We start from the raw sequence: 230,686 nt of genomic DNA, 5'->3' as shown, positions 1-230,686 counted from the left end.
GCGCACCAGGGCCGAGCGCTCCCGGGCGAAGGCGTCGAGGTAGCCGTTGCCGAACGCGTAGTCGGTCTGGCCGACATTGCCCGTCACCGCGGCCACCGAGGAGAAGAGCACGAAGAGGTCGAGCGGCAGATCGGCGGTCGCCCGGTCGAGGGCCCGGACCCCGGCGATCTTCGGAGTGAGCACGGCGGCGATGTCGCCGGGCTGCTTGCGGCTGAGGAACGCGTCGCGGAGAACCCCCGCGGCGTGCAGGACGCCGTGCAGCGCCCCCTCGGTGCGCACGATGTCCGCCACCAGCTCCGCGACGGCGTCCTGGTCGGACACGTCGCACCTGCGATAGGTGATCGGGCCGCCCGCGGTGGGCCGCTGCGCCGGGTCGAGGTCCTCCGGCCGGCGCCGGCCGCAGAGCACCACGCGGGCGCCGTGGCGGTCGGCGAGATGCTGGGCCAGGGCCCGGCCGATACCGCCGGCGCCGCCGGTGACGAGGTAGACCCCGCCGCTGCGGAAGGCACTGCCCGGCCGGCCGGCGCCCGCCCCGGGCGCCGGGGCCCAGGCGACGCCGCGGCGCGCGCCGGCCCGGCGGTCCACCAGCGTGTCGCCCGGCCGGTCGGCGGCGGTCAGCTCCTCGCGGACCACCGCCGCGGCGGCGGCGCCCGCGTCGGTGACCAGGACGGCGCGGCCCCCGACCCGCGGGTTCTCGGCCCGCAGGCAGCGGACGAAGGCCCCGGCGCCGGCGGCGAGCGCCACGTCGTCGGTGACGAGCAGGACGGTGCACCGGCGGTCGCGGGCGCCGGTGGTGAGCGCCCGGGCCACCGCGCCGAGGGCGGCTTCCAGCGTCCCGGGCTCCGGGCCGGTCAGACGCACCACCACGGCCTCGGCCGGGCCGGACCCGGCTTGCGGGAGCGCGGCGGCCAGGTCACCGATCGGGTCGTGGACGACCAGGGGCGGGGTCTGCGGCACGCCGGCCGGCACGGGCAGGTCCACCGTGGCCGGCGCCAGCACGTCCACGGCGTCCAGGGCGGGCAGGCCGGCTTCCGCCGGCGGGCGGACGTCGTGCCGGTCGGTGGCGAAGGGGTAGCCGGGCAGGGCCACCCGGCGCGCCGGACCGCCGGGCACCGCGGCCTCCGGATCCAGGGCGGCGCCGGCGGTGTAGGCGGTGGCCAGATCGGCGAGCTCCGCCGGGCCCGGCGGCACCGGCTCGCCCGCGAGCGCGGCGAGCAGCTGCCGGCGGCCCGCGACCACGTACGCCTCACGGTGTTCGTGATGGTCCCGCGCGGCGGCCAGGGTGTAGGCGACGTCGGCGGTGGACGCCGCCGTGCCCGGTCCGGTCAGCCAGCGGGCCAGCTCGGCGCGGGCGGCGGCGAGCCGTTGCGGGGTACGGGCGGAGAGCGCCACCACCACCGGCCGGTCCGGGGCGACCGCCGGTTCCCGCTCGGGCGCCTGTTCCACGACGAGGTGGGCATTGGTGCCGCTGAACCCGAACGCGCTCACCGCGGCCCGGCGGGGGCGTCCGGCGTCCGGCACCGCAAGGCGCCGGGTGGCCAGGGTGAAGGGGCCCTCGGCGAACGGCACGCGCGGGTTCGGCTCGTCGTGGTGCAGGGTCGGCGGCACCGTGCCGCTGCGCACCACGCCGACCGCCTTGAGCAGGCCGGTCAGTCCCGCGGCGGCGGAGGTGTGGCCGGTGTTCGACTTGACCGAGCCGACCGGGACGCTGCCGCCGGGCAGCCCGGCCGGGGCGAACACCCGGTTCAGCGCGTCGATCTCGATCGGGTCGCCCAGCGGGGTGCCGGTGCCGTGGCACTCGACGTAGTCGATGGTGGCCGGGTCGATGCCGAAGCGCTCGTACACCCCGGCGATCAGGTCGGCCTGCGAGCGGCCGCTCGGCGCGGTGATCCCGTTGGTGCGGCCGTCGGCGTTGATGCCGCTGGCCCGGATGACGGCGTGGACCGGGTCGCCGTCGGCAAGGGCGCGGTCCAGCGGCTTGAGGACCGCCACGACGCAGCCCTCGCCCGGGACGATGCCGTCCGCGCCCGCGGCGAACGGGCGCTCCCGGCCGGTCGGCGACAGCATGCCCGCGCCGCTCATGTACACGTACGGCAGCTCGGTGCAGTAGAGCGTGACGCCGCCGACCACCATGAGGTCCGCCTCCCCGAGCCACAGCGACTGGCAGGCGAGGTGCAGCGCCACGAGCGACGAGGAACAGGCCGTGTCCACCGTGGCCGTCGGCCCGCGCAGGTCCAGCTCGTACGCCAGCCGCGCGGCCAGCATCGAGTTGGAGTTGCCCTGCATCACCTGCGGAAGCCGGGCGTGCGGGCTGTGCCGTTCGATGCGGTGCTCGTAGTCGTTGAGCATCACCCCGGCGTAGACGCCGCACCGGGAGCCGGCCAGGGCTCCCGGGCGCAGGCCGGCGTTCTCCAGGGCACGCCAGGACTCCTGCAGGAAGAGCCGCGCCTGCGGGTCCATCAACTCCGCCTCGCGCGGCGTCAGCCGGAAGAAGTCGGCGTCGAAGGCGTCCGCGTCCCGGATGAACGCGCCCCAGCGTGAGCGGCTGGCTCCCGTCGCGGCGGGATCCGGGTCGAAGTGCTCGTCGACCGCCCAGCGCTCCGGCGGCACCTCGGTGACCAGGTCGGCGCCGTCCAGCAGCAGCGACCAGAACTCGTCGGCGTCCCGGGCGCCGGGCAGGCGGGCGCTCAGACCCACCACCGCGATCGGCCCGGGCCCCTCCGGCGCGGGCGGCGCGGGTGCGGGGGCCGGCTCCGCGGCGGTGTGCGGTGTGCGGCGCAGCTCGGCCGCGGCCTCCACCACGTCCAGCTCGCCGCGCCCGAGCCGGGTCAGAATCTCTCGTGCGTCCATGGGTCCTCGCCTCATCGGGTGCCGCCGTACGCGGCGGCGATCCGGTCGTGTACCTCGGGCAGGCGGAAGGAGATCCGGTGCATCGCCACCTCGCGATCGATGGCCCGTCCGGTGCGCTCCAGCAGCGGGTCCGCCAGCTCCCGCTTGAGCAGTTCCAGTGAGCTGCGCGGCGCCTCGGCGACCGCGGCGGCCAGGTCGCGGGCGTGGCCGGGGACCGCGTCGTGGCGTACCACCGGCAGCGGCACGCCGCGTGCCCGCAGCTCCGCGCCGCGGTAGCCCCGGGCGGTCCAGAGCATCTCCTGTCCCAGCGCCGCGCCGAACCGGGCCGGGACGACGTGGGTGGCGCCCATGCCCGGCGTGAAGCCGTACCGCATGAAGTTGGTGGTGTAGAGCGAGCGCTCGGAGAGCACGACCAGGTCCGCGTAGAGCGCCAGGACCAGTCCGCCGCCGATCGCGTGACCCTGCACGGCGGCGACCACCGGCAGCGGGCACCGCGCGAAGACGCGGAAGAAGTCGTCGGTGTCGAAGGTGCCGTCACCGCGGGCGAAGCGCAGCAGCTCGTCGCGGGAACCGCCACCGCAGAACAGCTCCGGCAGGCCCTCCACCAGCACCACCCGGGCCTGCGGACCGGCCGCCGCGGCCTCCACCGCCCGGACGAGCTGCGCGCACAACGCCGCCCCGAAGGTGTTGCGGTTGCCGCGGTCGGCCATGGTGACCACCGCGACGGCACCCTCCCGGCGCAGGTGCACGACCTCGGCGCTCACGCCGTCACCGCCTGGCGCAGCACCGCGATGCGCTGCCGGACCTCCGGTGCCGCCAGCCGCTCCGCGAACGCCCGCCCGGCGGTGCGGCCCAGCTCGGCGGGCCAGCCGAAGGCCGCCTCGCGGTAGCGCTTGAGCGCGGCCACCGCCGGGCGCTCCAGCCGGCGCAGCTCGACCAGCAGCGGACGCAGCAGCTGCGCCGCCGAGGCGCCGGCACGGTCGGCGAGGCCGGCCTCGAGGGCCTCGGCCGCGGTCCAGGTCCGGGCGGTCAGGGTCGCGGCGAAGGCACGCTGTTCGCCGGTACGCCGGGCCACGAACGGCAGCGCCATCGCGGGCAGCAGCCCGAACAGGGCCTCGGTGAGCCGGAACGTCGCGGCGTCGCCGGCGAGCACCAGGTCGCACGCGGCGGCGAGCCCGACCCCGCCGGCGGTGGCCGCCCCGTCGACCACGGCCACGGTGACCAGCTCGGAGGTCGACAGCGACCGCAGGAGCGTCCAGTACGGCACGTCGTCCGCCACCGCCGCGGGATCCACGGGGGCGGCGAGGTCCATCCCGGCGCAGAAGTCCGGCCCCTCGGCGCTGAGCACCAGCACCCGGCAGCCGGGATCGGCCTCGGCGTCCCGGACGGCCGCCAGCAGCCCGGTGAGCAGCTCCGCGTCGATGACGTTGCGCCGCCCGGGACGGTCGAGCACCACCTCGCGGTATCCCGGACCCGATCGCACGGCGGGCATCAGTGTGCCCCGCCGAGCCAGACGTACTCCCGGTGGTGGCCGCGGACCTCGTGCAGCACCAGGCGCGAGCGCCGGGCCAGCTGCCGCTTGACGATCTGCGGGAACCGGTCGAGGTCCATGGTGAAGTCCGGGGTGCCGAAGGTCAGCTCGGCGGTGGCCGCGAGCAGTTCGTCGTACTCGTCCATCGCCAGCCGGTAGCGGTCGGCGAGCGCCGCCTCGACGCCCATCGCCCGGGTGGCCCGCTGCGAGGCGGGTGTGACCACGGCGCTGTAGAACTCCGACGAGCAGCCGGAGCCGTAGGAGAAGACCCCGACCCGGCGCGGGCCGTCGAGCGGGGCATGGTCCAGCGTGCTGAGCAGGGAGAGGAACACCGTGCCGGCGTAGACGTTGCCGACCTCGCTCGGATAGCGCAGCGACGGGCCGAGCCGCCGGGCGAAGTCGGCCTCCAGCTCGGCGGGACCCATCCGCTTCGCCCGGCGCAGCACCGTACGGTGAGCGCCCTTGACCATGCCGGGGAACGGGGTGTGCATGGCCAGCAGGTCGAAGGTGTCGACGAGGTCGGCGCCTTCGACCTTGCGGGCATAGTCGGCGAAGGCCGCGCCGAGGCACTCGATGTAGGTGAGCAGCGACAGGTCCGCGTCGCCGGCCTCCTCGGTCGGGGTGGGCCGGCAGGTGTCCATCACCTCGAAGCTGTGGAACCCGTTGGCGCCCGGGTCCAGCGCCGCCACGACCGGGTCGTCGCCGATCAGCATGGCCACCGCGCCGGCTCCCTGGCTCGGCTCCACGTAGGTGAAGGGCACCGGGCGCGCGACGTCGCTGGCGATCACCAGCGCGCGGGTGCCCTCGTACGGGCTCGCGGCGACCACGCCCGCGGCCAGCTGCATCGCGGCCGTGGCGCTGTAGCAGGCCTGCTTGGTCTCGACGAGCCGGCAGCTGCGCGGCAGGCCGAGCTGGTCGTGCACGTACGTGGCCAGCGACTTGCCGAAGTCGAGCCCCGACTCGGTGCCCACGACGAGCAGCTCGATGCCGGCCCGCTGCTCCTCGGTGAGCGCGTCCACGAGCGGCTTCGCCGCGTTGACCGCGAACGACACCGCGTCCTCGCAGTGCAGCGCCACGCTCTTGCGCCGCATCATCAGGTTGTCCAGGCGGCTGTCGTCCAGGCGCCGGGCCCGGAACAGCTCGGGTACGTCGACGAAGGTCTCGCCGAGGTAGGCGTTGATGGCTTCGATGCCGACAGGCTTCATGAGGACTCCTCGGGTCGTACGGCCCGGACCACGAGCGAACCGTTGATGCCGCCGAACGCGAAGCTGGTGGACAGCGCCGTCCGCAGCGGTCCGGTCAGCGCGGTGCCGCCGACGAAGGCCAGGTGGCGGTCGATGGGGTCGTCGAGATTGGGGTTGGGATGGCAGGCGCCGGCTCGCAGCTGGGCGACGGTGGCGACCAGCTCGACCAGGCCCGCCGCGGACAGGCAGTGCCCGACGAGCGGCTTGGTGGAGTTGACCAGCGGACTGCGCCGGCCGAAGACGGTGCGCAGCGACCGCGCCTCGGTCTCGTCGCCCAGCACCGAGCCGGTGCCGTGGGTGTTCACGTAGTCGATGTCGTCCGGCGCGGCCCCGGCGGCGGCCAGGGCGGCACGGATGGCGGCCACCTGGCCGGCGCTGTCCGGCTCGGTGCCGCGGCGGGCGTCGAGGGCCTGCCCGTGCCCGGCCAGCTCGGCGAGGACCGGGGCGCCGCGCCGGTGCGCCGCGTCGGCGCGTTCCAGCAGTACGGCGGCCGCCGCCTGACCGTAGACGAAGCCGCGGCGGCGGCTGTCGAAGGGCCGGCACGCCCGCGGCGCCTGCCCCGGCTGCTCGACGGTGGCCATCGCCCCGGTACGCCGGAACGCCTCGCGCTCCACCGGGGACAGTTCGGCCATCGGCGCCACCACCAGGCACTCGTCGAGCCAGCCGGACTGCACGAGGCGGGCGGCCTGGATCACCGCGAGGGTCCCGGCGGCCGAGCCGGCGCCGACCGTCCAGCCCTCGCCGCGGATGCCGGTGAGCTCGCTGACCACGCCCACGACGTCGGCGTCGAGGTGGGTCAGCGCGTACGAGGCGCGCAGCCGGCCGGGGTGCCGCTGGTACTCCAGCACGGTGCGGGCCTGGTGGTCGAGGGCGAGGTTGGCGCCGGCGACCAGCAGCCCGGTCCGCGCACCGGGCGTGAACCCGGCACGGCGCACCGCGTCCAGCGCCACGCACGCCGCCGTCTGCGCCGGGCGGGTGGCCCGGCCGGCGACGCGCACGAGCCGCCCGGCGGTCTCCGCGTCCCCGGCCAGGTGACGTTCGCTCCAGCGGGCCAGCGTGAACGTGTCGAGGAGCGCGGCGGGCGACTCGCCGGGCCCGTGCCGCACCCCGGTCCGCCCGGCCAGCAGCGCCGCGGTGAACCCGTCGAGGTCCTCCGCGATGCTGCTGAGCACGGTGGCCGCGGTGAGCACCACGGCGGCGCGGGTCACGTGTGCTCCCGCAGCACGCCGACCAGCGACCGCAGGTCGTTCACCCCGGCCAGGGCGGCGGTGGGCACCCGCACCCCCAGCTCGTCCTGGACGCCGATCACGACGTCCATGCGGTCGAGGGAGTTGGCGCCGAGGTCGCGCATGGCCCGGTCGGGGCGTACGGCGTCCGGGTCGACGCCGGGCAGCACGTCGAGGACGTGGCGGCGGACGACCTCGAAGATCTCGTCGTCGGTCATCGGATCTCCTTGGTGGTGGCTTGCAGCAGGCCGAGCGCCTGGTCCACGGATAGCGACCCGTCGCGGACGGCGGCCAGCACGGCGTCCGTCCCGGAGGGTGCGCCCGGCGAGCCGGCGGTGAGCCCGCCGAGGTGCGCGGCCAGGTCGGCGATGGTGGGGTGGTCGTAGAGGACGCCGGCCTTGACGTCCAGGCCGTACTCGTGGTTGATGCCGGTCACCAGCTCGACGCCGAGGATGGAGTCCAGGCCGAGCTCGTGGAAGGAGGTGTGGTCGTCCAGCTCGCCGGGCTGCAGGAAGAGCACCTCGGCGATCCTGGTGCGCAGCCGCCGGCGGATCTCCGCACCGTCGCTCCCGCCACCCGCCGCCGCCCGCTCCGCGGCTGCCGGCGTCTGGACGACGGGCGCCGGAGCCGCGGCTGCCGGAGCCGCGGGTGCCGCGGCGGCGGACAGGAGGCCGCGGACGTGGTTCGCGAGGTCGGCCGGGGTGGGGTGGTCGTAGAGCGCGGTCGCCTTGACCGAGATGCCGAGCCGGTCGTTGAGCGCGCGGACGAACTCCACGCCGAGGATCGAGTCGACGCCCAGGTCCTGGAAGGACGAGCGGATGTCGAGCGCGCCCGGTTCCAGGTACAGCACCTCGGCGAGCCGCTCGGCCACCGCCGCCTCGACGTCCGGTCCGGCGGCCACCGGCGCCGGCCGCGAGGACGGGGCGGGCCCCGCCGGCTCCGGCCGGGCGGGCCCCGGTGTGGCGGCCGGGGCCCCGATGGTGGGACCGGTGCGGGTGAGCGGCGCAAGCACTACCTTCTGCTGCCGCGACATGGTTTCCCCTTTCACAGTGATGGGACGGCGAAGACTCAGGGCCGGGACGGCGGGCACCGGCTCTTCCGCGGCCGGGGCCGGGCGGCCGAAGTCGCGCTCTTCCGCGGCCGGGGCCGGGCGGCCGAAGTCGCGCTCTTCCGCGGCCGGGGCCGGGCGGCCGAAGTCGCGCAGGGACGGCCGCGGTGGCGGGTCGAGCGCGTCGCGCTGCGCGTCGAGGTGCTCGATCTGGTTGTCGTACCAGCAGCGGATCGCCTCGAACGGGTAGTGCGGCAACGGGATGCGCCGGCCCCGGTCCCCGGCGCCGCAGGCGGCGAGCCGGTCGCACCGGCCGCCGGCCTCCCAGTCCGCCGTGCCGGCGGTGCCGGGCCGCTCGCCGCGGGCCACCCGGTCCAGACCCGCGAGCAACTCCTCCAGCGACGACGCCTCGAGGGCGCACCGCTGCGCCAGCTCGGCCCGGCCCACCGCGAACGTGTACGCCACGTCGGCGAGCGCCGGCCGCTCCCGGGCGAGGTGCTCGCGCAGCCGCTCGGCGTACGCCCGCAACGCCGCATCGGTGCGCGCGGAGAGGAAGACGACGACCGGCTCGCCGCTGTCCGGCGCCCGGGGAGGCGCCGGCGGGGGCTGCGCCACGATGATGTGGGCGTTGGCGCCACCCGCCCCGAAGGAGCTGATGCCGGCCCGCAGCGGGCCGCCGTCGCGCGAGTGCCAGGGCGCGACCTCGCGCTGCACCACGAACGGCGTGGCGGCGAAGTCGATCTCCGGGTTGGGCGGGTCCGCGTGCAGCGACGGGACCAAGGTGCGGTGCCGCAGTTGCAGGAGCACCTTGTGCAGCGCGACCACGCCCGCCGCGGACTCCAGGTGGCCCAGGTTCGACTTGACCGAGCCGATCGGGACCGGGCCGGTGCCGGGGTCGCCGGCGCGGCGGAAGGCGGAGGTGAGGCCGCGCACCTCGATCGGGTCGCCGAGAGCGGTGCCCGTGCCGTGCGCCTCCACGTAGTCGATCGCGTCCGCGCCGAGGCCGGCCTCCTGCAGCGCCTTGCCGACCAGGTCGGCCTGGGCGCGCGGGTTGGGCACGGTGTAGCCGTTGGTCCGGCCGCCGTGGTTGGCTGCCGTGGCCAGGATGACGCCGTGGATGTGGTCACCGTCGGCGAGCGCCGCCTCCAGCGGCTTCAGCAGCACCGTGCCGACGCCCTCCCCGGGGACGTACCCGTCGCCGCCCGCGCCGAAGCTGCGGCACCGCCCGTCGGACGAGGCGAATCTGCCCTGGCCGAGCATGAAGTACTTGTTGGGATGGATGAGCACGTTGACGCCGCCGGCGATGGCGACCTGGCAGCTGCCCGAGCGCAGCGACTCGCAGGCCATGTGGACCGCGGTCAGTGCGGAGGAGCAGGCGGTGTCGACGGCGACGCTGGGCCCCTGGAAGTCGAAGAAGTACGACACCCGGTTCGCGATCGACCAGTACGAGCTGTTGGCCAGGACCGGATTGCCACGCAGCCGCTCCTCGGCCTCGTGCAGCTGGTACTCGCCGTACATCACGCCGACGAACACCCCGACGTCGCGCCGGCGCAGCGGGTCGTCGGTGGTGACCAGGGCGTCGGGGCGGTAGCCGGCGTCCTCGAGCACCGACCAGCAGCTCTGCAGCATCAGGCGGGCCTGCGGGTCGGTGACCCCGGCCTCTCGCGGGGACATGTGGAACAGCGGCGCGTCGAAGTCGGCGACGCCGTCCAGGAAGGAGCCCCATTTGGTGTGCGTACGGTCGACCCGGTTGCGGTCGGCGTCGTACAGCGCGGCGGCGTCCCAGCGGTCGGCGGGCACCTCGGTCACGAGATCGCCGCCGGCGGCGAGCGTCTGCCAGAACTCGTGCGCGTCGGCGCCGCCCGGATAGCGACCGGCCATGCCGATGATGGCGATCGCCCCCTCGGCCCGGCCGGGCCCGGCCGCACCGGCCGCAGCCGCCTGCCCGGCCGGCACGGGGTCGATGACGTCCACGACGGTTTCTCGTGCGGCGGGCGCGGGCTCCGTGGGGGCCTGCGCCGCCGCATCGCCGGCCGGCGCGGCGCTCGCCGGCAGCAGGTCCGCACACCGCTGCGGGCAGTCCTGCAGGAGGTGGTCGGTCAGTTCGGCCACGGTCTGGCACTCGAACAGCAGCGTCTTGGGTTGCCGGCCGAAGTCGGCACGGAGCATCTCGACGATCCGGATGACCAGCAGCGAGTCGATGCCGAGGTCGTCGAAGTGGCGGTCGGCGTCGATGGCGTCCGCCGGGTTCCCGGTCGCCTCGGCAAGGATCTCGGTGACGCGGTCGCAGACCGCGGCCCGGACGTCCGCGCCGGGTTCCCCGCTCGCAGGAGGCTCCCCGGGCGGTTGCGGTGCGTCGCCACCCAGGATCGGGAACGCCTCCTCCATCCGGGTACGGTCGCCGGCCAGCAGCACCGGGTCCGCGGGCACGTCCGGGGCCGTGAGCAGGACCTCCAGGGCGGCCATGCCGTCCGCCGTGGACAACGGCCGCATGCCCGCCCCCGCCAGCACCTCCTCGACGGCGTCCCCGGAGCCCATGGCGCCCTGCGCCCAGTACGGCCAGGCGACGGAGAGGGTGCGCCCGGCGCGGCGGCCGGCGCGCTCGACGGCGAACGCGTCCACGGCCGCGTTGGCGAACGCGTAGTCGGCCTGCCCCGCGCTGCCGAGCGCGGCGGACACCGACGAGAAGACGACGAAGTGGTCGAGCTGCCAGTCCGCGGTCGCCGCGTCCAGTGCGGCGGCGCCGAGCAGCTTGGGGTCGAGGACCTGGGCGGCGGACTCCGGGGTCTTGCGGATCAGGAAGGAGTCGCGCAGGACGCCGGCGCAGTGCAGGACGCCGCGTACCGGCCGCTGTCCGGCGGCGAACTCGCGCACGGCGGTGGCGTCGGTGCAGTCGAGGCAGTGGTACTCCACGGTGCCGCCCAGCGAGGACAGCCGTTGCAGCGCCGCGGCGCGGTCCCCCGTCGCGGGCGAGCGGCCGGTGAGGATCACGTGGGCGCCGTAGCGCTCCAGCAGGTGGGCGGCCAGGTGCTCGGCGAGGCGGCCCATGCCGTTGATCCAGTACCGGCCGCCGGGGACGAAGGCGGCGCCGGCGCCGGGGACGGGCGCGATCCGGGCCAGGCCGGTGGCCCGGCCACCGACGAGGTGACGGCTCGGCGGGAGGGCACCGGCCGCGGTGCGTACCGCGCCGGCCCATCCGGCCTCGGTGGCCTCGACCGCGACGAGCGCGAAGCGCGGGTTCTCCTGGGCCAGGCTGCGACCCACGGCGGCGGCGCCGCGACCGGCGGCGCACCCGGGCGGGTACGGCACGACGATCCGGGCGCCGGTGCGCGACAGCGGCCGCAGCAGCCCGCGGAGCATGGCGATCAGCCGCAGCCCCTGCTCGCGGCTGTCGCCGGCGGGCATCGGCCAGACCACGAGCGGCGGCTCGGCCGGCACCGACTCGGGCACCTCGCGGAGCACCCCGGGCAGGCCCAGCGCGGCGGCCTGCGCATCGGTGCCCTCCAGCAGGATCACCGGCCCGGCGGGGAGCGCGCCGGATGCGACCTGCCGCGTGGTCGGCGCGTACGCGTGCAGGCCCTCGGGCCATGGCGATCCCGCCACGGGCGCGGCAGGCGCGGGGGCGGTGGGGCGCAGGGTGAGGCCGGTGAGGCGCAGGACCACGGCGCCGTCGTCGTCGGTGGCGGTGAGGTCGAACTTGCGCACCCGCCGGCCGCTGCCGGCCGTGGCGGTCGGGCGCGCCTGCACGTGGATACGCTCGGGCAGCGCGGCGGCGGCCTCCAGGCGCTCGATCGCGAAGGGGATGTAGGTTTCCCCGCCGAGGGTGTCGGCGCCGAGACAGCCGAGCACGGTCTGCAGCACGCCGTCCAGCAGGTAGGGCGACACCCGGTGCCCGTCCCTCGCGGCGGCGGTCACCGTCGCCACGGCGCCGTCGGGGCCGGCGTGCAGCTCGTCGACGACCTGGAAGGCCGGGCCGTACTCCACGCCGTTGCCGGCGAACCGGCCGTACACCTCCGCGGCCGGGACCCGCGCGGTGCCCTCGGCGGAGACGGGCAGGCCGTCGGGCCCGGCGCCGGTGAGCACCTCGCCCTCGGCGTGCACGGTACGGACGCCGTCGACGTCCGAGACGATGCGGACCGTACGGCGGTCGGCGTCGAGCTCCGCCGTCAGCCGGGTGCGGGCGGCGACGCGCACGGGCCGGTGGAAGGTCACGCCGGTGAGCCCGGCGAGCGGTACGCCCAGGGCCTGCTGCCCCGCGGCCAGCGCCATGTCCAGCTGGGCCGCGGCGGGAAGGATCGCCTCGCCGGCCACCACGTGGTCGGCGACCAGCGGCTCGTCCGGTTCGAGGAACCGCTCGAACGCGATGCCGTCCACGGTCGACACGTTGCGGTCGAGCAGGGCCGCCAGCCGCTCGGGTGCCGCGTCCGGCCCGGCCGGACGCGGGAACTCGCGGCGTTCGTACGGATATCCGGGAAGCCTCAGCCGCCGCGCACCGGGTGCCGCCGGCGGCAGTGCGCCGCTGCCGCCGACCCAGGCGCGGGCGGCCGCCTCCGGGCTCTCGACGGCCGGGACCGGGGTGTCGCGGCGTTGTCCGGCGGCCAGGCTGCCGCGCATGCCGGAACCGTCACGCAGCCCGGCGATCGCGGCGCTCAGGTCGTCGGCGACCACGGCCAGGCGCTCGCGCTCGTGGCTGCGACCGTGGGTCAGCGTCGCCACCACGTCGCGCAACGCGGGAGGATCGCCCCCGGCGAGCGCCGCGTCGAGGGCGTCGGCGAGTTGCCCGGCGGCGGCGTCCAGCGCGGCCGGGGTGTGCGCGGAGACCGCCACGACCAGCCGCTCCCGCGGCGCGGGCACCGGCGCGGCCGCGGCCGGCGCCTGTTCCAGCACGACGTGGGCGTTGGTCCCGCCGATGCCGAAGGAGCTGACCGCCGCCCGGCGGGGCCCCTGCGGCACCGGCCAGGCCGGCCCGGCGGGACCGATCCGCAGCCCGGAGCCGTCGATCGGGATGCGCCGGTTCGGCACGGCGAGGTACGCCGTCGCGGGCACGGTGCCGTGTTCGAGGGCGAGGACGGCGGCGATGAAGCCGGCCACCCCGGCGGCGGTGTTCGTGTGCCCGACGAGGTGCTTGACCGAGCCCAGCACGCAGGGTTCGGCCCGGCCGCTGACGGCGCCGTACACCTGGGCCAGGGCGGAGAACTCGACCGGGTCGCCGAGGTGGGTGCCGGTGCCGTGGGTCTCCACGTAGCCGACCGACGCCGCGGGTACGCCGCCGAGCGCGAGGGCCTCCCGGATCGCCGCCTCCTGCCCGTGCGGCGACGGCGCGTGATAGTCCATCTTGCGGTCGCCGTCGTTGTTGACGGCGCTGCCGCGGATCACCGCCCGGATCGGGTCGCCGTCGGCCAGCGCGTCCGCCAGCCGGCGCAGGACCACGACGCCGACGCCGTTGCCGAAGACCGTGCCGTCGGCGGCGTCGTCGAAGGGCCGGCAGCCGCCGGTCGGCGACAGGATCATGTCGGGCCCGGCCAGGTAACCGGCCTGCGGGAAGTGCAGCGAGACGCCGCCGGCCACGGCGATGTCGCACTCCTCGCCGAGCAGGCTCTCGACCGCCAGGTGGATGCCGACCAGCGAGCTGGAGCAGGCGGTCTGCACGGTCAGGCTGGGTCCGGTCAGGCCGAGTTTGTACGACACCCGGGTCGCCGCGAAGTCCTTGTCGGTCGAGGAGAACCGCATCATGCCGGCCGCGTCCAGCTCGGTGATGCGTACCGGGGGGTTGACGGGCTGGCCGACGGAGAGGAACACCCCGGTGGGGCGGTCGCCGCCGCGCGGGTCGAGGGCGGCGTCCTCCAGCGCGTGCCGGCTCGTCTCCAGCAGCAGCCGCTGTTGCGGGTCGAGCCACGCGGCGTGCTGCGGGCTGTAGCCGAAGACGGCGGCGTCGAAGGCCTCGGCGCCGGCGAGCACGCTGCCGTAGGGCACGAACCCGCTGCGCCGTAGGGTCCGTTCGTCGTGTCCCAGCGCGACCAGCTCGGCCGGCTCGTAGCGGCGGATGCCGCTGTGGCCGCTGCGCCACAGGTCCCACAGGGCCCCGGCGGAGTCCGCGGGCCCGAACCGGCAGGCCAGTCCGACGACGGCGACGGCGTGGGGGTCGAGGGCGGTGGTGTCGGTGCTCATCCGGCGTCTCCATGTCGAAGGGCTCTGCGCAGCGCACGCCGTGACCGGGGCGCGGCGGGGGCGGCGGCGGGGGCGGCGGGGGCGGCGGGCGGCTGCATCCGGGCGTTGATCAGCTCCGCCTGGTCGGCGATGGTGGGGCGGGCGAACAGGTCCGCCACCTCGAGCCGGCTGTCCGGGAACAGCGGGGCGAGCCGGGCGTACAGGTGGCCCAGCAGCAACGAGTTGCCGCCGGCCTCGAAGAAGGTGCGGTCGCCGGCCGGCACCCCGCCGAGCACGTCGGCCCAGGCGCGGGCGACCGCCTCGGTCACCGAGCGGGCCGCCGTTGCCCGGTGCGGGGCGGGCTCGGGTGTGGCGGGCTGCGGCGCATCGCCGGCGACCGTGCCGGCCAGGGCCCGGCGGTCCACCTTGCCGCTGCTGGTCATCGGCAGCTCGGTCACCGTGCGGGCATGGTCCGGGACCATCCAGGGCGGCAGCCGCCGGGCGGCCAGGTCCCGCAGCTCGCCGAGGTCCGGCGCGGTGGCTCCGGGCCGAGGCAGCACGACCGCGGTGAGCCGGGCGTGCGCCCCCTCGCCGGTCAGCAGCACCACCGCCCGGGCCACCGCCGGATGCCCGGCCAGGACCGACTCGATCTCACCCAGCTCCACCCGGTGACCCCGGATCTTGACCTGGTCGTCGATGCGGCCCAGGAACAGCAGGCGTCCCGCGTCGTCGCGGCGGACCAGGTCTCCGGTACGGAAGTAGCGGCCACCCGCGTCCGGGTCGAGGGGGTGGGCGGCGAAGCGGCGGGCGGTCAGCTCGGGCTGGCGCCAGTACCCGGCCGCCACCGCGGGCCCACCGATCCACAGCTCGCCGTCGGGTGCGACGACCAGGTCAGTGGCGCCGATCGGGCCGCCGAGGTGGACCGGTTCACCGGCGCGCAGCAGGCCCATGGTGGACCAGATGGTGGCCTCGGTGGGGCCGTACACGTTCCAGAGGCGGCCGGTCCGCTCGCGCAGGGCGGCCGCCAGCGGGTCGGGCAGCGGCTCGCCGCCGCACAGTGCGGTGAGCCCGGGGCGTCCCGCCCAGCCGCCGTCCAGCAGCAGCTGCCAGCCGGAGGGCGTGGCCTGCATGACGGTGATGCGCTGCTCGTCGAGGGTCCGGGCGAGCCGGCGCGCGTCGAGCACGACGTCCCGGGTCGCCACCACCACGGTGCCGCCGGTGAGCAGTGGCAGGAACAGCTCCAGCACCGAGATGTCGAAGCCCACGGTGGTCACGGCCAGCAGCCGGTCCGTGGCGCCGAGGTCCGCGGCCGCGGCGATCGCGTCGAGGGTGTGCACGACGTGGGAGTGCGCGACGCCGACGCCCTTGGGTCTGCCGGTGCTGCCGGAGGTGAACATGAGATAGGCGAGGTCGTCCGGGCGTGGCCCCGGGGCCGCGCCGTCCGCCTCGGGCATCGCGGCCGGATCCAGGGTGCGCACGTCGTCCGGCAGCAGCGCGGTGAGCTCGGGCGAGGCCACCGCGAGCCGGCATCCGGCGCCTTCGAGGATCAGCGCCAGCCGCTGCGGCGGATAGGCCGGGTCGAGCGGCACGTACGGGCATCCGGCGCCGAGGACGCCGAGCAGAACGGCCGGCAGGGTGGCATCGCGCGGCAGCAGCACGGCGACCGGCTCGCCCGGCTCGGCGGCGGCGGCCACCGCGGCGGTGACGCGGCCGGCGATCCGGCCCAGCTCGTCGTAGCTGAGCGTCCGGGTCGCGTCCTGCGCCGCCACCGCGCCGGGGTGCCGGGCGATGCGGTGCCGGATGCGGCTCACCAGAGTGGCCGCGCCGGGGTCGAGCAGCGTGCCCAGCTCGGCGCGGGGGTCGCGGGCGAGCTCGCCGATCATCCGACGTACGTCGTCGACCAGCGCGTCCACGTCGGCGGCGCCCAGCGCGCCCGTACGGTGGGCGGCCAGCACCGCCATGCCGTCGCCGGAGGCGGTGACCTCCAGGCCGAGGTCGAAGTGCCCCTGCTGGCCCCGCTGGTGCAGCAGCGTGCCGAGGATCCCGGGGCGGCTCTCGCCACGCTGCCAGTTCTGGAAGGCGAACAGCAGCCTCGGCGCCTCGGCGCAGTGCCGCAGGATCCGCGGGTACGGCAGGTCGACGTGCTCCAGCGCACCACGTACCTCGTCGCGCAGGATCGCCAGCCAGTCCGGCACGGTCCGGGCGGCGTCCACGTCGACGCGGACCGGCACCGGGTTGACGAAGCAGCCGACCGTGCCGTCGTACTCGGGGCCGGGCCGGCCGTAGGTGGGCACCGCGACGGTGAAGGCGCGGTGGCCGCTGCGCCGGGCGACGGCGAGGGCGAACGCGGCCAGCAGCACCACGAAGGGCGTCACCGCGGCCTCGCGGGCCACCGCCGTGGCGGCCTCGGTCAGCTGGGTGGGGAACCGGTGGTGGCGCTGGCCCCCGGCCGGGTCGTCGCTGTGGGCGAACAGGGTCGGCGCGGGCGCGCCGGCGAGCCGGTCGGACCAGTAGGCCTCGCAGGCGTCCAGCCGGCCCGCGGGCACGTCGCGCTCGGCGCTCAGGGCCGCGCCGAACGGGGGCACCGCCGGCAGCCGCTCCCCGGCGTACAGGGCGGCGAGGTCGTCGCGCACCAGCTCGGCGGAGCGCCCGTCCACGACCAGGTGGTGGGTGACGAGCTGCAGTACGGGCGGCTCGTCGTCGCCCTGCCAGAGGATCGCCCGCAGCGGGGGCTCGGCGTCGAGCCGGAACCGCCGGTCGGCCTCGCGGCGTACCAGCTCGGCCACGGGCTCGTGCACCCTGCGGACGGTCAGTGCGGGCGGCCGGTCCGAGGGGGTGAGGCGCACCTCGCCGGCGTCGGCGGTGAGCTGCGAGGCCAGCACGGGATGGCGCTGCACCAGGGCGGTGACGGCGGCGGCGAGCGCATCCCGGTCCACATCGGAGGGCAGCCGCCACGCCTGGGAGATGTTGTACGGCGCGGCCGCGGTCGTCGCCTGGTCGGCGAGCCAGATCCCGAAGAGCCGTTCCGGCAGCCGGTCGTCGACGCCGGTGTCCGCGGTGGGAGCGGCCGGAGCCGGTGCCGGGGTGGCGGCGAGCAGTCCGCCGATCCGGTCGGCGCGCTCGGCCTCGATCGTCCGGGCCAGATCGGCCAGCGTGGCGCAGTCCATGAGGGTACCCATCGGCAGGCGCCCGATCTCCGCCTCGAGGCCCCGGTTGAGCCGCATGAGCGCCACCGAGTCGACGCCGTACTCGATCAGGTCACGGTCCGGTGCGATCCCGGCCGGGTCGATGCCGACCGCCTCGGCGACATGCCGCCGCAACCAGTCGATCAGCGGCGCCGAGGTGCCGGGCGCGGCGGGCGCGGCGGGCGCGGCGGGCGCGGCGGGCGCGGCGGGCGCGGCGGGCGCGGCGGGCGCGGCGGGCGCGGCGGGCGCGGCGGGCGCGGCGGGCGCGGCGGGCGCGGCGGGCGCCGGTGCGGCCGTGGCTGTGGCCGTGGCTGTGGCTGTGGCTGTGGCGACCGTGGGTACCGCGGCCTCCCAGCGCCGGCGGTCTCCGTGCACCAGGGCCAGGTACGCCGGCCCGTCGTCTGCGGCGCACTCCCGCCACAGCAGCTCGGCGGCGTACGCGGACGGCATCGGGGTGAGCCCGAGGGTCTCGGCGAGGTAGGCCAGCGACGCCTCGTCGGGCAGCATGCCCGCGTCGGCCAGGACGGGCAGGCCCGCGGAGAACGTGCGGCCGCGGCGCTCCCCGCGGGCGACGGCGGCCGCCCGGGCGGCGGCGAAGCCGTCCAGGAAGCCGTTGGCGAACGCGTAGTCCGACTGGCCCTGGTTGCCCGCGGCGGCGGCCAGCGACGAGGCGAGCACGAAGAAGTCGAGGCGGTGCCCGGCGAACGCCTCGTCCACCGTCACGGCGCCGAGGATCTTCGCGGCGCACACGGCGCGGATGTTCTCGTCGCGCTTGCCGCGCAGGAAGCCGTCGCGCAGGACCCCGGCGAGGTACACGATGCCGGTGACCGTGGGCTCGGCGGCGGCCAGGTCCCCGACCTGGGCCGGGTCGGTCACGTCGCACCTGCGGTAGCGGATCTGCGCCTGCGGTGCGGCGGCGCGCAACTCGGCGAGCACCGGCTCGGCGGCCGGGGACCGCCCGGCCAGGACCAGGGTGGCGCGGGGGCAGCGGCGCAGCAGATCCGCGGCGACCGCCCGGCCGAGTCCGCCGAGCCCGCCGAGGAGCAGGTAGCAGCCGTCGGCGGCGAGCTCCGGCGCGGCCGGCGCGGGGTCCCGGCGCACCAGCACGGCGCGCTCGCGGCGGCCGCGGTCCAGGCGCAGCCACGATCCGCTGGTGAACCCGGGGTCGCCGGTGAGGGCGTCCGGCACCGCCCGGGGGTCGGCCAGCGCGGCGCGGGCGACGGTCACCAGCCGGATGCCCAGCCGGGCCGTCTCCCCCGCGGCCGTACGGACCAGCCCGTGCAGGGCGTGCAGGAACGGCGAGGGGTCGCCGTCGGCGGCGGTGAGCACGTGCACCCGGGTGCCGTCGAGCTCACGGTCGCGGATGAGGTCGCGCAGGTGCCGGAACGGTGCGAGCGCCGGGAAGTCGTCGTAGTGGGCGCCGGGGCGCACACCGTACCCGTCGTCGTGACCGGTCAGGTCGACGATCACCTCGCTCGCGGGCCCGGGGTTCGCGCCGGCCGCGTCGGCGACCGCACCGCGGCCGAGGACGCGGACCCGCGGCACCGGGTGACCGCCGCCGTCCGCGGGCTCCCATCCGTGCCGGTAGGCGGCGACCGGCGGGGCCGCGACCGGGGTGGTCCCGCCGGAGGCCGAGACGGTGAAGCCCTCGGCGACCGCGGCCACCTCTCCGCCGGCGGTCACCACGGTCAGGTCGAACGTGACCGGCCCGGTACGCCGCACCCGCAGCCACCCCTCGGATCCGGCGGGCCGGTGCACGGTGAGCCGGTCGATACCCAGCGGCCGGTACCGGCGCCCGGGTGCGGCGCTCACCAGGGTCCACGCGGCGACCTGGCAGGCGGCGTCGAGCACGGCCGGGTGCAGCACCTGCCGTCCGTCGGCGTCCTCGCCGGGCGCGAGGGCGAACCGGGCGACGACCTCGGTGCCGTCGTCGCGGACCGACCGGACGGTACGGTACGTGCGGCCGTAGGCGAAGCCCGCGGCCGAGAACGCGGCGTAGAACTCGTCCGCGCCGACGCCTCCGTCGGGGTCGAGCGGCCCCGGGGCGGGAACCGCGCCGCGGCGTGCGGTGACGAGCCCCTCGGCGACCGTCCGCTCGCCGGCCCGCGTCCGGAAGCCGCCGTCGCGCAGCTCGACGCGGACGGTGAGCGGCGCGCCGGTGGCCGCCTCGGGCCAGGTCAGAGCCTCCAGGGCGACGTCGTACGGCGAGCGCCCGGCCGCGAGCAGCGCCTCGTAGACCAGCTCCGGGTGGAGGGCACCGGGCAGGGTCGGTGCGGAGTCCACGACGTGGTCGCTCAGCAGCGCGGAGGCGCCGGTCAGGGTCAGCTCGGCGTGCCGTTCCCGCGGCGCGTCGACGACCCCGAGCAGGGGCAGCCCCGCGGTACGCCCCGCGATGGCCGGTGCACTGTGGTCGAACGACGTGGTCGGCAGGGGCACCCGGCGTCCCTTCGGGGGCGGGACGTCGGGGGCGCCCGTCCGTACGCCCGGGTGGTCCTCGCCGCGGGCCAGCGCGGCGAAGGCGGCGGCCAGCTCGGCGCGCGTGCTCCCGGACACGACGGCGGCGCAGGGGAACCGCTCGCGCCCGGCGTCCATGGTGTACGCTAGGTCGCTCAGCCGGTCGGGGAACCGCACGAGCGCCTGCCGCGGAGCGTCGTCGGCGGCCAGCCGGGCCAGCCGTCCGGCAAGCTCCGCCAGCCGCCCGGGGTCCGGCGCGCAGACGGGCACGGCGACCGGCCCGTCCTCACCGGCCCGCCGCGCTGCCGGGTGTTCCTCGAGGATCACGTGCGCGTTGGTGCCGCCGGCGCCGAAGGAGCTGACCGCGGCGCGACGCGGTCCGGCGCCGGCGGGCCAGGCGGCGGCCTCGCGCTGCAGCCGCAACGGGCTCTCGTCCAGGCGCAGCTTCGGGTTCACCCGGTCCACGTGCAGCGTGGGAACGAGGGTGGCGTGGTGCAGTTGCAGGATCGCCTTGGTGAGCCCGGCGACGCCGGCCGCCGCCTCGCCGTGGCCGATGTTGGACTTGACGGATCCCAGGCTCACACCCTCGGCGCCGTCGAGGGCCAGGGTGAGGGCGCGCAGCTCGATGGGGTCGCCGAGCTCGGTGCCGGTGCCGTGGGCCTCGACCGCGCCCACCGTGTGCGGGGCGACGCCGGCGCGTCGCAGGACGGCGGAGATCAGCTCGGCCTGCGCCACCGGGTTGGGCACGGTGTATCCGCCGGTGCCGCCGCCGTGGTTGACGGCGGTGCCGCGGATGACGGCGTACACCGTGTCGCCGTCCGCCTCGGCGTCGGCGAGTCGCTTGAGCACCAGCGCGCCGGCGCCCTCGCCGGGCACGAAGCCGTCACCGCCGGCGCCGAACGCCCGGGTGGCGTCCCCGTGCGACGGCATGCCGAGCGCGCAGAGCCCGGCGAAGCGGTCGGGGTGCAGGTAGAGGTTGACACCGCCGGCGAGGGCGAGGTCCACCTCGCGGGCCGCGAGCGCCTGGGCGGCCAGGTGCACCGCCGTGAGCGAGCTGGAGCACATGGTGTCCACGGCCAGGCTGGGCCCGCGCAGGTCGAAGGCGTGCGAGACGCGGTTGGCGACCGAGGCGAGGGCGGTGACGGCGTACTCCGGGTTGTCCGCACCGGCCCGGCGCCGGTCGCGGCCGGCGAGCAGGCCGCTGGTGCCGGTGACGCCGGCGTAGATGCCGACCGGTCGCCCGGCCAGGGAACGCCGCGCATAGCCCGCGGTCTCGAACGCCGTCCACGCGGTCTCCAGGAAGACCCGCTCCTGGGGGTCCATCGCGGCGGCCTCGCGGGGCGCGATGCGGAACAGGGCGGCGTCGAAGCCGTCGTGGTCGTCGAGGAAATGCCCCCAGCGGGCGTAGCCGCCGCCGACGGTGCGGGCGGTGCGCCAGTCCCAGCGCTCGGCGGGGACCTCGCGGGCGGTCGAACGTCCGGCGCGCAGCAGCTCCCAGAAGGAGTCGACGTCCGGGGCGCCGGGATAGCGCCCGGCCAGGCCGACGACGGCGATCGGCGTCGCCGCGCCCGGCTCCGCGCCGGCCACCACGGGCCGCAGTTCCCCGGCGGACACCGGCGCCGTCACCGGCGCGGCGGGCGGCGTCGCGGCGACGACGGACGCGGGGAGTACGGGCGCGGGGACGACGGGCGCGGGGACGACGGGCGCGGGGACGACGGGCGCGGGGACGACCGGGGTCGAGGGAACCAGGGTGGCGAGGTGGCCGGCCAGCGCGTCGAGGGTCCGGTGCTCGAAGAGGACGGTCGAGGCGAGATCGGCGCCGAAGCGCCGGGACACCGCGTCCACGAGCTCGTTGTTGAGCAGCGAGTCGATGCCCATCTCCTGCCAGGTCGCGTCGCCGGGCAGCGGGGACGAGGCTTCACCGGTGAGCTTGCGCACGATGGCCCGCAGCTCGTCGCCGATGTCCTGCGACCCCTCCCGGCCGGCAGGGCCGGTGCGCACGGCGGTCAGCACGGTGACCGCGCCGGGCGCGCCCGAGTGCGGTGCGGCGCTCATCCGCCAGCCCTGCTCGGCGAAGAGCCGTTCCCAGCGTGCCACGTCGAGCAGCGGCCCGTGCGGCAGCCGGCGCTGCGGGTCGGCGGTACGCCACCACCCGTCGGTGATGCCGAAGACGATCGTGTAGACGGCGGCCGGGACCACCATCTCGCCGAGCACCAGGCTCCCGCCCGGGGCGAGCAGCGTGCCCAGGTGCCGCAGCGTCGTGGCGAGGTCCGTGGTGGCGTGCACGACGTTGCTCGCGAGGACGAGGTCGAACGAACCGGGTGTGAAGCCCTGCTCCGCCGGGTCGCGTTCGACGTCCAGGATGGCGGTGCGGATCGCGTCGCCGAAGCGGCGTCGCCCCTCGTTGAGGAACGCGGGCGACAGGTCGCTGTAGACATAGTCGGTGTCCTGCGGGAGGCGGGGTCGCACGACCCGCGTGGTGCCGCCCACGCCGGCGCCGACCTCGAGGACCCGCGGCCGGCGACCGGTGCCCGCGAGCGCCGCGACGACCCGGGCGGCCTCGTCCGCCACCGCCGCGTTGGCCGGGTCGAACAGCAGGTTGCCGGAGTAGATGCGGGAGACGCCGGTGAGGTCGCCGCGCGGGAAGAGAACCTCGGTGGGGCTCTGCTCTCCGCGCAGCACCGGCCCGATCCGGTCGGCGACCCGGTCCAGCAGGTCGAGATGACCGTCCAGGTCACCGTGGTCGGCGAGCAGGTCGCGGCGCAGTGCGGCCGGATCCGCGCCGGTGGCGGCGCCGGCGAGCAGGTCGAGCAGCGCCGCGACGAGGCGGTGGTGTGCCGGTACGGCCCGCAGCCGCTCCACCGCGGCGCCGAGCGACACCCCGGCGTCGGTGAGGCCGAGCTCACCCAGCTTCCGTCCGATCAGGGCGGTGGCGTAGCGCTCCAGCCGCCGGGCCGCGGCCGCGGCCGGACCGCCGGGCGCACCGGGGCCGAGACCGGCCTGCGGGCTGGCCGTCTCGTCCGGCGCGCCGGGGGCGAGAGCGGCCCGCGGGCCGGCCGTCTCGTCCGGCGCGCCGGAGGCGAGAGCGGCCCGCGGGGCGCCCGGATCGCCGGGGGCGAGGTGCGCCCGCAGCGCTTCGGGGTCGCCGGCGAGGACGGCCACCTGCGCGTCGTCGCCGGTCAGCGCGGCTTCCAGGGCGGCGATGCCGACCTGCGGCGAGAACGGGGCCAGCCCCGGATAGCTGCGCAGCACGTGCCGGCTGTACCGGCGGGCGAGCCCGGTGTCCTGCCACAGCCCCCAACCGACGGTGCGGACCGGTCCGGGCCGGCCGTCGGTGGCGGCGGCGAAGAAGTCGAGGAAGCTGTTGGCGGCGGCGTAGTTGAGCCCGCCCTCGCTGCCGAACAGGCCGGCGATGGAGGACGACAGCAGCAGCGGTACGCCGTCGAGCCGCCGGTGCAGCTCCAGCACCGCGGTGACCTTGGTGGCCAGGACGGCGTCCAGGTCGGCGGGCGTCAGCTCGCCGATGCGGGCGGCGCTGACCGACCCGACGGTGTGCAGCACGGCGTCCGGCTCGCCGAGACGCGACCGGCAGTACGCCAGGACGTCGGCCACGTCCGCGGCGCGGCTCAGGTCGGCCTGCCGGTACTCGGCCCGGCCGCCGGCCGCCGTGACGTCCGCCAGCAGCCGGTCCGTGTGGTCTCCGGCGGGTGACCGGCCGACCAGCAGCAGCCGGGCGCCGTACCGGGTCGCGAGGTGCCGGGCGGTCGCGCTGCCGATGCCGCCGGTCCCGCCCAGGATGACGTAGGTGCCGCCGGGGCGCAGGCCCGCATGCCCGGCGCCGGGCCGCTTCCGCTGCCACACCTGCTGCCAGCGCTGCTGGTGGCGCAGCGCCACCAGGGGTGCGTCCGGGCCGCACGGCTCGCACGCCACCGGGGCCGGGTCGGCGTCGGTGCCGGCCAGGTCGAGGGCGCACACCGTGACGGCGGGCAGTTCGCGGGGGATGCTCCGGACGGCGCCGAGCAACGCGCCCTGCAACGCCGCGCCGGGCCGGGGCGCACCGCCGAGGGGTGCGGCGAGCCCGGTGGTGACCAGGCGGACGGTCGCGGGGACGGCCGTGTCGGCCAGCACCTCGGCGACCGTCAGCACGGCGATCAGCCAGGTACGCAGCGCCTGGACGCCGGTCTCGTCGGCACGCCACCGCGCGCCGCCGACCAGCAGGTGCACGTCCAGCGGCCCGGTGCCCTCGCCGGCGGCGGCGCGCAGGCGCCGGTGCAGCTCGGGGTCGGCGGCGTCGATGCCGTCTGCCGCGGCGAGTCCGGCGGTGCCGGAGTCGTGCACCACGACGGTGCGCCGGCCGGGTTCGGGAGCGCCCGCGGCCGGCAGGGGCACCCACTGCGGCGTGAGAAGGAACGCGGGCGCCGGGTCGGCGTCGTCGCCGGACGGCACGGCCCGCAGCCGCAGTCCCCGGATCCGGACCACGCCGGGCACGACGACGTCGACGGTGGCGTGGCCGGTGCCCGACTCCACGCGGGACACCTGCACGGCGGCCCGCCGGGGCACCTCGCCGGTCCAGTCCAGCTCGTCGATGCCGGCCGCGACGAGCGTCGCGGAGGTGTCGAGGACCGCGTGCGAGGCCTGCAACACGGCGTCGAGCCAGGCGACGCGCCGGGTCCGCGGATCGGGGTGCGCCGGGGGAACCACGACGCCCGCGGCACGGTCACCGGCACGGCGCAGCTCGTGCACGACCCGGTACACCGGCCCCACGTCGATGCCGCGCCCGCTCAGCAACAGCGGCAGATCGACCGGCTCGCCACCGGTCGTCCCGGGGCCGTCGCCGCCGGGCTCCTCCGCGGCGGCGGTGGCGGCGGCCGTGGCGGTGACACACGGCTCGCCGGCGGCCAGCACGGTACGCCCGGCCGCGTCCGCCTCCACGCGCAGCGTGTCGCCGTCGCCGGCGTCGACCGGGCGCAGGAAGCGAACCTGGCGCAGATGCAGCGGTCCCCCGGTACCGAGGCTGTCGAGGAGCGCGGCGCCGGGCAGGACCGCCCGCCCCCGCACGGTGTGCCGGGCCAGCGGTCCGTCCGGGTCGAACGGGCCGTCACCGGGAGCCGCGGCGCCGACGGCCATCGCCGCAGGATCGCCGGAGAGCCAGTACGGCCGGCGGCGGAACTCGAACGGCGGCCGCGACGCCCGGCCCGGGTATCCCTCGGGTGCCTCCTGCACCACCGCGTGGGCGTTGGAGCCGCCGAATCCGAAGGCGCTGACCGCGGCGACGCGCGGCCGGCCCGGCGTGGCGGGCCACGGGGTGGCGCCGGTCGGCACGGCGACCGGCGTACCGGCCAGGTCGATGCCGGGGTTGAGCCGGTCGTGACCCACGCTGGCCGGGACGACCCCGTGCCGCAGCAGCTGGACCACCTTGATCAGGCCGATCAGCCCGGCCGCCGCCTCGAGGTGGCCGATGTTGGACTTCACCGACCCGACCCACAACCTGCCGCCGGGTCCGCCGGCGCGGGCGGGGACCTCGCCGGAGTCGGCGCCGAGCGCACCGAGCAGGCCGGCCATCTCGATCGGGTCGCCGAGCGCGGTGCCCGTGCCGTGCGCTTCGAGGTAGCCGAGGCGCTCGGGGGCCACGCCGGCACGGTGCAGGGCCCGGCGGATCAGCCGGGTCTGCGCGGCGGGGTTGGGCGCGGTGAGCGAGGCGGCACGTCCACCGTGGTTCACCGCCACCCCGCGGACGACGGCGAGGACGGGGTCGCCGTCGGCCCGGGCCTTGGACAGCGGCTTGAGCACCACCCAGCCCGCGCCCTCGCCGCGGACGAAGCCGTCGGCGTCGGCGTCGAACACCCGGCTGCGCCCGTGCGGGGACAGCATCCCGGCCTGACCGTACGCGGCGGTGTTGAACTGGTTGCTGATGAGGTTGGCGGCGCCCACGAGCGCGGTGGAGCAGTCCCCGGCACGCAGGCCGGCGATCGCGGTGGCCAGCGCGGTGAGGCCGCCGGAGCAGGCGGTGTCGAGGGTGATGCTCGGCCCGGCGAGGTCGTAGTGGAACGACACGCGGTTGGCCAGGAAGGCGGGGAACGTCCCGACGGTGGCGTAGCCGTCCGCGGTGCCGGCGGTGACGGCGAGCTCGCGGTAGTCGTATCCGCAGGCGGCGACGTAGACGCCGGTGTCCGTGCCGGCCAGCGCGGCCGGGTCGATGCCGGCGTGGTCGAGGGCGTGCCGGCTCAGCTCGAGCAGCATCCGCTGTTGCGGGTCCATCGCCGCGGCCTGCCGGGCGGTGACGCCGAAGTGGTCGGCGTCGAAGAGGTCGATGCGGTCGAGCAGCGCGGCGGTGAGCTCGGTGCCGAGGCTCGCCCGCCGGGAGGGCGGCACGGGCCCGATGCGGCACTCGCCCCGGCGCAGCAGCTCCCAGAACTCGTCCGGCCCGGACGCGCCGGGCACCAGGCAGGACATGCCGATGACCGCGATGTCCTCGTCCCCGCGGGCAGAGGCGGCGCCGTCGCTCACGGCCACGTCCGGCGCGGTTGCGGTGGCTTCGCTCACCCCCACCGGCGCGGAGCGGGACCGCAGCTCGGCCACGTGGACGGCCAGATCGCGGGGACGCGGGAAGCGCCAGAGCGCCACCACCGGCAGGGTGACACCAGCGGCCTCCCCGGCCGCGCGGGCGTAACGCACCGCCTGCGCCGACGTCAGACCCTGCTCCTGCAAGGGCAGATCCGGGTCGACCGGCCGCCGCAGCACGGCGGCCGCGACGCCGGTGAGCCGTTCGAGCAGATCCGTGGCCGCCGGGACCGGTTCCCCGGCGGGTTCCACCGGGACGGGATCCCCGGCGGACCGTGCCGGCAGGGCCGCGCGGACGGCACCGAGGAAGTCCGCCGCCTGGCGACCGTTGAGTACACAGTGGTCGAAGGCGAGCACCATCTCGCGGGACCCGTCCCGTACGCCGCCCAGGAACAGCGTGGCCGTCGCGGGCGGTACGACCACCGGCGTGGCCGAGACGACGCTCTCGTCCAGATGGGACAGGATCAGGGTGACGCTGTCGTCGGCCGCGGAGGATCCGGCGCGGGCCGCGCGGACGGCCTCCTCGTAGCCGGCCGCGAACCCCGCGGGGCTCAAGGTGTCGGCCTCCGGCACCACGGCGACGCACAGGTCCCCCTCGTCGCTGGTCACCGCGATGCCGAGGTTGACGTGCGGCAGAAGGTGCAGCCGGTCGCCGGCGATTCGCGAGCGCACCAGCGGGTGGTCGGCGGCCACCGTCGCGACGACCCGGGCGAACGTCCGGAACGGCGTGGCCGACGGGTCCAGCGCGGCAGCCTCCGCCAGCGCGTCCTCGGGCAGCGGCACGGTGACGGCGGCGGTCACGACCGTACCCGCGGAGCGGCGCATGGCGGCGTTGAGCCGCTGCTGCCGGGGACTGATCGGCGTGGACGCATCCACCGCCGCGGCCGGTACGCCGGCCTCCTCGGCCGGCGCCGCGCGGCCGTCCAGGTAGGCGGCCACGTCCTCGGGCAGGAGAACCGTTCCGGCGGCGGGGATCGCGGCGAGGTCGGCGCGCTTGAGGCCGAACTGACGGCCGAAGGCCCGGGTACGCGGCGGGATCCACGGCGGCGGCGCCTCCTGCCCGCCGGGTACGCCCACCGCCGCCTGCCCGGCGGGTACGCCCACCGCCGCCTGCCCGGCGGGTACGCCCACCGCCGCCTGCCCGGCGGGTACGCCCACCGCCGCCTGCCCGGCGGGTACGCCCACCGGCTCGAGCTCCGCGACCGGCGTGCCGACCGCGACGGTGTCGCCCTCGGCGACCAGCCACCTCCCGAGCACCCCGTCCGCCGGGGACTCGATCTCCAGCGCGGCCTTGTCGTGCTCCAGCTCGTACACGACCTCGTCCTTGGCCACGCGGTCGCCCGGCGCCCTCAGCAGGGCGGTTATCCGTACCTCGACGATGCCCTCACCGAGCCGAGGGACCACCAGCTGCGTCATCGACTCCTCATTCCGGAACTCGGCTCAGAACGCTGCGGACCGCGGCGAGCACGTCGCTCACGCCGGGCAGGACCGCGCGTTCGAGATCGGGGTGAAACGGGACGTGCACGTCGTCGCGGCTGACCAGCCGCGGCGGCGCCAGAAGCGTGTAGAAGTCGGCATCGGCGCCGACCAGGTCGCTGATCACGCCGGCGCCGAAGCTGCTCGTGCGGGCGTCCTCCTGCACCACCACGAGCCGGCCGGTACGCCGCAGCGAGGCGGCCACCGTGTCGCGGTCCCACGGCACCAGCCAGCGCAGGTCGATCACCTCGGCATCGACCCCCTCGGCGGCGAGGGCGCCGGCCGCCTCCAGGGCGAGCTCCACGCCGTTGCCCCAGGTCACGACCGTGACGTCCGCGCCGGTGCGCAGCGTGCGGGCGCCGTACGCGTCGACCGCCGCGGGCGCGGGCTCCTGCCGCCGGCGCATCAGGTGCTTGGGCAGCAGGATCAGCGTGGGATCCGCGCCGCCGGTGGCCGCCGCGAAGGCGGCCGTGGCGTCCTCCGGCGACGACGGCACGACGACCCGCAGACCGGGCAGGTGGGTGAACAGGCTCTCGTTGCTCTGGCTGTGCCAGATCCCACCGCCGGGCAGGTACGCGCCCCAGGGCGCATAGAGCACCACGGGGCACGCCCAGCCGGAGGCCGACCGCCAGCGCAGCGTGGTGAGCTGCGCGGCGATCTGGTTCCAGGCGGGGCCGGCGAAGTCGACGAACTGCAGCTCGGCGACGGGGCGCAGGCCGGCGGCGGCCAGCCCGACGGCGATGCCGACGATGGTCGCCTCGGCGAGCGGGGCGTTGACCACCCGCTCGGTGCCCAGCCCCTTGGTGAAGCCGAACACCCCGCCCTTGGGGTCCTCGACGTCCTCGCCGAACACGAGTGTGCCCGGCTCGCGGGTGAGGGCCGCGCCCAGTGCGTCGTTGACGGCCGCCACGATGGTCCCACCCCGCGGTTCCACCGGCGGCACCGGCCGTGACGGCCCGTACAGGTGGTCGGTGATCTCCTTGGGATCCGCGGCCGGCTCCTGGGCCACCCGGGCGAAGATGCGCTCGACCTCGCCGGCGATCCGCGCGGCGGCGGCGTCCCACCAGGACTGGTCGATGACGCCGTCGGCGAGGAGCTTGCGCGCGTACCCGGCGACCGGGTCGCGCAGGGCGGCCAGCTCGTCGGCCGTGCGGTAGACGCGGTGGTCGTCCGAGGAGCTGTGCGGGTCGAGGCGGTCCACCCGGCACCAGAGGACGGTGGGGCCACCGCCGCCGCGGGCCCGCTCGACGGCGGTGCGTCCGGCGGCGAGGACCGCCTCGGGGTCGGCGCCGTCGACGTCGAGGAGGTGGCCGGCGGGCAGCATGCCGAGGTCGCGTGGGGAGGTGCCGGCGGTCGGGGTGCTGATGCCGTAACCGTTGTCGGCCACCACGAGGACGAGGGGCAGGTTCTTCTGCAGGGCGAACGCGAGCGCCTCGAAGAACTCGCCCTGGCGGGTGGACGCCTCACCGAGCGAGCAGACGACGACCGCGCGGTCGCCACGGCGGGCCGCGGCCCAGGCCACCCCGGCGGCCGGCAGGCACTGGCTGGCGGTGGGGCTGGCCAGCGAGACCACGTTGCCGGCCGGGTGGCTGAAGTGGGAGGTCATGGAGCGACCGGCCGAGTGGGAGCCCGCCTTGGCCATGAGGTCCCGGGCGACGTCCTCGACCGTCATGCCGCGGGCCATGACCAGCGCCCGGTCCCGGTAGTGAGGAAAGACGTAGTCCTGCGGCTCGAGAACGTCCTCCAGCGCGGCGAATGCCTCGTGACCGGCGGAGGAAATGGCGAACCAGGCGTGGCCCTGGCGCAGCGTCAGGCCCGATCGACGGTCGCATTCACGCGACGTCATCATGCGCTCGAGCAGCTCTTTTGGCTCGCGAACGCCCGTCGTGGCGGCGCGGGGCGAGCCGATCTTCGCTTCCACGACGGCAATTTTTCGCGACCGTCGAAATCGCAACAATCCGCTCCGGGAGCCATTTCCCGCAGCGAATTCTCCCGCTCCGCGGAGGGAGGGACGCTCCCCCGGACGGCCCCGCCGCCTCCCTCGCGGGAGCGGTCAGCGGGGCCGGCTGGTCCTCGCGAGGGAGGCGGTGTCCGCCGCAGGAGCGGGAGCGGTCGCCCGGCCGTACCAGTCGGCCGCCTCTGCGACGTGGGCGGCGAAGCCCGCTCCGGCCGGCACCCCGGTCCACCGCCAGATGCGCGAGCTCTCGTAGTAGTGGTCCTCGGCGAGCAGTTCGAACTGGTGGTCCGTCAGCCCCGGCAGGGCCCGGCGGGTCAGTTCCCGGTGCCGGCGCGCGGGCAGGTCGTCGCGCGGTGCCGGGCGGCCGAGGCGCGCGCAGATGCTGGTGACCAGCGTCCGTACGGACACCGGCTCCGGATGGTTGACGTGGAAGACACCGCCGCCGGCTCCAGCGCCGGCGCCCAGGGCCAGCGCCGCGCCCACCGCGCCGAGGTCCTCGACGCGGACCAGGGAGGCGCGCGCCGCTCCGCCGTCGATCCAGGCGGGCACCCGGTCGAAGAGGCCGAGCACGGTGGGCACGAACCAGGTGTCGCCCGGGCCGTAGACGAGGTGAGGACGCAGCACGATGCCACCGGACTCGCGCACGGCGACCTCGGCGGCGGCGCGGCTGCGGCTGGTCGCCGAGACCGGCGCCATCGGCAGGTCGTCCTCGCCGGCACCGCGGTGCACCCCCGAGCCGTAGACCCCGGTGGTGCTCAGATAGACCAGCCGGCCCACCCCGGCGGCCGCGGCCCGGTGCAGCAGCGCCTCGGTGCCGCGCTCGTTGACGGCCACGCATCTGCCGGCATCGCCGCCGACCTGCGCGGCGAGATGGAGCACTGTGGACACGTCGTCGCAGGCGCCGCGCAGGGTGGCCGGGTCGGCGAGATCGCCTCGCACCTCGACCACCCCGGCGGCGACCAGTTCCGGCGGCAGGGGGCGCCGGGTCAGGACCCGGATCTCCGGGCGGCTCGCCGCGGTCAGTGCCCGGCAGCGCTCGCGCAGGACCCGCAGGACGGCGGAGCCGACGAAGCCGGTGCCGCCGGTCACCAGGATGCGGGGGCGCCCGCCGGTCGCGGGGGAAGGCATCCGCGGCGGTACCTCAGCCGCCGGTCAGCACGTCGAGCAGGCCGGTGGCCATGATGCGGCCACCCTGGACGAAGTCCGCCCGGACCGTCCTCGCGTCAGCGCCCCCCGCAAGCGATGACACGGTGACCGTGGCCGGTTCGTCCAGCTCCACATAGCGGTCGAAGGTGAACTGCGAGCGCACCGGGATCACCTCGGTGCCGCCGCAGTGCAGGATCGTCGCCTGCCGGGCGGCCTCCATCAGCACCATGCCGGGCACGTGGTCGACGAAGTGGTCGAAGAGCACGGCGTGCTCCTGGTCGACCCGCAGCTGCCAGGTGTCGCGGGTGGGGCCCGGGGTCAGCACGACGTCGTGCTCCCGGTCGCGGCCGACCAGCCCGGGCGCCACGGGCCGGGGCAGCGGCCCGGTGACGCCCGCGGCGGCGGTGGCGGAGCGCAGCCGGGCGTACGAGGCGGGCGACACGCAGCTCCAGTCGACGAAGCCGGTGCCGACCCGCTCGCAGTCGCGGTAGACGACCATGTCCATGCTCATCCCGCTGACGCCGCGCCGGGTGCGCTTGACGTCGCGGCAGGCGACGCCGAGCAGAAGGTCGACCGGCTGGCTTTCCCGGGCCAGACCGGCGGTGCTGATCTGGTAGTCCTGCCGGCGGGTCAGGAACTGCCAGTCCATCGGTACGCCGAACACCCGGTGGGCGATGGCCAGGCCGGCCTGCCGGATGCTCTCGGCCAGCAGTAGCGGGTCGTGGAACTGCCCGGAACGCAGGCGGTAGAAGCTGTGGTCGCGCGGCCACTGGGCGCCGACCTCGACGGTGCTGTCGTCGACCGGCAGCAGGTCGGTGAGGAACACCTCGGAGACCGCCCTGCGGTGCACCAGGCTGCGGGGCACGGTCTGCTCGAAATCGACACCGATCGGCTCGGTATGGACCTCAGGGCGGACCTTGACCAGCTGGCTCATGTTTCTCCCCTCGTGGACTTCCGTGCACCAAACGTACTAACCGGCCGGTATGTTTGTCGATACCGTTCGGCCGTCGGGATAGGATCTGCCGCACAGGGAACCGGAAGGATGCGAGAAGATGGCCAGGCAGGAACGAGCGGGACGAACCCGGGCGGCGATCATCGACGCCGCGGCCGAGGAATTCGACCGGCGGGGTTTCGCGGGCGCGAGCCTGTCCGACATCCTCAAGCGCGCCGCGGTGACCAAGGGCGCGCTGTACTTCCACTTCACGTCGAAGGAGGAGATCGCCCGCACGATCATCGACGAGCAGTTCAAGGTCTGGCAGCCGCTGAAGGACACCTCGGGCCTGGGCCTGCAGACGGTCATCGACATGACGCACGACCTGGGCGGCCTGCTCCAGCGCGACACCCGCGTGCGCGCCGGCATCCGGCTCGTGGTCGAGCACGGCACCTTCAACGACCCGGCGCCGGCGGCCTACCAGCAGTGGATCGCCGCCGTCGAGGAGTGCCTGGTGGCGGCCCGGGCCAAGGGCGACCTGCGGCCGGGGATGGTGTCGCTGGACGTGTCGACCTTCATCATCTCGTCGTTCACCGGCGTGCAGATCAGCTCGCAGGTGCTCACCGAGCGCGCGGACATCCAGCGGCGCATCACCAGCATGTGGGAGATCGTCCTGCCGGGCCTGGTGCCGCCGCGGCGGCTGGCGAAGTTCCGCCCCGAGGGTTCCGCCGCGACCACGACCACGGCGACCACGACCACGGCGACGGCAACCTCCGCGAGAGCAACCGCGGCGAAGGCGGCCACGGCCAGCTGAGCACGCCCGGGACGGCCCGGGCGGCGGGTCACGCGCCGGGAGGGCGCCCGTCACGCGCCGGGAGGGCGCCCGTCACGCGCCGGGAGGGCGCCCGTCACGCGCCGGCCGGCGCCGATCCGGCGGCCTCGAGGTGGCCCAGCACGCCGTCCGCGGCCACGCCGGGCAGGATCATCCGCCAGGCGCCGGCGAGGTCCCAGGCGGCACCCAGCCGCGGCTCCGCGGCGCTCACCATGGCGTCCGCGCCGATGTGCAGCGCCAGGAGAAGGGCCGCCAGCGCGTCCGGTTCGACGGCCGGGGCCAGGCAGTCCTGGGTGGATCCGCGCAGCAGGTCCGTGACGGCCTGGGCCCACTGCAGATAGAAGTCGAGGAACGGTTCACCACAGTTCCCGCACTCGCGCGCGACCCGCAGGGTGGCCCGGATGATCGGCTCGGTCCGCAAAGCGCCGGCGAGGCCGTGGCTCAGGTCCACCACGGCCTGCAACGGCGACGGCCGCCGCAGCTCGATCGCCGCGGCGTAGCCGCGCAACAGCAGCCGGCTCTCCTCGTTCAGCGCCCGGACCAGATCGATCTTCGTGGCGAAGTGGAAGTACAGCGCCCCCTTGGTCACCCCGGCGCTCCTCGCCACGCCCGCCATGTTCGTGCCCGTGTAACCGTAGCGGTCGAAGGAGTCCGCCGCGGCCCGCACGAGTCTCGTGCGTGTCTGCTGTGCGCGGTTCTGCATCGTCTCCGAGGCCCCCTAGCGGCTCGTCAGCTGGCACGTTGCAGCTCGCGGACCGGCGGGACGTCGTACGCCAGCGGCGCGTCGGCGGTGAGGATGTGCCGGTGCAGCCGGTGCAGCAGCGGCGACGGCTCGAGCCCGAGGTCGGCGACGAGGCTGGCCCGCAGCCCCCGGTACACGCCGATCGCGTCGCCACGCCGGCCGCAGCGGTGCAGGGCCACCATGAGATGCGCCGACAGCCCCTCGTTGGTGCGGTTGCGCGCCACCAGCGCGGTGAGCTCGCCGATGATCTCGTGGTGCCGTCCCATGCGCAGGTCGGCGTCGATGCGCCGGTCGAGCGTGTTGATCCGGGTCTCCTCCAGCCGGCGGCACTCCACCGCCAGCAACGCTCCCAGCTGGATGTCGGCCAGCGCCGTGCCGCGCCAGTACGCCAGCGCGTCGCGGAACAGCTGCGCGGCCCTCGGGAAGTCGCCGCGCTCGTGCGCCCGGTGCCCGACGGCCGCGAGCCGCTCGAACTCGCCGGCGTCCACCGCGGGCTGCGGGACGTGCAGCAGGTAACCGCCGGGCTGGGTGGCGATGACGTCCTTGGCGTCCAGCCCCGCGGTCGCCGGGTCGCGGCTCAGCGCCGGTGCGATGAGGTTGCGCAGCTGCAGGATGTAGGTCTGCAGCGTGGTGCTCGCCTTGCGCGGCACGGCGTCACCCCAGAGCTCCTCGAACAACGCCGGGACGGGGACCATCTCGTTGGCGTGCAGCGCGAGCATCGCGAGCACCTTGCGCGGCTTGGCGGCACTCGGCATCACGGCGGCCTGTCCGATGGTGACCTGCAACGGCCCCAGCACCCGAACGTCCATGTCTCTCCCCCATTGTCGGCCACGGTGCGTCGGCGCCGCACCGGATGAGACGACAATACAAAACCGACCACCCGGTATGTCAAGTGAAGGATCTGCATCGGACGATCACCGGGGACGCAGCAGTCCGGGTCGCAGTTCGTCGATGGCCCGGACGCCGCTGAGCGCCATCGTCAGGTCCAGGTCGGCCAGCAGGCTGCGCAGCACGTGACGCACGCCCGGCTCACCGCCGTGCGCCAGGCCGTACAGATAGGGCCGTCCGACGCAGACGGCGTCGGCGCCCAGGCACAGCGCCTTGACCATGTCCGCACCGGTGCGGATCCCGGAGTCGAACAGCACCGTGGCGCGGTCACCCACCGCGGCGGCGACGGCGGGCAGCGCGTCCAGGGCCGCCACCGCGCCATCCACCTGGCGCCCACCGTGGTTCGACACGACCACCCCGTCCACCCCGGCGGCCACCGCCTGCCGCGCGTCGTCGGCGTGCAGGACGCCCTTGAGCAGCAGCGTGCCCGCCCACTGCCGGCGCAGCCAGGCCAGCTGGTCCCAGTCCCGGTCCGTACCCGTGAACATCGCGGCCCAGCGCGCGACCGCGGCCGGCCGGTCCTGCTCGGGCGGGCGGGCGAGCCGCCTGCGGAACACCGGATCGGCCAGGGCGTTCGCGGAGCCGAGGCCGTCCGCGGCCGGCGCGTAGCCCAGGTCCAGATCGGTGGTTCTCCACCCGAAGGCCCAGTTGTCCGCCGTGACCACCAGGGTCGCGTACCCCGAGCGGCGGGCCCGGTCCAGCAGGCTCAGGCACACCTCGTCGTCGTCCGGCCAGTAGAGCTGGAACCAGCGCGGGCCGGCGGCGGCCGCCGCCACCTGCTCCAGCGGATAGGAAGCGGTGGTGCTCACGGTCATCGGCAGCCCTACCGACGCCGCGGCCCGGGCCACCGCCAGCTCGCCGTCCGGGTGCACGAGGGTCTGGACGCCGATGGGCGCCAGCACGACCGGAGCCGGCAGCGGTACGCCGAACAGACGCACTCCCAACTCCCTCTTGTGTGCCCCGCGCAGCATCCGGGGCACGATCCGGTGCCGGTCGAACGCCTCGCGGTTCGCGCGCACGGTCGCACCGGACCCGGCGCCGCCGGCCACGTAGCCGAACGGCCCGGGGGCCATGATCCGACGCGCCGACTCCTCCAGCGCGGCGCCGTCGGTGCTGCACGGCGGCGGCTCATCGCGCCCCAGGAGCTCGGATCGGTACGCGCTGAACGTCGTGTCGGTCATGGCCCCACGCTAGGCACCGAAGGGCCCGGCCGGGCGGCTCGTCAAGCGGTCCTTGACCAGGTCACGGCACGGGCGCGAGCAGCCGCCCGCCGTCGAGGGCCACCTGGGTGCCCGACCAGCGCTCGCGGAACAGCCGGTCGTGCGAGACCACCACCACGGCCCCCGGGTAGTCCGCCAGGGCCTCCTCGAGCTGCTCCACCAGCACCAGCGACAGGTGGTTGGTGGGCTCGTCGAGCAGCAGCACGTCGGCCTCCCGGACCAGCAGCCGCGCCAGCGCCAGCCGCCGGCGCTGACCCACCGACAGCACCCCCACCGGCTTGCCGAAGTCGGCGGTGCGGAACAGCCCCAGCGCCGTCAGCCGTTCCGCGTGCTCCTCGCGGGTGCCGGCACGCCCGTCGGCGAAGGCGGACAGCAGGCTCCGCCCCGGGTCGTCGTTCGGCGTCTCCTGGGGCAGATAGCCCAGGTCACCGCGGCGCCCGACCGTGCCCTCGTCCGGCGCCAGCACGCCGGCCAGCACGTCGAGCAGGGTGGACTTGCCCGCGCCGTTGGGCCCGGTGACGAGCACCCGGTCACCGGCGGCGACGCGCAGCTCCGGCACCTGCAGCCGCGCACCGACGCGCACGTCGCGCACGTCGAGAACCCAGCCCTCGCGGACGGCGGAGTCGAGCGGCGCATGCAGGCGCAACGGGTCCGGCGGGCGGGGCACCGGCTCCGCCCGCAGCCGGTCCAGACGCTCCGCGGCGCTGCGTACCCGGGTGGAGATCGACGCCTGCACGCGGCGGCCGTCGCCGTTGTACTTGCACTTGTTGTGGTCCTTGATGGCCCGTCCCGGAGCCACCCGGTACGCGGTCGTCGCACCCCATTCGGTCCAGTGCTCGATCTCCGCGACCCACTCGGCGTACGCCTGCTCCCAGCGCTGCCGTGCCGCCCGCTTCTCGGCGAGATAGCCGGCATAGCCGTTGCCGTAGCGCGCCACGCTCGCGCGGTCCCCGTCGACCTCCAGGATCGCGGTCGCGACCCGCTGCAGCAGCAACCGGTCGTGGGTGACGACCACGAGGGTGCCGCGGTGCCGGCGCAGCCGGACCTCCAGCCAGCCCAGGGCCGCCTCGTCGAGGTGGTTCGTGGGCTCGTCGAGCAGCAGCAGCTCCGGTTCCGCGGAGAGCACGCCGGCCAGCGCCAGCCGGGCCCGCTGCCCGCCGGAGAGCGTGCCCAGCCGCCGCTGCGGCGTCAGCTCGCCGATGCCGAGCAGCGACATCGTCGAGCGCACCCGCGCGTCGGCCTCGTAGCCACCGCGCAACTCGAAGGTCGTGAGCATCTCGCCGTACGCGGCCAGCGCGGCGTCGTCGGCGGTGCTCAGCTCCCGCTCCGCCATCGCGATCCGCCGCTGCAGGTCCCGCAGGTCGGCCAGCGCGGCGTCGACGGCGTCGCCGACGGTCGCGGTGTCCGGCAGGTCGAGCACCTGGCCGAGGTAGCCGATGCCCCCGTCGGCGGTGACCACCAGGTCCCCGTCGTCGGGTCGCTCCTGCCCGGCCATGAGCCGCAGCAGGGTGGACTTCCCGGCACCGTTCTCCCCCACCACGGCGACCCGTTCGCCGCTGCGCACCGAGCAGGACACCTGATCCAGCACCCGGCCGTGGACGTACGCCTTGCTCACCGCGTGCAGCGCGAGCTGAGTAGACATGACGACTCCTCTCTGGTCGGTCAGGCGCGGACGTGGCCGTCGATCAGGGCCAGCTCGGCCCCCTGCCACCCCCGGCGCAGCCAGCGGTCGTGCGAGGCGACGACGACCCCGCCCGGTGCGCTGCGCAGCGCGTCCTCCAGCTCCTCCACCAGGCGCAGCGACAGGTGGTTGGTCGGCTCGTCGAGCAGCAGCACGTCCGGCGGGCGCGCCACCAGCACCGCCAGGGCCACCCGGCGGCGCTGGCCCGTGGAGAGCTGCCCGACCGGCCGGTCCAGGTCCCGCCCGGCCAGCAGGCCGAGCCGGGACAGCGGCACCGCCGGGTCGTCGCCGGCCGCCTCGGCGTAGTACGAGCGGGCCGGCCGCTGCGGGTCGGGGAACTCCACGTCCTGTTCCAGCAGGGCGACCCGCAGTCCCGCGGACCGGTACGCCGACCCGGCGTCGGGCGCCAGCTGCCCGGCGAGCACCCGCAGCAGCGTGGACTTGCCGGCACCGTTGGGACCGGTGACCAGCAACCGCTCGCCGGTGCCCACGGTGAGGTCGTCGATCGCCAGCCGGCCGTGGACGCGGACGCCGCGCAGCGACACCGCACCCTCGTGCGTGGCGGCCCCGGTCAGCGCGGCGGTGAAGCTCAGCTGGGCCGGGGGCCGGCGGACCTGGTTGGCGGTCAGCTCGTCGAGCCGCTGCTGCGCGTTGCGGACCCGCCGGGAGATCTGCTTCTGCACCCGGCCGCCGTGCCGGTCGTACCCGATCTTGTTGTTGTCCTTGATGGTGCGGGCGTGGTTGACCTCGTGCGCCGTGGTCGCCACCGCCTGGCGCAGCTCCTTGAGCTCCTTCTGCTCGGTGGCGTACTGCTGCTCCCAGCGCACCCGTTCGAGCCGCTTGACGCCGAGGTAGTCGGAATACGTGCCGCCGTAGCGGGTGATGCCACCCCGGGACGGATCGAGGTCCACGATGTCGGTGCACACCGCGTCCAGGAAGGCGCGGTCGTGGGACGCGACCACCACGGCGCCCGGCAGGTTCGCCAGCCGCTGTTCGAGGAAGGTCACCGCCTCGTCGTCGAGATGGTTGGTCGGCTCGTCGAGCAGCATCGCCCGCGGCTGCCTGATCAGCAGCGCGGCGAGCGCGAGCCGGGTCCGCTGGCCGCCGGACAGCGAGCCGATCGGCCGGCTCATGTCCACACCCGACAGCCCGAGCCCGTCGAGGACCAGCTTCGCCCGGTGGTCGGCGTCCCACAGGTCGTGGTCCTGGGCCCACTCGAGCAGCTCGCCGTAGACGGCGAGCGCGGCCGCGTCGTCCGGCCGGTCGGCCAGCGTCTCGCCCAGCTCGTCGAGCCGGTCCCGGACCCGGTGGAACTCCGCCAGGGCGTCGTCCACCACGGCGCTGAGCGGGGCGTCGGAGGGGAACGGAAGCTCCTGCCGGAGGAACTCCGTGTCACCCGGCCGCTGGACCTCGCCGGCGTCGGGTTCCTCGGCACCGGAGAGCAGTCTGAGCAGGGTGGACTTGCCGATACCGTTCTCGCCTACCAGGCCCAGTCGCTGGCCGGGCCCGGCGGAGAGCCGGACACCGTCGAGAACGACCCGGTCGCCGTAGCTTTTCACCAGGTCGAGAGCATGCAGAACAGACACGTTTGACACGCGGACACCAATCGCCGAAGAGGAAAAGGGAATCGGCTGCCCGCCGGGGCATCACTCCACGAGAAGGCGGAGGGCCGCGGCAGCGGGCTGGGTGCGCGTCAGTAGATCACCGAGCCATACTCACATGAATCGGACGAGACGTCAACCCAGGGGATCTTGCCGGCACGGCCCGGGTACGCTCCGCGGTGTGTCAGCCTCCCTTCCGTACCACCCGGATCCGCGGCTGGGCCGCCTGAGCATGGACGCCGCCGTCGCCGCCGTGGAGGCCGCCGTCGGGGGTGACCTCGACCCCGAGCGGGAACCGGCCCGCTCGGCCGTGCCGGCCCAGGGCGGGCACCTGCTGACGATGCCGTCGGTCGGCGACCGCTACGTGGGCGTCAAGCTCGTCTCGGTCGCGTCCGGCAATCCCGCCCACGGACTGCCGCGCATTCAGGGCCTCTACATCCTGTTCGACGCCGCGACGCTCAGCCCGCTGTCCATCATGGACGGCACGCAGCTGACGGCGCTGCGCACTCCCGCGGTGTCGGCCGTCGCCGCCCGCCATCTCGCCGCCGCCGAGGCACAGCGGCTCCTGCTCTTCGGCACCGGCCCCCAGGCACACGGTCACGTCGAGGCGCTGCGGCGCGTCCTGCCGCTGACCCGGATCGAGGTGGCCGGCCGCCGGCCGGAGGCGGTCGACGCCTTCGTCGCACACTGGCGCGACCGCGGCGTCGAGATCGCTCCCGCCACCGCCGGCTCCGTGTCGCGGGCCGACGTCGTCTGCTGCTGCACCGACGCCCGCGAGCCGCTCTTCGCCGGCACCGACGTCGCCGCCCACGCACTGGTCATCGCGGTCGGCTCCCACACCCCGGACGCCCGGGAACTCGACGCCGCCCTGTTCGCCCGCGGCACGACGGTGGTCGAGTCACGCGCCACCGCGCTGCGGGAAGCGGGCGACGTCATCCAGGCCCTCGCCGAGGGGGCCGTCGAGGAGAAGGACCTCGTCACCCTCCAGCAAGTGGTACGCGGACCCGGGCGGCCGCCGGTGACCCGCCCCCGCATCTTCAAGAGCACCGGCATGGCCTGGCAGGACCTCGCCGTCGCGGTCGCCGCGTACGAGCACGAGGCATGACCGGCACCGGTCCGGCGCGCCGGGCTCAGGCCGGCTCGACCGTGGGGGCGCCGGCGGCCAGGGCGCGCCGGGCGTAGGCGCGGACGTCGGCGTCGGGGTCGGTCGAGGCGGAGCGCAGGACGGCGGTCACGTCGGCCCGGTACGCCCAGCCCGCCAGCGATCGGACGGCGGCCCGCCGCACGTCGAGGTTCGGGTCGTGGGCGGCCCCGGTCAGGGCCGGCACGGCGACGTCCGGGTCGGCGCCGCCGAGCGCCGTCGCCGCCCCCTCGCGTACCTGCCAGGACGGGTCGGCCAGCGCACCCAGCGCCACCGCGGCCAGGTCACCCGGGCAGCCGACCTGCCTCGCCGCCTGCAACGCGGCGGCCCGGACCAGCGGATCGCCGTCGGCCGAGAGCCGCTGCAGCACCGGGGTCCCGCGCGGGTCCCCGACCGTGCCGACGCCGTGCGCCACCGCGACGCGCACCTCCCGTGCCGGGTCGTCCGCCGCGCCCGCGAGCCCCGCGACGTCGTCCCGGCGCACCAGGCCGCGGACGGCCTGCAGGCGTACGCCGGCGTCGGCATCGGCGACCGCGGCGCGGAAGTCCCCGGCGCGACCGGCCCCGGTGATCCGCTGCAGCTCCACGGCCACCTGGCGCACGAGCGGGTCGGCACTGGTCCCGGCGTCCCGCAGCCGCCCGGCCAGCGCCGGCGAACCGGGCAGGACGTCCGCCAGTTCCCGCAGCCCGGCCGCCGCGGCCGCGCGGACGTCCGGGTGCGGGTCGTGCAGGGCGTCGACGAGGGCGTCGGCGACGCCCTCGGGCGCCGCCTCGGTCAAGGTGGCCACCGCGGTCCGGCGCACGTCCGGCTCGGGATCGCCGAGGAACGGCTGAAACGCCGCCAGCGTCGCCGCGCGCTCGGCCAGGGCCAGCACCGCCACGATCCGGTCGGCGGCGGGCCCGCTCGCCCGCCCGGACCGGCGGGTCCCGGCCGGACCGGATGCCGCCACCGCGAACCGGCGGGCCTCCGCCACGACGGTCTCCGCGGGCGCGTGCGGGGGCCGCAGGTCGTCCACCGGGACGAGGTACTCGTGCACCGGCCGCTTCACGAACTCCATGTCGCCGTCCGCGCGGCGCCGCAGGTTGAGGTGGTAGAACCACTCGCCGTCGTCGCGGGCGGGATGGTCGGTGCGGTCGTGGTACAGCCCCCAGCGGCTCTCGGTACGCACCAGCGACGCCCGTGCCGCCATCTCGGCGCAGTCGCGGATGAAGGTCACCTCCGCGCAGCGCATCAGCTCGTGCGGCGTACGGGCACCCATGCCGGCGATCTCGCCGGCCATGCGGCGGAACGTCTCGACCGCGATCTCCAGGTTGGCCGCGGACTTCGGCGGGGCCACGTAGTCGTTGACGAACCGGCGCAGCTTGTACTCCACCTGCGGCTGCGGCGGCCCGTCCGGGTGCCGCAGCGGACGGTAGACCAGCTCGTGCGCGTCGGCGATCTGGTCGGCGGGCAGCGGCCCGGGGACCTGCGGACGGGTGGCGGCGTGGGTGCCGGCCAGGTCGCCGAAGACGAAGGCACCGATCATGTAGTTGTGCGGCACGCAGGCGAGGTCGCCGGCGGCGTAGAGGCCGGGAACCGTCGTGGCGCCGTTCTCGTCCACCCAGACGCCGGACGCGGAGTGCCCGCCGCAGAGGCCGATCTCGGAGATGTGCATCTCCACGTCGTGGGTGCGGTAGTCGTGACCGCGTCCGGCGTGGAAGGTGCCGCGGGTCGGCCGCTCGGTGGTGTGCAGGATCGCCTCGAGCCGCCCGATCGACTCCTCCGGCAGGTGGGTCAGCTTCAGGTAGATCGGGCCGCGGTCGGACTCCAGCTCGCGGGCCACCTCGGCCATCATCTGCCCGGACCAGTAGTCGCAGTCGACGAAGCGCTCGCCGCGGTTGTTGACCTGGTAGCCGCCGAAGGGGTTCGCCACGTACGCGCACGCGGGACCGTTGTAGTCCTTGATCAACGGGTTGATCTGGAAGCACTCGATGCCGGACAGCTCGGCCCCGGCGTGGTACGCCATCGCGTAACCGTCGCCGGCGTTCGTCGGGTTCTCGTAGGTGCCGTAGAGGTAGCCGCTGGCCGGCAGCCCCAGCCGGCCGCACGCGCCGGTCGCCAGGATCACCGCGCCGGCGGCCACGGTGACGAACTCGCCGCTGCGGGTGTCGAAGCCGGCGGCGCCGACGGCGCGGCCGCCGCGGGTCAGCACCCGTACCGGCATCACCCGGTTCTCGATCTGGATCTTCTCGCGGTACTGGCGGGTGCGCAGGACCCGGTAGAGCACCTTCTTCACGTCGCGCCCCTCCGGCATGGGCAGCACGTACCGACCGGAGCGGTGCACCTGCCGCACGGCGTACTCGCCGTACTCGTCCTTCTCGAACTTGACGCCGTAGCGCTCCAGGCGCTGAACCATCGCGAAGCCCCGCGTGGCGGTCTGCAGGACCGTGCGCTGGTCGACGATGCCGTCGTTCGCGCGGGTGATCTCCCGGACATAGTCCTCGGGGGTGGCCTTGCCGGGGATGACCGCGTTGTTGACGCCGTCCATGCCCATGGCGAGGGCCCCGGAATGCCGCACGTGCGCCTTCTCCAGCAGCAGGACCCGGGCGCCGTGCTCGGCCGCCGACAGCGCGGCCATGGTTCCGGCGGTGCCGCCGCCGATGACCAGCACGTCACAGGTCAGCTCGCGGCGGTCGGTGAGGGCGGGGATCTGCATCAGTTGCTCCTGTCGTCGGCGCCGAGCGCGGCGAGGATGGTGGAGCGGGCGGCGCGCGTGACCGGGGTGCCGCGGGTGGCGAGGTCGCGCGGCTGCGGCACGTCGACGACGGTCCGCACCCCCTCGGGGCCGAGCACGGCGATCCGGTCCCCGATGACCAGCGCCTCGTCGACGTCGTGGGTGACGAACACGACGGTCGCCTCGGTGGCGCGCAGGACGTCCACGAGCAGCCGCTGCATCGCGGCGCGGGTCTGCGCGTCGAGCGCGCCGAACGGCTCGTCCATGAGGATCGCGCGAGGGCCGCCGGCGAGCGTCCGGGCGAGCTGGACCCGCTGGCGCATGCCGCCGGACAGCTGGGCCGGCAGCCGGTGCTCCTGCCCGGCCAGGCCGACCCGGGCCAGCCAGCGCTGGGCCTGCGCCCGCCGCTCGGCGCGCGGGACCTTCCGGATCGACAGCGGCAGCTCGACGTTGCGGCGCGCACTGCGCCAGGGCAGCAGGGCGTCGTCCTGGAAGACCAGCGCCCGGTCGGGCGACGGCCCGCGGATGGCGGTGCCGTCGGCGGTGAGCGTGCCGCCGGCGACCGGCTGAAGGCCCGCGAGCGTACGGAGCAGGGTGGACTTGCCGCAGCCGGAGGCGCCGACCACCACCAGGATCTCGCCCGGCGCCACCGCGAGCGTGAGGTCGCGCAGGACGGGTTCGGCGCCGTACCCGACGCTGACGTCCTCCGCCCGCAACCGCAGACCGGTGCGCGTCATCGCCCGCCCTCCGCCTGGCGGGCGGGCAACCACCGGGTCACGCGCCGGCCGAGCAGCTCCACCGCGGCGGCGGTGGTCCAGCCGAGCACGCCGATGGTGACCATGCCGACGAGGACGGCCGGATAGTCCACGATGGTGTAGGCGTGCCAGGTCCGGTATCCGACCCCGAAGTCCCCGGAGATCATCTCGGCGGAGATGACACAGATCCAGGACACCCCGATGCCGACCGACAGCCCGCCGAGGACGCCCGGCAGGGCGCCGGGCAGCACGACGCTCGACAGGACCCGCCAGCGGCCGCCGCCCATCGTCCGGACCGCGTCCTCCCACACCGTCGGCAGGGCACGCACGGCGTGCCGGGTGCTGACCAGGATCGGGAAGAACGCGGCGGTGAAGGTGATGAACACGATGCCCTGCTCGTTGCGCGGGAAGAGCAGGATCGCGATCGGGACCAGCGCGATCGCGGGAATCGGGCGGACCACCTCGAACAGCGGCTCGAGCACGTCGGACAGCAGCCAGGACCGGGCGACCGCGACACCGGCGGCCACGCCCGCCACCGCGGCGAGCGCGAAGCCGGTCAGGATGCGCACCAGGCTCTGGGCGATGTCCTGGTAGTACACCGGGTCGCGGGCGACGTGGGCGAAGTGCTCGCCCACGGCCACCGGCGTGGGGAGCCGGTCGAAGCGGACCCCGAGGGTGACGTCGGCCGTGGTGAGCCACTGCCACAACACCAGCGCGGCGACGAGCGACCCGATCCGGATGGCCCAGCGCAGCGGGTGCGCCCGCCGGGCGGCGCGCCGCGGGGACCGGACCGCGGGTTCTCCGGTACGGGCGGAGGGAGCCGCCGTGGAGACGGCGGTCACGAGGCCTGCACCGCCTCGGCGTACGGCAGCACGGTCGCCCCGGCGTGGGCCGCCACGTACCGCTGGGCCGCGGCCCTGCTGGCGAACGGCCGGAACGCGGCGCCGTCGCGGACCCAGGTGCTCCGGTCGGCGAACCAGCGGGTGCCCGTGCTGGCATCCGGCACGTAGGCGGCGCGGATCTGCTGCCCGGCGGCCCGGGCGGCCTTCACGGCGCGCAGCAGGCAGGCCGGGTCGGCCGCGGGCTGGGTACGCTCGCCCACCCACAGCTCGCCGGCCAGCGCGGGATCGGTGACGGGCCGTCGGCAGACCGGGTCGGTGCCGGTCAGGGCGGCCTTGTTGACGGTGCCCGCGGCGTCGGCGTCGTACCCGGGGCCGTAGACCTCGCGGATCAGGCTGTCGTCGACGAACGCGCCGAGGTCGATCCGCTGCAGGACCCCGATGGACTTGAGGAACGGCACGTCCTGGTCGAGCGCGGCGCGCAGGGGCGCCTTGATGGTCGGGTCGAAGGTGGCGATGCCGTTGGCGCCGTTGTAGAGGTAGACCACCTCGCTCGGCAGGCCCGTCTCCTTCGCCACGATCTCGGCGGCCTTCAGCGGTTCGCTCCAGAGCAGCCGGTTGGCGTCGAGCTGGGCGTGCAGGAAGGCCTTGACCACGTCGCGGTGGCCGGCGGCGTACTGCTCCCGGACGACGGTGCCGTGCAGCGTGGGCACCCCGAGCTCGCCGCCGTCGTAGAGCACCTCGGCGGTGCCCTGGTGCACGAGGAGTCCCGGCCAGGCGACGAACTGCGACAGTGCGGCCACGTTGCCGGACTGCAGCGCGGACGCGCCGACCGGCGGCTGCTGGTTCTCGACCTTGACGTCCGCGGCGTCCAGCCCGTTCTTGCGCAGCGCCTGGACGAGCAGGCCGTGGCCGGCCGACCCGGAACTGGCCGAGACGACCTTGCCCTTCAGGTCGGCGAGCGTACGGATCGGCGACCCCGGCGCCACCACGACCGTGTTCAGCGCGCCTCGCAGGTTGTAGCCGGTGACCGCGATCAGCTTGGTGCGCGTGGCGGCGGACTGCTGGCCGCGGGCACCGTTGATGAGCAGCGGGTAGTCGCCCATCGAGCCGATGTCGATCTTCCCGGCCATCATCTGCGCCGTGATCGGCGCGCCGGTGTCGTAGTCCTGCCACGTCACGGCGTACTTCTTGCCCGTGCTGCGGCCCAGCTCGGCGAGGCGCCGCTCGAAGAAGCCCTGGGCCCGCAGCAGCGTACCGGCGGTCACCGTGTTGATGGTCTTCGACTGGTAGCCGACCACCACGGGCTCCGCGTCGCTCTCGTGGGCCTGGCCGGCGACGGTGCAACCGGTGAGGCCGATGACCAGGGCGATCAGCAGGGAGACGGAACGTGGTCTGTTCATGGGCGACCTCATCGGATCAGGAACGGCATGTGGACCGTCACGGCGTTGCTGGGGCAGCGGGCGGCGCAGGGGCCGCAGTACCAGCATTCGTCGACGTGCATGTACGCCTTCCCGGACTCGGGGTCGATCGCGAGCGAGTCGAGTGGGCACATGTCGACGCAAAGGGTGCAGCCGTCGATGCAGAGGCTCTCGTCGATCGTCACGGGGACGTCGACCCGCTGGTTGACCAAGGGCATGGATCTCTCCTCGTCGGGGGCAGCGTGGAACGGACGCCGAGGGGCTCGGCGCCGGGCGGCAGGCGGGCGGAGTCAGCCGGCGATCATGCGGGGCAGCGGCGAGCCGCGCTGCAACTGGCCGTGCATGGTGAGCCGGTCACCGCGGAACCGGATCCACTCGAGGTCCACCGGGCGGCCGTCGGCGAGGCGGGTCAGCCGTTCCACCATGAGCAGTGCCGCGCCCGGCGGGGAGTCCAGCAGCGCCGCGGAGTGCGGGTCGGCGTTGACCGCCTCGAACGAGACGTCCGCGGTGCCGAGCGGCTGCCGGGCCAGCCGCTCGATCAGGACGAAGATGTCCTGCCCGGCGAGGTCCGCGGCGAGCAGCGGCTCACCGATGTCCCGCGGTAGGTAGGTGAGGTCCAGCGACAGGGGCGCGCCGTCGAGCCGGCGCAGCCGCTCCAGGTAGACCACGGGCTCGTCGCCGCTGACCGCGAGGCGCTGCGCCACGGCAGCGGGCGGCCGGATGAGGGCGGCGGTCCGGACGTCGTTGGTGATCTGCCCCTGGGCGTGCATCGTCTCCCCGAGGCCCATGAGGCGGTGCAGGCCGTGCGCGTACTTCTCGGTGAGCACCGTCGTGCCGACGCCCGGGCAGCGCTCGACCAGCCCTTCGCCGGCGAGCAGCGCCAGCGCCTCGCGGACCGTGTTGCGGGAGACGTCGAAGTCCCGGCAGAGCTGGGCCTCGCGGGGCAGCTGGCCGCCGGGGAACGCGCCGGCCAGCACCTGGTGCCGCAGCACGTCGGCGACCTGCCGGGCCCGGTCGGCGCGGCGCCGCCGGGCCCGCTCCAGGCTGCCGGCAGGCCCGGGGTGTGGTCCCATCGTCGTCCTCCCGTGGTCGGCGTGCGCCAAACCATATGAAACTTATGGGAGATGGGGAAGACGCCGGGGGCTGCGCCGCCAGGACGCCTCCCCAGAACCACCGCTAGCTGCGAAGACGTCCGCGAGCACGGGCATTGCGCCACCTGGGCGTTCCGCATACTGGTACGACCCTCGCCCGGGAACCACCGCAACGGGGCCGGTCGGCCCCGGTCACGCCGTGGCGACCGCGTCGACCGCCGGGACGCGCACCTGGCGGCTCGCCGTACCGAGGCCGGTGAGCAGGGTCGCGGCCGCGGCCAGGGCGACGATGCCGAGCCAGATGCCGGGGCCCTGGCCCGGCCGGACCGAGCCGGTGCGGACGGCGCTGAAGGCGACGATGCCGGCCACACCGGCGAGCGTGCCGAACAGGACTCCGGTGACCGTCATCAGCAGGCCCTCGCAGCCGACCATGGCGAGCACCTGGCCCGGCGTGGCCCCGGCGAGGCGCTGCTGTCCGAACTCGCGGCGCCGGTAGCAGGTGGCGGCGACAAGGCTGTTGATCAGCATCAGGCAGGCGAACCCGGCGATGATGCCGACCACGGTGAAGTTCAGCGTCTCGAGGTTCTTGTCCTCGACGGACCTGGTGAGCCCCGCGGCCCGGATCGCGTCGCTCTCCACGGCCTGCAGATACAGGGTGACGGTCGCCAGTCCGGTGAACACCACGAGCGGCATGAGCACCTCGGACAGCCGGGCCGTCCGCTGCCGGGTGTTCAGCACGGCCAGGTGCCCGCCCGCCCCGAAGACCCGCGACAGCAGCCGCTCGGACGGGCCGATCACCACGCGCAGCAGGTACGGCGAGAAGACCCCGAAGCCGACCGCGAGCAGGACGGCGCCGTAGGCGGGAGCGGCCATCAGCGCGCTGTCGGTCGCCTTCAGGGCGAAGGTGGCGGAGATCCCCCCTGCACCGGCGAGCAGCGCCAGGGCACCGCCGGCCAGCTCGGCGCGGCCTCTTCTGCGCATGCCCGCCGCGGCCCGGGCGGCCCGCCGCACGGCGAGGGAGGCGGCACCCACCGAGGAGAGCAGGGTCACGCCGCAGCCCACTCCGTACGCCAGCGGCCCGAAGGCGTGGGCGACACCGCCAGCGACCTGCCCGGTCTCCTGGAACCGGTCGACCAGGGCCCGCCCGGCCAGCATGGCGGGCCAGACGGCGAGCGCGGAACCGACCACGCCGACGATCGCCGCCTCTGCGACGACCATCAGCCGGATCTGCCCCGGCGTGGCGCCGGCCCGGCGCAGCAGGCCCATCTCCTCGCCACGCTGGCGGACGTTCACGGTGAGCGTCGACGCGATGGCGAAGAAGACCAGCAGCGTCCCGTACCCGCCGACCACTCCCCCGGTGAGGTGCAGCGACTCGGCGCTGGCCGGGTCCACGCCCGCACCGACGGCGGTGTCGTGCAGGGAGTTGAACAGCATGATGATCGCCGCACCGAGGAAGGCGGCGAGCAGCGTCGCCGCGAAGCGTCCGGGACGGTGCCGTACGGAGCTCAGGGCGAGGGACAACACGGGTCACACCTCCATGGCGACGTCGTGGGCGGCCACCGCGTCACCCAGGTGCGTGAGCCGCTCGGCGACGGCGTCGGCGGTGGGCCGGGGCAACTCGCCGGCGATCCGGCCGTCGGCGAGGAACAGCACGGTGTCCGCGTGCGAGGCGGCCACCGGGTCGTGGGTCACCATCACCACGGTGCGGCCGCGCACGTCGACCGCCTCCCGCAGCAGCAGCAGGATCTCCCGCGCGCTGCGGGTGTCCAGCGCGCCGGTCGGCTCGTCGGCGAAGATCACGCTCGGCTCGGTGAGCAGCGCACGGGCGATCGCGACGCGCTGGCGCTGGCCGCCGGAGAGCTGGTCCGGGCGGTTGCCGAGCCGGTTGCCCAGGCCGACCTGGCCGAGGATCTCCCGCGCCCGGGCCAGGTCGACGCGGCGACCGGCGAGCTCGAGCGGCAGCACCGTGTTCTGCAGGACGGTCAGCGCCGGCAGCAGGTTGTACTGCTGGAACACGAAGCCGATGCGCTGCCGGCGGAAGCGCGTCAGCTGAGCCTCGCTGCGACCGGCCAGCGGCTGCCCGTCGACGACGATGGTGCCGCTGTCCGGCCGGTCGAGCCCGGCGGCGCACTGCAGCAGGGTCGACTTGCCCGAGCCGGACGGCCCCATGATCGCGGTGAAGGTGCCGGCCGAGAGGCTCAACGAGACGCCGTCCAGCGCCGTGACCGTGGTGCCGGCGGCGCCGTACGTCTTGCGGACGCCCACCAACTGCAGCGCCTCGGAAACCCGCACGGGGTCTGGGTCAGGCCCTGGACCAGGCATGGCACGCCTCCTGAATCATCATTCGCCGAATTCATATTCACCGAGTGTCGGTTCAGTATGTCGACGGCGGTCGAGGCGGTCAAGCGGCTTCCACGGGCGGGCGCGGCACCGCGATGGCCGCGAGCACGACGTCGCGCGGCACGGGAACCAGGCCTTGAAGAGGACACCGCGGCTGCCCCTACGGCTCGGCGTCGATGCCGATCACCGCGTACGCCTGCACCCGGCGAGCGCCGCGGCCTGCTGCCCGGCGCAGTGCGTCATGCCGACGACCACCGCGTCGGGCCATCGGGGTGCGGCCCGGCGCCCCGGCAGGATCGGCGCCGGCGGACGTCCCCGCTCGGCCGGGGCGGACCGGACACAGTGGTGGACCGCGGCGAACCGCGGCACTCGTCACACTGCTTTGATGCCGCTGCCACCGGAGTCGACTGCGGTGCGGCGCCCGGCGGGGCCCGCCAGCCCGTAGAGCAGGAGGTCGGTGAGCGTGTCCACGACCTCGTCGTCGCTCACCTTCGGGCCCTGGGGGTCGGCCGTCAACAACGAGTAGCCCAGGGTGGACAGCATCGCGCCCATCGCCGCCGCCACCAGCTCCGGCTCGCCGGGCAGGTCACGGTTCTGCCGGCGGAGATGCTCCAGATGCTCGCAGAGCATCCGGGTGTCCTGGACGAGGCGCCGCCAGGGTTCCCCGGAACCGGGCTCGGTCGCCGCCGACGACTGGTAGAGCGCCACCATCACCGGCAGATGGTCGCGGAACACCTGCCACGCCACCGCGATGTGCGCGTGCAGCTGGTCCCGGTCGGTGAGGTCGTGGTCGGAATGATCCTCGCCGCTCATCGCCCTGCCCGCCTGCTCGCGCATCTCCCCCAACAAGGCCTGAAGCAGCTCTTCCTTGTTGGTGAAGTGGTCGTAGAACGAACCGGTCGCTCGTCCGGCGGCGGCCGCGATATCGCTGATCTTGGTGTTCAGGTATCCGCGGGTGGCGAACAGCGTGCAGGCCGCTTCCTTCAGCGCGGCCTCCGTTTCAGCCGCCCGCTGTTTGCGAATGCCCACCGTCCACCTCCTCGGGCACTCAGCATACTGAATCTCGATTCACCGTCGCGTGGGCGGACCGACGTCCCGGCCGCCTAACCCCCGCGGTGACCTCCGCCCACCCCTCCAGGTGGGCGGAGCGGCGGTCACCGTGCGGCCCGCCTGCGGAGCCGGGCCGGTGGGAGCGGCAGGGCGCGCCGGTCGACCTTGCCGTTCGCGGTCGCGGGCAGCTCGGGCAGGGCCACGTAGCGCAGCGGCACCATGTAGTCGGGCAGCTGCCCGGCCATGAAGGCGCGCAGGGCCGCTTCGGTCGTCGCCCCCGGGTCCGCGTCGCGTTCGGCCACCACGTACGCCACCAGCGTCGCGGCGGCGCCCAGGTCGTCGCGCAGCACTACGACGCTGTTGGCGACGAGCGGATGGCCGTTGAGCACGGACTCGATCTCGCCCAGCTCGACCCGCTGCCCGCGGATCTTCACCTGCGTGTCGATGCGCCCGGCGTAGTGCAGGTGTCCTTCCGGCGACCACCAGGCGAGGTCGCCGGTGCGGTACACCCGCTGCGGGCGGCCCGCGACGTCCACCTCGACGAACCGCTCCGCGGTCAGGTCCGCTCGCCCGGCGTACCCACGGGCCAGGCAGTCGCCGCCCAGGACCAGTTCCCCGCGCCGGCCCAGCGGCGCGAGCCGGCCGCGCTCGTCGAGGACGTACGCGGCGACGTTCGTGATCGGCCGGCCGATGGGCACGGTGTCGTCCGGTTCGGGGCGGCGGCACGGCCAGGCGGTCACGTCGATGGCGGCCTCGGTGGGCCCGTACAGGTTGTGCACCTCGACCTGCGGCAGGGTGGCGGTGAGCTTGTTGACCAGCTTCGGCGACAGCGCCTCCCCGCTGCAGATCACCCGGCGCAGGGCGGTGCACCGAGCCAGGCCGGCCTCCTCGACGAACAGGGCCAGCATCGACGGCACGAAGTGCAGGGTGGTCACCGCCTCGCGGGCGACGACGTCGGCGAGCTCCTGCGGGTCGCGGTGCGCCTGGGGCTCGGCCGTGACCAGCGTCGCGCCGGTCATGAACGCCCACAACAGCTCCCACACCGACACGTCGAAGGTGTACGGCGTCTTCTGCAGCACCACGTCGCCGGGGCCGATGCGGTACTCGTCCTGCATCCACACCAGCCGGTTGGCCAGCGACAGATGCGTCATCTGCACGCCCTTGGGCGCTCCGGTGGAACCCGAGGTGAAGATGACGTACGACAGACCCCGCACCACCTCCTGGGGTGCCTCGTAGTCGCGCCAGTCGAGCGGCGCGGCGCTCAGGTCCCCGCCCGAGAGCGGCCGCACGGCGACGTCCGGTTCGCCACCGCAGGTCAGCGCCTGCCGTCCCGCGTCGTCGGCCAGCACCAGCGCCGCGCCCGCCGTCCGCAGCATCCGGTCCAGCCGGGCGCGCGGATGGGACGCATCGAGCGGCAGGTACGCCCCGCCGGCCAGCAGGATGCCGAGCACGGCGACCACCATCTCCGGGCTGCGCTCGGTGCACAGCCCGACCACGGTGCCGGGTCCCACGTCCTGCGCCCGCAGCCGCCCGGCCAACGCCGCCGCCTCGTCCAGAAGCTCGCGGTAGGTCCGGTCCCGCCCGCCGCCGCGCAACGCGACGGCGTCCGGCATGAGCCGCGCCTGACGGCAGATCGTCTCGTGCACGGGTGTGCGCGGCGCGATGCCCGGCGCGGGGTTGAAGCCGAGCAGCGTCTTGCGCTCCACCGGACCGACGAGCTCGGCCTCGCGCACCGGCCGGTCCGGATGGGCGGCGAGCCAGGCGTGCAGGGTGTCCAGGCGCTCCTGCAGGTGCACGGGATCGCCGTGGTGCCGGGCGAAGCAGACCGGAGTCCCGCCCACGGCCGCCCGCGTGACGGCTTCGCCCGCCGGAGGCCCGGCGAGCACGACGTCCGCCGCGACGGTGCCCGGCGGCAGGTCGCGCGCCTGCTCGCGTACCCGGGTCAGGGTGTCGTCCGGGCCGACGCGCAGCAGGAGGCCGCCTCGCGGGCCGTGCACCGCGATCGACGTCGCGTCCGAGAGGCGGTGGCAGAGCACCGCCGCCACCGCCGCGGCCAGCTCCGGATCGTCGTGGCCGGTCATGACGTCAACAGCCCGGCGAGCGTGCGGGGCGTGGGGTCGCCGGCCAGCTCGGCCACCGGGATCTGCACCCCGAACCGGCGCCGCACCTGGGTGATCATGCGGATGAACTGCAGCGACTCACCGCCGAGCGCGAAGAAGTTGGTGTCCGGCCCGATGCCGGGGGTGCCGAGCATCCTGCTCCACAGGTCGATGATCTCTCTCACCTTCTCGTCCTCGCCGGCTTCCGCGGGTGGCGGCGCCGGTTCCGCGGGGTCCGCCGCGGGTTCCACCGGCGCGGCGTCGAGCCAGTGCCGGGTCCGGGCGAACGGGTACGTGGGCAGCGCCACCCGCCGGGCGCCGCTCTCGCCGCGCACGGCGGCCCAGTCCACCGCCACGCCGGCGGTCCACAGCCCGCCGACTCCGGCGAGCACGTCACCGGACTGCGCCCCCGGCCGGGGTTGCAGGGCGAACCCGGGCACCGACCGGCCCTGCGGCGTCTGCCGGGCCAGGCCGGTGAGCGTGGTGCCGGGCCCGACCTCGACCAGGACCGGGTCGCTCAGGCCCAGCGCGGTCAGCAGCGCGTCGTGGAAGCGCACCGGGCTGCGCAGTTGCGCGGCCCAGTAGCCCGCGGCGCGGGTTCGTCCCTTGCCGAGCAGCTCGCCGTCGAGGCTGCTGACCACCGGGATGCCGCGGGGTCGCTGGGCGATGCGGTCCGCCTCGGCGCCGAGCAGCCGGGCGGCGCCGGCCATCATCCGCGAGTGGAAGGCCCGCCGGGCGGGCAGCGCGCGGCAGGTCACGCCGGCCGCCGCCAGCCGTTCCCGCAGGACGGCGAGCTGCGCCACCGGCCCGGCCAGCACGGTGGAGCCGGGGCCGTTGTGCGCGGCCAGGTCGAGGTCGTCCAGGCCGGTCAGGTGCGCCGCGACGGTGGACGGCGCCGCGAGCACGGCCAGCATGCCGCCCTCGGGGGCGGCCTGCATCAGCGCGCCGCGGGTCGCCACCAGGCGCAGCATGTCGTCGGCCGCCAGCTCCCCGGCCAGTGCCGCGGCCGCGAACTCGCCGACCGAGTGCCCGACGAGCGCCGCCGGGCGGACGCCCCAGGAGGTCAGCAGCCGGCCGAGGGCGAGCTCGTGCAGCGCCAGCGCCGGCTGGGTGACGTCGGTGCGGTGCACGACCCCGCCGGGGTCGGCACCGACCAGCACGTCACGCAGGTCGAGCCGCAGGACCGGGGCCAGCAGGTCCGCACCGTGGTCGAGGTCGGCGCGGAACGACGGGTAGCGGTCGTAGAGGTCCCGCGACATGGCGGGGACCTCCGCGCCCTGGCCCGGGAACAGCAACACCACGCTCGGCCGGCGCACCGCCTCGCGGACCGGTGCCCGGCGCAGCCGCGCCAGCGCCGTCGGGATGTCCTGGGCCGCGACCGCGAGCCGGTACGGGAAGTGCCGCCGGTACGCCTGCGAGGTCAGCGCGACGTCACCGACGGCCAGGTCCGGCCGCTGCCGCAGGTGTTCGCTCCACTGATCGGCGGCGTCGCGGACAGCCTCCGGGCTGCGCGCGGACAGCACGATCAGCTCGGCCTGCCCACCGGTGGCGGGCGGGGCCGGCACGGCCACCGGGTCGGCCTCCTCCAGCACCACGTGGGCGTTGGTGCCGCCCAGCCCGAACGAGCTCACTCCGGCCCGCCGGGGTCCGCCGGCGCCGTCCCACCGCCGGGCCACACTGTCCACGGTGAACGGCGTCGACCCGTCGAGCAGCTCGGGACGGGCCTGCTTGAGGCCGGCCAGCGGGGGTATCTGCCGATAGTGCAGGGCCAGCGCGGCCTTGATGAGGGCGGTGACGCCGGCGGCGGCGTCGAGGTGGCCGACGTTGGCCTTGACCGACCCGAGCGAGCAGGGCCGGGCGCCGCGGCGGAACACCTCGGTCAGCGCGGAGAGCTCGATCGCGTCGCCCACCTCGGTCGCGGTGCCGTGGGCCTCGAGGTAGCCGACCGTCGCCGGGTCCACGCCCGCGGCGGCGTACGCGCGCTGCAGGACGTCGACCTGCCCGGCGATGCCGGGTGCGGTGTAGCCGACCTTCATGCCCCCGTCGTTGTTCACCGCCGACCCCTTGATCAGGGCGTACACGGTGTCGGAGTCCCGGCGGGCGTCCTCGGCGCGCTTGAGGACCACCATGGCCACGCCGTTGCCGGGGACCGTCCCGTTGGCCGAGGCGTCGAACGGCCGGCACGCGCCGTCCGGCGACATGATTCCCTTGGCCTCGTAGTGGTAGCCGGCCTGCTGCGGCACCGCCACGCAGGCCCCGCCGGCGAGCGCGACGTCCGCGTCGCCGTTGCGCAGGCTCTGGGCCGCCAGGTGGACCGCCACCAGCGACGTCGAGCAGGCGGTCTGCACCGTGACCGCGGGACCGCCCAGGTTCAGCCGGTACGCGATCTTCGTGGCCAGGTGGTCCTTCTCGTTGCCGAGCACCACCGCCAGCAGACCCTGGGTGTCGACCAGGCCCGGGCGGGCGAACACGTGGCGCAGCGCGTAGTAGTTGAACCCCGCCCCGGCGAACACGCCGACCCGGCCGAAGGGCTGGTCGGTGGCGAGTCCCGCGGACTCCAGGGCGGCCCATGCCGTCTGCATCAGCAGCCGGTGCTGGGGATCCATGATCTCGGCGTCGCGCGGCGTGATGCCGAAGAAGGCGGCGTCGAACAGCTCCGGGTCGGCCAGCACCCCCCGCGCCGGTACGTACGCCGGGTCGTCGAGCTGGTCCGGGCTCACGCCCGCGGCCAGCAGCTCGCCGCGGGTCAGCTCGCTGACGGTGATCCGCCCGGCGGCGACGTGGGACCAGAGCTCCCCGACGTCGGCGGCGCCGGGGAACCGGCCCGCCATGCCTACGATCGCGATGTCGCCGTTCATTTCGCGCCCACTCCTGTGATCTGTGCGTGCAGATGCCCGGCCAGCGTCTGGACCGTCGGGAACCGGTAGAGGTCGGTCAGCGCAACGGCCCGGCCCAGCCGCTCCTGCAGCAGCCGGCGCACGATCGCCAGCCGCAGCGAGTCCCCGCCGACGTCGAAGAACGTCTCGTCGACGTCGAAGTCGCCGGTGCCCAGCGCCTCGATCCAGGCCTCGGTCACCGTCTCCTCGAGCTCGGCCGGCGACGCGGCACCCCGCGCGGGAACCGGCGCCGGCTTCCCTTCCGGCGGGGTCTCGACCAGCGCACCCAGGGCCCGGAGGTCCACCTTGCCGTTGCGGTCGAGCGGGAACTCGGCCACGGTCACCCACTGCTGCGGCCGGGCGTACGGGGCCAGCTCGCCCTCCACGGCGCGGCGCACCTCGGCCGGGTCCACGCCGCCCGGCGCCGGCTTGAGCGCCGCGCACAGGCGCAGGCCCGTCGCCGCGTCGCCGGTGGTGAACACCACCGCGTCCTGCACCCCGGCCTGCGAGCGCAGCCTGCGCTCCACGTCGACCAGCTCCACCCGGTGCCCGGCGATCTTCACCTGGCGGTCGTTGCGGCCGAGGAAGCGCAGCTGCCCGTCCGCGCCCCAGCGCACCAGGTCCCCGGTGCGGTACAGGCGCTGCCCCAGGCCGGGGTGCCGGACGAACGACGCCTCCGTGCGTGCGGGATCGGCGAGGTAGCCGTCGGCGAGCCCGGTGCCCGCCGCCTGCAGCTCACCGATCGCACCCGGCGGGACGAGGCGCCCGGCCGGGTCGACGACGTACAGGCCGGTTCCGTGCACCGCCGCGCCGATCGGCAGCGGGTCCGGGGTCGCGTCGGCGTGCTCCATCGAGTACGTCGTGGTGAACGTGGTGTTCTCGGTGGGGCCGTAGCCGTTGGTGACCCGCAGTCCCGGGCAGGCCCGCAGCACGCGGCGGACGTGCGCCGCGGAGACCACGCCGCCGCCGGTGAACAGCTGCCGCAGCCCGACGAACGCGTCCGGGCGGTGGTCGGCGACCAGGTGGAAGACGCCCGAGGTGAGCCAGGCGTGGGTGATCCCGGCGGTGCGCAGGAACCCGGCCAGGGCGCTCGGCGTCGGCTCCCCGGGCGGGAACACCGCCACGGTGTCGCCGCCGGCCAGCGGCACCAGCAGCTCCAGCGTGGACGCGTCGAACGCCAGCGGGGACAGCCGCATCATCCGCCGGCCCGCCGGCCCGCCGGCGAACATCCGCGGGTCGTCGGCCAGGCGCAGCACCGCGCGGTGCGGCACCACCACGCCCTTGGGCACCCCGGTCGAGCCGGAGGTGAAGGAGACGTACGCGGTCCGCGCCGGGTCGGCCGGGGCCGGCTTGACCGAGCCGTCCTCCACCCGCGGCGGCGCATCGAGGTCGGCCAGGGCACAGTCGGCCGCGCCCGCGAACTCGGGGCCGGGCGCGCCGTCGCCGAGCCGGGCCCGCGGCGCGACGGCCGCGGCCACCTGCGAGCGCCACTCGGCGGTGGCCTGCCGGTCGACCGCGACGAAGTGCGCGCCCAGCCGCAGCACGCCCAGCACCGCGACGGCCTCGGCGGCCGAGCGCGGCACCTGGAGGACGACCGCGTCGCCGGCGCGGACGCCGTGCCCGTGCAGCAGCCGCGACTGCTCGACGGCGTAGTCGTGCAGCTCCCGGTAGGTCAGGGTGCGCCCGGCGTGCGCGTCGACCAGCGCGATCCGCTCGCCGGCGAGCTCCGCGTGCGCCGCGAACCGGCTCCACAGGTCGTCGGCGGTGTCGTGCTCCCCTCCCGCGCCCAGCTCCCCCAGCCGGGCGCGCTGGGCCGCCGACAGGGTGGTGACCTCGCGCAGGGCCGCGTCCGGGCGGGCGGCGAGCTCCAGCACCGCCGCCTGGAACGACTCGGCCAGTTCCCCCGCGTCGGCGGCGGTCAGCGCCGAGGTCGCGTACTCCAGCGCGAACCGCGGCCGGTCCGACCAGGACTGCAGGTAGAGCAGCGCGTCGAACACCGCGCCGTGGCAGTGTCCCTCGTGCACCCGCCAGGTCCCGTCGCCCGCGGACAGCTCGTCGGGCACCAGTTCGTGGTGGGCGGCGAAGCCGATCTGCGCGAGCGGGTTGCGGCCCGCGTCGGCGGCGACGCCCAGCCCGGAGACCACCCGGTCGAACGGCAGGTCGGCGTCCGCGACCGCCTCGGCCAGCGCCGCGGCGGTGCCCCGGACGTAGTCGCGCACGGCGAGGTCGTCGGCCGCGGCGCAGCGCACCGGCACGACCCGGGTGCACAGGCCCACGACGGCGTCCATGCCCGCCTCGAACCGGCCCGCCGCCGGCACGCCGAGCACCAGGTCGGTCAGGCCCGCGCGGCGGGCGGCGGCCAGCGCCCACGCCGCCATGGCCACCGACGTCACCGTCACCCGGCAGTGCCGGGCCAGCTCCGTGGCGGCCCGGGCCGCCGCCGCGCCGAGGCGGAACGGCAGGCGCGCGCCGCGGCCGTCGGCCTCGACGAGCGGGGGCAGGTCGGTGGGCAGGGTCACCGTGTGGGGCGCGCCGTCCAGCCGGGCCCCGACCCGGGTCAGCGCGGCGTCCAGGGCCCCGGACGCCTCGACCGCGGCGAGCCGGGTGCCGCCCCAGTCCGGCGACGGTGCGGCGGCGCCGGTCGGGAACTCTCCGGCGTACCGCCCGGTGAACTCGCGGGCGAGCACGCCGATGCTCCAGCCGTCGGCGAGCGTGTGGTGCACCAGCATGGTGAGCAGGTCCCGCCCGCCGCAGCGGGTCAGCACGAACACGACCGGCGGCTGGGCGAACGGGCGCAGCAGCTCGGCGGCGGTCCGGCCGTACAGCTGGTGCACGGTGCGGACCGCGTCGTCGCCACCGGGCAGGCTCTGGTGGAGCAGCCGCGGCTCGTACGGCGCGGGCAGCACGATCCGGGCCTGCCGCGGATCGCGGACGAACATGGTGCGCAGCGACTCGTGCCGGGTCGTCAGCTCCCGCAGCACCGACCGGGTCCGGGCGGCGTCGAGCGGCCCGGGCGCCTCCAGCGTGAACATCAGGTGGTACGGCGCGTCCCGGCCGAGCAGGTGGGCGGCCAGCATGGACCGCTGGCCCGGCAGCAGCTCCCGCTCCACCGGCCCCGGGGCGCCGGCCGGGGGCGCCGTGTCGACGTAGCCGACGGCGGTGGCCAGGGCCTGCGCCAGCGGCAGCGCCGACAGCAGCCGGGCGCTGTCCACGTGCGCGCGCAGCTCGCGCTGGCCCAGCGACACCAGCGTGATGGCCTGCAGCGAGGTGCCGCCCAGGCCGACGAACGACTCGGTGCCCGCCGCGCCCCGCAGGTGCTCGGGCGCGAGGCCCAGCACCCGCGCGGCGAGCGGCGTCCAGGCGTCGAGGTCGGGGGCGGCGGTCACACGGTCTCCTCGATCGGCTTGTCCGCCGGCACCTGGCCCGCGATGTCGCGCAGGTCGGCGAAGCGGGGGTTCTCCAGGACGTGGCCGAACATCACCGCCAGGTTGAGCTCCTGGCGGATCAGGGTGCTCAGCCGCAGCGCGCTGAGCGAGTGCCCGCCGAGGTCGAAGAAGTCGTCCTCGTCGTCGACCTCGTCGACGCCGAGCACCTCCATCCAGAGCTCTTCGAGCTGGGCCACCCAGGTCCGGTCTTGTACGTCGCTCATCAGTGGTGCCTCTCTGTGTCCAGGTGGGCCGCGGGGGCGTCCAGGTAGTGCCGGGTCGCTTCGAAGGGGTAGGTGGGGGCGGGCAGCCGGCACCGGCCGGTGTCGTGCACGGCGTCCCAGGCGCCGGCGACGCCCAGCTGCCACAGCGCGCCGACGGTGGCCAGCAGGCGGGCGTGCCGGTCGGCCGGCAGCTCGGGCCGGTCCGCGCCCAGGTGCGGGGTGACCTGCGTGCCGACCTCGATCCAGAGCACGTCGAGGTCGGCGGGCGGCGCCGCGGGCGGGCCCGGGTCGGCCGCCTGCGCCTGCCAGTACGCGGGGTCGCCGCACTCCGCGGCGGTCAGGGGCTCGCCGCCGATGTGGACGGGCAGCTCGGCGGGGCCCGGCCGGATCTCGTCCACGGCGGCGCCGCAGATCAGGTCCAGTGCGTCCGCGAGGGGCATGACGCCGGCCACGACCGCGGCGGCGAGCGCGCCGACGCCCGTGCCGGCCACGGCGCGCGGGCTCACGCCCCGGCTGCGCAGCGACTGCGCCAGGCCGGCGCAGGCCAGCAGCCGGGTGCAGCGCTCTCGGACGGCGGCGCCGAGGTCACGGTCGCGCAGCCGCGCCACGCCCTCGTCGACGATCCGGCGGTACACCGGGTCGGCGTCGTAGTTCGGCCGGTTGCCGGTCAGCTCGCCGGCCCCGGTGAGGTGGAACGCCACACCGCGCGAGCGCGCCGTCGCGTCCGTCCGCCGGACCTGCGCCGGCGAGCCGTGCGGGCCGGTCAGGAACGCGGCCCGCCAGGGCAGCTCGGCCCGGCCGGTACGCAGCGTGTACGCGACGTCGGCCAGCTCGCCGGGAACCGTCGCGGCCACGAACGCCGTGGCCCGGTCCAGGCTCCGCTGCGCCGCCGCGGTGGTCCTGGCGGAGACCAGGACCAGCTCGGTGACGTGACGGCGGGGCCGCGGCCGGGCGGACGGCGCCTCCTCCAGCACGACGTGGGCGTTGGTCCCGCCGATGCCGAAGGCGCTCACCCCCGCCCGGCGGACGCCGTCGACCGGCGTCCAGGGCCGGGACGAGGTCGGCAGCTCGAACGCCGGCCCGTCCCGCGTGATCGCCGGGTTGGGCGTGTTCAGGTGGGCGATCGGCGGGATGGTGCGGTGCCGCAGCGCGAGGACCGTCTTGACGAGACCGATGACCCCGGCGGCGGTGTCCAGGTGCCCGACGACCGACTTGACCGCGCCGAGCGCGCACGGCGCCCGGCCGGGCCGGCCGGTGCCGAACACCTGCCGCAGCGCGGCGACCTCGATCGGGTCGCCGAGCGCGGTGCCGGTGCCGTGGGTCTCGATCAGGCCGACGGTGTCCGGATCGACGCCCGCCACGCCGAGCGCGGCCGAGATCACCGCGGCCTGGCCGGTGGGGCCGGGTGCGGTGAAGCCGGCCTTGCGGGAGCCGTCGTTGTTGACCGCGGAACCGCGGATCACCGCGTGCACGGTGTCCCCGTCGCGCAGCGCGTCCTCGAGCCGCTTGAGCACCACGATGCCGGCGCCGTCGCCGGGCACGGTGCCGTCGGCGGCCGCGTCGAAGGCCCGGCACCGGCCGTCGGCGGAGAAGATCCCGCCGGGCTCGTGCACGTGGCCGCGCCGGGTCGGCGGGGCCACCGTGGCGGCCCCGGCCAGCGCGACGTCCGCGTCGTAGGTCAGCAGCGCCTGCGCCGCGGCGTGCACCGCCACCAGCGAGGTCGAGCACGCGGTCTGCACGGTCATGGCGGGACCCTGCAGGTTCAGCTTGTACGCGATCCGCGTACCCGCGAAGTCCTTGTCGCTGCCGATGATCAGTTGCAGGCCGCCGGCGGCCTCGACCGCGCGCTCGTTGGGCCACACGTTGTCGAGCAGGTAGACGTTCAGGCCGGTGCCGACGTACACCCCGATGCGGTTGCCGTCGGCGGCGACCGGCGGATAGCCGGCATGTTCCAGCGCGGCCCAGGCGCACTCCAGCAGGATCCGCTGCTGGGGGTCCATCAGCGCGCTGTCCGACGGCGAGTAGCCGAACAGCCGGTGGTCGAAGCAGCCGGCGTCGCGCAGCACCGCGCGGGCGGGCACGAAGTGCGGGTGCTCCACCAGCTCCTTGGCCACACCCCAGCCGGTGAGCTGCTCCGGCGTGAAGAAGCTGACCGCGTCGATGCCGGTCACCACGTGCCGCCAGAACAGGTCGAGGTCGCGCTCGGCGCCGGGGACCCGGATCGCCATCCCGACCACCGCCACCGCGGCGCCGTCGTCGAGCTCAGCCACGTCCGCCCCCGATCCCGCGGCGCCGGTCGGCGAGCCGGGCGCTTCCCCGGCGGCGCTGCGCGGCCTGCGGGTCGGCGACCACGGGGGTCCTCCGCTGCAGGTGGGCCGCGCAACCGGCCACGGTCCCGGCGCGGAACAGGTCCGTCACGCTGACCTCCAAGCCCTCCTCCGCCAGCCGCTGTTGCAGCACGATCAGGGCGAAGCTGTGGCCACCCAGGTCGAAGAAGTTGTCGTGCAGCCCGACGTCGGCGCGCGCGAGCACCTCGCTCCAGCAGGCGCGGATGCGCTCCTCGACGCCGGTGCCGGCGGCCACCCGCCGCCCGGCCGCGGGCACCACGGCGGTCCGCGCGGCCCGGCTCCCGGCCAGCAGACGGGCGGTGTCCACCTTGCCGTGCGCGGTCAGCGGGATCGCGTCGACCGTCAAGATCTTCGACGGCACCATGTACGCCGGCAGCGTCGACCGCACGTACCCGCGCAGCTCCCGTTCGGCGTCCGGCCCGAGCGCGCCGGCGACGAACGCGACCAGCTCGTCGTCCTCGGCGGCCACGGCGCAGGACTGCACCGACGGGTGGGCCAGGAACGCGCCCTCGACCTCGGCGCACTCGACGCGGTAGCCGCGCAGCTGCACCTGGGTGTCGTTGCGACCGAGGTAGACCAGCTCGCCGTCGGTGCCCCACTTGACCACGTCGCCGGTCTTGTACATGCGGCCCCGCCCGTACGGGTCGGGCAGGAAGCGCGCGCCGGTCAGCTCCGGGTCGTCCACGTAGCCGTGCGCGACGAGCACGCCGCCGCAGTACAGCTCGCCCGGCACATTGAGCCCGGCCGGCTGCAGGTCGTCGTCGAGCACGTAGCAGCGCCCCGACGGCAGGGGCACGCCGACGTTGCCCTCCTTGACCCGGGCCAGGCCGGCGGTGGGCGCCTGGTGGATCGTGACGTGGATGGTGCCCTCGGTGATGCCGTACATGTTGACGAACACCGCGCGCAGCCCCGGCGCGCCGGAGACCAGCGCCGCGAGCCGCGACCAGCTCAGCGCCTCGCCGCCGAGGACGACGTAGCGGATGGTGGAGACCTCGTCCGGGCCCAGCAGCCGCAGGTACGGCGGCAGCAGCCGGTAGAGCGCGCCCGGGGTCTGGAACACCACCGTGACGGCCTCCCGGCGCACCAGCGCGGCCAGCCGCTGGCGGTCCACCAGGTCGGCCTGGTCGGCGATGACCAGCCGGGCGCCGGTGGTCAGCGCGCCCCACATCTCCCACACCGAGGCGTCGAAGGAGAACGAGCTCGCGGCCAGCCAGACGTCGTCGCCGGTGACCTCCAGCCCTGCCGGGGTGGGGGTGTTCAGGGCGTTCAGGCCGCCGTGGCCGACCATGACGCCCTTGGGCACGCCGGTCGAGCCGGAGGTGTAGATGATGTACGCCTGCTCCCCCGGCCCGGGATACCGCTCGGCGACCACGGACCGGCCGTCGAGGGAGTGCGCGTCGGCGAGCCGGATGTCCCGGCCGTCGGCGAGCCGCTCGGCCAGCTCGGCCGTACCGCACTCCACCAGCATGAGTGGCGGGCGGGCGCTCGCGGTGATCAGCTCCAGCCGGTGCTGCGGGTACTCCGGGTCCAGCGGCACGTAGACGCCGCCGAGCTTCCACACGCCCAGGATCGCCGCGATGATCGCGGGTGAGCGGCGCAGCAGCAGCCCGACGCGGTCACCCGGGCGTACCCCGCGGTCGGCCAGGCCCGCCGCGATGCGCCCGGCCCACCGGTCGAGCTCGGCGTAGGTCACGTCCACGTCCCGGTGGCGCACCGCGACCGCGTCCGGGTTCCGCGCCACGTGTGCGGCGAACCGGCGCAGCACCGACGGGTGGTCGACCGGCTCCTCCGCGACGGGCGGGTTCAGGCCGACGGTCAGCCGCAGCCGCTCCGCCTCGTCCACCATGGACGGCTCGGCGCCGGGCGCGTCGACGACCGACCGCAGGAAGGTGAGGTAGTGCCGGAGCAGGGTCGCGACGGTGTCCGCGGTGAAAAGCTCCGTGCTGTACTCGGCGCGCAGGAACGGCACGCCGGTGGACACGTCGAGGGTGAGGCCGAGGTCGAACTTGGTGACGTCGATCTCGACGTCCACCTCGGTCAGCTTCAGCGCGTCGAACTCGGGAAACTCGAACGGGAAGTTCTGCACGGTCAGCGAGGTCTGGAACAGCGGCGCATGGCTGAGCTCCCGCTCACCCGCGCATGCCTGGACGATCCGCTCGAACGGCACGTCCTGGTGGGCGAACGCCGCCATACTGCTCCGGCGGGCGCGCTCCACCAGCTCGGCGAAGCCCGGCCCGCCGGACAGGTCGAGGCGGATCGGCAGGGTGTTGACCAGGCAGCCGACGATGCGTTCCTCCGCCTCGTCCATCCGGTTGGCGACGGGCACGCCGATCACCACCTCGTCCTGGCGGGCGTACCGGGACAGCACCGAGGCGTACGCCGCGAGCGCCACCGCGAACAGCGTCGCGCCGCGGGACCTGGCCCAGGCGCTCAGCCGCTCGACCAGCTCGGGATCGATCGGGTGGCGCAGCACCGCGCCCCGGGCGCTGAGCACGCCGGGCCGCGGGAAGTCGGTGGGCAGCGCCAGCCGGGGCGCGTCACGCAGGGTTGCGCGCCAGAAGTCCAGGCCGGAGCCGTCCCGCTCCCAGTCCTCGCGCTGCCGCCCGGCGTACGCGAGATAGGACTCCGCGGCCTCGGCGACCCGGTCCGGGGCGTTGTACTCGTCCGCCAGGTCCCGCAGCAGCAGGCCCACCGACCAGCCGTCGCACGCGATGTGGTGCACCAGCACGGCCAGCGTGTGCTCGTCCGGCCCCCAGGAGCGCAGGAAGGCGCGCAGCACCGGGCCGTCGTCGAGCGAGAAGGGCCGGCGGGCCTGCTCGGCGACCAGGGCGCGCAGGTACGCCTCCTGGGTGTCCCGGTCGGCCCAGTCGCCCTGCTGCACGTCGATGTCCACCAGCGGGTCGGGCGAGACCCGCTGCGTGAGCACGCCGTCGTCCAGGCTGAAGGTGGTGCGCAGCGCGTCGTGCCGGGCGACGACGCGGGTCAGCGCCCGGCTGAGCGCGCCGGGCCGCAGCGTGCCGTGCAGGTGCACCGCGAAGGCCACCACGTAGGCGGGGTTGCCGGGCTGGAGCCGGTTGAGGAAGTAGAAGCGTTCCTGAGCGAACGAAGCACGACCGGTACGAACCATGTCTGGATCCTGGCCGCCGGGACGTCCCGCCCGGCAGAGAGCACTCACCCACCCGGCCAGGGAAATCCTCCCGGTCGCGGGGCCGACACCGCGGTATCCGGGCCCGGGCACGACGCTGCCCCGGTCCGGCGGGTCGACCGCCGGACCGGGGCAGGCCCGGTGTCCCTAGTATTCGCCGCGCCCGAAGGCGGCCAGCTCCGCGGAGTGCCCCGGGTTGCTGACATAGGTCGCCCCGATCGGGGCGGTCACCCGGCACCACATGTCCAGCCGCCCGACGTCGATGCCGGCCGCGGCGGCCAGGGCGTCGCGCCGGCGCAGCATCTCCGCCCGGTCCAGGCCCTCGAGCACGTAGTCCACGGCGTCGAAGCAGGGATCGCCGGCGCAGGCCATCGGGTCGATGGCCACCAGGCCCTTGGCGCCGCCGCCGAGCACGTTGCCCAGGTGGAGGTCGCCGTGGAGCAGCACGGTGTCGCAGGGGGTCGCGAACAGCTCCTCACGCAGCCGTTTCGACTCCGTCAGCTCGGCGCCGCGCCGGGTCGCCGAGTTGAACAGCACGTCGATCCAGTCGGCGAGCTGCCTCGGCGCGCTTTCCGGATCGCCGGCCGCGTGCAGGTCGGTGAGGAAGGCGGCGTACTCGGCCGGGGACGGCGGCACGGGCATCTTCTCGACCAGCGTGCCGGGGTGGATCGCCTCCAGCAGCACCGCGCCTTTGGCGGCGGCCAGCACCGCCGGCACCCGGCCGCTGGGGGCGAACTGCCGCAGCATGTCCACCTCCTCGCGGACGGCGTAGCTGTCCGGGGACAGCTTCAGGACCGCGTCGCCCAGCGGGCCGTGGCAGGTGAGGACCACCGACGAGTTCCCGGACTTGAGCTGGTCCTTCAGGTCCAGCTCCCAGTGGGCGGCGAGCTCGTCGAGCCGCTGCGGCAGCGTGCCCACCCAGCGGTGCGCCGCCCTGCCGAACCGCGGCTCCAGCCGGCGCGCGGTCGCTTCCAGGTCCAGGGTCATGCGGCACCTACCCGCTGGCGGGTCACCGGGCCGTGGTGCGCGACCAGCGGGCCTCCCCCGGGCCGCCCCATCCTGGCCATGCGGACCACCTCGATGGCCTCGAACCGGTCGGAGACGTGCAGCTTGCCGAAGATGGTCGAGATGTGGTTGCTGACCGTCTTCGGGGAGAGGTTGAGCCGCGTCGCGATCGCCGCGTTGCGCAGGCCGGACGCGATCAGCTCCAGCACCTCCCGCTCCCGCGCCGTCAGCTCCGGGTAGAGCTGCTGGTTGCGCGGCTCGCGGCAGAGCTGCCCGATCAGCTGGTCGGCGATCGTGGGCCCGAGGATGACCTCGCCGGTGGCGACGCCCCGGATCGTCCGGACGATGCCGTCGCCCGGGCAGCTCTTGAGCACGTAGCCCCGCGCGCCGGCCCGCATGGCGGCGAAGACCGTCCCCTCGTCCTGGACGGCGGTGAAGACGAGCACCGCGGTCTTCGGCGAGATCCGGGCTATCTCCTGGAACGTCACTCCCAGCTGGACACCGGGCATGTCGACGTCGAGCACGAGCACGTCGGGGCGCAGCTCCGCCGCCGCCTTCATCGCCTCGCGTGCGGTCGCCGCCTCGGCGACCACCGTGACCTCGGCCGGGCAGAGCAGGGCGCGCAGGCCCCTGCGTACCACCGGCTGAGCGTCAGCCAGCACGACCGTCACGGCATCGGGTTGTGCCTCGTCCGTGACTCTCCCCGGGTCTCCGCTCGTCGTGTGAGCCGGTCCCGAGGCCGGGCTAACGCTGACCATTAAAAAACCTCACCCCCGTCCTCACGGCCGCGGTCCTCGCTCTGCGCCAGGCACCGCGGACCTGCCGATCTCCATCGGCGTGAACTTCTCATGATGGTCGCCAGAACAGCACAGAAACGCGGGCGGACAAACGACGCGTCAACCTTCTGACGCATTCCGACTGGTCAATGGGAGTTCGGACGAAACGCTTCGCTCGGCAGGTTAGACGACAGGTCCACAGCGGATCAATAGCGTGAACGGCCGCTTACGCAAAGGCGCACGGCAGGTGGCTGACCTGGGAATACCACAGGGTCCGCCGGATGTCCACGGTGCCCGCTCCCGGGCGACCCGGGAAGTCGTCCTGGCTGGGCGCCGCGCGACGCCCCTGTCGTACCCGGCGCCGCGGACGCGAGAATTGGCCCCGACCGCCCATCACACCAGGACGTGCAAATATGCCCTTGTCGCGATTGATAGACCTATCCACCCGTTTGGTGCCGGCCGATCCGCTGCGCAGGAAATTGATCGCGATTCGGCTCGCCGAGTCGATCGGCAAGGGAGTGTTCCTCAGCGGCAGCGTCGTCTACTTCACGCTCCGCGTCGGACTCGACGCCCGGCAGGTCGGCCTCGGGCTGTCCGCCGCGGGCCTCTCCGCCTTCCTGTCCTCCGTCGTCTTCGGCGTGATCGCCGACCGGGTGGGCGCGCGCAGGCTGCTCGTCATGCTGTTCGCGGCGCTGGCGGTGGGCTTCGGCCTCTACGCCGTGGTGGGCACCGCGCCCCAGTTCTTCGCCCTGGTGGTCGCCGTCGGCTTCCTCGAGTACGGCACCGGCCCGGCCAACGGGGCCGTCGTCGGCACCCTCGTGCCCGCGGAGGAACGGGTCAAGCTCAAGGCCATGATGCGGTCGGTGTTCAACATCGGCTTCAGCATCGGCATCGGCGTGGCCGCCGTCGCCGCGCTCAGCCAGCGGCTGCTCGTGCTGATCCCGCTCACCACCGCCGCCCTGATGGCCGGCGCCGCGGTGCTGGTGACCCGGCTGCCCGACGTGCCGGCGCGTCCGGTCCCGGTGGGCTTCAAGCGCTTCGCCGCGGTCCGCGACCCGCGGTTCCTCGCCGTCATCGCGATCTCCTCGGTGCTGGCCTCGCACGTCACCGTCATCCTGGTCACGATGCCGCTGTGGGCGCTCAACCACACGTCGCTGCCGCACTTCCTGATCCCGCTGCTGCTCGTCTTCAACACCGTGTTCGTCATCCTGTTCCAGGTGCGGGCCAGCCGGGGCGCGGACACCGTGGAAGGCGCCGGCCGGCTCGCCCGGCGCTCGGGCTACTGGCTGGCCGGCGGCTGCCTCGTCATCGCGCTGACCGCGCTCGGCGACGACAAGGTGCTGGCCTGCGTCGCGATCGTCGGCGCCGTACTGATCCTGTCCACGGCGGAGGTGATGCAGGCCGCGTCGGGCTGGGGTCTCGCGTTCGGGCTCGCTCCCGAGCACGCGCAGGGTGAATACCTGGGCGCCTTCGACCTGCACGTGATCACCCAGAACGTCGTCGGCCCGGCCGTGCTGTCCGGACTGGTGATGACCTTCGGCCTCTGGGGCTGGCTGGGCGTCGCCGCCGCCGCGCTGGTCGCGTCCGCGCTGATCATCCCGGCCGCGCGCCGCAGCCAGGTGGCCCTCGCCCCGGAACCCGCCCCAGCCGTCACCCGGTAGGCGCGGACGGCACGGCGACCGGTGCCGGCGCGACCATGCCGCCGGGGACGGCGGTGCGCATCGCCGCCCGCAGCCGGGCCGCCGCGGCCGACGTCGCGCCCAGCGCGTCCAGGGCCAGCAGCGCCGCGCCGAGCGCCGGGGGCGAGTCGGGCACGCTGACCTCCACCCGCGGGGCCTGGCGCCGTACGCCGGCCAGCACCCGCCGGTGCAGCACCGGATGCCGCGCCCGCAGGACCCCGCCGCCCAGGACGAGGGCGTGCGGCGCGTCCAGCAGCCCCAGCCGGGCCGCGGCCACCCGGTGCTGCACCACGACCTCGTGCGCCTGGCGGCGGACCAGCCCGGTCGCCACCGGGTCGCCCGTCGCCGCGACCTCGAACAGCAGCGGCGTCAGCTCCCGGACCCGGACCGCCGCCAGCTCGCCCAGGTGCAGCGCGATGCTCACCTCCTCCACGGTGGCCCGGCCGAAGTACCGGGCGACCGCCGCGGACAGGGCGGTCGGCACGCCCCGGCCGTCCTCGCCCCGGGCGGCCAGGCGCAGCGTGTGGGCCGCCAGGTCGTGGCCACCGCCCCAGTCGCCCGAAATCGGGCCCAGGGCCACGAACCGGGCCGCGCGGCCGTCCGCCGCCCGTCCCACGCAGTTGCTCCCCGCCCCGCAGACCACGGCGACCGCGTCCGGCCGCGACGTGCCCGCGCGCAGCAGCGCGAAGGTGTCGTTGTCCACGACGGTCTGCCGGGTCCACCGCCGGGCCGAGATCGCCTGCCGCAGCCGGAACACCTCGACGGGCAGGTCGGCGCCCGCCAGATAGACGGCGGCCAGGTCGATCACGGCGGCCGGCGCGACGCCCGCCTCGGCACGCACCGTACGGACCAGCTCCGCCAGCAGGTCCACCGCGCCGTCGAGGCCGAGGGTGTGCGGCGAGGTGGCCGGGCCCCGGACGAACCCCAGGATCTCGCCGTCCCCGCTGCCCAGGAGCACGTCGGTCTTGGAGTTGCCGCCGTCCACGGCCAGGTAGTACGCCGTCATCGGGCCCAGGCCAGGTGCCGGGCGCCCGCCGCGAGCAGCCGGTCGGTGAGCGCCTCGGCCCGCTCGTGCTGGGCGACGAGGGGGTGGGCGAGCAGCGCCCGGTACACCCGGGACCGGCCCCCGCGCACGGCCGCGTCGAGGGCGAGTTCCTCGTACGCCGCCACGTGGCCGATCAGTCCGGCCAGGTCCGGCGGCAGCGGGGCGACCGGCAACGGCACCGGCCCGTCGGCGCCGGCCCGGGCCGAGACCTCGACGACCGCATGGTCCGGCAGGAACGGCAGGATGCCCTCGTTGCGCAGGTTGACCGAGTGGACGCCGTCCGGGTCGAGGCCGTGCAGGGCGGCGATCAGGCCCACCGCCGCCTCCGAGTAGAACGCGCCGCCCCGCTCGCCCAGCAGGGCGGGCTTCTCGCGCAGCGCGGGGTCCCGGTACTGCTCCAGCAGGGCCGCCTCGATCTCGGCGACCCGTTCTCCGCGGGTCTGCGCGCCACGGGCCTGCTCGACGTGCCGGTCGTGGGCGTAGAAGTAGCCGAGGTAGTACGACGGCACGCAGCCGAGCGCGGTCAGCACCCCGGTCGGCAGGCCGACCTCCGCGGCCAGCTCCTCGACGTGCGCCGCGAGCAGGCCGGGGAGCCGGTCCACGCCGTCGACGTACGCGGCGCGTTCCCACGTCAGATGGTTGAGGCCGACGTGGTCGAGGACCACCGCGGCCGGGTCGACGCCGAGCATGCGGGCGAACCGGCGCTGGAAGCCGATCGCCACGTTGCACAGCCCGACCGCCCGGTGCCCCTCGTCGAGCAGCGCCCGGGTCACGATGCCGACCGGGTTGGTGAAGTCGACGATCCAGGCGCCCGGCCGGGCCCGGGCCCGGATCCGGGCGGCCACGTCCAGCACCACCGGCACCGTCCGCAGGGCCTTGGCGAGCCCGCCCGCACCGGTGGTCTCCTGGCCCACGCATCCGCACTCCAGCGGGAACGTCTCGTCGCTGATCCGCGCGGCCTGCCCGCCCACCCGCAGCTGGACGACGGCCGCGTCGGCGTCGGTCGCGCCGGCCTCCAGGTCGGTGGTCCAGCTGACCCTGCCCGGGTGGCCGTGGTGGGCGAAGATGCGGGCGGCGAACCGGCCGACGACCTCCAGCCGGTCGGCCGCCGGATCGATCAGGACCAGTTCGGACACCGTCGCACCGAGCCGGGCGAACCCGTCCACCAGCTCCGGCGTGTACGTCGAGCCACCGCCGACGACAGCGATCTTCACCCCTTGACCCCCGTGAGTGTGACGCCCTGGACGAATGCCTTCTGGGCGAGGAAGAACACGACGACGATCGGCACCATGGCCAGCACCGTGGCGGCCGTGACCAGGTTCCAGTCGACGTGATGGACACCGCGGAACGAGGCGAGCCCCAGGGACAGCGTCCAGGAGCTCTCGTTCTCGCTCGTGTAGAGCAGTGGACCGTAGTAGTCGTTCCAGGCGTAGAAGAACTGGAACAGCGCGGCCGCCGCGATGCCCGGCCGGGCCATCGGCAGCACGACCCGTAGCAGGGTGCGCCACTCGCCGCAGCCGTCCACCCGGGCCGCGTCCAGGTACTCGGACGGGATGGTGAGCAGGAACTGCCGCAGGAGGAAGATGCAGAACGCGTCGCCGAAGAGCATGGGAACGATCAGCGGCGCCAGCGAGCCGGTGAGGCCGTACCGGGCCCACATGAGATAGAGCGGGACGGTGACCACTTGCGGCGGCAGCATCATCACGCAGACGACCGCGAGGAACATCGCGTTGCGGCCGCGGAACCGCAGCTTGGCCAGGGCGTACGCCGCCGGCACGCTGGACAGCAGCATCAGTACGGTCGCCGCCGCCGCGTAGATCACGGTGTTGAGCAGGTACCGCGGCAGCGGAGTGACCTCGAAGACCCGGGCGTAGTTCTCGAAGTGCCAGCTGTTCGGCCAGTAGTCACTGGTCAGCGCCTGCTCGCTGGTCATCACGGAGAGCAGCACCAGGTAACCCACCGGGGTCAGGAACATGATCGCGAGCGCGATCGCGATGCTGTGCCGGGCGATCCAGGCGAGCCGGCGCTGCCGCCTCACCCGGCGTCCGGTCACCGGGACCGGCGCGGCGGGTGCCACCGGCGGAGCCGCGAGGGCTGTCATTGGTCCTCCCCGGAGAAGGCCCTGGAACGACGCAGCAGGACGACCGTGACCGCGAACGCCACGACGAACAGGGCGATGGCCATCGCGTTGGCGTAGCCGAGCGCGTGGTACCGGAAGCCGACCGTGTAGAGCCAGAGCGGATAGGTGAAGGTGGAGCCCTCGGGGAAGCCGAAGGACGAGGAGATGCCGCCGCCCGTCACGGCCTGCCCGCTGGCGATCGACCCGGCGACCGCGGCCTGGTCGAAGTACTGCAGGGTGAAGATGACGCCGGTGACGGCGGCGAAGAGGATCACCGGGCGGATGGCCGGCAGCGTGACGTAGCGGAACCGGTGCCAGGCGTTGGCGCCGTCCAGGTCGGCCGCCTCGTAGAGGCTGGCCGGCACGCCGAGCACCGCGGCCAGGAAGATGATCATCAGGTCGCCGATGCCCCACAGGCCGAGCAGCACCAGCGACGGCTTCGACCAGTCCGGCGAGTTGAACCAGAGCGGGCCCTCGATGCCGAGCTGGGCCAGGAAGGTGTTGACCGGCCCGGTACCCGGCTTCAGCAGGTAGACGAACGCGATGGTGGCCGCGACCGGCGGGGCCAGCGCCGGCAGGTAGAAGATCGTCCGGAAGAGGCCGGCGCCCCGCCGGAGCCGGCTGAGCAGCATCGACAGGCCGATCGCGGCGACGATGCGGACCGGGACGAAGACGGCGACCATCCAGAGGGTGTTCCGGATGGACTGCCACAGGTACGGGTCGTCGGCCATCCGCCGGTAGTTCGCCAGACCGGCCCACCGCGGCGCGGTGAGCAGGTCGAACTTGGTGAACGAGAACCAGGCGGCGCTGATCAGCGGGTACAGGAAGAACACCACGATGCCGGCCAGCGCGGGCGCCAGGAAGGACAGGGCGGTCAGGTTGCGCCGGAGCCGCATCCTCAGCCGCCCAGGTTCATCACGCTGTTGATCTGCTTGTCGGCCTCGGCGAGGCCCGCGCCGAGATCGGCGACCTTGCCGGCCTGCCAGGCGGTGGCGAAGGTGGCGAAGGTGTCCTGGTACGCCGGGCCGGACGCCGCCGGGGGCGAGGTGGACGACTGCGGGTGGGCGAAGATGTCCATGAAGGTCCGGAACTCGGGCTCCACCTGCAGCCCCGGGTCACGGGTCGCCCCGGCCGTGGTCGGGATGTTCTTCAGCGCGTTGGACAGCTTCACGATGGTCTTGTCGTCGGTGGTCAGAAACTTGATCAGCTCCCAGGCCGCCTCCGGGTTCCGGGCGTTCTTCGAGATGCCGACGATGTTGCCGGTGACGTAGCCGGCGCCGTACCGGGCCGGGTCGGTGGTGGGGATGGGCGCGACGCCGTACCGAAGGCCGGGCGCCTGGTCCCTGACGAACGCGAGCCGGTACTCGGCGTCGATGTTGATCGCCACCTGGCCCTTCTGGAACGCGTTGTCCGCGCTGAACTCGTCGCCCAGGCCGGCCCGGAACTTCTGCAGGTTGTCGTAGCCGTACCAGTCGACCAGGTCCTTCTGCCAGGTGAGCAGCGTCTTCCAGGCCGGGTCGCCGGCCACCGCCGACCTGCCGTCGGCGGTCAGCCACGTCGCCCCGACGGCCGGGGCGAGGTGCGCGGCCGCGTTCTCGTAGAAGTCGAAGAGCGGGAGGAAGCCGACCGTCTTCAGCGAGCCGTCCGGATTCTTCACGGTCAGCTTCTTGGCGGCGTCGGTGAGCTCCTCGAGGGTCTTCGGCGGTCCGGCGATGCCGGCCTTGGCGAACAGGTCCTTGTTGTAGAACATCCCGTACGCGTCGGCCAGGAACGGCATCGCGCACCGCTTGCCGGCGAACTCGGTGTACTGGCGGGTGGTGGCGTTGAGCTGGTTCAGGTCCACGTTGTCCCGCTTGACGTACGGCGACAGGTCGACCCACGCGCCGGACGAGCAGAACTTGCCGACGATGTCGGTGGAGTAGGAGAGCCCGATGTCGGGGCCGTTGCCGGCGCCGATCGCCTGGGTCATCTTCGAGTCGTCCTGGCCCGCCTTCACGGTGACCTTGATCTTCGGGTGGGTGGCCGTGAACTCCTTGACCACGGCGTCGATCGCGGCGGCCTCGCGCTCGGTGAAGAAGTGCCACAGCTCGACGGTCCCGGAGACCTCGGCGCCGGCGTCGGCGATCTTGTGTTCCTTGGCGACCGGAGTGCAGGCGGCGGTGAGCAACAGGGCCGCGGCCACGACCGCTTTTTGCGCAGCAGGTATCCGTTTGTCCATGTCGGGGGTCCTCTCGGGGGGTGGTGCCGGCGGGCGTCAGGCCTGGTGGTCGCGGATGGAGGCGATCAGCGCCTCGCGGACGGCGGTCAGGCCGGCGTCGAGGGCGCCGAGCAGGACCGCGTCGTCGGAGATGGACGTGACGGCGATGGTGCTCTCCAGCGGCGCCGCGCGGCCGACCGCGCCGGTGACCGTGGTGAGCAGGGCCGGCCCGCCGGCCTGGGCGATCGGGCCGGCGAGGACGACGAGCGGCGGGTCGAGCACGGCGATCACCGCGGCCAGGCCGACCGCGATCCGGTCGGCGAACCGGACCAGGAACTCGCCGGCCTCCGGGCCGGCCGCCGCGGTGGCGACGACCTCGAGCGGGGTACGCCCGGCCACGCCGTGGTCCCGGGCCAGGTCGAGGACGGCCGCGCCGCCGACCAGGTCCTGCAGGTCGACCTTGCGATGGGTGGAGTCGGGCGCGTACAGCGGCATGTACCCGATCTCGCCGGCGCCACCGCGCGCGCCGCGCAGCAGCGTGCCACCGATGTCGATGGCGAGGCCGAGGCCCTCCTCGCCGAGCCAGAGCAGGGCGAAGCCGTCGGCGTCGCGGCCCACCCCGCGGCGGCGCTCGGCCACGGCGGCGAGGTTGACGTCGTTGTCCACGCCGACGCCGGTGCCGAGGGCCGTGGCGATCTCCGGTACCAGGCCGGGGCGGCCGAAGCCGGGGACGTCGACGTGCCGGATCGTCCGGGTCGCGCCGTCGTACGAGCCGGCCACGCCGAGCTGCACGTGGCGCAGGCGCTCGGCCGGCACGCCGGCCCGGCGCCGCAGGTCCGCGACCACGTCGACCAGCGCGGCCTTCGGCTCGGTTTCCAGGAAGTCCACCCGGGACTCGGCGCGGGCCCGGACCTCGCCGCTCAGGTCGCACAGGGCGGCGACCACGGCGGGGGCTCCGGTGCTGCCGACGTCGCGGACGGACACCGCCGCGGCGTAGGCGGCGTCCGGGTCGGCCGAGTAGATCTCGGCGTTAGGCCCGGGCTTGCCGCTGTGGTGGCCGACCACGGTGACCAGGCCGGCGTCGGTGAGCCGGCGCAGCACCTCCGAGATGGTCGGGGTGGAGAGCGCGGTGAGCCGGCGCAGGTCGGCCCGGGTGAGCCGGCCGAGCTCGAGCAGGTGGGCGAGCGCCGCGCTCTCGTTCATCGCGCGCAGCAGCTTGGACGAGCCCGCCAGCCTCGGCACGGCGCCCCCTCGGATGATTGGCAAACAAACTAACAATTGATCCGACCGTAGGACCGCCGTCGATGCGCTGTCAAGACCTTCGTCACGGCACGTGAAGGATCGCGCGCTCGGGCGGCCGCCGGGGCCCTTCAAACCGCCAGCCATCCCTGCATATCGGACTTATCGACGGGTATTGATAAATCACTTTAACTGACCTAGCGTGACCACTCATCGCCACGACGACGGTGGACAGAAAGACCGTCGCCGATGGATACCCCTGTGCGCAGATCCCTCCATCCCCCACCCGAGGAGCGCCATGACCGTCCCCTCCACCCCCCGCAACCGCCGGCGGACCCTCGCGTACGCCCTGGGCGGCCTGCTGCTGCCCGTCGCGGGAATCGCCTACGGCCTCCCACCGGCCGGCGCCGCGACGAGCCTGGAGAACCCGGTGGCCGTCGCCGGGGCCGACCCCGGCAACCCGGCGGCCGTCGCCGGGGCCTCCGTCGGCAACCCGGCGGCCGTCGCCGGGGTCAACCTCGACAACCCGGCGAAGAAGGAGATCGCCATGCAGATCGTGTCCGCCGCCGAGAACTCGTCGCTCGACTGGCGGGACCAGTTCTCCTACATCGAGGACATCGACGACGGGCGCGGCTACACGGCCGGGATCATCGGCTTCTGCTCCGGCACCGGCGACATGCTGGAGCTGGTCGAGCGGTACACCGACGACGAGCCGGGCAACGTGCTGGCGAAATACCTGCCCGCGCTGCGCCGCGTCAACGGCACCGACTCGCACGCCGGCCTCGACCCGCACTTCCCCCGCGACTGGCGGACCGCCGCGGGCGACCCGGCCTTCCGGGACGCGCAGGAGGCCGAGCGGGACCGGGTCTACTTCAACCCCTCCGTCCGCGACGGCAAGTCGGACAAGGTCCGGGCGCTGGGCCAGTTCGCGTACTACGACGCGGCCGTCATGCACGGCTACGAGGGCATGCGCGCGATCCGCAGCCGTGCGCTGCACCGGGCCAAGCCGCCGTCCCAGGGCGGCAGCGAGACCACCTGGCTCAACGCCTTCCTGGACGAGCGGGTGATCGAGATGAAGAAGGAGGAGGCCCACTCGGACACCTCACGGGTGGACACGGCCCAGCGGGTGTTCCTGCGCAACCGCAACTTCGACCTGAACACCCCGCTGGAGTTCTCGATCTACGGCGACCACTACCGGATCGACTGACCCACTCCGTCGCCAACCTCGGCCGCGCCGTGGACCCGCCAGTCCGTCTGCGGGTCGCGGCGCGGCCGCACCGACCCGGCGCCCCGGAGGCCCCCCGAGTCCCTCTGGTTCGGCTTCGCCCCACGGGCCCCGACAGACGTGCCCGCCTGCGCTCCGCACGGCCCCGGTGAGCAGCGACGATGTCAGCGACGCCACACGGCGGCGCCGGAAGGCGGGCGGCGTCGCCGGCGTTGTCGATCGCTGTGACACTTGCCTTCGCCGTCCTCGGCGACTCCATCGCGTACGGGCAGGGCGCGTTGCGTCCCGCCGACACGATCGGCGAGCGCCTGGCCGCTGACCTGACCGCCTCCGGCACTCCCACCGAGGCCCGCGTGTTCGCCGTGCCCGGGGCCGACAGCCGGGGCCTGGCCGCCCAGGCGCACCGGGCCGCGGCATGGGCGCCGGACCTCGCGCTGATCATCATCGGCGCCAACGACCTCACCCACCTCGTCCCCGCACAGCACGCCGCCACGCTCCTCGGCGACGCCGTCCGGACCCTCACGACCGCCGGCGCCGAGGTGGTGGTGGTCCCCGCGCCGGACCTCAGCGTCGTGCCGTGGGTACCCCCGCAGATGCGGATGCTCGTCCGTACCGGCAGCACGCTGCTCCAGCAGCACCAGACCCGCGCGGCGACGGCCGCCGGCGCCCGGATCGCCGACATCGGCGCGGCCGCGTCCGCCGCGTTCGCCGCGGACCCGGCGCTGTTCAGCGCCGACCGGTTCCACCCCTCCAGCGCCGGCTACGCGCTCATCGCCGACGCGCTGGCCCCGACGCTCCGCACGGCCGCCTCGGCCCTGCGCGCCGGAGACGCACGAGCGAGCCGGGCCTAGCCACGCGGAGCCGCGCCCGGTGATCCGGGCCGCCCCGGTCGGGCGAAAGGCTTGAGTACGGCGGTCCGCTGCCGACGTACCGAGGGGAGGATGGGTGATGGCTGGACGACATGCCCGCGCAACGCGCGGTCGCCCCGCGTGGGTCGTCGCTGCCCTGCTCACCCTTCTCTACCTGGGCGGCACCGCCCTGATGCCGGTCAGCTCCGCCGCGTTCACGGCAACCACCACAGGCCCGGCCTCCACCTTCCCCGCGCGCTCCACGTTCGGTCTCACCCAGACCGCGGGATGCCTCAACGACACCGGAACCAGCGGCTGCACTGGCGCCACCGGCATCGTGGGCGGCACGAGCGTGGTGGTGAGCCCCGACGGCAAGCACGTGTACGTCGGCTCGGTGAACGGCGACAGCTCCGGCGTGGCCGCGTTCTCCCGCAACACCACCACCGGCGCCTTGACTCAGTTGGCCAGTCCCCACCGGTGCTACAGCAACGTGGACGTGACGGGCTGCACCACGGTGCAGGGGCTCCTGCTGTCGGTGTACGACCTGGCCATCAGTCCGGACGGCAGGCACGTCTATGCGGTCGCCTTCGGCTCGTCGACGCTCGTCGCCTTCTCGCGCAACGCCACCACCGGCGCGTTGACGCCGCTGAGCGGCACCGCCCGCTGCCTCTACGACAACACCGTCGCCAATCCCGGTGGGTGCACAGCCGCCCGGAAGTTCCTCAACCCCGACGGCGTCATCGTGAGCCCGGACGGTGCCTACGTGTACGTCGCCAGCCACGGATCCGACGCGCTGACCGTCTTGGCACGCAACGCGACCACCGGAGCGCTCACCCAGCCCGCCGACGCCTCCGGCTGCTACACCAACAACAGCACCGCCGGCACCTGCACGCTCGCGCGGGGGATGGACGAGCCGTACTACCTGCGTACGTCTCCGGACGGCACCACCGTGTACGTGGCGGCGTACCGGAGCAACGCCATCGCGATCTTCCAGCGCAACATGAGCACGGGCGTGCTCATGCAGCCCGCCAGCCCGAACGGCTGCGTCTACACCGGCAACGGCAACGCGAACTGCACCCTCGTGAAGGGTCTCTCCGGCGCGTACTTCGTCGGTGTCGCACCCGACGGCGCCACCGTGTACGGCGTGGGCAACACCGGCGGCACCGTCGCCGCCTTCACCCGCAACGCCACCAGCGGTCTCCTGACCCAGTTGGCCAGCCCGAACTCCTGCGTGTACGGCGGCACGATGACCGGGTGCACCACCGCCAGGGCGGTCACGAACCCGGTCGGCATCGCCTTCAGCCCCGACGGGCTGTTCGCCTTCGTGCCCGCCGCGGGCAGCGACGCCGTCGCAGTCTTCCGCCACAACAACGGCACCGGTGTCCTGACGCAGCTGTCCGGCACGAGTGGCTGTGTGGCCCTCACCACGGCCGCCGGGTGCACCGCGGTCCTCGGGATGAGCCTCGGCGGGGCCACCGGGACCGCCGGCATCGCGGTCAGTCCGGACGGCCGCGACGTCTACGTCGCAGGCGGGTCCGCCAACGGCAGCGTCGCCGTCCTCAACCTGAGCCACTGACCCCGGCGCCCGGGCGCAGCGGGCGTGTCGCAATCATCCCCGCCGGCTGCCCTGGAACGGTTTCGCACTCCGCACGGCCTCGTTCGGAACACGTCCCGAACAAGGCCGTGACCAGGTCGAACAGTGCCGCAGCCGTCCGGGACAGCCGGTTGTCCTTGTGGCTGCCCACCCCGCATCAGAAACATCGGTGGCGCTTGGCCGGCGAGCCACTCCCCGGCCGGTCAAGGGTCAACCGAGAGATCGGAAGAGAGGATGAAGATCACAATGACCAGGAACCGGAAACCGTTCAGGGCGTTCACCGTGCTCGCGATGACGCTGGGCACGCTCAGCGCCACCTCGGCCGCGCTCGCCTCCCCGGCGGCGCCGAGCCCGACCCCGCAGGAGAAGCAGGTCGGGATGTACGTGGCGGGCTTCGACCCGGACGTCGCCAAGGCCCACGGCTACAAGATCGTGACCTATGCGAACGGCGATCGGCAGTCGGTTCCGATCGATCCGACGTCGAAGCTGCCGAAGGGTCCGCTCCTGCACCGGCAGGCGCCCGCGGACGCGGCGTCGCCCCACCGTCCCGTGACGGCCAGCGCCGCGAACACCGACTACAACGAGGTCTGGGGAAACTGCGGCGTCTCGTGGATCCGCGTCACGCAGACCGGCGCTCACAAGGTCTCGATCGCCAGCGGCTACCGGAACCTTCCGGCGTCGGCCTTCTTCTGGACCTGGACCGTCACGCTCACCGACCGCAACGGCACGTCACATCAATCCCACAGCGGACCGACCTCCGGCACCTCGGCGTCGCGCACCTGGTCCAACCTGAACCAGTACGGCTGGACCCATGACTACGTCTCCGCCGGGGGCGCGACCCTCAACGACGGCACGATCTGCTTCTCCGGCCGGCCCGACGTCTCGATCAGCGGGCTCTGAGCCGTCCGGGGCCGGGGCCGTCCTCGGCGGCTCGCCACCGTCGTGGTCGGCACCTCTCTGAAGGCTAGGGTCTCTCCATGGACACAGCCTCGTGGCAGGGGCCACCCCCGGACGTCCTGGGACGGCCGGTGCCGATCCAGCGGTTCGTCGCCCGTACCCGGGGCGCGGTGATCGCCCTGCAGCACGCGGTTGCCTTTCCTCAGGGATGCATCCTCGCGCTGTCCGTGGCGGTCCGCCGGGACTCGCTGGACGACCCGGTCTGGGACAGCGTGGTCGACAGCCACCGTGGAGCCGGCCTCGGCTCCACGGTGGCCGACGGAGGCCTGAGGTTCGGCGTCCGCTTCCCGGACGGCGGGACGGCCACGACCGTCGAGCACCCCTTCCGGGCTGGGGCGCCTTCCTCCGACAGACCGCACCGACCCATGCTGGTCGAGGCCGGCAGCGAGTCCTCCGGCGACGACCGGCACTACCACGGCCATCAGCGGCTCTGGCTCTCGCCGCTGCCACCGCCGGCCTCCTTCGAGTTCGTCGCCGAGTGGCGGAACCTCGGCCTCGCCCGGACTGCGATCGCGATCGACGGCACCGCCATCGGCCAGGCGGCGACGTACGCTCTGCCGTTCTGGGACTGACGGGGCAGGACAGCCACACGCTTCGATGGTGGTGACTCCCGGACCGTGCAGGGGTGCCCAGGGCGGCGGTTCGGCCGGCCGGCCGAGTCGCCACGCCCACCGGCCACGGAACCGGCGGCCGGCGACGGCTAGACCCGCGTCCAGAGCAGTTCGCCGACCGGACGTCGTTCGCGCGACGCGGGAACCGGGCTGTCGAGGGGACCGGCGCCCGCCGGCACCCGGCCGATCGCGGACATGGTCGTGACCTCCCAGTGGGCGGGAACGCCGAACTCAGCGGCCACGCCGTCCCGGTCGAACGCGCGGAACTGGCGGACGAACAACCCGAGCGCCTGCGCCTGCAGAGTCATGTGGGCCACCGCCTGGCCCAGGTCGTAGTGCGCGAACTCCGAGTATTCCCAGTCGGTGTCCTCGACGTACCGGTGGGCCAGGTTGGCGACGAGCACGCTTGCCGAGGGCGCCCAGCGGCCGGAGCTGGCGGCGAGGTGGCGCACCAGCCGCCGGTGCGTCTCGTCGCCGCGGCGGCCGACGACGAACGCCCAGGGCTGCGAGTTCCCGGCGGACGGGGCCCACCGCGCCGCCTCCACGAGCAGCTCGACCTGGCCGGCGTCGACCTCGTGCACCGGGTCGAACGTCGTCGGGCTCCACCGCGCGGCGAGCATCGGATGCAACCCCGGTGCGATCAGGTCGTCCTGCATCCGCACAGCCTGGCACACGCGGTCCGGCCCGAGCGCCGGGGCGGCCGCCGGAGCTCACGGACTCCGTCGCGGGCCGTCGGGCATGAACCAGCAGTCCGGCATCGAGGGCGCCGGGTGGGCGGGCAGGGCGACGTGCTCGGCGGCGACGAAGCCCCAGCCGTCCCAGGCCTCGGTGCCGGGCTCGCTGCGGTCGCCCCGGGTGTAGTACCAGACCCGGGCGTCGGCCCCCGAGGTCCAGCAGGTGAACCAGCTCCGCCCGGTCTCCATGACGGCGATCTTCCGCGTCCCGCCGGGCTCGTCGTAGAGCGCGACGCCGGGGCTGTTCGGGCAGACGTAGTCGGTACGCCAGATGTGCCCGGCGCGGCGCGCATCGACGTGGCGCACTCCCGCGCGGGCCTCGCAGCGGCCCGGAGCCGGATCGGCGGCCGCCGCGCCGCCCGGTACCGGCGCCGGCTTTCCGGACAGCCCACCGTGGCGCCAGCGCGACGAGGGCGGCGACGATGCCCGCCACGGCGAGGAACGCGGCCGGCGCGAGCCACCGGCGACGACGCCGGCCGGACGTCCGGGCACCGGCGCGCCAGCCGTCGGCGGGTGCGCCGGCGTCACCGGGACCGGACTCGTCACCCGGATCGGTGCCGCCACCCGGGCCGCCGGCCGGGTCCGGCGGGCCGGGTTCGTCCGGCCGGGGATCGGTGGCGGCGATCCAGAGCCGGCGCAGTTCGGCCATCTCGGCCGCGGTGGCGCCGCATTCGCGCGCCCACAATTCGACGATGCTGAATCGGGCCGGTACGACCTCGCCCGAGGTATACCGGTGCAATGCGGATTTACTGACCGCGAGCCGTTTGGCCAACGCCTCGAAACTGCGCCCGCTGCGGCTTTTCAGTTCGCGGAGCACGGACGCCAATGTCTGCGCCGCACCGGCCCTTCCCGTCATCGCCCCCCCAGGATGCATGGCTACAGGGTAGGTCGCGCCGCCCGGGCGTCCCGCTCCCGCGCGAAGTCCCTGGTGGACGCGGCGTTTCATCCCTTCCCGTCCCGGCGCCTTCCATCGACGGCGGTGCGCCGGCAAGCTGTCGCTGGCCCTCACCGGAAATCACCACGGAGGACATAATGCGCGTACGCAGTTTCCGCTTGGTCACCGCATTCGCACTGGCGCTCGCGGGCGTCGCGGCGGCATTGCCGGCTCCCGCCCCCGGCCACGCCGCCGGCCCCCGCCCGTTGTTCCAGTTGCCGTTCACCTGCGGGCAGCAATGGACGGCGAGCACCCGCAGCGACCACATTCCCAATCCGAACAGCCTCGATCTGATGAAGGTGGGCGGCGGCAGCAACAACCAGCCGATCCTGGCCGCGGCCGGCGGCCGGGTGGTCAAGTCGGCCTACGACGACGGCGGCGGCTGGCACGTCCGCATCGACCACGGCAACGGCTGGCAGACGCGGTACCTGCACATGATCTCGGCACCGGCGGTCTCCCTCCATCAGACCGTCGTGCAGGGCCAGCTCATCGGGCGGGTGGGCAGCACGGGCGACAGCGGCGCGCCGCACCTGCACTTCGAGCAGATCCAGGACGGCACCACGGTCCGGTCCGCGTTCGACGGCCAGCTCGTCACCGTCGAGGTGGGACGTTCGCAGGTGCTCACGAGCCGCAACTGCGGCGGTGGCGGCACACCGGATCTCGGGGTGCTCGACTTCTTCCTCTCCGACGATCCGGCGTCCGGCGTGAACACCCGCCCGGTGATCCACTACGGCAACAGCCCGATGATCCCGGTGGTCGGCGACTGGAACGGCGACGGCACCGACACGGTCAGCGCGTACGACCCCACCGGCGGCCGCTTCCTGCTCAGCAACGATCCGGCCACCGGCGCGGCCCAGTACAGCTTCGCGTACGGCAACCCGGGCGCCGTCCCGCTGGTCGGCGACTGGGACGGCGACGGCAGGGACAACGTCGGCGTACGCATGGGCAACACGTTCTACCTGCGGACCAGCCCGGTGACCAGCGGGACGGAGACCACCGTGGCGGTAGCGTACGGCGATCCCGCGGACACCCCGCTGATCGGCGACTGGGACGGCGACGGGATCGGCAACCTCGGCGTCACCAAGCCCGGCTCGAACCTCTTCTACCTGCGGACCTCCGCCAACAACCAGCCCGAGGCCACCCGGACCGTCGCCTACGGCAACCCCGGGGCGCTGCCGCTGGTGGGTGACTGGGACGGCGACGGCAAGGACAACATCGGGGTCCGGATGGGCAACGGCTACTACTTCCGGACGAGCGCGGTGACCGACGGCGCGGAGGTGACCCACCACGTCGCCTACGGCAACGGCGACGGCCGGGAGATCCCGATCGTCGGGGACTGGAACGGCGACAAGCGCGACACCCAGGGCATCGTGTTCTGAGCCCGGAACGGTCCGGCCGGCTTCCCAGCCCGGGAAGCCGGCCGGTGCACACTATGGTCGTGGCGTGGAGCTGCTGCGCACGTCCCGGACCCTGCTCCGGCGCTGGCGGGAGGACGACCTTCCGGCGTACTTCGAGATCTATTCCCGGTGGGAGATCATGCGGTGGCTGGGACCCCAGCCGCGGCGCGTGGTGGCCGACCTGGAGGAGGCCCGCCAGCGGCTCGCGCGCCGGCGGGAGCGTGAGGCCGGCCTGCCGTTGCCCTACGGGTTGTGGGCGCTCGTCGTTGCGGACGCGACCGGTCGCTGGTCCGCGGATCCGGTGGGAACGGTGCTGCTGCTGCCTCTGCAGGACGCCTCGGGGACGACCGGCGAGGTGGAGATCGGCTGGAACCTGCACCCGGACCATCAGGGCCGGGGCCTGGTCACCGAGGCGGCGCGGGCGCTGCTGGGCGCCGCCGCCGAGGCGGGACTGACCAGCGTGCTGGCGGTGACCGATCCGGACAACACCGCCTCGCAGGCGGTGGCCCGGCGGCTCGGCATGCGCGACGAGGGACTCACCGACCGCTGGTTCTCCACGACGACGCGCCAGTTCCGCTGGGAGTCGAGCCGCCGGGACCGAACCGGCGCGGCGGCAGGTCCCGGCTCCTGACGGCGGCCGCCTGGCGGGCACGGCGGCCGCCGCGGCGTCGCTGTGACGTCCGCGGCGGCCCTGCTCGCCCCCCCTACCGGACCTCCACGCTCTCGAGCAGCGCGGCCCGCGGTTGCGCGACCGTCTGCCTGCTGCGCGGCGGGAGCGCCAGGTGTGCCGTTTGGCCGCCGACGGGCTGGGAAAACCCGAGATCGCGCACCGGCTGGTGCTCTCCGTGCGGACCGCCGAGAACCACCTGCAACGCTGGTACCAGAAACTCGGTGTGCGGGGGCCGGCGTGAGCTCCCCTCCGCACTCTCCTGCGCCTGAGGACGGAAGATAGGGGCATGGTGTCGCAAGGGATGACGAACGGAATCCCGCCCCGCCGCCTGCGCGCGGTCGGCATCCTGTGCGCGGCGATCATCGCCCTGTACCTCTTCGTCGTGCTGGCCCGGCCGCTGACCGACCACGGCATGATCGTCTTCGGGGACCTGTTCCTGGTGCTGGTGCCGATGTTCGCCACGGTGCTGGCGCTGCTCGGCTGGCGCCGCGCCGCGGGCACGCCGCGCTCCGGCAGCCTGCTGCTGGCGCTGGCCCTGTTCTCCTACGGCATCGGCCAGACCGCCTGGTGCTACTACGAGCTCTACGCCGGCGAGCCGCCGTTCCCGTCGCTGGCCGACGTCGGGTACGTCGCGTCGGTGCTCTTCCTGCTCGTCGGCATCGCGGTGCTCGTACCGGGGCGGCTGCGCCGGGTGCTGACCGGCCTGGACGGCGCCCTGATCGCCAGCTCGCTGCTCTACGTGAGCTGGGCGCTGGTGCTCGGCCCGATCGTCCGCGAGGGCGCCGGCAGCCCGCTCGAGTGGAGCCTGCTGCTGCTGTACCCGGTGGCCGACGTCGCCACGGTCGGCATCGCCCTGATGGTCCTGGCCCGGGCCGGGACGGCGCAGCGCGGCCCGCTGCTCACCGTGGTGCTCGGCGCCCTCGGCCTGGCCATCGCCGACAGCGTCTTCGCCTACCTGGCCCACCAGGACCAGTACCAGGCCGGTGGGCTGGCCGACCTCGGCTGGGTGGTCGGTTTCGTGCTGGTCGGCTACGGCATCTGGTGGAAAGGGCCGGAGACCGGCTGCGCAGGACCGGCGGAGGAGGCCGCGGAGCCGGCCGGTGCCCGGCTGCGCGTCGGCGGCGAGCAGGCGGAGCGCTTCTCGCTGCTGCGACTGGTCCTGCCCTACACCCCGCTCGCCGTCGGTATGGTCACGACGCTCGTGCTCACGTTGCGGGACTGGACGCTGGACCCCGTGTTGTATCTGATGGCGATGGGCGTGGTGGTGCTCGTGGTGGCCCGCCAGCTGGCGGCCATCCGGGACAATCTCAAGCTGAACCGCCGCCTCGGCAGCACCGTCGCACAGCTGCGGGAACGCGAACGACAGCTCGAGTACCTGGCCTTCCACGACCCGCTGACCGGGCTGGCCAACCGAGCGCTCTTCCATCAGCAGGCGTCGCACGCCCTCGCCCGCCAGGACCGGCGGGGCACGGCGGTGGCGGTCCTCTACATCGACCTCGACGGCTTCAAGGCCGTCAACGACCGGCTCGGGCACGCCGCCGGCGACGCCCTGCTGCTGCTCGTCGCCGAGCGGCTGCGCGGCTGTGTCCGCTCCACGGACGTCCTGGCCCGGCTCGGCGGCGACGAGTTCGCGGTGATCATGGAGCCGATCCGCGACGAGCGCGAGGCGTCGATCGTGGCCGACCGGGTGGTCCGGGTCGTCGCGGATCCGTTTCACCTCGACAACGGCGTCGCGCGGGTGACCGCCAGCGTCGGCATCGCGATCCGCGCGGTCGGCGACGGTGACGGCGACGCGTTGCTGCGCCGCGCCGACGCCGCCATGTACGCGGCCAAGGCGGGCGGCAAGAGCCGCAGCGTGCTCGCCCCGGTCTGAGGGCCTATGCCTCCGGTCCGGCCGGCGCCGTCTCCAGGGCGGCCGGCGCCGTCTCGCGTCCGGCTCGCGCCGCGGGGATGCGGCGCCGCTTCCGGGCGTACAGCTCCGCGTCGGCGTGGGCGTACAGGCTCTCGAAGTCCCGGCCGTGCACGCCCAGCCGGGCGGTGCCGATGCTCACGGCCGTACGCTCGGCCAGCGCCGCGGTCAGCCGGTCCGCGGCGGACGCCGCGTCGGTGGACGCGAGCAGGACCACGAACTCGTCGCCGCCGAGGCGGCCCACCACGTCGGACGGCGGCAGGACGGCCCGCAGCGTGCCGGCGACCCAGGCGAGCAACTCGTCACCGGCCGCGTGGCCGTACCGGTCGTTGACCTCCTTGAAGCGGTCCAGGTCGAGGATGAGCAGCGAGAAGGCGGCGTCGGCGCCGGCGGTCCGGGCGGCGAACCGCTCTTCGAAACCACGCCGGTTCAGGGTGTCCGTCAGCGCGTCCGTACGCGACAGCCGGGTCAGCCGGCGGCGCTGGCGGCCGGCCTCGGCACCCTGCAGGCCGCACGCCACGGCCAGCGCGATGCTGCCGCCGAGGTGCGTCGCCACGTGCCACGGGCTGGTGGCACCCACGAGGAATCCCACCGCGACGTAGAAGCCGGAGGTCACACCGACCAGCGGCACCCCGACGCGGGGCGGGGTGCTCAGCGCGATGAGCGGCAGCGGCGCCAGCAGCCCGACCGCCAGGGCGGTGGTCGCGCCGCCGCTGAGCGCCACGATGAACGCGGAGGTGATCAGCTCGACCAGGCCGAAGACGGCCATCCACCCGCGCAGACCGGCCGAGCGGCTCAGCCGGTCGGCGGCCGCGATGACCGCGGTCCCCAGCACGCAGCAGGTCCCGAGCAGCACGCCGATCGCGAGGCGGTGCGGGTGCCCGGCCGCGAAGAGCAGGATGTAGCCGAGGCCGACCCCGGACACCGACACGGCCAGCCGGCCGCCGTCCGCGACCGAGCGCCGGCGCCGCTCGCGCCCGGAGACCGCCGGGGTGGCGCGCCGCCCGGCCGGGACCGGTGGCCGCGCCGGCGGCGTACGGGACCCCGGCGCGGCGTGCCGGGCCAGCTTGTCGGCGTACACGCGCTCGTCGGCGAGCTGACGCAGCGCCGCGAGCGTCTCCCCGTCGTCCGGGTACGAGGCGCAGCCGAGGCTGGCGGGCGAGACCGGGTCGAGGTCGGCGCGCACGCGGTCCACCACCGACTGTGCGTCGGCGCCGTCCGCGTCGACCAGCACCGCGGCGAACTCGTCCCCGCCGATCCGGCCGACCGCGTCGCCGTCGCGGACCCGGCGGGCCAGCGCGCGCCCGGTCCAGGCCAGCAGGTCGTCGCCGCCCCGGTGGCCGTAGCGGTCGTTGACCTCCTTGAACCGGTCCAGGTCGGCCAGGAGCAGCGTGACCCGCCCGCCGCGGCCCGCGGCCGCGGTGAACTCCGCCTCCAGCCGCTCGTCGAAGCCGCGGCGGTTGAGGCAGCCGGTCAGCGCGTCGATCTGCGACACCTCGGCCAGCCGATGGCGCATCGCCGCGAGCGCCGACGTGTGCCGCATGGCGAGCCACGCCACCCCGCCGTACGTGCAGACGAAGACCCAGGCGAACCCGGGAGGCGCGGCGCTGCCCGCCACCGCCACGGTGGCGTACGCGGCGAGGCAGAGCAGCGCCATCGGGGCGAACAGACGGGCCGGCAGCACCACGGCGAAGAACGTCAGCGAGTACAGCTCCAGCGCGCCGAGCGGGCTGGTGACGCCCCCGTCCAGCAGCGCGAGCCCCGAGGTGCCGACGGTCGTGACGACCACGGCGAAGAGCTGGACCGGGACCCGCAGCCGCGAGCGGGCCAGCACCGGGGCCGCCACCAGGGGGAACAGTCCGACGGCGGCCATGGCCACGATGACCGCCAGCATGGCACCGCGGTGCCGCCCGTCCGGCGTGCCCAGGACGTAGACCGTCGCGGCCGCCGGCACCAGCAGGCTCCGCAGGGCGCTGGCACGGATCCTGCCCTGGCGTGGAGAGGCGGAACCGCTCGACGCCGAGGGCAACATGGTGGTGGGACCTGCTTTCCGGTGGGTACCGCGTCTATCGGTCGCCGCCGGACGGACTTGAGGAGAGTCAGCGGGTGTCGAGGTAGGTATAGCCCCCGTCGTGGTAGAGCAGCGGGTCGCCGTCGCCGTGCTCGCCGAGCAGCGGCTCGGCGAGGAGCACGACGTGGTCTCCGGCGACGACCCGCTCGGTCACCCGGCACAGCAGCCAGGCGAGCGCGGCGTCCAGGACCGGCACGCCGTGCGGCCCGGGCCGCCAGGCGGTCGGGGTGGCGAACCGGTCGATGCCGCTGGTCGCGAAGCGCTGGGCCACGGCGGCCTGGCCGGCGCCGAGCAGGTGCACCGCCACGTGCGCGGCACGGGCGAAGGCGGGCCAGCTCGACGAGCCGCGGTTCAGGCAGAACGACACCAGCGGCGGGTCCAGGGAGACCGACGTGAAGGAGGTGGCGGTGAACCCGGCGGGGGGCTCGCCGGGCGCGGTCACCACGGTGACGGTGCTGGCCTGGCGCCGGAGGAGTCCCCGGAACCGCACGGCGTCCAGCCCGGTCCGCTCCGGCTCGGTGGTCAGGGTCACGGTTCCTCCCGGGTCAGACGGCGGCGGGTACGCGCGCGTACGCGTTGACGGGCTGCGGCAGGCCGTAGTGCCCCCGCAGGGTGTCCGCGGTGTATGCGGTGCGGAACAGCCCGCGCCGCTGCAACTCGGGCACGACGTGGTCGACGAAGTCCTCGAGGCCGCCCGGCAGGTACGGCGGCATGACGTTGAACCCGTCCGCGGCGCCCTGCCGGAACCAGGTCTCCAGCTCGTCGGCGATCTGTTCGGGCGTACCCGCGACGACCCGGTGGCCGCGGCCGCCGCCGAGCCGGCGCAGGATCTCCCGGATGCTCAGGTCGTCCCGGCGGGCCAGGTCGACGATGAGCTTGAACCGGGACTGATGCGCCTCGACGGTGCCGGGATCGGGCAGCGCGGGCAGCGGCCCGTCGAGCGGGTACGCCGACAGGTCCCGGTCGAGGAACTGCGACAGCTGGGCGAGGGCGTGGTCGGTGACGATGAGGTCGTCGAACTCCCGTGCCAGCCGGACGGCCTCGGCCTCGGTGCCGCCGATCACCGGGACCACGCCGGGCAGGACGGCGACCTGGCCGGGGTCGCGCCCGGCGGCGGCGATGTCGCTCTTGAGCGCGGTGAAGAACTCCTGGGCCTCGGCGAGCGTCTGCTGGGCGGTGAAGACGGCCTCGGCGTAGCGGGCGGCGAACGCCCGGCCGTCGGGCGACGACCCGGCCTGCACGAGCAGCGGGCGGCCCTGCGGGGACCGGGGGCTGTTGAGCGGCCCCTGCACCGTGAAGTGGGTGCCGGAGTGCGCCACCTCGTGGATCTTGTCGGTGTCGGCGAAGATCCCGGACGCCGGATCGAGGACCAGCGCGCCGGCTTCCCAGCTGTCCCACAGCTTGAGGGCGACCTCGACGAATTCCGCGGCGCGCCCGTAGCGGGCGGCGTGCGGGGCGGCGGCGTCGCGGTTGAAGTTGCGGGCCTCCGCGTCGCTGGCCGACGTGACGATGTTCCAGCCGGCGCGGCCGCCGCTGATGTGGTCCAGCGAGGCGAAGAGCCGGGCCAGGTGGAACGGCTCGTAGTAGCTGGTCGACGCGGTGGCGATCAGGCCGATGTGGGTGGTGGCGCCGGCGATCGCGGTGAGCAGGGTGATCGGCTCGAACACGGCCTGGAGGCGGTGCCGGGCGTGCGGGCCGGCGGACAGGCCGTCGGCGAAGAACACCGAGTCGAGCAGTCCCCGCTCGGCGATCCTCGCCACGTCGACGTAGTGCCGCACGTCGGCGACCCGGCCGGCGTCGGTGCGCGGGTGGCGCCAGGCCGCCTCGTGGTGCCCGACGCCCATGAGGAAGGCGTTGAGGTGCAGTTGTCGGCTCACGGGTGGGTGTCCTTTCACGAGGTCCGCCAGGTCGAGAACCGGCGCTCGACGGCGAGCAGCAGCTGGTTCACGACGAGGCCGACGGCGGAGATGGTGATGATCCCGGCGTACATGTCGGGGATGGCGAAGTTGTACTGGGCGTAGTTGATGAGGTAGCCGAGCCCGGCCTTGGCGCCGACCATCTCGGCGGCGACGAGGATGAGGATGGAGAAGGCACCGGCGAGGCGGATGCCGGTGAAGATGGCCGGGACGGCCGCCGGCAGGACGACCTTCTGGAATATCCCGACCGGCCGGATCCCGAGCGACCGGGCCGACCTCACCAGCAGCGGGTCGACGGTACGGACGGCGCTGACGGTGTTGAGCAGGATCGGCCAGGCGCAGGCGTAGCAGATGATGGCGATCTTCGAGGTCTCGCCGAGTCCCAGGACGAGCACGAAGACGGGCAGCAAGGCCAGCGCGGCGGTGTTGCGGAACAGCTCCAGCAGGGGGTTCAGCAGGTTGGCGACCGGCCGGTACCAGCCGATCACCAGGCCGAGCGGGATGGCGGCGGCGACGGCCAGGGCGAACCCGCTCAGCGACCGGCTCAGGCTGGCCCGGAGGTGGGCCGTGAGCTCGCCGGAGCGGACCAGCTGCCACCACGCCGTGAGGACCTCGGACAGCGGCGGCAGGAACGTCCGGTCCACGACGCCGAGGCGCGGGAGCGTCTCCCAGACGGCGGCGAGGACGGCGATCGCCGCGAGGCGGCTGCCGATCGCGCCGGCCAGGCGCAGCGCGCTCACCGCCGCGGTGACCCGCGGCAGCCGCACGGCCGTCGAGGTGCTGGTCAGACTAGCCAACGGAGGCCTCCTCGGCGGTCAGTTCCTGGCGCTGCGCCCGGGTGACCTCGTCGCGCAGCAGGCTCCAGATCTCGTGCCGGTAGCGGGTGAACGCGGGGTCGGAGCGCAGGTCCTCGGTGGCCGGCCGGGCGGTCAGGGGCACCTCGACGACGGCCTTGAGCCGTCCCGGGCGCGACGTCAGCACGGCGACCCGCTGCCCGAGGTAGACGGCCTCCTCGATGCCGTGGGTGATGAAGACGACGGTCTTGCCGGTGCGTTCCCAGATGCGCAGCAGCTCGTCCTGCAACCCGTCGCGGGTCTGCGCGTCCAGGGCGGCGAAGGGCTCGTCCATCAGCAGGATCTCCGGGTCGAACGCGAGGCTGCGGGCGATGGCGACCCGCTGTTTCATGCCGCCGGAGAGCTCGTGGGGGTAGCGGTCGGCGAATCCGTCGAGCCCGACGAGGTCGAGGTGCTCGCGGGCGAGGGCCTCCCGGTCGCGCCGCGGCACGCCCTTGGCCTCGAGTCCGAACTCGACGTTGCCCTGCGCGGTCCGCCAGGGAAGCAGGGCGTACTGCTGGAACACGACGCCCCGGTCGAGTCCGGGCCCGCGCACGGGCCGGCCGTCGACCAGGACCCGGCCGGACGTCGGGGCGGTGAGCCCGCCCAGCAGGTCGAGCAGCGTCGACTTGCCGCAGCCGCTGGGACCGACGATGACCAGGAACTCGCCGGTCCGGACGTCGAGGCTGACGTCGTCGAGGGCGGTGACGGTCCGGCCCCGGGCGTGGAAGCGCTTGCCGACGTTCTCGAAGCGCACCTTGACGGTCATCGGGCCGCACCGCCCGGCGCGGCGTCGTTGAACTCGTTGGTGTAGACGTCCTTCGCGCTGACCTGCCGGCCCTTCAGCTCGCCGGTCCGCTCCAGCCAGTCGATCCAGGTGCTGAACTCCCGCTCCTCGATGACCCCGCCGGCACTGGCGACACCCCAGCTCTTCCAGTACGTCACCAGGCTGGTGTCCTCGTTGCGGCCGCGCTTGCGGATGATGTCGGCGAACCGGGCGCGGACGACGTCGCGCGGCTGCGTACGGGCCCACTCGATAGCCTTGCCGACGCCCGTGACGAAGGTCCGCATCGTCGTGGGGTTCTTCTTCAGGAAGTCGGTGCGCACCACGTAGCTGCCGGCGGTGAACTCGCCGAGCAGGCCCACGTCGGTGAACAGGGCGCGGATGCCACCGCGGTCCAGCGCCTTGTCGCGCAGCGTCTGGCTCAGCGCGGCGACGTCGATCTGCCCCTGGCGCAGCGACTGCTCGGCGTTCACCGGCGGCACGACGACGAGCTCGACCTGCTTGATCTCGGCGTCGGTCAGCCCGTTGCGGGCCAGATAGGTCTTCGTCACGGCCTCGGCGTGGGCGCCGAGCGTGTTGACGCCGATCTTCCTGCCGATCAGGTCCCGGGCGGTCCTGATCGGACCGCCGTCGAGGACGAAGAAGCCCATGTTGGTGAGCTTGTCGGAACCGTAGTAGCCGACGACGGCCTTGACGGGAGCCTTGGCGGCGGCCAGCTTGACGATGGCGCCGTTGAAGGCCCCGCCGAAGTCGGTGTCGCCGGTGGTGGCGGCCTGGATGTCCTGGGGACCGCTGATCGTGTTGCCGATCCACGAAAGCTTGACGTTGCCGAGGTAGCCGAGATCCTGGGCCAGTTCCGGGGGCGTGACCTGGCCGACCGATCCCTGGTAGCGCAGCTGCGTCACCTCCGACCCACCGGCGGCGCCGCAGCCCGAGGCCGCCGTCACCGCCGCGATCAGGGCGGCGACCGCCCACGATGCTCTGACTCGTCTCATACGGACACTCCTGGATTCGATGCACGGGTATGCCGGTGGACCGCCTGCGGCAGGCGGCATCAAGGCGTGAAGGAGTCCGACGGCTCAGCGGCGCCGTCGGCGGGACGCCGGTGACTCACCGGCTGGGGAAACGGGCGACGATGCCCGGGAGATGGGTGGCGGCTGGTGCGTCGCCGTCCCTCAACAGGCGGTGCTGCACACCCGGAGGAAATCGACGAAGCGGCGTCGGATGAGACGCGTGCTCCGGTTCATGGGAGCACCGTAACCTCCGGCGTGACTCCCGGTCAGCGCACTGTGGGCCAGATCACCCTCAATTCCCATGTGTTTAATAGGTTTGAGCGCCGCCGCGTGCCGGGAGATGTCCGAACAGCCGGAGCGGGTGGGTATTCCACCCTTTCGGCCATGGAACGGCGCTGGGGATCCGCGACGGCCAGTGACGCTGTTCGGGTCGATGTGAGCGAGCAGCGCTGGTGGTGGACGTGACGAGCTCGCCGGGCCGGCCGAGGGCGAGTCCCGCGTCGCCGCCGCCTGACCGGGCGCCCGTGACGGTCAGGCCGGGCGGGCCTCGCGGATGGCGGCGACGGCCGCTCCGGGGTCCGGCACCGTGACGGTCACCGTCCGGCCGGTACGCAGCGTCAGGCGCAGGGTCGGCCCGGAGCGCAACGTGCAGCAGGTGCGGCGAGGAGTCCACCAGAATCCGTACACGACATACCAGCCCGGAAGGTCGACGACCTCCGCGTCCGCGATCTCCTCGATGCGGTAGTGCAGCCGGGGCCAGCCGAGCACCCCGTAGCGCACCGAGACCCCGTTGGGGCCCGCCGCCGTGCGGACGCTGGTCACGGTCAGCAGGTTGAGCAGCAGGCCGGCGGCGGCGACCAGCAGCGGAACCGCCACGCCGCTCCAGTCCCCTCCCCCCGCACTGCCGAGGATCAGCAACGGCGCCAGCAGTGCGGCGCTCAGCACCACCATGGGCCAGTTCGTGACGCGGCCGGTGTAGACGGCGTGCCGGCCCGGGCCGGCGAGGGCGGGTGTGCTCACGGGTGTGTCCTTCCGGTTCTGCGTCGGTCTCGGGCCACGACGGCGGGTCAGGTCAGCTGCTCGATGAGCCGGATCAGGTCGTTGCGCCCGAGTCCGTGCTCGCGGGCGGCGGTCACCAGCGCCCGGGCCGCCTCGGCGACCGGGGCGGGCGGCGTGGCGGCGGACGCCACCCGCGCCCCACGGCCCCGGCGGAACTCGAGCACGCCCTCGTCGCGCAGCTGCCGGTAGGCCGCCAGCACCGTGTTGCGGTCGACCGACAGGGCGGCCCCGAGCTCCACCGCCGGAGGAAGCTGCTCGCCGACCTTCAGCTCACCGGACCCCACGCCCTGACGGACACAGGCGGCGATCTGGTGCTGCAACAACTCCCGCGACGAATGATCGATCACCCATCTCATAGTGCTAGCATTATTAGCACCATTACGGCCGGCGTCAACCGCGACCGGCAGTGATCACCAGACGAACTCCGGTCCCCGTGCCGTCCCGCCCGGCAGCAGCGACCGGCCGGTGTACTCCCAGCTCTCCACGACCCGGTAGCGGCGGCCACGCGGAGCGTCGAGGTCGACCGGCCCGCAGGTGTGCTTGAGCGCGAAGTCGGTGAACATCAGACCCTTGCAGACGTACGGCCCGGCGACGACGTCCTTGGTCTGCGCGTCCTCCACCGACAGGGACACGTCCGTCTGCACCCCCGGCGTCGCCTCGATGTGCCCCACCACGCGGATCGCGCTACCGACCGCGTGGCACGGCTTGGCGAGCACGGGATGACCGATGTCCCAGGTGTAGGCGTCGCCGCACTGGTACGGGCCGAAGCGGACGAGACCGTCCACCTGCCCGGGGCCGACGGAGACACCGGCATGCGCCGGACCGGCCGACACCTCGGCCTGCGCTGCGCCGGAGTCCTGCCGCCGCCCGTCCGCGGCGGACGCCGCTGCGGCCCCCGCCACCACGGGCTGGGCCGGCACCGGCCCGGGCATCCGGGACGGGCCGGCCGTCGAGCGCCCGCCCGGCGGGTTCCCGCCGGGCCCGGCCGGCGGCGCCGCGGCGGAGGAGGCCCCCGCCGCCTGCAGATACCCCGACTGCCACACGCCGTAGCCGGCGGCCGCCGAGGACAGCAGGACCACGGTGATCAGGGCCGCCAGCGCGCCCGGGCGGCGCCACCGCCAGGTGCCGGGGCGGTTGCGGGGCGCCCTCGGCCGCGGCCCGGGGTGCGCCGAGGGATGGCGGGCGGGTCGCACCGGCGGGGGTGAGAGCCGCGGCGGATCGTCCTCGCCGGCGTCCGCCCCGGCGACGGGCGCGGGCAGCGCCGGCACGTCCCCCAGGAGCCGGGCCAGGCCGGAGAGGGTGTCCGCGAGCTCGACGGCCGACGGCCGCCGGTCCTTGTCCTTGTCCATGCAGGAGCTGATCACCGACCACAGCTCCTCGGCGACCCCGGCCGGGCGTACCGGCTTGTCGTCGAGGTGGCTGCGCAGCACCGCCATCGGGTCACCGGCGTACGGGGGCCGGCCGGCCACGAGCTCGTAGAGCACCACACCCAGGGCGTACACGTCGGCCGGCGGGGTGGGCTCGCCGCCGCTGATCGTCTCGGGGGCCATGTAGTGCGGCGTTCCGATGATCGCCTGCGGGGTGGTGAGACCCGGCGCGTCCAGGATCCGGGCGATGCCGAAGTCGGTCAGCCGCACGTCCCGGCGGCCGTCGCTCTCCCGCAGCAGGATGTTGTCCGGCTTGACGTCGCGATGGACCACGCCGATCCCGTGCGCCTCGGCCAGGGCCGCCGCCACCTGGGCGAGCAGCCGCGCCGCCTCGCCGGCCGGCAGGGTGCCCTCCCGGCGCAGATGCTCCCGCAGGCTGCCGCCGGCGACGAAGTCCATGACCAGCCCGAGCGACTCGCCGGCGCTGAACAGGTCGCGCACACCGACGATGTACTCGTGGCGCAGCATCATCAGGATGGTGCGCTCCTGCACGAACCGCGTCACCAGCTTGGGCTGGCGCAGCATGCCCTCGTGCAGGAGCTTGACCGCCACGTGCTCGCCGGAGGTGCGCTCCATCCCCCGCCACACCGTGCCGGTCGCGCCGTGCCCGACGGGACAGATGAGGATGTATGAGCTGCCGACGCACCGACCGCTGAGGTCCACGGTGGCCGGCTCGTACGAGCCACGTTCGCTGGCGGGCGAATTCTGCTGCACGTGTCGTCCATTCCTGCGCGGGGAGCAGCGGCATGCGGATCCGGCGAAAGGGCGATGTTGGAGGGCGGGGTCGGGCCGGGGCAAGAAGGGGATGTCGGAACTTCCACGACGGCGCATGTGCTCCGGATGCCCGTTACTCGCCGCCGGGCCTGTCGTTACTACTAAACCGCCAGAAAACGACTTCGCGAACCCGGCTCGCGAACCTCCCGGCGCGTCGGCGGGACTCCTCAGAGGCCGGTCGGGCCGGACGGACATCGAAAACCGCCGACCGGATGCGCAGGCCGAACAGTGTTCGGCTACAGTCGCCCGCGGCGTACCGCCTTCGGCGGGTCCGCCGGGTGCCGGGACGCCGGGTACGGCGCGGGGGCCGCCGTCGTCCCGCCGCCACCGGTGCCGATGCTGCTCGACATGGGGGGTACCTCTGGTGTCAGTTGATTCCATTCAGGATCTGGCCGACCTGCTGCAGCGGCTGAAGGCGCGGACGGGCCGAAGCTACGACGCGCTGGCCCGCCGGGCGAACCTGAGCCGGTCCAGTGTGCACCGGTACTGCTCCGGGGCGGCCGTGCCGGCCGACTTCGAGAGTCTGAGCCGGCTGGCTCGGGCCTGCGGGGCAAATCGGGAGGAGCTGCTCGAACTTCACCGGCGCTGGGCGCTGGCCAGCGCCGCGCCGCGGGAGACCCCCGCGACGTCTCCCACCATTGAGGACGCGGCGGCCGCCGCGGCACCGGCGGCCGCCGGGGGCCCGTCCCCCGCTGCCGCGGGAGCGACTGCCGCCGCGGGAACGCTGGTTGCCGCTCCGGCGCCGGCAGCCGGCGACGACGAGGCCGCCGGGACGCCCGATACCGGCGACGAGGCCGCCGGGACGGCGAATGCCGGCGACGAGGGCGCCGGGACGGCGGCGCCGAGGTCCCGGCGAATTCCGCGCCGTTACCTGGTCGCGGCGATCGCGCTGGCCTTCGTCGGCGTGATGACGACGGCCGCCTTCGCGGCCAGGCACTGGCAGGAGCGCGACACCGGCGGCGCGACGGCCACCGGGAACGCGGCGGACGGGCGCCTGCTCTTCACGCCCGCCTGCGCCGACGTGGTGAGCATGGGACAGCACGACGAATGCGTCCGGGAGGTGCAGCGGCTGCTCTCCCAGGCCGGCACCACCATCCAGGTGGACGCGTCCTTCGGCCCGGAGACGCTGCGCCGGGTCACCGCCTTCCAGGTCCTCGCCGGGCTGCCGACCAAGGGGGTCGTCGACGACGCGACCAAGGAGGCGCTGTACGCCGGCCGGATCTCCCTGAAGACCTGGTCGCCCGAGCAGGTGGAGCGCCGGGTCCGGCAGGTGTTCCACGAGGAGCCGGACCTGGCCGTGCGGATCGCCCGCTGCCAGTCGTACCTCGATCCGCACTGGATCACGCCGAACACCAACGGCACCCGCAACTGGGGCGTCTTCCAGCTCGCCGACGTCGTGCTCGACCGGTACCAGGGCACGCCCCGGCAGGCGTTCGACCCGGAGTGGAACATCCAGACGGCGCATCGGCTGTATATCGACAAGCAGGGCTTCAGCAACTGGCCCGCCTGCCTGAAGGCGGCGCTGCCGAGCTGAGCGTACGGCCGGTCGCCGCGGACCCCCGGGCCCGTGGCGACCGGCCGCCCCCGATGCGGACTACGCGGTCCGCCCTACCAGCAGCTGCCACACCGTCGGCGTGACGACCCCGTCCGCGGGCAGCTGAGACTCGTTCTGGACGGCGCGGACCGCCGCCGCGGTCCGGTCACCGAAGGCGCCGTCCACCTCCAGGCCGTACCCCAGCGCATTGAGCTGGACCTGCACGGCCTTGACCGCGTCTCCGCGGTCGCCCGGCCGGACGGCGCGGATCAGCTTCGACCAGGACATCATCCCGACGATGCCGTCCGCGGTCGCTCCCTGCGCGGCCTGGAACTTCTTGACCGCCGCCTCGGTGCCGGGACCGAACTTCCCGTCCGCGTCCACCGGGTGGCCGGCGGCGGTGAGCAGGTGCTGCACGGTCCACACGTCCACCCCGGTGGCGCCGCGCTCGACCTTCGGCCAGGCGGCAGGCTGGGTCGCCGCGGTCCACCAGGTGGTCTGCCGGCGGGCGCCGGCCCAGCTGAAGCTGAAGTGGACGTGGTCGGTGTGCGGGCTGGAGCCGCTGTACTGCCGCCAGCCCTCGGCGGCCCGGTACGAGCCCCAGATCCGGCCGTTCCAGATGACGTACATCACGCCGAGCCGCCGGGCCATGGCGTGCTTGTTGCCGTGGCGGTCCGTGGCGAGCAGCCAGCCGAGGAACTCGTCGACCCGGGCGCGGTCGGCGCTGTTGCGGGCGTCGACCCGCCAGTCCCACGCGCGTCCCTCCTCGTGCTCGCTGACGTCGTCGGGCGAGCACTCGCGGACGACGCCGGAGTCGCCGGTCGCCGGGTACGTCCGCAGGACCAGCTCGCGGAAGCCGGCGACGCCCGGCTTGACGCTCGGGTCGCAGAGCTTCTGGGGGTCCTCGGCGGCGTACGGGTCGATCGCCGCGCCGAAGACGGGGGTGGTGGGCGCCGCCGCCTGCGCCGGGACGGCGGTGGCGAGCAGGGCGGCGGTCACCAGCAGGGCCGCGCCGCCCCAGCGGCGGAGGGTCGTGGAGAGGTGCACATCGGTCCTTCGGACGGTCGGTCTGGAGGGGCCCGGCGGCCGCGGGGTGAGGAGGGGGGCTACCCGCCCCGCGGCCGCCGGTGGTGGGGATGCGGCGTGGGGGGTTACCAGCCGCAGTGGATGTGGGTGCTGTGGCCGGCGTCGCCGGGGCCGAGCACCTCGGTGGCGCCGAACTGGCGGCAGGCGGCCATGAAGCCACGGTGGTCGGCGCCGCTGCCGACCCGCCGGCCGTTGACGGTGTCGACGTCGAAGGCGCGGCCCTGGTAGTGCCGGGAGGTGGAGCTGTGGTCGCCACCGGCGATCGCGGTGACCCGGTAGCTGTAGCTCTTCTCGGTGTCGAGCTTGACCATGCCGCGGAGCATGTTGATGTTGAGCGTCACGTCCTCGACGCCGACGTCGCTCCACGGGCTCGTCTTCGCCGGCCGGCCGGCCGCGGTGTCGACGATGTTGGCCCGCGCGGTGGACGCCGCGTGGCTCCGGCCGCTCACGTGCGAGTTCAGCAGCACGGTGTCCGGGTCGTCGCGCAGGTGCCTGGCGAGGTCGGCCCGGGTGCCGCCGCCACCGCCGCCGCCGTTGTTGCCGTCGCCGGCGTTGTTGACCAGGGCCTGCCAGGTGTTCGGGCCGATGATGCCGTCGGCGTCGAGGCCGGCCTTGCGCTGGAACGCCTTGGTCTCCTTCTCCGTGTCCGGCCCGAACTTGCCGTCCACGTCGACGCCGTAGCCGTTGGCCTTGAGCTGGGACTGTGCGGCCTTGACCGCGTGGCCCGAGCTGCCCTGCTGGACCTGGACGATCAGCTTGGCCCAGGTCTTCGGGCCGACGTCGCCGTCGGACACGAGCCCCTTGGCGCTCTGGAACTTCTTGACGTTGGTCTCGGTACCGGGCCCGAAGTCGCCGTCCGCGTCCGTGTCGTAGCCGTGCTGCGAGAGCAGGTACTGGATCGCCGTGACGTCCGCGCCCTTGTCGCCGCGCTTGACCGTGGGCCAGCCCTGCGCGGCGGCCGCCTGCACGGCCGCGACCTCGAAGGCCGGGGTGACGGCCTGCACGGGCGCGGTGGCGAAGAACGCCGGGGCGAGCGCCGCGAGCGTCGCCGCGGCGAGAATGCCTCGTCTCATCGCTTCTCCTGGGTGAGGGGTGGTGGTGCCGGCGCGAGCCTCAGCAGCGGTACATGGGGTTGGGGTGCGCCCGCTCGCAGTACCGGATGTGCAGGTGGTTGTCGTGGTTGTCGTACTTGGACGTCAGGCCGGCGCTGATCAGCTCGGGGTCGTTGAAGTAGATGAACTTCACGTGGCCCGGGGCGGCGGCCCGGATCTCGTTGACGAGCTTGCGGGTGGCGGCACGGTCGTACGTGGACGAACGCCAGGTGATCCGGCCGCCGGTACACTGCGCCGAGTCCGTACGGATCGGCCAGATGTCGATGTCCATGCCGCGCTCGTGGCTGGCGTGGCCGTCGATGTCGCCGCCGTGCTCGAAGCTCGCGTCGCCGACCGGGACCTTGCCGTTGCCGCCGCCGAAGTTGCGGGCGGCGGCCTCCAGCTGGGCGACCGCCGCGGCGGTACCCCAGTTCGCGGAGGCGTTGCCGTCGGGGTTCTGGTCGCACATGGTGCCGGCGAAGTTCACCTTCTCGAAGTGCCAGAGCAGCTGCTTCCAGGTGTTCGGGCCGGCGATGCCGTCGGCGCCGATGCCCGCGTGCGTCTGGAAGGCGCGGACCGCGCGGTCGGTGCCGCCGCCGAAGTCGCCGTCGACGCCCAGCCCGGCCGCCCGCTTGGCGTTCAGCAGCGTCTGGAGCGCCTTCACCGCCGGGCCCTTGTCGCCCTCGCGAACGGTCTTGACCAGCTTCGACCAGGTGTCCGGCCCGACGATGCCGTCGGCCTCCAGCCCGGCCGAGCGCTGGAAGGACTTGACGGCGTTCTGGGTGCCGGGGCCGAAGACCCCGTCGGTGTCCACGGTGGTGCCGTGGGCGGCGAGCAGGTATTGCAGGGCGACGACGTCGGTACCGCGGTTGCCGACGCTCTGCGGGTGGAAGTACGCGGCCGGGGCGGCGTACGCGGTGGTGCCGGCGCCGAGCAGCGCGGCAAGGACGACGCCGAGCATCATGACGAGCCGAGTCGGGCCGCGGCCACGAAGGACGTGGCGAGGCAGCATGAATCCTCCCGAGGATATGGATGAGGAGCGTCCGATTTGGACGTGTTGCTCAGAAGGCGATCGAGACCTTCAGCGGTGACTTCGACGCGTCGACCAGCCGGACCTTGAAGCGGGTGCCGTTCCTGACGTCCGTCGCGACGGCGACCCAGTCCTTGCCGACGCCCTGGAACGTGTCGTTGCGGTTGCACTTCTCGGTGTGGTCGACGAACACGACGCAGGCGAAGACGAAGTGGTCGCCGCCGGGGACGCGCACGTTGACGTCGTTGCACCGGTCGCTGGCCGTGTACGGCCCGAAGTTCTGCCTCGCGCTACCGGCCGTGTACGTCACGCTGACCTGCCCGCCGTAGCAGCTGGTGGCCGCGGCCGCGGGTGCCGCCGGGGCCAGCGCCACGGCCAGCGAGCCCAGCCCCAGCGCCGCGAGCGCGCCCGCCGTCTTTCGTCCCGTCACGGGAACCTCCTCATTGCGTCGCGGGTGCTTGTCCGAGCGGTCCGTGGGCGTCCGCGACGGGCGCCCATATCGACCGCGGCGAAACCGTGCCAAGCGGCGGACGGGGCACACAACGCCGCGGTCGCGCCCTGGGACGCTGGGATGGGAGGACGGCCCTGACCTGCGGCGGAGCCGGGGAGATGGGAGACCGGCCGGGACGCGCGGGGCGCCGTACCCGGCGAAGAGAGAAACGCCCCGCGCAGCCGGGGCTGCGCGGGGCGTGGGCGGGTTCGCCGTGCGGTCAGGGACAGGTGGCCCGGCTCGAGATCTTCAGCTCGACGACCGCGCCGGGGTACTCGGTGGGGTTGAGGAAGAGGTACTCGTTCGGGCGCACGCACCACACGACGCCGTCGCCGCCCATGTCGAACTTCAGCAGGGCGGTGTCGTCGTCACGCGAGTTGTAGACGGCGTACGCGCCGCGGCTGCGCGGACCGAGTTTCTGCCAGTACCCGGCGTCCTTGTAGCCGGCGGTCGGGTTGCGCTTGCGGCTGGCGTCGTCGCTGTTGCCGTAGAAGCAGACCCGGGGGTACTCGCAGCCGTAGGTGACCGCGGCGGCGGCCGGCTCGGCGGAGACGAAGGCCCCGGCCGCCATCGCGCCGGCGGCAAAGCCGGCGACGGCGAACCGCCGGAGGATCGAAGTCTTCTGCACTGTTGCTCTCCTGATCGGGCAGGTACGGATGAACAGCCGCGAGCCTGTCTGGACGACCGTGGCGCAACGACGACGCCGCCCGCACCTGGGACAGAGGGACGGCCCCTCCCCCCTTGAGCAGGCGAAACGTGCCCATCGCGGGACGCCGGATGGGATGGGGGTGCCGCCGGGGCCCGGCCGGCCTCATCCGGCAGGGGTGAGGCCGGCGGACGGCGGGGCGGCGACGCTGGTCGCCGGGCCGCCTCCGGTGGAAGGACGGTACGGCGATGACGAGAACCCTCCGGCCCGCTGCGCCCGCCCTGGTCGGCGCGGTGGGTGCACTGATCTTCTTCTGCCTGTCGGTGACGCCGTCGCTGCTGCCCCGTGGACCGGTCCTGCAGGGCATCGTCAGCGGGATCACCACGGCCCTCGGCTACGGGCTCGGCGTGCTCCTGGTCTGGCTGGCGGCGAAGCTGTCCCACCGGCCGCTGCCGGGGCCGCGGCCGGTGCACTGGCGCTGGCTGGCGATCGTCGCCGTACCCGTCGTGGGAGTCTTCCTCTTCCTGGGGTCGGTCTGGCAGCGCGAGGTACACCACCTGATGGGGATGCCGGCGCCGTCCCGGTCCGGGTTCCTCGTGGTCCTGGTCGTCGCGGCCGGGACCGCGGCCGGGCTCGTCGGTCTCATGCGGGTCCTGCGGGCCGCCGCGCGGGCGACCGGCCGGTTGCTCGGCCGGTGGATACCCGCGGCCACCGCCCGGGTGATCGCCGGACTGGCGGTGGCGCTGCTCGCGCTGGGCGTCCTCAACGGCGTGGTGATCGATGGCTTGTTCGCCGTCACGGACGCCGCGTTCCGCGACGTCAACGACGAGACCGAACCGGGCCTGGCCCCGCCGGACGATCCGCTGCGCTCCGGCGGTCCCGGTTCCGGGGTGTCGTGGGCGTCGCTGGGCAACCAGGGCCGGCAGTTCGTCGCGGGCGGTCCCGGCCCGGAGGAGCTGCGCGCCTTCGGCGGCGCCGGGGCCCGGCGTCCCGTCCGGGTGTACGCCGGGCTGGACTCCGCGCCGACCTCCCGGGAGCGAGCCCGGCTCGCCGTCCGGGAGCTGGAGCGGACCGGCGCGTTCCAGCGCAAGGCGCTGCTCGTGATCACGACCACCGGGACCGGCTGGGTGGACGAGAACGGGGTGGTGCCCCTGGAGTACATGTACCACGGCGACACCGCGATGGTGGCGCTGCAGTACTCGTACCTGCCGAGCTGGCTCTCCTTCCTGGTCGACAAGGAACGGGCCCGCGAGGCCGGACGGGACCTGTACAACCAGGTGTACGCCGTCTGGTCGAGGATGCCGACGGGTGCCCGGCCCAAGCTGCTCGTCTTCGGGGAGAGCCTGGGTTCGTTCGGCGCCGAGTCGGCGTTCGGCGGCGCCGACGACATCCGCAACCGCGTCGACGGGATGCTGCTGGTCGGACCGCCCAACCGGAACACGCTGTGGCGGGAGTACGTCGCCGGCCGCGACCCGGGCAGCACCGAGATCCTGCCCAGCTACGAGCAGGGCGCCACGATCCGGTTCGCCCGCGACCCGGCCGGCGACCTCGACCGGCCGGCCACCGCCTGGGGCACGCCGCGGGTGGTCTACCTGCAGCACCCGTCGGACCCGATCGTGTGGTGGGCGCCGCGCCTGGCCGTCAGCCGCCCCGACTGGCTGCGCGAGCCGCGCGGCGCCGACGTGTCGCCGGACGTACGCTGGTTCCCGCTCGTGACGTTCTGGCAGGTGACCGCCGACATGGCGTTCTCCACCGGGGTGCCCGCCGGCCACGGGCACAGCTACGGTACGGCCCCCGTCACGGCCTGGGCGGACATCGCGGCGCCGGACGGCTGGACGCCCCCGCGCACCGCCGACCTGACCGCCCTGCTGTCCGCCGCCGGCGAGTGAGCCCGGCTCGGGCACCGAGGGCCGTCACGGCGCGACGAAGGCGTTCACGAACGCCGGGCCGCCGAAGATGCTGTCCACGAAGAGACCGCCCACCTGGGAACCGTGCAGGGTGAACGTCATCTCCACGTAGAGCGGCACCACGGGCGCGTACTCCCGCATGATCTTCTCGTCGAGCGCCGCCCATCCGGGCCCCTGCTGCCCCGGCGGCAGGCGCAGGACCCGGTCGAACTCCGCGTTCAGGGCCGGGGCGTCGAGGTAGGACGTGCCGTTGTTGCTGCCGTCCGCCTTGATCGACCGCCCGTCGTAGAGCACCGGCAGGATGGCGCTCCCGCTGGGCCAGTCCGCGGCCCAGGACCCCGGGTACAGGTCCCAGGGGTTGTCCCGCTTCTTGGTCTCCTCCAGGAACGAGCCCGCCGGGACCATCTTCATCCGGATCCGGAAGCCGGCCCGCTCCAGGTTCCCCTTCAGGAAGGCACCCACCGTCTGGCCCTCGGCGTCGTCGGGGAAGGCGAGGACCAGCTCCGCAGACGCGCCCCCGAGCAGCTCCCGGGCCTTGCGCGGGTCGCCGCCCGGCCCCGCGGGATAGGCGTCGTAGTCGCGCCGGCCGATCGTCGCCGGCGGCATCAGCGTGGTGACCGGCCGGGCGACCACCGCCCCGCCCAGCGTCTTGACCAGGCCGTCGCGGTCGACGGCGTAGTTCAGGGCCCGGCGCACCGCGAGGTCCGTGACCCGCCGCGTGTTGATGGTCAGGGTGCTCAGCGTCGACGCCGGCGACTGCAGGGTGCGGGTGCGCAGGCCGGCGTCGCCGAGCACCCGGGCGACGAGCGAGGGCCCCACGCCGTCCCAGGACACCGCGGTCCGGTCGGCACCACGGTCGCCGATGATCCGGTTGATCTGCGTGGCCGGGTCGGGGCCGAACTCCAGGACGAACCGGTCCGGGTACTGGTGGCGGACCGGGTCCGTGGCGGGGTCCCAGTGCGGGTTGCGCTCCAGGGTGATCGAGGTGCCGGGGACCGTGCCGGTGATCCGGTACGGACCCGACGACACCGGCCGGGCGTCGTAGCCCACGCCGGTGTCCCGCGCCGCCGGCACCGGGGCGGTGGCCGGCAGCGACGCCGCGAACGGCAGGTCACAGTGCGGTGCGTCGAACGCCAGCCGCAGGGTACGCGGATCCGGCGCGCTCAGGCCGGGCGGCAGCGCGGACCGGTCGGCCGCGAAGTCGAACACGGTGTCGTACCGGGGCGTGCCGGCCAGCCACTCCTGCAGGTACGTCGGCCCGCCGGTGAGCGCCAGGTCGAACGAGCGGGCGATGCCGTACGCGATGTCCCGGGCCGTGACCACAGTGCCGTCCTCGAACCGGACGTTGCGCTTGATCCGGAACTCCCACGTCCGGCAGTCCCCGCCCACGTCGGTGCCCGGCGTCTCGGCGAGATCGCCCACCAGCCGCACCCGGCCCTGCCCGTCGTCGGCGAAGGTGGTGAGCCGCCGGGCGTAGAGCTGCGACGCGTTGAGCCCGAGGAAGGAATAGATCCGCTGAGGATCCCGGCGAGCCAGGGCGGTCTGCCGGATGACGGTGACCGTCCCGCCCGCTCGCGCGCCGGGCACCGGCGGTGCCGGGCCGGCGGACTCGGCCGGGTCGGTGGCGATGGCGCCGACCACCTGGCGGTCCGGTTGCGCCGCGGGTTCGCCGGCCCGGTCGTTGCCGGTGCACCCGCCGAGGACGGCGCCGAGCATCAGCGCCGTGAGCGCCGGGACGATGGGGTGCCGCATCTCTTCCTCCAGGTGTTCAGCGCAGCCGGACCCGTGGGTCGATCACCGCGTACAGCACGTCCACGGCGAGGTTGGCCGCGACGACGACGGCGGCCGCGAGCAGGACCGTGCCCATGACCATGGGCAGGTCGCCCTGGTTGACCGCGTCGACCGTCGTCCGGCCCAGGCCGTGCAGGCCGAACGTGGTCTCGGTGACCAGGGTGCCGCCGAGCGCGGCACCCACGTCCAGCCCGGCGACCGTGACCAGGGGCGTGATCGAGGCGCGCAGGACGTGCCGGCGGACCACCGTGCGCCGCGGCAGGCCCTTGGCCTCCGCGGTCCGCACGAAGTCCTCCGACATCGTCTCCAGCAGCTGCGCGCGGGTGAGCCGCACATAGGCGGCCGAGAACAGCAAGGCCAGCGTGCACCAGGGCAGGACCAGGGCGGTGGCCCAGGCCGCCGGGTCGTCGAGGATCGAGGTGTACTGCGGGTACGGCAGCAGCCGCAGACCGTACACGAAGGTCAGCAGCAGGACGCCGCCGAAGAGGTAGAGCGGCACCGACACCCCCGCGATGCACAGCCCGGACAGCACCCGGTCGGCCAGGGCGCCGCGGCGCAGCGCGGAGGTCATCCCGAGCCCGAGGCCGATCGTCAGCCACAGCACGGCGGCCGGGATCACGATGCTCACGGTCACCGGCAGGGTCCGCGCGACGGTCGCCGTCACCGCCTCCCCGGTGACGTACGAGTAGCCGAGGCACGGCGCCGGGCAGCTCCCGCCCTGCGCGCGCCCCAGGTCCCGGCCGGCGACCAGGCCCCGCACGTACCGCAGATACTGCACGGGTAGGGCCTCGTCGAGTCCCCACTCCGCGCGGACCCGTTCGAGCCGGGCGGTGTCGCAGTTCTTCGGGCACATCGCGGCCGCCGGGTCGCGCGGCAGCACGAAGAACATCCCGAAGGTGAGCACGCTGACCGTCGCCAGCGTGAGCACCCCGGCCAGCAGCCGGCGGAGCAGGAAGACGGCCATCACCGCGGCACCGGCCGCGACGACCGCGGATCGAGCGCGTCGCGCACCCCGTCGCTCACCAGGTTGACGGCGAGCACGAGCAGGAACAACGTCACCCCGGGAAACAGCACGTACGCGGGATCCGTCTGCAGGTAGTCGAGCCCGCGGTACAGCGTCCGACCGAAGTCGGGAGTCGGTTCGAGCATCCCCACACCGAGGAACGACAGCGCCGCCTCGCCGGCGATGTACGCGGGGACCAGCAGCGAGAACCCGACCAGAAGCGGCGCTCCCAGATGGACCAGCAGCTCGCGGACCAGAATCCGGCGGGGGCCCGCCCCACTGGCCCGGGCCGCCAGCACGAACTCGCGGTGGCGCAACGACAGCAGCTGGCCGCGAACCAGCCGGGCGGTGCCCGCCCAGCCGAACGCCGCGAACAACCCGATCAGCGACCCGGCCCGGAACCATCCCGGCACCACCTCGCGGGGGCCGTAGAAGTGCAGATCCAGGGGGCGGATCAGCGCGATGGCGCAGATCAGGAACGGCAGGGCGAGTGCGACGTCGGTGACCCAGCCCAGGACGGCGTCCACCCGGCCGCCCAGGTAACCGGCGAGGCCGCCGACCAGGCAGCCCAGCGCGGTGGCGAGCACGGCGGCCGGCACCGCGATGCCCAGGGAGGTGCGCAGGCCGAAGACGATCTGGATGAACAGGTCCCGGCCGAGCGCCGGCTCGACGCCGAACCAGTGCGCCGCCGAGACGCCGCCCGCCACGCCGTAGGGCATGCCGTACGGATCGAGCTCGCCGGTGAACGTCTCCTCAGGAGCGACGCCGTACGCGGCGGCAACCCACGGCGCGGCCGCCGCCAGAATCACGAAGAACGCACACCCCAGGCCGCCGGCCAGCATGGACCGGTCACGCCGGAGCCGGAGGACGACCAGCCGGAGCGGGGACCGGGCGGCCATCCGCTGCCCGCTGCTCTCCGCCGTCATCCCGACCTCGCATCGTCTGATGTCGATCCCGTCGAGGCTATCAAGGACGGCGCGGCCGGACCGCCCGGCCGACAGTTTCGACCCTGCTCGAATGTCTCTGGCCCGGCGCGAGCGGGGCGCCGAGGCTGGGCGGCACAGAACGCATCGAGGAAGGAGAAACCGTTGCAGCGGATCTTCACCGCGGCGGTGGCCGCCGCGGTCGTGGCGCTGCCGACGCTGACGGCCGGCGGGCCCGCCGCGGCCGGCCGGTCCCTCGCGGCGAGCGTGCCCATCGCGACCGGCGGGTTTGCAGGTGGCGGCCCCATCGCGGCCGGCGGGCTTGCGGCCGACCGGCTTGCGGCCGGGATGCTCGCGGCTGGCGGGCTCGCGGCCGACCGGCTTGCGGCCGGGACGCTCGCGGCTGGCGGGCTCGCGGCCGACCGGCTTGCGGCCGGGACGCTCGCGGCTGGCGGGCTCGCGGCCGACCGGCTTGCGGCCGGGACGCTCGCGGCTGGCGGGCCCGCGGCTGGCGGGCCCGCCGTCGGACCGAAGCCCGTGCCGCCGCCGTCCGGGTCCGGCTCCGCACCCACCACCGGAGCCGACGCGCTCCGCAACCCGTCCCGCGGCTATGTGGACGGCGTCGACGACCAGCGCGACGACTGGGGCGACGAGGCCACCCTGTCCAACCACGGCTCGTACTGGCGCAGCAACTACGCGGCGCTCTGGCAGACGATCCTCTGGGCCGACGGCCACATGAACGAGGCCGACATCGACTGCGAGTTCGGCCCGCAGACCGAGGCCAACACGCGTGCCTGGCAGGCCACCTACGGACTGCCACAGACCGGCAAGGCCGACACCGCCAGCAGAACCTTCGCCGACAACTTCATCAACTCCGATCCGCTGGGCCCGGAATACTTCCGTTACCTCGGCACCGGCGGGCGCTACATCCAGTTCCACCGCTATGGAGGCGGTGTGTCGAACCCGTACCGGTACGACGTGAACTTCTTCGGCGAGTGGCGCGGGAGCTGGTACAACAGCGTCTCGCTCTCCCGCTGCTGACGCCGCACAGGTGCGGGGGCGTGCCGGGCAGCGATGACGGGGGTATCGCTGCCCGGCACGGGCAAAGCCGGCGTTTGCGCCCGGCGCGAAGACCCGACGCCCCGACGCACCCGGCGACCCGACCGCCGCGCCGTGATCGACCTCCGCACCCCGGCGACCCGTCTCCCGCGCCCCGATCAACCGCCGCGCCCGATCAACCGCCGCGCCCGACCGACCGCCGCGCCCGACCGACCGCCGCGCCCGACCGACCGCCGGGTCCGACCGACCGCCGCGCCCCTATCACCGGCCGACCCACCGCCGTGCCTAACTGACCGCCGCGCCCAACCCACCGCCGCACCCAACGAACCGCCGCCCCGCCACGGGCGGCCGACGGCGTGACAATCGGCGGGTGTCGATCAGCGGACAGAATCCGGCGATCAGGAGCCGGGACACTGGTCCCATGGGGACACTGCACATCCACTTCACCGCCGAGGACGTCAGCCGTACCCGCCTGGCCACCGGACCGGACCCGTTGTGGGAGATCGTCTGCAGCCTGCACCGCCTGCAGACCAGACGGGGCTATGCCGACTTCGCCGACTGGCACCGGCAGGCCCGCCTCGACGTGAACCGGACCGGCCTCACCGAGACCGTCCGCCGGCGACTGCTCCCGATCGCGCCCCTGACCAGCTACTTTCCTGACTTCCTCACTCCGGGACCGGTCACCGATCCCGGTCACGGCATCGACCTGGTCCTAGCCACCGGCCGTCCACGGCTGCGCGAGGAGATAGGGAGGCTGACCGGTGGCCCCGGCACCGACGCCTGGCTCGACGACCTCGCCGCCGGGCGCACTCCCGCCCTGCACGAGCTGGGCACCTCGCTGCGCCGCTACTTCGACACGGCGATCGCCCCGTACTGGTCAGAGATCAGCGCCGCCGTCTCGGACGACCGGGCGCTGCGCGGAGCCAAGGTCCTCACCGCCGGCGCCGGGCAGCTCCTCGACGACCTCGGGCCGGACACCCGATGGGATCCGCCGGTGCTCTCCATCCACCCCTATCCGCGGGAAAGGCACTTCGAGCTCGGCGGTCGCGGAATCGTGCTGATCCCCTCGTACTTCTGCTGGCACGCCCCCATTGCCCTCGCCGACCCGGAACTGCCGCCCACCCTGGTCTACCCCGCGCGCCGGCAACGCGGCGAGCCACCACCGGTCCGGCGACGCGACCTGGGCCCGCTGATCGGCCACACCCGCCTGGCCGTCCTGCGCTCCGCGGTGCCCGGGGCCACCACCAGCGAACTGGCCCGCCGCGTCGGCATCTCCCTCGGCACCGCCAGCCACCACACCTCCGTCCTGCGCGAGTCCGGTCTGATCGAGAGCCGGCGCCACGGCAACCTCATGCTGCACCGGATCACCGAGCTGGGGGACGCCCTGCTGGACGGCACGCCGGAACACTGACCGCCAACCGTGTCGTCCAAGACCTCAGCGTCGTCAACGCTCATGGCCAGGCCGTATCGTCGACCCTGCCGGTCACCTCGCCCTGCCGCGCCACCTCGCCCTGCCGCGCCACCTCCCCCTGCCGCGCCACCTAGCCCTGCCGCGCCACCTAGCCCTGCCGCGTCACCTCCCCCTGCCGCGTCACCTCCACCTCCCCCTGCCGCGTCGTCTGGCCCGGCCCTGTCGTCCCCAGGAGTCCCGCGCCCCGGGTTGCCGAACCCCACCGGAGATCGTCCATGTCACCGTGGATACTCACCGGTCGGCACTGCCTTCCAAGGAGTCCCGCGTCCCGAGCCACGCCGGGCCCGCCGCAGACCGGCCTTGCCGTCAGGGACGCTCCTCGCCGCGGTCATGTCGTCAGATGAGCTCGGCGTCGTGGACCAGGAGGGCTATCTGGACCCGGTTGTTCAGATCGAGCTTGCTGAGCAGGCGGGAGACGTGGCCCTTCACCGTCGGCACCCCCATGCCCAGGTCGCTCCCGATCTCCGCGTTCGAGCGGCCCCGCCCGACCAGCACCGCCACCTCCCGCTCGCGGTCGGTGAGCATGGTCAGCCGCTGCCGTGCCCGGGCCCGCCGGGTGCCCGCCTCGGGATCGGCAACGTGGTCGATCAGGCAGCGGATCACCGACGGTGACAGTGTCGCCGCGCCCGAGGCGACGGCCCGCACGGCCGCCAGGATCTCCCACGGTGGGGTGTCCTTCAGAAGGAAGCCGCTCGCCCCGCCGCGCAGAGCCTCGAGCACATACTCGTCAGCGTCGAAGGTCGTCAGCACGATCACCTGAGGAGCGCCCGGACGGCTGCGGATGCGCCGGGTGGCGACCAGGCCGTCCACCCGCGGCATCCGGATGTCCATCAGGATCACGTCGGGCCAGTGCGCGGCGGCCACACGCACCGCCTCGGAGCCGTCGTCCGCCTCGGCCACCACCTCGATATCCGGCGACTCGCCGACCAGGATCCGTAACCCGGCCCGAACCAGCGGATCGTCGTCGACGATCGCCAGCCGGATAGGCCGTTGAGGAGCGTCATCCGCCACGGAGCGGCACGCGCTTACGCGCGAAGCATCGAGGACACCCTCCGGCGCAGGGCCACACGACTCTCCCGAAGAAGCAAAGAGAGCACCGCCCGGCACGGAGCCGGACGAGCCTCTCGGCGAAGCGTCGATGGCACCGTCCAGGACGGAGCCGGACGAGCCACTCGGCGGAGCACCGAGGGCACCGCCCGGCACCGAACCACACGAGCCTCCCGGCGAAGCGTCGAGGACACCGCCCGGCACCGAACTACACGAGTTCCCGGGAGAATCACCGAGAGCACGATCCGGCACGGCGCCACACCGGCGTTCCGAGAGAGCAACGAGGACGCCGTCACGCTCTGAAGCACCTGTAAGAGCGACGACGCCACTGTCCGGCGCGCCGAGGCGCGAGTCGTTCACGCGGGCCACGGTAGCTCCGCCTCCAGTCTGAATTGGCCTCTGTCCCCGCCGTAGCGCACCTGCCCGCCGGCGAGCGCCACCCGCTCCCCTATGCCCACCAGGCCGAGTCCGCCGTGCGGCGGCGGAGTGTCGCGCGCGTCGGGACACGGGTTGACGATCGTGATGCGCAGGCCGTGCCCGGCTTCGCCCGCCAGGCGCACCGACGCCGCCGGGCCCGATCCGTGTTTGCGTGCGTTGGTGAGTCCCTCCTGAACGATCCGGTACGCGGTCCGTCCCAGCACCGTCGGTGGCTCATCGGCCTCCACCGCGTTGACGAAGTCCACCGTCATCCCCGCCGCTCGTGCGCTCTTCACCAGCTCGACCATGTCGGCGAGGCCGGGCTGCGGCGGCTCTGGACGGCCGTGTGGCGAGCCCACCACCGCACGCAACTCCGTCAGGGCCTCCCGCGCGCTGGACCGGATAGCCCCGGCGGCGATCGACAACTCCTGCGGAGACACCCCGGAGCGCACCTCCAGTGCGCCCGCGTGCAGGCTGATCAGCGACATCCGGTGCGCCACCACATCGTGCATCTCCCGGGCGATCCGCGCCCGCTCGGTGAGCTTCGCCTGCTCGGCGCGCAACTGCTGCTCGGCTTCCAGGCGCGCGGCATGCTCCCGGAGCGATGCGGTGAGCCGCCGGTATGCCTGCATGAACATTCCCCAGCCGATCGCCGCCGCGGTGACCACCCCGCGCACCACGAAGTCGACCCAGATCGCGAAGCCGGGGTGGTCGTGCAGCAGGTAGTAGATTCCCGCGGTCCCCACGTTGGCCGCGCCCAGCAGCAGCAACAGCCGCGGACGGCACCGGATCGCCGCGGTGAACAGTGCCAGGGTGATCGCCCCGGTGGCAGTGACGGACAACGCGCCGAACGGCAGTAGCGCCAGTGTCAGGCCGAGCGGATGCCGGCGGCGCAGCAGCAGCGCGGCCGCGCATCCGAGCCCCAGAGCGACGTCCGCCTGCCACGGGATCAGCGCGCCGGGCCGGGTCGCGTCACCCAGAATCACCATCACCGATCCGTATGCCATGGCCAGGGCTATGGCTATGCCGTCGGCGAGCCGGTCCCTGGCTGCCGTCCCTGCGCCGGGCCGGGGCACGAGGAGATCGAACAACATGCGGGAAGCCTAGGAGGAACGTCCGGCGCGGGGGAACGTACCAAAGTAGGGTTCGCACCGATCCCTGAGAAGGCTGTGGCGACCCGCCTGCACATCGCATGCTTCCCGGCATGACCTTGCTCCGTTTCGGAACGGCGATGCTCGCCGCGGCACTGTGGGGTGTGGTGGCCGGGCTCTGGACTCCGCGCGGCCCCCTCACCACCGCGGAGGCGCTCTGGTCCATCGCGATCAGCCTGGCGGTGGGCTTTGTGGCCGGCCGGTCGGCCCGCTCACGCTGGGCGATCATCGGCGGCCCGGTGGCATACGCGGTCGCCGTCGAGCTGACCCGGCTGACCGTGACAGGGCCGTCCGTGGACGCGCCCCACCTGAGCGTCTTCGGGCTGATGGCCCTGCTCGCCGGCCGTGGCGTCCACGGCCTGCTGGCACTGCTCCCCCTTGCACTGGGCGCGGCCTACGGCCTGGGCCGCCAGGTGCGCCGAGATCACCAGGACCGTCGAGAATCTCAGCAACCTCACGACCACGAGGACCCTCACGACCACGAGGACCGTCACGACCCTCACGACCGCGAGAACCATCAGGACCGTCACGACCGCGAGAACCATCAGGACTGTCACGACCACGAGGACCGTCACGACTACGACGACCGTCAGGACCACCGAGACCGCCGGAATCGCCGGGGCCGGATACTCGTCTCCACGACCACGGCCCTCCTCGTCTTGGTCACCGCGGGCGTAGCGCTCCCGGCCCGCACCCCGCCGATCCCGGGCGGCGTCGCCGAACTCACCAGCGTCGACGCCAACGGCCACCGCCTCGGCATGTTGATCCGCGGGCAGAGCCCCGCCCTGCCGGTGCTGCTGTTCGTGCCTGGCACCCCAGGGGGTTCGGAGAAGGGTGCGGCGCGACGCCACCTCGCCGCGCTGGAGAAGCACTTCGTCGTGGTCACCCTGGACCGGCGCGGCGGCGGCTCGTCCTACGCGGCCCTCGACCCCACCTCCACCGTCACCGTCGACGACGCCGTCGCGGACATCGTCGCCGTCACCGACCACCTGCGGAACCGCTTCCGACAGCAGCGGATCTATCTGCTCGGCTTCTCCGGCGGCTCAGTGCTGGCCACCCTCGCGGCCCACCGGCACCCCGACCGCTACCACGCCTACATCGGCACGGGCCAGGCAGTCGATCTGGAGGCCAGCGATCGGATGTTCTACACCGACATCATGGCCTGGGCACGCACCACCGGACACGACGACGTGGCGGACCAGCTCACCGCACAGGGTGCGCCACCGTACGCGGACTTCTGGTCCTACGAGCCGCTCCTGCTCCACGAGAACGAGGCCTACGCCCAAGGCGAGCCGACCCTGGAAACGGACGCCAGCGAGTTCACGCTGCTGGAGAAGGCACACTCCGTCAACGCGATCATGGACACCTGGCACGTCCTCTACCCCCGCATGCAGAACACCGACCTGCGCCAGGAGGTGCCCGCGCTGCCCATCCCCGCCTACTTCGTCCAAGGCGCCCAGGAGATGCGCGGTCTGGCCGTCGTCTTCGACCAGTGGTACGCCGAGCTTCAGTCGCCGGACAAGAGACGGCAAACCATCCCGGGCGGTCACCGCGCTCTCTTCGAGCACCCGGAGGAGTTCGCCACCGCCGTGACGACGCTGCTCGCTCCCACATGAGGCGTCCGGAGCCCCGTGGAAGCCTCCGTGGCCGGAGGCGGTGCAGTGATCATCGCCTGCCACACGGCCGCCGCCGCCCATGAAAGGACTACCCGCAATGCAGGACGCGCTGGCCCTCGTGGAGCACGCCTGGATCCGCTTCCCCGGTGGGGCGCGCTGCCATCACCTACCAGATGGGCTCCCGCATGTGACCATGCTGGCTGCTGCCTGCGAACGACTACCAGGTCGACATGCTGTCAGGTGCAGCCGGAGTAGCCGCGTCCGCGGGCCACCTCGACGGCCGCGCGGACGTCGGCGATCGGGGTGTCGTGGCCCAGCACGCCGTCGATCAGGTACAGCACCTCGTCCGCCGTGAACGGCTTGGCGAGGTAGTAGTTCGCCCCGCTCTCCCGGCCGCGTGCGGCGGCGTCCGGGGCCGCGGTCAGCAGCAGCACCGGAGCCTCGGAACCCTGCTTGATCCGGATGCTGCGCAGCACCTCGTACCCGTCCAGCCGCGGCATCATGAGGTCCAGCACCACGAAGTCCGGGTGCAGGTCCTCGAACGCGCGGACGCCGTCCGCGCCGTCCACCGCGACGTGCACCTCGTGACCGTCCAGCTCCAGCACGTCGCTCAGCAACTGCCGGATCGCCGGGTCGTCATCGACCACCAGGACCTTGGCCATGCGCTCCTGTCCTTTCGTCCTTGGGAGATCCGCCCCGGTCTTGAGAGAGCGAGGAACCCCCGGGTCTTGGGAGGGAACCGGTCTTCCGGAGAGGACCGGCTCTGGATCAAATCGGCTCTGGATCAAATCGGGTCTGATAAGAAATCGGGTCTGAGGCGAGCTCGGGTCTGAGGCGAGCTCGGGTCTGAGGCGAGCTCGGGTCTGAGGCGAGCTCGGGTCTGAGGCGAGCTCGGGTCTGACAGGAACTCGGGTTCGCGGCGAACCACCTCCCGGTCAGCGGGCGAACGCATGGATCATCTGCAGCACCCCCGGTCCGAGGATCACCACGAACAGGGCCGGGAACAGACAGAACAGCACCGGAAAAAGAATCTTGATCGGCACCTTCTGGGCGATCTCCTCCGCGCGCTGGCGGCGCCGTACCCGCATCTCTCCGGCGTGCTCGCGCAGCACCCCTGCGATCGGGATGCCCAGCTCGCCGGCCTGCACGACCGCCGTCACGAACGTGCGCAGCTCCGCGACCGTGGTCCGCTCCGCCAGCGCGCGCAGCGCCGCCGCCCGCCCGACGCCCAGCTGCATCTCCTGCAGCACCCGCAGCAGCTCGCGCGCCATCGGGGTACGGCCGTGCTGCGCCACCTGCGCCATGGCGGCGTCGAACCCCAGACCCGCCTCGACGCTGATGACCAGCGTGTCGAGGACGTCCGGCATGGACAGCAGGAGTTCCTGCTGCCGCTTCAGGGCCATGTTGTAGATCAGCAGGTCCGGTCCCAGGAACCCGGCGGCCGCTCCCACGACCCCGCCGGCCACCGCTCCGCCGCCGGCGCCGAGCAGCGCGGTGAAGCCGGCGCCGACGAGCGCGCCCGCCACGAGCGTGACGCCCTTGAGCGGCACCACCCGGTGCAGGGGCAGGGACGGCGGGTTGCCGGCGTAGTCGAGGTGCCGTTGCAGGCGGGCCACGGCGCCGGACGGCGTCAGGAGCGTGCCGAGCCGGCCCAGCCGCCGGGCCAGCGGTGCACCGAGCCGCTCGGCCAGGGGCCGGTCGCGCGGGGCGACGAACGTCGCCGGGTTCGGCCGGGGGGTCGCCTCGAGGAGGCGGGCCACCGCGGCGCCGGCCGGGGCGCCGGTGAGGGCCAGCGCCAGCACGAGCACGGCGGCGGTCAGGGCAACCAGGCCGAGTCCGAGCAGGACCGAGGGCGGCACGCTACACCTCCACCTTGACGAGCTTGCGCAGCCAGAGGGCGCCGATGAGGACGCCGGTCACCGAGGCGCCCAGCATGAGCAGGCCCAGCGGCTCGGTGTAGAGCGGGCGCAGGTACTCGCGCCGGAACACGAACATCCAGGCGCCGAGCACGATCGGCATGCTGAGCAGGATGAGGGCGGACAGCCGGCCCTCCGCCGAGAGGGCGCGGACGTGCCGGTGCAGGCGGGCCCGGTCCCGCATGGTCGCGACCGCCGTCTCCAGCACCTCCGACAGGCTTCCGCCGACCTCGCGCTGGATCCGGATCGCCATGACCAGCCAGGAGAGGTCCTGGCTGGCGTTGCGCTCGGCGACCCGTTCCAGCGCCTCCTCCAGGTCTCCGCCGAGCCGGGTCTCGGCCAGCGCGCGGCCCAGCTCCCCGGCGATCGGCTCGGCACCGTCGCGGACCAGGGCGTCCAGGGACTGCGGCAGCGAGAAGCCGGACCGCAGAGAGCCGACCAGCAGTTGCAGGGCGTCGGGCAGCTGGTCGGCGAACGCGCGGGTGCGCAGCGTCGCCCGCAGCCGCAGGTACAGCCCGGATCCGCACCAACCGGCCAGCATCCCGCCCGGCATGGCGGCCCACCAGGGCAGCACGGTCAGCAGGGCCACCGCGCCGCCGACGGCGCAGCCGAGCCGGATCAGCTGCCACTCCGCCGGGCGCAGCGAGCTTCCGGCGCGGTCGAGCGCCAGCTCGAGGCGCTTGCGGCGGTCCGGTTCGCGGACGGCGCGCTCCGACGCCTCCATGACGGCGCGGACGAGGCCGTTGCCGTCGGGGGCCTCCGCCGGTGCGCCGCGGCGGACCGGGGCGAACCGGTCCAGCTCCCCCAGCCGTCGCTGGACCCGGCCGCGCGCGGCGAGGGGGCGCGCGGCCAGCAGCGTCGCGCCGAAGATCGCGACGGCCACCACCGCCAGCATGAAGCCCGGCCCGGCCGGGCGGGACGCGGGTGCCAGGACCGGCAGCGGGCCGGATCCGCCGGCCGGGTCGGCCCGGAACGTGACGGGTGCCTCGGCGGTCAGCACCAGGGTGCCGAGCCGGGCCTCGACGCGCAGCACGGTCGACCGTCCGGCCAGGTCTCCCGGTACGCCGGCGCGCACCACCACCGGCGCCGACAGGTTCTCCGCCATGCCGCGGAAGGACGCGCGGAGCGCCTTGGCGTCGCCCGCGGTGAGCACCCGGCCGCCGGTGACTCCGGTGAGGTCCGCCAGGCGGCGGCGGTCCGCGTCGGCGCCGAACGCCACCGCGTCCATCGTGGCGTCGACCCGGGCCGCGCCGGACAGCAGCCGGTCCGCGCTCAGCCGGGAGGAGGTGTCGGCGCCGTCGGACAGGACGACGATGCGGCGCTCGAGGAAGCCGTCCGCCGCGGGATTGCGCCGCGGGTCGAGCAGGTTTCCGGCGAGGCTGATGCCGTCGTAGAGCGCGGTCCGGCCGCGGGCCGCGAGTCCCTCGACGGTCCGGCCGAAGGCCGCCCGGTCGGTGGTGGGTTCCAGGGCGACGGCGGCGGCGTCGGAGACGGTGACCACGCCCAGCCGGACGTCGGCCGGCGCGGCCGCGGCGTAGTCGAGCGCCGCGGCGCGGGCGGCCACCAGCCGGGCGCCCGCCATGGATCCGCTCGTGTCGAGGACGAGCACGACCGCGCGGGCCGGGGCGCGGGCCGGCGTTCCGGCCACCGGCCGGCTTTCGGCCCCGAAGGTGACGCCGTCCGCCGTCGCGGTCCACCGCGCCCCGGCGAGGGTGGTTCCCGCCGGCAGGTCGTGACCGGAGACGAAGAACTCGACGGCGCCGGGCGACGGCTGCAGGCCGGTGAGCACGATGCCCGGCGAGCCGGGCGGGGCCGCGGCGGCGCCGCCCGCGGACAGCATTGTCGCGGCCAGTGCGAAGGCCGCGGCGACCAGGGGCCGGATCACCGGGCACCGGCCTGGAAGACGTCGACCGGGACCGTGACCCCGTGCGCGGCGAGATGGTCCAGGAAGCGGGGGCGCAGGCCGGTCGGCTGCAGCTTGCCGCGGAAGCGCCCGGCGGCGTCGGTGCCCGCCTTCAGGTCGAACAGGAACAGGTCCTGCAGGGTGATGACGCCGGACTCCATGCCGACGACCTCGGTGACGTGGGTGATCCGGCGGCTGCCGTCCTGCAGCCGGCTGACCTGGATGATGAGGTGCACGGCCGAGGCGACCTGCTCGCGAATGGCCCGGACCGGCAGGTCCATGCCGGCCATCAGGACCATCGTCTCCATCCGGGCGAGCGCGTCGCGCGGGGTGTTGGCGTGCAGCGTGGTCAGCGACCCGTCGTGGCCGGTGTTCATGGCCTGGAGCATGTCCAGCGCCGCGCCGTCGCGGACCTCGCCGACGACGATGCGGTCCGGCCGCATCCGCAGCGCGTTGCGCACCAGGTCCCGGGTGGTGACCGCGCCGCGCCCCTCCACGTTCGGCGGCCGGGACTCGAGGCGTACGACGTGCTCCTGGTGCAGTTGCAGCTCCGCGGCGTCCTCGACCGTGACGATCCGTTCCTCGGCGGGCACGAACCCGGAGAGCACGTTGAGCGTCGTGGTCTTGCCGGAGCCGGTGCCCCCGCTGACGACGATGTTGAGGTGGCCGCGGACGCAGGCCCGCAGCAGGTCGGCGGTCTGCCGGGTCAGCGTGCCGAAGGCGACGAGGTCGTCGACGGTGAACGGGTCCCGGGAGAACTTGCGGATGGTCAGCGACGAGCCGTCCAGCGCGATCGGCGGCACGACGGCGTTCACCCGGCTGCCGTCGGGCAGGCGGGCGTCGACCATCGGGCTGGCCTCGTCGACGCGGCGGCCCACCCGGGACACGATGCGGTCGATGACCCGGCGCAGGTGGGCCTCGTCGGCGAACTCGACCCCGGCGGGCTCCAGGCGGCCGCCGCGCTCGACGTAGACGCGGTGCGGGCCGTTCACCATCACCTCGTTGACCGACGGGTCGCGCAGCAGCGGCTCGATCGGCCCGTGGCCGAGGATCTCGTCGGTCACCTCGCCGGTGATCCGCGCCCGGTCCGCGCTGGTCAGCGGGGTCTCCTCGGCGGCGAGCAGCTCGGCGACGGTACGGCGTACCTGCAGCTCCAGCTCGTCGGCCGCGCCCATGTCGTCGTACAGCTTCGGGCCGAGCAGCTCGGCCAGCCGGCGCTGGATGCGCTGCCGCACGTCGCCGAGCGGGTCCGGCGCCGGACGGGCGGCACCGGCGCGGGCCGGGCCGGCCTCGGCGCGGGCCGGGTTCGCCGGCCGCCGGTCACCGCCGGCCGACGAGGCGCGCTGCCGCTGCGACAGGTGGTCGCTCAGGCCCATGTCAGCGCCTCCGGCCGAACAGCCGTGCCCGCGGGCGGCGCGCCGGGGCATCCTCCAGGGCGCCGCAGCGCGCGGCGAGCTCCCCCATCGCCCGGGCGACCGGATGGGCCGGGCGTTCCGCGGCGAGCGGGACGCCCCGGTTGACCGACAGCGGCACGTCCCGCGAGGACGGCATCAGCACCGATGTCGGCTGTCCCAGCGCCTTCTCCACGTCGGCGACGGTGAGGCCGACCTCGGAGTCGGCCCGGTTCAGCAGGATGTGCCGGCGCTCGGCCGGGTACTCGAGCATCTCGAAGGTGTTGAGGGTCAGCCGGGCGCTCTTGAGGGCGGGCAGGTCGGGGGTCACGACCAGGACGAACCAGTCGGTGCGGTCGAGGGCGGCCAGCACCTGGTCGCTGACGTACGGCGGGGTGTCCACGACGACGTAGTCGTACATCGTCGTCAGCACGCCGAGCAGTTCCGTCACCAGCTCGCGGTCCACCTGGTCGCCCTCGGCGGGGCCGGCCGGGGCCAGCAGCGCGTCGATCCCGGGACGGTAGGACGTGACGAGGGAACGTACCCCGTCCTCGTCCAGCCGGCCGGCCATCGCGACCGCGTCCGCCAGGCCCCGCTCGGGCGGCAGTTGCAGCAGGATGCCGACGTCGCCGAACTGCAGGTCCAGGTCGACCAGGCACACCCGGCGCCGGCCACCGGCGGCCAGGGTGACGGCCAGGTTGGTGGCGACCGTGCTCTTGCCGACCCCGCCCTTGCCGGCGAAGACGGTGATCACCTGGGCGCCCGTGACCGGCGCGGCCGGGCTGAGCCGGCGCGTGAGGTCGAGGGACCGCGCGCAGGCGGCGTCCACGGCGTCGCGGTCCCCGGCCGCGACGACCTCCCGGACGCCGGCGCGCATGGCCTCGGCGAGCACGTCCACCTCGACGCGGTCGCGCAGCAGCACGACGCCGAGGGAGGGCCGCTCCACGCGCTGCCGGGCGGTGAAGGCGAGAGCCTCGTCGAGCGGCACGCCGGGGCCGAGCACCACCAGCGGGGCGTCGGGGCGCTCGGCCAGCACCGCCGGCAGCTGCGACGGCTCGGCCACGGCGCAGTCGGGCTCCGCCGAGCCGGGGTAACCGGACCGGGAGGCGGGGTCACAGTAGATGGTCATCAGCGGCGCCCCGTCACGGAAAGAGAGAGTTGTTGTCGACGCCCTCGTCGGGCTGGACGGTGGCCGTGTCGTCCAGCAGCGCCAGCGACAGCACGCCGGTCAGCGAGACGTGGAGCAGCTTCTCCGCCTCCTGCTGGGTCACCGCGACGGTGACCAGCATCCCGGCGGCGGACTTCGGGCCGCTCGAGCCGGCCGGCGCGCTCGGCTGCGCCGTGGGGGCGTCGCCGGCGGTCACCGCCCCGGCGGCCCCGCGCTCCCCGACGGCGATCACCTCGACGCGGGGCAGCAGCATGCGGGTCGCCTGGTTGTACTCGTGGCCGCTGCTCAGGCCGTCGCCCGCCGGGACGCGACCGCGCCCCTCGCGCATGGTGAAGGTGGTGAAGACGGCGACCCGCGAGCCGGGGCGGACGTAGCCGGCGACCCGGGCGGCGGCGGTGACCTGCACGCTCACGGCCAGCTTGCCGTCCGGTACGGCGAGGCCGCCGGTCACCTGGCTGGGCTCGGCGAACATCCCGCGCAGCAGCAGCTGGCTGGGCAGCAGGTCGGCGGTGAGCACCAGGCCGTCGAGCCGGGCGTCCACCTCGCCGAGCGCGGTGCCGGGGACGGTGCCGGCCGGCATGGCGACCTTCTCGGTGTACCCGCCGGCGCGGATGCCGGCCGCGGTGGTGCCGGCCGGGATGCGCCGCGTGCTGACGAGCACCCAGACCGCCTCCCGGCCGGCGAGTGCCCGCTGGTCGGCGCCGCGCACGTACGCGACCACCGCCAGGCAGCCCACACCCGCCAGGACGGCCGCCACGAGGACCGCGAGAAGCCGCCGTCTCATCCCTGTACTCCCTGCTCGACTCAGCCGACGAGGTTGACGATCGCGGTGCCCAGGTCGGGCCCGCCGATCTGCGCGCCCGTGGTCCGGACCAGGCCGCGCACGAAATAGCCGTAGAGGCACCGCTCGGAGCCCCCGCACCGCCGCAGGCCGGTCAGCCAGGACGGTGCCGAGAAGCCGGAGAGCTCGTACCCGGTCAGCACGAACGACGTGAAGCCGGCCAGGTGGTAGGTGATCCCCGCCCCCTGCGACCGGACGGCGTCGTAGACCGGGATCAGCACGACGGCGGGCGTCTCCCAGGCCTGGCGCAGCGCGTCGCGGCACGGCTGCGACGCCGAGTTGCCGGTGTTGCCGCCGAAGGTGCCGTCCGTCTCGACCGTCACCGCGCAGGACCCGGACGGGTCGTCGAGCCACCCGAACCCGCCCGGCCGGTCCCAGCCGGACGGACCGGCCGGGCAGGTGCTCGCGCCGGCGCTGTCCTTGAGCCGGATGACCTGCTCCGCCTCCCGCGGTGGCAGGCCCGCCGACGGGGCCGGCCAGAACGCCGTGCCGTCGTGGGTGAGCTCGCGCCACTCGCAGATCGAGAACGTGACGGCGAAGCCCTCGGCCACCCGGGGCGGCCCCCAGGCGACCCGGGCGCAGGCGCCGACCGTCGTACCGTCGTCCTGGCCGGTCAGCGCCCGGGCGAACACGGACGGCAGCACGGTCGAGCCGTCCGGCAGCCGGGTCTGCACCCGCACCTCCGCGTACGGGACCGCGGCCGGAACCGTGCCCAGGCAGCTCGTCCGGTTGGTGGCCGGGGCCGGGCACGCGGGCAGGCCCGGCCCGGTGCCGCAGATCTCGGTCACCGTCGCGGCCGCGTCGGCGGCGTTGCCGTCCGCGTACGCTCCCGCCGTGCCGCTCTGCCCGGCGCACCCGGCGGGCGTCAGGACGCAGCCCTCGGCGACCGCCCAGGCCGCCGCGTCGGCGCCGCTCTGCAGCTGCTCCCGCTCGGCGTAGAGGCGACCGACGTCGACGACGACGGCGGCCACGCCGAGCAGGACGCCGGTCCCGAGCAGTATCGCGACGAGCGCGGTGACCGCGCCGTCGTCGCCGCGGCCCGGCCGGCGCCGGGTCGTCATCCGACGCATGGCATGACCCCTCGGGCGACGATGGTGAGGGACCCGTCCGAGCGTCCGCCGAAGAATCCCATCAGGGAGCCCAGCGGCGTCACCGGGCGGAAGGCGTGCGACACGCGGACCACGGCGTCGGCGCCGAGGTCGCCGTCGCACGCACTGATGTCCAGGGCGTCGACCGTGAGCGGTCCGGCGGCCGACGTGACGCGGGTACGCCCGTCGAACCCCAGGGCCGCCGCCCTGGCTCCCTCGCGGGCCGCCTCGGTCAGCGTGATCTGGGCGTTCAGCGCACGACCGAAGTCGATGATCCCGAAGAGCAGGAGCAGGAGCAGGGGCAGGACCAGCGCCATCTCCACGGCGGCCGCCCCCTGGTCGCCGGGGGCAGGCGTGGCGGGAGAGGTGCGCCCGCCACGCCCCAGCCGGCTCACGGCGTCGGCGCCTGCACCTGATCGGCCACGCCGCCGAACATGCCGCTGAGGTTGTCCCCGAGCAGGATCACCGCGCCGATGATGACGACCGCGATGAGAGCCACCATGAGGCCGTACTCCACGGCCGTGGCTCCCTCGTCGTCGCGGAGTTCGGGGTTGAGCAGAGCCTGGAGGAAACGAACGAGCATGAGAACTCCTTGGACGATCCGGCGTGCCACCCCCATCGCGGGGTGTTGCGCCTTGCAGTCGTCCAGGCACTCTCAGTTATGAGCTTTTTTTGAGGAATTATCCTCAGATCGAGGAAGCTGAATGCCCCCGCGGGGACCGCTACGGTGGGACCATGCCGCCGATCCGCGTCCTCCTGGTCGACGACCACGAGATGGTGCTGCACGGCGTGTCCGCCATGCTGTCCCGGTTCCCCGACCGGGTGCAGGTGATCGGGACGGCGAGCGAGCTGCCGGGCGCGGTCGGCGCGGTCACCGACGACCGGCCGGACATCGTGCTCTGCGACGTCCGGCTGCGCCGGGCCAGCGGACTGGACGTCTGCAAGGCGATCCGGGACGTCGACGCCGGGGCGAAGGTGGTCTTCCTGACCGTCTACGACGACGAGCAGTACCTCTATCAGGCGTTGCGCGCGGGTGCCTCCGGCTACCTGCTCAAGCGGGTGGACGCGCACGAGCTGGTGCGCCATCTGGAGAACGTGAGCCTCGGTGAGGTCGTCATCGATCCCAGCCTCGCCGGCCGGATCGCCAGCTCGGCCGCGCATCTGCAGAAGGGCGAGTTCTGGCCCGGCGCCCGCCTGGGCCTCACCCAGCGCGAGAGCGAGGTGCTCGCCCTGCTGGTCGGCGGCTTGTCGAACAAGGCCATAGCGGCCCGGCTGGTGGTCAGCGACGACACCGTGAAGACCCACGTGCGGGGCCTGTACCGCAAGCTGGGAGTCCGGGACCGGGGCGGCGCGGTGGCGACCGCGCTGCGCGAGGGTCTGTTCCACTGATGGATCCGGCGACTCCCGACCGGGACGCGCTCGTCGCCGCCGCCGCGCGCTGGGTGACCAGGGAGCCGGCGCTGACCGTCGTCCTCACCGAGGTCGCGCGCCTGCTCACCGAGGCGCTCGGCGCCGACGGCTGCCTGGCGTTCCTGGTCGAGAACGGCGGCGACCTGGTGCTGGCGGCGAGCCATCCGGCGCCGGTCACGGCGGGCGCGCCGCTGCGGCTGCCCGCGGGGTTCGGCATCGCCGGCCGGGTGGCGGCCGAGGGGACCCCGGTCGCCCTGGTGGACGACCACCCGCGCCACCCCCGGCACCGCGAGCTGCTCGGCCTCTCCCCCGGCCAGCCGGTGTCGCGGCTGTACGTCCCGGCGCGCCTGGCCGGTGGCCCGAGCACCGCCGTTCTGGCCCTGCACAGCCGTACCCGGCGCGAGTTCGGCCGGCTCGAGCGCGACGCCGCCCAGCGGGTCGCGGACCTCGTCGGCCTGCGCGCCTACGTCGCCGCCGCGCTGACGACGATGCGCGAGCACCGCGACGAGTGGGACGCGGTCGTCGCCAGCGCCGTCGCCGCCCAGGAGGCGGAACGCCGGCGGGTGGCCGCCGACCTGCACGACGGGGTCACCCAGGCGATCGCGAGCCTGTCCTTCCACCTGTCGGCGGCGGACGTGGCGCTCGGCGACGGGGACGTGGGGTACGTCGCCGAGCAGGTCACGGCGGCCCGGTCGCTGGCCGACCTGGCGCTCGGCGAGACGCGCAGCGCGATCACCGGGCTGCACAGCCCGGTCCTGGACGACCAGGGGCTGGCGGCCGGCCTGGCCGCCATGGCGCGCGGCGTGCGGGGCCCGCGGATCGAGGTGGACGCCACGGACTTCCCGCTGCCCGGCCATGTGAGCACCTCGTTGTTCCGCATCGCCCAGGAGTCGGTGCAGAACGTCGTCAAGCACGCCGGGGCCGGCCGGGCCGTGATCCGCCTGACCCGGCACGGGCACATGGTCATGCTCCGCATCACCGACGACGGGACGGGATTCGACGTGCCGGGCAGTCCCGGATTCGACGTGCCGGGCAGTCCCGGATCCGGCTACGGGCTGAGGACGATGGCGGAACGCGTGCACCTGCTCGGCGGCCGGCTGCGCATCGAGTCGCGGCCGGGCGCCGGGACCACGGTGGAGGTGACGGTCCCCAACGTGTGCTAGGCACGCCGGCGCCGCTCCATCAGCCGCAACACCATCGGCGTCAGGATGAGCTGCATCGCCAGCTCCATCTTCCCGCCGGGTACGACGATGATGTTCGGCCGCGACATGAACGAGTCGTGCAGCATCGCCAGCAGGTACGGGAAGTCGATGCCCTTGGGATCGGCGAAGCGGATCACGAGGAAGCTCTCGTCGGCCGTCGGGATGTAGCGGGCGATGAACGGGTTGGACGTGTCCACAGTGGGAACCCGCTGGAAGTTGATGTGCGTCCGCGAGAACTGGGGACAGATGTAGTTCAGGTAGTCCGGCATCCGGCGCAGGATCGTGTCGACGACCGCCTCGCTGCTGTAGCCACGGGCTGTCCGGTCGCGGTGCAGCTTCTGGATCCACTCGAGGTTGATGATCGGTACGACGCCCACGATCAGATCGGTGTGCCGCGCGACGTCGACCTTCTCGGTGACGGCCGCGCCGTGCAGGCCCTCGTAGAACAGCAGGTCGGTGCCGGCCGGGATGTCCTCCCACGCGGTGAAGGTGCCCGGCTCCTGCCCGTACGGCGCGGCCTCCGTCTCGTCGTGCAGGTATCTGCGGATCTTGCCGGAACCGTTCTCGCCGTAGCCGCGGAACAACTCCTCCAGGTCCTCCAGGAGGTTGGCCTCCGGGCCGAAGTGGCAGAAATGATGGTTGCCCTCGGCCCCCGCCCGGGCCATCTCGGCCTGCATCTGCGTACGGTCGAAGCGGTGGAACGAGTCACCCTCGACCACCACCGGCGTGATCTCCTCGCGACGGAAGATCTGCTGCATCGTCCTGGTGACCGACGTGGTGCCGGCGCCGGACGAGCCGGTGACGGCGACGACGGGATGTCTGACGGACAAGGCCTGACCTCTTCCGGATGCGTCACGAACGGAACAGCGAGCGGGTGTTGAACAGGGAGAAGTCGTCGTCGTGCAGGTCGACGCGGTCGCGGTGGTAACGCTCGATGCGCTCCACCTCCCGGCGCGAGCCGAAGATCAGCGGCACGCGGTCCCCGAGGCTGCCGGGCACGCAGGTCATCAGCCGCTGCCGGCCGGTGCTCGCCAGGCCGCCGGCCTGCTCGACGACGTACGCGATGGGGTTGGCCGCGTACAGCAGGCGCGGCCGGTGCGGGAGTCCCTCGCCGCTGTCGTCCGGGTCGAGGAAGACGCCGCCCCGGGTGAGGATGCGGAACGTCTCGGCGACCAGGCAGGCGACCCAGCGCATGGTGAAGTCGCGGTGGCGCGCCCCCGAGCGGCCGGCCAGGCACTCGGCGACGTAGCGCTTCACGGGCGGTTCCCAGAACCGCTCGTTCGAGGCGTTGATGGCGAACTCCTCCGTGCTCTCGGGTATCCGCATGTGTGGATGCGTGAGGATGAAGGCACCGATGTCGCGGTCCAAGGTGAAGCCGTCGACGCCGTCGCCGGTGGTGAGCACCAGCACCGTCGAGGGCCCGTAGAGGGCGAACCCGGCGCAGACCTGGGCGACGCCCTGCTGCAGGAAGTCCGCCGCGCTCGCCGGCGCGTGGGGGTGGGGACTGCGCAGGATGGAGAAGATGGTGCCCACGGGGATGCCGACGTCGACGGTGCCGGAGCCGTCGAGCGGGTCGAAGAGCAGCAGATACTTGCCCCGCCGGTAGGGCTGCGGCACGGGGTAGACGTCCCCCGTACGGTCGGAGCTCATGGCCGCCAGATGGCCGGTCCACTCCGTCTCGCCGACGATCACCTCGTTGCTGATCCCGTCCAGGTTCTTCGGGGCGCCGACCAGCGCACCCTTGTTCACCTGGTTCGCGATGATCTTCACCGCGGTGCTGATCGCGTTCAGCAGGCCGGAGAAGTCACCGGTCGAGTCGCGATGCCGGTGCTCCTGCTCGATGGTGTAACGGGTCAGCGTCTTGTGCGCCTCCGGCACGGCGGGCCCCCTCTCGGCGTTGGAGGCGACCGTAGGACGGATGACGCCGTGCGGGCCTCACCCGCACGGGGGGCCACGGGGGTGAGTGTGCCGGGCGCTCAGCCGCGGGCCGGCGCGCGCCGCGGCCGGAACGCCAGCTCGCCGGCGCCGTCCGGATCGGTGAGGTGCTCGAGGAACAGCGCCGCGGTGGCGGTGGGGCTCGCGGTGGTGACGGCGTGCCAGGGGCGGTCCAGCGGGGTGCCCCGCACCGGCACGCGTTGCAGCGACCCCTGCCGCAGGTGCTCGGTCACGGCGTCGGCGGACACCAGCGTGACGCCCAGGCCGAGGGCCGCCGAGGCCACGACGGCGCCGTGCGAGCCCAGCGCCAGGGTCGGCGGCGCCACCTGCAGCGCGTCGAGCAGCGCGAGGGTGGTGTCGCGGGTTCCCGAGCCGGGCTCGCGCAGCAGCCAGGTCACGGTGGACAGCTCCGGCACCCGGCCCGGCGCGGCCACCACGATCAGCGAGTTCGGCCGGGTCGCCCGGGTGGTCAGGCCGCGGCCCGCCCGGGGCCGGCCGCCGATGACGAGGTCGAGTTGGTGGTCGGCCAGCAGGGCGGACATCCGGTCGCGGACGCCGACGTCGAGGGTCACCTCCACCCGCGGATACCGGGCCCGGAAGGAGGCGAGCAGCCCCGGGACCAGGTATTCGCCCGCGGTCGTGACCGCGCCGAGGCGGACCCGGCCCCGCTCGGGGTCGCCGCTGCGCCGGGCGGCGTCCAGGCCCTCGTCGATGAGGCCGAGGATGCGCCGCGCGTAGCCGGCGAAGATCCGCCCGGACTCGGTGAGGCGCAGGCCGCGGCCGTGCCGCTCGAACAGCACCACGCCGGCCTCGCGGTGCAGGGCGGCCAGCGCGGCGGACACGGCCGACTCGGTCACCGACAGCCGTTCCGCCGCGGCGCGCGCCGAGCCGTGCTCGACGATCGCCAGAAAGGTCTGCAGCCGGGCCGGGGTCACGGCGCCACCATAGTCAAGCATTCGCTCATGTGTCCATGGCAAACACTCGCTAGACGGCTCAAGGCGCCGGCGGCCATTGTGGAAGGACCGAGCCCGGCCGACCGGGCCGAAGCGGAGGAGGCGACGTGACCGAGCCGGACCGATGGGACCCGGGCGTGCACAGCTACGCCAGCATGGGCTACTACGACGCCGACTACCGGCCCAAGGACACCGACGTCCTGGCCGTGTTCCGGGTGACCCCCCAGCCGGGCGTCGACCCGGTGGAGGCCGCGGCGGCGGTGGCGGGCGAGTCGTCGACGGCGACCTGGACCGTGGTGTGGACCGACCGGCTCACCACGCACACGCACTACCAGGCCAAGTGCTACCGGGTGGATCCCGTTCCCGGCCGGGAGGGCGAACACCTGGCCTACGTCGCCTACGACATCGACCTGTTCGAGGAGGGCTCGATCGCCAACCTCACCTCGTCGATCATCGGCAACGTGTTCGGGTTCAAGCCGCTGAAGGCGCTGCGCCTGGAGGACATGCGCATCCCGGTGGCGTACGTGAAGACCTTCCAGGGCCCCGCCCACGGCATCGTGATGGAGCGCGAGATCCTCAACAAGTTCGGCCGCCCGCTGCTGGGCGCGACCGTCAAGCCGAAGCTGGGCCTCTCGGCGCGCAACTACGGCCGGGTGGTCTACGAGGCCTGCCGCGGCGGCCTCGACTTCACCAAGGACGACGAGAACATCAACTCGCAGCCCTTCATGCGGTGGCGGGACCGGTTCCTCTACGCGATGGAGGGGGTGAACCGGGCGATGGCCCAGACCGGCGAGATCAAGGGTCACTACCTCAACATCACCGCCGCGACGGTCGAGGACATGTACGAGCGCGCGGAGTTCGCCAAGGAGCTGGGCAGCGTCGTCGTGATGATGGACCTGACGGTGGGCTACTCGGCGATGCAGTCGATGGCCCACTGGGCCCGCCGCAACAGCGTGCTGCTGCACCTGCATCGCGCCGGCCACAGCACCTACACCCGGCAGAAGACGCACGGGGTCAGCTTCCGGGTGATCGCCAAGTGGTCGCGGCTGATCGGCGTCGACCACGTCCACGCCGGCACGATCGTGGGCAAGCTGGAGGGCGACCCCGCCACCACCAAGGGGTTCTACGACACGCTGCGCCTGGGGCACGTCCCGGCCGAGCACGGCAACGGGATCTACTTCGACCAGGACTGGGCGAGCCTGCCCGGCGTCATGCCGGTCGCCTCGGGCGGGATCCACGCCGGGCAGATGCACCAGCTGGTCGACCTGCTCGGCGAGGACGTCATCCTGCAGTTCGGCGGCGGCACCATCGGTCACCCGCTCGGCGTGGCGGCCGGCGCCGAGGCCAACCGGGTGGCGCTGGAGGCCGTCGTCAAGGCCCGCAACGAGGGGCGCAACCTCCTCAAGGAGGGCCCGGACATCCTGCGGTCCGCCGCGCAGCGCAACCGGCCGCTGGAGGTGGCGCTCGCCACCTGGGGCGACGTCACGTTCGACTACGCCGCCACCGATGCCCCCGACGCCGTTCCCACGGCAAGCGTCTAGGAGCCGACATGTACCTGCGCCATGGAGCGTTTTCCTACCTGCCGGAGCTGACCGACGACGAGATCGCCGCGCAGGTCCGCTACGCGCTGCTGAACGGCTGGCCGATCTCGGTGGAGTACACCGACGATCCGCACCCCCGCAACGTCTACTGGGAGATGTGGGGCCTGCCGATGTTCGACCTGGCCGAACCCGACGGCGTGCTGCGCGAGATCAACGAGTGCCGGGCCACCTTCCCCGGTCACTACGTCCGGGTCCTGGCGTACGACGCGCGGCTCGGCCGGCAGACCACCGCGCTGAGCTTCGTGGTGCAGCGCCCGGCCGAGGAGCCCGGCTTCCGCCTGGACCGCACCGAGGACAGCAACCGGGTGCAGCGGTACAGCGTGCATTCCTACGCCACGGAGGCACCGGCCGGCGCCCGCTACGGCCGCGGCGGAGACGGGTCGCGGTGAGCGCCTCCGCAACCGGCTTCTCGATGTACCGGCCGGGGGCCGCCCCCGCGAGCGGCGCCCCCGCTCCGGCGGAGGCGCCGCCGGAGCCGCTCCTCGGCCCCGAGGCGAAGGTGGACATGCAGGCGGACGAGGCCGCCGCCCGGGTCCGGGCCGTGCTCGCCGCCGTCGACGCGGAGCTGGTCGGGCTCGCCGGCGTGAAGCGGCGGATCCGGGAGATCGCGGCGCTGCTGATGGTGGACCGGGCACGCGCGCGGTTCGGCCTGGAGGCCAGCAGGCCCTCGCTGCACATGAGCTTCGCGGGCGGGCCGGGCACCGGCAAGACCACCGTCGCGCTGCGGATGGCCGAGATCCTGCACGCCCTGGGCTATCTGCGCGCGCCGCGGGTGCACCCGGTCACCCGCGACGACCTGGTCGGCCAGTTCATCGGCCACACCGCCCCCAAGACCAAGGAGGCGCTGGCCAGGGCGGCCGGCGGCGTCTTGTTCATCGACGAGGCCTACTACCTGTACCGCCCGGACAACGAACGCGACTACGGGCAGGAGGCGATCGAGATCCTGCTGCAGGAGATGGAGTCGGCCCGCGCCTCGCTGGTGGTGATCTTCGCCGGTTACGAGGACCGGATGGAGACGTTCTTCTCCTCCAACCCCGGCCTGAGCTCGCGGGTGTCGCACCACATCCAGTTCGAGGACTACGCCACGGACGAACTGGCCGAGATCGCCGAGCTGATGCTCACCCGGGACGCCTACCGCTTCACCGAGGGCGCCCGGGAGGCGTTCCGCGAGTACCTCGACCGCCGGCGGACGATGCCGCGCTTCGCGAACGCGCGCAGCGTCCGCAACGCCCTGGAACGGGCCCGCCTCCGGCAGGCCAACCGGCTGGTCGCGCTCTCCGGCCAGGTCGGCCGCGACGACCTGATGCTGATCACCGAGGAGGACGTCCGGCGCAGCCGGGTGTTCACGGATCCGCCGGACCGGGGCTGAGCCGTCGTGCGGGCGCCCCGGCACAGGGCGCCCGCACGACCTCGGGTCACCGGTACAACCGGTGCTCTTCTCTCCGCCTGACGTGCAGGACGGTCTGACGCGACGGAACGGCCGGCGATCCGGACCGGCCGGCGCCCGGCGGTCGCATCGGTGCGCCCCAGGCGCTCAGGACGGCGACGATGTCGTCCCATACGGTCACAGTGGTCATCGACAAACGGAACTCTCCCCCGTGAGTGTTCTCGGCTGCGGGACGCTGCGGTGCTGCCTTCGCGTCGGTGATACGAGCTCCTCCCTGGACGAGCGGCGGTGGCCGCGGCGACCAATGTGGGCCAGGGAGGCGGCACGCACCAGCGGGCAGCCGCAAGATTGAGGGAGAACGCGAATCCGGCGCTCCGGGCTCGCCTGAAGATCAACAGCCTCGATATGCTTTAGGGGCGATCACGGTCCGCGCAGTAGCGCAGGACCACGATCCCGCTCTTGCCGACCGGGGTCGCCTCGAGCAGCGTCAGTCGCCGCGGATCGAACGGGCCGCCGACGAGCGGGACGCCTCCCCCGGCGAGCACCGGGTTGAGCTTGACCACGAACTCGTCGATCTCCGCCCGGACGGCGGCGGCGAACGCGCCGCCGCCGCACAGCCAGATGTCCATGCCGGGCTGCTGCTTCAGCTCGCGCAGGTAGGACACCGGGTCGCCGGCGACGACGGTCACCGCCGGGTCGGTGGCCGGGTCCAGCGTCCGGGAGAACACGTACTGGCGCAGGTGGGCGTACGGGCTGGTGACACCGGCCGCCAGCGCGGGCTCGTAGGTGCCGCGCCCCATGACCACGGTGTCGAAGGCCTGGTGCGGCGCGGTGATGCCGGACTGCTCCCGCACGGCGGTGGGCAGGGTCTCCGGAAAGCGCGCAGTGATGAACGCTCCCAGCTCCGGATCCACCGGCCCGAAGAACTCCCAGCTCCCGTCCGGTGCGGCGATGAAACCGTCGAGGGTGGCGGCCACGTAGTACACGAGCTTTCGCATCTGGACTCCCCATCAACCACTATCGTTGTCGTGGTTGAAACTACATCAGCTGTAGTGGTCAGTGCTAGCCTCTTTCCGTGGCAAAGAATCCGGAGCGCCGCCGGCTGCTGGCCGACGCCGGGCTGCGCGTGCTCGCCGAGTCCGGCGCCCGCGGCCTCACCCACCGCGCCGTGGACGCCGAGGCGGCCGTACCCGTCGGCACGGCGTCGAACTACTTCCGCTCCCGCGACGCCCTGCTCGGCGCCCTGGGCGAGCGGATCATGGAGCGGTTCGCACCGGACGAGGCGGTGCTCGCCGGGCTCGCCACCCGGGAGCCGGGCCGCGAGCTGTTCGTCGACTACCTGCGGTACATCCTGGAGCGCACCACCGCGCATCCCGAGCTGACCCGGGCACTCATCGAGCTGCGCCTGGAGGCGGCCCGCCGCCCCGGGCTCGCCGAGATCCTCGGCGGGACGCTGCGCCGCCACTACCGCGACGACGTCGCCTTCCACGAGACCACCGGGCTGCCCGGCGGGGCGGCCGAAATCGCGCTGCTGCACTACGCCATGGACGGCCTGCTGCTCGACCTGCTGACGACCTCGATCGGTGCCGACCTCTCCCCCGACGACGCCGTCACGGCGTTCGTCGACCGGCTCGTCCGCTGACCCTCGCCGTGGCCCACAGGGGCCTCAGGTGTCCACCCCTGCGGAGGATCCACGCGGCGATCAGCGCCACCGTGGCGGCGAGCTCGGCGACCCAGGTGACGACGAGCCAGGGATGGCCGAGACGGACGAGGACCAGGGGCGCGGACGCCACCAGGGACAGCAGGCTCGTCCCGTAGATCAGGATCGGCGTTCCCACCAGGATGGACGCGGTGAAGCTGGAACCGCGCTCGTACGTCCTGATGAAGTCCTCCCACTGGAAGGTGTCCCCGCCGGCGAGCATCTTCGCCTGAGGTGCGAGGACGTCATGGATGTACTCGCCGATCATCAGGATGCTGCGGTGCTGCTCGTAGTACGCGATCCCGAAGATGATGCTCGCGGTCGGCACGATGGCGAGAAGCATGGCGGCCGTCAGCAGCGACGCCGCGGTGCCGGCCGCGAACTGGCTCGCCGCCACGCCGCCGAGGGCCATCGCGGTCGTGAAGTTGAGCCCGGCGATCGCCTGTTGCACGTTGGTCCGGCTGAACTGTTCCTGCCGCAGATTGCCGAACTCGGCGATCAGCAGGTCCTTGGCGGGTCCGGACGCGACGGACGGATCGGTCACCGCTCCCGCGCCCCCGGGAGACGCCGCCCGCCGTCGGTGGCCCCCGGCAGCAGGCCGCGCAGGACGGCACGGGTGTAGGCGGCGATGGTGTAGCCGTCGCTGATCGTCGCGTCGGCGATCAGCGACGCGAGCTCGTCCGGCGTGACGATCCGGATGGCGTCGATGCCCTCCTCCGCGTCCGCCGCGGACGGCGTCTTGGTGACCTCGGCCAGGAACAGCCGCACCGCGGTGGTGGTCGCGCCGGTGTCCGGGTAGTAGCTGCCCAGGTCGTGGACGGCGGCGGCGGCGACGCCGATCTCCTCGCGCAGCTCGCGCCGGGCGTCCTCGACCGGGTCGGCGACGCCCGGCGTGCCGAAGCCCCGCGGGATCTCGAGGTGCCAGCTGCGGGTGCTGTGCCGGAAGTGGTGCAGCAGCACGATGCCCTCCGCCACCCGCGGCAGCACCACGACGCCGGACGCGTTGCCCGGGCTGATCGTGCGCCCGTAGGTGCCGTACCTGCCCGACCTGGTCCGGACCGCGTCGCGCACGATCGTGGTGTACGGGTCGGCGAAGACCACGCCGGTCTCGGCCATGCTGGCGGGCATGCCGGCCCTGGCCAGGTCGGCGGCCTGGGCCCGCTCGGCCGCCTCGACCTCCGCCGGCTCGGTGAGGATCTCGAACGCCGCGCCGGGCGGGTTCACGAACAGCTCCGGAAAGGACTCGCGCAGGCTGGCGTACGTCGACCGGCGAAAGCTCTCGTCCACCGCGTGCCTCCCGTGTCTGGGCTCATGGTCACGCTAGCCGATCGATCGCGCCCGGCGGGCGGACGAACCGACCGGACGGGTGAATATGGACGTCCGTCCCTTCAGGCGGCGAGGTCCGCCTCGCTAGGTTGGCGGGGCAGGAGACACCGACCGGTCCCCCATGGCGACGCGAGGTGGGCGTGTACAGCGATCGCATCAAGGACTTCGCCGACAAGTTCCACATCGACGACCTGATCCTGCGCTACGACGTGGACTTCGACATCCCGCTGCGCCACGAGTACGCGCTCGGTGTGCTGCGCATGGTGGAGGCGTTCCGCCCCGTCTCGTCGCACGACCTGCCGGCGGTCGCCCGGCGCGTCGGCGCGCACTGGTGCGACATCGTCCGGTCCGACATGGTCTACGACCACTGGGCCGCGCTGCGCATGATCGAGGCGTCCGCGGACGACGCCGCGGCGCTGCTGGACGTGGTCCGGGCCGATCCGCACGCCGGGGGCTTCCTGGCCTACGTGACCGCGCGCTGGCAGGACATGACCGGCAAGATCCGGTACCGCCTGGGCGGCTACACCCGGGCCCGGATCGCTTTCGAGACCGCCGTGTCCGTCGCCGGGCGGCACCGGCTCTGGTGGTGCCTGCCCGACATGCGCAGCAACGTGCACCGCGGCCGGTACGAGGAGTCGCGGCAGAGCGGCGCCCCGCACATCGAGACGCTGATCGAGTCCCTCACCGCGGAACGGGAGCGGATCCTGCGCGACGCCGCCGAGCACGGCGTGGCGACCGGCGACATCGATCGCGACGCCCCGATCCAGCATCGGGAGTACCTGCGCGGCTACTCAAGCGTGCTGCACAACCTGGCCCTGGCGCTCAAGGACAAATCCGTACGCGACAAGTCCCCGGACGACGCGCGGCAGTCCCTCGCCGTCTCCGAGGAGTCGATCCGGATCTCCCAGGCGCTCGGCGACCACTTCCGCATCTACCAGTCGCTCAACCACCAGGCGCTGCTGGACCCCGAGCGCGCTCCGGAGCTGTTCCACCGGCTCGCGCAGGGCCCGTACGTCCGCGGGCGCCTGATCGCGCGCCAGCACCTCGCGATCCGCAAACGCGGCATGGAGAGCGTCCGCGAGCTGCGTACGCTCATGGAGGAGCTGATCAGCGCCGCGCGGGCGCACGGCAGCACCGGGCTCGACATCCACGTCGCCGCCATCACGATGGACCAGTACGCCGCCGCGGTGGCCGAGGTCGCCGGGGGCCTGGACGACGCCGAGCGGATCCGGCTGACCGACGACGTGGCGGAGAAGCGGTTCCTGATGGCGGAGTCCGTCCGCCGGGTGGTGGCGATGCCGGCCTACAAGCAGGCGTACTCCCGCACGATCCGGCCGAGCTTCCTGGAGCGGATCGCCGACCGCATCGCGTCGTCGGCCGCCACCGGCGAGGCCGGCACCGCGCGCGCGGAGGAGGCGTTCGGCCTGGTGGAGGCCTCGTCCGCCCGCGAGCTGCTCGACATGCTCTCCACCGCCGCCATGCCCGAGCTGCCGCCGCTGCCGCGGGTGTCCGCCGAGCCGGCGAAGTGGGAGATCCCGGCGGCCGCGGAGGCGGCGATGGCGGCCGAGCGGGGCCCGGAGGCGGATGCCGCGTTGGCCGTCGCGGGGCCGGGGCGGCGGCGCACGGTGGTCCGCCGCGGCGCGGTACGCCGGGCGGGCGGCGACGTCCGGTCGGCGGACCGGTCCGAGCTGGCCCGCCGGGAGACGGAGTTCGAGGAGGCTTTCCTCCAGCACCCGATCGAGGGCACCCCGGCGGACGCCGAGATCGCGCACCGGGTGCGGATGTTCACGGTGAACAATCCGGACACCTGCGTGGTGCGCTACTTCGCGTACGGGCCGGCCGCACCCGCGTTCCTGGGCGCCTTCGTGTTCCGCGACGGCGACATGCAGCGGGTCACCGGCATCCCGTACGCCGAGGTGGAGACCCTGGCGCAGGAGATCACGACGGACCATGCCCCGGCGCGGGCGCAGTGCGAGGCGATCTGGCGGACGCTGCTGGCACCGGTCTGGGACCACGTGCGCCACCCGGCCGAGCCGGGCCACCTGGTGCTGGTCCCCACCGACGCCCTCTTCGCCATCCCGCTGCACCTGGCCTGGGCGCCGGAGGCGGACGTGCCGCTGGCCGCCCGGCTGCCGATGTCGCTGTCGGTCAGCGCGACGGCCTTCGTCAGCCGGGGCCGCAGCTTCCTGCGCCGTCAGCCGGTGAGCACGGCGGACGACCTGGCCGCCATCGTGATCGCGGACGAGGAGGCGCTCGGGGGCCGCCGCGGGGTGTCGGGCGGGGAGCTCCTGGACAGTGGATGGCAGCCGGAGCACATGATCGTGCTGGGCGCGCGCAGCCCGGGCCTGTCGGGCGTGCGGCGGTTCTTCGCCGCGGACACCGAGGGTTTCCGGCAGCTGATGCAGGCCAAACCCGAGTTCTTCGTGTACGCCGGCCACGGCGGCTACGACCCGCAGTTCGCGCAGCTCGGCCCGTACCTCGACCTCAACGGCACCTACCTGACGCAGTACGACGTGGCGCTGCGGCTGCGGCTGCCCCGCAACAAGCTGACCGTGCTCGGCGCCTGCCTCGCCGGGCAGGGGGCCAAGACCGACAGCGGCGAGGTCTCCGGCTTCCTGCGGTCGCTGATCGCCGCCGGCGCGGGTGCCATCGGCATGCCGCTGTGGAGCGTCGAGGACGGCGCCATGATCCGTACGGTGGGCCCGCTGCTGGCCGCGAGCCGCGCCGCGGTCTCCTCCGGAGCCGGCGTCTACGACCCCGTGCAGGCCCTGCACGAGCGATACCGCCATGTGGCGGGGCTCGGCCTGCGACCGGAGGTGCTGACCGAGTACATGCCGTTCTGTCTATATCTTTGAGCATCGGCGCAGGGGACGGAGACGTCATGCTGGATCGGCCCGAAGACATCGCGCGCAAGGTGCGGCTGCTCCTCGACGCGAAGCTCCGGCCGGAGGACTGGGCCGAGGTGAGACGCCTCGCCCGCGAGTTCGCCGACGCCCGGGAGCGCGGCGGCAGCCTGGAGGCGGTCGCGATCAACCTGGAACACCTGCTGGACCTGCGCAGGCTGCGCGGGCACGCCAACCCCGACATGGCAGACCCGTCGCTGCAGGAGGCGGACGAGGACACCCACGAGGTCATGGTCCGCATGATCCGAGCGGGCCAGCGGCCGGAGGTGGCCGAGCCGCGCCGCCCGACCCCGGCGGAATGAGCGGGGCGCTGCACCGGCCGGCCGTGGTGACCCACGCCTTCTTCCCGGCCCGCAACGTGATCGGGGAGCCCGGGTCCCCGGCCCGCAAGGCGGTCGAGCGGATCTGGGAGTGGGCGGGCCGGCAGCGCTACCGGGAACCCATCGGATCGTGGCCGGCGTCGCTGTCGCTGCCGGACCGGACGACGGAACGGGACTCGCTGACGGTGCTGGCCGGCGCGGCCCGGACGACGGCGGGCCGGGCCCGGGAGATCCTCGTCTACCAGGTCCACGACGTCATCGGCGTCAGCGCCGTGGACGCCACCCGCTGCCGCTGCGCCGCGTGGCCGGAGTTCGACCTCGGCTGGCTCGATCTCGTCGGAGCCGGCGACCAGCCGCTCGGCACCGCCCAGATCTACTCGTGCCTGGTCCGGCGCGGCACTTCCGCCGCCGGGGCCGGCCGCCTCGCGCCGGCGGCCCGGACCGGATCGTGGTGGCAGCCCACGCCGGGGATGCTCGTCGCCGAGCTGCACACCGCGCGGGCACGCCACCGAGGGCTGTTCGCGGTCGCCCCGGCCGAGGCCACCCTCGACGAGTGGCTCTGGACCAGCCCGGGAGCCGGCCTGCCGGCGCTGACCCGCTACCTGCTGCAGGCCGCCCAGCTCCGCCACCAGAATGCGGAACTGCGCGGCTTGCGCCCGCGGTTCACCGCCGTCGCGGAGAAGATCGACGAGCATTGCACGGCCATGCGCACGGCACTCGCGGGCACGGACGTGCCCCTGGCCCGCATCCTCGAGGCCGACCAGGCCCTCACCCGGCTCAGCACCGACCAGGGCGGCGTCGTCGAACAGCTCACCCTCGTGCGCGCGATGACCGGCACGGTCGAGGCGATCACGCACAACCTGGAGGCGGTCGGCCGCATCGGCGCCGCGGCGCGGGGCCGGGAGTCGCGCGAGCTCGCCCCGGCGGACCGCCGGATGGCCGACCGCACCCTCGTCCAGCTCCGCACCGAGGAGGCCTACCTCGCGGCCGCCCAGCTCAAGGCCGCCGAGCAGAGCCGGCTCGCCGCGGCCGTGGTGACCACCCGCCTGGCCGAGCGCAAGGCCAGCCTGACCCTGCTGCAGACCGCCGTCATCGGCGCGGTCCTCATGCTGCTCGCCGCGGTCCAGAGCCTGGAGTACGAGGTGCCCCTGCCCGCCCGCCTCCAGCCACCCACCATCGCCCTGCTCGCGGCGATCGCCCTGGCCCTGCCGTCCGCGGTGCTGCGCTGGCCCCGGGGCGCCGATCACAGCCCCGGCTGGGCCAGGCTCGACATTCTGTTCGCGGCCCTCGCCGGAGGGGCGCTCGGCTGGCTCGTCCTCTCCCTGATCTCCTGGTTCACCGACCGGCCCCGCACCCACTGGCAGTCCGACGGCCGGACCACCGCCGCGGGCGCGGTCGTGGCGGCGGCGATCGGCGGTGTGCTCGCTCTCGCCCGCTGGCGCCATCTGCGACAAGAGGCCACCACCTCGATAGATTGATGGTTATCGCTGAAGCTGTCAGGATGGGCCGATGACTGGTGGCGCTCGATGAGCAGGAAACGGCGTGTCACGTCGTCCCTCGCGGGCGTGCTGCTGGTGCTGGCCGGCGCCCTGCCGGCGGCCCCGGCCCACGCCGACCCCCCGGCCGGTACGCGCACGGAAACCCCCTGGCGGATGCGGCACTGGCCGCAGACGCAACCATGGCAGCGTGCGCAACCGGCGGCCCCGATCCGCCCGCCCGGCGCGCCGTACCCGGTCGATCCGCAGACCTACGAGCTGCCGGACACGATGACCTGGGAAGACTATGTGCCGGTGCCGGGCACCGACTGGGCGGACCCGGCCGTGCCGGGCTCGGAGCGCACCTTCCGGGGCGCGCTGGTGCTCGTCGACTTCGCCGACCAGCCCTTCGTCGTGACCCAGCCGGCCAACTCGACCGTCTACGGCAACCCCTTCGCCGTGCACGACCTGCCGCGCGCCGACGTGCCGGCGTTCTATCGCGACTTCCTCAACCGTCCGGGCCCGCTCAACCGGGGACACACCATCCACGAGTACTGGATGGAGGACTCCGGCGGGCGGTACGGCATCGAGCTCGGCAGCTTCGGGGTGTACCGGATGCCGCACCTGGGCCACGAGTACGGCATCGAGAACTCCTGGCAGCGAGGCCTCGGCTGTCCGGCCGGTGACACCTGCGGCCGGGACATCCGCGCCGATGCCCGGGCCGCCTGGATCGCCGAGGTCGGCGAGGACACCGCCGGGGCGTACGACTTCGTCTTCTTCCTCGCCGCCGGCCAGGACGAGTCGTCGACCTGGCAGGAGTTCGGCCCGATGAAGTTCGCCACCAAGGAGCAGGTCACCGAGGCCTTCGGGCCGCCCGACGAGGCGCTGGCCAACTGGAACGCGACCCGGTACGTCGAGTGGACCTCCTGGCAGGCGTCGGCGAACATCTGGCCCAACGCCACCGGCGGCAGCTCGGTGCAGGCGGAGAGCTCCGGCATGTCCACCTATGCGCACGAGTTCAGCCACATCCTCGGTGTGGCCGACAACTACAACAACCCGTACTCGGTGCCCGCCCGCCGGGACTACAGCGGCCCCTGGGAGATGCTCAGCCGCGGCACCTTCAACGGGCCCGGCGGGCCGCACAGCCGGTGGCTCATCCCGGGCACAGCCGGGTCGTCCATGGGCGCCCAGCACATGTTGCGCAACAAACTGAAGCTCGGCATCGTCGACGACACCGCCGTGCTGCGCCTCTCCCGCGCTGCGCTCGCCAGCTCCGGGGTCGTGGTGGCGCGCGTGACGGCGCGCTCGGTGCAGCCCGGCCCGCGCGGGCTCGCCGGGATCACCGTGAGGCTGGACGGCGGGGACCAGAGCCCCGCCTGCGACACCGCCACCGACCCGTACTGCGACGGCGGCGGGTACGACAACTACACCCTCGAGGTCGTCGACCGGATGGGCTTCGACTCGTTCACCCCCGACTCGGGAGTCCTGCTCGCCAAGACCAGGGACGCCGACCGGGCGCCGTACATCTGGACGGTGGACGCCAACCCGCAGGACATCGACAAGGTCGACTTCGTGGCGCCGGACGGCACGCCGCACAAGATGACGATCGGCGACTACCGGCAGCTCTCCGACGCGCTGTTCCACGCCGGGACGGACTCCGGCAGCCGCTACGAGTACGTCGACCCGGCGAACCGGCTGCACTTCTACGTGCTGGAGCGGCACCGGGACCGGGTCGGGGTGCTGTCGTACACGGTCGCGGTGCGGTCCCTCGACGGCGCCGGCCCGCACCCCCGCGGCGTGACCCTCTCCCACGCCGCCGGCGTCGCGGGGCCCTCCGGGTGGGCCCGTTGCCGGCTCGCGATGCGCAACACCGGCGGCTCCGGAGCCGCCGGGTCCGACGTCTACCGGATCGCCGCCTGGGCCGATGCCGGCTCGACGGTCTGGCTGCCGCGCGCCGTGGTCGCCGTGGCGGACGGGCGGACCGCGCCGGTGGAGGTCTACGTCAAGCGCGACGACGGCACCCGGCGGGCGGCGAAGGCCACGGTCACCGTCACCTCCGAGAGCGACCCGTCGGCGACCGCCTCGGGCTCGTGCCGGGTGTGGTGACCGCTCGTACCCGCCCGGCCGCCACGAGAGTGCCCGCGGCCAGGAGTGCGCATGCCGTCGCGTACCCGAGGCTGCCGACCGGCGTGCCGGAGGGGGTGCGCCCCGCCCTCGCGGTCAGATACTCCGGCAGCGCGGCCGCCCACAGGGCGGTGAACACGACGAGGAAGGCCACCCCGGCGGCGACGGGATAACGGCCGAGGAACCCGTCCGGGGGCGCGGGCTCCCCGCCCGGCCGCTCCCGCAGGTCGCGCGCCACCGTCAGCGCGGCCACCAGGACGAACACCGCGAGGACCGCCCAGAGCGCCACGGCCCGGCCGGCCTCGAACCGGCCGGGCCACCGGGACAGCACGCCGTACGGCACCGAGCAGAGCATCATGGCGAACGGCGTGAGCACCCCGACGGCGAGGACCCGCAGCCCCGCCGGCCCCGGGCGAGGACGTCCGGCCAGCAGCAGCCGGGTCAGCAGCACCATCCCGAACGGGGAGGCGGCCGCGAAGACGACCACACTGCTGACCGGGACGGCCGCCAGCCAGGGCGAGTTCGACGGCGCCGCGGGATTCCAGGCCCACCACCGCAGCTGCGGGCCCAGCTGGTCGAAGATCTCGTAGAAGCAGTGGAAGACGACGGCCACGCACGCCGCTCCGGCGGCCGGCGAGTGCCGCTCCAGCAGTCCGGTCCGCTGGACCAGCGCGTACGCCGCATAGGTGAGCGCCGGGTAGACGGCGACGATGTACAGCGGCAACCGGTCGTGCAGGAACTGCACCGAGAACACGTTGTGCACGAAGATCAGGCCGAGCTGGTCCTGCAGGCCGAACCGCTCCGGAAAGTACAGCGGCGGTTCGAGCACCACCAGGTACACCAGGGTGGCGCACCAGAGCCCGAGGTTGGTGGGGTCGCCGCGACGGCGCCACCACAGCACCGCGTGGACGAGCGCGACGCCCGCGGCGAGCACCATGAACGCCTCGACGACCGGCATCGTGGGGTCCGCCAGCGAGGCGGGCGAGCGTACGGAGACGACGGGTGAGGTGGTCGTGCAGTCGATCCCCCCGAGGGTGCCGGCGGTCTCGGCGAACCCGGGCGGGCAGCTGCTCACGGCGCCCCGCCGGCCGGCCGGGTGCCCGAGTAGAACCGGGTCACGTCGTGCCCGGCGGCGTAGCGGGCGAACCAGGTGTCCGCGAAGCGGGGCAACGGCTCCCGGGCCGGCCGGTGGTGCGGCACCTGCGACAGCAGCAGCCGGTAGACCAGGACGAGCATCTCCCGGTTGGAGGCCGGGGCGAAGGTGGCGGGCGGGAACATCCCGAGGCGGGTCCGCCACGAGGTCCGCAGCGGCAGCCGGGCGAGCAGCTCCTCGCGGCGCACGCCGTCCGGGGAGACGTTGCGGTACTCCGCGCGCCGGTCCGCCTCCGGCACATGCTCCTCGAAACCGGCGAGGATGTCGCGGTAGAGCTGCATGATGTGCCGGAACACGGAACGGGCGACGCGGGTGCGGTAGTAGCGGTTGCGCACGACGGCGTCGCACACGATCAGCGCCGAGCTGCGGTGCTCGACCTCCTCGACGAAGTGCCAGAGGAACAGCGAGGCGACGCGTTCGTCGCCCGGGCGGAACAGCACGTCCTCGTGGTCGAGCATCACCTTGAAGATCGGGGTGAAGGTCGACTCGAGATCCGCGGTGTAGGCGAGCCGGTACGCGAGCGGCGTGGTCTCCACCAGCCGGTCGAAGGAGGCGACCGCCGCGTCGACGGTCTTCTGCAGGTCGGGGTACTGCCGGACCAGGGCGGCGACGTGCTTGCGGTGGTTCTTCGCGTGCTGCGCCTCCTGGCGCAGGAACGCCTCGGCCTCCTCGGCCGCGGCCGGGTCGTCGATCAGCGGGATCGCGGCTCGCGTGTTGGTGACGATGAACTTCTCGAAGGCGATCGCCATGATGCTGATCGCGTTGGCCATCAGCCCGAACTTCGGATGGCTCGGCAGCCACTGGAACGGCGTGGTCTCGTCGAAGCGAAAATCGATCTTCCGGATCTGCAGGTGGGTCATGGTGACTCCGTCATGCCCGGGATTAATTGACGCGTGTCAAATTCGTTTATAGAGTCTGCGCCGTCAGGTTGTCCAGAGCAGTCGTCCGTGGCTTCGGGAGGCTCATGGAGGCACCGCGTATCACCGCGAGCCGGGGCGACCAGCGCCGGGACGCCCTGCTGCGCGCCCTGGACGAGCTCCTGCACGAATCCGACCTGGAGTCCATCACCATCGCCGACATCACGGCCCGGGCCGGGGTGACGCGGTCGGGGTTCTACTTCTACTTCGCCAACAAGGCGGCCTGCATGGCGGCGCTGGGCGCCGACGTCTACGTGGCCAGCGTCGCCGCGGCCGCGCACCTCTCCGACGACTCGCTGCCCCCGGCGCGCCGGATCGAGCGGATGGTGCACGACCTCACCGCGTCGGTGCGCCGGCACCACTACCTCTACCGGGCCATGCTCGAGGCCCGCCGGCACAGCGGCGCGATCCGCGAGATGTGGGACGGCTACCTGGACTCCTTCGTGGCGCCGACGGCGCAGTACATCGACCGGGAGCGGGCGGCCGGGCACGCCCCCGCCGGGCCGCACAGCCGCACCCTCGCCGCGCTGCTGCTCGGACTCAGCGACCGGGTCCTGGAAAGCCTGGGCCCGGCGGAGACGCCCGACGACCGGCGGCGGGTGGACGCCCTGGCGACGATCTGGCTCCGCAGCATCTACGGCACGTCGGAGATGGCCCGCCCCGGCGGCGCGCCCCCGGCAGCCGAGGCGTGAGGCGACTCATGCGCCCGGGATGATGCCGCCGCCGGGCGCGGACGCCCACGATGGCCGTGCACCGGTTCCGTACAGGAGGGCAGGCCCGTGGACTGGTCGTTCGGTACGTTCTTCTACCTGATGTTCCTGGCGTGCTTCTGGTTCGGGATCATCTGGACGTTCATCGCCGTCTTCAATGATCTGTTCCACCGGCGGATGCCGGGCTGGGCGAAGGCCGGATGGATCGCGCTCATCGTGGTGCTGCCGCTGCTGGGGGCGCTCATCTACCTGGTCACGCACGCGGCGACGCCGCGGGACGGCGCGTCGGTTCCGCATGCGCCGGCGACCGGAAGCGTCGGCCCGGCGCACCGTCCCGCCGACGAGATCGCCACCGCGGCCCGGCTCCACGACGAGGGACGGATCTCCGTCGAGGAGTTCGAGTTGATCAAGCGCCAGGCACTGGCGATCCGCTGACGGCGTCCTCGCGGCCGCCGGGGCGTCCTCCCGGCCGGCTGCGGTCGCGCGCCGGGTGCGCGACGGCCCGGCCCGCGGCGATGCGGGCCGGGCCGGGCCAGGGGTCCGCGCCGGTACAGGGTCAGCGGCGCAGCTGCAGCTCGCCCGCCTTCTGCACGTTGACGCATGCGTCCGGGGCGCAGACGGAACCGACCGCCGTGACGTACGCCGCCCCCGGGTGGAAGGCCAGCGTCTGAGCGGTCGCCGTGAGCTCCACAGTGTGCATCGTCCCGTCACACGGCAGTCTCTCCAGGTACGCGAATGCCCGGCCGACCTCGCCGCCGTGCGCCCGCTGGATGACCTCCATCGACAACCAGCTGGTCGCGGCGCCCTCGCTGCAGACGACGTCGATGGGCACCGTGACCGCGGCACCGCGCGCCCGGAGTTGCCCGTCCGCCGCCACCTGCACAGCGAGCGACGCCGCCGCCGGGTCGGCCGGCGCGGCCCCGGCCGGCGCTCCGGCGGCGAGCACGATGCCCGCCGCCGCGGTGACGACCGTGGCAGCGAAGCGAGGCTTTGATGTCATGCGCATGGTCCACCTTCCGTGTCACACATCGGCGATCTGCCGATGACCGAAATACTCGTCCACCGTCGACGCCCAGGCCGGTGGACGGTGAGCCGATACGTTTCGTCTCCGAAGAATTGTCGGCCCGCGGTGACGACCGGGCTCACCGGATATCACGGGATCCACCCTTCTCGGCAATCCTCGCCGCCGGGCGCCCGCACGCCGAATGCACCGACCGAGCGGCCCCGGCCTACCGCGCCGCACCCTACCGGACCGGCGTTCGAGCTGCTCGCAGCGACCAAGGTGGCTACACGATCATCTCGTGAGACGCATGGCGAATCCGGCATCTCCTCTCGCGGAGCGGTGTCGTCCAGCCATTCGGCACAGTCACGTCAACCGTAAATCCGCGGCACCCGGTCGTCAACGGTCGAAAATGGTAATTCCTGATGACGAATGGACGCCCCGGCGGGAGCGATATCGCGGCCACCGTCGCATTGACGTCAATCTTTTCCTGATCGATGTCGCGAATCGGCGAGCTCGGCGATCACCTCGGCGTGGCACGGCAGCGGCGCGCACCAGCAGCCCAGCCGCCGGCCGCGCAGGTCCGGCAGGAGGGCCAGGAGGTCGGGCCGGGCCAGGAGGTACTCCCGGTACCTGGCCACGACCTCCTCCCGCGAGCCGTCGCGTCCCGGACGGTAGGGGCAGGCGAACGGCGACTCCGCCAGGCGCCAGCCGCCCCGGGTCATCGCCCGGCCCACGTAGACGACGTCGGCGTAGTCCGGGTCGTCGCGATGTCCCTTGAGGTTGACGACCGTCGTACGGTCCATGGTCGGGATTCCTTCGTCGCCGCAGCAGCCACCCCTGCTCGCCGTCCAAGGTATCGCCACGGCGGTCGTAGGGTGGCGTCATGGCCGAGCGCTCCCTGACCCTGATGGCGGTGCACGCACATCCCGACGACGAGGCCACGAGCGGCGGCGGCGCCCTCGCCCGCTACGCGGCGGAGGGCATCACGACGGTCGTGGTCACCTGCACCGACGGCCGGTGCGGTGACGGCCCGGGCGGGGTCAAGCCCGGCGACCCGGGGCACGACCCGCCGGCCGTGGCGGCGCTGCGCCGCGCGGAGCTCGAGGCCAGCTGCGCCGCCTTGCAGGTCACGCACCTGGAGCTGCTGGGATACGCCGACTCCGGGATGATGGGCTGGCCCACCAACGAGGCGCCCGGCTCGTTCTGGAGCACCCCCGTCGCCGAGGGGGCGCAGCGGCTCGCCGAGCTGATCCGGCGCTACCGGCCGGACGTCGTCGTCACCTACGACGAGAACGGCTTCTACGGGCATCCGGACCATATCCAGGCGCACCGCATCACCATGGCGGCGGTCGCCCTCACGGACGTCCCCGCCAAGGTCTACTGGACGACCGCACCGCACTCGGCGATGGCCGCCTTCGGCAAGGTGCTGCGCGAGCTCGGGGTCGACTGGGAGGAGGCCCGGATCGCCGAGGACGACGGTCCCCCGCCGCTCGGCCTGCCCGACGACGAGATCAGCACCTGGGTGGACGCCCGGGCGTTCGGTGATCGGAAGTACGACTCGCTGGCCGCGCACGCCAGCCAGAGCGAGAACGTCGTGTTCCTGCGCATGGGCAGGGAGCGGTTCACCGAGCTGATGGGCATCGAGACGTTCGTGCGGGCGTACGACAGGACCGGCGCTCCGCTGCCCGAGGACGACCTGTTCGCCGGTCTCCGCTGACGGGCCGGCGCCGCACAGCGGCCGGCGCGACACCGTCCGGCGCGGCATCCCGGCCGGCATTAGCCCTGGTCGGCCGTTTGGAGCGGTCGGCATGCGGGCATCGACAGACGCCATGAGGACTGGGCGACTGCTGGCCGGGCGCTACCGGCTGCGCCGGCAGGTGGGCGTCGGCGGCATGTCGGTGGTGTGGTGCGCCCACGACGAGGTGCTGGGCCGCGACGTCGCCGTCAAGATGCTGGCGCCGCACACGGCCGCCGACCCTGCGTTCGTGGACCAGGTGCACCGGGAAGCCCGGGCCGTGGCCGCGCTGCATCACCCCAACATCGTCGAGGTCTACGACTACGGGCAGGACGAGGCGGCCGGGCCGGCCCGGCCGTACGTGGTGATGGAGCTGGTCGACGGACCCTCGCTGGCGCAGCTGTTCACCGGCGGGGCCCTGCCGTGGCCCCGGGCCGTGGCGATCTGCGCCCAGGTCGCCGCGGCGCTGACCGCGGCGCATGCGCGGGGCATCGTGCACCGCGACGTCAAACCCGGCAACGTGCTGGTCACCGAGGCCGAGGTCAAGCTCGTCGACTTCGGCATCTCGGCCACGACCGGGGAGCCGGACGACCCCGACGGCCAGGTGCTGGGCACGCCGGCCTATCTCGCGCCGGAGCGGATCGACGGCGCGCCGGTCAGCCCCGCCGCGGACGTGTACTCGCTCGGCCTGCTGCTGTACCGGGCACTCGCCGGGCGGATGCCCTGGCCCGCCGCCACCACCGTGGAGATGCTCGTCGCACACCGCGAGCAGGAACCGGCACCGCTGCCGCCGATCGCCCAGCTGCCGCCGGAGGTGGTCCGGCTCTGCCGGCGGTGCCTGCACAAGCGCCCCCAGGACCGGCCCGACGCGGCCGAGGCGGCCCGCGTCCTCGGCCTCGCGGCCGGTCTCGTCGCGGCGGCGCCCCCGCAGGCCCACCTCGCCACCGGCGGCGCCCGGCCCGCCGCCGCGTTCGGAGCGGACACCGGACGGCCGGGCAGCACGGGCCCCGCGACCAAGGCGCTGGCGAACCCGTTCGGTCGTCCGCGGCGCCGGCCCGGGCGCCGGCGTACGGCGCTGGGCTTGTCGACCGCGGCGGCGGTGCTCGTCTCCGGCGCGGCCGGCGCCGTCTGGCTCGGCGACGAGACCGACGCCGGGCAGATCTCCCCGCTGGCGGCTCCCCCCGCGGCGGTGGCCGCTCCGAAGCAGCCCGAGCCCCGCTGCGAGGTGCGGTACGCCGTCCGGCGCGCGGTCGGCGGGAAGTTCTCCGCCGCCGTCACCGTCGCCAACACCGGCACCGCGCCGATCTCCGACTGGCGGCTGACCTTCACCTTCCCCGCCGAGCAGGAGCTGATCCGGGGCTGGAACGCCCGGTGGCGGCAGGTGGGCCGCACCGTGCAGGCGACCGGCGGCGACCTGCCGGCCCGGGCGTCGGCCGCCACGCGCCTCGACGGCACCTACCGCGAGACCACCGCCCTGCCCGCCGAGTTCCGGCTCAACGGCACCGCCTGCGCGACGGTCCTGTCGGCGGCCGACCAGACGGTGCCGCCGGCCCGGACGACCGCACACCGCGGAAACGGCGGCGAAAGAAAGAACAACGCCGACGACCGGGACGAAAAGGGCGAGGGCAAGAAGCAAGGGAAAGGAAGAGGGCCCGGCAAGGGCAACAAGGGAAAGAGGGATTGAGGGCAGCCGGGCCGCCGGGACAAACACCGACAAGCGAGGCATTTGTCTTCAAGCAAGCATCATCTTTGCTTAACGTCGGGAACAGTCCGGGATTCGCATGATTCTTTATGCCGCACCGGCAATCGCGAGGCCGGGCGTCGCAGTTTGCCGTGGGTGCGCTTGTGCAATCCCGGGGCATTGACTAGCATCAGCGACCAAGCGATTCCTTCGGGCCGCGAAACAAATCTTTAAAAATTCGTCATTTCCCTGTCGTCTTGGGCGCCGACCCTATCCGCCTCGACGAATACCGTGTCGACGTCGCCATCCGCGGCCCTGTTCACCACGGCCGACGCATGTCCGGAGAAATCTCAGCCGGCAGCCACTGTGCATGATGCCGGTTGCATCCGAGGCTGTGCCCATTCTCGTGGAGCGATGCCACATGCCCGAACAGAGAACGCTCCTGTTGACCGGTGGCGCCGGTTTCATCGGCAGCCACACCTGCCTGGAGCTTCTGGAACACGACTACCAGGTCGTCGTGGTGGACGACTTCTCGAACAGCGTTCCCGCCGCCGTGGAGCGGGTCGAGAAGCTGGCCGGCCGGCAGGTGCCGCTCTACCGGGTCGACCTGCGGGACCGCCGCGAGCTCGCGGAGGTGTTCGCGGCACACCGGGTCGACGCGGTGATCCATTTCGCGGCGAAGAAGGCGGTCGGCGAGTCGGTGCGCAGGCCACTGCATTATTACGACGTCAACGTCTGCGGGACGGTGACTCTGCTGGACGTGATGTGCCGCTACGGCGTACGGGAGCTGGTCTTCTCGTCGTCCTGCTCGGTGTACGGCCGTCCCTGCCGCATTCCGATCATGGAAACGGACGCCGGCACACCCGTGAGCCCCTATGGCCGGTCGAAGTGGATGTGTGAGCTGGTCCTGGCCGACGCCTGCGCGCGCTACAGCGATCTGTCGGTCATCGCGCTCCGGTACTTCAACCCCGTCGGGGCGCACGACAGCGGCCTGCTGGGCGAGGACCCGCTCGGTGTGCCGAACAACCTCCTGCCCTATCTCGCCCAGGTGGCCGTCGGGCGGCGCCACCACCTGAACGTGTTCGGCCACGACTACCCGACCCGCGACGGCACCTGCATCCGCGACTACGTCCACGTGGCCGACGTCGCGGAGGGTCATCGGCTCGCGGCGGAGCACCTCGGCGACCGGACCGGCCTGCGGGTCTACAACCTGGGCACGGGAACCGGCACCTCGGTGCTCGAGCTCATCGCCGCCTTCGCCGCCGCCTGCGGGCGGGACCTGCCGTACCGGTTCGCCGGCCGCCGTCCGGGCGACGTCGCCGAACTGGTCACCGACGCGGGCCGGGCGGCCCGCGACTGGAACTGGCACGCGCGGCGCGACCTCGCGACGATGTGCCAGGACTCGTGGCGGTTCCAGCAGCTCAACCCGGCCGGCTACGACCGATGACGGCGCCGGGCATGTCGCCGGGTTCCCGCTCCCGCGTGCTCGCCGACGGTCGTCACCTGCGCGTCGGCGACGAGGTCTTCCACGTCCGGGGCGTCACCTACGGAGGCTTCGCCGCACGCCGCGACGGCGCCGCCTTTCCCGAGCACGCCGTGCTCAAGCGGGACCTGGTGGCGATCGCCGAGGCCGGGCTGACCACGGTACGCACCTACGATCCCGTCCCCGAAGACCTGCTGGACCTCGCCGGTGAGCTGTCCCTGCGGGTCCTCGTGGGGCTGCACCACCACGACTGGCGGATGGAGCCGCGGGCCGGGCGGGCGGCGCGGATCCGGGTCCGCGACGCCGGGCGGCGGGCCGTCGACGCGGCGCTGGAGTCGTACGCGGGAGATCCACGGATCCTGGCCCTGGCCGTCGGCAACGAGTACCCGTGCGACGTCGTCCGGCTGCACGGCATCGGCACCGTCGCGGACGGCCTCGCCGACCTGGTGGCCCGCTGCCACGCGGGCGACCCGGGTCTGCTGGTCACCTACGGCAACTTCCCGACGACCGAGTTCCTCGACGCCGAGGGCCAGGACCTGGTCTGTTACCACGTGTTCCTCGACGAGGCCGCGCGGTTGCGGGCGTACCTGCGGCACCTGCGCGTGGTGGCCGGCGACCGGCCGCTGGTCATCGGCGAGCTGGGCGTCCCCGCCCTGGTGCACGGCGACACCGTCCAGGCCACGTCGCTCGCCGCGCAGCTGCCGGTCGTGGACGAGACCGGCTGTGCGGGCGCCACGGTGTTCTCCTGGACCGACGACTGGGCGGTCGCCGGGACGCCCGTGCGGGGCTGGGGCTTCGGCCTCACGGACACCGAGCGCCGTCCCCGGCCGGGCCTGGCGGTGGTGAGCCGGTGGGCCGCCACCGGCCTCGGGGACCTGCGGGGGGCGTGGCCGCGGGTCAGCGTGCTCGTCTGCGCGTACAACGCGGAGCGGACCCTCGACGAGTGCCTGACGTCGCTGCTGCGGTGCGGATACCCGGACTTCGAGGTACTCGTCTGCGACGACGGCTCGACCGACCGGACGGCGCAGATCGCGGCGCGGTACCCGTTCCGGCTGCTGCGGCTCGCGCACGCCGGCCTGAGCTGCGCGCGCAACGCCGGCCTGGACGCGGCGACCGGGGAGATCGTCGCCTACCTCGACTCCGATGCCGCGTGCCACCCGGACTGGCTGCACCACCTGGTGCTGTCCTTCGACGACGCCCGGGTGGCCGCCACCGGCGGCCCCAACCTGCCCTGCCCCGGCGCCGGCATCGTGGAGCGGGCGGTGGCCCTCTCCCCCGGCGGCCCCACCGAGGTGCTCGTCAGCGACGACCGGGCCGAGCACGTGCCCGGCTGCAACATGGCCTACCGGCGCGACGCGCTGCGCGCCGTCGGCGGGTTCCGGCCGGACTACACCGCCGCCGGTGACGACGTGGACGTCTGCTGGAAGCTGCTCGACGAGGGACGGCAGATCGCCTTCGCGGCCGCCGCGCAGGTGTACCACCACCGGCGCGACACCGTCGGCGGATACCTGCGCCAGCAGCGCGGCTACGGCCGGGCCGAACGCATGCTCTCCGGTGCCCACCCCCACCGCTTCAACCGCCTGGGCCAGGCCCGCTGGTCCGGCTTCGTCTACGGCGGCGCCCGCATCGCCACCCGGCTGCTGCGGCCGGTGGTCTACCACGGCCCCGCCGGCACGGCGCCCTACCAGCCGGTCGCCCGGCGGCGGGCGGAGACCGCGGTGCAGTACGGCGGGGTGCTCCTGCCGCTGACCCTGGCGCCGGCGCTCGCCGGTCTGCTGCTCGCGCCGGTGACGTCCTGGGCACTGCCGGCCGGCGCCGCCGCGGTCGCCGCGGTGCTGGGCTACGCGCTGGTCGTCGCGACGACCCTCGTTGTGCCCCCGGCCGAGCCGCGGCCGGTCGCACTGCGGCTGCTCGTCGCGGCTTTGCACGTGCTGCAACCGTTCGCCCGGCTGTGGGGCCGCCTCCGGGGGCGTCCGCTGAGTGCGGCACCTGCGCGGGAGCCCGCCTGGTCCGGCGACCGGCCGGCCTGGCTGCGGCACCTGCAGGACGACCTCACGGCCCGCCGGTGCGTCGTCCACCGGGGCGGCCCGTGCAGCGCCTGGGACGTCTGCGCGGCCGTCGGGCCGTTCCTGACCGCCCGGATCGTCACCGCCGTGCTGTGGCGCTGGCAGCCGGCGTACCGGGTGCGGTGGCTGCCCCGGCCCGCCCTGCCGGTGCTCCTCGCGGCGCTCGCCGGGCTGACCGCCGTCGACCCCGCGCTGGCGGCGGCCGGCACCGGCGCGGCGGCCGTCGCGATCGGATCCGAGGCGCTGGTGCTGCGCCGTCGCGTCCACGCCGCCCTGACGCACACCACCCGCCGGGCCGGCTCATCCCGGGAGACGACATGACGCGTACCGTCGCGGCACAGACCGTGGTCGTCGGTGCCGGACCGGTGGGCTCACTGCTCGCGCTGCTGCTCGCCCGGCGGGGCCACCAGGTCACGGTCTACGAGAGCCGGCCCGATCCCCGCCGCCTGCCGGCGCCGCCGGGGCGGTCCATCAACCTGACCCTCGCCGAGCGCGGCTGGCACGCCCTGCGGGCGGTGGACGCCGACGCCGCCGTGCACGAGATCTGTGTGCCGCTGTACGGCCGGATGATCCACTCCCCGTACGGCGCCTGCGCGTTCCAGCCGTACACCAGCCGGCACGACGCCATCTACTCCGCCTCCCGGGCCCAGCTGACCGATCTGCTCCTGGAGATGGTCCGCGCGCATCCGGGCGTGCGCGTCCACTTCGACCACCGGTGCCTGGAGCCGGACTTCGACCGGCGCCGGCTGAGCTTCGTCGGCCCCGGCGGGGTGACGACGGCGGTCACGGCCCGCCAGGTGTTCGCCGCCGACGGCGCCTGGTCCACCCTGCGCCGCGGACTGCTGCGCGCGCACGCCGGCAGCTTCTTCCAGCGCCTGTCGCCCATGCTCTACCGGGAGCTGCGGTTGCCGCCCAGCGGCCTCACCGGGGACCTCGCCCACCGCGAGGCCCTGCACCTGTGGCCGCGCGGCCAGTGCATGCTGGTGGGCTTCCCCAACGTCGACGGCAGCGCGACCGTGTCCATGTTCATGCCGCTGACCGGAGAGGAGTCGTTCGCGGCGCTGACCACGCCGCACGAGCTGACCCGCTTCCTGCGCGACGAATGCCCCGACCTGCTCGCCGCCTCGCCCGACCTGGTGCAGGACTTCTTCGCCCGCCCGCCGTCGTTGCTGGTCAGCAGCAGCTGCCGGCCCTGGGTCCACGAGGACTGGCTGGCGCTGGTGGGCGACGCCGCGCACGCGCTGGTGCCGTTCCTCGGCCAGGGCCTCAACGCCGGCTTCGAGGACTGCACCGTGCTGCTCGACTGCCTCTCCGAGCACGGCGACGACGGGCACGCCGCCCTGCGCCGCTACGAGCAGGACCGTACGGAGAACTGCGAAACCGTGATCCAGCTGGCCGAACAGCACTACGAGGAGCTGGCGGTCCGGGCCCGGGACCCGCTGTTCCGGATCCGCAAATGGCTGGAGGACCGCGCGTACCGGCTGGGCCCGGACCGGTTCGTGCCCCTCTACACGATGGTGGCCTTCTCCCGGCGCCCCTACACGGAGGTACGCTGCCGGCAGGCAAGGCAGGAAGAGATGCTCGACCGCCTCATGAAGCACCCGGCGATCCGGGCCCGGGAGGTCGGCGCCCACGTCGACGCCCTCATCCGCGACGAGCTGGCCCAGCTCGCGGTCTGATGCTGCGCGCCCGCCGCTACCGTCTGCTGCTGCGCTATCCCCGCGCCCAGCGGGCGAGGCTGTCGGTGCTCGCCGCCCTGACCGCACTGTCGGCGGCGCTGACCGCCGTCCAGCCGCTGCCGCTGCAGGTGCTGGTCGACAACGGTCTCTCGGGGCGTCCGCCGGCCGGCGCGGCCGGCGCGGCGTTCACCGCCCTCGGCCTCGGCGGTTCCGCCGCATCGATCGTGCTGGCCGCCGCGGTCCTCACCGGCGTGACGGCCGTGCTCGCCACGGCGGTGCACGCGGTCACGGCCTGGCTGGTCGAGACGACCGGTCTGCGCCTGACCCGGGCCGTCGCCGTCGACCTGGTCGACCGCCTCCAGCGTCGATCCGCCGGCTTCCACGCCACCCGGCCGGCCGGCGACCTGATGAGCCGGGTCGGTACGGACAGCTACGCGGTCTACGCCGCGACCCATGCCCTGCTGGTCGGACCGCTGCTGCACATCCTGACGCTGGCCGCCGTGGGGCTGGCCGCCTGGCGGCTGAACGCCGTGCTCACCGGGGTCCTGTTCGCCGCGGCGCCACTCCTCGCGCTCGTCGCGCACGTCCTCGGCGCGCGGGTGAAGGGCCGGGCACTCGGGTTCCGCCGCGCCCAGTCCGCGCTCGTCGCCTTCGTGACGCAGGTGCTGCACGCGCTGCCGGTCGTCCAGGCGTACACCGCCGAGGACCGCAACCTGCGCGCCATGCGCGACCGCGTGGACGGTGCCGTGAGCGCGGGCCGGCGGGCCGCGACGGCCGAGACGGTCTCGGAGTCCGTCGGTGGCCTGCTCAGCGCCGCCGCGGTCGCCACCGTGCTGCTCGTGGGCGGTCACCAGGTACTGCGCGGCCGGCTCACCGTCGGGTCCCTGCTCGTCTTCCTCGTCTACGCCCGCACCATCGAGGCCGAGGCGCGGGGGCTGCTCCAGCTCCAGCGGGACGTACGGGTCGCCCAGGCGGGGCTGGACCGTGTCCTGGAGGTCCTGGAGCCGGCGCAGGACGTGCCGGAACCGCACCATCCGGTGCCGTTGCCCGCGGCGGGCCGGGGCGCGGCCCTGGACTTCGACCAGGTCACCTTCGGCTACCAACCCGGCCGGCCGGTCCTGCACGACATCACCCTGCACATCGACCCCGGCGAAACCATCGCCCTGGTCGGACCCACCGGCGCCGGCAAATCCACCCTCGCCGCCCTCATCCCCCGCTTCCTCGACCCCTGGACCGGCCACATCCACTACAACGGCACCGACATCCGCCACACCCGACTACACCAACTCCGCACCCGCATCTCCATCGTCCGGCAACAACCCCTGCTCCTGCCCCTGAGCATCGCCGACAACATCGCCTACGGAAGACCCGACGCCACCCACCACGACATCGAACACGCCGCCCGCCAAGCCCACGCCCACGACTTCATCCAAGCCCTGCCCCACGGCTACGACACCATCCTCGGCGAACACGGCACCACCCTCTCCGGCGGCCAGCAACAACGCCTCGCCATCGCCCGCGCCCTGCTCAAAGACGCACCCGTACTCATCCTCGACGAACCCACCGCAGCCCTCGACCCCGAATCCGAAGCACTGCTCGTGCCCGCCCTCACCCACGCCACCACCGGACGCACCGTCCTGATCATCGCCCACCGCCTCAGCACCGTGCGCCACGCCGACCGCATCATCGTCCTCGACAACGGACACATCACCGAACACGGCACCCACACCCAACTCCTCACCGCCGGCGGCACCTACGCCCGCTACCACCATCTGCACCTCATCGGCGCACCCGGGCAGGTCCGATGAGGATCGCCGTGGCCGCCCAGCAGTTCGCGCCCGACGGCGGGGGCATCGGCACGCAGACGGCCGCCAAGGCGTACGGCCTCGCGGCGCTCGGCCACGACGTGCACGTCGTCACGCACAGCCTCGACGGCGGCCGCAGCGAACGCCGCCGCGACGGCGTGCACCTGATCCGCGTGCCGGGTGCCGGGTTCCCGGCGCGCCCGTACACCGAGGCCGGTCGGTGGCTCGGCTACAGCGTCGCGGTGGCCGCCGAGCTCACCGCCCTCGCCGACGGGCCCGGCCTGGACGTCGTGGACCTGCCCGACTACGGCGGCGAGGGGTACGCCTACCTGGCCGGCCGGGAACCGCAGGACCGTGCGCCCGTGGCGATGCAGCTGCACGGCCCGCTCGTCATGCTGGCCCACACGATCGGCTGGCCCGAGCCCGGCGGCACGCTGCACGAGGTCGGCATCGGCATGGAGAAGGCGTGCGTCCGGCTCGCCGAGCGCATCTACTCCTCCAGCGCCTGTTCGGCCGAGTGGTGCCGGCGGCACTACGGCGCCCCGGCCGGACCCGTCCCCACGCTGCACACCGGCGTGGACGTCGACCGGTTCCGGCCGGTCCCCGGCGCCGAGCGGCACGGGGTGGTCTTCGTCGGCCGGGTCGCCGAGAGCAAGGGGGTCCTGGACCTGCTGGACGCGGTGCTGGCGGTACCGGACCCGCCCCAGGACCTGCGGCTGACCGTCGTCGGGCCCGGCGATCCGGGCGTGGCCCGCCGGCTCGCCGAGCGGGCATCCGCCGCCGGCCGGCGCGAGGTGCTCCAGCTGCGCGGGCCGCTCGGTCATGACGAGCTGCCCGCCGTGCTGGCCGGGGCGGCCGTCTTCGCCCTGCCGTCGCGCTACGAGGGCGGCCCCGGGCTGGTGTACCTGGAGGCCATGGCGTGCGGGGTGCCGGTGGTGGCCACCGCGGCCGGCGGCGCCGTGGAGGTGGTCCGGCACGGAAGCACCGGGTTGGTCGTGCCGCCGGGCGACGTACCCGCGCTGACCGGCGCCCTGCAGGCCCTGCTGGCCGATGCGCCGCGGGCCGCCCGGATGGGGCAGGAAGCCCGCGCGTACGTGGAGCGCCACGCCGACCGGCGCCGCTGCCTGCGGCGGCTGGAGTCGCTGTTGCGGGAGGTGGCCGATGATGGTCACCGCTAGGGCGGGTCTCGCCGCCCGGGTGCTGCGCGGCATCGGCGACCCGGCGCTGCCGGCGGCGCAATGGCGGGCGTTGCTCGACCGGGGCGACACGCGGGAGGTCTTCCTCACCCGGGAGTGGCTGGACGCCTGGTGGCGCTGTCATCCCCGCGGGCGGATCCTGCCCGTGCTCGTCCTGCGCGACGGCGTGCCGGTGCTGATGGCGCCGTTCTTCGCGGAGGCCGGCATGGTGTTCTTCTGCGGCGCCGGCAGCGCCGACTACCTCGACCTGCTCGGCGACGTGACGGACACCGGGGCGGTCGGCACCGCGCTCGCGGCGGCACGCGCGGCGACTGCCGGGTTCGTGGGCTTCCGCCTGCATCACGTGCCCGACGGCTCCCGCACCGCGGACGCGCTGCGCGGCGCCGCCACGGTCCTCGGACTCGACCTGGTCGACGAGGGCACGATGGACGCTCCGTACGTCGACCTGGCCGCCGACGCCGTCTCGCCGCGGCCTGCGGCCCACCGGCGCAGCCTCGTGCGGCACGAGCGCGGCCTCGCCCGCTGCGGCGAGCTGAGTGTGGTGCACGACCGGGCGCCCACGGCGGACGACCTGGAGCCGTTCTTCGCGCAGCACGTCCGGCGCTGGGCGGGCACCCCGTACCCGAGCGCCTTCACGGCCCCCGGCTGCCGCGCCTTCTTCCGCGCGGTCGCCGCCGCCGGCGCCGCGCACGGCTGGGTGGTCTTCACGACGGTGCGCTGGAACGGCACCGCGGTCGCGTTCCATCTCGGGTTCGACTTCGCCGGCTCGCTGCTGTGGTACAAGCCGTCGTTCGATCCGGCGTACGCGGCCCGCTCGCCGGGCGAGGTGCTGCTGCGCCGCCTGCTGCTGCTCGCCCGCGAGATTCCCGGCTGCACCCGCTTCGACTTCGGCATCGGCGACGAGGCGTTCAAGTACCGGTTCGCGACCGGCGTGCGGACCGTGCGGACCTGGGGGCTGTACCCCCTCGGCCCCCGGACCGGCTGAGATGGCCCGGCGGATTCTGGTGGTGAGCCCGCACCCGGACGACGAGACCGTCGGGTGCGGCGGGGCGCTGCGGCTGCACGTCCTCGCGGGCGCCGAGGTGCGCGTCGTCTTCCTCACCTCCGGTGAGGCCGGCGGGCACGGGCTCGGCCCGGACGAGACCCGGCGCACCCGGGAGGCGGAGGCCGCGGCCGCGGCCGCGGCGCTCGGCCTGGCCGGCATCGAGTTCTGGCGGCTGCCCGACGGCAGGCTGACCGCCACCCGCGCCACCTCGGCGCGACTGTCCGAGCTGATCAGCACCTTCCGGCCGGACGTGATCTACGTGCCGCACGACGGTGAGCAGCACCCCGACCACCGGGCCGCCGCCCGGCTGGTGCACCGTGCCACCGCCCGGCTCGACGGCGGCGCCGCGCGCCCCCGCGTGCTCATGTTCGAGGTGTGGACGCCGCTCGGCGAGCTGGACGAGCTCGTCGACATCTCGCCGGTGATCGACGCCAAGCTCACCGCGATCCGGCTCTACGCCAGCCAGTGCCGGGTGCTGCGGTTCGACGACGCGCTCGCCGGGCTGGCCCGCTACCGCGGCGAGATGCACAGCTGGCCGGGCGGCGACTACGCCGAGGCGTACCGCGAGCCACGATGGTGATCCACCACGTCTTCGCCAACCGGTCCAACGCCGGTGACTGGCTGGCCGCCCAGGGCATCCGGAGCCAGCTCGCCGGCGTGCCGGTCGTCACCCATCTGTGCGACGCCCCGTTCGTCCGGCGGACGCTGCGCGCCCTGGCCTCGGCGGGCCCCGGCGACCTGGTGGTGATCGGCGGCGGCGGGCTGCTGATGGACTACTTCGCACCGTTCTGGACGGGACTGGCGGCTCTGCAGGACCGGCTGCGCTACTGCCTGTGGGGCGTGGGGGCGGTGGATCTGAAGCGGGAGGACTCGCGGCTGGAGCCGGGGCTGCCGCGCGGTCTCGCCGCTCGCGCCCTGCTGTGCCGGGTACGCGACGAGCACACCCGCGGGCTGCTCGGCGGCCCGCCGCTGCCGCCCGCGGTGGCCTGCCCGAGCGTGCTCGTGCTGCGCCGGTCCCGGCGGCGCGGCTGGGGGGTGCTGCACGTCGACAACCTCACCACCGTCGGCGAGGCGGAGTACGAGGCGATGGGCCGTGCCGCCGCCCGCTTCGCCGCGCGGACGGGACGGGCGTACCGGGAGACCAACAACCTGCACCGCGACGGCGACGCCGCGGGCCTGGAACGGGTGCTGGACCTCTACCGCGCCTGCGACGCCGTGGTCACCTCGCGGCTGCACGGCTGCATCATCGCCGTGGCCACCGGCCGCCGGGTCGTGGCGGTGTCCGGCGACTGGAAGATCGAGTCGTTCATGTCGGCGGTCGGGCTCGGCGACTGGGTGCTGGGGCAGGAGCAGGTGGACCGCCTGCCGGAACTGCTGGGCCGCCTCGACGCGCAGCCCGACCCGGCGCCCGCCCTGGCCCGGGCGCGGCGGGCGCACCGGCGCATCGGACGGCAGGTCCGCGACCTCGCGGCGGGGCGGCCGTGACCCGGTTGCGCATCGTCGTCAGCGGGCTCGTGGGCCTGTACCCGCTGGGCGGCGTCGCGTGGGACTACCTGCAGTACGTGATCGGCCTGGCCCGGCTCGGGCACGACGTGTACTACCACGAGGACACCTGGCGGTGGCCGTACCAGCCGGTCGACGTCACGTTCAGCGCGGACGGGACGTACTCCGCCGCCTTCATCGCCGCCTTCCTCGCCGACTGGGCACCGGAGCTCGCCGGCCGGTGGCACTACGTGCACCTGGCCACCGAGCACCACGGGATGAGCGCGGCCGCGTTCCGCCGGGTGGCGGGCACGGCCGACGTCTTCCTCAACGTCAGCGGGGGCAGCGCGGTCCCGGAGGAACTGCCGGCCGGCGCCGCGCGGGTGTTCGTCGACACCGATCCCGGCTACAACCAGATCATGCTGCGGCAGCGGCTGGCCTGGTCGGACGACTCCGGGCCGTGGGGGATCACCAGCCACGACCGCTTCTTCACGTACGGGGAGAACATCGGTGGCGCGGACTGCCGCGTGCCGGCCGGCGACTTTCCCTGGCGCACCACGCGGATGCCGGTGGTCACGGCCCTGTGGCGCGACTGTCCCCCGGCGCCCCGGGACGCACCCTGGTCGACGGTCACGACCTGGAACGCCTTCGGCCATCGCATCGTGCTCGACGGGGTCGAGTACCGCAGCAAGGACGCCGAGTTCGAGCGCCTCATCGACCTGCCCCGGCGGGTGCCGGTGCCGGTGCGGGTGGCGCTGGGCGGCCTCGGCGCTCCGGGCGACCGGCTGCGCGCGTACGGCTGGCAGGTGGTCGACGCGCCCGCCATGACGATCAGTCCGCGCAGCTACCGCGAGTTCATCGAAGGGTCCCGCGGCGAGCTGACGCCGGTCAAGGAGATCTACACCGCGCTGCGGACGGGCTGGTTCAGCACCCGTTCCGCCTGCTACCTGGCGGCGCGACGACCGGTCGTGGTCCAGCAGACCGGTCTGCCGGCCGGGTTGCCGGTGGGGGCGGGCCTGCTGGTGTTCACCTGCCCCGAGGAGGCCGCGGAGGCGGTACGGCGGGTCGAGAGCGACTACGACCGGCACGCCGCGGCGGCCGGCCGGGTGGCGGAGGACTACTTCGAGGCGGGCGGGGTGCTGCGGCGGCTGCTCACCGACCTCGGCGCCTGAGCACCCGGGGAGCCGAGGTCACGGGCCGGCCACCTGCAGGCCTATGGCGGTGCCGGCCTCGGCGCACACGCGCAGCTTGTCCTCCAGTACGCCGCGCAGCCGCCGGTCCAGCTCGTCGTCGCCCAGCGCGCCGAGCAGTTCCCGGTAGGCGATGAGGTGGTATTCCGGCCGCAGGGGAAAGCCCGCGAAGCGCTCGACGTCGATGGTGGACGGCAGGGAGGCGCAGCGGTCCAGGGCCCGCACCGCCCGCAGCGCGATCATCGTCCGGACACACTTCTCGCAGCGCCCGCAGTTGTAGGCGTCGGTCAGCTCGCCGGTGTTGCAGACCCGCAGATGGTCCAGCAGCACCTGGTGCGCCGGGTCGGCGAGAAGCCTGATCTTGTCCATGCGGTCGGCCTCGCAGCCGTCGTGCACGATGGTCAGCGCCTCCGTGCCCCAGAGCGGGTCCAGCAGGGGGTGCGAGCCGCCCGGGAAGAGGTGGTCGTAGGTGAACGAGGCGGCGAGGTGCACGGCGTCGTAGGCGCCCAGACCGAGCACCGTGCTGGCCAGACCGGCGGCGAAGTGCATGGTGACCCAGTCGACGACCCGGTCGGTGACCTCGCGCAGGTTGGTCGTGACCGGCACGATGCGGGCCCCCATGGCGGCGGCCACCCGTTCGGCCGCGGCGACCATGGGCGGGAACCGCTCGGACTCCCACAGGTAGACGTCGAAGCCCTCGATCATCACCAGGTCGTCGATGCGGTCCTCCGCGCCGGGACCGCCACGACGGTTCTTGGCCAGGCAGTACGCCGAGTCCACGCCCAGGGAGAAGAACAACCCCCGCCGCGGTTCCCGCCCGGGCCGGCGGGGCTCGCCCACGCCGCAGTCGAGACGCACGCGCCGGAAGTCGGCGTGCCACCGGGTCCAGATGTCCTGGATCGTTCCGGCGGCGTGCCGGTGGAGCCGGGGCGAGACCTCGGCGTCGATGTGCAGGTCCTCGCCGAGGCGCATGGCGACGCCGAGCAGCGCGGCGACGAACGGGTCGCCGTTGGCGGCGCTCACCCGCGGCGCGAACTCGGCCGGGTAGCGGTACCAGAGACGGAAGGGCTCGTCGCCCCACACCCAGTGGGTGTCGAAGTGCACATCGGCCCGGAGGATCACCGAGCGCTCGGCGGACTCCGTCCTGATCCGGTCAACGCGCATCGGACCGCCTTCCGGCGTGACTTCGCCTGCCCCCGCAGAATACCGGGGCGCGCCGGTTCCGCACCGCCGCGAACGGTCGTCCTAGAAGACGACGTTGAGCAGCAGGGTCAGCAGCACCGACAGCACGACCGACACGACGATCATCGTGAGGCAGCCGAGACCGCCGCCCAGGACCCGGACCTCTGTGTTCCCGATACGCATGCCACCCGTCTACCCGCTGGTGCCGGAAGCACTCGCGATCAGGGCGAGATGTGCGGCGATCGCGTCCGCGGCCGCGCCGCCGGCGGTGGTGAGCGCGTTGTGCGCGGCCCCGGGCAGGGTCACCGAGACGCCGCCGGTGAGCTCGGCCACCCGGGTACGCCAGCGCAGCGGCGCGACCGGATCCCGGTCGCCGCCGAGCACCAGCGTCGGCGCCGACACCCGGCGCAGATCCTCCTCGACGCGGTTGCGGACCGAGTGCCCGACGGTCGCCCAGACCCGCCACGGGCGCGCGTCCCACACGTCGCGGGCCAGGATCGCGGCCTGCCGCGGGTCCTCGGCGGGCAGGTCGGCGAACCACCGGCCGATCAGGGCACGCCGGCTGCGCGCGGCGGGATCGGTCGTCGGGCTCGCCAGCACCAGCGCGGCCACCGCGTCCGGGCGCAGGGCGGCGACGGCGGCCGCGACCTCCGCCCCGAACGAGTGCCCGAGGACGGCCACCCGGGCGAGGCGGTGCTCGTCCAGCCACGCGGAGACGAAGGCGGCGTGCCGCGCGACGTCGTACGCGACCGGCGGCTTGGCGCTGAACCCGAAGCCGGGCAGGTCGGGGACCAGCACCGGGTGCCGGTCGGCGAGCGCGTCCGCGGTCGGCATCAGGTACCGGTGGGACACCGCGAGGCCGTGCAGCATCACCACGGGCAGGGCGGGCACGGGAGCGGCGCGGCACCGCTCGTGGGTGCGTACGCCCGCAACCGTCGACCAGCGGCTCACCCAGCCGCGACGGGGCCGCGGGGCGGACAGGGCGAGAGGCAGCACCGTCCGCTGATACCCGCCCTGCGCGTTCTCAGACGTCCGCCCCGGAAGCTCGGGCAGAGCTTCCGGGGCGGTGCTGCGACGCCGGCACTCAGCGAATGGTGACCAGGTCGCGCAGCGCGGGCCGGGCGGCGTCGTCCGCCGCGTTCAGGCTCTCGGCCTTGGCCCGGGCGGCCGCCGGGACCGGGGCCGGATCCGGTGCCGGGACCGGCTCGCACTGCTTGTCGGAGCGGTTGCCGTGCACCCGCTTCGGCAGCGCACCGGTGTCCAGGTACGCGGCGACGGTGTCGTCGGTGCAGGCGATGCCGCTGAGCGAGCCGGAGTGCGTGGTGCCGCCGACGCCCTCGAGCAGGACCGCACGCGGGAAGCGCTTGCGGACCTCGAGGCTGCCGGAGTACGGGGTGGCCGCGTCCTTGGTCTCGCTGATCAGCAGGATCGGCGGTGCCTTCCTGCCGTTGACGGTCACCGGCTTGCCGGGCTTGGCCCCCCAGCTGCGGCACGGTGCGTTGTACCAGGCGTTGTTCCAGGTCATGAACGGCGCCTTCGCGTACGTCCGCCAGTTGTCCCGCTTCCACGTCGACCAGCGCTTCGGCCAGCGGACGTCGGTGCACTGGGTCGCGAGGTACATCGCGTAGCCGTTCTCCGCCTCGACGTCGCCCGGGGCGGGGTAGAGCTCCTTCAGCGCGGCGGCGTCGCCGTGGTCGACCCACGCGGCGAACGCCTGTGCGACCTCCGGCCAGCCGCCCACGTTGTAGCCGGCGGAGACGAAGACGTCGTTCCACTCGTCCGGGCCGATGAGCCCGCCCGCGGGGGCCTTGCGCAGCTTCTGCAGGGTCGCGTAGTACTTGCCCCGCACGGCCCGGGCGCGCGTGCCGAGGTGGTAGACGGAGTCGTGCTTCGCCACCCACGCGAAGAAGACGTCCATGTTCTTGTCGAACGCGACGTCCTGGTCCAGGTTGGCGTCGTACCAGACGCGCCGGGGGTCGACGTTGCCGTCCAGCACCATCCGGCGGACCTTGCCCGGGTGCAGCGTCGCGTAGACCTGGCCCAGGTAGGTCCCGTACGAGAAGCCGTAGAAGTTGATCTGCTCGGCGCCGAGCGCCCGGCGGATGCTCTCCATGTCGGCGATGGTGTCGGTGGTCTTGACGTGGTCGAGCAATGCGCCGCCGGCCCGGTCACAGGCCTGGGCGTAGCTCGCCGTCCTGGTGAGCCAGGCCCGTTCGAGCGCGGCGTTCACCGGCACGTAGTAGGGCCGGTTGTAGCCGGCGTACCCGGGGTCGCAGGTCAGTGCCGGCTCGCTGGAGCCGACCCCGCGCGGGTCGAAGCCGATCCAGTCGTAGTCGCCGCCGACGCCGCCGGGCACGTACTCGCCGAGCACCGACAGGGTCAGGCCGGAGCCGCCCGGACCACCGGGGTTCGTCAGCATGACGCCCTGGTAGTCGGCCTCGGACGAGGTGTGCTTGATCCGGGACACGGCCAGCTTGATCGTGGTGCCACCCGGCCGCGAGTAGTCCAGCGGGACGGTCACGAAGCCGCACTGCGCGCCCCGGGACTCGAGCGCGGCGCTGGCGCACTCGCCCCAGGCGATGGCGGGCGGCGTGGCACCGTAACCGGGCTCCGTGCGGGCCTGGGCCGGCGCCGGGATCACGCCGCCGCCCACCGCCAGCCCCATCGCCACGGCGGCGGTAGCCGCCAGGATTCTTCTCATGCCTTGCCTCTCGACAGGCCGCCCGTCGCGGGCGACCCCCGAGACTAGCCATCCAGGGGCACGAATGCACCAGATCCGTTTGGACGATCTTCGCGAGCCCGCTCAGGCATGCGGAAGTCGCAGGCAGTCGATGCCGCGCTTGATCAGCTCGTTCGCGACGACGAGCCGCTGGATCTCCGAGGTTCCCTCCCAGATCCGGTCCACTCGCAACTCCCGGTAGAGCCGCTCGACCGGGTACGCGCGGTCGTATCCGCGGCCGCCGAAGATCTGCACGCACCGGTCGATCACCCGGCCGGAAGCCTCGCTGGCCGAGAGCTTCGCCATCGCCGCCTTGGCGTGCAGGCTCTTGCGGTCGGTGCCGGACCGGTCGGCCTCCCAGGCGACCTGATGGGTGTACGCCCGGTTGACCGCCACGTCGACCGCGCTGTCCGCCAGCATCGCCTGCACGAGCTGGAAGCTGGCGATCGGCGCGCCGAACTGCTCGCGGCCCACCGCCCAGTCGCGGGCCAGGCCGAGCGCACGCTCGGCGGCGCCGATCGTACGCGCGGCGATCATCAGCCGCTCCTCGGTGAACCAGGACCGGGTGATGTCGTAACCCTTGCCGACCCCGCCGAGCACGTTGCCGGCCGGCACGAAGACGTCGGTGAACGTGAACTCGGGGTGCTCGTACACGAAGGTGTGCATGAAGCGCGGCACCCGGGTCATCGTGACGCCGGGGGTGTCCTTGTCCACCAGGAACAGCGTCGGCGCGCGCTCGGGGCCGGCGGCGGCCAGCAGGATGATGAAGTCGGCGTGGTCGCCGACGGTGACGAACCACTTCTCGCCGTCGATCCGCCAGCCGCCGTCCACCGCGGTCGCCGTGGTGGCCAGGTTCTGCGGGTCGGACCCGGCGCCCGGCTCGGTCACCGCGTAACAGTCGCGGCGATCGCCGTCGATGACCGGCACCAGGTACCGCTCGCGCTGCTCCGGCGTGCAGAAGCGCAGCGCGTTGGCCGGGCGCCAGACCATGTCCCACAGCGCGCCGGTCAGCCGGCCGAGCTCCTCCTGCACGATCGCCTGTTCCAGGATGGACAGCCCGGCGCCGCCCCACTCGGCCGGCATGTTGACCGCCTGCAGGCCGCTCTCCAGCACCGCCTTGCGCACCGCGGCGTGCGCCTCGGCCGGCAGGCCGTTCTCCTGCTCGCACTGCTGCTCGTAGCCGGCGATGGTCTGGTACAGCTCGTGCGCGGTGGCCTTGAGCGCGGCCTGCCGCTCGGTGTACTGCACGTGCATGGGTGGTCCTCTCAGCCGGGGATGGAAAGTTGCAGGGCGCGCGTGCCGCGCTTGACCAGTTCGTTGGCGATGATCAGCCGCTGGATCTCGGAGGTGCCCTCCCAGATCCGGTCGACCCGCACCTCGCGGTAGAGCCGCTCGACCGGATAGGAACGGTCGTATCCGCGGCCGCCGAAGATCTGCACGCACCGGTCGACGACCCGGCCGGCCGCCTCGCTCGCCGACAGCTTCGCCATCGACGCCTTGGCGTGCAGGGTCTTGGCGTCGATGCCGTTCCCGGCTTCCCAGGCCACCTGGTGGGTGAAGGCCCGGTTCACCGCGATCTCCGTGGCGCAGTCGGCCAGCATGCCCTGGACCAGCTGGAATTCGGCGATCGGCCGGCCGAACTGCTCGCGGCCGACCGCCCAGTCCCGGGCCAGGCCGAGCGCCCGTTCGGCGGCGCCGACGGTCCGCGCGGCGATCATCAGGCGCTCGTCGGTGAACCACTCCCGGGTCAGGTCGTACCCCTGACCGACCTCGCCGAGCACGTCGGCGTCGGCGACGAACACGCCGGTCAGCGTGAACTCGGGGTGGCCGTTGACCGCGGAGTGCATGAAGCGCGGCACCCGCGACATGACCAGGCCCGGTGCCTTCCTGTCCACGAAGAACAGCGTGGGCAGCCGGTCCGGCCCGGCGTCGGCCTGCACCACCAGGAAGTCGGCGATGTCGCCGCAGGTGACGAACCACTTCTCGCCGGTGAGCCGCCAGCCGCCGTCCACCCGCTCCGCGACCGTGCTGCCGGAGCCGGGGTCCGAGCCGGCGCCCGGCTCGGTGACGGCGAACGCGTCGAAGCGCTCGCCCCGGACGACCGGCAGCAGATAGCGCTCGCGCTGCTCGGGCGTGGCGTAGGCGAGCACGTTCGCCGGCCGCCACGGTATGTCCCACAGGCAGTTGGTGACCCGGCCGAACTCCTCCTCGACGATCACCTGGTCCAGCAGGCTCAGCCCGGCGCCACCCCACTCCGCGGGCATGTTGATGGCGTAGACGCCGGCGTCCATCGCGGCCCGGGCGAGGTCGCGGACGGTCTGCGCCGGCAGCGGCCCGCCGGCTTCCTCGGACTCGTTCTCGTACTGCATGAGCAGCTCGGCATAGCCGGCCGCGCGCCGCTTCAGGTCCACCTGCGCGGGCGAATAGGCGAAGTTCATCGATCCTCCTGGACGACGGCCCGGGCGTCGAGGGCGAGCGCGCCGGTGGGCGTGACGAGCAACGGGTTGACCTCGATCTCGGTCAGCTCGGGGTGGGCCGCCGCGACCTGCGTGAGGTGTGCGATCGCCCGGGCGGCGGCGCCGAGGTCGACGGGCGGTGCGCCGCGGTGCCCGAGCAGCAGCGGCGCCGAGCGCAGGCCGAGCAGCAGTCTCCGCGCCTGCCCGGCGGACACCGGCGCGAGCGCGAACACGACGTCGCGCAGCACCTCGGCGCTGACCCCGCCGACACCGACCAGCGCGACCGGGCCGAACCGGGGATCCCACCGCACGCCGGCGATCAGCTCGACCCCGCCGGCGAGGTCGGCCATCGGCTCGACGGAGTAGGACGGCGCGCCCAGGGAGCGGTGCATGCGGTGGTACGCGGCGGTCAGCTCGGCCCGGTCGGCCAGCCGCAGGGCCACGCCGCCGGCATCGGACTTGTGCAGCAGATGCGGCGCCTTGAGCACGTACGGCCCGTCGAACAGTCCGTCCAGCTCCTCCGGCGCGGAGAACTCGCGCGCCGGCAGGAACGGCACTCCGGCGCCGGCCAGCAACCGGCGGACGGCGAAGTACGAGACGTCGGTGACCGCCGGCGCCGGCGCGGGCAGCGACGGGACGCCCCGGGGCGCGGCCGTCCCGGTCACCGCGGTCAGCGCCCGGGCGGCGTCCTCGACCGCGTCGAACACCGGCACCCCGCCGGCGCGCAGGGCGGCACAGGTGGGCGACTCGGGGTACATCGAGTGGACCACGACCGGGGTGGCCCCGGCCGCGGCGTGCTCCGCCAGCGTCCGGGCCGCGGCCAGCTCACCGGCGGCCAGTCCCCCGCCCAACCCGCCGGTGTCCGCGCCCGGGTCGGCCGCCGCCGAGTACCCGCCGAAGAAGCCGGTCAGCAGGACCGCGTCCACCTCGGACGCGTCCAGCAGGGTGGCCACGGTGCGCGCGTAGGACCGCGGGTCCTGCTCACCCATCCCGGCGAGGTCGACCGGGTTGCCCACCGCGGACGGCCCCCACAGCTGGTCGCGCAGCGCGCCGGCCAGGGCGGGGCCGGTCTCCGGCACGCTCAGCCCGGCCCGCTCGGCGACGTCCGCGGCGACGGCGCCGTGCCCGCCGCCGTCGGTCACCACGACGGTGCGCCGCCCGGCCGCCCGCCGCGGCCCGCTCAGCGCGACCAGCAGGGTGGCCAGCTCGCGAGGCGTCTCGGCCAGGTGGATGCCGGCGTCGCGCGCGGCCGCCCGGACCACCTCCGACGAACTGGTCAGCGCGCCGGTGTGCGAGCGGGCGCCCCGGGCCGACGCCTCGCCGCCGCCGGCGTGGAGCAGCACGACCGGCTTGCCGGTGCGGCCCGCCGCCGACGCGAAGGCCCGCCCGTCGCCGAAGTCCTCGGCGTACACGGCGACGGCGCCGGTCGCCGGGTGCGCGGCGCAGTCGGCGACCAGGTCGACGAGGGTGACGTCGGCCTGGTTGCCGAACGAGACGAAGCGGGAGAAGCCCAGGCCGTGGCGGTCGAGCCGCAGCTGCAGCTCCAGGGCGAGGTTGCCGCTCTGCGACAGCAGGGCGACGCCGCCGGGACCGAACCGGTCCGAGGACAGGTAGACCTCGGTCGTGTTGTCCACCAGCCCGAGGCAGTTGGGGCCGACGAGCAGTGCCCCCGCGGCGCGGCACCGCGCGACGACGGCCTCCTGCCGCTGGCGCCCGGCCGCACCGGTCTCGGCGAAGCCCGCGGTGATCCCGACGATCGCGCGGGCGCCGGCGGCCAGGGCGTCGTCCACGGCGGCCTCGAACGACGCGGCCGGCACGGCGACGACCACCAGCTCGACCGGCTCGCCCAGCCCGGCGACGCTGGTCGCCGCCCGCCGGCCGAGGATCGTGCCGCCCCGGCGGTTGACCAGGTGGACCGGGCGCCGCCCGCCGGCCCGCAGCGCCTGGCGGGCCACCGCGTTGCCCCACTTCGCCGGGTCGTCGCTGGCGCCGACGATGGCGACCGAGGCCGGGTCGAACAGCGCCCGCAGATCGCGGCTCACCGCTGCGCCAGCCGTAGCGCCGCGTTCGGGCAGGCGCGTACGGCCGCCTCGGCGGCGGCCTGCTCGCCGGGTGGCACGTCGGTGCCGCGCGGCTGGGCGTAGCCCCATTCGTCGAGGTCGACGAGGTTCGGCGCCTCCTCGTGGCACAGGCCGTAGGCCTGGCAGGAGGTCGGATCCAGGTGAAGTCTCATCGTGCTCCTTCGGGGAGGTACGGCTCGGTGGGCGGCACCAGCAGGCGGTCACCGGCGGCCGGGGGACGGGCGTGGCAGGCGGGACAGGGGCGCTCGGCGTGCCGCTCGGCCAGAGCGCCGTGGACGCGCACCAGCGATCCGGCGACGCGGGCGGCGGCGTCGAGCAGCCCGCACGCGCCCCGGCCGGGCAGGCTCGCGCTCCACCGGCTCAGGTCGGCCAGCCGGCCCGCGGCGGGGTCCGGGCCGGTGGCGAGGGCGGTCAGCGCGCCGGCCAGGCCGCGCGTACCGGAGACGCAGACGCCGCACTGCCGGGCGCTCTGCGCGGCGAGGTGGCCCACCGCCTCGGCGGCCACGGCGACCGGGCAGTCGTCCGGGCCGAGCAGCCGGATCGCGCCGCAGCCGAGCGCGCCGCCGGCCGCCGCGTACGCCTGCGGGGTGAGCGGCAGGTCCAGCACGCCCGCATCGAGCAGGCCGCCGAACAGGCCGCCGACCAGCGCGCCGGACACCGCCGCGGACCGGGGGAACAGCGTGCGCAGCGGGGTGCCGAGCGGCACCTCGGCCAGCAGCGGCGGGTGGCCGGCGCCGGCGACGGTGATCAGCAGGTCGCCGGCCGCCGGCCGGCCGGCGGCCAGCAGGGCCAGGTGTGCGAGGGTCTCGACGTTGGCCACCAGCGTGGGCGCGCCGCCCACGCCGTGCTCGAACACCCGCGGCGGCTTGGCCGTGGGCAGTGCCGGCCCGCCGCCGAGGAAGCGGACGGCGGCGCTCTCCTCACCCGCCACGTAGGCCGCCGGCGCCCCGGTGACCGCGATCGGCACCGGCGGCGGCGCCGCGGCCAGGGCCGCCCGCAGCCGCCCGGCCGCGACCGGGTCGGCGACGTAGAGGTGGCCGGCGCCGGCGCCGGTGACCTCGCAGGCGCGGCGCAGCCCGTCCAGCACCAGGTGCGGGCGGGCGCGCATGAGGTGCCGGTCCTTGACCGAGCCGGGCTCGCCCTCGGCGCCGTTGGCCACCACCACCCGGGGCCCGGGCCGCTCGCGCACCGCGCGCAGCTTCACCGCGAGCGGGAACGCCGCGCCGCCGCGGCCGAGCAGTCCCGCCGCGTCGACCAGACCGAGCAGTTCCTCAGGGGACGGTCCGGTGCGGTAGCCGCCCCGGGCGCGGTACGTGGCGAGGTTCTCCACCGCGTACGGCTCCGGCCCGAGCAGGTGCCCGGTGCCGCCCACCAGGATCGACGGCTCGGTCACGGCGCACCGCCCAGCTTGTCCAGCGCCGCCTGCAGTGCCTCGCGCTGCGCGGCGGTCCGGTCGTACGCCGGGCCGGGCAGCCCGATGAGCATCCGGTGGTGCTCCAGCACGACGGCGGCGACGTGCCGGGCGCTGTCGCGCCGCCGCGGGTCGCTCGCCTCCGCGGCGGCCACGACCATCCGGGTCACCTCGTCGAGGTAGCGCAACCAGGCGCGCTGCGTGCCGCGCAGCAGCAGCCGCTCGATCCGGGACCGCTCCGTGGCCGCCGAGCCGGCGTGCAGCACCGCGACGGCCGCGGGCAGCTCGCGCTCCGGTTCCGGGGTGAGGCCCAGCCAGGCGAGCCGGGTGGGTGGGGGATGCATGCGGCGGACACTAACTAAATGATTAGTTAGCAATCAAGGCCTTGACAGGCCTGCGAAGACGGGAGGAGTCTCGCTAACCAATCAGTCAGCCCGGCGCCGAGGGGAGTCGACATGACCACGGCAGCGGCAACCGGCGCGGCACTCGCCGCCCGCTTCTACACCGACCCGCGAATCGCCGAGTGGGAGACCGACCGTGTGTTCGGCTCCAGCTGGCAGCTGGTCGGCCACGAGTCCGACCTGCCGCGGCCGGGTGCACGCATCGTCGCGCCGGTCGCCGGCCGCGAGGTGCTCGTGGTGCGCACCGAGGACGGCGGCCTGGCCGGCCACCTCAACGTCTGCCGGCACCGCGGCTCGCGGCTGGTCGCCGCCGCGGAGCCCGCAGGCAAGGCGATCCGCTGCCCGTACCACGGCTGGACCTACCGGCTGGACGGCTCGCTGGTCGGCGCGCCGGAGAGCCGCACGATCCCCTGCCTGGACAAGCCGAAACTCGGGCTGTTCGGCGTACGGGTGGAGTCGTTCCTCGGCCTGCTGTTCGCCAATCTCGACCCGCACGCGGTGCCGCTGCACCAGCGGGTACCCGGGCTCGCCGACCTCATCGGGCGCTACCTCGGCGCCGACCTCGAGCCGGTCGGCCGGTACCGCATCCAGGACACCGCCACCGAGGCCCAGGACGCCAACTGGAAGGTGGTGGTCGACAACTACCTCGAGGGCTACCACGTCCCGGTGGCCCATCCCGGGCTGATGCGCCTGCTGGACTACCAGCGCTACACCGCGACCATCCGCGAGTCCTATGTGTATTTCGAGGTGCCGATCCGGGACAAGCCGTCGTCGAACCGGCGGGAACGGCTCTACCAGCGCCTCGCCAGCCCGATGCCGGGCCTGCGGCCCGAGGACCACCGGATGTGGCGCTACGCCGTCATCTATCCCAACACCCTCATCGACCTGTACCCCGACCATGTCATCGCCTGGTCGGTGCATCCGCTCGGGGTGTCGCGCTCCGCGCTCCCCGGCGCCTTCTACGCTAAGCCGGGCACGAGCTGGCGGACCCGGCTCGCGCAGCGGCTCAACATCAAGATCGGCTGGATCACCAACGACGAGGACGCCGAGCTGGTCGCCCGGGTGCAGCGGGGTGTCTCGACGCCCGGCTGGTCGCCCGGCCCGCTGTCGCAGCGGGAGACCGCCGTCGGCTGGTTCGCCGACCGGATCCGGGCCGACCTGGCACCGATGGACGCCGCCCTGGCACCGGGGCAGGCACCGCAGGGAGGCACCCGATGAGCGACGCGCGCACCGAGCAGACCCGGCGCCGCATCGTGCAGGCGGCCTGCGACGCGATCGCCGAGGTCGGCTTCGAGGGCGTACGGATGCGGCACATCGCCGAGCGCGCCGGGGTCTCCACGGCCCTGCTGCACTACCACTTCGACAACCGCGAGAAACTCTTCCTGGCCGCGATGGCCTATTCCTTCGAGCACGCCGGCGCGGAGGACTACCAGGCCGAGCCGCCCGCCGAGCAACCGCACACCTGGATGCTGGCCCGGATCATCGACGCCTGCCTGCCCCGCACCCCGGAGCTGCGCCGCGACTTCCTGCTCTGGCAGGAGCTGTGGCTGCGCGCCGCCCGGGACGTCGACTCCCGGCTGCTGGCGGTGGACCTCTACCGCCAGATGCGGGAGTGGGCCGCCGGCGTCATCCGGGCCGGCATCGCCGCCGGCGAGTTCACCGACTGCACCGTGGACCGGGTGGCCGACCTGCTGCTCGTGCTCACCGACGGCTACGGCATCCGGCTGCTGCTGGACGACCCGCAGCTCACCCTCGACGACGCGCGGGCCGCGGTGTGGCTCGCGCTGAGCGCCGACCTCGGTCTCACCGGGGCCTTCCCCGCGTCCAAGGTTTCCCTGCGCAGATAGACCACACGCACCCCCCATCCCCGGCTCCCCCCGCCGGGGCGATCCACCCTGCCCTTCGTCAAAGGTGGTTCCTCCATGTCCAGACCCCTCTCCCGGCGAGCCCTGCTGGGCGCGTCGCTGGCCGGCCTGACCGGCCTCGCCACGAGCGCCTGCTCGTTCGCGGCGGACTCGCAGCAGAACGCCTCCTCCGCCGCACCCGAGGACACCTCACCGCCGGTCCAGCCCAGGATCGACGGCCCGCTCATCTACTTCAACTGGGCGGACTACGTGGACCCGTCGGTCTTCGAGGGCTTCGGCAAGGAGTACGGCGTCAAGGTCGTGCAGTCCCACTTCGACTCGATGGAGTCGATGGTCGCGAAGATCAACGCCGGCAACGCGTACGACCTGATCTTCCCGTCGGCGAAATGGACCCAGCGGCTGGCCCGGGGTGGCAAACTGCGCCGTATCGACCACACCACGCTGCGCAACGCCGAGTCGGTCTTCGGCACCTACTCGTACTTCGCCGATCCCTGGTACGACCCCCAGTCGGCGCACAGCGTCCCGTTCAGCATGTACAAGACCGGCATCGGCTGGCGCAAGGACAAGCTCGGCGAGAGCCTCGGCGGCTCCTGGGCCGACCTGTGGAACCCCAAGGCCAAGGGGTACGCCTACGTGCTCGACGACCGGGACGAGGTGCTCGGCATGGCGGCCCTCAAGCTCGGCCTCGACCTGAACACCTCGGCCGACGACGACCTGAGGCGCATCGTCGCCGAGCTCAAGGGACTGCGCCCGAACCTGCGCGGGTTCTCCAGCGACGACTGGAACAACCTGCTCAGCGGCAACGCCCACCTGACCCAGGCGTGGAGCGGCGACATGGTGGCCGTACTCAACCAGGCCGAGGACGCGGACAGGTACGGCTTCGAGGTGGCCCGGGAGGGCGCGCCGCTGAACTCCGACTGCTACGCGATCCCGGCCAACGCCGCCCATCCCGGCACCGCGCTGCTGTTCATCGACTACATGCTGCGCCCGGAGAACGTGAAGAAGAACATCACCTACATCGGCTACCCCATGCCGGTGAAGGGCGCCGAGCAGATCTACGCGCCACTGATCGAGTCCCTGCCGCAGTGCGCGGTGACCCCGGCGGACCTGCGCCAGGACATGATGTACCGCAACGGCACCCAGGAGCAGGAGCGGGCCCGCGACAAGGCCTGGACCGAAGCCAAGGCCGGCTGAGGCGTGGCCCGTCAGCGCACCGGCGCCCGCGCACCGGGCAGCGGCCTCTGGTCCGTCCTGCTGCTGCCCGGCACGATCTGGATGTCGGTCTTCTTCGTGGCGGCGCTGCTGCTGGTGACCGCGCTCGCCTTCGGCAGCACCGACGAGCTGGGCAACCCCCGGTTCGGCACCTCGCTGGCCAACGTCGCCGCCGTCGCCGACCCGGTGTACCGGGTGGTGATCCTGCGCTCGCTGCTCTACGCCGCGGCCACGTCGGTGATCTGCCTGCTGGTGGCCTACCCGGTCGCGTACGCCATCGCGCTGCACGGCGGGCGGTACAAGAACGCGCTCGTCGCCGCGATCGTCGTGCCGTTCTTCGCCAACTTCCTGGTGCGCATGTACGGCTGGTCGGTGCTGCTCGCCGACGAGGGACCGGTGCTGCGGCTGGCCCGCGCGCTCGGCGCGCCGCCGGACTGGCGCATCGTCAACACCGGCTTCGGCGTCGTGGCCGGGCTCTGCTACGGCTTCGTGGTCTTCATGATCCTGCCGCTGTACGCGGCGCTGGAACGGATGGACACCTCCCTCATCGAGGCCGGCCGCGACCTCTACGGCGGCCCGCTGCGCACGTTCCTGTTCGTCACCGTGCCGGCCACCCGCCAGGGCGCGCTCGCGGGGCTGGTGCTGGTCTTCCTGCCGGCCATGGGCGACTTCGTCAGCGCGTCGTTCCTCGGCGGGCCGGACCAGGTGATGATCGGCAACCTGATCCAGGGCGCTTTCTTCGGCGGGCAGGACTGGCCGCTCGGCTCGGCGCTCACCATGCTGCTGATGCTGGTGCTGCTGGTGGTGATGGGCGGCTACCTGCGGCGGGTACGCCGCGACGAGACCGGGAGCGAGGCCCGATGAGCACGCCACGCCGGCCCCGCTTCGCCATCGCCGCCACCCTGGCGTTCTTCACCCTGCTGTACGCACCGATCGTCGTCGTGGTGCTCTTCTCGTTCAACGGCCAGAAGTCGCTGAGCGTGCTGAAAGGATTCAGCCTGCGCTGGTACCAGGCGTTCCTGGACGACCAGGAGCTGCTGCAGTCGCTGGGCATGAGCCTGCGCGTGTCGCTGGTGGCGATGATCGGCTCGGTCGTGCTCGGGGTGGCGCTCGCGCTCGGCCTGGTGCGCACCCGGGGCGTGCTCGGCTCGTTCGCCGGGCTGGTCATGCTCGTGCCCCTGGTCACGCCGGAGATCGTCACCGGGGTCGCGTCGATGATGCTGTTCAAGGGCTTCGGCGTGCCGCTGTCCACCGGCACCGTGATGATCGCCGAGGTCACCTTCTCCATCTCGTACGTCACCGTCATCCTGCGCTCGCGGGTCGCCGCGTTGAACCCCGAGCTGGAGGAGGCGGCGATGGACCTCGGCGCGACGCGCTGGCAGGCGCTGCGGCTGGTGACGCTGCCGGCGCTGCTGCCGGCGATCCTGGCCAGCGCGGTGCTGATCTTCGCGCTGGTCTTCGACGACTTCGTGCTGGCGTACTTCACCACCGGCGTCACGCCGCAACCGCTGTCCGTGCGGATCTACTCGGCGATCCGGTTCGGCGTGCAACCCACCATCAACGCCGTCGGCACGGTCATGCTGCTCGGCTCGGTCGCCCTGATCGCGCTGGCGTTGGTGATCCCCCGCTTCTTCGGCCGCCGTGGTGGCCTGTCGATCCTGTCAGGAGAGTGAGCCCATGGCGCATCCGGCCGTCCGCCTCACCGCCGTCACCAAGTCGTTCGGCACCGCACCCGCCGTGCGGAACATCGACCTGGACATCGCCCAGGGCGAGTTCTTCGCGCTGCTCGGGCCGTCCGGCTGCGGCAAGACCACCACGCTGCGCATGATCGGCGGGTTCACCACGCCGACGTCCGGCAGCATCCACCTCGACGGCGTCGACGTCACCGCGCAGCCGCCGCACCGGCGCGACGTGAACACCGTCTTCCAGAGCTACGCGCTCTTCGACCACCTCAGCATCTGGGACAACGTCGCCTTCGGGCTCAAGCGCCGGGGCCGGCCCCGGGCCGAGATCCGCGAGCGCGTGGGCCGGATGCTGGAGCTGGTGCAGCTCGGCGAGCTGGCGGCGCGGCGGCCCCGCACGCTGTCCGGCGGGCAGCGCCAGCGGGTGGCGGTGGCCCGGGCGCTGGTCAACCGCCCCAAGGTGCTGCTGCTGGACGAGCCGCTGGCCGCGCTCGACCTCAAGCTGCGCCGCCAGATGCAGGTGGAGCTCAAGCAGATCCAGCGCGAGGTCGGCATCACGTTCGTGTTCGTCACCCACGACCAGGACGAGGCGCTCACCATGGCCGACCGGGTCGCCGTGATGGACGGCGGCCTCGTCGAGCAGTGCGGCACCCCCGAGGACGTGTACGAGCGGCCGGCCAGCCGGTTCGTCGCCTCGTTCATGGGCACCTCGAACCTCATGACCGGCGTCTACGCGGGCGGCACGGTCACCCTCGACGGCGACGTACGGCTCCCGGTGGGCCGGCGCGGCGGCTGCGCCGACGGCAGCACGGTGGCGGTGTCGGTACGGCCGGAGAAGATCTGGCTGTCCGACTTCGAACCGGCGATGGTCCGGCTCACCGGCGTGATCCGGGAGACCGTGTACTCCGGACCGACCACCACCTACCTCATCGACCTGGCGCCCGGCCTGCGCATCGCGGCACTGGAGCAGAACACCGCGCGGGCCCGGCGGGAGGACCGCTGGGAGGGCGGCGAACAGGTCGAGCTGGGCTGGCGCCCCGAGGATTGCCTGGTGCTGCCGTGAGACACGACGTGATCGTGCTGGGCGCCGGCCTCGCCGGGCTGAGTGCGGCCCGGGACCTGGCCGCCGCCGGCGCCGACGTGCTGGTGCTGGAGGCCCGCGACCGGGTCGGCGGCCGGGTCGAGCAGGCCGCGCTGCCGGACGGCCGGCTGGTCCAGCTCGGCGGCGAGGTGGTCGGGCACGCGCACACCGCGTACCTCGCACTCGTCGCCGAGCTCGGGCTCACCCTCGTGCCCTCGTATGTCGCCGAGCCCGGGGACATCGTGCGGGCCGTGCCGGAGGGCGTCCGCGCCGGCGACCCGCCCGCCTGGTTCGGCACCGGCGACGCCGCCGGCAACGAGCGGGTGACCGCCGCGTACGTGCGGCTGGCCCGCACCGTGAACCCGGACGACCCGTGGTCGCACCCGGACGCGGCCAGGCTGGACGCGCTCAGCGTCGGCGACTGGCTGCGCGCCGAGGGCGCCACCCCGGCGGTGCTGCGGCTGTGGGAGATCGGCCAGCTCAGCCTCGCCGGCGGCTCCTGCGAGCGCACCTCGCTGCTGGCCGCGCTGCGCAAGTCGGCCGCCGTGCCCAGCACCGGGCACTACGAGCTGGCCGACTGGGAGTGCCTGCGGGTCGCCGAGGGCTCCGCCACGGTCGCGCTGCGCCTGGCCGCGGCGCTGCCCGGCCGGGTCCGCACCGGCGCGCCGGTCGCCGCGGTCGACATCGCGCCCGCCGGCTGCGCCGTACGGCTGGCCGACGGCGAGACGTTCACCGCCGGCGCGGTGGTGAGCGCCCTGCCGGTCGGCCCGCTGCGCGACGTCGCCATCCGCGGCGTCCCGGCCGAACGGCTCGACTCCCTGCACCGGCAGCGCCACGCCCGCGCGGCGAAGGTGGCCATGGCCTACGACCGGCCGTTCTGGCGCGGCCTCGGCCTGGCCGGCCTGTCGGAGTCCGAGGCCGTGCTCGGCAGCACCTGGGTGCAGCGCGAGGGCGTCCTGTCCGCGCTGGTGCCGCCGGAGCGCCTCGCCGTGCTCGACGGCATCCCGGCCCACCTGCGGCAACGCGAGCTGCTCGCCGAGGTCGCCCGGATGTACGGCGACGAGGCGCTCGCACCGAGCGCGTTCTACCTGCGCATGTGGGGCCGGGACCGGTGGACCCAGGGGTACGTGACGCAGTGGGCGCCGGGCGACGTGCTGGCGGTCGGGCCGCGGCACGGCACCCACGAGCCACCGTTCTACGTGTGCGGCTCCGACCAGTGGGTCGCCGGCTACCTGGAGGGCGCCGTGCGCACCGGGCGCGCGGCCGCCGCGGAGGTGCTCGAGCATGGCTGACCTGACGCTGATCGACCCGGTGACGGGTGCCGCGCACGGCCGGGTGCCGATCGCCTCGGCGGCCGAGGTGGACGCGGCCTGCCAGGCCGCGGCCGCGGCGTTCGGGCCGTGGTCGCGGACCAGCCCGGCCACCCGGCAGCGCGCGCTGCTCGGCCTCGCCGACGCCGTGGCGCTCGACGCGGACGCTCTGGTCGAGGCCGAGTGCCGGGACACCGGCAAGCCGCGCCGGCAGTTCGCCGCCGACGAGCTGCCGGCGATCGTCGACACGCTGCGCTTCTACGCCGGCGCCGCGCGGGCGCTGCCCGGCCAGGCCACCGGCGAGTACGCCGACGGCTTCACCTCCATGCTGCGCCGCGAGCCGGTCGGGGTGTGCGCCCAGATCACCCCGTGGAACTACCCGCTGATGATGGCGGTGTGGAAGATCGCGCCGGCCCTCGCGGCGGGCAACACGGTGGTGCTCAAGCCGGCCGAGACCACGCCGTCGACCGCGCTGCGGCTGGCCGAGCTGGCCGCCGGCCACCTGCCCGAGGGGGTGCTGAACGTCGTCTGCGGCGACCGCGACACCGGCCGGCTGCTGGTCCGCCATCCGGTGCCCCGGCTGGTCGCGGTCACCGGCAGCGTCCGCGCCGGCCGGGAGATCGCCGCCGAGGCCGGCGCCGGGCTCAAGCGGGTCCACCTGGAGCTGGGCGGCAACGCACCGGTCGTGGTCTGGGACGACGTCGACGTCGGCGCGGTGGCCGGGGCGCTGGCCCCGGTCGCGTACTACAACGCCGGTCAGGACTGCACCGCGCCGTCCCGGCTGCTGGTGCACGACCGCATCCACGACGCGTTCGTCGCGGCGTTCGCCTCGGCGGCCGGCGAGCTGCGGCAGGACGTCCACTATGGGCCGCTCAACAGCGCCGCCCAGCTGGCCGGCGTGCGGGCGGTGCTGGACGGCCTGCCCGCGCACGCCACGGTGGTGTGCGGCGGCCGGCCGCCGGGCGGTCCGGGCTTCCACCACGAGCCGACCGTGGTCGCCGGCGTGCGGCAGCAGGACGACGTCGTGCGGCACGAGACGTTCGGGCCGGTCGTCACCGTGCAGCGCTTCGGCACCGAGCAGGAGGCCCTGCGGCTGGCCAACGGCACGCCGTACGGCCTCGCCGCCGGGGTGTGGACCCGCGACCACGGCCGGGCCATGCGCGCCATGCGGGACCTGGAGGCCGGCATCGTCTGGGTCAACACCCACGGCACGACGGTCTCCGAGATGCCGCACGGCGGCACCGGCGACTCCGGGCACGGCAGCGACCTCGCGATGCAGGGACTGCTGGAGTACACGCGCGTCAAGCACGCCATGTCCGCGCTCGACTGAAAGGGGCGAATGTGCCGTTGCGCCGGCCCTCGGCACCCCAGACTTGAGGGATGAGGCTCGGACATCTGGCGGTCGGCTTGTGCCTGGTCGGCCCGCTCGGGGCGGCGGCATGCGGCGATGAGGCGTCTTCCGGCAAGAGCGTGGTCTACACCTGCTGCCGGCAGGAGGACCTGCAGAAGACGTATCGGCCCGGGGAGACGCTCACTCTGCACTGGGTCGCCGAGGAGAAGGAGGGCCGGCCGGCCGCGGAGAACGTCGAGCTGACGGCCGTGATGGCGGGCCCGACCGGCGCGGCGGGCGCGGCGGTCGGTCTGCGGCTCACCGCCGCGCCGGTCAAGGTGTCCGGCTCGCCGGGCACTCCCCCGGTTAGCGAGATCGCGATTCCGCGCGACGCCCCACCGGGCGACTACGCCGTGAGCCACTCCCGCCGGGGAGGTGGCGAGAACGTCACCGGTGAAGCCGTCGTCACGGTCGTGGCGGGCGGCTGAGGAGGACCGCCCTGCCGGGCGGCCCTCCCTTGGCCGATGACGCTCAGTCGAGGACCTCGATCACCGTGCCCGCCGCGACCGTACGGCCGCCCTCGCGGACCGCGAAGCCGAGGCCGGCGTCCATCGGCACCTCCGCGCCCAGGCGCACGGTCAGCTCCACGGTGTCGCCCGGCGAGACCATCGGCAGGTCACCGAGGTCGATCGCACCGGGCACGTCCGTGGTACGGAAGAAGAACTGCGGGCGGTAGTTCGCCACGAACGGCGTATGACGGCCGCCTTCCTCCTTCGTCAGGGCGTACATTCGGGCCCGGAAGCCGCGGTGCGGGGTGACGCTCCCCGGCGACGCCACCACCTGGCCCCGCCGCACCTGGTCGCGCTTGACGCCGCGGAGCAGGACGGCCGCGTTGTCACCCGCCTGCGCGGACGGCAGCGACCTGCCGAACGTCTCCAGCCCCGTCGCCACCGTGGCGAGGGTGGGGCCCAGCCCGACCACCTCGACCGGCTCGCCGGCGCGCAGCGTGCCGCGCTCCACCCTTCCCCTGGGTTCCGAAGCTGACGGGGAAGGGTCAGACTCGGGTGTCGGCGCCGGGAAGCACGCACGCGGGAGCCACCGGCGGGAGGAATCCCGCGGGCAGCTGCAGACCGGGCGCGAACATGGCGATCACGCTAGGCCGCACCGCCGCCCGGCGCGACCCGTTTCCGGGCGGCGTCCCGGCGGAGGTCGCCGGCGCTCAGCGTGCTCTCAGTCGGGCTGCCGGACGATCCCCGGGTGACGGACATGATCCCCGGCCTGCATCTGACCGTACGTGAGCTCGTCGTCGTCCTCGGGTCGCTCGTGCTCGTCCTGGCCCGGTGGCTGCCGAGCGCCGCCCGCCGCCGGACCGCGGTCGCCGCGGCGGCCGGCGTCGTGGCCGGCACCCTCGCGACCCTTCCCGGCCTGCGATGGCAGTTGGTGCCGGTGCTGGCCGGCGACGCGTTCCTGCTCGCCGGGGCCGGCATCGCCCGGCTGCTGCGGCGGCGCGCCGGCCGGGCGGAGGGGCGGGCACCGCGGTGGCTGGCCGTGCCCGGCACGCTGGCGTGCCTCGGCCTGGTCGCCGCGGGCTCGGTGGCGGCCTGGGCCCTGCCGGTGCCCCGCTTCCCGGAGCCGTCCGGGCCCTTCGCGGTGGGCACAACCGTCGTGCAGTGGACCGACGCGGCACGCGACGAGCCGGGTACGCCGGACGCCGCCGACCGCCGGAGCGTGGTGGTCCAGCTGTGGTACCCGGCGCGGCCGGCGGCCCCTGACGCGCCGCGGGCGCACTATCTCGGCCGGACCCCCGCCGAGGCGCGGACCGTCGCGGCGGGGGCGGCCGACTATCTCGGCGTGCCTGCGCTCCTGCTGTCCGGGCCGGCGGGCGCGCACAGCCACGCCGTGCCCGGCGCCGCTGCGGCCGACGGCCGGTTCCCGGTCGTCCTGTTCTCCCCCGGGCTGGGCGGTGTCCGCACCCAGAACACCGCCTGGGCCGAGGACCTGGCGAGCCGCGGCTACGTCGTCGCCGCCGTCGACCATCCCTACGACTCGGCTGCGGTCGTGCTCGCCGACGGCCGTACGGTGAGAACGACGGTCGCCGCCAGCGGCGACCCGGAGGAGGACGACAAGCGTGCCGCCGGCTGGAGGGCCGTGCGGGCGGCGGACCTCAGCTTCGTGCTGACCCAGCTCGGCCGCCTCGACCGCGGCGAGCTCGGCCACCCGCTCGCCGGCCGGCTCGACACCGCCCGGGCCGCGGCGACCGGCCACTCCCTCGGCGGGGCCGCCGCGCTGCGGGCCGCCGCCCGGGACCCGCGGTTCACCGCCGTGATCGACCTGGACGGCGGGATCGGCCGGGAGCAGGGACCGGTGCGGCAACCGGTGCTCGCGCTCACCCAGGCGATCGACGGTCCGGACGACGCGGAGTACGTGGCCCTGCTGACGGCGGTGCTCGAACCCGCCACCGCGACCAGCTACCGGCTGACCGTGCCCGGCAGCGCGCACCTGACCTTCACCGACGCCCCGCTGTACCTGCCACCGGTACCGGCGGTCGCCGGCTCGCTCGGCCGCGCCGAGAGCGTGCGGATGACCACGGAGACCTGCGCCGCGTTCCTCGACGCGACCCTGCGCGGCCGGACCGATGGCCTCGCCGCGACGCTGGCACGCCATGGCGACCTGCACGTCCACCGTCCCGCCGGACGCTGACGCGCCCCCGGCCGCCGCAGGTCGCCGGTCCGGCGCCGATCCGGCGAGCCGGCCGCGAGCCGATCGGGCCGGGGGGTCGACCCGAAGATCCGGTGTCGGTCCCGGCCGTGCCCGGCTTATCGTGCCGCGTCTCGATCTTTCAGAATACGAGGAATCACCCCATGCGACGCATGATTCTCGCGGCCACCACGGGCGCGCTGCTGCTGACCGGCTCGGCCTGCGGCTCGGCGAAGTCCGACACCACTACCACCGCCGCCGCCCCCGCGGCGTCCGCCGCGACCGTGTCGGCCAGCCCGTCGGCGGACTACACCGCGGACACGAAGAAGGTGTGCGCCGGCCTCGACAAGCTCATCGAGGGCAAGAAGATGCAGAAGTTCGTCGAGGAGCTGGCCAAGCAGGCGATCTACCGGGAGGCGAACGCCACCGAATCGGCGAAGAAGGCCCGCGTCAAGGCCGGCGAGAACCTGAAGGCCTGGGGCGAGGCGCTGAACGAGGCAACGGCGGCGGCGAAGGATCCGGAGCTGAGGGCGGCCGGCGAGGAGACCCTCGCGAACATGACCCGCACCGCCGGGGACGACGCCTTCTTCGCGAAGATCAAATCTGAGAAGGACATCGACCGGGTGCTGAAGCCCGAGTTCACCGCCTGGCTCGTTCCGCTGGCGACGTTCTGCGAGTGAGCTGACCACGTTCTGTCAGTGAGCCGACCACGAATCACCTATGCAACCTGTTGCATAGGTGATTTGTTGTATAGGCTGCCCCCGTCCAGCGTGCCCGAGGCGAGGAGGCAGACGTGAGCGCGTCCCCTGACAGCCGGTATCCGACCCTGTTGAGCCCGCTGGACCTCGGTCACACGGTGCTGCGCAACCGCGTGGTGATGGGTTCGATGCACACCAAGCTGGAGGACCGGGCGCGGGACCTGCCGAAGCTGGCCGCGTTCTTCGCCGAGCGCGCGCGGGGCGGGGTCGCGCTCATGGTCACCGGCGGGTTCGCGCCGACGTGGCGGGGCTGGCTGGCGCCGTTCGGCAGCATGATGACCTCGCGGGGGCACGCGCGGGCCCACCGGGTGGTGACCGACGCCGTCCACGAGCACGACGGGAAGATCCTCCTTCAGGTGCTGCACGCCGGGCGGTACGCGTACCACCCGTTCAGCACCGGCGCGTCGCGGCGCAAGTCGCCGATCACACCGTTCCGGCCGCGGGCCATGAGCACGCGGGAGGTCGACCGTACGGTCACCGCCTTCGCCCGGGCCGCGGGCCTGGCCCGCCAGGCGGGGTACGACGGCGTGGAGATCATGGGCTCGGAGGGCTACCTGATCAACCAGTTCCTCGCCGCCCGGACCAACGACCGCACCGACAAGTGGGGCGGCAGCGCGGCCCGGCGGATGGCCTTCCCGCTGGAGATCGTCCGGCGGACCCGCGACCTGGTCGGCGACGACTTCATCGTGCAGTACCGGATCAGTCTGCTGGACCTCGTCGACGACGCCCAGTCCTGGGAGGAGACCGTCGAGCTCGCGCGCGGGCTGCAGGAGCGAGGCGTGTCGATCCTGAACACCGGAATCGGCTGGCACGAGGCCCGGGTGCCGACCATCGTCACCTCGGTGCCGCCGGCCGCCTTCGCCTGGGTCACCGGCAAGCTGCGCCGCGAGGTGTCGGTGCCGGTGATCGCCTCCAACCGCATCAACCGGCCGGAGATCGCCGAGCAGGTGCTCGCCGCCGGCGACGCCGACCTGGTCTCGATGGCCCGGCCACTGCTGGCCGATCCCGAGTTCGTGATCAAGGCGGCCGAGGGCCGGGACCGGGAGATCATCACGTGCATCGCCTGCAACCAGGCGTGCCTCGACCACACCTTCCGGAACAAGCGCGCCACCTGCATGCTCAACCCGCGGGCCGGGTACGAGACGGAGCTGGTGCTCGCGCCGACCCGGACGACCAAGCGCATCGCGGTGGTCGGCGCCGGTCCCGCCGGACTGGCGGCGGCGGTCGAGCTCGCCGGCCGCGGCCACCGCGTCGAGCTCTTCGAGGCCTCGGACCGGATCGGCGGGCAGTTCCGCCTGGCGGCCCGCATCCCCGGCAAAGAGGACTTCGCCCACACTCTCGCCTACTACCAGCACATGATCGAGGTGCGCGGAATCACCCTGCACCTGGGCGTCCGCGCGTCCGCGGCGGACCTGGCCGACTTCGACGAGGTGATCGTGGCGACCGGGGTGACGCCCCGGGTGCCGCGCATCCCCGGGATGGACCATCCGAAGGTTCTCACCTACCCGCAGGTGATCGCCGACCGGGCCGCCGTGGGTGACCGCGTCGCCGTCGTCGGCGCCGGCGGGATCGGGTTCGACGTCGCCGAGTTCCTGCTGCACGAGCCGGGCGAGCCGGCCGAGGAGTGGATGCGGCGCTGGGGCGTCACCGATCCGGCGCTGCACCGAGGCGGCCTCACCACCAAGACGGCGGCGCCTGCCCGCCGCGAGGTCCACCTGCTGCAGCGCAAGACCACGTCGCTGGGCAAGGGACTCGGCAAGACCACCGGCTGGGTGCACCGCGCCACCCTGCAGGACTCGGGCGTCACCATGCTGCGCGGAGTCGAGTACGTCCGCGTCGACGACGACGGCCTGCACATCACCGTGCCGCAGGACCTCCGCGACCCGAAGTCGCCGCGCCAGGCCCGGGTCCTGGCCGTCGACACGGTCGTGATCTGCGCCGGCCAGGAGTCGGTCCGCGACCTCGTCGACCCGCTCACCCGCCAGGGCGTGTCCGTCCATGTCATCGGCGGCGCCGACGTCGCCGCCGAGCTGGACGCCAAGCGCGCGATCAAGCAGGCGACCGAGCTCGCCGCCCGGCTCTGACCACCGAGGAGCGCATGCCATGACCAGCAAGCAGCCATCCGCGAGGCTCGTGACGACCCGGGTCGAGGACGCGATCGCGCACGTCCGCCTGGCCCGGCCGGACAAGCTCAACGCGCTCACCCTGGACACCTTGCACGAGCTGGTCCGGACGGCGCGATGGCTGCGCCGCGACCGTACGCTGCGGGCGGTCGTCGTCGCGGGCGAGGGCGAGTCGTTCTGCTCCGGTCTGGACTTCCCCACCGTGCTGCGCACCCCTCGCCGCATCTTCGGTGCCTTCGTGCCCGCACCGTGGCGCGGGACCAACCTCTTCCAGGAAGCCTGCTGGGCATGGCGGCGGGTTCCCGTCCCGGTGATCGCCGCGGTGCACGGGCACTGTTACGGCGGTGGCGTGCAGATCGCGCTCGGCGCCGATTTCCGCTTCGCGACGCCGGACTCGAAGTGGTCCGTACTGGAAGGCAAGTGGGGGATCATCCCGGACATGACCGGGATGCGCAGCCTCTCCGAGGTCGTCGGCCTGGACGTCGCCAAGCGTCTCACGATGACCGCTGAGGAGATCTCCGGAGCCGACGCGGCCCGCATCGGCCTGGTCACCGAGGTGCACGACGATCCGGTCGCCGCCGCGACCGCCTTCGCGCGGCAGCTCGCCACCCGGTCCCCGGACGCCGTCGCCGCCGCCAAGCGACTGCTCGACGGCGCCGTGACCGGCAGCGCCCGGCGGACCTTCGCGCGGGAGAGGCGGATCCAGCTGCGGCTGCTCATGCTGCCGAACACCCGGATCGCCCAGCGCGCCGCCCGCAGCAAGACCTCACCCGAGTACCGGTCCCGCGCGCGCTGACCGGCGCTCGACCCCTCACCTCGTAATCTGGGTGCCGTGTCGCTTCGCAACGCAGTCCTCGCCGCCCTGATCAACCGCGAGGCGTCCGGCTACGAGCTGGCCAAGCAGTTCCACGTCTCGGTCGCCAACTTCTGGACCGCCACCTCGCAGCAGCTCTACCGGGAGCTGGAGAGGATGGAGTCGGACGGGCTGCTCTCCGCGCGGGTCGTCGCCCAGTCCAAGCGGCCGGACAAGCGGCTCTACTCGCTCACCGACGCCGGGCGCGCCGCGCTCCACGAGTTCACCAGGCAGGAGCCGCGGCCGACGACGGTCCGCGACGAGCTGCTGGTGCAGGTCGAGGCGCTCGCCCACGCGGACGTCCCCAGCGTGCGCTCCTCGATCGAGTCCCGCATCGAAGGCAGCGCCCGCCGGCTGCAGGCCTACCAGGAGCGGCTGGTGGAGATCCTCGGCGGCCGTGACGACGAGGAGTTCCTGAAGACGGGCAACCGCATCGGCCCCTACCTGACCCTCCAGCGTGGAATCAGCTTCGAGCGCGAGAACATCGCCTGGGGCCGCCTGGCGCTCGAGGTCCTGGACCGCCGCTACCACGGCCCGCGCTGACCGCCGTGGGAGCGGGGGTCAGACGGTGAACGTCTCGGTCAGGCCCCGGATGGAGGCGGCCAGCTCGCCGAGGTCGGTCGCGGACGCGTTGACCTGCTGAGCGTTGTGCGCCGCCCCGGTGGCGCCCGAGGAGACGGTCCGGATGGCGTCGTTCATGGTGGTGACCTGGCTGGTGGTGGTCACGGCGCTGGCGGAGAGCAGGTTGGTCGTGGCGGCCTGCTCCTCGACCGCGGCGGCGATGGTGGTCTGGTAGTCGTTGATCCGCTCGATGACCTCGGTGATGCGCTCGATCGCCCGCACGGCCGCGCCGGTGTCGTCCTGGATCGCGGTGATCCGGTCGACCACCTGCGCGGTGGCCTTCGCGGTCTCGTTGGCCAGGTCCTTGACCTCGGTGGCGACCACGGCGAACCCCTTGCCCTGCTCGCCGGCCCGCGCGGCCTCGATGGTGGCGTTGAGCGCGAGCAGGTTGGTCTGCTTGGCGATGGAGTCGATGAGGGCGATGACGTTGCCGATCTCGGTGCTGGAGGTGCCGAGCCGGCTGATGCTGTGCGTGGCGTCGGTCGCGACGGTCACGGCGTCGGAGGCGATGACCGCCGCCTCCGCGGCGTTGCGCGCGATCTCGGCGATCGAGGCGTGCATCTCCTCCGCGCCGCTCGCCATGGTGGTGACCTGGTCGGTCATCGCGTCGGCGGCATCGTTCATCGACTGCGCCTGCCCGGCGGTGCCGGCGGTGACCTCGGTGATCTCGGCGCTGGCGGCCTCGAGCTGGGTGCTGTTCGCGGACAACGTCTCCGCGGCGGCGTGCAGCTGGTGGATGACGTCGCGGTTGTTGGCGACCGCCGTGTCCACGGCCCGGGCCATGCGGGCCAGGTCGTCGTTGCCGGTCAGCTGCACGCGGGCGGTGAGGTCACCGGCGGCGACCCGTTCCAGGGTACGGCGCACCGCGCCGAGCGCGGTGCCGATCCGCCGCACGCTGCGCCACGCCACGACGATCAGCAGCGCCAGGCCGATGCCGCCGGCCAGGGCCTGGCCCCGGGCCGCCGCCCACGCCGCGGTGTCGATGTCGTCGACCCAGACGCCCGAACCGACCACCCAGCCCCACTGCGGCACGCCCTGGACGTAGGCGATCTTCGGCTGGGCGTCCTTCTCGCCCGGCTTGGCCCACCCGTACTCGACGAAGCCGGCCTTGCGGTTCTTCACCACGTCGACCATCTCGACGAACAGATGCTTGCCGTGGGGGTCCGCGTCGTCCGACAGGTCGGTGCCGTCGAGCTCAGGCTTGACCGGGTGCATGACCATCTTCGGGGTCATGTCGTTGATCCAGAAGTAGTTGCCCGTGTCGTAGCGCAGCACCTTCACCGCGGCCGCGGCCTGCCGCTGTGCCTGCTCCCGGGTCAGCTCGCCGGTCGCCTCCCGCGCGACGTAACTGTCCACCACCCCGATGGCCGTCTCGACCAGCTGCTCGGTCTGCCGCTCCCGTTCGGCGTACAGATTGTCGCGCGTCGTGATCATCGACGCGGCCAGCATGACGACGACGCTGACCACGGCGATCATCGTCAGTGCGGCGAGCCGCGCGGTGACACCCGGCTTGGTGACGTACCGCAGCCGGTCCATTGTCGCGTGCATGACAGTGCTCCTAGTCGTGCCGGCGAGCCGGCCGATCGGGGGGAAAGGGAAGGAAGGGGTAGGTCAGGCGGCGTCGGCGTCGCACGGGACGACGCGGGTGAGCAGCTCGGCGAGGATGCGGCGTTCCCGAACGGTGAAGAGCGCGTGCACGTCCGCGGTCGCGGCGTCCAGCTCGTCGCGGATCCGGTCGACCAGACGCCGGCCGGAATCGGTGATCTCCGCGAGCACGACCCGGCGGTTGCCGCTTTCCCGCCAGCACCGCACCAGCTCGCGCTGGACCAGCAGGTCGGCCGCGACGGTCACCGACGACGCCGGCAACCCGCCCCGCTGCGCCCACCGGCCCAGGGGCAGCGCCGGGCCGGTCCCCGCGCCGTGGAGCTCGGTCAGCACCCACCACGCGTTGGGGGTCAGGCCGTGGTCCCGCAGCACCCGGCCGAGCGTGGCCTCCATGCGGCGTCCACCCAGGGTCAGCAGCCGGCCCAGCACGGCGGGGCGGATGTCGTCGCCCGTCGGTTCCGTTCTCACCACCTGCCAGTCGACGGCGACAGTTTCGCGTTGAACGTTTCCGTCCTGACGACCATGAGAGCCGCGGCACATCAGGCACGCCGTCGCGGAACCAATCGACAGATCGACAACCGGACGGCAACCGTCGCGGCGTCGCGCATTCACCGCCATAGCGGTCCCGGCCCGCTTCCGGCGATTCGGCCCGGTGGGCGCCGGTCTGCGGTCATGATGAAGGGATGGATCCGGCTACGGAGCCGACCCGCGGTTCCTTGATCACCAAGGCGGCGCCGGCCGGCGCGCCGGTGGCCGCCGTGGAGATGGCGCCGGGCGGCATGTCGCGGACGGCGGCGGACCGGCTCGCCGCGCTCACCACGCGCGGCGCCCGGGCCGCGTGCGCCATGATCCATCTGGTCGAGGGCCGCAATCTGCGGTTGATCGGCGGCCACCACATGCCGCAGGGCTTCGAACCGATGCAGGACGTGCCGATGTCGGCCACGCTGGGCGGGGTGCTGTTGCGGACCGGTTTCCCGGTGGTCGTCAGCGACGTGGACGCCGACGAGCGGGTGCCCGTCGACGCGCCGGTCCGCGCCGTGGGCATCCGCTCCTACGCCGGGTTCCCGGTACGCGACCCGGACGGCGCGATCGTCGGCGTGTGCGCGGTGATGGACTACCAGCCCCGGCAGTGGCAACCCGACGAGCTGACGGCCGTCGACGACGGCGCGCAGGCCTGCACCGCGTTCGTCGCCGAACAGCGCGCCCGCGAGGCCGAACAAGAACAGCGGGTGTTCCTCGACACGTTGCTCAACAGTCTCGACACCGGCGTCGCCGCCTGCGACGCCGACGGCCGTCTCGTGCTCGTCAACCGCTCCCTGCGCGACCGCCTCGGCACCGACAAGGTGGAGGGCAGCGCCGAGGAGTGGGTCCGGCGGCTACCTGTCACCACGCCCGACGGTGGCCCGATCAGGACCGAGCAGATGCCCCTGCTGCGGGCGATGCACGGCAGCGACGTCCGCGGGGTCGAGTACGAGCTGCACGGCCGGCAGGGACGCCACCAGTTGCGCGTCAACGCCCACCCGATCACCGGCCTCCAGGGACGGCGCCTGGGCGCCGTGTCGGTCTTCCACGACATCACCGAGACCCGCCGCGCCGAACACCTGCAACAGATGCTCAGCCGGGCCAAGGACGAATACCTCAGCCTCGTGGGCCACGAGCTGCGGACCCCGGTGACGATCGTCGGCTCCTACCTGGAGCTGATGGGCGACAGCGATCCCGGCGCGCCGGTCGCGGACCTGCTGCCGATGATCGCCGGCGCCCGGCGCGGCAGCGAACGGCTCCGCCGGCTCGTCGAGGCGTTGCTGGACCTGTCGGCCCTCGACGCCGGCCGCAGCCCGCTCACGACGACCGACATCGACCTGGTGGCCGTGGTGACCGGCGCCGCCTGCGCCGTCGAGGCCCGCGCCGACGAAAGGAACCTCACCCTCACCCAGACCACCCCGGCCCGCCTGCCGATGCAGGGCGATCCCGGACGGCTCACCCAGCTGGTCACCGCGCTCCTCGACAACGCCATCGCCTACACCCCCGACGGCGGCGCCATCGGCATCACCGTCACCGGCACGGAGACCACCGCCGCCATCGCGGTCAGCGACACCGGCTTCGGCATACCCGAGCACGAGCGCCCGCACGTGTTCGACCGCTTCTTCCGCGGCGCCATCACGACCGAACTGGCGATCCCCGGCGCCGGCCTGGGCCTGGCCATCGCGAAACTCATCGCCGAGCGCCACCACGGCACCATCGCCACCAGCCCCCACGACCACCGGCCCGGCACGGGCAGTCGGCTCTGGGGCTGATCGCGGACCACCGCCCGGACCTGGTCATCCTCGACCACTTCATGCCCGACATGAGCGGCCTGCAGGTGGCGGACCTGCTGCGCGCCGACCCGGTCACCGCCACGCTGCCCATGCTGATGCTCAGCGCCGCCGCCCCCGACAACGCGGTGCGCGTGTTCGACCACGTCATGAACAAGCCACTGCGCCGCCGGCACCTGGTCGACGTCACGTCCGACATGCTGGCCAACGCCGTCGCGACGCTCGAGCCCACGGTCACCTTCGCGCTGCCGGACCCGCTGCTCGATCCCGCCCGGCTCTCCGCCGCCTACACCGTGCTCACCGGTGCCGGCGCGACACGGGACCACCGCGCGCTGACGACGCTCGCCGAACGCACCGCCCGGCTGCTGAACGCCCCGATCGCGGCCGTCCACCTGGTCCTCGGCGACGTCGTCCACGTCGTGGCCGCGACCGGACTGAACGGCTGGATCGCCCGGACAGGAGCCATCCCGACCGCGTGGGCGCCCTGCAGCCAGGTTGTCCGCACCGGCGCGGCCGTCGTTCTGCGCGACACCCACGACGACCCGCGGCACACCGACAACCCGCTCCTCACCGAGGCGGGCATCCGCTCGTACGCCGGTGCGCCCCTGCCCGACGGCGACGGCCACGTCGTCGCCACACTGTGCGTCATGGACGACCGCCCGGGGCGCTTCGCCCCCGGTGCCGCGCGGGCCCTGGCCCTCCTCGCCCGCCAGGGCGCCCAGCTGCTCTGACGGCGGCCCCCGTTTGGGGGACACCGGGTCGGGTATCCGCCTTCGCGACATCCGAGGCGAAGGAGTGCACCGTGGGTTTCATGGACAAGGTCAAGGAATTCGCCGACGACCACGACCAGCAGGTCGACCAGGCGATTCAGCAGGCCGGCGACCAGGTGGACCAGCGTACGGGTGACAAATACTCGGCGCAGATCGACAAGGGCGTCGACGAGGCGCAGAAGCGCACCGGCGCCGGAGACACCCAGCAGTAGGACGGCGAGGGGCTCACCCGGCCTCGTCGGCGTGCCAGGCGAGCACCGAGCCGTGGATGCTCACCCGCACGGCCGAGCCCAGCCCGACCGTCGCCCCGTCGTTGAGCCGGCGGCACTGCAGCTCGGTGCCGTCGTCGAGGCGCACCACGGTCAGCGAGTCGTGCCCGTGGAAGTTGTGCCGCAGCACCCGGGCGGTCGGCTCGCCGGCCCCCGGCGCCTCGACCGGCGTGAGACGCACCTGTTCCGGCCGCACCAGAACCGTCACCCGATGCCCACCGGCGCCGGCGCCGCCGTGCAGCGGCGCCGCACCGGCCGCGGTATGGGCCCGCCCGTCGCGGACCACGCCGGGCAGCAGCATCGCGTCGCCGACGAACCGGGCGACCCAGGGGTCGGCCGGTGCCGCGTACACGCCGGTGGGCGGGCCGTCCTGCACGACCCTGCCGTCGCGCATCACCACGACGTGGTCGGCCAGCGACAGCGCCTCGGCCTGGTCGTGGGTGACGAGCACCGCGGTGGCGCCGTCCGCGCGCAGCGCCGTCCGGACGTCCTGCCGCAGGCTGCTGCGCAGGCCCGCGTCCAGCGCGCTGAACGGCTCGTCGAGCAGGATCAGCCGGGGACGCGGCGCCAGCGCCCGGGCCAGGGCGACCCGCTGCTGCTGGCCACCGGAGAGCTCGTGCGGCATCCGGCGCTGGTAGCCGTCGAGTCCGACCAGCGCGAGCACCTCGTCGGCCCGGCCGGAGCGGCGCCCGGCGCGGTCGAGGCCGTACTCGACGTTGCCGGCCACGGACAGATGGGGGAACAACGCGCCTTCCTGGGGCACCAGGGCGACCCGCCGGCGGTGGGCCGGCACGTGCGTCCGCGCCCCGGCGACCAGGGACCCGGCCACCCGGATCTCGCCGGCGTCGAGGCGTTCCAGGCCGGCGATGCAGCGCAGCAGGGTGGTCTTGCCGCAGCCGGACGGCCCGAGCACCGCGGCCAGCTCGCCGGCCGGCACGGACAGGCCGACGTCGGCCAGGGCGGGTACGGCGCCGAAGCTCTTGCGGGCGGCCGTCACGGTGAGGGCGGTCATCGGTCTCCTCGAGGGCCGATCGCGCCGCTGCGGGCGGCGAGGAACCAGGCGGGGATCGCGGACAGCAGGACGAGCAGCGCGGCGTACGGGGCGGCGGCCGCGTACGCCGCGACCGTGGTGTGCGTCCACAGCTCGGTGGCGAGCGTGTCCATGCCGGTGGGCCGCAGCAGCAGCGTGGCCGGCAGCTCCTTCATGCAGGTGAGGAAGACGAGCGCGGTGCCGGCGGCGATACCGGGCGCGACCAGCGGCGCGGTGACCGAGGCGAAGACCCGCCAGGGCGAGCGGCCCAGGCTGCGGGCGACGTCGTCGAGCACCGGGGGCGCCTGCGCCGCCGCGGCCCCCACGGAGGCGACGGCGAGCGGCAGGAAGAGCGCCGCGTACGCCAGCATGAGCAGCCAGCGGGTCTGGTACAGCGGATAGGCGACGTGGATGCCGAAGAAGACGAGCGACAGCCCGATCACCACGCCGGGCAGGGCGTGCGTGAGGTAGCCCAGCCGGTCGACGAAGGCCGCCAGCGGCCCGGGCGCGCGGGCGGCGGCCAGGCCGATCGGCAGGGCCAGCAGCATGGTCAGCAGCGCGCCGGCGGCGGACACGGTCAGCGAGTTGCCGGCGGCCCAGGCCATCTCGGCCAGCGAGCCGGGCCGGGACACCCCGGCGACGAGGCGCTTCGTCAGGCTCACCGCGGGTACGCCCAGCGCCAGCGCCGACACCGAGCCGAGCAGCAGGGTGACCGGCCACCGCCACCGGCCGAGCCCGATCCGCACGCTGGGGCGGCGCGCGCCGGATCCCACCGGGGCGTACCGGGCGCTGCGGCGGCGGGTGAGCGACTCGCCGGCCAGCAGCAGCGTGGTGAGCGCGACCAGCACCGTGGAGAGCACGAGCGCGCCGGTGCGGTCGAAGCCGAGCTCCAGGGCGGTGAAGACGGCCCGGGTGAAGGTGTCGGTACGCAGCAGCGCCACGGCCCCGAAGTCGGAGAGCACGTACAGCGCCACGAGCAGCGCGCCGCCGGCCACCGCCGGGCGCAGCTGGGGCAGGGTGACCGAGCGGAACGTCCGCCAGGGGTGGTGTCCCAGCGAGCGGGCGACGTCCTCCTGTGCCGGATCGGCCCGGTGCAGCGTCGCGGCCACCGGCAGGAACATGTACGGGTAGCAGCACAGCACCAGCACCAGCGCGGAGGCCCAGAAGCCGGCGAACCCGTCCACCGTCGAGATCCAGGTGAAGGCGGCGATGTAGGTGGGCACCGCCAGGGGCAGGGCGGCCAGCACGGAGAACAGCCGCGAGGCCGGGAGGTCGGTGCGGGTGACCAGGAACGCCGTGCCGACGCCGAGCACCGTGCACGCCGCGGTCACCACGGCGGCCAGGCCCAGGCTGCGCGCGGCGAGCTCGCCGACCCGGGCGGTGAGCAGTTCCGCCGCGACCCGGTCGGCGCCGGCCTCACCGGCGCGGACGAGCAGGTAGACCAGCGGCAGCAGGGCTACCGACACGGCCAGCGCCGCGGCGGTCAGCAGGACCGGACGCGGCGCCCACCGCCGTGCCGCCCGGCGCCACGCGGCCACGGCGGGCGCGTCGTGGCGCACCCGCCGCGCCGGGGAGGTCACGATGGTCAGGGCGTCAGTCCCGTCGACTTGATCAGGGCGATGCTGGCCTCGAGGGTCTCGAGGTCGTTCAGGTCGATGTCCGGCACCTTCAGCTCGGCCAGCGGCGGCACGTACGCGGGTGCCGGGGCGCCACCGACCAGCGGGTATTCGTACGTCGTCCGGGCGAACCAGGTCTGCGCCTCGGTGGAGAGCAGGTAGTCGAGCAGCGCCCGGACGTCCGGGTCGGTGGCCGAGCGGCGCAGCACGCCGATGCCGGAGGCGTTGACCATGGCGCCGCTGTCGCCGGCGGCGAAGAAGTGCAGCTTCGCGGCGAGCTTGTCGGGCGTGGTGCCGCGCTCCTTGGCCACCTCGCCGAGGTAGTAGTGGTTGACCAGGCCGACCGGCACCTTGCCGGCCTCCACGTCCTCCACGATGGCGATGTTGTTGTCCCGGATCTGCACGTCGTTGGCCTTGAGCCCGGAGAAGAACTCCTTCGCCTTGTCCTCGCCGTGCTGCACCCGGACCGCGGTCACGAAGGCCTGGAAGGAGCCGTTGGTGGGCGCGATCGCCACCTTGCCCTTCCACTTGGGATCGGTCAGGTCGAACACCGAGGGAGGCAGCTCCTCCTTCTTGACCAGGCTCGGGTTGTAGACCAGGACCCGGGACCGCGCGGTGACGCCCACCCAGTTGCCGTCCTTGGCCCGATAGGTCGCCGGCACCTTCGCGGTCAGCTCGGTGGGCAGCGTGGCGAGCAGGCCCTTCTTGTTGACCGCGCCGAGGCCGCCGGCGTCCTGCGACAGGAACGCCTCGGCCGGCGACTTCTCGCCCTCCTCGGCGAGCTGGGCCGCCATCTGCGCGGTCGAGCCGTACCGGGCCTCGATCTCGATGCCGGTCTTCTTCTCGAACATCTCGAACAACGGCTTGACCAGCGCCTCGTTCCGGCCGCTGTAGAGGACGACCGTCTTGTCGCCCGGTTCGCTCTCGGGTTCACCGCCGCAGGCGGCCGTTCCCGTCAGCAGGACGGCACACAGCGCCGTCAGCAGGGCGGGTCTTGCACTCCAGGTCCGCACGGTTTCTCCTTCGCGAAATTGAGGGGGTTCGTCGGCAAGTCGTCGGTCAGTCGGCGAGGGCACACCGGGGACCGGACACGACCGGTGCGCGGTGCCGGAGCCGGAGTCCGCCCAGCCGCTGCGTGGCCCGTCCCACCGCGGCGCCGAGCGCGACGCCCGCGACCACGGACGCCAGCGTGGCCAGCAGCGGGGAGAACCCTTGCAGGGGTGGATAGACCTGCCAGTGGACCAGATAGATGTAGAGCGAGCTGCTCGCCAGCAGCCCGGCCACCCGGTTCACCCCGGGCAGGCTCGGCAGGTGCGGGACCCAGGCCAGCAGCACCAGGCCGGCGGCGATCACCGTCTCGCGCAGCGGGTTGCCGAAATAGCCGATCACCGCCACGATGCCGGCCGCGGTGACCAGCAGGCGCCGCCACGGGACGTCCGCCTTGGCGACCGCCCAGCCGAGGGCGAAGAACCAGAACAGCGTCGCCGGTGTGGTGAGATTGTCCGAGAAGCTGAGCGGAATCAGGTCGTAACGGACGGTGAGGCCGACGGCCAGCAGCACCACGGGCAGCAGGAACGGCCACCGCCGCTCCCACCGGTCCATCCTGCGGATCGCGAGCACCGCCGCCAGCGCCACCAGCAGGTACACCAGGGTCTCGACGAACCAGTAGTGCCGCTGCGCGCCGAAGCGGGGGCCGATGGCCTCGTTGAGCAGCAGCGCGTTCTGCCAGCTGTACTTGTGGTCGACCAGGGCCACCACCGCCAGGTACAGCGACGACGGCACGGCGATGCGGGCCACGGATGCGCCCAGGTGCCGGATGCGCGTCTCCCGCGGAGCCTCGGTGAGATGGAAGCGCGCGAAGTTGAACCCGGCCAGCGCGAGCAGCAGGTGCGCGCCGCCGCGCACGGTGAACAGATCGGCGTGCGTACCGACGATCAGGACGATGGCGACGGCCCGCAGGGCGACACCGGTGTCGAGCGTGCGACGCCGGCGCGGCGCCGGCGCGCCGGCGCCCTCGCGCAGCCGGCGGATCGGCATGGTGTGCCAGCCCACCGGGAGCACGCCGAGGACCTGTTCGAGACGTACCGACATCTCGACGTACGACAGCGAGTCGCCTCCGAGCCCGACGAAGGTGCTGTCGTCGGTGACGTCGGCGCGGTCGAGGATCTCGGCGTACAGCAGGCGCAGGTCCGTGCCGTGCGCCGCGGCGGGCGCCGCCGGGACCGGCGCGGCGGCCAGCGCCGCGACCGCCTGGAGGTCGACCTTGCCCGACGCCAGGCGCGGCAGTTCCGGCAGCACCAGCACGCGTACGGACCGGGCCGGCACCTTGCAGCTCGCGGCCACCAGCCGCCGGGCGTCCTCGCGACGCTCCTCCTGCTCGATCGCCACGACCAGCTCGTCCTCACCGGCCACGCAGCAGGCCCGGATGCCGCCGGACTCCAGGCCCGCCTCCAGGTGGTGCAGGTCGATGCGGATCCCGAACAGCTTCGCGAAGCGGCTGCGCCGGCCGACGATCTCGAACAGGCCTCCGTCGGTGCGCCGCGCCAGGTCCCCGGTGAACAGCTCGTGCACGGTACGGCCGAGGGCCAGGTCGGCCGGCCGTCCGGCGTACCCCAGCATCACGTTGGGACCCGAGTAGACCAGTTCCCCGACGCCGTCGCCGCCGGGCGCCCCGTCGATCGGGGCCAGCCGCAACGCCCCACCCGGCACGGGCACGCCGATCGCGGACGGATGCGCCAGCGCCTGGTCCGGCGGCAGGTACGCCATCCGCGCGGTCGCCTCGGTCTGCCCGTACATGACGAAGAGCTGGAATCCGCGCCGCCGCCCCAGCTCGGCGTAGCGCCGCACCTGCTCGGGCGGCATCGGGCCGCCGGCCTGCGTCACGTAGCGCAGGTGCGGCAGCTCCATGGCGGGGAACCCGACCCGGTCCAGCAGCGTGAACGTGTACGGCACGCCGGCGATGGCGGTGCCCCGCGCCGCGCGGAACAGCTCCCAGAAGCAGGCGTCGGCGACCGACAGCCCGGTCAGGATGATCCCGGCGCCGCGGACCAGATTGCTGTGCAGCACGGACAGGCCGTAGCAATAGTGCAGGGGCAGCGTGGTCGCCGCCCGGTCGTCGTCGCGGATGCCGAGGTAGGTGGCGATCGACTCGGCGTTGGCGCGCAGATTCTCGTACGACAGCCGCACGAGCTTCGGCGAGCCGGTCGAGCCGGACGTGCTGAGCAGTAGCGCCAGGTCGGGGTGCAGCTCGTGGGCCGAGCCGGGCCGCCGCTCGACGTGGCGCCACACTCCGCCGACGGTCCGGCACACCACGTCCGGGTCATATGCCCGGATCAGCGACTCGACCACCCGGTCCTCGTCCGGGACGAGCAGCACCACGTGACCGGCGGCGAGCACACCGAGGTATCCCACCACCGCGTCGACGGTGTTCGCGCCCGCGACCAGCACCAGCCGGCGGGTGGCCCCGAGCGCCGCGGCGGCCCGTTCCACCCGCGCCGCGAGTTCCGCGTACGAGATCTCCTCGTCCGCGGTGACCAGCGCGGTGCGCTCGCCGAACGCGGCGAGGTCCCGGCCCAGCAGCAGGCGCGGGGCGGGTGCGTCGAGGTCGAGCGGGCCGGGCATGGGGCGACGATAAACTAAGCCTTCCCTAACTACCTAATCCCCCGAACGAGGGAGACGGGATCCACACCCCGGCGCCCGGCGAGCCGCCTTCCGGCGTACATGAATTGATCTTGCGATCGACGTCGAACTCCGGAAGGCGGGCGCTGACCTCGGTGGACACGGCGGATGCACCATTTCCGTGGAACACCGCCCCGCATTCGGAAATGCGTCGACAATGGTGATGCCTACGCATTGTCCGCCGCGTGGGGCAGAAATACCGCCCGGACGCAACCGTCCTCCTTCTCCTTGAAGATCCGGTATCCCTCGGGTGCCCGGCTGAGCGGCATCACGTGGGTCGCGAGGTGCTCGGTCACCAGCTCGCCGCGGGCCATGCGCTCCAGCAACATCGGAATGTAGCGCTGACCGTGCATCTGGGCGCCGCGTACGGTCAGGCCCTTGTTCATCAGCGCACCCAGCGGGAACTTGTCGACGAAGCCGGCGTAGACGCCGAGCACGAACACCGAACCGCCCTTGCGGCACGCGTGGATCGCGTCGCGCACCGCGGCGGGCCGGTCGGTCTGCAGGCGCAGCTGCTGCTTGAGCTGGTCGTAGGCGAACTGCGGGCCGGGGGTGTGCGCCTCCATGCCGACCGCCTCGATGCACACGTCCGGCCCCCGGCCGCCGCTGCGCTCGCGCAGCTCACCGGCCACGTCGTCGCGGGTGTAGTCGAGGGTCTCCGCCCCGGCGTACTTGGCGGCCTGGTCCAGACGGTTGGGGTACCGGTCGATGACGATGACCCGGTCGGCGCCGAGCAGCGCCGAGGCCCGCGCGGCCAGCTGCCCGACCGCACCGGCGCCCCAGACGGCCACCACGTCGCCGGGCTTCACCCCGCCGAGCTCGGCGCCCATCCAGCCCGTCGCGGCCGAGTCCGAGGCGAACAGGGCCCGCTCGTCGCTGACCGCCTCGGGCACCGTGAAGGCGCCCACGTCGGCGAACGGGACGCGGATGTACTCGGCGTGGCTGCCCGGGTTGCCGCCCATGGCATGCGAGTACCCGAAGCAGCCGCCGGGCGCCTGCCCCCACAACGTCTCGGTGATCGCCGGGTTGGTGTTGCCGTTGTCGCAGAGCGAGTACAGCTCCTGATCGCAGTACCAGCATCGGCCGCAGGAGATGAAGGAGGAGACCACCACCCGGTCGCCGACCCGGTGCCGCCGCACGTCGGGTCCCACCTCGACGACCTCGCCGAGGAACTCGTGGCCGAGCACGTCACCCTTGGCCATGAAGGGGATGTAGCCGCCGAGCAGGTGCAGGTCGGAGCCGCAGGTGACGCTCCGGGTGACCTTCACGATGATGTCGCCCGGGTTGCGCAGTTGCGGATCGGGCACCTCCCCGACGGCGAGCTTGTCGACGCCCTGCCATTGCAACGCCTTCACAGCAGTCCTCCCTCGCGGCCGTGCCGGGTCGCCGCGCGCAGCGGCCGGTTCAGCGGCGTCGGCTCCGTGGTGGGCGGCCCGCCGGGCAGCAGGACGTCGCCCGCCTCCAGCAGCGACCTGGTCTCCCGCAGGGCGCGGCGGATCCGCTCGGGCGACGTGTCACCCACGGCGGCGACCGCGATCTCGGTGCCGCGGCCGCCCGGCGCGGCCCGCAGGCTCACCTCGACGGCGTCACCCAGCTCGGTGAGCGAGCCCGGCAGCTGCGCCGCGGTCAGCTCGTCGAACGGGCGGAACACCGTGATGACATGCCGCCGGGCGGCCTCACCGGCCCGGGGCCGGGAGCGTCGCCGGGAGACGACGGTGGCGGCGGTCGCCACCGCACCCGCCGCGATCAAGAGCTTTCCAGTACGTCGCATACCGGAGACATACCAAGCCCTGGGGCATCCAAACATCTCAGTGGACTTCACGCGAAGGGCCGGGCTTGTCCGAAAGGCGGGATTAAGTTACCTTGCGGTAATCCCCAAGGAATCGAGGTTCATCTATGCGTCGTCTCGTCGCCGCGATGGCCGTGCTCCTCATCGTACTGACCGCCGGCCCGTTCACCCGCGCGGAGGCCGCCGCCTCCACCACCGGTTTCCACTGGAACGACATCACCGCCACCGACGGCGTGACGCTGAAGTCCAACGTCATCGCCCCGGCGGCACCCGGCCGCCACCCCGGGGTCATCTTCGTGGCCAGCTGGGGACTCAACGACTTCCAGTACCTGGCGCAGGCCCGCAAGCTGGCCGAGAGCGGGTACGTCGTCCTCTCCTACACCGCACGGGGATTCTGGTTCTCCGGCGGGGAGATCGAGGTGGCCGGCCCACCGGACATCGCGGACGCCTCGACCGCCGTCGACTGGCTGATCGCGCACACCCCGGTCGACCCGGAGCGCATCGGCATCGCCGGGCTCTCCTACGGCGGCGGCATCAGCCTGCTGGCCGCGGCCCACGACAAGCGCCTCCGGGCGGTCGCCTCCCTGAGCGGCTGGGCCGACATGGCCGAGTCGATGTCCGGCGAGGAGACCCGCCGGCCGCAAGCGGCCTTCTTCCTGCAGTCCGTCGCCCGTCTCGTGGGACAGCCGTCGGACGAGATGGACCAGATCCTCGACGACTACTGGGCTGGCCGCAACGACGACTACCGCGAGCAGTGGGCCCGGGGCCGATCCGTGCGCTACAGCATCGACGAGCTCAACGCCAACAACCCGGCCGTCCTGCTCGCGCACGCCTACGGCGACAGCATCTTCCCGGTCAACCAGATGGTGGACCTCTTCGACAATCTGCGGACCCCCCGGCGGCTGGAGCTGGCCCCCGGCGACCACGCCACGGTCGAGATCTCCGGCCTGCTCGGCGTGCCCAACCACGTCTGGACCAGCCTGCACCAGTGGCTGGACCGCTACCTGCGCCAGGTGGACAACGGCATCGACCGTGAACCGCCGGTGGTGATGCGCCCGCACGGCTCCGGCGCCGTGGAGTCCTACGCCGGCACCGGCGGGGTCTCCGCCCAGGTCAAGCGGCAGGAGCTCGGCAAGCCCGACGGGTGGGACAGGACCGGAACCCTCGGCCGGGCGACCGGCACCGACTGGTCCTACCGGGTCGCCTCCGGCCTGCACACCACCGCGAACGGCGGCATCGCCCTGGTCAGCAACGGCCTGGAGCAGCTGACCGGGATTCCCCCGACGGTGTGGCTGCCCACGGTCGACCGCAGGCGCGCCGGCGTGTGGGTGTCCGACCGGCAGGCCACCGCGGCACCGGTCCGCGGCATCGCCCGGGTCCACCTGGGCATCGTCCCGCAACGGCCGGACGGTACCGTCATCGCGTACCTCTACGACCTCGACTCGCTGGGCGTCGGCCGGCTGATCACCCACGCACCCACCAGCTGGCACGGCGCCACCCGGCCGTTCACGGTGGACCTGGCGCTGCCGATGACGGCGTACGACATCAAGCCGGGGCATCGGGTGGCCCTCGTGGTGGACACCAAGGACCCGCTCTACTTCGACGCCAACACCCGGGGCGCACCGCTCACGCTCGCCGGCCCGTCCTGGCTGGACCTGCCCCTGCGGTGAGCCCTCCGGCACCGGAAGCGATGGGCGCCACCCGTTTGCACGGCAGTGGCGCCCATCCGCGTCGGCAGCCGGATCAGGCCTCGGAGCGGGTACGCCGCCGCGTCGCCGCGAGCCCGGCCACGCCCGCCGCCACGAGCAGCACGCCCGCCCCGGCGACGGCCGCGCTCCGCGGCCCGGTGACCGGCAGCCCGCCGCTCCCGCCGCCCTGGCCGCCGCTACCCTGACCACCGCTGCCCTGGCCATCGTCGCCGCTGCCCGCGCCGCCCGTGCTGCCGGGCTTGCCGGTCGGGTGGAGGATCAGCGCGGCCTTGTCGTTGGCCTTCTTCAGATCCTGGGTGAAGCGCTCGCACGGACAGTCCGGATTGGCCTCGACCGCGCCTGCCGCGTCCGGAACCACCTTCTCGACGAGCAGGCCGAACGTCCACGTCACGGTCTCACCGGCGCGGAACAGGAAACCCGTCTCGCAGTAGTACCGCACCGCCTTGCTGGCGGGCCACTCCTCGCCGTCGACGAGGCGGCAGCCGGCCGGCACGGTGACGACCTTGGCACCGGCCGGGATGGTGACGACGGCGACGCTGGCCGGGCCGCCGCGGCGGCCGGTGTCCAGGGTGGCCGGGCCGTTGTTGCGCAGGCCGACCGCGGCGTCCACGGTGGCGCCGGCCGCGCCGGAGAACCGGCCGCCGACCGCGGCGACGTCCGCGCCCCGCTTGCCGGTGGCCGCGACGGTGAGCCGCTGCCAGTTGTCGTCCGGGTCGATGTCGGTCTGCGGTGCGGCGGCCGCGCGCCGCGGTGCCGGCTTCGGCTCCAGCTTCAGCGCCGGGCCGTCGCCGGGCGTACCGGCCTCGCGCAGGCCGGCGACGAGGTCGCGGTACGCCTCGGTGGTCATCCACTGGAACTCGCCGCCGATGTAGCTGGGGGCGTACGTGTCCTTGCGCAGCCGGTAGGGCACGGTCGTGCCGTACCGCCCACCGGGCTCGATGGCCTGGTCGAACAGGCAACCGCGCAGGCGGTCGTCCACGTAGAGGCAGTTGCGGTACTTCCGGGTGGCCTGGAAGGCGTAGTCGGTGGCGAAGAACAGGCCCGCGCCGCGGACGGTCCGGTCGCCGGCGTTCGCCACCGCGAGTGCCGCGGTGAAGGTCGCGCCGGGCTCGAGCCGGATCTCCCGGTCGGGCTCGGCGGCGGTGAGGTCGACGCCCTCGGCCACGGTCACCGTGGCGGTGTCGCTCACCGGGGTCACACCCTCGGCGGCGAAGGTCACGGTCAGCGTGCCCGTCGCGCCGGCGACGGCGGTCCGGGCCGCCTGGAGCCGGGCGCCGAGGTAGCCGACGGCTCCCTCGGGACCGAACTCCACCTCGAAGGGCGTGCTGCAGGTGAGGGTGGCCGGCGAGGCGACGGCGCAGTCCTCGTCCCCGGCCACCAGGCCGGCTCCGGCGAGATCGCCGGAGAGCTGGTAGGTCATGGTGGCGCCGGAGAGGCTGACCTCGCGGTCCGCGGAGAGGACGGGCCGGAGTTCGGTCTGCGCACCGATCCCGACGGTGACGGCGGACAGACTCACGTCGACGGTGGCGGCGGGTGCCGCCTGGGCCGGGGCGGCCAGGCCGAGGGCGGCCGCGCCCGCGGCGGCCAGTCCGGCGAGCAGCCGCCGGGCCGAAGGGTGGTGCATGGGTTCCTCCCGTGAAGACCTGGCATCGAAGCATTCGCATCCTAGAGATCAGGAACGAGCACCGGCACGTCGCCCCTGGCGGGTTGGCCGAACGGCCGGACTCCGGAGTCCATTCGGACAGGTCGATGAACCGGGAGCGGGGACGGCTCCGTGTCCAACCTCGACACCCGCGTCGGCCCAGTGCCGACCTTCCGTCGTAGGAGCCCACTGTGCTGCGAACCCCACGTCGTACCGCGATCCTCGGCGGCGCCGCCGTCGCCGTCCTCGGCGCCGTCACCGCCGTGAGCGTCCAGGCCTCCGCCGCCGAGCAGGCCCTCCCCCGGCCCAGGCCCAGCGTCAGCGCCACGCCCTCGCCCATCACGCCGCCCCCGGGGGTGCGCAGGATCGGCGCGTACCGGGTGATCAGCGGGACGCAGACCTACACCTGCAACGCCGGCGGCGCGTTCGCCGGCCCCTCGGTGCCGGAGGCCATGCTCGCCGGCACCGGCGGGCGCGTCCACCACTTCGCCGGGCCGAGCTGGCAGTCCGAGCGCGACGGGTCGCTGGTGAAGGCCGCGAAGGTGGGCGAGCTGCCGCGCCCGGGCACGATCCCCGAGCTGCTTTTGGAGGTCACCAGCCACGCGGGCCCGGCCGACGGCATCCTCGCGGACGCGGCCTACATCCAGCGGCTCTCCACCTCGGGCGGCGTCGCTCCGGCCCGCGCCTGCACGCCGGGCGAGACCGTCGCCGTCCCGTACGGTGCCCGCTACGTGTTCTGGGGCTGACCACCGGTCCGCGCCGGAGGTGCCGCCCCGGTGCGCACGGGCGCGCCGGGGCCGGCTCCTCCGGTGATCGTGGATGACCGGGCGGCGCTCCGGGCGCCCGGATCCGGACACCGGGTCCCGAACCCTCAGATGCGCGCCCTTTCGGCCGATCATGGGGTGGGGTTCGGCGAGAACGTGAGGTGTCGGCGTGGCGGGACAGGGCGTACCGGCGCCGGGGTCGGCCGCGGCAGAGCTGACCGGCCTGGTGACCGAGGAGCTGCTCGGCCACGGCGCGCACACCGTCGTACACGTCGTGCGCCGCGGCGACCAGCGGTACGCCGTCAAGCAGCAGCGCGACGCCGCCGACGAGGCGGCCGCCCTGCTGGCCTTCCGGCGCGAGGCGGCCCTGCTCGCCTGCGTCGACCACCCCGGCGTGGTACGGGCCCGCGCCACCGGCCTGTACGAGGGCCGCGCCGCGCTGGTCACCGAGCTCGTCGAAGGCCGCCCGCTGGCCGAACTGCTCGCCGACGGACCGCTGTCGCAGGCCCGGACCGCGCAGCTCGGCATGGAGCTGGCCGGCGCCCTGAGCGCCGCCCACCGTACCGGCCTGGTGCATCGCGACCTCAAGCCGCAGAACATCATCGTGCCCGCCGACGGCCCGGCGGTGCTGATCGACTTCGGGCTGGCCGCCCTCGGCGACGAACCGGACGCCGAGCACACCGCGGTCGGCACCTTCAGCTACACCGCCCCCGAGCAGACCGGCATGCTCAAGCGGCCGGTGGACGGCCGCTCCGACCTGTACTCCCTCGGCGTGGTGCTGTTCGAGTGCCTGACCGGGCAACCGCCGTTCACCGCGTCCAGCGTCGGCGAGCTGCTGCGGATGCACACCGTCACCCCCGCCCCGGACGTCCGTACGCTGCGGCCGCAGGTCGACGCCGGGCTCGCCGGCATCGTGGCGCGGCTGCTGGCCAAGGACCCCGACGACCGGTTCCCGGACGCACCCGCCCTGCTGGCCGCGCTGCGCCGCCAGACCGGCGGTGACGCGGCCCCGCCGGCGACACCCCCGCTGGTCGGACGCGAGCGCGAGCTGACCGTCCTGACCGCCCGCCGGGCCACCGCGCAGGCCGGCACCGGCGGGATCGCGGTGGTGCACGGCCCGCCCGGCGTCGGCCGCAGCGCGCTGGCCGCCCAGCTCGGCACGCGGGACGACGACGCGAAGCCGGCCCTGCACGCGCGCTGCTCGCCGGACGTCGAGGCACCGATGGCCGCTCTGCGGGACGCCATCGACGGATACCTGCGGGGGCTCGACCGGCTGGCTCCCGAGGCGCGGGACAGCGACCGCGCCCTGGCGCGCCGGGCCGCGGAGACGGCCGGCGCCGCCCTGGTCCGCACGGTCTCCCCGGCGCTCGCCGACCTGCTCGGCGACATGAGCGCCGAGCCTTCCGACGGGCGCGACGAGCGGCTGGCCGCCGCGGTGGCGGCCTTCCTCACCGAGCTGGCGTGCGAGCACGGCGGCGCGGTGCTGGTGCTCGACGACGCCCACTGGCTCGACCCGGCCGGTCAGCGGGTGCTGGCCGCGCTCGCCGCGGGGATCGCGCAGGCGCCGCTGCTGGTGGTGGTGACCGCACCGGACGGGTCCGGCCTCGCCGCCGTACGGCAGAGCTGCGGCCGGGCGCTGGACACCACCGTGGCGCTGTCCCCGCTCGCCGAGAGCGAGGTGGCAGGTCTGCTGGCGGCCCGGCTCCCGGGCGCCGCCGTCCCCGCGGAGCTGGCCGCCCACGTCGCCGCCCGCAGCGGTGGACTGCCGCTCGCCGCGGTCGAGTACGTGCGTGCCCTGACCGACCGCGGCCTGCTGGTCCCGCACTGGGGAGAGTGGCAGTTCGACCCAGGACGCCTGCACGAGCTTCCGGCGGGCAGCGGCCGGGACCTGGTCGTGGCCCGGCTGGCCGAGGTCGAGCCGGAGCACCGGGCGGTCCTGCGGGTCGCCGCGGTGGCCGGCGTGCGCTTCCGCTTCGACCTGGTGGCGGCCGCCGGCGACCTGCCGGCGGACGTCGTCGCCGAGGCGATCGGCGCGGCCACGGCGCGCGGCCTGGTCGAGGGCGGCGCCGGCGGCCGCTACGCGTTCGTGCACCCCGCCCTGCCCGAGGCGCTGCTCGCCGAGCTGGCACCGGCGGAGGTGGAGCGGCTGCACCACCGCCTCGCCACGACGCTGGAGGCACTGACGCCGGATGCGCAGGATGCGCCGCACGTCTACGCCGTGGCACACCACTACGCGCACGGCGGCGCGGCGACCGACCCCGAGGTGCTGTACCGCACCGCGGTCGCCGCCGGCCGGCGGGCGCTGGCCGACCGGGCCCCGGGCGACGCCGTCGAGCACCTGGAACGCGCCCGCGCCGCCGCCGCGCGGTCCGGGCGGCCGCTGCCGACCGAGGTCGCCCATGCGCTGGCGCTCGCCTACCTGCGTACCGCCCGCTTCGAGGCGGCCCGCGAGGTGCTGCGCACGGCGCTCGACGCCGAGGCCGACCCGGCCGCACGGTCCCGGCTGTGGGGCACCCTCGCCGAGGTGGAGCACGACGCGTTCGCCGGCGCCGCCGCGGTGGCGGCGACCACCCGCGCCCTGGCCGAGCTGGGTCACCCGCTTCCCGGGCACGGCCTGGCCCGGCTGCTGTCCGCGCTGGGCAGCGCGATCGCGGGTGGCGTGGTCCGCCGCACCGGCCTGGGCGCCGGCACCGTCGACGGCGAGCGCCGGGCCGACCTGGAGCGCCGGGCGATGCTGCTGTACGGCGCCGGCTACGGCGCGGCGACCGTGCAGCAGGTCGTACCGTCGATCCTGTTCCTGCTGCAGGCGCTGTACTCGGTCAACCGCCTGGGCCCGGGTACGGCCTACGCCCGGGTGTACGCCCTGCTCGGCTACGTGCTGGGGCTGGCGAAGGTGCACCGCAGCGCGGCCCGGTGCCTGGCACGGGGCGCACACGCCGCCGAGCGGACCGGCGACCCGGCGCTGATCGCCTTCGTGAACTGGCTGTGCGGCATGAACCGCTTCGTCACCGGCGCCGACGACGGCACCGAGTGGGAGCGGGCCATCCACCGCGACGCCCGCTGGCTGGACCCGCCGCAGTTCCTGTTCAGCTACAGCTTCCTCGGCATCCGCAAGCTGCTCTGCGGCCACGTCGAGCAGTCCCGGGCCGCGCACGAGCGCGGTCTGTCCCTGCTGCCGCCGGGCACGACCCGGCTCGCCGCCGACTACTTCTCGCTGCTCGGCGTGATGGCCCCGGCGATGCAGGGACGGCCGGCCGAGGCCGCCCGCGCGCTGGCCGCCATCCGGGCGGCCGTGCCGGCCGACGCCACCCCCGGCGAGCGGGGCAACATCGCGGTCGCCCAGCTGTGCGTCGTGGTCGAGGAGGGCGAGTTCGGCGAGCCGTTCGAGGCGGCGGTCGCCGAGTTCGAGGCGCTCGGGCTGCGCCGCGCGGAGATGTCCGTCATCCACCGCTGGTTCTACGTGCTGGCCGCGGTCGGCCGGCTGGCACAGTGCCGGCTCGCCACGCCGGACGAGCGACCGGCCCGGCTGGCCGCCGCCCGGCGGGCGATCCGTGACCTCGGCCGGGCCGCCATCACGCCGCTGTCCAAGGCGATCCACGGACTGGCCGGGGCGGCGCTGCTGGAGCAGTCCGGCAAGCCGGCCGAGGCGCTCGCCGCGGTGACCCGCACCGAGCGGGACACCTGGGTGCTCGACGCCCCGCTGCTGGAGTTCGACGCAGCCCGCATCCGGGCGCGCGCGCTGCGCCGGCTGGGCCACCACGGCGCCGCCGGGCGGCAGGCCCAGCAGGCGCACCACCTCGCCGAGGCGCAGGGCTGGGACCACCGGGCCCGTCAGGTACGGGCCGAGTTCGGGATGGTCGCCAGGACCCAGTTGAGCAGGCGCCACTCGTACACGAGCACCGGCGCCACGGACCCCCACCGCAACCGCAGGCTGGAGGCGCTGCAGCAGATCAGCGTGGCCGCGGCCACGGTCCTCGACCCGGTGGAACTGGCCCGCGTCGCGCTCGACGAGACGCTGCGCATCCTCGGCGCGGAGCGGGCGCTGCTGTTCATCTGCGACGACGACGGCGAGCTACGCCGCTTCGCCGGGCGCGACGCCACCGGCGCCGACCTGGAGTCGGTCACCGACTACGGCTCCACCCTGCTCGAACGGGTACGCGAGTCCGGACAGGCGGTGGTGGTCACCGGCACCGAGCACGGCGCGGCGCTGGGCTCGCGCAGCGTGGTGGCGCACGGGCTGCGCAGCATCATCGTCGCCCCGGTGCTGCAGGGCGGCCGGATGACCGGCGTGGTCTACCTCGACAGCCGGCTCGCCCGGGGCATCTTCACCGAGGCCGACGCGGACGTGCTCACCGCGGTCGTCAGCCACGTCGCGGTGGCCCTGGAGACGGCCCGCGCCGCCCAGCTCGACGCCGCCGTACGCACCGCGCGCCGCCAGCAGGAGGTGGCCGAGCTGCTGCGCACCAGCCTCGCCGAGCTGGGCGGGCTGCACGACCCGGGCGCGGTCCTGGATCGGCTGTTCGCCACCCTCGTCGAGTGGTCCGGCGCGGCCGGCGGCTGCCTGATGCGAGCCGACGGCACCCTGCTGACGGTGGTCGCCACTCGCGGCGCTGTCGACCAGGGACTGCTGGGCACCCATCTCGACCTGGCGTCCGCGACGGAGTTCGCGGCGCGGCTGGCCACCGGCCGGCCGGAGCTCGCGCCGGCACCGGCGGAGCTGACCGGGCCGCTCGCCGCGGATGCGCCGGCGCTGACCGTGCCGGTCCTGGCCCGCGACCGGCTCATCGCCGTGGTCTTCCTGCCCGGCGCGGAGCTGGACGCGGCCGCCCGCGAGGTCGCGGCCGCCCTGGCCAGCCAGGGCGCCAGCGCCTACGACAACGCCCAGTTGTTCAGCCGGGTCCAGGAGCTCGCCACCACCGACGGCCTGACCGGGGTGGCGAACCGCCGGCACTTCCACGACCTGGCGGAGACGCTGGTCAACGTGGCCCGGCGCAGCGAACGGCCGCTCGCCGCGATCATGCTGGACATCGACCACTTCAAGAAGGTCAACGACACGTACGGCCACGGCGCGGGGGACGACGTCATCCGCGAGGTCGCCCGCCGGCTCGGCCTGAGCGTCCGGCAGTCCGACGTGCTCGGCCGCTACGGCGGCGAGGAGTTCGCGGTCGTGCTGCCCGACTGCGGCGGCGAGGAGCAGACCGTGGCCGAGCGGACGCGCGCCATGGTGGCCACCGAGCCGATCGCCACCCGGGTGGGTCCCGTCCCCGTGACGATCAGCCTGGGAATGGCCCGCCTGAACCCGGACGACGACGATCTGGACACGCTGCTCGCCCGCGCGGACCACGCGCTGTACCAGGCGAAGGAAGCCGGCCGGAACCGGGTGGTCCTGGCCTGACCTCGCCGGCACGGCGGCCAAGATCGAAGCATGGATATTCTCCACGCGCCAGCCGCCGCATGCCCGCGGCGGAGCCGGAAACGCTCTGACCAGCGCAGGCATCGGCGGTGAGGGATCCGTCATAGCGGCGCGTGCTTGTCAGCGGCCGGGAGACCGGCTAGCTTGCCCGAGCGTCCATGCGGCCCGCGTCGTCCGGCACTCGTACCACTTGCGCCGTCCGGCCGGTGTCCGACTTCGAGGGACGCAGCTGGTCATCACACGGGGGAATTCCTACATGCACCGCATTTCCGACGGGTTCACCATGCGCAGGCTCCTCACCGCGGGCATCGCGGCGGTGGGCCTCGCCCTGGCGTCGCCGGCCGCCGCCGTCGCCGCACCGGCCCTCGCCGCGCCCGCGTCGGCGGCCCAGGCCGCCGACTACGAGCAGAAACTCGCCGTCGCCGTCAAGTTCGGCCTCGGCGACCGTACCGACCTGATCGAACGCGCCGACCGCGACTTCGTCATCGCGCTCTGGAAGCACATCAAGGACGATTCCGACCACCTCGAGGTCCGCACCGCCGCGGAACAGGCGTACACCACTTCGGACGCCGCGTGTCACCAGTTCATCGTGGCTGACGTGCTGGTCGCGATCGAGCGCGATGCCGCGCGGGAGCTGCGGGAGGCCGAGGAGAAGCGGCGCAGCGATCTGGCCCGCAGCACCGCCGCCGCGGCCATCGACATCGTCGCCGGCCCGGAGATGCTCAACACCACGGACCTGAACTTCATCCGGCTGATCTGGGAGAGCGCCGACCGGAGCGAGAAGTGGCCCCGGGTCAAGGCCGCCGCCCGGGCCGCCCGGGACGGCAGCGAGCAGGAGCAGCGCGACTTCATCGCCACCGGCCTGGCCGCCGCCGCCAAGCAGGACACCGACGACCGCATCCGGCGGGACGAGCAGAAGACCCAGGAGCAGAAGGCCGCCGAGCTGGCCCGCGCCGCGAAGCAGTTCGCCGCCAACCGGATCGGCCTGCCGGTCACCAAGGAACTGCTCGACCTGCCCGATCGCGACTTCGTCGTGACGGTCTGGCACCACCAGGCCGACGGCACCCAGGTCCGGATCGCCGCCGTCCAGGCCGCCGGCAGCCTCGTGCCGGCCGACTGGAAGGCCTTCATCGACACCGGCATCCACCAGGCCAGGGACCGTGACATCCAGATCGCCCTGGACAGGAAGGCGGCCGAGGAGCGCCGTCTCGTCGAGGACATCCTCGCCCGGGCCGAGAAGGCCGGACAGCTCAACCTGCCGCAGGCCGCCCGCAAGGCCCTCGCCGGCACACCCGCGGACGTCGCCGAGTTCCTGCACTTCGGTCAGTACGCGGTCAAGCCCGACCTGCCGGACGCCCTCAACGACGGCGTCCGCTTCGGCCGGGTCACCGGCCTCGGCGGCAAGTGCGTCGACATCGCCAACAGCCGCACCGAGGACGGCACGCCGGTGCAGCTGACCGCCTGCAACGGCAACGACGCCCAGGACGTGAGCTCGCCCGGCGACGGCACCCTGCGAGTCTTCGGCAAGTGCGTCGACGCCGGTGGACCGGCGACCGGCGCCCCCGGGGACCAGCTCGTCCACCTGTGGTCCTGCAACGGCACCGGTCCCCAGCGGTGGCAGCAGCGCCCCAACGGCACCATCTACCACCCGGCGACGGACCGCTGCCTCGACGTACCCAGCGGCAACGACGGCGCGCAGCTGTACGTCCACGCCTGCAACCTCGGCGAGCACCAGCAGTGGAAGCTCCCGGCCGCCTCCGGCGCCCGCTTCGGCAAGGTGATCGGGGTGTCCGGCAAGTGCCTCGACGTGGTCCTCGGCCGCAACCACGACGGCAACGCCGTGCAACTGTACGGCTGCAACAGCGGTTCGGCGCAGGACGTCACGATTCCCGGCGACGGCACCCTGCGGGTGGTCGGCAAGTGCGTCGACGCCGCGGGCCCGGCGTTCGGCGGTCCCGGGGAGCGGCTCGTCTACCTGTGGTCCTGCAACGGCACCCCCGCCCAGCAGTGGAGCCAGAGCTCCGACGGCACGCTGTACAACGCGCTGACCAAGTTCTGCCTGGACGTACCCAGCACGAACGAGGGCACCCAGCTGTACGTCCACTCCTGCAACGGCGGCGCCCACCAGCAGTGGAAGCTTCCGAAGGCCGGCTAGGAGCGTCCTACCCGGTTCGCTGACGCGCTCCGTACCCCACGGCGATCGCCATGGGGTACGGAGCGCTCTCTGTTTCGCCGGACGCCGGGCATGGCAACCGTTTGTCAACTGCGCGGCAACAGCCCGGGGCGAGAGTCTCCGTCGTACGCAATGGACGGTGCCGCCGGCGCGATCGCGGGGCGGCACCGGCGACGAAGGGGAGATACCAGTGCAGAAGACCCTGGGACGGCTTGCCGACGGTCTGCTGGCGCGCCTGCTGCCGGCGGACGTCGCCTCGGCCGAGGTGTGCAGCCCGGCCTCGTGGTGTCACGCCAGCGGGTGCAGCAACGGCCGGGGCTGGCGGATCGACGCGCACCGCCAGCCGAACTGCAACATCAGCTACTCGTACAGCGAGTGGCCGGCCAGCTGCTAGAGGCGGACCGTCCCGGACCCGGGACGTCGTCCGGCGCCGCGCACCGGCCGGCCGGGTGCCACCCGGCCGGCCGGTCCCGGTCGCCCGCCCATCCTCGGAGGAGTCCTGTCGTGGTCTATGTCGTTGCGGCGGTCGTCGCCACCGCCGTCCTCTGCGTGTTCAACCTCGTCCTGACGCTGGGCCTGATCCGCCGGCAGCGGCTGCCGGACGCATCGTCCGGGCCGAGCCTGCCCGGTGGCGACCTGGTCGTCGGCGCGGGCCGGCGGGTCGGCGCGTTCCAGGCGCAGACGCTCGACGGTGAGCCGGTGAGCGACGACGCGCTCGCCGCCGGCACGGTCGTCGGCTTCTTCGCGCCGGGCTGTGGGCCGTGCGCCGAGCTGCTGCCCGCCTTCGTCGACCGGGTGAGCCGGATCCCCGGCGGCCGGGACGCCGCGCTGGCGGTCCTGAGTGGCTCCGGGGACGGATTCGACGCCTACGTCGCGGCTCTCACGGGGGTCAGCCGCGTGGTGGTCGAGCCGGCCGACGGGCCCGTGGCCACCGCGTTCCAGGTGCGCAGCTTTCCCGCGTTCGCCGTGCTCGACGACCGGCAGCGGGTACGCAGCAGCGGCGTGACCGCCGGCGTCTTCGCGGCCCCGGCCGCGACCCGGTAGGCGGGCCGAGGGTTGGCGAACCACCGGAAACGCGCCGCGCTCCTGCGTGCCGTCGCCCTGGTCCGGCGGGCCGCCCCGGCCAGCCTGGTGCTGTCGCTGGTGGTCAGCGTGGCGGCCGCCGCCGTGCCGGTCGCGGTGGCCTGGCTGACCAAGGTGGTGCTCGACGGCGTGAGCCGCGGCAGCGGCGGCCCGGCGCTGAGGACCACGGCCGTCCTGCTCGCGATCGCGAGCGCGATGGTGCTGATCCTGCCGGAGCTGCTGCAGTACCTGCGGGCGCGGCTGAGCCGGGCGGCGTCCGCGCTCGCCCAGGATCGCCTGCTGGCCGCGGTCCTGCGCTTGCCCGGGCTGGCGCCGTTCGAGAACCCGGCCTTCCTGGACCGGCTGCGGCTGGCCCGGCAGGCGGCCGGCAGCGCGCCCGACGCGACCGTCGACGGCGCCGTCGGCCTGCTCCGGTCGATGCTGGTCGTCGGGGGCTTCGTCGGCTCGCTCGCCGTGCTCAGCCCGGTGATGACCCTGGTCGTCGCGGCGGCGGCGCTGCCCGCGCTCTGGGCGCAGCTGGCCCTCGCCGGCCACCGGGCCACCGCCATGGCGCGGATGACCCCGGTCGTGCGACGCGAGATCTTCTACGGTGAGCTGCTGCTGGACGTGCAGGCGGCCAAGGAGATCAGGCTCTTCGGCACGGGCCGGTTCCTGCGGTCGAGGGTGCGCCGCTTGCGGGCGGACACCGACGCCCGGCACCGCCGGATGGACCGGGCGGACCTGCTCACCCAGGGCGGCCTGACGCTGCTGGCGGCCGCCATCGCGGGCGGCGGCCTGGTCTGGGCGGTGCTGGCCGCCGGGTCCGGCCGGCTCACCGTCGGCGACGTCTCGATGTTCGTCGCCGCGGTGGCCGGCGTGCAGGGCGGCCTGGCCGGCGCGGTCCGTGACCTCGGCTCGACCCGCCAGCACCTGCTGCTGTTCCGCCACTATCTCGACGTCGTGGACGCCGAGCCCGGCCCCGAGCCGCCCGCCGCGGCGGCACCACCCGCGCTGCGGCACGGCATCGAGCTGCACGACGTGTGGTTCCGGTATGCCGACGACCACCCGTGGATCCTGCGGGGCGTCGACCTGTTCATCCCGGCGGGCGCCGCGGTGGCGCTGGTCGGCCAGAACGGCGCGGGCAAGAGCACGCTGGTCAAGCTGCTCTGCCGCCTGTACGAACCGACCCGCGGCCGGATCCTGTGGGACGGCGTCGACGTGCGGGACATCCCCGTCGCCGCGCTGCGGGAACGGATGTCCGCCGTGTTCCAGGACTTCATGCGCTACGACCTGAGCGCGCGGGAGAACATCGCCCTCGGCGACCTCGACGCGCTCGACGATCCGCAGCGGATCCGGCGGGCCGCCCGGCGGGCCGGGGTGGACCGGACCGTCGCCGGGCTGCCCCGCGGCTACGACACACTGCTGACCCGCAGCTTCTTCGACGGATCCGACGGCGGCGACCCCGACCCGGGGGTGGTGCTGTCGGGCGGGCAGTGGCAGCGCCTGGCGCTGGCCAGGGCGATGCTGCGCGACGGGCGCGACCTGCTGATCCTCGACGAGCCGAGCGCCGGGCTCGATCCCGCCGCGGAGCACGAGATCCACGTCGGCCTGCGGGCGCACCGGCAGGGCCGGACCAGCCTGCTGATCTCCCACCGCCTCGGTGTGCTGCGCGACGCGGACCGCATCGTGGTGCTCGCCGACGGCCGCATCGCCGAACAGGGACGCCACGACGAGCTGGTCGCCGCCGGCGGCCGCTACGCCGAGCTCTTCCGGTTGCAGGCCGGCCCGTACCGCGACGGCGAGCCGGCGTTGCCCGCACGGGGACCGCGTCGATGAGCGCCCTCCTGGTCGCCGCCGGGCTGCTCGGGCTGGCCGCGGTGGGTCTGCTCGCGGCTCGCCGGCGCCTGCTGCTCGTCACGGTGGACGGCGACAGCATGACGCCCGCACTGCACGACGGCGACCGGGTGCTGGTGCGCCGCGCCGGGATCGGTCAGGTCCGCCGCGGCGAGGTGGTGATCGTGGAGCGGCCCGGCGACGACGGGCGGTGGACCTCGCCCGGACCGGCGCGGCGGCGCCTGATGGTGAAGCGGATCGGGGCCGTGCCCGGCGACCCGGTGCCCGCCCACCTCGGGCCGGCGCTCGCGGCGCTGCGCGGCCCGGTGCCCGAAGGCTGCCTCGTCGTGCTCGGCGACCGGGCCGAGGGCAGTTTCGACTCCCGGTTCATCGGTTACGTGCCGGCCGACCGGCTGGTGGGAGTGGTGCGCTGGTCGCTGCGGGCCGCGCGCCCCGGACGGTGAGGATCATGGATTTGTATCTGTCGACCGGCGTGCGGGTGCTGCTGGTGCTGGTGTTCGCTACGGCCGTCGCGGGCAAGGCCGGACCGGCCCGGTTCGCCGCCTTCGCCGGTTCGCTGCGCGGCATCCCGCTCGCCCGGCAGCGGCCGCGGGCGGCCGCGTTCGGTGTCGTCGCCGCCGAGACGGGAACCGTCGCGTTGCTCTGCGCGCCGGGCACCGCACGCGTCGGTCTGGTCGCGGCCGCCGCCTTGGCCCTGCTCCTGGCGGCCGGCGTCGCGGGTGCCCTGCGCACCGGCGTGCAGGCGGCCTGCCGGTGCTTCGGCGCGGCCGCGGAACCGCTGCGCTGGCACCACGTGGTACGCAACCTCGTGCTCGCGACGCTGGCCGCGGCCGCCGCGGCGGTGGGGCACACCACCGCGGCACACCCGGCCGGCATCGCGCTCGCGGCCGGCGTCGCCGCCGTCCTCGCCCTGGTCGTCATCCGCTTCGACGACATCGCCGCCGTGTTCCGGGCACCCTAGGCGTGGACCGCGTCGAGTGCCGCCCGTACCCTGCCGGCGGCCGCGCTGCCGAGCTCGCTGAGCGTGTGCCACGCCGCGGTCAGAGACCGCTCGGCCTGCTCGGGCGGACCGGCCCGGCCGAGCACCTCCAGCGCCAGGGCCCCGGCGAGCCGGAACCCGCCGGCGGTGGCGATGGCGAGCGCCTGCTCGGCGTACTCGCAGGCGGTCCGACGGTCACCGACCGCAAGAGCGGCCTGGGCCCGCAGCGTGCGGCCCTGACTGGCGAGCAGCCGGTAGTCCTCGTTGTCCGCCAACCGCACCGCCTCGTCCGCCGCGGCCGCAGCCTCCTCCGGGCGTCCGGCATCCAGACCGGCCTGTCCGCGGCTGACCAGGGCATCGGCGACGAGGTACCGGAGCCCGAGCTCGCGAGCCAGGTGGACGGCCTCCTCGTGGTAGCGCAGGGCGAGCGGCAGGTCGCCGCGGACGCGGGCGACGGCGCCCAGTGCGGACAACGCCGAGACTCTGCGGTACGGCAGATCCGTACGGTCCACCACGTCCAGGCCTTCCACCGCGCAGCGCAACGCCTCGTCGCTCCGGCCCGCCTCGAGGTGAGCCGCGGCCAGGCGGACGAGCGAGAAGGCGGTCCCGTCGGCGCGACCGTTCAGGCGGTACAGCGTCAGCGCCTCGTCGTGATACCTGACGGCCTCTGCCACCCTCCCCCGGTCGAGTTCCACCTCGCCCAGGTTGGACAGCGCGACCGCCGCGCCGCCCGCCGAGCTCGCCTCGCGGTACAGCCGCAGTGCCTCCCGGTAGTGCTCCGCCGCCTCGTCCGGGCGGCCCAGCTGCAGCGCCGTCCCGCCGAGGCCGTTGCGGCAGTTGGCCTCGCCGTTGACGTCACCGACGTCCCGGAACAGCGTCAGCGCCGCCTCGAAGTACCCGGCCGTGTCCTTGAGCCGGCCGAGCGCGATCGAGATCTCGCCGAGATTGGCCAGGGCCGCCGCCTCGCCCCGGCGCCAGCCGGCCTCACGGGCGGTGTCCGCGGACCGCACGGCGAGGTCCATCGCTTCCCGGTACTCCCCCGCGTGCTCCTCGGCCTGAGCGGTGCTGAGCAGCATGGCGGCGGTCGCCGCGCCGTCGCCGGCGGCCTCGGCGGCACGCAGCGCCGGCCCGGCGACGGCGAGAGCGTCGATGGCGTTGCCCTGCTGGAACATGTGACGCCGGAGGCCGTCCGCCAGCAACCAGGCCGTCGGCTGGGCCGTCCCGGCGGCATGGGTGATGACCGCGACGATGTTGGCCAGCTCCCGGTCCAGCCACGCCCGGGCCTGGCCGACCTCGGACCACGGCGGCGTCCGCCCCGGGGAAAGCGCCTCGTCGCGCGGCAACCGCAACGCGTTCGGATCGATCATGGCCGCCGCGGCGTCCACCCGTGCCCGCAGGTACGCGGACAACCGGTCGGTGGCCTCGGCCGTCTCCCCCGCGGGGCCGCTGCCGGCGAGCTCCTGGCCGTACTCGCGCACCAGGTCGTGGAAGGCGAACCGGCCGCCGCCCTCGGTGAGCATGTGGGCTCCGACGAGGTGCCCGAGCAGGGGGACGGCATCCGCCCGCCCGACACCGGCCACCGCGGCCGCGGTGTCGGCGTCGAAGTCGAGCAGCGGCGCCGCGGCCAGCAGCCGGAACATGCGCGCGGTCGCCGGCGCCAGCCGCTGGTGCGACCGGTCGACGAGGGACCGGACCGCCGACCGCACGTCACCGTCGGGCGTCAGGCGCGACAGCCGGCCCCCGGCCCGCAGGTTCGCCAGTTGCTGCGACAACGTCATGCCGGGGTGCGCGGCCAGTTCCGCGCCGACGATGCGCAAGGCGAGCGGCAGATGTCCGCAGGCGGCGGCCAGGGCCGCCGCGGTGACCGGCTCGCGGCCGACGCGGTCGCCGCCCACGACGGCGGCGAGCAGCCCGACGGCCTCGTCCGACGGCAGTGCGTCCAGCTCCACCAGCGACGCCCCGTCCCGGGCCACCAGGCCGGGCATGCGGTGACGGCTGGTCACGAGCGTCATGGCGGTCGATCCGCCCGGCAGCAGCGCACGCACCTGGTCGGCGCCGGCGACGTTGTCGAGTAGCACGAGCACCCGGCGGCCCGCGGTCATGGTCCGGTACAAGGCGGATGCCTCGTCCAAGGTGCCCGGCACCCGGCTGGGTGCCACCCCGAGCGCGCGCAGGAAGGCGGAGACGACGCGCAGCGTGGGCACCGGAGCGTCCCAGTCGTGGCCTCGCAGGTCGTGGTAGAGCTGCGCATCCGGGTACTCCGCGAGGGCCCGGTGGGCCCACCGGAGGGCGAGCGCCGTCTTGCCGATGCCGCCCATGCCGGTGATCAGGACCGGCGTGGGCGGATGCCGCGCCGCCGCCGCGTCCAGCCGGTCGAGGGCGTCGCGACGACCGACGAAGAAGGCCGGCTGGGCGGGAAGCTGCGCCGGGCCGGCCGGCGGCTCCGGTGGCGCCGCGATCACGGCCGGCGGTGGTTCCGGCGGCGTGTTCTCACCGCGCAGGATCGCGGCATGGGCAGCGCGAAGTTCCTGACCGGGATCCAGGCCCTCGTGATCCGCCAGCCACCGGCGCCGCGCGTCGAAGGCGCGCAGTGCGTCGGAGGTACGGCCACAGCGGTCCAGTGCCCGCATGTACAGGGCCAGCAGCAGTTCCCGCTCGGGGTGTTCGCCCACCAGGGTCGCCAGCTCGCCGACGAGCTCCCGGTGCCCGCCGAGGTCGAGCTCGGCGGCGGCATGGTCCTCGATGGCGGTCAGCCGGAGCTCCTCGAGGTCGCGACAGAGGCGCTCGCGCAGCGCGACCGACAGCGTGCCGTCGAGCACGGGCCCGCGCCACAGCGCCAGGGCGTCGGCCAGCAGCTTCCGGCGCCCCGCCACGGACGGCTCCGAGCGGGCCGTGCCGACCATCGCCCGGAACCGATAGGCGTCGACCGCCTCGGGAGCCACCTGCAACGAGTACCCGGACCCGGCGGTGAGCAGCCGTGGTTGCTCCCGCACCGGCAACCGGCCGAACACACCGCGAAGGCGCGCCACGTGGGTCCGCAGGGTTCGCTGCGCCTGCGCCGGGCGATCCTGCCCCTCCCACAGCAGCTCGATGAGCCGTTCCGCGGGGATGGCCTGCCCCGGGTGCATCAGGAGGACGCCGAGCAGGCACCGTTCGCGCCGCCGCCCGGCCGCCACCTCACCGCCGTCCGCGAGCACCCGGAGCGGACCCAGGATCCCGAATTCCACGCGCGACACAGTAGCGGTCCCCCGCTGCTCGGACGCACCCATAACATTGCCGGGCCGGGGTATGCGACAGGGATGTCGCCGCCCGCGGAACCGTCGACGACGCACCGGCGCGCGCCGGCCGTCGCCCCGGCGCCCGGTGAGCTCGCCGAGCTCGGCACGCTGGGCGCCGGTGGCACCTGGACCGTCCACGGGCGCCGGCTCCGGGTCACCAACCTGGACAAGGTGCTGTTCCCCGGCCGCCCCGGGGAACCGCCGGTGACCAAGCGGGAGTTTCTGCACTACACCGCCCGGATCGCGCCCGCTCTGACGCCGTACCTGGCCGGGCGCGCGATCAATCTGCACCGGTATCCGAACGGCGCGCACACCAAGGGCTTCTGGCACAAGGAGCTGCCCGACCACGCGCCCGACTGGCTGCCGCGCTGGACCAACCCCGAGGCCGATCCGGGCGAGACCCGCACGTACCTGGTGGTGGACGAGCCGGCCGCACTGGTCTGGGCGGCGAACTTCGGCGCGCTCGAATGGCATCCGTGGACGTCACGCACCGAGACGCCGCACCAGCCGACGTACGCTCTGATCGACATCGACCCCGGCACCACGACGACCTGGGACGACGTCCTGACCCTGGCCAGGCTGCACCGCACGGCGCTCGAACACCTCGGCGTCACCGCCCGCGCGAAGGTGACCGGGCGGCGCGGCATCCAGATCTGGGTGCCGATCGCCGCCGGACCGGACTTCGCGCAGACCCGGGACTGGGTGCAGCGGCTGTCGCGGACCATCGGCGCCGTGGTACCGGAGCTCGTGAGCTGGAAGTGGCAGAAGAGCGACCGGGGCGGGCTGGCTCGGTTGGACTACACGCAGAACGCGATCAACCGCACCCTCGTCGCCCCGTACAGCACGCGGCCGGCGCCGGGCGCCCCGGTGTCCGCGCCGATCGACTGGGCCGAGCTGGACGATCCCGCACTGCGCCCGGACGGTTTCACCGTGCGCAGCATCCTGGCCCGCTGCGAGCAGCGGGGTGATCTCTTCCGGGACGTGCTCGACCGGCCGCAGCGCCTGCCACCGCTGGTCTGACGACCGGACCGCGTGCGCGGCGGCGCTACTCGGCCGGGGGCGAGTCACCGGTCGGGTGACCGGTGTCGTCCACCAGGCCGGGCGCCATGCTGCCGCCGTGGGCATCCTGCTCGGGATGCTCCTGCTCGGCGTGCGACCGGTCCGCCCGCTCGCGGCCGGCCTCGGCCGGTCCCGGTCCGTCCTGCGTCGTGACCTGCTCAGGATTGACGTCGCTCATGATCGGGCTATACCCATCTGCCCCGCGGTCACGCCTGCCGCATCACCCCTGGGGGTGCAAAGACGAGGATCCATGCTCATACATGCCGGAAAGCGGGGTACGCGCCTGCCCTGGCACTCTTTACCGGAGGTGTGATCATGACTACCGATCGGGCGCGCACAGCGTCCCGCCGCTCACTCGTCCAGACCGCGGCCCTCGCCGTCGGCGTCGTCTTCCTGCTCGTCGGCGTCCTCGGCTTCATTCCCGGCATCACGACCGGCTACGACACCATGACCTTCGCCGGGCACGAGTCCGACGCCGCGCTGCTCGGCATCTTCGAGGTGTCCGTGCTGCACAACATCGTGCATCTGCTGTTCGGCGTCGCAGGCGTGGCGATGGCCCGCACCGCGCCGGGAGCGCGCCTCTACCTCCTGGGCGGCGGCGCGATCTACCTGGTGCTCTGGCTCTACGGGTTGATCATCGACCACGACAGCGCCGCCAACTTCGTCCCGGTCAACACCGCCGACGACTGGCTGCACTTCCTGCTGGGGATCGGCATGATCGGCCTGGGGCTGCTCACCACCCGGCGCCGCACCGTCTGACCGGACGCGGTGCCGCCCCCGGCCACTCCGGGGGCGGCACCGAGGACGGAGTTTGCCCGGTCGCCGGAGGGGAAGTCGCCGGTCATGAGTGACTCCGAAGTACGCGCCGACCGGCATCCCACCGACGAACCCGACGGCACGACGGCCCACGCCGCCTCCCTGCGCCCGCCGGGCGAGTCGGTGACCACCGGAGAGGACGACCCCGGTGATCAGCGCGAGGCCGGCATGGACGGGGGCTACGACGCCGCTGCCGTGTCGGGTGACACCGACGCCTACCGCCCGGACTGACCGAGGCGTCATCCCTGAGGCCCCCGGACGGCGATGCGGGCGAGGTGCGGCAGCAACCACGGGGCGATGTGCCGGCGTACGCCGTCGGGGGTGAAGTGCAGGCCGTCGCCGCGGACCCGCACCCCGCCGGCGCGCCAGGTGAACTCGCCGTCCGGGCAGACCCGGCGGTTGAGGTCGAGGACCGCGGCGCCATGGCGTCGCGCGGCGTCCTTCAACAGGGCGTTCCAGGCGTCGACCCGCTGCGGCTGGTCCTCCGGCCACAGTCCTCCGTCGGGCCGTTCCGCCCGGCGGGTGTACGGCGCGGTGAGCAGCACCGGCACCGCGCCCCGCGAGGTGACGGTGCGGATCGCCAGGTCCAGTTCGCCGCGCAGGTAGGCGTCGTAGTCCGGCTGCCCGACGTGGCGGTACCGCCCGTCGAGCTTGCGGTCCATCAGCTCCCAGCGGTCCAGCAGGATCACCGCCACATCGGGGTCGTCCTGGCGGACGTTCCGGCGCCAGCGGCGGTCCCAGGTCTCGCAGCCCGGATAGTTGGTGTGCGGGAAGCCGATGTAGCGGATCTCCGGCAACCGCGCGATGCCACAGCCCTGCACGCCCCGGGACTCGATGTCCAGCCTCGACTGCTCGGGCAGGTAGGTGCCGAGCGACCAGGCGACGGAGTCACCGAAGATGCTGATCCGCGGCTTGCCGGGACGACGGCCCGGACGCTGCGCCGGCGGCGGTGTCGTCATGGCCGCGTCGCGTGTGCGCGGACCGGCGCCGGCGCTGGGCACGGTCAGGGCCTGGTCCAGGTCGATGGCGGCGGCGGGTGGCACCGGCGGCGGCACGGTCGCCAGCACGGCGACCACCGCGGTCGCCGCCGTCGTGGCGCCGGCCAGCCCGGGGGTGAACGCCGGGCGGCGGATCCACCGGGCATGCCGCAGTGGCCGCTCCACCAGCACGTACGACGCGGCGGCCACGGCCAGGGTCGCCGTGACCCGTACCGCGAGCAGCCCCGGACCCGTCAGGCCGGTACGGTCCGCGCTCAGCCACTGGAACAGCGGCCAGTGCCACAGATAGACCCCGTACGAGATGCGCCCCAGCCAGACCAGCGGCGCCACCGCGAGCAGCCGCGCCATCGGCGCGCCGGGAGACACCACGACGTGGGCCAGGACGGCCATCACGGCGAGCGCGGCCACCACGAAACCGCCGTGGTACAGCCACCGGTCGGCGCCGTCGGCGCCGATCCACAAGCCGGCGGTGACCGCGGCCCCCACGGCGGCGGCCGCACCGAGCAGCCGCCGGAGCGCCGGTGACGCGTCGCGCCCCGCCGTACCGCGGGTCAGCACGACGGCCAGAGCCGCCCCGCCCAGCAGCGCCGCCGCCCGGGTGTCGGTCCCGTAGTACGCGCGGTCGGCGTGGGCCGGGCCGGACAGGACCGCCGCGGCGATCCAGGAGCCGGCGGCGCCGGCGCCGCACACCGCCAGCAGGGCACGCCGCCGCCGGTGCCGGGCCAGCGCCAGCACCAGGACCACGAGCAGCGGCCAGAGCAGATAGAACTGCTCCTCGATGGCCAGCGACCAGGTGTGCTGCAGGGGCGACGGCGCCGCCGTCTCCGCGAAGTAGCCGCCGCCGCGGTCCATCATCCGCCAGTTGGCGACGTAGGCGACGGCGGACAGGGCGTCCAGCCGCAGCGCCGGCAGTTCCTCCGGCGCGGACGTCCCGCGGCCGACGACGACCACGGTGCCCAGGACCAGCAGCAGCGCCGGAAGCAACCGGCGGGCCCGGCGGGCCCAGAACGCCGGCAGGTCGATGCGCCCGGACCCCCGGTACTCGGCGAGCAGCAGCGAGGTGATCAGGAAGCCGGAGAGCACGAAGAAGGCGTCGACACCGAGAAAGCCTCCGCCGAGCACGGCCACCCCGCCGTGGAAGAGCAGGACGGCGCCGACGGCGAGGGCTCGGACGCCGTCGAGGGCCGGAGAATAGGCCAGGGAGAACGGCGAAGAAGGCACGGGCACGCGCCGGCTTACCCCGGCGGGCCGGTCGTACACCTGCAAATTGCAACACGCTGCAACAACATGGCTACGGTATGACACTGGCGCTACGGGGGAGGAAGCAACCGCCAGCAGGAGGCCCCTCATGAACCGCGGCGAGCGACAACTGCAGGACACCCTCGGCACTCGGCAGCAAGCCGACGCCTTCCACGCGCGACAGACCCTGCCCTACCTCAACGACAGGATGCAGTCCTTCATCGCACGGCAGACGATGATGTTCCTGGCCACAGCCGACGCGAGCGGCAGCTGCGACAACACCTTCCGGGCCGGGCCGCCCGGGTTCGTCCGGGTGCTCGACGAGGAGCACCTCAGCTGGCCGGAGTACCGCGGCAACGGCGTCATGGCGAGCCTCGGCAACATCACCGAGAACCCCCGGGTCGGGCTCCTCTTCATCGACTTCGGCGAGGTCGTCGGGCTGCACGTCAACGGCACGGCGGAGATCATCTCGGATCCCGGGGACCAGGCCGGCACACCGCCCGGGCAACGCGCCCGGCTCTGGGTCGTCGCCCGGGTGCAGGAGGCCTACATCCACTGTGCGAAGAACATCCCGCGCCTCGTGGAGGTCCCCCGGCAGCGCGGGCGCAGCTCCACGGCGGAACAACCGAAGAAGAGCGAATACTTCATACCGGACCCGGTGAGCCGGGCCCGGTCGCTGCCTCCGGCACCCGCCGGCCGGACGGGAAGCAGGTAGCTGCGCCGGTTGCCGGACCGGGAGTGACGGGCGCGACGCCGCCGGCGGCGGCCGGTTTCCCGCCGCCGGCGGCGCGATACCGTGCCCCCGTGGGAGGCGGTGCCGGCACGTCGAGGGTGCGGCGTCCCTTGTCGCCGGCGCGGATCTGGGCGCTGGGCGAACGGCATCCGCTGCTGCTCGACGTGCTGCTGGCCGCCGCCACGGCGGCGGTGAGCCTCGCGCTCGGGCGACAGGAGTATCCGGGCGACTGGCGGCCGATGGACGGGGCCGGCGTCGCCCTGACCTGCCTGGCGAGCCTGACCCTGGTGGCGCGCCGTCGGGCGCCGATGGCCGTCCTCCTCGGGCACGGCGTCCTCTGGTGCGTCTACGTGACGGCGGGTTACTGGCCCGTCGTCAACAGCGCCGGGGCGCTGCTCACGCTCTACACCGTCGCCGCGCTGCGGCCGCCCCGGGTGACCCTCGCCGCCGCCGTGCTCACCGGCATGATCTGGGTGTACGCGGGCCTGGTGGGCGACGCGGACGCCGTCCCGACGGTCCTGGGTCAGAGCGTCGTCTGGACCTCGGTGGTCTGCTGGTTCGGCAGCCGCGCCCGGCTCCTGGCCGAGCGTGGCCGCCGGCTCGAGCGCCTCACCACGCTCCTGCGGCGCGACCGCGAGGAACGGGCGCGGCGGGCGGTCGTCAGGGAGCGGGTCCGCATCGCCCGGGAGCTGCACGACGTCGTCGCGCACCACATGTCGGTGGTCTCGGTGCAGGCCGGCCTCGCCCGGTACGTGCTGCGCTCCGATCCCGAGACGTCGCATGCCGCGCTGGGAACGGTCCTCGACAGCAGCAGCGAGGCGCTCGGGGAGATGCGCCGCCTGCTGACCGTGCTGCGGGTCGACCCGGAGGAGCCCGGGGCCGACGACACGCAGGGTTCCGCACTGCGGCTGGAGCGCCTCCAGGAACTCGTGGACCGCGTGCGCCGGGCCGGAGTGACGGTCGACGTGGTCGTCGCCGGCACCCCGCGACGGCTGCCGCCCGGTGTGGACCTGTGCGCCTACCGCGTCATCCAGGAGAGCCTGACCAATGTGCTCAGGCACGCCGGCGGCGCCTCGGTCACCGTGACCCTGCGGTACGACGCCGACCGGTTCCACGCCCGGATCGTCGACGACGGCGGGACAGCGGCGTCCGTCGTACCGGAGCCGGCGGGCGGCGGGCAGGGCCTGGCCGGCATGCGCGAACGCGCGGCGCTCTACGGCGGCAGCGTCACCGCCGGTCCCCGTCCGGCGGGCGGGTTCGAGGTCGTGCTCACCCTGCCCGTCGCCCGGTGACCGGAAGCCGGACGACGGTCCGGCCCGGTAGAGAACGCCGTTTGCCGTCCCGTTCTGCGGGTACGTGCCCGGCTTCCGAGTCCCCACGCGAGGAGCGCACCGTGGCCGAGTCCCGCATGCTGCCAGGCACCGACGAGTCGTACTGGATGGACACGACCTCGGCCACCGCCTATCCGGCGCTCACCGCGGACCTCGCCGACGTCGACGTGGTCGTCGTCGGCGGCGGCATCGCCGGGCTGTGCACGGCGTGGGAGCTCACCGAGGCCGGGCGGACCGTGGCGCTGGTGGAGGCGGACCGGATCGCGGCGGGTGTCACGGGATACACCACGGCGAAGCTGTCCGTGCTCCACACGCTGATCTACGACAAGGTACGCACGTCCTCCGGCCCGGACGCGGCGCGGCTCTACGCCGAGTCCCAGCGGCTGGCGGTGCGGCGGGTGGCCGAGCTGACCGCGCGGCTAGGCATCGACTGCGACCTGGAGCGCGTGCCCGCGTTCACGTACGCGGAGTCGCCCGACGGCCTCGACCGGATCCGGGCCGAGGCCGACGCCGCGGCCGAGGCCGGGCTGGCGGCCTCCTTCGTCACCGAGACGGGCCTGCCGTTCCCGGTCGCCGGCGCCGTCCGGGTCGAGGACCAGGCGCAGTTCCATCCCCGCAAGTACCTGCTCGCCCTCGCCGAGGACCTCACGCGCCGCGGCGGGCGGATCTTCGAACGGACCCGGGCGACCGGGCTGGACGAGGGCGACCCCTGCACGGTGACCACCGAGGGCGGGCACACCATCACCGCCCGGCAGGTGGTCGTCGCCACCCACTACCCCGTGTTCGACCGGGCGCTGCTGTTCGCCCGCCTCGAACCCCGACGCGAGCTGGTGGTCGCCGCGGCGATCCCCGCCGACCGCGACCCCGGGGGCGTGTACCTCACCACCGAGCAGAACACCCGGTCGGTGCGCACCGCCCCGTACCGCGACGGGCAGCGGCTGCTCATCGTGACCGGCGAGCACTTCACGCCCGGCACGTCGGACGTCACCGGGCACTGGCGGAAGCTCGCCGAGTGGACCGGGCAGCGCTTCCCTGGCGCGCAGATCGCCTACCGCTGGGCGACCCAGGACAACACCACCACCGACCAGGTGCCCTTCATCGGACGCTTCCATCCCGGCACCGACCGGGTGTACGTCGCCACCGGCTTCGGCGGCTGGGGTATGAGCACCGGCGTGCTGACCGGACAGCTGCTCGCCGCGTGCCTCACCGGGGCCGAGCCCCCGTGGGCCGGCCTCTACGACCCGCGCCGGCTCCACCCGGCGCGCGAGGCCGGTTCGATGCTGAAACTCCAGGCCAAGGTGGCCGGTCACTTCGTCGGCGACCGGGTACGACCGTCCCGCGTCGACTCGGTCGAGGACATCGCGCCGGGCACCGGCGCCGTCGTCCGGGTACGCGGACGGCAGTGTGCCGCCTACCGGGACGACACCGGCCGGATTCACGCCGTGTCGGCCCGGTGCACCCACCTGGGCTGCATCGTCCACTTCAACGACGCCGAAACCGCCTGGGAGTGCCCGTGCCACGGCTCCCGGTTCGGGATCGACGGCGCGGTCGTCCAGGGTCCGGCCAACAAGCCCCTGGAGCCCCGGGACCTCGCCTAGGACGTGGCGGTCGCCGTGGTGGTGCGGGCCGGGCCGGCCTCATGGCGGCTACCGGCTCACCGCCCCAGGGGCCGCCCCGTGGTCGCATCGACATGGTCGGGCACCTCGTCGTGACGGTCGCCGACCGACGAGGTGCCCACCGGCTCGAACAGCAGCAACGCGGTGTCGACCGGCGCGTACGGCTTGTGCGCGGTCCCCCGCGGCACGGTGAGGACAGCGCCGCGGGTCAGCCGCACGGTTCGCTCACCGGCGGGCTCACGCAGCGAGATGTGCAGCTCTCCCTCCAGCACCAGGAAGAATTCGTCGGTGTCCTCGTGCGTGTGCCACAGATGCTCGCCGCGGACCTTGGCGACGCGGACGTCGTAGTCGTTGACCCGGGTGACGACGTGCGGACTCCACAGCGCGTCGAAGGAGGCCAGCGCCGCGGCCAGGACGATCGGTTCGGTAGGCATGCCACCATCGTCGCGGCGGCGGTACGGCGGCGTGAGTGCTAGAAATGGCGGATGGCGCAAGAATCCTCGCACCGGGTCGTGCTGGTCGTCGACGACAACTCGAACCCGTTCGAGCTCGGCTGCGCCACGGAGATCTTCGGACTGCGCCGCCCGGAGATCGGCCGCAACCTCTACGACTTCCGCATCTGCTCCCCCGAGCCCCGCACGCCGATGCGCGACGGGTTCTTCACGCTCACCGGGGTCGGCGGCCTCGACCTGGCCGACTCGGCGGACACGCTGATCGTGCCCAACCGCCCCGACGTCGAGACTCCCCGCCGCCCGGCCCTGCTCGAGGCGGTACGCCGGGCACACCGCCGGGGCGCGCGGCTGGTCGGATTCTGCAGCGGCGCCTTCACCCTCGCCGAGGCGGGCGTCCTGGACGGCCGCCGGGCCACCGCGCACTGGCAGTGGGCGGACGCGTTCCGGACCCGCTTCCCGTCCGTACGCCTCGAGGCCGACGTGCTCTTCGTCGACGACGGCGACGTCCTCACCGCCGCGGGCAGCGCCGCGGCGCTCGATCTCGGCCTGCACATCGTGCGCCGCGACCACGGCGCCGACATCGCCAACGCCGTGAGCCGGCGGCTGGTCTTCGCCGCTCACCGCGACGGCGGACAGCGGCAGTTCGTGGAGCGGCCCATCCCCGACGTGCCGGACGAGTCGCTCGCACCGCTCCTGGCCTGGGCCCAGGCGAGGCTGGACCGGCCGCTGTCCGTGCCGGAGCTCGCCGCGCACGCCGCGGTCAGCCCGGCCACCCTGCACCGCCGGTTCCGTGCCCAGCTCGGCACCACGCCGCTGGCCTGGCTCACCGGCGAACGGATCGCGCTGGCCTGCCGGCTGATCGAACGCGGCGAGGCCCGGCTCGACGTCGTCGCCCGCAGCTGCGGGCTCGGCACCGCCACCAACCTCCGGGCGCTGCTGCGCCGCCACACCGGCCTCTCCCCGTCCCAGTACCGCAGCCGCTTCGCCGCGCGGTAGCAGCCGGACCCCTGGCTGCTGAGGGCAGCTACCTGTTTGCACCCGTACTGATCCAGAGCTGCACCATGCCGACCGTTAGATGGGCGAACGGCCATGGGCTGCTCGGCCCGGGAGCGCGTCGAAGGCGGTTCTGCATGGGATGGTCTGTGGCGCGGCCGACCCCGGGTGCATCCTGGCGGCGGTCGATCGGTGCGGGCGCGTGGGCGCGGTACCTGGTGCTGGGCATGGTCGCCCTGGCGGCCTTCCTGCTCTGCCCGCGCATGCTCGGCATCGCGGTCTTCGCCCTGGTCATGGGGTCCGGCGTGGTGGCGGCGGTCGTCGGCGTCCGGCGGCACCGGCCGGCGCGCGGGGCGGGATGGTGGCTGCTGATCGCGGCGCTCGCCGTGTCGACGCTGGCCAACACCATGTTCGCGGTCGGCTTCGAGGTCTACGGCCAGGGCGTCTTCCTGTCGATCGTGGACGGCGTCTACTTCCTGATGTACGGGCTGCTGATCGCCGGGCTGGCGGTCGTCGTGCCGCGGCGCTCCTGGGCCTGGACGGCGGCCGAGCTCGTCGACGCCGGAGTGGTCACCGCGGGCGTCGCGGCACTCTGGTGGACCGTGGTGGTGCAGCCGTACCTCCACCAGCCCGGCGCGAACTCGGCCATGGTGGGCACCTGGATGGCGTACGCGGTGTGCGATCTGCTGATCCTCACCGGCCTGGCCCGGCTGATCTTCACGACGGGCTCCCGGCGCCCGGTCAGCGCTCTGCTGACCGCCTCGCTCGTCGCGCTGCTGGCCGGCGACGTCGTCTACTTCGCGCGGGCCGCGCTGGACGGCTACATCTCGGTGAGCAACCTCGACAACGCCCTGTGGCTCACCTGGGCCCTGCTGTTCGGCGCCGCCTCGCTGCACCCCTCGGCCGCCGGGCTCGGCCGGGTCCGCCGGGCCACCCGCGGCGTGCGCTCCGGCCGGTTGCTGGTCTTCGCCGGCATCGCCTTCCTGTGCCCCCTCGCCGTCGTCACCGGCGTCCGCATCGTCCAGCGCTACGCCGCGAGCACCGCCTGGTACGACACGCTCGTGCCCACCCTGCTGGGCGCGATCATCTCCGCCCTGCTCGTCGTGCGGCTCGGCATGCTGGCCCGGGTCGCCCAGCGCCGGGCGACCCTGCTGGACCGGCAGGCCGCCGAGCTGACGAGGGCCCTGCGCGACCAGGAGACGCTGCAGCGGCAACTCACCCACCGCGCGCTGCACGACCCGCTCACCGGCCTGCCCAACCGTGCGCTGCTGCTGGAGCGGCTGGAGCGGTCCCTCGCCCGCCGCCCGGTCACCGGCGCGCCCGCGCTGCTGCTGGTGGGCCTGGACGGCTTCGCCGACGTCAACGACACGCTCGGCCACGAGGCCGGCGACCGGGTGCTGGTCGAGCTGTCGACCCGGCTGCTGGGCCTGCTCACCGAGTCCGACAGCCTGGCCCGGGTCGGCGCCGACGAGTTCGCGTTGCTGCTGGAGGACCCGGCGGCCACCGACCCCGCGCTGCGCGCCGCACAGGTCATGGCGGCCGGCCGCATCCCGTACGCGCACGACGGCCGCGAGGTGCTCGTCACCGCCAGCATCGGGTACCGCGTGATGGACACGCCGCTGACCGCCGCCGAGGCGCTCCGCGACGCGGGGGCGGCGCTGCGCACCGCCAAGGCCGACGGCCGCAACCGGATCGCCGCCTTCGACGCCGACCTGCGCAGCCACCGGGTGGACACCGCCCGGCTCGTGGACGACCTGCGCCGGGCACTCACCGACGGCGAGTTCCGCCTGCACTACCAGCCGGTGGTCGACTCGCGCACCGGCGAGGTGCGGTCCCTGGAGGCGCTGCTGCGCTGGACCAAGCCGGACGGCACGCACGTCGCGCCCGACGAGTTCATCCCGGCCGCCGAGGACAGCGGGCTGATCGTCCCGATCGGCGCGTGGGTGCTGCGCCACGCCACCGAGCAGGCCGCCGGGTGGCATCGCCGGTTCGGCCTGAGCCTGTCGGTCAACGTCTCGGGCCACCAGCTCACCGACCCGCAGTTCGCGCAGACGGTTCTCGACGCGCTGTCGGCCAGCGGACTGCCGCCGACCGCCCTGATCCTGGAGATCACCGAGACCGCGTTGGTCGCGGTGACCGGCTCCGCCGCGACGGATGTGCACGCCTGTCTGCAATGGCTGCGCGAGCACGGCATCCGCATCGCCATCGACGACTTCGGCACCGGCTACGCGTCCCTGTCCTACCTGCGGCACCTGCCCGTCGACATCCTCAAGATCGACCGGTCCTTCGTGCGCTCCGACGGCGGCAGCGCCCCCGGCCCGCAGGATCACGCGTTCATCCGGGCCATCCTGCACCTCAGCGAGACGCTGCGGCTGAGCACCATCGCCGAGGGCGTCGAGACGCCCCAGCAGGCGGCGCTGTTGCAGCACATGAACTGCCACCTGGCGCAGGGCTTCCTGTTCCACCGGCCGATGACCCGGGAAGCCGTCGACCGGCTGCTCGCCGACGTGCCGTCCGAGCCGGGCGACACGCACGGCACCCATCTCACGGCCGCCTGAGACGGCACCTGGGCACCTACCGCGGGACCGCGGTCCGGAGGACGACATCGGCGTGATCGCCGGGACGGGCTCGGCGCGCGAACTCACCGTCTGCCATGGTGGTTCCGCGTTGACAAAGCCCAGTTCGCCGGAAGGATCTTGCATGACACCGGATGCCGCCACCGGAGACCGGCGGGACGTCGTACCGTTTCGCCAGGCCGTTCGCGCCTGGTTCACGATCTCGCTGCAGACCTTCGGCGGTCCCGCGGGACAGATCGCCGTCATGCAGCACCACCTGGTCGACGAGCGCCGCTGGATCGGCCAGCGCCGGTTCCTGCACGCGCTGAACTACTGCATGCTGCTGCCCGGTCCCGAGGCACAGCAGCTCGCGATCTACGTGGGCTGGCTGCTGAACGGCCTGCGCGGCGGACTGGTCGCCGGCACGCTGTTCGTCCTGCCGGGCCTGGTCGCGCTGCTCGCGCTCTCCGGCATCTACGTGACGTACGGCGACACGACCGTCGTCGCCGCCCTGTTCGCCGGCCTCGCCCCCGCCGTGGTCGCGATCGTCGCCCAGGCGGTGTGGCGCGTCGGCAACCGCGCGCTGACCAACCGGGTCCTGCTCGGCCTCGCGATCGCCGCCTTCGCCGCCCTCGCCGTGTTCGGCACGCCGTTCCCGGTCGTCATCGCGGTAGCCGCGCTCGCCGGCTGGGCCCTGCACCGCTGGGGCTCGCCGGTCGTCGCCGCGGGAGGGGAACAGAAGGACGCCGGGGAGCGGCCGGAACCGCTCATCTCCGACGACATCCTTCACCACGAGCAGCCGTCCGGACGGCGTACCGCGACGATCCTCTCCGTGGGTCTCGTCTGCTGGTTGCTGCCGGTTGCCGGGTTCGCGCTGTTCACCGGCCGCGACAGCGTCTTCACCCAGCAAGGGCTGTTCTTCTCCGGCACCGCCGTCGTCACCTTCGGCGGCGCCTATGCCGTGCTCGCCTTCGTCGCCCAGCGCGCCGTCGAGCACTACGGCTGGCTCACCGCCGGCGACATGGTCCGCGGCCTCGCGCTCGCGGAGAGCACGCCCGGACCGCTGATCATGGTGGTCCAGTTCGTCGCGTTCCTCGGCGCCTACCGCGCCCCCGGCCCGCTCGACCCGTGGACGGCCGGCATCGCCGCGTCGCTGCTGACCACGTGGGTGACCTTCGTGCCCTGCTTCCTGTTCGTCCTGCTCGGCGCCCCCTACATCGAGAGGCTTCGCGGCAATCACGCCCTCTCCGCCGCGCTGACCGGCATCACCGCCGCCGTCGTCGGCGTCATCGCCAACCTCGGGCTGTACTTCGCCGTGCACACCCTGTTCGAGCGCACCCGCGAGGTCGACGCCGGCGTCGTCCACCTCACCGTGCCCGATGCCGCCACCGTACGGCCCGCGTCCGTCGCCATCACGGTCGTGGCCGTCGCTCTGATTTTCTGGCGCAAGTGGTCGGTCCTGCGGGTCCTGGGCGTGTGCGGCGCACTCGGGCTCGCCGCCGGCCTCGCCGGGCTGCCCGGCACCTGAACGACCTCCCGCCACCCCTTCCCGCCGATACCCCCTGGGGGTATATTCGGCGAGTCGTCGAAGGAGGCCTGTCATGAATCACTCCATCCACCAGCACGGCCACCACGTGGGCTCCGCGCAGGCGGGCACGTCGTGGCGGACGGCGGCGCAGGCGACCCTGCACTGCCTGACCGGCTGCGCCATCGGCGAGGTGCTCGGCATGGTGATCGGCACCGCGCTGGGCTGGCCGGCCTGGCCGACGGTCGTCCTGGCGGTCGCGCTGGCGTTCGTGTTCGGCTACGCCCTCACCATGCGCGGCGTGCTGCGCGCCGGCGTGGACGTGCGCACCGCGCTGACGGTCGCCCTGGCGGCCGACACCGTCTCCATCACGGTCATGGAGATCCTGGACAACGCCGTCATGCTGGTCGTGCCCGGCGCCATGGAGGCCGGCCTGACCAGCGGGGTCTTCTGGGCGTCGCTGGCGTTCGCGCTGGCCGTGGCGTTCGTGCTCACCGTCCCGGTCAACCGGTGGCTGATCTCGCACGGCCAGGGCCACGCGGTGGTGCACCGGTACCACCACTGACCGGGCACAGCCCGCGGCGGGCGGGCG

At 74.0% G+C, this 230,686-nt stretch carries 179 protein-coding genes and 1 pseudogene (1 of these 180 cut by a window edge); 76 read left to right on the top strand and 104 right to left on the bottom strand.

The window, feature by feature from the left end:
- The 11 genes from IEY99_RS26325 to IEY99_RS26275 all read right to left on the bottom strand — a co-directional run.
- Nucleotides 1-2,850, bottom strand: the beginning of a protein-coding gene (locus IEY99_RS26325) for an SDR family NAD(P)-dependent oxidoreductase (protein ID WP_189206749.1). The gene continues 2,868 nt to the left of window position 1, outside the view; the window shows 2,850 of its 5,718 coding nt (coding positions 1-2,850); the start codon lies at nucleotides 2,848-2,850; its stop codon lies off the left edge, out of view.
- An 11-nt stretch (nucleotides 2,851-2,861) separates the two neighbouring features.
- Nucleotides 2,862-3,614: a polyketide synthase gene (locus IEY99_RS26320; protein WP_229799264.1), complete on the bottom strand. Its 753-nt coding sequence runs from the start codon at nucleotides 3,612-3,614 to the stop codon at nucleotides 2,862-2,864.
- On the bottom strand, nucleotides 3,611-4,333 hold the full coding sequence (locus IEY99_RS26315) for an enoyl-CoA hydratase-related protein (RefSeq protein ID WP_194505976.1): 723 nt from the start codon (nucleotides 4,331-4,333) through the stop codon (nucleotides 3,611-3,613). The genes IEY99_RS26320 and IEY99_RS26315 overlap by 4 nt, the downstream gene beginning before the upstream one ends.
- Before the next feature lie 8 nt (nucleotides 4,334-4,341).
- Complete coding sequence (locus IEY99_RS26310; RefSeq protein ID WP_189206747.1) at nucleotides 4,342-5,586, bottom strand: hydroxymethylglutaryl-CoA synthase family protein; 1,245 nt, start codon at nucleotides 5,584-5,586, stop codon at nucleotides 4,342-4,344.
- Nucleotides 5,583-6,833: a beta-ketoacyl synthase N-terminal-like domain-containing protein gene (locus IEY99_RS26305; protein WP_189206746.1), complete on the bottom strand. Its 1,251-nt coding sequence runs from the start codon at nucleotides 6,831-6,833 to the stop codon at nucleotides 5,583-5,585. Before IEY99_RS26305 ends, IEY99_RS26310 begins: the two co-directional genes overlap by 4 nt.
- The gene (locus IEY99_RS26300) at nucleotides 6,830-7,069 is read right to left on the bottom strand and encodes a phosphopantetheine-binding protein (protein WP_189206745.1); all 240 of its coding nucleotides are present in this window, start codon (nucleotides 7,067-7,069) and stop codon (nucleotides 6,830-6,832) included. The genes IEY99_RS26305 and IEY99_RS26300 overlap by 4 nt, the downstream gene beginning before the upstream one ends.
- A complete protein-coding gene (locus IEY99_RS26295; protein ID WP_189206744.1) occupies nucleotides 7,066-14,067 on the bottom strand; it encodes a beta-ketoacyl synthase N-terminal-like domain-containing protein in 7,002 nt (2,333 codons plus the stop codon). The genes IEY99_RS26300 and IEY99_RS26295 overlap by 4 nt, the downstream gene beginning before the upstream one ends.
- Entirely contained in the window at nucleotides 14,064-27,662 is a 13,599-nt protein-coding gene (locus IEY99_RS26290) for a non-ribosomal peptide synthetase (RefSeq protein WP_189206743.1), read from the bottom strand. Before IEY99_RS26290 ends, IEY99_RS26295 begins: the two co-directional genes overlap by 4 nt.
- 7 nt (nucleotides 27,663-27,669) lie before the next feature.
- Nucleotides 27,670-29,643, bottom strand: a complete 1,974-nt coding sequence (locus IEY99_RS26285) for an alpha-ketoacid dehydrogenase subunit alpha/beta (RefSeq protein ID WP_229799263.1) — start codon at nucleotides 29,641-29,643, stop codon at nucleotides 27,670-27,672.
- A 132-nt stretch (nucleotides 29,644-29,775) separates the two neighbouring features.
- A complete protein-coding gene (locus tag IEY99_RS26280; protein ID WP_189206742.1) occupies nucleotides 29,776-30,807 on the bottom strand; it encodes an NAD-dependent epimerase/dehydratase family protein in 1,032 nt (343 codons plus the stop codon).
- Between the two features lie 13 nt (nucleotides 30,808-30,820).
- A complete protein-coding gene (locus tag IEY99_RS26275; RefSeq protein ID WP_189206741.1) occupies nucleotides 30,821-31,759 on the bottom strand; it encodes a ScbA/BarX family gamma-butyrolactone biosynthesis protein in 939 nt (312 codons plus the stop codon).
- Nucleotides 31,760-31,877: 118 nt separating this feature from the next.
- Here IEY99_RS26275 and IEY99_RS26270 point away from each other — a divergent pair, with 118 nt between their 5' ends.
- A complete protein-coding gene (locus IEY99_RS26270) occupies nucleotides 31,878-32,570 on the top strand; it encodes a ScbR family autoregulator-binding transcription factor (RefSeq protein ID WP_189206740.1) in 693 nt (230 codons plus the stop codon).
- 94 nt (nucleotides 32,571-32,664) lie between these two features.
- Here IEY99_RS26270 and IEY99_RS26265 read toward each other — a convergent pair whose 3' ends face one another.
- The 5 genes from IEY99_RS26265 to IEY99_RS26245 all read right to left on the bottom strand — a co-directional run bounded on the left by IEY99_RS26265 (nucleotide 32,665) and on the right by IEY99_RS26245 (nucleotide 38,705).
- Nucleotides 32,665-33,291: a ScbR family autoregulator-binding transcription factor gene (locus tag IEY99_RS26265; RefSeq protein ID WP_189206739.1), complete on the bottom strand. Its 627-nt coding sequence runs from the start codon at nucleotides 33,289-33,291 to the stop codon at nucleotides 32,665-32,667.
- A gap of 26 nt (nucleotides 33,292-33,317) precedes the next feature.
- Nucleotides 33,318-34,139, bottom strand: a complete 822-nt coding sequence (locus IEY99_RS26260) for an AfsR/SARP family transcriptional regulator (RefSeq protein ID WP_189206738.1) — start codon at nucleotides 34,137-34,139, stop codon at nucleotides 33,318-33,320.
- 105 nt (nucleotides 34,140-34,244) lie between these two features.
- Nucleotides 34,245-35,399: an alpha-hydroxy-acid oxidizing protein gene (locus IEY99_RS26255; protein WP_189206737.1), complete on the bottom strand. Its 1,155-nt coding sequence runs from the start codon at nucleotides 35,397-35,399 to the stop codon at nucleotides 34,245-34,247.
- 61 nt (nucleotides 35,400-35,460) lie between these two features.
- Entirely contained in the window at nucleotides 35,461-37,080 is a 1,620-nt protein-coding gene (gene abc-f / locus IEY99_RS26250; protein ID WP_189206736.1) for a ribosomal protection-like ABC-F family protein, read from the bottom strand.
- A 20-nt stretch (nucleotides 37,081-37,100) separates the two neighbouring features.
- On the bottom strand, nucleotides 37,101-38,705 hold the full coding sequence (locus tag IEY99_RS26245; protein WP_229799262.1) for an ABC-F family ATP-binding cassette domain-containing protein: 1,605 nt from the start codon (nucleotides 38,703-38,705) through the stop codon (nucleotides 37,101-37,103).
- A gap of 196 nt (nucleotides 38,706-38,901) precedes the next feature.
- Here IEY99_RS26245 and IEY99_RS26240 point away from each other — a divergent pair, with 196 nt between their 5' ends.
- Complete coding sequence (locus tag IEY99_RS26240; RefSeq protein ID WP_229799261.1) at nucleotides 38,902-39,825, top strand: ornithine cyclodeaminase family protein; 924 nt, start codon at nucleotides 38,902-38,904, stop codon at nucleotides 39,823-39,825.
- A gap of 25 nt (nucleotides 39,826-39,850) precedes the next feature.
- On the opposite strand, the gene IEY99_RS26235 is transcribed toward IEY99_RS26240, so the two are convergent.
- The 18 genes from IEY99_RS26235 to IEY99_RS26150 form a co-directional block, all read right to left on the bottom strand.
- A complete protein-coding gene (locus tag IEY99_RS26235; RefSeq protein ID WP_189206734.1) occupies nucleotides 39,851-42,556 on the bottom strand; it encodes a fumarate reductase/succinate dehydrogenase flavoprotein subunit in 2,706 nt (901 codons plus the stop codon).
- A complete protein-coding gene (locus IEY99_RS26230) occupies nucleotides 42,556-43,311 on the bottom strand; it encodes an ABC transporter ATP-binding protein (RefSeq protein WP_189206733.1) in 756 nt (251 codons plus the stop codon). Before IEY99_RS26230 ends, IEY99_RS26235 begins: the two co-directional genes overlap by 1 nt.
- Nucleotides 43,308-44,171, bottom strand: coding sequence for an ABC transporter permease (locus IEY99_RS26225; protein ID WP_189206732.1), 864 nt, complete (start codon nucleotides 44,169-44,171; stop codon nucleotides 43,308-43,310). Before IEY99_RS26225 ends, IEY99_RS26230 begins: the two co-directional genes overlap by 4 nt.
- Entirely contained in the window at nucleotides 44,168-45,571 is a 1,404-nt protein-coding gene (locus tag IEY99_RS26220) for an ABC transporter substrate-binding protein (RefSeq protein ID WP_229799260.1), read from the bottom strand. The genes IEY99_RS26225 and IEY99_RS26220 overlap by 4 nt, the downstream gene beginning before the upstream one ends.
- A gap of 8 nt (nucleotides 45,572-45,579) precedes the next feature.
- On the bottom strand, nucleotides 45,580-45,807 hold the full coding sequence (locus IEY99_RS26215; protein WP_189206730.1) for a 4Fe-4S dicluster domain-containing protein: 228 nt from the start codon (nucleotides 45,805-45,807) through the stop codon (nucleotides 45,580-45,582).
- 72 nt (nucleotides 45,808-45,879) lie between these two features.
- Nucleotides 45,880-46,662, bottom strand: a complete 783-nt coding sequence (locus IEY99_RS26210) for a GntR family transcriptional regulator (protein WP_189206729.1) — start codon at nucleotides 46,660-46,662, stop codon at nucleotides 45,880-45,882.
- Between the two features lie 210 nt (nucleotides 46,663-46,872).
- Nucleotides 46,873-48,204, bottom strand: coding sequence for an FtsX-like permease family protein (locus tag IEY99_RS26205; protein ID WP_189206728.1), 1,332 nt, complete (start codon nucleotides 48,202-48,204; stop codon nucleotides 46,873-46,875).
- A 3-nt stretch (nucleotides 48,205-48,207) separates the two neighbouring features.
- The gene (locus IEY99_RS26200) at nucleotides 48,208-49,002 is read right to left on the bottom strand and encodes an ABC transporter ATP-binding protein (protein ID WP_189206727.1); all 795 of its coding nucleotides are present in this window, start codon (nucleotides 49,000-49,002) and stop codon (nucleotides 48,208-48,210) included.
- A 201-nt stretch (nucleotides 49,003-49,203) separates the two neighbouring features.
- On the bottom strand, nucleotides 49,204-49,389 hold the full coding sequence (locus IEY99_RS26195) for a hypothetical protein (RefSeq protein ID WP_229799258.1): 186 nt from the start codon (nucleotides 49,387-49,389) through the stop codon (nucleotides 49,204-49,206).
- 3 nt (nucleotides 49,390-49,392) lie between these two features.
- Nucleotides 49,393-50,049 carry a TetR/AcrR family transcriptional regulator gene (locus tag IEY99_RS26190; protein WP_189206726.1) on the bottom strand — a complete coding sequence of 219 codons (657 nt, stop codon included), beginning with the start codon at nucleotides 50,047-50,049 and terminating at the stop codon, nucleotides 49,393-49,395.
- A gap of 125 nt (nucleotides 50,050-50,174) precedes the next feature.
- Nucleotides 50,175-52,151, bottom strand: a complete 1,977-nt coding sequence (locus IEY99_RS26185) for an amino acid adenylation domain-containing protein (protein WP_189206725.1) — start codon at nucleotides 52,149-52,151, stop codon at nucleotides 50,175-50,177.
- The gene (locus IEY99_RS26180; RefSeq protein ID WP_189206724.1) at nucleotides 52,148-55,027 is read right to left on the bottom strand and encodes a type I polyketide synthase; all 2,880 of its coding nucleotides are present in this window, start codon (nucleotides 55,025-55,027) and stop codon (nucleotides 52,148-52,150) included. The genes IEY99_RS26185 and IEY99_RS26180 overlap by 4 nt, the downstream gene beginning before the upstream one ends.
- On the bottom strand, nucleotides 55,024-58,431 hold the full coding sequence (locus IEY99_RS26175) for a non-ribosomal peptide synthetase (RefSeq protein WP_189206723.1): 3,408 nt from the start codon (nucleotides 58,429-58,431) through the stop codon (nucleotides 55,024-55,026). Before IEY99_RS26175 ends, IEY99_RS26180 begins: the two co-directional genes overlap by 4 nt.
- A complete protein-coding gene (locus tag IEY99_RS26170) occupies nucleotides 58,428-58,694 on the bottom strand; it encodes a phosphopantetheine-binding protein (RefSeq protein ID WP_189206722.1) in 267 nt (88 codons plus the stop codon). The genes IEY99_RS26175 and IEY99_RS26170 overlap by 4 nt, the downstream gene beginning before the upstream one ends.
- Nucleotides 58,694-60,964, bottom strand: a complete 2,271-nt coding sequence (locus IEY99_RS26165) for a beta-ketoacyl synthase N-terminal-like domain-containing protein (RefSeq protein WP_189206721.1) — start codon at nucleotides 60,962-60,964, stop codon at nucleotides 58,694-58,696. Before IEY99_RS26165 ends, IEY99_RS26170 begins: the two co-directional genes overlap by 1 nt.
- Nucleotides 60,957-64,169: a non-ribosomal peptide synthetase gene (locus IEY99_RS26160; protein WP_189206720.1), complete on the bottom strand. Its 3,213-nt coding sequence runs from the start codon at nucleotides 64,167-64,169 to the stop codon at nucleotides 60,957-60,959. Before IEY99_RS26160 ends, IEY99_RS26165 begins: the two co-directional genes overlap by 8 nt.
- 165 nt (nucleotides 64,170-64,334) lie before the next feature.
- Nucleotides 64,335-65,174: an aminoglycoside phosphotransferase family protein gene (locus tag IEY99_RS26155; protein WP_189206719.1), complete on the bottom strand. Its 840-nt coding sequence runs from the start codon at nucleotides 65,172-65,174 to the stop codon at nucleotides 64,335-64,337.
- A complete protein-coding gene (locus tag IEY99_RS26150; RefSeq protein WP_229799257.1) occupies nucleotides 65,171-65,854 on the bottom strand; it encodes a LuxR C-terminal-related transcriptional regulator in 684 nt (227 codons plus the stop codon). The genes IEY99_RS26155 and IEY99_RS26150 overlap by 4 nt, the downstream gene beginning before the upstream one ends.
- A gap of 566 nt (nucleotides 65,855-66,420) precedes the next feature.
- Here IEY99_RS26150 and IEY99_RS26145 point away from each other — a divergent pair.
- Nucleotides 66,421-67,629, top strand: coding sequence for an MFS transporter (locus IEY99_RS26145; RefSeq protein WP_189206717.1), 1,209 nt, complete (start codon nucleotides 66,421-66,423; stop codon nucleotides 67,627-67,629).
- On the opposite strand, the gene IEY99_RS26140 is transcribed toward IEY99_RS26145, so the two are convergent.
- The 6 genes from IEY99_RS26140 to IEY99_RS26115 form a co-directional block, all read right to left on the bottom strand.
- Nucleotides 67,619-68,653 (bottom strand): N-acetylglucosamine kinase, encoded by a 1,035-nt coding sequence (locus IEY99_RS26140; protein WP_189206716.1) that lies wholly within the window; start codon nucleotides 68,651-68,653, stop codon nucleotides 67,619-67,621. The two genes, IEY99_RS26145 and IEY99_RS26140, sit on opposite strands and share 11 nt — an antisense overlap.
- Nucleotides 68,650-69,906 (bottom strand): family 4 glycosyl hydrolase, encoded by a 1,257-nt coding sequence (locus IEY99_RS26135; RefSeq protein ID WP_189206715.1) that lies wholly within the window; start codon nucleotides 69,904-69,906, stop codon nucleotides 68,650-68,652. The genes IEY99_RS26140 and IEY99_RS26135 overlap by 4 nt, the downstream gene beginning before the upstream one ends.
- The gene (locus tag IEY99_RS26130; protein WP_189206714.1) at nucleotides 69,903-70,793 is read right to left on the bottom strand and encodes a carbohydrate ABC transporter permease; all 891 of its coding nucleotides are present in this window, start codon (nucleotides 70,791-70,793) and stop codon (nucleotides 69,903-69,905) included. Before IEY99_RS26130 ends, IEY99_RS26135 begins: the two co-directional genes overlap by 4 nt.
- Complete coding sequence (locus IEY99_RS26125; protein WP_189206713.1) at nucleotides 70,790-71,707, bottom strand: carbohydrate ABC transporter permease; 918 nt, start codon at nucleotides 71,705-71,707, stop codon at nucleotides 70,790-70,792. Before IEY99_RS26125 ends, IEY99_RS26130 begins: the two co-directional genes overlap by 4 nt.
- A gap of 2 nt (nucleotides 71,708-71,709) precedes the next feature.
- A complete protein-coding gene (locus IEY99_RS26120; RefSeq protein WP_229799256.1) occupies nucleotides 71,710-72,993 on the bottom strand; it encodes an ABC transporter substrate-binding protein in 1,284 nt (427 codons plus the stop codon).
- Nucleotides 72,994-73,065: 72 nt separating this feature from the next.
- Nucleotides 73,066-74,250, bottom strand: a complete 1,185-nt coding sequence (locus tag IEY99_RS26115; RefSeq protein ID WP_189206711.1) for an ROK family transcriptional regulator — start codon at nucleotides 74,248-74,250, stop codon at nucleotides 73,066-73,068.
- Nucleotides 74,251-74,545: 295 nt separating this feature from the next.
- On the opposite strand from IEY99_RS26115, the gene IEY99_RS26110 reads away from it, so the two are divergent.
- The 5 genes from IEY99_RS26110 to IEY99_RS26090 all read left to right on the top strand — a co-directional run bounded on the left by IEY99_RS26110 (nucleotide 74,546) and on the right by IEY99_RS26090 (nucleotide 79,443).
- On the top strand, nucleotides 74,546-75,454 hold the full coding sequence (locus IEY99_RS26110; RefSeq protein WP_229799255.1) for a chitosanase: 909 nt from the start codon (nucleotides 74,546-74,548) through the stop codon (nucleotides 75,452-75,454).
- A 179-nt stretch (nucleotides 75,455-75,633) separates the two neighbouring features.
- The gene (locus IEY99_RS26105) at nucleotides 75,634-76,323 is read left to right on the top strand and encodes a GDSL-type esterase/lipase family protein (protein WP_189206710.1); all 690 of its coding nucleotides are present in this window, start codon (nucleotides 75,634-75,636) and stop codon (nucleotides 76,321-76,323) included.
- A gap of 97 nt (nucleotides 76,324-76,420) precedes the next feature.
- Nucleotides 76,421-77,896 (top strand): lactonase family protein, encoded by a 1,476-nt coding sequence (locus IEY99_RS26100; protein ID WP_189206709.1) that lies wholly within the window; start codon nucleotides 76,421-76,423, stop codon nucleotides 77,894-77,896.
- A gap of 264 nt (nucleotides 77,897-78,160) precedes the next feature.
- Nucleotides 78,161-78,814, top strand: coding sequence for a hypothetical protein (locus IEY99_RS26095; RefSeq protein WP_189206708.1), 654 nt, complete (start codon nucleotides 78,161-78,163; stop codon nucleotides 78,812-78,814).
- A 77-nt stretch (nucleotides 78,815-78,891) separates the two neighbouring features.
- A complete protein-coding gene (locus IEY99_RS26090) occupies nucleotides 78,892-79,443 on the top strand; it encodes a hypothetical protein (protein WP_229799254.1) in 552 nt (183 codons plus the stop codon).
- A gap of 128 nt (nucleotides 79,444-79,571) precedes the next feature.
- On the opposite strand, the gene IEY99_RS26085 is transcribed toward IEY99_RS26090, so the two are convergent.
- From IEY99_RS26085 to IEY99_RS35300, 3 genes and pseudogenes are all read right to left on the bottom strand, one after another.
- Nucleotides 79,572-80,138 carry a nitroreductase family protein gene (locus IEY99_RS26085; protein ID WP_189206707.1) on the bottom strand — a complete coding sequence of 189 codons (567 nt, stop codon included), beginning with the start codon at nucleotides 80,136-80,138 and terminating at the stop codon, nucleotides 79,572-79,574.
- Between the two features lie 54 nt (nucleotides 80,139-80,192).
- Nucleotides 80,193-80,708 carry a hypothetical protein gene (locus IEY99_RS26080; RefSeq protein ID WP_189206706.1) on the bottom strand — a complete coding sequence of 172 codons (516 nt, stop codon included), beginning with the start codon at nucleotides 80,706-80,708 and terminating at the stop codon, nucleotides 80,193-80,195.
- 157 nt (nucleotides 80,709-80,865) lie between these two features.
- Nucleotides 80,866-81,072 (bottom strand): annotated as a pseudogene (locus tag IEY99_RS35300) (helix-turn-helix domain-containing protein); the annotation flags it as partial.
- Nucleotides 81,073-81,248: 176 nt separating this feature from the next.
- Here IEY99_RS35300 and IEY99_RS26075 point away from each other — a divergent pair.
- The 4 genes from IEY99_RS26075 to IEY99_RS26060 all read left to right on the top strand — a co-directional run bounded on the left by IEY99_RS26075 (nucleotide 81,249) and on the right by IEY99_RS26060 (nucleotide 85,090).
- Complete coding sequence (locus tag IEY99_RS26075; RefSeq protein ID WP_189206705.1) at nucleotides 81,249-82,529, top strand: M23 family metallopeptidase; 1,281 nt, start codon at nucleotides 81,249-81,251, stop codon at nucleotides 82,527-82,529.
- Between the two features lie 64 nt (nucleotides 82,530-82,593).
- Nucleotides 82,594-83,178: a GNAT family N-acetyltransferase gene (locus IEY99_RS26070; protein ID WP_189206704.1), complete on the top strand. Its 585-nt coding sequence runs from the start codon at nucleotides 82,594-82,596 to the stop codon at nucleotides 83,176-83,178.
- Between the two features lie 112 nt (nucleotides 83,179-83,290).
- Entirely contained in the window at nucleotides 83,291-83,458 is a 168-nt protein-coding gene (locus IEY99_RS26065; RefSeq protein WP_189206703.1) for a response regulator transcription factor, read from the top strand.
- Between the two features lie 60 nt (nucleotides 83,459-83,518).
- Nucleotides 83,519-85,090: a GGDEF domain-containing protein gene (locus tag IEY99_RS26060; protein WP_189206702.1), complete on the top strand. Its 1,572-nt coding sequence runs from the start codon at nucleotides 83,519-83,521 to the stop codon at nucleotides 85,088-85,090.
- A gap of 4 nt (nucleotides 85,091-85,094) precedes the next feature.
- On the opposite strand, the gene IEY99_RS35130 is transcribed toward IEY99_RS26060, so the two are convergent.
- The 9 genes from IEY99_RS35130 to IEY99_RS34510 form a co-directional block, all read right to left on the bottom strand.
- Complete coding sequence (locus tag IEY99_RS35130) at nucleotides 85,095-87,158, bottom strand: GGDEF domain-containing protein (RefSeq protein ID WP_189206701.1); 2,064 nt, start codon at nucleotides 87,156-87,158, stop codon at nucleotides 85,095-85,097.
- Between the two features lie 67 nt (nucleotides 87,159-87,225).
- Nucleotides 87,226-87,729 carry a flavin reductase family protein gene (locus IEY99_RS26050; RefSeq protein WP_308427086.1) on the bottom strand — a complete coding sequence of 168 codons (504 nt, stop codon included), beginning with the start codon at nucleotides 87,727-87,729 and terminating at the stop codon, nucleotides 87,226-87,228.
- Nucleotides 87,730-87,742: 13 nt separating this feature from the next.
- A complete protein-coding gene (locus IEY99_RS26045) occupies nucleotides 87,743-89,074 on the bottom strand; it encodes an LLM class flavin-dependent oxidoreductase (protein WP_229799252.1) in 1,332 nt (443 codons plus the stop codon).
- Between the two features lie 14 nt (nucleotides 89,075-89,088).
- Nucleotides 89,089-89,910: an ABC transporter permease gene (locus IEY99_RS26040; protein WP_189206700.1), complete on the bottom strand. Its 822-nt coding sequence runs from the start codon at nucleotides 89,908-89,910 to the stop codon at nucleotides 89,089-89,091.
- The gene (locus IEY99_RS26035; protein WP_189206699.1) at nucleotides 89,903-90,715 is read right to left on the bottom strand and encodes an ABC transporter ATP-binding protein; all 813 of its coding nucleotides are present in this window, start codon (nucleotides 90,713-90,715) and stop codon (nucleotides 89,903-89,905) included. The genes IEY99_RS26040 and IEY99_RS26035 overlap by 8 nt, the downstream gene beginning before the upstream one ends.
- On the bottom strand, nucleotides 90,712-91,725 hold the full coding sequence (locus IEY99_RS26030) for an ABC transporter substrate-binding protein (RefSeq protein ID WP_189206698.1): 1,014 nt from the start codon (nucleotides 91,723-91,725) through the stop codon (nucleotides 90,712-90,714). Before IEY99_RS26030 ends, IEY99_RS26035 begins: the two co-directional genes overlap by 4 nt.
- A gap of 549 nt (nucleotides 91,726-92,274) precedes the next feature.
- A complete protein-coding gene (locus tag IEY99_RS26025; protein WP_189206697.1) occupies nucleotides 92,275-92,763 on the bottom strand; it encodes a hypothetical protein in 489 nt (162 codons plus the stop codon).
- A gap of 47 nt (nucleotides 92,764-92,810) precedes the next feature.
- The gene (locus IEY99_RS26020; RefSeq protein ID WP_189206696.1) at nucleotides 92,811-93,158 is read right to left on the bottom strand and encodes a GntR family transcriptional regulator; all 348 of its coding nucleotides are present in this window, start codon (nucleotides 93,156-93,158) and stop codon (nucleotides 92,811-92,813) included.
- A gap of 54 nt (nucleotides 93,159-93,212) precedes the next feature.
- Nucleotides 93,213-94,943 carry a serine/threonine-protein kinase gene (locus IEY99_RS34510; protein WP_229799251.1) on the bottom strand — a complete coding sequence of 577 codons (1,731 nt, stop codon included), beginning with the start codon at nucleotides 94,941-94,943 and terminating at the stop codon, nucleotides 93,213-93,215.
- A 424-nt stretch (nucleotides 94,944-95,367) separates the two neighbouring features.
- Here IEY99_RS34510 and IEY99_RS26010 point away from each other — a divergent pair, with 424 nt between their 5' ends.
- Nucleotides 95,368-96,537, top strand: a complete 1,170-nt coding sequence (locus tag IEY99_RS26010; protein WP_229799250.1) for a helix-turn-helix domain-containing protein — start codon at nucleotides 95,368-95,370, stop codon at nucleotides 96,535-96,537.
- Nucleotides 96,538-96,597: 60 nt separating this feature from the next.
- Here IEY99_RS26010 and IEY99_RS26005 read toward each other — a convergent pair whose 3' ends face one another.
- From IEY99_RS26005 to IEY99_RS25985, 5 genes are all read right to left on the bottom strand, one after another.
- Nucleotides 96,598-97,584 carry a peptidoglycan-binding domain-containing protein gene (locus IEY99_RS26005; protein WP_189206695.1) on the bottom strand — a complete coding sequence of 329 codons (987 nt, stop codon included), beginning with the start codon at nucleotides 97,582-97,584 and terminating at the stop codon, nucleotides 96,598-96,600.
- Between the two features lie 104 nt (nucleotides 97,585-97,688).
- Nucleotides 97,689-98,696 carry a peptidoglycan-binding domain-containing protein gene (locus tag IEY99_RS26000; protein WP_189206694.1) on the bottom strand — a complete coding sequence of 336 codons (1,008 nt, stop codon included), beginning with the start codon at nucleotides 98,694-98,696 and terminating at the stop codon, nucleotides 97,689-97,691.
- A 40-nt stretch (nucleotides 98,697-98,736) separates the two neighbouring features.
- On the bottom strand, nucleotides 98,737-99,726 hold the full coding sequence (locus IEY99_RS25995) for a peptidoglycan-binding domain-containing protein (RefSeq protein WP_229799249.1): 990 nt from the start codon (nucleotides 99,724-99,726) through the stop codon (nucleotides 98,737-98,739).
- A gap of 49 nt (nucleotides 99,727-99,775) precedes the next feature.
- Complete coding sequence (locus IEY99_RS25990; protein WP_189206693.1) at nucleotides 99,776-100,174, bottom strand: hypothetical protein; 399 nt, start codon at nucleotides 100,172-100,174, stop codon at nucleotides 99,776-99,778.
- A 280-nt stretch (nucleotides 100,175-100,454) separates the two neighbouring features.
- On the bottom strand, nucleotides 100,455-100,862 hold the full coding sequence (locus tag IEY99_RS25985; protein ID WP_189206692.1) for a hypothetical protein: 408 nt from the start codon (nucleotides 100,860-100,862) through the stop codon (nucleotides 100,455-100,457).
- Nucleotides 100,863-101,128: 266 nt separating this feature from the next.
- Between IEY99_RS25985 and IEY99_RS25980 the strand changes: the two genes are divergently transcribed.
- A complete protein-coding gene (locus IEY99_RS25980) occupies nucleotides 101,129-102,769 on the top strand; it encodes an alpha/beta hydrolase (RefSeq protein WP_229799248.1) in 1,641 nt (546 codons plus the stop codon).
- Nucleotides 102,770-102,793: 24 nt separating this feature from the next.
- On the opposite strand, the gene IEY99_RS25975 is transcribed toward IEY99_RS25980, so the two are convergent.
- Genes IEY99_RS25975 through IEY99_RS25965 form a run of 3 tightly spaced genes read right to left on the bottom strand, consistent with a single transcriptional unit; the run spans nucleotide 102,794 to nucleotide 106,507 of the window.
- Nucleotides 102,794-104,539, bottom strand: coding sequence for an ABC transporter substrate-binding protein (locus IEY99_RS25975; protein ID WP_189206691.1), 1,746 nt, complete (start codon nucleotides 104,537-104,539; stop codon nucleotides 102,794-102,796).
- Nucleotides 104,540-104,555: 16 nt separating this feature from the next.
- The gene (locus IEY99_RS25970; protein ID WP_189206785.1) at nucleotides 104,556-105,542 is read right to left on the bottom strand and encodes an ABC transporter permease; all 987 of its coding nucleotides are present in this window, start codon (nucleotides 105,540-105,542) and stop codon (nucleotides 104,556-104,558) included.
- Entirely contained in the window at nucleotides 105,542-106,507 is a 966-nt protein-coding gene (locus IEY99_RS25965; RefSeq protein WP_189206690.1) for an ABC transporter permease, read from the bottom strand. Before IEY99_RS25965 ends, IEY99_RS25970 begins: the two co-directional genes overlap by 1 nt.
- 162 nt (nucleotides 106,508-106,669) lie before the next feature.
- On the opposite strand from IEY99_RS25965, the gene IEY99_RS25960 reads away from it, so the two are divergent.
- Both IEY99_RS25960 and IEY99_RS25955 read left to right on the top strand, forming a co-directional pair.
- Nucleotides 106,670-107,545 (top strand): peptidoglycan-binding domain-containing protein, encoded by an 876-nt coding sequence (locus IEY99_RS25960; protein ID WP_189206689.1) that lies wholly within the window; start codon nucleotides 106,670-106,672, stop codon nucleotides 107,543-107,545.
- Nucleotides 107,546-107,984: 439 nt separating this feature from the next.
- Entirely contained in the window at nucleotides 107,985-108,974 is a 990-nt protein-coding gene (locus IEY99_RS25955) for an ArsR/SmtB family transcription factor (protein ID WP_189206688.1), read from the top strand.
- Between the two features lie 396 nt (nucleotides 108,975-109,370).
- On the opposite strand, the gene IEY99_RS25950 is transcribed toward IEY99_RS25955, so the two are convergent.
- The gene (locus IEY99_RS25950) at nucleotides 109,371-110,045 is read right to left on the bottom strand and encodes a response regulator (RefSeq protein WP_189206687.1); all 675 of its coding nucleotides are present in this window, start codon (nucleotides 110,043-110,045) and stop codon (nucleotides 109,371-109,373) included.
- A gap of 392 nt (nucleotides 110,046-110,437) precedes the next feature.
- Nucleotides 110,438-111,574 carry a sensor histidine kinase gene (locus IEY99_RS25945; protein ID WP_229799247.1) on the bottom strand — a complete coding sequence of 379 codons (1,137 nt, stop codon included), beginning with the start codon at nucleotides 111,572-111,574 and terminating at the stop codon, nucleotides 110,438-110,440.
- Nucleotides 111,575-111,702: 128 nt separating this feature from the next.
- Between IEY99_RS25945 and IEY99_RS25940 the strand changes: the two genes are divergently transcribed.
- Nucleotides 111,703-113,265 (top strand): alpha/beta fold hydrolase, encoded by a 1,563-nt coding sequence (locus IEY99_RS25940; protein ID WP_229799246.1) that lies wholly within the window; start codon nucleotides 111,703-111,705, stop codon nucleotides 113,263-113,265.
- A 236-nt stretch (nucleotides 113,266-113,501) separates the two neighbouring features.
- Here the strand turns inward: IEY99_RS25940 and IEY99_RS25935 are convergent, their stop codons facing one another.
- The 9 genes from IEY99_RS25935 to IEY99_RS25895 all read right to left on the bottom strand — a co-directional run bounded on the left by IEY99_RS25935 (nucleotide 113,502) and on the right by IEY99_RS25895 (nucleotide 122,155).
- Nucleotides 113,502-113,927, bottom strand: coding sequence for a response regulator transcription factor (locus IEY99_RS25935; RefSeq protein ID WP_189206685.1), 426 nt, complete (start codon nucleotides 113,925-113,927; stop codon nucleotides 113,502-113,504).
- A 273-nt stretch (nucleotides 113,928-114,200) separates the two neighbouring features.
- On the bottom strand, nucleotides 114,201-115,124 hold the full coding sequence (locus tag IEY99_RS25930; RefSeq protein WP_189206684.1) for a type II secretion system F family protein: 924 nt from the start codon (nucleotides 115,122-115,124) through the stop codon (nucleotides 114,201-114,203).
- A 1-nt stretch (nucleotide 115,125) separates the two neighbouring features.
- Nucleotides 115,126-117,066: a VWA domain-containing protein gene (locus IEY99_RS25925; protein ID WP_189206683.1), complete on the bottom strand. Its 1,941-nt coding sequence runs from the start codon at nucleotides 117,064-117,066 to the stop codon at nucleotides 115,126-115,128.
- Nucleotides 117,063-118,460: a TadA family conjugal transfer-associated ATPase gene (locus tag IEY99_RS25920; protein WP_189206682.1), complete on the bottom strand. Its 1,398-nt coding sequence runs from the start codon at nucleotides 118,458-118,460 to the stop codon at nucleotides 117,063-117,065. The genes IEY99_RS25925 and IEY99_RS25920 overlap by 4 nt, the downstream gene beginning before the upstream one ends.
- A gap of 1 nt (nucleotide 118,461) precedes the next feature.
- On the bottom strand, nucleotides 118,462-119,604 hold the full coding sequence (locus IEY99_RS25915) for a CpaE/TadZ family protein (protein WP_189206681.1): 1,143 nt from the start codon (nucleotides 119,602-119,604) through the stop codon (nucleotides 118,462-118,464).
- A gap of 13 nt (nucleotides 119,605-119,617) precedes the next feature.
- Nucleotides 119,618-120,427, bottom strand: a complete 810-nt coding sequence (cpaB, locus tag IEY99_RS25910) for a Flp pilus assembly protein CpaB (RefSeq protein ID WP_189206680.1) — start codon at nucleotides 120,425-120,427, stop codon at nucleotides 119,618-119,620.
- 20 nt (nucleotides 120,428-120,447) lie between these two features.
- On the bottom strand, nucleotides 120,448-121,545 hold the full coding sequence (locus IEY99_RS25905) for a pilus assembly protein TadG-related protein (protein ID WP_189206679.1): 1,098 nt from the start codon (nucleotides 121,543-121,545) through the stop codon (nucleotides 120,448-120,450).
- Complete coding sequence (locus IEY99_RS25900; protein ID WP_229799245.1) at nucleotides 121,542-121,967, bottom strand: TadE/TadG family type IV pilus assembly protein; 426 nt, start codon at nucleotides 121,965-121,967, stop codon at nucleotides 121,542-121,544. Before IEY99_RS25900 ends, IEY99_RS25905 begins: the two co-directional genes overlap by 4 nt.
- Complete coding sequence (locus IEY99_RS25895) at nucleotides 121,964-122,155, bottom strand: Flp family type IVb pilin (protein WP_189206678.1); 192 nt, start codon at nucleotides 122,153-122,155, stop codon at nucleotides 121,964-121,966. Before IEY99_RS25895 ends, IEY99_RS25900 begins: the two co-directional genes overlap by 4 nt.
- Before the next feature lie 152 nt (nucleotides 122,156-122,307).
- On the opposite strand from IEY99_RS25895, the gene IEY99_RS25890 reads away from it, so the two are divergent.
- Nucleotides 122,308-122,961, top strand: a complete 654-nt coding sequence (locus tag IEY99_RS25890; protein ID WP_189206677.1) for a response regulator — start codon at nucleotides 122,308-122,310, stop codon at nucleotides 122,959-122,961.
- Nucleotides 122,961-124,145: a GAF domain-containing sensor histidine kinase gene (locus IEY99_RS25885; protein ID WP_189206676.1), complete on the top strand. Its 1,185-nt coding sequence runs from the start codon at nucleotides 122,961-122,963 to the stop codon at nucleotides 124,143-124,145. The genes IEY99_RS25890 and IEY99_RS25885 overlap by 1 nt, the downstream gene beginning before the upstream one ends.
- Here IEY99_RS25885 and IEY99_RS25880 read toward each other — a convergent pair.
- The 3 genes from IEY99_RS25880 to IEY99_RS25870 all read right to left on the bottom strand — a co-directional run bounded on the left by IEY99_RS25880 (nucleotide 124,142) and on the right by IEY99_RS25870 (nucleotide 127,075).
- Nucleotides 124,142-125,014, bottom strand: a complete 873-nt coding sequence (locus tag IEY99_RS25880) for a phosphoribulokinase (RefSeq protein ID WP_189206675.1) — start codon at nucleotides 125,012-125,014, stop codon at nucleotides 124,142-124,144. The genes IEY99_RS25885 and IEY99_RS25880 overlap by 4 nt on opposite strands.
- A 22-nt stretch (nucleotides 125,015-125,036) precedes the next feature.
- Nucleotides 125,037-126,062, bottom strand: a complete 1,026-nt coding sequence (locus tag IEY99_RS25875) for a class 1 fructose-bisphosphatase (RefSeq protein ID WP_189206674.1) — start codon at nucleotides 126,060-126,062, stop codon at nucleotides 125,037-125,039.
- 98 nt (nucleotides 126,063-126,160) lie between these two features.
- Entirely contained in the window at nucleotides 126,161-127,075 is a 915-nt protein-coding gene (locus IEY99_RS25870) for a LysR family transcriptional regulator (RefSeq protein WP_189206673.1), read from the bottom strand.
- A 104-nt stretch (nucleotides 127,076-127,179) separates the two neighbouring features.
- On the opposite strand from IEY99_RS25870, the gene IEY99_RS25865 reads away from it, so the two are divergent.
- The 3 genes from IEY99_RS25865 to IEY99_RS25855 are packed head-to-tail and all read left to right on the top strand — an operon-like array spanning nucleotide 127,180 to nucleotide 130,042.
- Nucleotides 127,180-128,613 (top strand): ribulose-bisphosphate carboxylase large subunit, encoded by a 1,434-nt coding sequence (locus IEY99_RS25865; protein WP_189206672.1) that lies wholly within the window; start codon nucleotides 127,180-127,182, stop codon nucleotides 128,611-128,613.
- A gap of 8 nt (nucleotides 128,614-128,621) precedes the next feature.
- Nucleotides 128,622-129,062, top strand: a complete 441-nt coding sequence (locus IEY99_RS25860) for a ribulose bisphosphate carboxylase small subunit (protein ID WP_189206671.1) — start codon at nucleotides 128,622-128,624, stop codon at nucleotides 129,060-129,062.
- Nucleotides 129,059-130,042 (top strand): AAA family ATPase, encoded by a 984-nt coding sequence (locus IEY99_RS25855; protein WP_229799244.1) that lies wholly within the window; start codon nucleotides 129,059-129,061, stop codon nucleotides 130,040-130,042. Before IEY99_RS25860 ends, IEY99_RS25855 begins: the two co-directional genes overlap by 4 nt.
- A 428-nt stretch (nucleotides 130,043-130,470) precedes the next feature.
- Here the strand turns inward: IEY99_RS25855 and IEY99_RS25850 are convergent, their stop codons facing one another.
- The gene (locus IEY99_RS25850) at nucleotides 130,471-131,058 is read right to left on the bottom strand and encodes a dihydrofolate reductase family protein (RefSeq protein WP_189206670.1); all 588 of its coding nucleotides are present in this window, start codon (nucleotides 131,056-131,058) and stop codon (nucleotides 130,471-130,473) included.
- A gap of 77 nt (nucleotides 131,059-131,135) precedes the next feature.
- On the opposite strand from IEY99_RS25850, the gene IEY99_RS25845 reads away from it, so the two are divergent.
- Entirely contained in the window at nucleotides 131,136-131,702 is a 567-nt protein-coding gene (locus IEY99_RS25845) for a TetR/AcrR family transcriptional regulator (RefSeq protein WP_189206669.1), read from the top strand.
- On the opposite strand, the gene IEY99_RS25840 is transcribed toward IEY99_RS25845, so the two are convergent.
- Together IEY99_RS25840 and IEY99_RS25835 are read right to left on the bottom strand one after the other, a co-directional pair.
- Complete coding sequence (locus IEY99_RS25840; RefSeq protein WP_189206668.1) at nucleotides 131,671-132,303, bottom strand: hypothetical protein; 633 nt, start codon at nucleotides 132,301-132,303, stop codon at nucleotides 131,671-131,673. The genes IEY99_RS25845 and IEY99_RS25840 overlap by 32 nt on opposite strands.
- Nucleotides 132,300-133,046: an NUDIX hydrolase gene (locus IEY99_RS25835; RefSeq protein ID WP_189206667.1), complete on the bottom strand. Its 747-nt coding sequence runs from the start codon at nucleotides 133,044-133,046 to the stop codon at nucleotides 132,300-132,302. The genes IEY99_RS25840 and IEY99_RS25835 overlap by 4 nt, the downstream gene beginning before the upstream one ends.
- Nucleotides 133,047-133,225: 179 nt before the next feature.
- On the opposite strand from IEY99_RS25835, the gene IEY99_RS25830 reads away from it, so the two are divergent.
- From IEY99_RS25830 to IEY99_RS25815, 4 genes are read left to right on the top strand one after another with little or no spacing between them, the layout of a single operon-like run.
- Nucleotides 133,226-135,940, top strand: a complete 2,715-nt coding sequence (locus tag IEY99_RS25830; RefSeq protein WP_189206666.1) for a CHAT domain-containing protein — start codon at nucleotides 133,226-133,228, stop codon at nucleotides 135,938-135,940.
- Between the two features lie 26 nt (nucleotides 135,941-135,966).
- Nucleotides 135,967-136,290: a hypothetical protein gene (locus IEY99_RS25825; protein ID WP_189206665.1), complete on the top strand. Its 324-nt coding sequence runs from the start codon at nucleotides 135,967-135,969 to the stop codon at nucleotides 136,288-136,290.
- On the top strand, nucleotides 136,287-137,786 hold the full coding sequence (locus IEY99_RS25820) for a CATRA conflict system CASPASE/TPR repeat-associated protein (RefSeq protein ID WP_189206664.1): 1,500 nt from the start codon (nucleotides 136,287-136,289) through the stop codon (nucleotides 137,784-137,786). The genes IEY99_RS25825 and IEY99_RS25820 overlap by 4 nt, the downstream gene beginning before the upstream one ends.
- 48 nt (nucleotides 137,787-137,834) lie before the next feature.
- Nucleotides 137,835-139,889 carry a M6 family metalloprotease domain-containing protein gene (locus IEY99_RS25815; protein ID WP_189206663.1) on the top strand — a complete coding sequence of 685 codons (2,055 nt, stop codon included), beginning with the start codon at nucleotides 137,835-137,837 and terminating at the stop codon, nucleotides 139,887-139,889.
- Here IEY99_RS25815 and IEY99_RS25810 read toward each other — a convergent pair.
- Both IEY99_RS25810 and IEY99_RS25805 read right to left on the bottom strand, forming a co-directional pair.
- Entirely contained in the window at nucleotides 139,834-140,982 is a 1,149-nt protein-coding gene (locus IEY99_RS25810) for a DUF7802 domain-containing protein (protein WP_189206662.1), read from the bottom strand. The genes IEY99_RS25815 and IEY99_RS25810 overlap by 56 nt on opposite strands.
- Nucleotides 140,979-141,920 (bottom strand): metal-dependent hydrolase, encoded by a 942-nt coding sequence (locus IEY99_RS25805; protein WP_189206661.1) that lies wholly within the window; start codon nucleotides 141,918-141,920, stop codon nucleotides 140,979-140,981. The genes IEY99_RS25810 and IEY99_RS25805 overlap by 4 nt, the downstream gene beginning before the upstream one ends.
- 104 nt (nucleotides 141,921-142,024) lie before the next feature.
- Between IEY99_RS25805 and IEY99_RS25800 the strand changes: the two genes are divergently transcribed.
- The gene (locus IEY99_RS25800) at nucleotides 142,025-142,669 is read left to right on the top strand and encodes a TetR/AcrR family transcriptional regulator (protein WP_189206660.1); all 645 of its coding nucleotides are present in this window, start codon (nucleotides 142,025-142,027) and stop codon (nucleotides 142,667-142,669) included.
- A gap of 87 nt (nucleotides 142,670-142,756) precedes the next feature.
- Nucleotides 142,757-143,122, top strand: coding sequence for a PLDc N-terminal domain-containing protein (locus IEY99_RS25795; protein WP_189206659.1), 366 nt, complete (start codon nucleotides 142,757-142,759; stop codon nucleotides 143,120-143,122).
- Between the two features lie 121 nt (nucleotides 143,123-143,243).
- On the opposite strand, the gene IEY99_RS25790 is transcribed toward IEY99_RS25795, so the two are convergent.
- Nucleotides 143,244-143,687: a hypothetical protein gene (locus IEY99_RS25790; protein WP_189206658.1), complete on the bottom strand. Its 444-nt coding sequence runs from the start codon at nucleotides 143,685-143,687 to the stop codon at nucleotides 143,244-143,246.
- A 479-nt stretch (nucleotides 143,688-144,166) separates the two neighbouring features.
- A complete protein-coding gene (locus IEY99_RS25785) occupies nucleotides 144,167-144,493 on the bottom strand; it encodes a DUF4326 domain-containing protein (protein ID WP_189206657.1) in 327 nt (108 codons plus the stop codon).
- 80 nt (nucleotides 144,494-144,573) lie between these two features.
- On the opposite strand from IEY99_RS25785, the gene IEY99_RS25780 reads away from it, so the two are divergent.
- From IEY99_RS25780 to IEY99_RS25730, 11 genes are all read left to right on the top strand, one after another.
- Nucleotides 144,574-145,407 carry a PIG-L family deacetylase gene (locus IEY99_RS25780; RefSeq protein WP_189206656.1) on the top strand — a complete coding sequence of 278 codons (834 nt, stop codon included), beginning with the start codon at nucleotides 144,574-144,576 and terminating at the stop codon, nucleotides 145,405-145,407.
- 112 nt (nucleotides 145,408-145,519) lie between these two features.
- The gene (locus IEY99_RS25775) at nucleotides 145,520-147,109 is read left to right on the top strand and encodes a serine/threonine-protein kinase (protein WP_189206655.1); all 1,590 of its coding nucleotides are present in this window, start codon (nucleotides 145,520-145,522) and stop codon (nucleotides 147,107-147,109) included.
- A 418-nt stretch (nucleotides 147,110-147,527) separates the two neighbouring features.
- Nucleotides 147,528-148,553 (top strand): UDP-glucose 4-epimerase GalE, encoded by a 1,026-nt coding sequence (gene galE, locus IEY99_RS25770; protein ID WP_189206654.1) that lies wholly within the window; start codon nucleotides 147,528-147,530, stop codon nucleotides 148,551-148,553.
- Between the two features lie 11 nt (nucleotides 148,554-148,564).
- Entirely contained in the window at nucleotides 148,565-150,976 is a 2,412-nt protein-coding gene (locus tag IEY99_RS25765) for a glycosyltransferase family 2 protein (RefSeq protein ID WP_189206653.1), read from the top strand.
- Nucleotides 150,973-152,334, top strand: coding sequence for an FAD-dependent oxidoreductase (locus IEY99_RS25760; RefSeq protein WP_189206652.1), 1,362 nt, complete (start codon nucleotides 150,973-150,975; stop codon nucleotides 152,332-152,334). Before IEY99_RS25765 ends, IEY99_RS25760 begins: the two co-directional genes overlap by 4 nt.
- Nucleotides 152,334-154,142, top strand: coding sequence for an ABC transporter ATP-binding protein (locus tag IEY99_RS25755; protein WP_189206651.1), 1,809 nt, complete (start codon nucleotides 152,334-152,336; stop codon nucleotides 154,140-154,142). The genes IEY99_RS25760 and IEY99_RS25755 overlap by 1 nt, the downstream gene beginning before the upstream one ends.
- Nucleotides 154,139-155,317 carry a glycosyltransferase family 4 protein gene (locus IEY99_RS34990; protein WP_189206650.1) on the top strand — a complete coding sequence of 393 codons (1,179 nt, stop codon included), beginning with the start codon at nucleotides 154,139-154,141 and terminating at the stop codon, nucleotides 155,315-155,317. The genes IEY99_RS25755 and IEY99_RS34990 overlap by 4 nt, the downstream gene beginning before the upstream one ends.
- The gene (locus IEY99_RS25745) at nucleotides 155,301-156,320 is read left to right on the top strand and encodes a GNAT family N-acetyltransferase (protein ID WP_189206649.1); all 1,020 of its coding nucleotides are present in this window, start codon (nucleotides 155,301-155,303) and stop codon (nucleotides 156,318-156,320) included. The genes IEY99_RS34990 and IEY99_RS25745 overlap by 17 nt, the downstream gene beginning before the upstream one ends.
- Nucleotide 156,321: 1 nt before the next feature.
- On the top strand, nucleotides 156,322-156,960 hold the full coding sequence (locus tag IEY99_RS25740; protein ID WP_189206648.1) for a PIG-L deacetylase family protein: 639 nt from the start codon (nucleotides 156,322-156,324) through the stop codon (nucleotides 156,958-156,960).
- Entirely contained in the window at nucleotides 156,954-157,865 is a 912-nt protein-coding gene (locus IEY99_RS25735; protein ID WP_189206647.1) for a polysaccharide pyruvyl transferase family protein, read from the top strand. The genes IEY99_RS25740 and IEY99_RS25735 overlap by 7 nt, the downstream gene beginning before the upstream one ends.
- A complete protein-coding gene (locus tag IEY99_RS25730) occupies nucleotides 157,862-159,034 on the top strand; it encodes a glycosyltransferase family 1 protein (protein WP_189206646.1) in 1,173 nt (390 codons plus the stop codon). The genes IEY99_RS25735 and IEY99_RS25730 overlap by 4 nt, the downstream gene beginning before the upstream one ends.
- 18 nt (nucleotides 159,035-159,052) lie before the next feature.
- Here the strand turns inward: IEY99_RS25730 and IEY99_RS25725 are convergent, their stop codons facing one another.
- The 9 genes from IEY99_RS25725 to IEY99_RS25685 form a co-directional block, all read right to left on the bottom strand.
- Entirely contained in the window at nucleotides 159,053-160,216 is a 1,164-nt protein-coding gene (locus IEY99_RS25725) for a hypothetical protein (RefSeq protein ID WP_189206645.1), read from the bottom strand.
- A 210-nt stretch (nucleotides 160,217-160,426) separates the two neighbouring features.
- The gene (locus IEY99_RS25720; protein ID WP_189206644.1) at nucleotides 160,427-161,230 is read right to left on the bottom strand and encodes an alpha/beta fold hydrolase; all 804 of its coding nucleotides are present in this window, start codon (nucleotides 161,228-161,230) and stop codon (nucleotides 160,427-160,429) included.
- A gap of 88 nt (nucleotides 161,231-161,318) precedes the next feature.
- The gene (locus IEY99_RS25715; RefSeq protein ID WP_189206643.1) at nucleotides 161,319-162,935 is read right to left on the bottom strand and encodes an alpha/beta hydrolase; all 1,617 of its coding nucleotides are present in this window, start codon (nucleotides 162,933-162,935) and stop codon (nucleotides 161,319-161,321) included.
- A 102-nt stretch (nucleotides 162,936-163,037) separates the two neighbouring features.
- Complete coding sequence (locus IEY99_RS25710; RefSeq protein WP_189206642.1) at nucleotides 163,038-164,207, bottom strand: acyl-CoA dehydrogenase family protein; 1,170 nt, start codon at nucleotides 164,205-164,207, stop codon at nucleotides 163,038-163,040.
- A gap of 11 nt (nucleotides 164,208-164,218) precedes the next feature.
- Complete coding sequence (locus IEY99_RS25705) at nucleotides 164,219-165,391, bottom strand: acyl-CoA dehydrogenase family protein (protein WP_189206641.1); 1,173 nt, start codon at nucleotides 165,389-165,391, stop codon at nucleotides 164,219-164,221.
- Nucleotides 165,388-167,451, bottom strand: a complete 2,064-nt coding sequence (locus tag IEY99_RS25700) for an acetate--CoA ligase family protein (RefSeq protein ID WP_189206796.1) — start codon at nucleotides 167,449-167,451, stop codon at nucleotides 165,388-165,390. The genes IEY99_RS25705 and IEY99_RS25700 overlap by 4 nt, the downstream gene beginning before the upstream one ends.
- Nucleotides 167,448-167,642: a ferredoxin gene (locus tag IEY99_RS25695; protein WP_189206640.1), complete on the bottom strand. Its 195-nt coding sequence runs from the start codon at nucleotides 167,640-167,642 to the stop codon at nucleotides 167,448-167,450. Before IEY99_RS25695 ends, IEY99_RS25700 begins: the two co-directional genes overlap by 4 nt.
- Entirely contained in the window at nucleotides 167,639-168,883 is a 1,245-nt protein-coding gene (locus IEY99_RS25690; protein ID WP_189206639.1) for an NADH-ubiquinone oxidoreductase-F iron-sulfur binding region domain-containing protein, read from the bottom strand. The genes IEY99_RS25695 and IEY99_RS25690 overlap by 4 nt, the downstream gene beginning before the upstream one ends.
- The gene (locus tag IEY99_RS25685) at nucleotides 168,880-169,245 is read right to left on the bottom strand and encodes a hypothetical protein (protein WP_189206638.1); all 366 of its coding nucleotides are present in this window, start codon (nucleotides 169,243-169,245) and stop codon (nucleotides 168,880-168,882) included. Before IEY99_RS25685 ends, IEY99_RS25690 begins: the two co-directional genes overlap by 4 nt.
- A 111-nt stretch (nucleotides 169,246-169,356) precedes the next feature.
- Here IEY99_RS25685 and IEY99_RS25680 point away from each other — a divergent pair, with 111 nt between their 5' ends.
- From IEY99_RS25680 to IEY99_RS25640, 9 genes are all read left to right on the top strand, one after another.
- Nucleotides 169,357-170,520 carry an aromatic ring-hydroxylating oxygenase subunit alpha gene (locus IEY99_RS25680; protein WP_189206637.1) on the top strand — a complete coding sequence of 388 codons (1,164 nt, stop codon included), beginning with the start codon at nucleotides 169,357-169,359 and terminating at the stop codon, nucleotides 170,518-170,520.
- Nucleotides 170,517-171,149: a TetR/AcrR family transcriptional regulator gene (locus IEY99_RS25675; RefSeq protein ID WP_189206636.1), complete on the top strand. Its 633-nt coding sequence runs from the start codon at nucleotides 170,517-170,519 to the stop codon at nucleotides 171,147-171,149. Before IEY99_RS25680 ends, IEY99_RS25675 begins: the two co-directional genes overlap by 4 nt.
- Before the next feature lie 75 nt (nucleotides 171,150-171,224).
- The gene (locus IEY99_RS25670) at nucleotides 171,225-172,361 is read left to right on the top strand and encodes a polyamine ABC transporter substrate-binding protein (RefSeq protein WP_189206635.1); all 1,137 of its coding nucleotides are present in this window, start codon (nucleotides 171,225-171,227) and stop codon (nucleotides 172,359-172,361) included.
- A 3-nt stretch (nucleotides 172,362-172,364) separates the two neighbouring features.
- Entirely contained in the window at nucleotides 172,365-173,243 is an 879-nt protein-coding gene (locus IEY99_RS25665; RefSeq protein ID WP_229799243.1) for an ABC transporter permease, read from the top strand.
- Nucleotides 173,240-174,052 carry an ABC transporter permease gene (locus IEY99_RS25660; RefSeq protein WP_189206634.1) on the top strand — a complete coding sequence of 271 codons (813 nt, stop codon included), beginning with the start codon at nucleotides 173,240-173,242 and terminating at the stop codon, nucleotides 174,050-174,052. The genes IEY99_RS25665 and IEY99_RS25660 overlap by 4 nt, the downstream gene beginning before the upstream one ends.
- 4 nt (nucleotides 174,053-174,056) lie before the next feature.
- Nucleotides 174,057-175,124: an ABC transporter ATP-binding protein gene (locus IEY99_RS25655; protein ID WP_189206633.1), complete on the top strand. Its 1,068-nt coding sequence runs from the start codon at nucleotides 174,057-174,059 to the stop codon at nucleotides 175,122-175,124.
- Nucleotides 175,121-176,434 (top strand): flavin monoamine oxidase family protein, encoded by a 1,314-nt coding sequence (locus IEY99_RS25650; RefSeq protein ID WP_189206632.1) that lies wholly within the window; start codon nucleotides 175,121-175,123, stop codon nucleotides 176,432-176,434. The genes IEY99_RS25655 and IEY99_RS25650 overlap by 4 nt, the downstream gene beginning before the upstream one ends.
- Nucleotides 176,427-177,782: an aldehyde dehydrogenase family protein gene (locus IEY99_RS25645; RefSeq protein ID WP_189206631.1), complete on the top strand. Its 1,356-nt coding sequence runs from the start codon at nucleotides 176,427-176,429 to the stop codon at nucleotides 177,780-177,782. The genes IEY99_RS25650 and IEY99_RS25645 overlap by 8 nt, the downstream gene beginning before the upstream one ends.
- A 50-nt stretch (nucleotides 177,783-177,832) precedes the next feature.
- A complete protein-coding gene (locus tag IEY99_RS25640; protein ID WP_189206630.1) occupies nucleotides 177,833-178,270 on the top strand; it encodes a hypothetical protein in 438 nt (145 codons plus the stop codon).
- Nucleotides 178,271-178,313: 43 nt separating this feature from the next.
- Here IEY99_RS25640 and IEY99_RS25635 read toward each other — a convergent pair whose 3' ends face one another.
- Nucleotides 178,314-178,802, bottom strand: coding sequence for an EF-Tu C-terminal domain-related protein (locus tag IEY99_RS25635; RefSeq protein WP_229799242.1), 489 nt, complete (start codon nucleotides 178,800-178,802; stop codon nucleotides 178,314-178,316).
- Between the two features lie 246 nt (nucleotides 178,803-179,048).
- Between IEY99_RS25635 and IEY99_RS25630 the strand changes: the two genes are divergently transcribed.
- The 5 genes from IEY99_RS25630 (at nucleotide 179,049) to IEY99_RS25610 (ending at nucleotide 184,756) form a co-directional block, all read left to right on the top strand.
- Complete coding sequence (locus IEY99_RS25630; protein ID WP_189206780.1) at nucleotides 179,049-180,482, top strand: alpha/beta hydrolase family protein; 1,434 nt, start codon at nucleotides 179,049-179,051, stop codon at nucleotides 180,480-180,482.
- Nucleotides 180,483-180,643: 161 nt separating this feature from the next.
- A complete protein-coding gene (locus IEY99_RS25625) occupies nucleotides 180,644-181,159 on the top strand; it encodes a nucleotide exchange factor GrpE (RefSeq protein ID WP_189206629.1) in 516 nt (171 codons plus the stop codon).
- Between the two features lie 113 nt (nucleotides 181,160-181,272).
- Nucleotides 181,273-183,321, top strand: coding sequence for an NADPH-dependent 2,4-dienoyl-CoA reductase (locus tag IEY99_RS25620; protein WP_189206628.1), 2,049 nt, complete (start codon nucleotides 181,273-181,275; stop codon nucleotides 183,319-183,321).
- A 19-nt stretch (nucleotides 183,322-183,340) separates the two neighbouring features.
- Nucleotides 183,341-184,156 (top strand): crotonase/enoyl-CoA hydratase family protein, encoded by an 816-nt coding sequence (locus tag IEY99_RS25615; RefSeq protein ID WP_189206627.1) that lies wholly within the window; start codon nucleotides 183,341-183,343, stop codon nucleotides 184,154-184,156.
- A gap of 36 nt (nucleotides 184,157-184,192) precedes the next feature.
- The gene (locus IEY99_RS25610) at nucleotides 184,193-184,756 is read left to right on the top strand and encodes a PadR family transcriptional regulator (protein WP_189206626.1); all 564 of its coding nucleotides are present in this window, start codon (nucleotides 184,193-184,195) and stop codon (nucleotides 184,754-184,756) included.
- Nucleotides 184,757-184,774: 18 nt separating this feature from the next.
- Here the strand turns inward: IEY99_RS25610 and IEY99_RS25605 are convergent, their stop codons facing one another.
- Both IEY99_RS25605 and IEY99_RS25600 read right to left on the bottom strand, forming a co-directional pair.
- Nucleotides 184,775-186,382 (bottom strand): methyl-accepting chemotaxis protein, encoded by a 1,608-nt coding sequence (locus IEY99_RS25605; protein WP_189206625.1) that lies wholly within the window; start codon nucleotides 186,380-186,382, stop codon nucleotides 184,775-184,777.
- Between the two features lie 63 nt (nucleotides 186,383-186,445).
- A complete protein-coding gene (locus IEY99_RS25600; protein WP_189206624.1) occupies nucleotides 186,446-186,907 on the bottom strand; it encodes a MarR family winged helix-turn-helix transcriptional regulator in 462 nt (153 codons plus the stop codon).
- 215 nt (nucleotides 186,908-187,122) lie between these two features.
- Here IEY99_RS25600 and IEY99_RS25595 point away from each other — a divergent pair, with 215 nt between their 5' ends.
- The 3 genes from IEY99_RS25595 (at nucleotide 187,123) to IEY99_RS25585 (ending at nucleotide 189,733) form a co-directional block, all read left to right on the top strand.
- Nucleotides 187,123-188,733 carry a GAF domain-containing sensor histidine kinase gene (locus IEY99_RS25595; protein ID WP_229799241.1) on the top strand — a complete coding sequence of 537 codons (1,611 nt, stop codon included), beginning with the start codon at nucleotides 187,123-187,125 and terminating at the stop codon, nucleotides 188,731-188,733.
- A complete protein-coding gene (locus IEY99_RS25590) occupies nucleotides 188,724-189,482 on the top strand; it encodes a GAF domain-containing protein (protein ID WP_229799269.1) in 759 nt (252 codons plus the stop codon). Before IEY99_RS25595 ends, IEY99_RS25590 begins: the two co-directional genes overlap by 10 nt.
- Nucleotides 189,483-189,562: 80 nt before the next feature.
- Nucleotides 189,563-189,733 (top strand): antitoxin, encoded by a 171-nt coding sequence (locus IEY99_RS25585; protein WP_229799268.1) that lies wholly within the window; start codon nucleotides 189,563-189,565, stop codon nucleotides 189,731-189,733.
- A gap of 13 nt (nucleotides 189,734-189,746) precedes the next feature.
- Here the strand turns inward: IEY99_RS25585 and IEY99_RS25580 are convergent, their stop codons facing one another.
- The 6 genes from IEY99_RS25580 to IEY99_RS25555 form a co-directional block, all read right to left on the bottom strand.
- Nucleotides 189,747-190,802: an ABC transporter ATP-binding protein gene (locus IEY99_RS25580; RefSeq protein ID WP_189206622.1), complete on the bottom strand. Its 1,056-nt coding sequence runs from the start codon at nucleotides 190,800-190,802 to the stop codon at nucleotides 189,747-189,749.
- Nucleotides 190,799-192,358 carry an ABC transporter permease gene (locus tag IEY99_RS25575; RefSeq protein WP_229799267.1) on the bottom strand — a complete coding sequence of 520 codons (1,560 nt, stop codon included), beginning with the start codon at nucleotides 192,356-192,358 and terminating at the stop codon, nucleotides 190,799-190,801. The genes IEY99_RS25580 and IEY99_RS25575 overlap by 4 nt, the downstream gene beginning before the upstream one ends.
- A gap of 47 nt (nucleotides 192,359-192,405) precedes the next feature.
- Nucleotides 192,406-193,449 (bottom strand): iron ABC transporter substrate-binding protein, encoded by a 1,044-nt coding sequence (locus IEY99_RS25570; RefSeq protein ID WP_189206621.1) that lies wholly within the window; start codon nucleotides 193,447-193,449, stop codon nucleotides 192,406-192,408.
- A 46-nt stretch (nucleotides 193,450-193,495) separates the two neighbouring features.
- Nucleotides 193,496-196,057, bottom strand: a complete 2,562-nt coding sequence (locus IEY99_RS25565) for an AMP-binding protein (protein ID WP_189206620.1) — start codon at nucleotides 196,055-196,057, stop codon at nucleotides 193,496-193,498.
- Between the two features lie 224 nt (nucleotides 196,058-196,281).
- Complete coding sequence (locus IEY99_RS25560; protein ID WP_189206619.1) at nucleotides 196,282-197,469, bottom strand: zinc-dependent alcohol dehydrogenase; 1,188 nt, start codon at nucleotides 197,467-197,469, stop codon at nucleotides 196,282-196,284.
- Nucleotides 197,466-197,885 carry a hypothetical protein gene (locus IEY99_RS25555; protein WP_189206618.1) on the bottom strand — a complete coding sequence of 140 codons (420 nt, stop codon included), beginning with the start codon at nucleotides 197,883-197,885 and terminating at the stop codon, nucleotides 197,466-197,468. The genes IEY99_RS25560 and IEY99_RS25555 overlap by 4 nt, the downstream gene beginning before the upstream one ends.
- Nucleotides 197,886-198,010: 125 nt before the next feature.
- On the opposite strand from IEY99_RS25555, the gene IEY99_RS25550 reads away from it, so the two are divergent.
- Complete coding sequence (locus IEY99_RS25550; protein ID WP_189206617.1) at nucleotides 198,011-199,573, top strand: alpha/beta fold hydrolase; 1,563 nt, start codon at nucleotides 198,011-198,013, stop codon at nucleotides 199,571-199,573.
- 73 nt (nucleotides 199,574-199,646) lie between these two features.
- Here IEY99_RS25550 and IEY99_RS25545 read toward each other — a convergent pair whose 3' ends face one another.
- Entirely contained in the window at nucleotides 199,647-201,236 is a 1,590-nt protein-coding gene (locus IEY99_RS25545; protein ID WP_189206616.1) for a hypothetical protein, read from the bottom strand.
- 209 nt (nucleotides 201,237-201,445) lie between these two features.
- Here IEY99_RS25545 and IEY99_RS25540 point away from each other — a divergent pair, with 209 nt between their 5' ends.
- From IEY99_RS25540 to IEY99_RS25505, 8 genes are all read left to right on the top strand, one after another.
- Nucleotides 201,446-202,000: a DUF3455 domain-containing protein gene (locus IEY99_RS25540; RefSeq protein WP_229799240.1), complete on the top strand. Its 555-nt coding sequence runs from the start codon at nucleotides 201,446-201,448 to the stop codon at nucleotides 201,998-202,000.
- A gap of 187 nt (nucleotides 202,001-202,187) precedes the next feature.
- The gene (locus IEY99_RS25535; protein ID WP_189206615.1) at nucleotides 202,188-207,413 is read left to right on the top strand and encodes a diguanylate cyclase; all 5,226 of its coding nucleotides are present in this window, start codon (nucleotides 202,188-202,190) and stop codon (nucleotides 207,411-207,413) included.
- A gap of 274 nt (nucleotides 207,414-207,687) precedes the next feature.
- Nucleotides 207,688-209,586, top strand: a complete 1,899-nt coding sequence (locus tag IEY99_RS25530; RefSeq protein ID WP_189206614.1) for a ricin-type beta-trefoil lectin domain protein — start codon at nucleotides 207,688-207,690, stop codon at nucleotides 209,584-209,586.
- Nucleotides 209,587-209,794: 208 nt separating this feature from the next.
- Nucleotides 209,795-209,998, top strand: coding sequence for a hypothetical protein (locus IEY99_RS25525; protein ID WP_189206613.1), 204 nt, complete (start codon nucleotides 209,795-209,797; stop codon nucleotides 209,996-209,998).
- Nucleotides 209,999-210,108: 110 nt separating this feature from the next.
- Entirely contained in the window at nucleotides 210,109-210,648 is a 540-nt protein-coding gene (locus IEY99_RS25520) for a TlpA family protein disulfide reductase (RefSeq protein ID WP_189206612.1), read from the top strand.
- A gap of 12 nt (nucleotides 210,649-210,660) precedes the next feature.
- The gene (locus IEY99_RS25515; protein WP_229799239.1) at nucleotides 210,661-212,502 is read left to right on the top strand and encodes an ABC transporter ATP-binding protein; all 1,842 of its coding nucleotides are present in this window, start codon (nucleotides 210,661-210,663) and stop codon (nucleotides 212,500-212,502) included.
- Nucleotides 212,499-212,963, top strand: a complete 465-nt coding sequence (locus IEY99_RS25510; RefSeq protein WP_189206611.1) for a S26 family signal peptidase — start codon at nucleotides 212,499-212,501, stop codon at nucleotides 212,961-212,963. Before IEY99_RS25515 ends, IEY99_RS25510 begins: the two co-directional genes overlap by 4 nt.
- 5 nt (nucleotides 212,964-212,968) lie before the next feature.
- A complete protein-coding gene (locus IEY99_RS25505; protein ID WP_189206610.1) occupies nucleotides 212,969-213,481 on the top strand; it encodes a MauE/DoxX family redox-associated membrane protein in 513 nt (170 codons plus the stop codon).
- Here IEY99_RS25505 and IEY99_RS25500 read toward each other — a convergent pair.
- On the bottom strand, nucleotides 213,478-216,726 hold the full coding sequence (locus IEY99_RS25500) for an AfsR/SARP family transcriptional regulator (protein ID WP_189206609.1): 3,249 nt from the start codon (nucleotides 216,724-216,726) through the stop codon (nucleotides 213,478-213,480). The genes IEY99_RS25505 and IEY99_RS25500 overlap by 4 nt on opposite strands.
- A gap of 72 nt (nucleotides 216,727-216,798) precedes the next feature.
- Here IEY99_RS25500 and IEY99_RS25495 point away from each other — a divergent pair, with 72 nt between their 5' ends.
- On the top strand, nucleotides 216,799-217,797 hold the full coding sequence (locus tag IEY99_RS25495) for a DNA polymerase domain-containing protein (RefSeq protein ID WP_229799238.1): 999 nt from the start codon (nucleotides 216,799-216,801) through the stop codon (nucleotides 217,795-217,797).
- A gap of 25 nt (nucleotides 217,798-217,822) precedes the next feature.
- Here IEY99_RS25495 and IEY99_RS25490 read toward each other — a convergent pair whose 3' ends face one another.
- A complete protein-coding gene (locus IEY99_RS25490; protein WP_189206608.1) occupies nucleotides 217,823-218,014 on the bottom strand; it encodes a hypothetical protein in 192 nt (63 codons plus the stop codon).
- A 137-nt stretch (nucleotides 218,015-218,151) separates the two neighbouring features.
- Between IEY99_RS25490 and IEY99_RS25485 the strand changes: the two genes are divergently transcribed.
- Nucleotides 218,152-218,595, top strand: a complete 444-nt coding sequence (locus tag IEY99_RS25485) for a DUF4383 domain-containing protein (RefSeq protein ID WP_189206607.1) — start codon at nucleotides 218,152-218,154, stop codon at nucleotides 218,593-218,595.
- An 84-nt stretch (nucleotides 218,596-218,679) separates the two neighbouring features.
- Nucleotides 218,680-218,883, top strand: a complete 204-nt coding sequence (locus IEY99_RS25480; protein WP_189206606.1) for a hypothetical protein — start codon at nucleotides 218,680-218,682, stop codon at nucleotides 218,881-218,883.
- Between the two features lie 8 nt (nucleotides 218,884-218,891).
- On the opposite strand, the gene IEY99_RS25475 is transcribed toward IEY99_RS25480, so the two are convergent.
- Entirely contained in the window at nucleotides 218,892-220,877 is a 1,986-nt protein-coding gene (locus tag IEY99_RS25475) for an acyltransferase family protein (RefSeq protein WP_229799237.1), read from the bottom strand.
- 121 nt (nucleotides 220,878-220,998) lie between these two features.
- Between IEY99_RS25475 and IEY99_RS25470 the strand changes: the two genes are divergently transcribed.
- The 3 genes from IEY99_RS25470 (at nucleotide 220,999) to IEY99_RS25460 (ending at nucleotide 224,551) form a co-directional block, all read left to right on the top strand.
- Nucleotides 220,999-221,604, top strand: coding sequence for a pyridoxamine 5'-phosphate oxidase family protein (locus IEY99_RS25470; RefSeq protein ID WP_189206604.1), 606 nt, complete (start codon nucleotides 220,999-221,001; stop codon nucleotides 221,602-221,604).
- Nucleotides 221,605-221,693: 89 nt separating this feature from the next.
- Nucleotides 221,694-222,914, top strand: a complete 1,221-nt coding sequence (locus IEY99_RS25465) for a sensor histidine kinase (protein ID WP_229799236.1) — start codon at nucleotides 221,694-221,696, stop codon at nucleotides 222,912-222,914.
- A 101-nt stretch (nucleotides 222,915-223,015) separates the two neighbouring features.
- Complete coding sequence (locus tag IEY99_RS25460; RefSeq protein WP_229799235.1) at nucleotides 223,016-224,551, top strand: FAD-dependent oxidoreductase; 1,536 nt, start codon at nucleotides 223,016-223,018, stop codon at nucleotides 224,549-224,551.
- A 56-nt stretch (nucleotides 224,552-224,607) separates the two neighbouring features.
- Here the strand turns inward: IEY99_RS25460 and IEY99_RS25455 are convergent, their stop codons facing one another.
- Nucleotides 224,608-225,003, bottom strand: a complete 396-nt coding sequence (locus tag IEY99_RS25455; protein WP_189206603.1) for a cupin domain-containing protein — start codon at nucleotides 225,001-225,003, stop codon at nucleotides 224,608-224,610.
- Nucleotides 225,004-225,054: 51 nt separating this feature from the next.
- On the opposite strand from IEY99_RS25455, the gene IEY99_RS25450 reads away from it, so the two are divergent.
- The 4 genes from IEY99_RS25450 (at nucleotide 225,055) to IEY99_RS25435 (ending at nucleotide 230,659) form a co-directional block, all read left to right on the top strand.
- Nucleotides 225,055-226,017, top strand: a complete 963-nt coding sequence (locus IEY99_RS25450; protein WP_189206602.1) for a GlxA family transcriptional regulator — start codon at nucleotides 225,055-225,057, stop codon at nucleotides 226,015-226,017.
- Nucleotides 226,018-226,151: 134 nt separating this feature from the next.
- Entirely contained in the window at nucleotides 226,152-228,572 is a 2,421-nt protein-coding gene (locus IEY99_RS25445; RefSeq protein ID WP_189206601.1) for a putative bifunctional diguanylate cyclase/phosphodiesterase, read from the top strand.
- A gap of 142 nt (nucleotides 228,573-228,714) precedes the next feature.
- A complete protein-coding gene (gene chrA / locus IEY99_RS25440; protein WP_189206600.1) occupies nucleotides 228,715-230,097 on the top strand; it encodes a chromate efflux transporter in 1,383 nt (460 codons plus the stop codon).
- A 73-nt stretch (nucleotides 230,098-230,170) separates the two neighbouring features.
- The gene (locus IEY99_RS25435; RefSeq protein ID WP_189206599.1) at nucleotides 230,171-230,659 is read left to right on the top strand and encodes a DUF4396 domain-containing protein; all 489 of its coding nucleotides are present in this window, start codon (nucleotides 230,171-230,173) and stop codon (nucleotides 230,657-230,659) included.
- Nucleotides 230,660-230,686 lie beyond the last annotated feature (27 nt).

The organism is Couchioplanes azureus, from assembly GCF_014648355.1.
GTDB classification, from domain to species: domain Bacteria; phylum Actinomycetota; class Actinomycetes; order Mycobacteriales; family Micromonosporaceae; genus Actinoplanes; species Actinoplanes azureus.
This window is presented reverse-complemented; position numbering and strand designations above follow the sequence as displayed.

What these genes read in the sequence shown, in the direction of transcription:
- IEY99_RS25555 (WP_189206618.1), bottom strand. Translation starts at nt 197,885, where the DNA reads ATGCGACGTACTGGAAAGCTCTTGATCGCGGCGGGTGCGGTGGCGACC.
- IEY99_RS25800 (WP_189206660.1), top strand. Translation starts at nt 142,025, where the DNA reads ATGGAGGCACCGCGTATCACCGCGAGCCGGGGCGACCAGCGCCGGGAC.
- IEY99_RS26170 (WP_189206722.1), bottom strand. Translation starts at nt 58,694, where the DNA reads ATGAGCGACGTACAAGACCGGACCTGGGTGGCCCAGCTCGAAGAGCTC.
- IEY99_RS25980 (WP_229799248.1), top strand. Translation starts at nt 101,129, where the DNA reads ATGACGAGAACCCTCCGGCCCGCTGCGCCCGCCCTGGTCGGCGCGGTG.
- IEY99_RS25580 (WP_189206622.1), bottom strand. Translation starts at nt 190,802, where the DNA reads ATGACCGCCCTCACCGTGACGGCCGCCCGCAAGAGCTTCGGCGCCGTA.
- IEY99_RS25955 (WP_189206688.1), top strand. Translation starts at nt 107,985, where the DNA reads ATGGGGACACTGCACATCCACTTCACCGCCGAGGACGTCAGCCGTACC.
- IEY99_RS26290 (WP_189206743.1), bottom strand. Translation starts at nt 27,662, where the DNA reads ATGACGCAGCTGGTGGTCCCTCGGCTCGGTGAGGGCATCGTCGAGGTA.
- IEY99_RS26110 (WP_229799255.1), top strand. Translation starts at nt 74,546, where the DNA reads ATGACCGTCCCCTCCACCCCCCGCAACCGCCGGCGGACCCTCGCGTAC.
- IEY99_RS25870 (WP_189206673.1), bottom strand. Translation starts at nt 127,075, where the DNA reads ATGCTTGACTATGGTGGCGCCGTGACCCCGGCCCGGCTGCAGACCTTT.
- IEY99_RS25495 (WP_229799238.1), top strand. Translation starts at nt 216,799, where the DNA reads ATGTCGCCGCCCGCGGAACCGTCGACGACGCACCGGCGCGCGCCGGCC.
- IEY99_RS25725 (WP_189206645.1), bottom strand. Translation starts at nt 160,216, where the DNA reads ATGCGCGTTGACCGGATCAGGACGGAGTCCGCCGAGCGCTCGGTGATC.
- IEY99_RS25605 (WP_189206625.1), bottom strand. Translation starts at nt 186,382, where the DNA reads ATGCACGCGACAATGGACCGGCTGCGGTACGTCACCAAGCCGGGTGTC.
- IEY99_RS25775 (WP_189206655.1), top strand. Translation starts at nt 145,520, where the DNA reads ATGAGGACTGGGCGACTGCTGGCCGGGCGCTACCGGCTGCGCCGGCAG.
- IEY99_RS25975 (WP_189206691.1), bottom strand. Translation starts at nt 104,539, where the DNA reads ATGCGGCACCCCATCGTCCCGGCGCTCACGGCGCTGATGCTCGGCGCC.
- IEY99_RS25640 (WP_189206630.1), top strand. Translation starts at nt 177,833, where the DNA reads ATGAGGCTCGGACATCTGGCGGTCGGCTTGTGCCTGGTCGGCCCGCTC.
- IEY99_RS25645 (WP_189206631.1), top strand. Translation starts at nt 176,427, where the DNA reads ATGGCTGACCTGACGCTGATCGACCCGGTGACGGGTGCCGCGCACGGC.
- IEY99_RS26215 (WP_189206730.1), bottom strand. Translation starts at nt 45,807, where the DNA reads ATGCCCTTGGTCAACCAGCGGGTCGACGTCCCCGTGACGATCGACGAG.
- IEY99_RS25995 (WP_229799249.1), bottom strand. Translation starts at nt 99,726, where the DNA reads ATGCTGCCTCGCCACGTCCTTCGTGGCCGCGGCCCGACTCGGCTCGTC.
- IEY99_RS26100 (WP_189206709.1), top strand. Translation starts at nt 76,421, where the DNA reads ATGGCTGGACGACATGCCCGCGCAACGCGCGGTCGCCCCGCGTGGGTC.
- IEY99_RS26230 (WP_189206733.1), bottom strand. Translation starts at nt 43,311, where the DNA reads ATGACGCGCACCGGTCTGCGGTTGCGGGCGGAGGACGTCAGCGTCGGG.
- IEY99_RS25940 (WP_229799246.1), top strand. Translation starts at nt 111,703, where the DNA reads ATGACCTTGCTCCGTTTCGGAACGGCGATGCTCGCCGCGGCACTGTGG.
- IEY99_RS26030 (WP_189206698.1), bottom strand. Translation starts at nt 91,725, where the DNA reads ATGAGACGAGTCAGAGCATCGTGGGCGGTCGCCGCCCTGATCGCGGCG.
- IEY99_RS26270 (WP_189206740.1), top strand. Translation starts at nt 31,878, where the DNA reads ATGGCCAGGCAGGAACGAGCGGGACGAACCCGGGCGGCGATCATCGAC.
- IEY99_RS25685 (WP_189206638.1), bottom strand. Translation starts at nt 169,245, where the DNA reads ATGCATCCCCCACCCACCCGGCTCGCCTGGCTGGGCCTCACCCCGGAA.
- IEY99_RS26035 (WP_189206699.1), bottom strand. Translation starts at nt 90,715, where the DNA reads ATGACCGTCAAGGTGCGCTTCGAGAACGTCGGCAAGCGCTTCCACGCC.
- IEY99_RS26310 (WP_189206747.1), bottom strand. Translation starts at nt 5,586, where the DNA reads ATGAAGCCTGTCGGCATCGAAGCCATCAACGCCTACCTCGGCGAGACC.
- IEY99_RS25490 (WP_189206608.1), bottom strand. Translation starts at nt 218,014, where the DNA reads ATGAGCGACGTCAATCCTGAGCAGGTCACGACGCAGGACGGACCGGGA.
- IEY99_RS25655 (WP_189206633.1), top strand. Translation starts at nt 174,057, where the DNA reads ATGGCGCATCCGGCCGTCCGCCTCACCGCCGTCACCAAGTCGTTCGGC.
- IEY99_RS25905 (WP_189206679.1), bottom strand. Translation starts at nt 121,545, where the DNA reads ATGACGACCCGGCGCCGGCCGGGCCGCGGCGACGACGGCGCGGTCACC.
- chrA (WP_189206600.1), top strand. Translation starts at nt 228,715, where the DNA reads ATGACACCGGATGCCGCCACCGGAGACCGGCGGGACGTCGTACCGTTT.
- IEY99_RS25805 (WP_189206661.1), bottom strand. Translation starts at nt 141,920, where the DNA reads ATGACCCACCTGCAGATCCGGAAGATCGATTTTCGCTTCGACGAGACC.
- IEY99_RS25510 (WP_189206611.1), top strand. Translation starts at nt 212,499, where the DNA reads ATGAGCGCCCTCCTGGTCGCCGCCGGGCTGCTCGGGCTGGCCGCGGTG.
- IEY99_RS26060 (WP_189206702.1), top strand. Translation starts at nt 83,519, where the DNA reads ATGACGAACGGAATCCCGCCCCGCCGCCTGCGCGCGGTCGGCATCCTG.
- IEY99_RS25505 (WP_189206610.1), top strand. Translation starts at nt 212,969, where the DNA reads ATGGATTTGTATCTGTCGACCGGCGTGCGGGTGCTGCTGGTGCTGGTG.
- cpaB (WP_189206680.1), bottom strand. Translation starts at nt 120,427, where the DNA reads ATGAGACGGCGGCTTCTCGCGGTCCTCGTGGCGGCCGTCCTGGCGGGT.
- IEY99_RS25760 (WP_189206652.1), top strand. Translation starts at nt 150,973, where the DNA reads ATGACGCGTACCGTCGCGGCACAGACCGTGGTCGTCGGTGCCGGACCG.
- IEY99_RS26200 (WP_189206727.1), bottom strand. Translation starts at nt 49,002, where the DNA reads ATGCCTGGTCCAGGGCCTGACCCAGACCCCGTGCGGGTTTCCGAGGCG.
- IEY99_RS25585 (WP_229799268.1), top strand. Translation starts at nt 189,563, where the DNA reads ATGGACAAGGTCAAGGAATTCGCCGACGACCACGACCAGCAGGTCGAC.
- IEY99_RS25785 (WP_189206657.1), bottom strand. Translation starts at nt 144,493, where the DNA reads ATGGACCGTACGACGGTCGTCAACCTCAAGGGACATCGCGACGACCCG.
- IEY99_RS25825 (WP_189206665.1), top strand. Translation starts at nt 135,967, where the DNA reads ATGCTGGATCGGCCCGAAGACATCGCGCGCAAGGTGCGGCTGCTCCTC.
- IEY99_RS25480 (WP_189206606.1), top strand. Translation starts at nt 218,680, where the DNA reads ATGAGTGACTCCGAAGTACGCGCCGACCGGCATCCCACCGACGAACCC.
- IEY99_RS26300 (WP_189206745.1), bottom strand. Translation starts at nt 7,069, where the DNA reads ATGACCGACGACGAGATCTTCGAGGTCGTCCGCCGCCACGTCCTCGAC.
- IEY99_RS25675 (WP_189206636.1), top strand. Translation starts at nt 170,517, where the DNA reads ATGAGCGACGCGCGCACCGAGCAGACCCGGCGCCGCATCGTGCAGGCG.
- IEY99_RS25595 (WP_229799241.1), top strand. Translation starts at nt 187,123, where the DNA reads ATGGATCCGGCTACGGAGCCGACCCGCGGTTCCTTGATCACCAAGGCG.
- IEY99_RS26210 (WP_189206729.1), bottom strand. Translation starts at nt 46,662, where the DNA reads ATGGGACCACACCCCGGGCCTGCCGGCAGCCTGGAGCGGGCCCGGCGG.
- IEY99_RS25740 (WP_189206648.1), top strand. Translation starts at nt 156,322, where the DNA reads ATGGCCCGGCGGATTCTGGTGGTGAGCCCGCACCCGGACGACGAGACC.
- IEY99_RS25455 (WP_189206603.1), bottom strand. Translation starts at nt 225,003, where the DNA reads ATGCCTACCGAACCGATCGTCCTGGCCGCGGCGCTGGCCTCCTTCGAC.
- IEY99_RS26140 (WP_189206716.1), bottom strand. Translation starts at nt 68,653, where the DNA reads ATGACGGCGTACTACCTGGCCGTGGACGGCGGCAACTCCAAGACCGAC.
- IEY99_RS25435 (WP_189206599.1), top strand. Translation starts at nt 230,171, where the DNA reads ATGAATCACTCCATCCACCAGCACGGCCACCACGTGGGCTCCGCGCAG.
- IEY99_RS25630 (WP_189206780.1), top strand. Translation starts at nt 179,049, where the DNA reads ATGATCCCCGGCCTGCATCTGACCGTACGTGAGCTCGTCGTCGTCCTC.
- IEY99_RS25710 (WP_189206642.1), bottom strand. Translation starts at nt 164,207, where the DNA reads ATGCACGTGCAGTACACCGAGCGGCAGGCCGCGCTCAAGGCCACCGCG.
- IEY99_RS25885 (WP_189206676.1), top strand. Translation starts at nt 122,961, where the DNA reads ATGGATCCGGCGACTCCCGACCGGGACGCGCTCGTCGCCGCCGCCGCG.
- IEY99_RS25970 (WP_189206785.1), bottom strand. Translation starts at nt 105,542, where the DNA reads ATGGCCGTCTTCCTGCTCCGCCGGCTGCTGGCCGGGGTGCTCACGCTG.
- IEY99_RS25815 (WP_189206663.1), top strand. Translation starts at nt 137,835, where the DNA reads ATGAGCAGGAAACGGCGTGTCACGTCGTCCCTCGCGGGCGTGCTGCTG.
- IEY99_RS35130 (WP_189206701.1), bottom strand. Translation starts at nt 87,158, where the DNA reads ATGTTGCCCTCGGCGTCGAGCGGTTCCGCCTCTCCACGCCAGGGCAGG.
- IEY99_RS26155 (WP_189206719.1), bottom strand. Translation starts at nt 65,174, where the DNA reads ATGACCCTGGACCTGGAAGCGACCGCGCGCCGGCTGGAGCCGCGGTTC.
- IEY99_RS25485 (WP_189206607.1), top strand. Translation starts at nt 218,152, where the DNA reads ATGACTACCGATCGGGCGCGCACAGCGTCCCGCCGCTCACTCGTCCAG.
- IEY99_RS25790 (WP_189206658.1), bottom strand. Translation starts at nt 143,687, where the DNA reads ATGACATCAAAGCCTCGCTTCGCTGCCACGGTCGTCACCGCGGCGGCG.
- IEY99_RS25680 (WP_189206637.1), top strand. Translation starts at nt 169,357, where the DNA reads ATGACCACGGCAGCGGCAACCGGCGCGGCACTCGCCGCCCGCTTCTAC.
- IEY99_RS25890 (WP_189206677.1), top strand. Translation starts at nt 122,308, where the DNA reads ATGCCGCCGATCCGCGTCCTCCTGGTCGACGACCACGAGATGGTGCTG.
- IEY99_RS26000 (WP_189206694.1), bottom strand. Translation starts at nt 98,696, where the DNA reads ATGAGACGAGGCATTCTCGCCGCGGCGACGCTCGCGGCGCTCGCCCCG.
- IEY99_RS26130 (WP_189206714.1), bottom strand. Translation starts at nt 70,793, where the DNA reads ATGACAGCCCTCGCGGCTCCGCCGGTGGCACCCGCCGCGCCGGTCCCG.
- IEY99_RS25660 (WP_189206634.1), top strand. Translation starts at nt 173,240, where the DNA reads ATGAGCACGCCACGCCGGCCCCGCTTCGCCATCGCCGCCACCCTGGCG.
- IEY99_RS26280 (WP_189206742.1), bottom strand. Translation starts at nt 30,807, where the DNA reads ATGCCTTCCCCCGCGACCGGCGGGCGCCCCCGCATCCTGGTGACCGGC.
- IEY99_RS25615 (WP_189206627.1), top strand. Translation starts at nt 183,341, where the DNA reads ATGACCAGCAAGCAGCCATCCGCGAGGCTCGTGACGACCCGGGTCGAG.
- IEY99_RS26095 (WP_189206708.1), top strand. Translation starts at nt 78,161, where the DNA reads ATGACCAGGAACCGGAAACCGTTCAGGGCGTTCACCGTGCTCGCGATG.
- IEY99_RS34990 (WP_189206650.1), top strand. Translation starts at nt 154,139, where the DNA reads ATGAGGATCGCCGTGGCCGCCCAGCAGTTCGCGCCCGACGGCGGGGGC.
- IEY99_RS25565 (WP_189206620.1), bottom strand. Translation starts at nt 196,057, where the DNA reads ATGCCCGGCCCGCTCGACCTCGACGCACCCGCCCCGCGCCTGCTGCTG.
- IEY99_RS26185 (WP_189206725.1), bottom strand. Translation starts at nt 52,151, where the DNA reads ATGACCGGCCACGACGATCCGGAGCTGGCCGCGGCGGTGGCGGCGGTG.
- IEY99_RS26125 (WP_189206713.1), bottom strand. Translation starts at nt 71,707, where the DNA reads ATGCGGCTCCGGCGCAACCTGACCGCCCTGTCCTTCCTGGCGCCCGCG.
- IEY99_RS25965 (WP_189206690.1), bottom strand. Translation starts at nt 106,507, where the DNA reads ATGACGGCGGAGAGCAGCGGGCAGCGGATGGCCGCCCGGTCCCCGCTC.
- IEY99_RS25470 (WP_189206604.1), top strand. Translation starts at nt 220,999, where the DNA reads ATGAACCGCGGCGAGCGACAACTGCAGGACACCCTCGGCACTCGGCAG.
- IEY99_RS25545 (WP_189206616.1), bottom strand. Translation starts at nt 201,236, where the DNA reads ATGCACCACCCTTCGGCCCGGCGGCTGCTCGCCGGACTGGCCGCCGCG.
- IEY99_RS25670 (WP_189206635.1), top strand. Translation starts at nt 171,225, where the DNA reads ATGTCCAGACCCCTCTCCCGGCGAGCCCTGCTGGGCGCGTCGCTGGCC.
- IEY99_RS26295 (WP_189206744.1), bottom strand. Translation starts at nt 14,067, where the DNA reads ATGAGCACCGACACCACCGCCCTCGACCCCCACGCCGTCGCCGTCGTC.
- IEY99_RS25705 (WP_189206641.1), bottom strand. Translation starts at nt 165,391, where the DNA reads ATGAACTTCGCCTATTCGCCCGCGCAGGTGGACCTGAAGCGGCGCGCG.
- IEY99_RS26160 (WP_189206720.1), bottom strand. Translation starts at nt 64,169, where the DNA reads ATGGTTCGTACCGGTCGTGCTTCGTTCGCTCAGGAACGCTTCTACTTC.
- IEY99_RS26235 (WP_189206734.1), bottom strand. Translation starts at nt 42,556, where the DNA reads ATGCAGATCCCCGCCCTCACCGACCGCCGCGAGCTGACCTGTGACGTG.
- IEY99_RS26265 (WP_189206739.1), bottom strand. Translation starts at nt 33,291, where the DNA reads ATGCAGAACCGCGCACAGCAGACACGCACGAGACTCGTGCGGGCCGCG.
- IEY99_RS26085 (WP_189206707.1), bottom strand. Translation starts at nt 80,138, where the DNA reads ATGCAGGACGACCTGATCGCACCGGGGTTGCATCCGATGCTCGCCGCG.
- IEY99_RS26255 (WP_189206737.1), bottom strand. Translation starts at nt 35,399, where the DNA reads ATGACCGACACGACGTTCAGCGCGTACCGATCCGAGCTCCTGGGGCGC.
- IEY99_RS25715 (WP_189206643.1), bottom strand. Translation starts at nt 162,935, where the DNA reads ATGAGAAGAATCCTGGCGGCTACCGCCGCCGTGGCGATGGGGCTGGCG.
- galE (WP_189206654.1), top strand. Translation starts at nt 147,528, where the DNA reads ATGCCCGAACAGAGAACGCTCCTGTTGACCGGTGGCGCCGGTTTCATC.
- IEY99_RS25550 (WP_189206617.1), top strand. Translation starts at nt 198,011, where the DNA reads ATGCGTCGTCTCGTCGCCGCGATGGCCGTGCTCCTCATCGTACTGACC.
- IEY99_RS25745 (WP_189206649.1), top strand. Translation starts at nt 155,301, where the DNA reads ATGATGGTCACCGCTAGGGCGGGTCTCGCCGCCCGGGTGCTGCGCGGC.
- IEY99_RS25450 (WP_189206602.1), top strand. Translation starts at nt 225,055, where the DNA reads ATGGCGCAAGAATCCTCGCACCGGGTCGTGCTGGTCGTCGACGACAAC.
- IEY99_RS25920 (WP_189206682.1), bottom strand. Translation starts at nt 118,460, where the DNA reads ATGGGCCTGAGCGACCACCTGTCGCAGCGGCAGCGCGCCTCGTCGGCC.
- IEY99_RS25755 (WP_189206651.1), top strand. Translation starts at nt 152,334, where the DNA reads ATGCTGCGCGCCCGCCGCTACCGTCTGCTGCTGCGCTATCCCCGCGCC.
- IEY99_RS26020 (WP_189206696.1), bottom strand. Translation starts at nt 93,158, where the DNA reads ATGAGATGGGTGATCGATCATTCGTCGCGGGAGTTGTTGCAGCACCAG.
- IEY99_RS25915 (WP_189206681.1), bottom strand. Translation starts at nt 119,604, where the DNA reads ATGACCATCTACTGTGACCCCGCCTCCCGGTCCGGTTACCCCGGCTCG.
- IEY99_RS25935 (WP_189206685.1), bottom strand. Translation starts at nt 113,927, where the DNA reads ATGGCCAAGGTCCTGGTGGTCGATGACGACCCGGCGATCCGGCAGTTG.
- IEY99_RS25695 (WP_189206640.1), bottom strand. Translation starts at nt 167,642, where the DNA reads ATGAGACTTCACCTGGATCCGACCTCCTGCCAGGCCTACGGCCTGTGC.
- IEY99_RS25895 (WP_189206678.1), bottom strand. Translation starts at nt 122,155, where the DNA reads ATGCTCGTTCGTTTCCTCCAGGCTCTGCTCAACCCCGAACTCCGCGAC.
- IEY99_RS26275 (WP_189206741.1), bottom strand. Translation starts at nt 31,759, where the DNA reads ATGAGCCAGCTGGTCAAGGTCCGCCCTGAGGTCCATACCGAGCCGATC.
- IEY99_RS25780 (WP_189206656.1), top strand. Translation starts at nt 144,574, where the DNA reads ATGGCCGAGCGCTCCCTGACCCTGATGGCGGTGCACGCACATCCCGAC.
- IEY99_RS26180 (WP_189206724.1), bottom strand. Translation starts at nt 55,027, where the DNA reads ATGAACGGCGACATCGCGATCGTAGGCATGGCGGGCCGGTTCCCCGGC.
- IEY99_RS26075 (WP_189206705.1), top strand. Translation starts at nt 81,249, where the DNA reads ATGCGCGTACGCAGTTTCCGCTTGGTCACCGCATTCGCACTGGCGCTC.
- IEY99_RS25765 (WP_189206653.1), top strand. Translation starts at nt 148,565, where the DNA reads ATGTCGCCGGGTTCCCGCTCCCGCGTGCTCGCCGACGGTCGTCACCTG.
- IEY99_RS26105 (WP_189206710.1), top strand. Translation starts at nt 75,634, where the DNA reads ATGTCAGCGACGCCACACGGCGGCGCCGGAAGGCGGGCGGCGTCGCCG.
- abc-f (WP_189206736.1), bottom strand. Translation starts at nt 37,080, where the DNA reads ATGTCTACTCAGCTCGCGCTGCACGCGGTGAGCAAGGCGTACGTCCAC.
- IEY99_RS26260 (WP_189206738.1), bottom strand. Translation starts at nt 34,139, where the DNA reads ATGGACGTTCGGGTGCTGGGGCCGTTGCAGGTCACCATCGGACAGGCC.
- IEY99_RS25530 (WP_189206614.1), top strand. Translation starts at nt 207,688, where the DNA reads ATGCACCGCATTTCCGACGGGTTCACCATGCGCAGGCTCCTCACCGCG.
- IEY99_RS25850 (WP_189206670.1), bottom strand. Translation starts at nt 131,058, where the DNA reads ATGCGAAAGCTCGTGTACTACGTGGCCGCCACCCTCGACGGTTTCATC.
- IEY99_RS25735 (WP_189206647.1), top strand. Translation starts at nt 156,954, where the DNA reads ATGGTGATCCACCACGTCTTCGCCAACCGGTCCAACGCCGGTGACTGG.
- IEY99_RS26220 (WP_229799260.1), bottom strand. Translation starts at nt 45,571, where the DNA reads ATGAACAGACCACGTTCCGTCTCCCTGCTGATCGCCCTGGTCATCGGC.
- IEY99_RS25860 (WP_189206671.1), top strand. Translation starts at nt 128,622, where the DNA reads ATGTACCTGCGCCATGGAGCGTTTTCCTACCTGCCGGAGCTGACCGAC.
- IEY99_RS25820 (WP_189206664.1), top strand. Translation starts at nt 136,287, where the DNA reads ATGAGCGGGGCGCTGCACCGGCCGGCCGTGGTGACCCACGCCTTCTTC.
- IEY99_RS26090 (WP_229799254.1), top strand. Translation starts at nt 78,892, where the DNA reads ATGGACACAGCCTCGTGGCAGGGGCCACCCCCGGACGTCCTGGGACGG.
- IEY99_RS25445 (WP_189206601.1), top strand. Translation starts at nt 226,152, where the DNA reads ATGGGATGGTCTGTGGCGCGGCCGACCCCGGGTGCATCCTGGCGGCGG.
- IEY99_RS25625 (WP_189206629.1), top strand. Translation starts at nt 180,644, where the DNA reads ATGCGACGCATGATTCTCGCGGCCACCACGGGCGCGCTGCTGCTGACC.